Origin of the sequence: Nocardia macrotermitis (genome assembly GCF_009604405.1) — a bacterium.
Lineage (GTDB): Bacteria > Actinomycetota > Actinomycetes > Mycobacteriales > Mycobacteriaceae > Nocardia > Nocardia macrotermitis.
This window is the reverse complement of record NZ_WEGK01000001.1, coordinates 288,358-518,311: the sequence shown is the minus strand read 5'-3', so window position 1 is coordinate 518,311 and position 229,954 is coordinate 288,358. Positions and strand designations below refer to the sequence as shown.

The window sequence follows — 229,954 nt, the reverse complement described above, 5'->3', positions numbered from 1 at the left end:
CACGATCTGATCAAGATCCTGATCCACGATCTGGGGCACACCCTCAAGGAGGTCCGGATCGTCGATCTGCAGGAGGGCACCTTCTACGCCGATCTGGTGTTCGAGAACGATCTGCGGATCTCGGCGCGGCCCTCGGATTCGGTTGCCATCGCGCTGCGGGTGGGTTGCCCGATCTACGCCGAGGAGCCGGTCCTCGAGGAAGCGGGGTTGGTGATGCCGGACGAGCGCGAGGACGAGGTGGAGAAGTTCAAGGAGTTCCTCGAATCGGTCTCCCCGGACGACTTCAAGGCGACCGACAGTTAGACCCGGAATGTGGTCTCGACCTCTACTTGAGGTCGAGAAACACGCGGTGCGCGGAGTTTGGTTCCATGCCTGTGCTGCCGAGACAATCGGGAGAGTAGCCTCGACAGTTAGGCCGTTGTTCTCTTCGGCGATGCAGTGAGGGAGTAGTCAGTGGGAGACCAACCGCAGCAGACACCATCGGCGCGGCCCGCCCCGGCAGGAGATGCACGGCCCGCCGCGGTTGTACAGCCAGGACTGTTCCCCGACGACACGGTGCCGGACGATCTAGTGGGTTACCGGGTGCCCAGCGCCTGCCAGGTGGCCGGAATCACGTACCGCCAGCTCGACTACTGGGCCCGCACCGGCCTGGTCGTCCCGTCCATCCGCAGTGCCACCGGTTCGGGCAGCCAGCGGCTGTACTCGTTCAAGGACATCCTGGTCCTGAAGATCGTCAAGCGCCTGCTGGACGCGGGCATCTCGCTCCAGAACATCCGCATCGCGGTCGACCACCTGCGCAGCCGCGGGGTCGAGGATCTGGCGGGCATCACCCTGTTCTCCGACGGCGCGACGGTGTACGAATGCGCCTCGCCCGAGGAGGTCGTCGATTTACTGCAGGGCGGGCAGGGCGTATTCGGCATCGCGGTGAGCGGTGCGATGCGGGAGCTGACCGGCGCGATCGCGGCCTTCCCGGCCGAGCGGGCCGAGAGCCACACCGCCTCCGAACGTCCCGAGGACGAACTGTCGTTCCGTCGCAAGGTCCGCGAGAACCGTAAGACCGGGTAGCGCCCGGGATCTGCTGAACGTCCGACGAGCCCCGCGAAGTTTCGCGGGGCTCGTTATCTCGAGTGTGACTGGTCACATTCGATATCGCGAGCGACAACTGATCTCTGAAGTACATGGGTAACTTCCCGGGGACGTCCAGTAGGTGACCTGCATCTTTACCGTCGGCCCGACGCTCGAGTCCCGGGGCGCTCGACGGTCCGCTGAAGTCGCGGCGAGGCGGGGGAGAAACATGATCGACATAGGTGTCGGACTAGAATTGGATCGCGCCAATGCCGTGCGGGAGAGTTCCGGGTTCGTCCCGGACGCCGAAGGAGCAGCACCTCCCCGTCAATCTCTCAGGCACAAGGGACCGTGCGGGCAGTGGGCGTCTCTGGAAAGCGTCGGCCGCACACAATGCGGGCCGGCCACCCATGGGGAAAGGGATCGCGTGCGCGCGCCCCGAATCTCTCAGGTTCCACGACAGAGGGGGAGGGCCCGACGTTGTCGACCCGCCCGTCGACGCCGCCCGACCCCTGGGAGTTGCCGTGACCCGTCCCTTCGCCGATCGTCATATCGGTCCCGATCCCGCCGCCCTCGCCGAGATCCTCGACGTCGTGGGCGTGCGTTCGCTCGACGAGCTGGCCGAGCGCGCGGTCCCCGCCACCATCCTCGACCCGGCCACCGACACCGGTCTGGGCGCCCTGCCCCCCGCGGCCTCCGAACACGAGGTGCTCGCCGAACTGGCCGCGCTGGCGCATTCCAACACCGTCGCGACCTCGATGATCGGCCTGGGCTACTACGACACGCTCACCCCGCCGGTGCTGGTGCGCAACCTGATCGAGAATCCGGCCTGGTACACCGCCTACACGCCGTACCAGCCGGAGATCAGCCAGGGGCGGCTCGAGGCGCTGCTGAACTTCCAGACCATGGTCTCGGACCTGACCGGGATGGAGGTGGCGAACGCGTCCATGCTGGACGAGGCGACCGCCGCCGCCGAGGCGATGACGTTGCTGCGCAGGGCGAATCGGACGAGCAAGTCCGCGCGGCTGCTGATCGACGCCGACCTGTTCCCACAGACCCGCACGGTGCTGTACACGCGCGCCGAACCGCTGGGAATCGAGATCGTCGAGGCGGATCTGAGCTCGGCGACCTTGCCGGACGGTGAATTCTTCGGGGTGCTGGTGCAGACGCCGGGCGCCTCGGGGCGCGTCGTGGACTGGACCGCGTTGATCGAAACCGCGCACGAGCGTGGCGCTCTGGTGGCGGCCGGTGCGGATCTGCTTGCGCTGACGTTGATCACGCCGCCGGGGGAGCAGGGCGCGGACGTATGTTTCGGCACCACACAGCGTTTCGGTGTGCCGCTGGGATTCGGTGGACCGCACGCCGGATATCTGGCGGTTCGCACCGCGCATGCGCGGCAGTTGCCCGGACGCCTGGTCGGCGTCTCGGTGGACGCCGACGGCAGCACCGCCTACCGGCTCGCCCTCCAGACGCGTGAGCAGCACATTCGCCGGGAGAAGGCGACCTCGAACATCTGTACCGCGCAGGTGCTGCTGGCGATCGTGGCCGCCATGTACGCCTCCTACCACGGCGCGGACGGCTTGCGCGCGATCGCGCGGCAGGTGCACAGGCACGCCGCGGATCTGGCCGCCGGACTCGGGGAAGCCGTTGTACACCAACGGTTCTTCGACACCGTACTGGTCCGGGTGCCGGACGGTGCGGAGGCCGTGGTCGGCAAGGCGCAGGGACGCGGGGTGAACCTGCACCTGGTCGACGCCGATCACGTCTCGGTGGCCTGCGACGAGGCCACCACCGCGGAACACGTCGGTATCGTGCTCGAATCCTTCGGCGCGACAACCGATTCCGATCGCGCGCCGCTGCCCGTCATCGAGGATCGCAGTTCGGAGTTCCTGACCCATCCGGCCTTCACCCGGTATCACACCGAGACCGCCATGATGCGTTACCTGCGGCAGCTCTCGGACAAGGATATCGCCTTGGACCGCAGCATGATTCCGCTCGGATCGTGCACCATGAAGCTCAACGCGGCCGCCGAGATGGAACCGATCACCTGGCCCGGATTCTCCCGCCTGCACCCGTACGCGCCCGCCCAGGACACGCCCGGCATGCTGCGGGTGATCGAGGATCTGGAGAGCTGGCTCGCGACCGTCACCGGGTACGACCGGGTCAGCTTGCAGCCCAATGCCGGAAGTCAGGGCGAATACGCCGGGCTGCTGGCGATTCGGCGGTACCACCTCGATCGTGGTGACACCCAGCGGGATACCTGCCTCATCCCGTCCAGTGCGCACGGCACCAACGCCGCGTCGGCGGCGATGGCCGGGCTGCGCGTGGAAGTGGTCAAGTGCCGCGAGAACGGCGACGTCGACCTGGACGACCTGCGCGCGAAGATCGCCGATCACGCCGATCGGCTGGCCTGCATCATGATCACCTATCCGTCCACGCACGGGGTGTACGAGCACGAGGTCGCGCAGCTGTGCGCGCTGGTGCACGACGCGGGCGGGCAGGTGTACGTGGACGGTGCGAATCTGAATGCCCTTGTCGGACTTGCCCGTCCGGGCCGGTTCGGTGGTGACGTATCGCATCTGAATCTGCACAAGACGTTCTGCATTCCGCACGGCGGCGGCGGTCCGGGCGTCGGGCCGGTGGCGGTGCGCGAACATCTGGCGAAGTATCTGCCGGGCGATCCGCTCGAGACCGGTTCGCACGCGGTGTCCGAGGCCCGGTACGGGTCGGCCTCGATTCTGCCGATCACCTGGGCGTACATCCGGATGATGGGTGCGGACGGGCTGCGGCGGGCCACGCTGACCGCCATCGCGTCGGCGAATTACCTTGCGCGGCGGCTGGATTCGCACTTCCCGGTGCTGTACACCGGCGCCAACGGGGTGGTGGCGCACGAGTGCATCCTGGATCTGCGCGAGATCACCAAGCGCACCGGCGTCACCGTGGACGATGTGGCGAAGCGGTTGGCGGACTTCGGATTCCACGCGCCGACGATGAGTTTCCCGGTGGCGGGGACGCTGATGGTCGAGCCGACCGAGAGCGAGAATCTCGAGGAACTCGACGCGTTCGCCGATGCGATGATCGCGATCAAGGGGGAGATCGATCAGGTCGCAGACGGGGTGTGGCCGGTCGCGGAGAGCCCGTTGCGTGGCGCGCCGCACACCGCGGCCTGCCTGGTCGGTGCGTGGACGTACCCCTACAGTCGCGAAATCGCCGTCTACCCACAGGGTTTGGGCGCTGCTCGGGCCAAGATCTGGCCGTCGGTGCGTCGCATCGACGGTGCCTACGGTGATCGCAACCTGGTCTGCTCCTGCCCGCCGCTGGACGCGTACACCGACTGAGCCGGCACCTCTCCGGCTCACGCGCGGCGCGGTACATCCCGTGCCGCGCGGCCGGAGCGGGCCCGGGGCACACCATGTTACGGAATTCGGTGGGGCATTTATTCCATCGGTAACCATTGCGCAATACGACGGGCGTGAAATCTAACTGTAGCCGGAACAGCTACAGCATCGGATCGTTCCGCGATCCGGCTCCGTCTCGCAACGACGCGCGGTCCGATATTCCCCGACGGCAAACCTGTTGCCGTTCTCCACCATTCCGGGAGTGCCCCATGTCCGTATTCGACGCCACCATCACCGAGAATATCGAGAAGTCTCTCGCCGAGATTCCGCACCCGTCGCTGCCCGCCGGTTCGAATATCTACGGCGGCACCAAGATATTCCCCGACTATCAGGCCGAGAACGGGGAAAGTTATTTCACCCTCGTGCACGGTATCGCCCACGAATCCTCCGTGGCGTTCGTCGCGGTGCTCCAGGCGACCCGCGCGCTGCGGAAGGGCTTCGAGTCGGCGATCTACTTCTACGGGCCGGGCGCGCTGAACTGCCTTGCCACGCGCGGTTTTCCGAAGACCGGTGATTCCGGATTCCCCGGTGAGCAGAACATCAACGACGCGCTGGCGACGTTCATCGGCGAGGGCGGCACGGTGTTCTGCTGCCGATTCGGCCTGGCGCTGCACGGCGCTCGGGAAGAGGATCTGATCACCGGTGTCATTCCGGCGCATCCGCTGGACGTGCAGGACGCGGTCATTCATTACGCGCGCAAGGGCGCGATCATCAATTCCACCTATATGGTGTGATCCGGCATGGTCACCATCGGATCGGTCGCCGCCAATTTCACCCGGGACCTGGAACAGAATTTCGCCACCATCGCCGAGTTCGTCGCGCAGGCCCGGAAACGCGATGTGGATTTCCTGGTATTTCCCGAAGCCGCGATCGGCGGCTATCTGTCCAGCCTGGGAAATCACGGCGATACCGTCAAGACCACGACTCGCTCACTGCCACCGGCCATTCGGCTCGACGGTCCCGAAATCGCGCGGGTCCGCGCAGCGGTCGGTGACATGATCGTCGCGATCGGTTTCTGCGAACTCGGCCAGGACGGCGAAACCCGGTACAACGCGGCGGTGCTGCTGGACGGCGAACGCATCTACGGCAGTTATCGCAAGGTGCATCAGCCGCTGGGGGAGAACATGTCCTATTCGGCCGGTGACGGCTACGGCATCTTCGACACCCCGGTCGGGCGGATCGGCTTGCAGATCTGTTACGACAAGGCGTTTCCCGAGGCCGCCCGCATGATGGCGCTGGGCGGCGCGGAGATCATCGCGAGTCTGTCGGCCTGGCCCGCGGCTCGCACCGCGACGGCCGAGAACTTGCAGGACGATCGGTGGACGTACCGGTTCAATCTGTTCGATACCGCACGGGCACTGGACAATCAGGTGTTCTGGGTGGCCTCGAACCAGTCGGGCGCCTTCGGTTCGCTGCGGTACGTGGGCAATGCCAAGATCGTCGATCCGGGCGGCAATGTGCTGGCCACGACCGCCCTGGACAGCGGGCTGGCGGTCGCCGAGGTCGATGTCGAGGGCACCTTCCGGGCCATGCGGGCGGGCATGTTCCATCTGCGGGACCGGCGGCCCGACGTGTACGGGCCGCTGGTCGCCGCCGACCACGCGGCCGCCGCCTGGCGGGAGATCGCGCATGCCTGAGATGACGTTCACCGTCCGGTGGCCCGAGGGCGCGCCGGTGGGTTACTACTCGCCGAGTCTGGTGATGCACGATTTCCTCACGGCCGGAACCCGATACAGCGTCGGTGACTTCGTGCACCGGTCCGTCACCGCGTTGGACCACGCGACCGAGCGGGTGCGGGCGAAGTTCGGGTTCGCCTGTACCTCGGCTCAGGCGAGCGCGGAGCAGATCCGTTGCGACGCACGGGCTTTCCCGTCGGATGCGCTGGTCGAGGTCGTCGCGATGGAACCCGCGCTGCCGGAGCAGTTATCGGCGAAGGCATCGTCATGACCAGCGCCGATTACGTTCCGGTCGTGGTGGTGGGCGCGGGGCAGGCCGGGCTGTCGGTCAGCTGGTATCTGGGGCGGGCCGGGATCGACCATCTGGTGGTCGAGTCCGGGACGCCGATGCACGCCTGGGCCGACACGCGTTGGGACAACTTCACACTCGTCACGCCGAACTGGCACTGCCGACTGCCCGGCTATGCGTATCAGGGCGGCGATCCGGATGGTTTCATGACCCGGGACGAAGTGGTGGAGTGGCTGGCGGGATGGCTCGACACCTTCGAGCCGCCGCTGCGGACGCATACCAGGGTGGATCGGTTACGTTGTGTCGCAGCGGGTTTCGAGCTGACCCTGGAGTCCCCGACCGGCACCGAATCGCTACGCTGCGCGCAGGTGGTGGTGGCGACCGGCGGTTATCCGCTGCCGATCCTGCCGCCGTTCGCCGCGGCCATCGATCCCGCTGTGGCACAACTGCATTCGGAGCAGTACCGCAATCCGGCGCAGTTGCCGGACGGGGCCGTGCTGGTGGTCGGCACCGGACAGTCCGGTGCGCAGATCGCCGAGGATCTGCATCTGGCCGGGCGGCAGGTGCACCTCGCCGTCGGCGGCGCGCCGCGGGTGGCGCGTCGCTACCGTGGCCGCGACTGCATGACGTGGCTCGCCGATATGGGCGTGTACGACACACCCGCACAGCAGTATCCGGGCGGTAAAGCGGCGCAGGAGAAGACCAACCACTACGTCACCGGTCGCGACGGCGGCCGGGACGTGGACCTGCGCCGCTTCGCGCTCGAGGGAATGACGTTGTACGGCACGCTGATCGGCGGCAAGGACAGCGAGCTGACCTTCGCGCCCAGCCTGACCGAGGCGCTCGATCGGGCCGATTCGGTGTACAACTCGATCTGCTCGGATATCGATCGCCACATCGAGGCCGCCGGGATCGATGCGTCGCCGGCGTCCCGGTACGAGCCGGTCTGGGCCCCGGCCGCGGATCCTATCGGCCTCGATCTGGCCGCGGCGGGTGTGCGAAGCATCGTGTGGGCCATCGGATATCGGCCCGACTACCGCTGGATCGAGGCGAGCGCTTTCGACGGCGGCGGTCGGCCGATGCAGACCCGCGGCATCACCGAGGTGCCCGGATTGAGCTTCGTCGGGCTGCCCTGGATGCACACCTGGGGTTCGGGACGTTTCCTGGGCGTCGACCGGGACGCGCGGCACGTCGCCGAACACGTCGTCGCCGCGCTGTCCTCGGCAACGGTGCCGGATACCTTGCCCCAGAACGGAGTTCGACTGTGAACACCCGAGTGGATCTGACGCTCATCGGCATTCGCGGCACCCCGCCGGTGCACCGCACCGGCGGGGCCGGGCCCAGCGACGACGGTCACCTGCTGATCGACGGCCTGCCCGCCGCGGTACCGCGAAATCCCGAGAGCCCGTACGTCTTCGACGGCGACCGGGTGCTGTTCGACGGCACCGATACCGGCGTCGAGGTCGCCGCCGTGGCCCGGCCGCGGTTCTACGATCTGGTCACGGCGACCGGCGTCCCCTACGAGCGCATCGCGAAGCTGCACGGCCGCAGCGTGCTCGCGACGACGGTATTGCAGACCTGCATTCGATACCGGGAGGATCAGCGCTGCCGGTTCTGCTCGATCGAGGCGTCGCTGCGCGCCGGAGCCACCACGGCGGTCAAACAACCCGCCGAACTCGCCGAAGTCGCCCGTGCCGCAGTCGATCTGGACGGTGTGACGCAGATGGTCATGACGACCGGCACCTCGGCGGGTCCGGATCGCGGGGCCCGTCATCTGGCCCGATGCGTGCGTGCGGTGAAACAGGCGGTGCCGGAGCTGCCGATTCAGGTGCAGTGTGAGCCGCCCGCGGACCTGTCGGTCCTGACCGATCTGCGCGCGGCGGGCGCCGATGCCGTCGGCATCCACGTCGAGTCCCTCGACGACGCGGTGCGTCGGCGGTGGATGCCGGGCAAGGCGACGGTGCCGCTGGCCGAGTACCGCCGGGCCTGGAACGAGGCGGTGCGGGTGTTCGGGCCCAACCGGGTGTCGACCTACCTGCTGGTCGGACTCGGCGAGGATGCGGACGAATTGATCACCGGGGCAATCGAATTGGCGGAATCCGGGGTGTATCCGTTCGTGGTGCCGTTCCGGCCGCACGCGGGCACCCTGGCCGTCGATGTCGACCACGCGACCGCGCCGGACCCGGTCGTGCTGGAACGGGTGACCCGGACGGTGGCCGAACATCTGCTAGGGATCGGAATGCGCGGTGCCGCACAGCAAGCCGGTTGCGCGGCGTGCGGCGCGTGCAGTCTGCTCCAGGTGCTGGGGGCGTGATCGTGCTCGACGGAACCTCGTACTCGAACGCCGTGGCGGCCCCCGCGACACTGTCGATCCTGGCCGGAGAACCGCCGGTCCGGCGACCCGAATTCCTGGTCACCGTGGCGGACGCGCGCGCCCGGCGGGACCACCTGCGCCTGCGTCACCGCGAATTCGTCGAGCGGCAAAGGCTTTTCGCGCGATCGGATGTCGACGAGTTCGATGCCGACCCGCACACCGTCGTCCTGGTCGCGGTGACGCCGGACGGCGTGGTGCTCGGCGGCGTACGGCTGGTCTCGCACCGGGACCCGGTCACCGGTGCGGATATCGGCTGGTGGTCGGGCAGCAGGCTCGCGGTCGTGGACGCCCGGCACGCGCGCGGCATCGGCGCGGCACTCGTGCGGGCGGCGTGCGCGCATGTCGAATCCGCCGGTGCGCTGCGTTTCGATGCCACCGTGCAGGACCGGCAGGTGGCCCTGTTCCGGCATCTGGGCTGGGACGACGCCGGTCCCGGGCCGGTCGTCGGTGATCGCGCGCACCGCCGCATGCGGTGGCCGGTCGGACTCGTGCGTCGGGCGGTCGCGGCCACCAAGGCCCCGCTGGGCGCACTGCTCGCGCCGCTACTGCGGCAACCGGATGGGTTGGGCCCCAAGGGATTCCGTGGCGACGACGGTGCGCCGGTGCCGGGCACCGACGTGATCGCGGCGTGCGATGCGATCCTGCCGTCGATGGTCGAGCGCGATCCGGAATGGGCCGGGTGGTGTTCGGTGCTGGTCAACGTCAACGATCTCACCGCGATGGGTGCGCGTCCGGTCGGCCTGCTCGACGCGGTCGCCGCGCCCACCGCGACGCATCTGGAACGGATCATGTGCGGTCTGGCCCGCGCCGCCGCGGCCTGGGGCGTGCCGGTCCTGGGCGGGCACACCCAACTCGGTGTGCCGGCGGCGTTGGCGGTCACCGCGCTGGGCGTCACGTCCGCGCCGGTGCGGGCGGGCGGCGGCACGGTCGGGGACCGGGTCTCGCTGATCGCCGACCTCGGCGGTGACTGGCGGCCGGGATACCGGGATCGCCAGTGGGACAGTACGAGTCGGCGCGGCGGCGACGAGTTGCGCGGGATGGCGGAGGTGGTCGGGCGCCTGCGTCCGGCGGCGGCGAAGGACGTTAGCATGGCGGGTCTGGCCGGGACGCTGGGCATGCTCGCCGAAGCCTCCGGCACCGGGGCCGAACTCGACATCGCGGCGATTCCGCGGCCCGCCGGAGCCTCGATGGGCGCGTGGCTGGGCTGTTTCCCGGGCTTCGCCATGATCGTCGCGGATCCCGAACCCGTGCACACGGTTCCGGCGCCGCTCACCGCCGCACCGTGCGGGCGGTTGACCGCGGAGCCGGGCGTCAGGTTCCGTTGGCCGGACGGCACGATCACGGTCGCACTCGATTCCGGTGTGACCGGTCTCGGAGCCGCGTGACCCGGTGACGCGGCCGCCGGAGCGGTGAACGCGCAGGAGGAGTACACGGCGGAACGAACCGGTGCGGCAGGATGATCGACGGAGTCGGCCGGTGCGCACCCGATACCACCGGGCGGTCGGCCGCTGGAGGAAAGAGCCCGCCGGACGAGGAGTGCGGATATGACGATGGTGACACTGGGCGCGGTCGCGGGCCATTTCGGCCGCGATCTGGAACGCGGGCTGGACAAGGCGCTGGGGCTGCTCGCGGCCGCCGCACGCGACGGCGTCGACCTGCTGGTGTTCCCCGACGCGGCGCTCGGCGGCTACCTCGGCGATCTGCGCAGTCCGGCACCGGACGACCTGCCCCCGGCCCTGGCCCCGGACAGCCCGCAACTCGCCGCCCTGATCGCGGCGGCCGGTCCGGTGACGGTCTGTATCGGATATGCCGAAGCGGCCGGTGACCTGCGGTACAACACCGCGGTCTGCCTGAGCGGCGACGGCGTGCTGGGCACCCACCGCAAGGTGCATCAGCCCGCCGGTGAGCATCTGGCCTACGCGGCGGGAGATGCCTTCGGCGCGTTCGACACCCCGGTCGGGCGGCTCGGGATGCTGATCGATTACGACAAGACGTTTCCGGAGTCGGCGCGCTCGCTCGCCCTCGACGGCGCGAACATCATCGCGGCGCTGTCGGCCTGGCCCGCCAGCGTGACCGACCGTGCGGCGCGGCTGCCCGCGGACCGGCAGTCCCGGCTGTTCGACCTGTACGACTGTGCGCGCGCCGCCGAGAACCAGGTGTTCGTGGTGTCCTCGAATCAGACCGGGGTGCAGGGGGAGTTGCGGTTCCTCGGCCAGGCGAAGGTGGTCGGTCCGGGCGGGGACATCCTGGCCACCACCAGATCCAAGGGCGGGCTGGCCGTTGCGACCGTCGACGTCGAGGCCGAGATCGTGCGGGCCCGCCGGGTCCTGGATCATCTCGCCGAGCGCCGAAACGATACCTATCTGATCGAATCACCTTCCCGTACAAGGTGATCCACCATCGTGAGCCCGGAGGAGGCGAATCGTGCGAGTGGCCCTGCTGACCTATTCGACCAAACCGCGCGGCGGGGTGGTGCACACCCTGAACCTGGCCGAGGCGCTCGCCGATCTCGGTGTGGAGGTGACGGTCTGGTCACTGGCGCGCGGTGGTGACCAGGGATTCTTCCGGGAGGTGGACGACCGGGTGCGGCTGCGGCTGGTGCCGTTCCCGGACGTGCCCGACGAGCAGGTAGCGGACCGGATCGTGCGCTCCATCGAGGTGCTGCGGGCCAATGTCACCGTCGCCGACTACGACGTGGTGCACGCCCAGGACTGCATCAGCGCGAACGCGGTCGGCCGCTGCGTGCGCACCATCCATCATCTCGATCACTTCACCACCCCGGTACTGGCCGAATGTCACGAGCGGGCGATCCGCACGCCGTACGCGCGGATCTGCGTCTCCCGGGCGGTCGCGGACGAAGTGCGGGCCGGATGGGGATTCGAGCCGACGGTGATTCCGAACGGGGTGCGGGCCGACCGGTTCGCCGCGGCCGCCGCGTCGACGCCGCGGGCCGTCACGGATCGGCAGCGGTGGCGAGATCGCTTGGGGCCGTATGTTCTTGCGGTCGGCGGGATCGAACCACGCAAGGGCAGTATCGATCTGCTCGAGGCGTACCGGCTGTTGCGTGGGCGTCGGCCGGAGCTGTCCCTGGTCTTCGCCGGGGGTGAGACCCTGTTCGACTATCGCGACTATCGGGCCGAATTCGACCGTCGCCGTGCCGAATTCGGGCTCGAACCGACAGTTCTCGGCGCGGTGGCCGAGGAGGCGCTGCCCGCGTTGGTCGCCGCGTGCGAGGTCTTCGCCTTCCCGTCCATACAGGAAGGGTTCGGGCTGGCCGCGATGGAGGCGCTCGCCGCTCGCCGCCCGGTCGTGGCGCGCGATCTGCCGGTGCTGCGGGAAGTGTTCGGCGACACCGTCACCTATGCCGCGGACGTCCCCGGCCTCGCGGATCGACTGGCCGAGGCGTTGGATGCCGATTCGGACCGTGCGGCAACAGGATTCGCGTTCGCGGCGGCCCACACCTGGGATGCCGCCGCACGTGCGCACCTGGACTTCTATCGCACGCACGCGCTCCCGACCCGGGCCGCGACCTGATCCCGGCGGTGACCGCCGGATGCGTCAGGGCGTGGTCAGCGCCTTGTTGACCGCGGTGCCGAACGCCAGGTCATCGGAGGTGGTGACCTTGGTGTACGTACCGCCGGTCTGCTGCGCGAGGGTTTGCAGCGTGGCCGCGCCCTGACCGCCGATGACGATGACGTCCACCCGCACATGATGGGCGCTGTCGGCGGTCAGATCCGAGATCAGCTGCTGGCCGGTGATCGAGGAGTCGTCGTTCGGTCCGCCGGTGATCAGCAGGACGGAATTGGTTCGGCCCGTGGCGAATCCGTTCACCGCGCTCTTGTACGCCGCCTCCAGCGCCGGATAGGCGTGGTCGGTCTGTGAGCTGGTGGCGGAGAGATTGCCCAGGGCCTGCGCGAGTTCCGAACGATGCGCGTCGGTGAGCGGTCCGGTCTTGGAGACGATCCGATACGGATTGCCGGTGCTGTCACCGGCATAGGTCCACACGCCGACGCCGAAGTCCGCGGGCATGGTGTCCAGGGTGGATTCCACCGCGCCGATGGTGTTGTTCAGCCGCGTCATCGTGCCGTCGTTGGTGGCCATCGCCGCGGAGGTGTCGATCAGCACCGTGGACTGCACGCCCAGCACCGGGTTGGCCAGCACGGAATTGACCTGGGTCAGTACGGATTTGGCCGGAATCTGCACGGGTTGCGGTGGGGCGGCGCCGAATCCGGCCGCGGTGAACAGCTGCTGCTGCGCCGGAGCGCGCAGATAATCGGCGAACATCCCGGCGACGACCTGCTCGGTCTGATCCACCCACGAACCGGTCAGCAGCGCGGCCGGGAAGTCGGCGACCGGAGCGGACCCGCTGGGCTTGTACTCGGCGAGGCCCCCCGCCGCCTTGAGTTGCTGCTCGGTAACCGCAACGGCGTGGATCGGCGCCGCGGACACATTGTTCGCCGAGCCCGCGATGGTCTTCAACGCGCTCGTGGCATCCGCGGACTGCGGCGCGCCCTGCGCCAGCCGGGAGATCGCCGAGATCACCTGCCCGGAATGCGCGGACTCGTCGGTCAGCGGATCCGAACCCGACAGCGTCGCGCCGACCGCCGTGGCCGCGGCCAGCGTGCCGTCCCCGGCGGGCAGCGCCATCCGCAACCCACCCCAGCTACCCAGGCCGAGTTTGCTCATCGAGCCCTGCTGCAACGTGGGCAGATCGGACCAGGCGGTCTTGGCGGTGGTGAGGGCCTGACGCAGCTGATCCGGCACGGCCAACACGATCGGGCTGATCGCGACGGACTCCGGAGTGCCCTCGATCACACCCGGAATGCGCATGGACTGCACCGCGCGCGAGGAGTCCGGAATCCACAGCGCGGGTGGTGCGCCGAGCTTGGTGTCCCAGGACTTGGCGGTGAATCCGGCGACCATGGCCACCGAGGACTGCGTGTTCACCGCGACGGTGACACAGTGGTCGCGCACGTGCGGTTTGGTGGCGTTGAACCGCTCCGCGGCGCTGCGCACCGGGGCGGCGACGGCCGGATCGACGGTGACGGCCAGGGTTGCGGGACCTTCGACACATTCGGCGGCGGCATGGCGATTCTGATCCGCGGAATGTCGGCCCAGCCAGAACCAGCCCACGACGGCCACCGCGAATAACAGCACCGCTACCACGGAAATAACCAAACCTTTGCTCACACCTCGTGTTCCGCCGGTGCTGCGATGTGTACCCACGCCGCACAGTGTATGGTCACGCGATATCCGCCGCTCCGCGCGCCCGAGCATGGTCCGGCGGCGTTGTGGTACAGGCCACGGCCCCGGCACCGTGTGATGCCGGGGCGGGCCCCGCTACTCCCGGATCAGGCGGCCGCGATCGTACTCGTGACCACCCCAGACGCCGGTCTGGCCGGTGCGGGTGGCGAAGTCCCCGCAGGCGCGCCGGATCGGGCAGCCGGAGCAGATCTCACGCGCGTACGCGAAATCCTGCGACGGGTACGGGAACCACGCGTCGTGGTTCGGATCACCCCGGCAGGCGGCGGCCTGCCAGTCCTTGGCATCCGAGAGCGGGAAGAGGTCGATCAGGGTCGGGTCCTGTACTGCCTGGGTCATAGCGGAACTCCTCGTATATGCGCTGTGATCTGGTGGTTCGTCGTCAGGTGGCGGTGTGGGCGGTCGCGAGGCGCTTCCAGACCTGCCGCTGCGCGCGGGCCAAGTCGTTGGGGGCCTTGGGATCCCACAGCAGGCGCATCCCCGCCTCGGCGGGCGTGCGATCGGCCTTGCGGGTGTTGCAGTCCGAGCAGGCGGCGATCAGGTTGGACCAGGTGTTCGGACCACCCCGGCTGCGCGGCAGGATGTGGTCGACGGTCCCGGCCCAGCCGGTGCAGTAGCCGCACCGGTGCTCGTCGCGCCGCAGCACGCCCGCGAGCGTGGCGCGGCTCTCGTCGTGCACCAGCATCCGGTGCTCGAGGTAGACGTAGCGGCGCAGCCGAATCGTTTCCGGCAGTGCGATTTCCGTGTGCTGGGAGCGGATCGGGAAGTGCGGCGCCCGCTCGACCACGGTCTCCGCGGCGTCGGTGATCAGCAGCACCACCGCGCGGTCGGCGGAGATCTCGGTGAGCGCCTCGTAGGAGGCGTTGAGCACCAGCACCTCGGTGCGTATCCAGTTGTCGGAGTCGATCGCCGCGGCGGCGGCACGGTGGAATGGCATGGGCGTCACCATGTTTCGTGAAAATGCGGATTTCGGATCGGGAGCGGGAGTGGGGCGGTCAGGCCGCGCCGGGGAGGTGACCGAGCGCGATTCCCTTGTGCGCATCGCGCGGGCGGGTATTCGACAACCGCGCCGGATATGCGCAGAAGTGCTGCGAGACAACGGTATTGATCGAAGACATCGGTACCTCCTCTCCGTGTTCGCCGAAAATCGCGCCCCGGCCGGGGACGGCCGAGGCGGTTGTTACATCGTCCTCATGGTGACACAGCGTTACCGCCGCTGTCGGGTCATTTTTCCGGTGGGTGCGGCGGACATGTGCCGGTTCCTTCAACACGCCCCGCCCCGGAACTATTCCCGCACCCTTTTCCGGATCCGATCCGGTCACGGTGCCGGTAACCTCCGGCTTCTCCGCGCTGGGGAGCTATACGATCGAAGACATAGTTCGCGGCGGTGGCACGGGGTTGGAAGCTGGTGCCACCGCCGTCGTTTCGCTACGCATGGATGTTTCGGTACGCATGGAATGTGGGGTGGCTCGTGTGGGCTCGGTGTGTCGTCGTTCTGGCCGTCGTCGTCTCCTGCGGTGGTGTCGCCGCGGTCGCGCGGGCGCAACCGCCCGCGCCGAATCCTCCTGCGCTACCGTCGATTCCGGTACCGCACGGGCTCGACATCCCGGATCTGCAACAGTGGATCGACGCGGTGGTGCCGCGCCCGGAGATCGCGCGCCCGGCGCCGGTCCCGAAGGCTTCCTCGGAAACCCGATCTCCCTCTCCGACAACGGATCTGGCGAGGCTGCGCGCCGCGGTGCTGCCGTCGGACATCGGCGATCAGATGTTCGACGCGTGGCCGTCGGGGCTGGCGAGCCGCGCCCCCGGTGACGTCGTCCAGACCCGCGATGTGACCGCGACGGCCGCGCCGCTGCTGACCGCGCCGGTGCGGCAGGTGCTGCAACTGAAGTTCCGCACCACCGGCGCGCACGGTGAGCCGAGTTTCGCGACGGCCTCACTGGTCCTGCCCGCCGCGCCGTGGGCCGGGCCCGGCGCGCGGCCGATGCTGGTCAACAATCTGGCGATCGACGGCCTCGGACGGCAGTGCACGCCGGGTTACACTCTCGCGCACGGATATTCGGCCAACACCAACAGCGCGGACTTCTTCCCGCCGCTGACGCAGCTGGCCGTGCTGCGCGGTTACGCGGTGTTGATCCCCGATCACGAGGGCCCGGACATGGCCTATGCCGAACCGTACGTCGCCGCGCATGCGGTGCTGGACGCGATTCGCGGTGCGCGCCAACTGCTTCCGGATGAACTCGGCGCCAGCCGATTCGCGATGACCGGCTACTCCGGCGGCGCGATCGCGACCCGGGCCGCGGCGGTGCTGATGTCCGAGTACGCGCCGGAACTGGCGTCCTCGGCGGTCGGTGCGGCGGTCGGCGGCGTGCCCGCGGACTATCGGATGCTCTCGACCACGATGAACGCCAACCTCGCCACCGGCGTGTTCATGGCCGCGGTGTTCGGTATCGGCCGCGAACATCCCGAGGTCCTGGCCACCATGAACAACCTCGCCCAGCAGGTGACGACCTCACCGCTGAAGAACGTGTGCATGAACCTGATCGAGGTCCCGGGCGTGATCACCCCGCCGATCGATATCGCCGCCAATATCGCCGATCCGCTGCACAGCCCGGTGGCGCAGCAGGTGTTCGAGGCCACCGACGTCTCCGCGCGCAAGTCGGCCATGCCGCTGCTGGTCTACAACGGGGCGCAGGATTTCTGGATCCCGGCCGCCGGAGCCCGTGAGCTGTACAGGCAGCAGTGCGCCCTCGGGGTGACGGCCATCTATCGCGACGTTCCCGGCGAACACTTCCTGGCGGGCGACACCGGCTGGCCCGGACTGATCACCTGGCTGGATCAGCGTTTGCAGGGAGTGCCCGCACCGGACGAATGCTGAGCCGCCGGGGACGCTGTGGCGTCGAACCGCCGCAGCGGTGAGATGGACCACAGATGACGGGAATCGCCGGTAGATGAACGCCGTAAGTCACCTTGACGCGTCACGTGACCTGGGAGACTCCGGCGTATCACCGGTAGTGAATGATTAGCTGAACGTCAGATGAACAGCTTGTCTCTAGGTGGTCAGCGGGGCTTGCCAGGATGAAACTGTTCCAGTGAGCGCAGAACTCATTGTCCTTCTGATAGTTATAGTTACGGCGTTGGCGTTCGATTTTACGAACGGTTTCCACGACACCGCGAACGCGATGGCCACGTCCATCGCCACCGGTGCGTTGAGTCCACGTGTGGCCGTAGCGATGTCCGGTGCGCTGAATTTGGTTGGCGCGTTCCTCTCGGTGGAGGTGGCCAAGACAGTCTCATCCGGTTTGCTCAAGATTGACCATGTACATGGCATGGCCTTGTTGCAAATCGTGTTCGCCGGCCTGGTCGGCGGCATCCTGTGGAATCTGATCACGTGGCTGTTCGGTATCCCGTCCAGTTCCACGCACGCCCTGTTCGGCGGATTGATCGGCGCCGCGATGGCCGCCCTGGGCGTGTCCGGGGTGATCTGGTCCGGTAACGAGAAGACCGGCCTGATCAACAAGGTCATCGTCCCGGCCCTGCTGGCCCCCGTCGTCGCGGCGATCGTCGCGGGAATCGGAACCTACATCGTCTACCGGCTGACCAAGTCCTCGGACGAGGCCAAGGCGCGCAAGACCTTCCGGATCGGCCAGATCGGTTCGGCCGCACTGGTTTCGCTGGCCCACGGCACCAACGACGCGCAGAAGACCATGGGCGTGATCTTCATGGCCCTGGTCGCGTACGGTTCGGCCAACAACAGCCAGGACATCCCGCTGTGGGTCAAGATCTGCTGTGCGCTGGCCATCGCGCTGGGCACCTACCTGGGCGGCTGGCGGATCATCCGCACGCTCGGCAAGGGCCTGGTGGAGATCGACGCACCGCAGGGTTTCGCGGCCGAGACGTCCTCGGCGGCGATCATCCTGACCTCCGCGCAGTTCGGTCTGCCGTTGTCCACCACGCATGCCGCGACCGGTTCCATCCTGGGCACCGGCCTGGGTAAGCCGGGTGCGGAGGTGCGCTGGAGCGTGCTCGGCCGGATGGCCGTGGCCTGGGTGATCACGCTGCCGCTGGCCGCCGTCGTCGGCGCGATCTGCTGGGGCATCACCGATCTGGTTCCCGGACTGGGTGGTGTGGTGATCGACGCGGTGATCCTGGTCGCCGCCTCGGCCTACATCTACTTCCGTTCGCGGAAGAACAAGGTCGACACCAGCAATGTCAACGAGGAGTGGGAGGGCGGGCTCACCCCGCCGTCCGACGTCGCCGCTGCCGACAAAGCCACCACGGCCGTCTGAGGAGGGTATCGATGCATACGGTAAGTGCCATTGCGACCTCGCTCGGCGAGGTGATGTTGATCGCGCTGATCCTCGGTGTGGGAATTCCGCTGATCTTCGCGATCGGGGTGCGGTTCTGGGCGCCGGAGACGGCCACCGTGAACGGTGCGCCCGCCGAACGGAACCCCGTCTTCCAGGCGATCGCGTACATCTGTTTCGCGATCGTGGCGATCATCGTGGTCCTCGGAATCGTCTACATCGCAAAGGATTTCATCAGCCACACCTTCGACGTCCAACTGTTCGGCGCGAAGCCTCCGAAGAAGTGACGTGCGCTCGCCGGGCAGGCTCCGTCTCGCCCGGCGGCCGATGAGTCCGTCGTTCCGGCCCGGCCGGGGCAACCGCGTGCGGTTGCCCCGGCTCTACTCGTATATTCGGGTGGCGGACAACACAGATCACGGCAACCGCCCCGCTTGCGTTCGCGCGGCGCGGGCACCACGATGACAGCGGAGTTGCCGTGCCGGCCGTGCCGCGGGCGGCCGGGCACGGACCAGACGAAGCGATACCCGTCCCCGGCCCGACAGAACTGGTAGAAGATGGCCTTATCCGAGGTACTGACGAAGATCGTGGAGTGGTTGCGGGCCGGTTACCCGCAGGGCGTTCCCGAACACGATTACGTTCCGCTGCTGGCTCTGCTCGCTCGTCGCCTGACGAAGGAGGAGCTCCGCCAGGTGACCGACGCGCTCATCGAAGCGGGCGCGCTGCCCGCCGACCGCGTGGACGCCGGGGTCGCGATCACCGAGATCACCGACGAGCTTCCGCGCGAAGCCGATCTGACCCGGGTGCGCGAGCACCTGCTCGCCAACGGCTGGCCGGTCGACGACGACTGGTCCGAGCGGTAAGCCCCTTCCTCGAGAGGTTTCCCTCGGAGAACGACGATCCCCCTGCCGAACGAAGGTTCGACCGGGGGATCGTCGCGGTTCTGGCCCGGATCGGGCCGTTGCGGGGCTCAGCCCTTGGCGGCCAGCGCCTTCGCCTCGCGGCGGCGACGGTGCAGGATCGGCTCGGTGTAGCCGTTGGGCTGGGTGCCGCCCTCGAGGATGAGTTCCTTGGCGGCCTGGAACGCGACGCTCGCGGCGAAGTCCGGAGCCATCGGGCGGTAGTTCGCGTCACCGGCGTTCTGCCGGTCGACCACCGGGGCCATCCGCTCCAGGCTGGCCACCACCTGCTCGGCGGTGACGATGTCGTGCCGCAGCCAGTTCGCCATCAGCTGGCTCGAAATACGCAGGGTCGCACGGTCTTCCATCAGTGCGACATCGTTGATGTCCGGCACCTTGGAGCAGCCGACGCCCTGGTCGATCCAGCGGACCACGTAGCCCAGGATGGACTGCGAGTTGTTGTCCAACTCGTTGGCGATCTCCTCGGCGGACCAGGTCGGGTCCGCGGACAGCGGGATCTCCAGGATCTGATCGACCGTGGCACGCGCGCCGCCGCGGGCGATCTCGGCCTGCCGCTTGAACACGTCCACCTGGTGGTAGTGCGTCGCGTGCAGGGTCGCCGCGGTCGGGGAGGGCACCCACGCGGTGGTCGCGCCCGAACGCGGGTGGCCGATCTTCTGCTCGAGCATGTCGTGCATCAGATCCGGCATGGCCCACATGCCCTTGCCGATCTGCGCCTTGTGCGGCAGCGCGGCGCTCAGGCCGGTGTCGACGTTCCAGTCCTCGTAGGAGGCGATCCACTGCTGCTTCTTCATATCGGCCTTGCGGACCATCGGTCCGGCCACCATCGAGGTGTGGATCTCGTCGCCGGTGCGGTCCAGGAAGCCGGTGTTGATGAACACCACGCGGTCGCGGGCGGCGTCGATGCACGCCTTGAGGTTGACCGTGGTGCGGCGCTCCTCGTCCATGATGCCGACCTTGAGGGTGTTGGCGGGCAGGCCCAGCACACCCTCGACGCGCGCGAACAGTTCGTTGGCGAAGGCCACCTCGTCCGGGCCGTGCATCTTGGGCTTGACGATGTAGACCGAACCGGTGCGCGAGTTGGAGACCCGGGCCTCGCCGCGCAGGCTGTGGATCGCGGCCAGGGAGGTGAACAGCGCGTCCAGGATGCCCTCGGGCACCTCGTCGCCGTTGGCGTCCAGGATCGCGTCGCTGGTCATCAGGTGCCCGACGTTGCGCACGAACAGCAGTGAACGGCCGTGCAGCACAACGTCTTTCCCGTCCAGCCCGGTGTAGACGCGGTCCGGGTTCATGGTGCGGGTGAAGGTCTTGCCGCCCTTGGCGACCTCTTCGGCCAGATCGCCCTTCATCAGGCCCAGCCAGTTGGTGTAGCCCAGGACCTTGTCCTCGGCGTCGACCGCGGCGACCGAATCCTCGAAGTCCATGATCGTGGTGACCGCGGACTCGAGCACCACGTCCTTGACCCCGGCGGTGTCGGTGCTGCCGATCGGGGAGGACGGGTCGATCTGGATCTCGATGTGCAAACCGTTGTGGCGCAACAGGATCGAGGTCGGAGAATCGGGAGTGCCGAGGTAGCCCACCAGCGCCGAGGCGTCGGCCAGGCCGATGTCGGTGCCGTCCTCGAGGGTCACCTCGAGCTCGCCGTCGACGATCTTGTACGCCTGCGAGCCGATGTGCGAGCCGGTGATCAGCGGGACCGCGTCGTCGAGGAAGTTGCGGGCCCACTCGATGACCTTGTCACCGCGAACCTTGTTGTAGCCGCTGCCCTTCTCCGCGCCGCCGGTCTCCGGGATGGCGTCGGTGCCGTACAGCGCGTCGTAGAGCGAGCCCCAGCGCGCGTTGGCGGCGTTGATCGCGAAGCGCGCGTTCATCACCGGCACCACCAGCTGCGGGCCCGCGGTGGTGGCGATCTCGTCGTCCACGTTCTGCGTATCAATGGCGAAATCGGCGGGCTCGGGACGCAGGTAGCCGATCTCGGTCAGGAACTGCTTGTAGGCGGCCTTGTCGTACCCGGTGCCGGGGTTCTCGGCATGCCAGGCGTCGAGCTTGCCCTGGATCTCGTCGCGTTCGGTCAGCAGGGCACGGTTGCGCGGGGCGAGGTCGTTGATGACCTGCTCGGCACCGGTCCAGAACGCGGCGGAATCTACGCCGGTGCCGGGGAGCGCCTGGTTCTGCACGAAGTCGTGGAGAACGCCTGCCACCTGAAGCCCGCCGACCTGAATCCGCTCTGTCATCTACTGCCTCATTTCGAGAAAGCCGGATGGAAAAAGTACGACCGTCATGTTACTCGGCGGTAATAGCCGGTTGGTACCTACCCCACGCCGATCTTCGCCACATCGTGGCGCGCGAACGTCGGTTTCGATCAGGGCCGGAGGGTCAGGGCAGCGGTTGCGCGCCGAGCTGGGAGAGCAGGTAGGTGATCATACCGACCTCCTGGCTCTGGCCGGTGATCATGGCGCGGGCCTGTTCCTTGACCGCGCCGGAAGGTAGCGCGCGATCCGCGGCCCGGGCCATGGTGATGCCGCCGAGGTGGTGGCGATACATCAACTGCAGGAACAGGACCGCGGCGTCGCGGCCGCGGGCGGCGGCGAGGGCGTCGAGCTGGGCCTGGGTGGCCCTACCGGGCATGGTGGTTGCCGCGGATGTCGTCGCGGTGGTCATGGACATGCCGGAATGTGTTGCCGCGGTGGTGGTTCCGTTGTGCATCCAGGCCATCGGATGATTCGACATCGGTGCGGCTCCGGCCAGTCGCAACCAGCCGAGCATGGTGCCGATCTCCACCCGCTGGGACTGATCGATCTGCTGGGCCAGTCGAAGCACCGTCGGGTCGGCCCCGGGATCCAGGCGTTGCACCAGGAACAGCGCCTGCTCGTGGTGGGTGACCATATCCTGGGCGAAGCCGATCTCGACGTCGTTGAGAATCGGTGTGGGCGTGGGATGTTCGGGCAGGATCACCGGCCGCAGCGCCGCGCCGATCACCAGCAGGATCAGTGCCGTCGCGGCGTAGGCGGCGACGCGGTAGGCTCGCCCGCCCAGCCGTGCCCAGCCACGGTCCATCAGGACCCCACGATCGAATGCTGGTCCGCCGGAGGCGAATACACGCCGTTGTCGAGCTGCAGGACCATGAAGCCGTTGTCGTTACAGGTGGTCCACAGCTGGCTGCCGTGCCACTCCGGCGGCGCGAAACACCAATCCGTGGACAGATCCCCGAAGGCCAGCATGCCCGTCCGCGGCGAAAGTGCCTGTGCCGGATCGAATTTGCCGTCCAGTACCGCGCGGGCCATCGAGAAGCCCTCCAGCGCGGGCGGTCCGATCAACGACGCGAGCGCGTGCGGGGAGTTCCACAGATTCAGGTTCTGTCCCGTGCGCGCGGGCGGGTTGTAGTACGCGATCTCGCGGGCGTGGAACGGATCTCGCACGTCGAACACCCGGATGCCCGAGGACTCCCAGCCGCACGCCAGCGCGGTCGGATTGTCCGGGCGGTCGGCCGCGCAGTAGTGCGGATCGTAGGAGAACACCGAACCGCCCATCGAGGAGGCGAGCTGGCTGTCCAGATTGTCGGGCAGGTTGATCTGGAGCTTGATCTTGTCGACCACGCGCGGATTTCGCTCGTCGGAGATGTCCACGAGCTTCACCCCGCCCGCGCCCGCCTCGTCGACGGTGAACAGATACGGTTTGCCGCCGTAGGTGACCGGAATGCTGTGCTGGGTGGCCCAGCCGTCGGTCCAGAACACCCGGCCGATGTGGTTGACCTGCGGGTTCGGATCGCGCCGCTGGACCGCGCTGATATCGAGCACGGTGAATCCGGCCAGGGCCGACAGATACATCCGGTTGCCGTCGGGGCTGATCCCGAACCCGTGCGCCTCGATACCGGTCATACCCTGCCAGATCACGTGCGGATTCGACGGATCGGTGAGGTCGACCGCGCTGATGAAACCGGGTGCGATACCCGAGGCCCAGTAGGTGCGGCCGTCGGGGGAGAAACCGCCCTCGTGTGTCGTGATCGGCAGCGGCATGGCGAGATTGGTGCCCGGACCGGGATTGAGCAGCCGGGGATGCGCGCAGTCGGAGATGTCGTAGACCGACAGCAGTCCGGCGCCTTCCAGGAACGGAACGCCGGTGCCCACCAACAACTTTCGCTTGGTGTTGACCTTCAGGCTCTCCCAGGTGCCCGCCAGCATCGCCGGTTCGGTGAGGGTGGCGGTCAGGACCGGATGCGCCGGATCCGACACGTCGAGCACCTGCACGCCCTGCGCCGGGCCCAGGATGTTGCCGGGGAAGAACGAGCCGGTGTAGGAGCAGTGGTCGAACGTGGTGGAGGTGATGCCCGCACCGCGGCCGGTGTAGCCGCCGACCATCGAGATGTTGCAGCGGTAGCCCTGTTTGCTGCGGCCGCTGTCGCGGTCCGCGGCCGAGACGTCGCCCTGCATACCGGTTTCCGGTAGCGAGCCCGGTCCGCAGTTCGCGCGCGGCACCGCGGTCGTCCCGACGTCGAGGAACTGCTGCACCTGCGTGGCGATATCGGATTGCAGATCCGCCGACGCGCCGCCGAGCGGCAGTGTCGCCGCCGCGAGCAGTGCCGCCAACACCACCACGACCGGTTTGGACCGCCGAACTCCCGTGAACCGCCACATTGCGGAACCCCCAACCTCTCAGCCGGTTTCGTGCCGTGCGCGGACGATGAATCGTCCTTGACATCGACAATCCGAAACGGTAGCTCACCTGACTGGTCGGTAGGTTCGTTTTCGTGGAATGACGGGCCGGGGTCCGGTGCCGGGATGGCCGACCGGTCGGCCCGATCGGTACGCTCGCCTGGGACCTGCGAAAGGAGCGTTCATGAGCACCACAGCTACGGTCGATCGGTTCGCGAGTATCGCATTTCCACTGCCACCGTGCGGTGACGAGAGCCGGGCGTTCCACGTCGAGTGGCCGGTACGGCTGGGCGATACCGACGTCGAGGCGCGGTTGCGGCTCGACGCGATGGCCCGATACCTCCAGGACGTGGGATACGACCATTTGCAGGCGGTGGAGGAGGGGGATCTGCATCAGGGATGGATCGTGCGGCGCACCGTGATCGATGTGCTCGAGCCGATCGGATTCGGCGATCGGGTGCACCTGCGGCGCTGGCCGTCCGCGCTGTCGAATCGGTGGTGCAATATGCGCATCCAGGTCCGCGGTGAGAACGGGGGACTGGTCGAATCGGAGATGTTCCTCATCCACGTGGATCTCGAGGCCGGCCGCCCCGCCCGGATGAGCGACCGGTTCATGGCCCCCATGCTCGCGGCCACCACGGAACATCGGCTGCGCTGGCGCGCCGCACTCGCCGAGCGGACCGACGCCGAGGGCGAATGCTGGCGATTTCCGTTGCGGGTCACCGATGTCGACCGCTACGGGCACGTCAACAATGCCGTGCACTGGGAGGCGATCGAGGAGGCGCTGGCCCGCTTCCCTCGAACATCGCCGTACCGCGTCATCCTCGAACACGCCGGACCGGTCATGGCGGGCGACGACGTCCTGATCCGCACCTGGCCGGACGACACCGCCCTGCACATACAACTCGAAGTCTCCGGCGGCGTCCGAACCCTGGCCCGGATCGAATCCCTCGACCCGTCCTGAGCACGGCGTCGATCCCGACCGGCTGATCGCCGGGAGTTGCGGCGGCTCGCCCACCGCCCGGCGAAATGGGTGTAGAACGAGAGCATGAGCAGGCAGGTGACCATCGTGCTCTACGTGCTGGCGATGATCGTCGTCATCGTCGGCGTGGACGTCCTGTTCTTCCGTAACCACTTCTGGGCGCGCCTGATGGTGAACGTCGGCATCGTCCTGCTCTTCGGCGGGTTCTACCTGAGGTTCGTCAAGGGTTCCTGACCCGAGCGATTCCGCGCGCCGAACGCGCGTCCGTGCGCCGGGCCTATCATCGCCGGGTGGGGAATCGCGGCGTCGACATCGGCGGAATCGATTGGCGGACAGTGGCACGGGCCGAGTGGCCGGTGCCCGACGGGATCGACGCGGCCCGGTTGGCCGACGTCCTGGCGCGGATGCTCGCGGCCGCCGATCCGGTGGTGCGGGACGAGTACGGGTGCACCGCGCTGACGGTGTGGGCGCGGCGCGGGATCCTGGACTCCGAGCTCGCCCGACTCGGCGACGCGATGGCGCGGCGTCTCACCGCGCATCCCGAGATACAGGCCAGATCCTTTGCGGCACTGGCACTTCGGGTCGTCCTGACGCGCGGTGACGACCGTTGCGGGGACGATGTCGAAGGCTGGTACGAGTCGTTCGCGCAGTGGTATCCGAACGAACGCGACGTTCGCGGCCACGACCCCGCCCTGGGCTGGTTGCACGCGTTCGCCCACGGTGCGGACGCCGCGGCCGCGTTCGCCACGGCCCTGCCCGAGCGCGCACCGGACATTCTGCGCCTGTGCGCGCGGCGAATGACCGCCCGCGACACCGACATTCGATACGACCAGCTCGAGGACGCCAGTCTGGCGCGCGCGATCACCGCTGTGCTGTGCGCTCCCACGCTGACGCGGGCGCGGGCGCTGGCGTGGTTCGAGGTGCTGGACGACGCGTTCGCCGGGGCGGAGCCCGGTCCGTGCCCGGCCTGGGCGGCCAACACGTTCGCCACCCTGCAATCGCTGCATCTGCATCTGACCCGTGGACTGGGGGACAGCGGCGTCCCGCGGCACGCCGACGCGGTCGCCGAACGCGTCGTCGGCATTCTCCGGATGCCGTATCCCTGGTTAGGGTGATCGCGTTCAGCCGAGGCGCAGGTCGGGGGCGCCGACTTGTGGGGTGGGGGAGGTCGGGTCGACGGCCAGGCCCTTCGCGGCGGCGGCGGTGCGGATCGCGTCGACCACGATGAGCAGGGCGGTGCGGCGCGCGGTGTTGGTGCGGTAGGCCAGCGATACGGTTCGGGTCAGCGTGTCGCCGAGGGGGAGGATGTCGACGCCGGGCGGACGCAGCGCCAGGCCCAGGTCGGAGACCAGGGTGACGCCGAGACCGGCCGCGACCATCGCCATCGCGGTCGCCTGCTCTTCCACCTCGTGATCGATCCGGGGCGCGAGTCCGGCAGACTGGAACGCCAGGCGGACCGCGTGCCCGAAATGCGACCGCGCGGGCGCGAGAATCCACGGGTGTTCGGCCAGATCCGCGAGCGTCACACCCGCGACGGCCACCGCGTCGGCCGGTACGGCGGCGTGCAGGCGTTCGACCGCGATGACGGTGCGGCGCAGATCCCGGTCCCAGGTCGTCGGGTAGTTCGAATAGTCCAGGACGAAGGACAGATCCAGCGCGCCGTCGCGGACCGCGGCGGCCGTGGTCTCGGGGGCGAGTTCCTTGGTGCGCACCAGAATGCCCGGATGGGTGCGGGCGAGAGTGGTGAGCGCGTCGGGGAGCAGGCCCGAGGCCACCGACGCCCACACACCGGCGGTGAGTTTCGCGGTGACCGATTCACCGGCCTCCTCGAGGGCCTGGGTCGCGCGTTCGACCGCGGCGAGGATCTCCTCGGCGTGTTCGGCGAGCAGGACGCCCAGGTCGGTGAGTTGCAGGCGGCGGCCGCGGCGCTCGAACAGGCGGGTGCCGACATCGCGTTCGAGCTGCGCGAGCTGCTGGGATACCGCCGACGCCGTGTAGTGCAGCGCGTTCGCGGTCGCGGTGATCGTGCCGCGCCGGTGCAACTCACGCAACATCCGCAGTCGGGCCAGCGACAGATCCATGACATCGAGCCTAGAGGCGTCGCGATGCCCGCGCGGGCGATGCCCGGGCGCTCTACAGGAACGCTGAACACCTCTGTTAATAAACCGTAAATAGACGCGAGAACAGGTTTAGCCGCAGGCTGGAGGCATCGAACGGGAGAGTTCGGCGGGACGACGAGGTCCGGAACGGGAGATACGCGACCCGGGCGCAGGCTGCGAGCGGCGTCGGGCACGACCATGAACAGGAGGTGATCCGCTGTGACGACTTTGCAGGATCCTATCGGTGGAACCCCACCCGCGACCACACAGCCCGTTCCCGTGCTACCCGCATCGGTCGTCACTCCCGCACTCCGCCGCCCCGAGCCGTACATGCGTCTGCACTGGACCGATGCGATCACCGGCGCGGTCGGATACCTCGTCGTGCACACCCTGCGATCGGGCCTGGCCACCGGCGGCACCCGGATGCGCGCCGGATGCACGCTGACCGAGGTCGAGGATCTGGCTCGCGGTATGGCCAACAAGACCGCCACCTTCGAACTGCCGGTCGGCGGCGCGAAGGGCGGTATCGACTTCGACCCGAAGGATCCGCGCGCGATCGAGGTGCTGGAGCGGTTCTGCGAGGCCATGCGCCCGTGGATCGACGCGCACTGGGTGACCGCCGAGGACCTGGGCGTCCCGCAGCACCTGATCGACGAGGTCTTCGAGAAACTCGGTCTGGGCCAGAGCTACCACGCCGCGATTCGCCGCGCCGCCGATCCGGCCGCCACCCTGGAACGGATCCGGAACGGGTTGAACGCCGCGGTCGACGGCGGTTTCCTGCTCGGCGACGTGATCGGCGGATACGGTGTCGCGCACGCCTGCCTGGCCGCCGCGGTGTCCTGGGGCCGGTCGCCCGCGCAGACGACCGTCGCGATCCAGGGCATCGGCACCATGGGCGGCGCTGCGGCCTACTACCTGCACGAGGCCGGGATGACGGTCACGGCCCTGGCCGACGCCGCGGGCACGCTGTATTGCGCTGCGGGACTGGATGTTCCGGCGTTGCTGGAGCTGCGGGACGGCTTCGGCGAGATCGACCGCACGCGACTGCCGGAGGGAATCGAGCAGCGCCCGCGCGCGGAGATCCTGTCCGTGGACGCGGATATCCTGGTGCCGGCGGCGATCTCGTACGCGATCACGCCGGACAACTCGTTCGACATCCGCGCGCGCGTCATCGTGGAGGCCGCCAACGCCGCCACCACACCGGAGGCCGAAGCAATGCTCGCCGCCCGCGGTGTCCCGGTGCTGCCCGATTTCGTCGCCAATGCCGGGGCCGTGGCCTGGGCGTGGTGGCTGCTGCTCGGCGAGGTCGACGACAACCCCGACAACTCCTTCGACCGGCTGCGCACCATCATGCACAGCAAGGTCGCCGAACTGCTGTCCGCGTGGGCCGAGCAGGGACGCACCCCGCGCGAGACCGGTCACCGCTGGGCCGACGATCCGGCACCGGTGTCCGGGCCGGTCGTCATCCCCTGAGCAGCGAGTGCGATCGGGACGTCCGGTCGCACCGCCGAGCAGCTATTTCTCGGCGAGTGAGCGGATGACCGCCTGGAGTCGCGCGGTCGCCTCCGCGGCGACCTCGGTGACGGCCGGAGCGTCGATGATGCCCGACATCATCCGCGGGTCGGCGGCCTCCACCAACACCGTGTCGGCGTCGGCGTCGCGCACCACGACATTGCAGGGCAGCAGCAGGCCGAGGCGGCGTTCGGACTCGAGTGCCCGATGCGCGAGCGGGGGATTGCACGCGCCGAGAATGAGGTAGTTCTCCATGTCGGCGTCGAGTTTCGCACGCAGCGTGGCCTGTACGTCGATCTCGGTCAGAACTCCGAAACCCTGCTGCGACAATGCTTTTCGGGTCCACTCCACGACATCGCCGAAGGGTGCGCGCAGGGTGACCGACAAGGTCGGATCGGTGTTCATCGGATCGCGCGCCTCCTATCGGCCGAGCAAGCGGCGCAGGGGATTCCGGCGCGGCTCGTCGGTGTGGGTGGCACCGGTATCGGCGGCGCCGGAGTGGCCGGGGCACCACTGGTCGGCGGGGACCTGCGCGCGCACCTGGTCGATATGCTGGCCGCAACCGGACCAGGTGGTCTTGCCGCAGGTCCTACACGGGATCGGGTTGCACATACGGTTCCTTTCCGTGGCTGATCACGCCCGAGCGTCGTCGAGTGCGTCGGCGGATTCGCAGAATGCTTCGTAGGCACGTGCGCCGTGGATGGTCGCAGGTCCGCCGTGCATGAGGAAGGTTACGCCGATCGCCTCGGCGGCTTCCTGGCGTGTCGCCCCGGCGCGGGCGGCGGCCTGCCCGTGCGAGGCGATACCGCCATCGCACCCCTCGACCACGCCGATGGCCGGCGCGATCAGTCTTGGTCTTGCGGTCGAGCGCGCCCGGCGTTGCCGCGTTCCCCGAAGCCTCGGTCGACCTTGGGGATGGCACGGCGCGCGGTGCTGCGGAGCGAGTTCGCGGAGCATCTCGGCCCGTGGCGAGAGGTGAGGGTTCCTGTCTTGAGCGGCGCGCTCAGGCGGCGTTGCGTTCGCTCACCGGACGTCGGCGCAGGTGCGGGTTCAGCATGGCGGCGGGCTGATAGGTCTGGTCGAGGACGCCGATGTCGGTGCCGGGCGGGACGATCTCGTCGATGCGGTCCAGGATGTCGTCGGTGAGGGTGACCTCGAGTCCGGTGAGCAGTCCTTCGAGCTGTTCCATCGTGCGCGCGCCGAGCAGGGCGCTGGTCACGCCCGGGTGGGCGATGGTGAACGCCATGGCCAGATGGGTCAGCGGCAGCCCGGCCTCCTCGGCGAGCGGGATGAGCCGCTCCACCACCTCGACGCGGTGTTCGTCGGTGAGCGCGCGCAGCATTCCGGCGCGGCGCACATCGGTGTCCTGCCCCTTGCGGATGCGGCCGGTGAGCAGGCCCTGGCCGAGCGGACCCCAGGTCACCACGCCCATGCCGTAGCGCTGCGCGATCGGCAGGACCTCGCGTTCGATGCCGCGGTTGAGGATCGAATAGGCCGGTTGTTCGGCGCGGAAACGTTCGTATCCGCGACGTTCGGCGACCCACTGCGCCTCGACCATGTCCGAGGGCGGCGTGTTGGAGGAGCCGATCGCGCGGACCTTTCCGCTGCGGATCAGATCGGTCAGGACCGAGAGGGTCTCCTCGACGTCGGTTTCCGGATCCAGCTTGTGGATCTGGTAGAGGTCGATGTGGTCGGTCTGCAGGCGGCGCAGCGAATTCTCGACCTCGGTGGTGATCCAGCGGCGCGAGGCGCCCTGGTGATTGGGGTCCTTCCCCATCGGGCGGCTCACCTTCGTGGCGAGCACGACATCGTCGCGGCGTCCCCGAAGTGCTTTGCCCACAACCTCTTCCGAGTCGCCGTAGGCATCGGAGGTGTCGATGAAGTTGATCCCGGAGTCCAGCGCCCGATGGATGATGCGCGCCGAATCCTCCGGATCGGGATTGCCCACGGCCGTGGCGAACATCAGCGCGCCGAGCGCGTACGGGCTGACCCTGATGCCGGTGCGGCCGAGTGTGCGGTACTGCATGACTTGCTCCTCACGGAGTGATGACGGGATGTGGCCGGCGTGCGGCCGATGCCGTAGCCTCGAACTAATCGGAAAGCTATTCCGGAACTATACGGAAAAGTTTTCCGGTTATCCAACCGAAGGGGTGAATTGATCGAGGAAACGATGCCCACCAGCGCGGATGCCGGTGGTGAGGCGCCCGCGCCGCGTCGCCGCCGGGCCGATGCGCAACGCAATGTCGACGCGCTGCTGGAAGCTGCCAAGAGCGTCTTCGCGGACTCGGGTGTGGACGCGCCAGCGAAGGAGATCACCGATCGCGCCGGGGTCGGCGTCGGCACGCTGTACCGGCACTTCCCGCAGCGATCGGATCTGGTCGCGGCCGTGCTGGAACGCGAGATCGACGTGTGCGTCGAGGCGGGACCGACCCTGTCCGCCGCGTACGGCCCGGTCGAAGCGCTGACGAGATGGCTCTATCGCCTCACCGAATTCGTCGGTACCAAACGCGGACTCGCGACGGCGATCCATTCGGGCGCACCGAAATTCGACGATCTGGCTGATCGGCTCCTGGCGCGACTCGTGCCCGTGCTCGCCGGACTCCTCGACGCCGCGGTCGCGACCGGCGAGGTTCGGGACGATATCGGTGCGCGCGAGCTGCTGCACGCGGTGGCCCTGCTCTGTCGGCCCGTCCCCGGCGAGGAGCTGAGCTACAACCAGCACATGGTAGGCGTTCTCATCGACGGGTTGCGTCGCGGCTGAGGTGATGACAGCGAAATGCCGGTCCGGTCATCCGACCGAACCGGCAATCATATTGTGCTGCAACCGGATTCGTGGTGGTTGTTACTTCGGGTCGAGCACGAAGACCGGGATCAGTCGGTCGGTCTTGGTCTGGTACTCCGCGTAGGGCGGGTAGGCGGCGACGGCGCGTTCCCACCACGCGGCGCGTTCGTCGCCCTCGACCTCGCGGGCGACGTACTCCTTGGTCACGGTGCCGTCCTGGAGCGGGAACTCCGGATGCGCCTTGATGTTGTAGTACCAGACCGGGTTCTCCGGCGCGCCGCCCTTGGAGGCGACGACCGCGTAACTGCCGTCGTGCTCCACCCGCATCACCGGGGTGTACCGCAGTTTGCCGCTCTTCGCGCCACGCAACGTCAACAGCACGATCGGCGACCCGACCACCTCGATCCCCGCGGTGGTACCCGTTTCCAGGATCGTCTTGGTCTGATCCTGCACCCAGTCCGTGGGGCTCAGCTCTACCGTCTCATCTGTCATGTTCAGCCCAACGGTGTGCGGGGTGTTCTCATTCCCACCGACGCCCCGAACAGCAAATCTCGGGCGATCGTGCGGCCGTGGCGATCGGCTTCACCGTGGCGGGCGCCGTCATCGCGACCTGCGGGATGCGGTGTGATGGGCGAGGATCACCGATATGCCCGAACCATATTTCTCGGCGGACCAACTCGATGAAACCGGCTGTCCCACTTGGCTCACCGCGCTCGCGTGTACGCCACAGGACCCGAACCACATGCTGCACATCGTGCGCGATCTCGAACCGGCCGACGCGCTGGCGCTGCTGGGCGTCGACCGGCAGGACATCCGGCCGTGCGTGCTGCCCGCCCGCATCCCGGACGATCGGTCGTCCCTGGCCAGGGCGGCGATCGAGCCGCTGGATCCCACGGTGGTGCTCATCGCCGGACGGGTCGGCGACTGGACGTTCGTCTACGACGACCTGGGCGAGACCGGTTATCTCTGGTACCTCGAGCAGCGTCCGCCGGTCGAGTCGGCCTCGGCCCTGTCCCGTGCGGGCGGCGCGGCTGCCACCGCCAATATCGCGTTGACCGGGCACATCGGCTTCGACTACGCGATCGACGGGCAGACCGTGTTCTACCACTCCGGGGACGAGTCCAGCCTCGAAGAACCCGACGAGGTGCCCGCGGAGATGCGCGCGGCCGTCGAGGCGGCGGGCACGGTCGAGGCCGAGTACGGCGACGACGGAATCACCATGCGGTTCATCTGCGCACTCGGCGGCCTGCCGCGCACGCTGGATGAATTGCGCGAGATCCCGCTGGTGATCGCGCCGCTCGACTCGCGGCCGGAACTGTTCCGGCCGACGTCGGTGACACTCAACCCGCAGCCGTACCCGTTCCGGTGATGAACGTCGAATATCCCACGCGGTCAGCGTGACTCGCGCTCGGCGGTGCTCGGCCGGAACGTCTCCGGTCGAGCATCGCCGGGCAGATGCGCGAGCAGTTCCCGGCACGCGGTGAGCAACTCGGCGCGCAGAGCACCGGCCCGATCCGCGAGCTCGGACTGCTGCCGGACGTATTCGGCTCGCCCGGCAGGGATTTCGATCGGAATCGGCTCGTACCCGTACTCCGACAGATCGTACGGGCTCGCGCACATATCGAGTTCCCGTGCGGCACAGGCGAGTTCGAAACAGTCCAGCAGCAGCGCCGAGCCGACCAGCGGGGTCAGTTTGAAGGCCCACTTGTACAGATCCATGTTGGCGTGCAGGCAGCCGGGTTGCTCGCGCAGCGTCTGGGTTTCGCGGGTCAGGGGTTCGATGTTCAGCGGGACCGCTTCGGGGGTGAAGAAGCGAAAGGCGTCGAAGTGGGTGCAGCGCAACGACATCGACTCCACCACGGCATCGGTGCCCGCATGGCCGAGACGCAGCGGCACCTGCTGATGCCGCACCTCCTGTGAGCGGTACACCATCGCCCACTCGTGCAGGCCGAAGCAGGACAGCCGGGCGGGCCGGGATGCGGTGGCGCGCAACAGGTTCGCCACGAATTCGAGGGTGTCGCGGCGGCGCAGCAGATAGGCGGGATCGGCGGTGCGGGCCGAGGTGGTCTCGTCCCGGTGGTATCCCCGCGCGCCGTCGTACTCGCGTGCGTTCTCCAGTGCCACACCGTAACCCGGATGCCAGCGGCGCAGCTGCGCCGGTTTGTGCCCGTAGTAGGTGAACAGGAAATCGATGACCGGATGCTTGGACCCCGCGGACCGGCGTTGCAGATACGGCCCGACGAGAGACTCGACCCGGTCGCGATGATCCTGCGCGCGGGCCCGCCAGTCCGCCTCGGCCAGCAGCCGGATTTCCGCTGCGCCGCAAGCTGTCTCGTCGCGGATCGGGCGGACCGGATCGTGCATCGCCACTCTCATTCCGCGATCCGGTGGGTGCCGTCGCGGACGGTGCCGACGAACTCCTCCACCAGATCCTCCAGTGCGACGATACCGACGGTGTTGCCGCGACTGTCCACCGCGCGCCCGAGATGACTGCTGGTGCGGCGCAGCCGCGCGAGCGCCTCGTACAGGGTGGTGCCCATGCTCACAGTGGGCAGCGGGCGGATATCGGTGCGGGGGATGGGTGTGTTCGGGCCCGCGTCGTCGTCGGCCACCTTGTCCAGCACGTCCTTGACGTGCAGATATCCGACCAGCGAACCGTCGTCGGTGCGCACCGGATACCGCGAGAAACCGGTCTCGGCGACCGCGGATTCGATATCGCCGAGCGTGGTGCCGTCCCCGCGCAACGGCACGCACCGGGTCTTGGCCAGCGGCACCATCACATCGGCGACGATCCGATCGGTGGTGCCCAGCGCCTGGGTCAGGCGGCGATGTTCGTCTTCGTCGATCAAACCCTCGGAACGGGACTCGCCGAGCATCTCGGCGAGTTCGACCGAGGAGACCGTGGCGTCCAACTCGTCCTTGGGTTCGATCCGCAACGCCCGCAGCGACAGATTCGCGGCCAGGTTGTAGAGCATGATCACCGGACGGGCCAGCCGCAACCAGACCAGCATCACCGGAACCAGCAGCAGCGCAACACGTTCCGGCCCGGCCAGGGCGATGTTCTTCGGGATCATCTCGCCCAGCAGCATGTGCAGGATCACCACCAGGCACAGCGCCAGCGCGAAGGAGACCGGATGCAGCAGCTGTTCGGGCATGTGGGCCAGTTCGAACGGCCGCGCCAGCAGATGCGAGATCGCCGGTTCACCGATCCGGCCCAGCAGCAGCGAGGCGATGGTGATGCCCAGCTGCGCGGCGGCCAGCATCATCGACAGGTGCTCACCGGCCCGGATGACCGTGGTCGCACCGCGTTTGCCCTGCGCCTCGAGCGCCTCGAGCCGGTCGCGGCGGGCGGAGATGAGGGCGAATTCCGCGCCGACGAACAGGGCGTTGCAGCCCAGCAACACCAGCGTCAGCAGCACACCGAACAGATCACCCATGGCTGAGCTCCCATTCCGCCACCGCGTCGGCGTCCACCGGCTCGAGTTGCACCCGGTCGATGCGCCGTCCGTCCATCCGCTCCACCCGGGCCAGCCAGCCGCCGGAGTTGTCCGAATGCTGTTGTGCCGTACCGGGATCGGGCAGCAGCACCTCGTCACCGGCCTCGGGGATCCGGCCCAGCCGGGTCAGCACCAGACCGCCGAGGGTTTCGTACTCGCCCTCGGGTGCGTCGTAGCCGGTGGTGCGGGCGACCTCGTCGATCCGCAGCAGACCCGAGCAGTTCCAGCCGGTAGAGGTGCGACGCACGTCGAGTTCCTCCTCGTCGTGCTCGTCGCGCACATCGCCGAGGATCTCCTCGATGATGTCCTCCATCGTCACCAGGCCCGCGGTGCCGCCGTACTCGTCGACCACGAGCGCCACCTGCATACCGTCCGCGCGCACCCGTTCCAGCACCGCGTCACCGTCGAGGCTGGCCGGAACGATCGGCACCGGTTGCGCGATCGCGCGCAGCACGATGTGGCGGCGGTCCCGAACCGGATGCAGGAACGCCTGTTTGACGTGCACCACCCCGAGCGTGTTGTCCAGATCGCCGTCGATCACCGGGAACCGGGAGAAGCCGGTGCGGCTCGCTGCGGCGATCAGATCGGCGATGGTCTCGTCCTGATCCAGGGACTCGATCTTCACCCGCGGGGTCATCAGCTCCTCGGCACTGCGCTCGCCGAACTCCAGCGAACGTCCCACCACCTGCGCGGTGCGCAGATCCAGTGCGCCGCGCAGCGCGGAGGTGCGCACCAGCGAGCCGAGTTCCTCGGGGGAGCGCGCCGAACGCAACTCCTCGGCGGGTTCGATGCCCAGATGCCGCACCACCCAGTTGGCGGTGCCGTTGAGCAGTTTGATCAGCCAGCCGAAGAACGTCGAGAACGTGATCATCGGGATGGCTGTCAGGCGCGCGACGCCCAGCGGTGTCGCGATGGCGATGTTCTTGGGCACCAGTTCGCCATAGACCATGGACAGCGAGGTGGCCAGGATCAACGACAGGACCAGTGAAATGCCCTGTGCCGCACCGGGACTCGCACCCAACGCGGTGCACAGCGGTTCGATCAACTTGGCCAGGACGGGTTCGGCGATATAACCGGTCACCAGGGTGGTCAAGGTGATACCCAGCTGCGCGCCGGACAGCTGGAACGACAGCGTGCGATGCGCGTGCCGCACCTGACGCGCCCGGCGGTCACCGTCGCGGGCGTGCGCCTCGACGGTGCTGCGTTCCAATGCGGTGAGTGAGAATTCGGCGGCGACGAACAGCGCCGTGCCGGCGGTGAGTGCGACGAAACCCACCAGACTCAGAATCGTGAGCAGGACGGACACGTCTCAACACCCTCCCCGAGGGGTGGAATGTCCGGGAGTTACGGGGCCGCCGGGTTTGTCACCCGGCTCGGTAGAGGAGCCCTCCTGAGTGGCGCCCTCGGACGCGGGTGACAACTGGTTCCTTTCGCAAGCGGAAGCTGTTCGTGGAGACGAATCCGGTCGCGGGCCTTCCTCCTGCCCGGACCGGCAACCCTCATGCTACCGGCAGCCGCCGCCGACGTCGCCACCGCGCCATGCGGTGACGACCCCGGCTCCCCGTGCGAACGAGCGCTTCACCAACCCGACGGCAGCGGGCGGCCCTCGGCGAATCCGGCGGCGGACTGCACGCCCAGCACCGCCTTGTCGTGCAGTTCGCCCAGCGTGCGGGCACCGGCGTAGGTGCAGGCGCTGCGCACACCCGAGCAGATGTGATCGATCAGATCCTCCACGCCCGGACGTTCGGGATCCAGGCGCATCCGCGAGGACGAGATGCCCTCCTCGAACAGTGCCTTACGGGCCCGGTCGAAGGCGTTGTCGGTGGCGGTGCGCGCGGCCACCGCACGCTTGGACGCCATGCCGAAACTCTCCTTGTAGGCGTTGCCGTCGCGGTCCACGCGCAGGTCGCCGGGGGATTCGTAGGTGCCCGCGAACCAGGAGCCGATCATCACGTTGGACGCGCCCGCGGCGATGGCCAGGGCGACGTCGCGCGGATGCCGCACGCCGCCGTCGGCCCAGATGTGCACGCCCAGATCCTTTGCCGCCGAAGCACATTCGGCCACTGCGGAGAACTGCGGGCGGCCCACGCCGGTCATCATGCGGGTGGTGCACATCGCGCCGGGGCCGACACCGACCTTGATGATGTCCGCACCGGCCGCGGCCAGATCGCGGGTGCCCTCGGCGGAGACCACGTTGCCCGCGACCAGCGGCACGCCCAGGCGCAGATCGGCGACCGAGCGCAGCGCCTCGAGCATCTTGATCTGGTGGCCGTGTGCGGTATCCATCACCAGTACGTCGGCGCCGGCGTCCACCAGGGCCTTCGCCTTGGCCGGGACGTCGCCGTTGATGCCGACCGCCGCCGCGATGCGCAGCTTGCCGGACCGGTCGATCGCCGGATCGTAGATGCCGGTGCGGACCGATGCGGTGCGGGTGAGCACCCCGGCCAGCGTGCCGTCCGCGGCCAGCAGCACCGCGAGCTGCGCGTGCCGGGCCTCGAGCAATTCGAAGATCTCGCGCGGTGAGGTGTCGACGGGGGCGGTGACGAATCCGGTGTCGGCGACGGCGCGCAGCCGGGCGAACCGGTCCACATCCGCGCAGCCGGATTCGGTGACCACGCCGATCGGGCGGTCGTTCTCCACGACGACCACCGCGCCGTGCGCGCGCTTGTGGATCAGTGCCAGCGCCTCGGACACCGAATGATCCGGGCCCAGCACCACCGGGGTGTCGGCGACCAGGGATCGGGCCTTGACGAAGGAGATCGTGTCCGAGGCCGCCTCGAGCGGAAGATCCTGCGGTAGAACGACGATGCCGCCGCGGCGGGCGACCGTCTCGGCCATCCGGCGACCGGCGACCGCGGTCATGTTGGCCACCACGATCGGGATCGTCGTGCCCGTCCCGTCGCTGGTCGACAGGTCGACGTCGAATCGGGACGTGACTTCCGTCCGGTTCGGGACGAGGAAGATGTCGTCGTAGGTCAGGTCATAGGGTGGCTGATGGCCCGCTAGAAACTGCACTCCGGCAATTGTAGGGGAACGCCAGGGTTACGTGGCCGAGCTCGGCGAATGCGGCGCGCGGCGGTTACCGGATGATTGCCGGGTCGTCTCAGCGGCGTCGGCGGAACAGCGCACGCCATCGCGAGGCGGCGGGCGGGCGTTCGGCCGCGGGCTCCTCGCGCGGTGCCGGAGGTTGCCGCCGGGCCCGCCACTGCGCGACCGCCTCGTCCGCATCCACCGGTGTCACGTTGACGTGCGGTCCGTGCGGCATCCGCAACCACGCGACGATCCGGTCGTTGAGCTCCGAGACATGCTCCCGCACCCGCTGCTCGGAATTCATCGCCCGCACCGCCTCCGGCAGCCGCTCCACATCCCGCCGCAACAGCAGCGACGGCGGCAACACCCCGTCCCCGCTCACCCCCTCCCGCCGCAGATAATCCTTCAACCACCAATCCTCGTCGTACCGCTGCCCCGCATCCGGCAGCGGCTTACCCGCCCCCGGCAGATCATCGAATTCCCCCCGATCGGTCGCCTCACGAATCTGCTTGTCCAGCCACGATTCGTAGGTCATGCCAGCCGGCTTACGTTCGGTCATCGGTACCCCTCCGCGATCGACTACCCCCACCCTAACCGATCTGCATGACCGAATTGTCCGAATAAGCCCGGCCTCCGTCCAGACCGCTCCGCACGAGAAATCGTGTCGCTCGGCGAACTCCCGGCCCTCTGCCGGGTCGCGCTGGCTCGGTGGGTGGGTCAGCGGGCGGCGGCTTCGGCGAGTATTTCGGACGCGGGCTCGATGGGAGGGGGCGAAGCGGCAGCGATTTGGGAATAGGGCCGGTCGCCGTACCGAGTCGCGCTGGCTTGGTCGTCAGCGGGTACGGCGGCTTCGGTGAGTGGCGTGTGGTTCGGGTGCGGGCTCGATGGGCAGGAGGCGCAGCGGCAGCGACGGGGATAGGGGGGCTGGTCGCCACTGAGTTGCGCTGGCTTGGTGGAGTGGGTCAGCGGGTTCGGTGAGTGGTGTGTGGTTCGGGTGCGGGCTCGATGTGGAAGAGGCGAAGTGGCAGCGGCTTGGGAATAGGGCCGGTCGTCGTACCGAGTCACGTCGGCTCGGTCGAGTGGGTCAGCGGGGGCGGCGGCTTCGGCGGGTGGCGTGCGGGCGGGCGGTTCGGGTGCGGCGGTGGTCGGCGGGTGCGGTGGTGCGGTTGGTTGGTGGGGGAGGGGGTGCGGTCGGGTCGGGGACCGGGGTGCCGGAGGGGTGGCGGGCTCCGGTGAGGGCGGTGAGGTGGGGGTCGCCGGGGCGGATGGTGGTGTGGGTGGGGTGGATTCCGGCGGTGCGGAGGAGTTGGTCGGTGGTTTCGCGGTCGTCCTCGGTGACGAGGGTGACCACGGTGCCGGTGGCTCCGGCGCGGGCGGTGCGGCCCGCGCGGTGCAGGTAGTCCTTGGGGTCGGCGGGCGGGTCGACGTGCACGACCAGGGAGATGTCGTCGACGTGGATGCCGCGGGCGGCCACGTCGGTGGCGACCAGGACGGGGGCCGAACCGTCGGCGAAGGCGGTCAGGGTGCGGGTGCGCTGGTTCTGGGCCTTGCCGCCGTGCAGGACGGCCGCGGCGATTCCGGATTCGCGCAGGCGGCGGGCGAGTTTGTCCGCGCCGTACTGGGTGCGGACGAACAGCAGGGTGCGGCCCTCGCGCGCGGCGATCTCGGTGACGATCGCGCGCTTGTCGGCCTTGCGCAGGTGCAGCAGGTGATGGGTGATGGCCGGACATGATCCGATCTCGCCCGATGATGCGATCGTCCCGGCACGTGTTCCGGCAGGCTCGGGTGAGTTCGTATCGCCCTGGCGCGCAACGGGTTCCGAGGAATCATCCGTGGTGCCCGAGAGGGGCGCGTCGACCGCGTGCAACACCGGATCGCGCAGGTATCGCCGCACCAGGACATCCACCGCGTCATCCAGAGTGGCCGAGAACAGCAGATGCTGGCTGTCCACGGGCACCAGATCCAACAGCGCGGTGACCTGGTCGAGGAAACCGAGTTCGGCCATGTGATCGGCCTCGTCCACCGCGACCACGCGCACCGCGTCGAGCCCGGCCGCACCCTGCGCGATCAGATCGGCGAGCCGCCCGGGAGTGGCGATGAGCAGGTCGACGCCGCGATCGAGCCGTTGCGCCTGCCGGGCGATCGGGACGCCGCCGACCGCGGTCCCCAGCCGCAGCCCGAGGGCCAGGGCGGGTTCGTCCAACGCCGTCTCGATCTGCACGGCGAGTTCCCGGGTCGGCGCGAGGATCAACCCGCGCGGCCGCCGGGGAGCCGAGGCCGCCCGGACGAGCCGCGCCAGCATGGGCAGCCCGAAGGCGAGGGTTTTGCCGGATCCCGTTGCGGCCCGGCCCAATACGTCTCGTCCGGCGAGGATGTCGGGCACGGCGGCGGCCTGGATCGGGAACGCGGTCTCGAGCCCGGCCCGGCGCAACGCCTGCACCAGCGGAACCGGCAAACCCAGATCGGCGAACCGTGGCGCGCGCACCGCGCCCGGTTCAGGCACGGAACAGGCGCTTCAACTCGACGAGCCAGGGAATCGCCACCGCGAGGGTCGGCACCACCAGGATCGCCGCGGCCGCGAGATAGGCGGCGGTCGCGATGCGCAGATCACCGAGCGGTCCGGCCAGCCGCTGGATGCGGATCAGCGTGGTCGGCCCGCCGACGGCCATCGCGCCCTGCGGCGCGGTCGAATTCGAGCAGGCCACCAGCGCGCGGGCCAGCGGCGTCGCGCCCGTGACCTTGACCGCGGAATCGTCGGCGAGCAGTTCGATCAGCAGTTTGACCGAATCGAGCGCGGACTTGCTACGCACGAACCGGGGGAACGCCTCGTGCGCGGCGGTGAACGCCTCGAGCACCAGATCGTGCCGGGCCCGCAGATGCGAACGCTCATGGCTCACGATCGCGGTCAGTTCCGATTCGGTGAGGCTGTCGAAGGTGCCCTGGCTCAACACCACGCGGCGACGCAGACCGGGCAGGCAGTAGGCGATCGGTTCGGCGGCGGCGAGCACCCGGATGTCGGCGGCCCGCTGGCCGCTCAGGTCGCCGCCCTGATCGAGCAGGTCGACCAGGATGCGATGGCGGGTGCGGCGGCGTCTGGTGTGGATGCCGACCCGGATCACCATGTAGATCAGGCGTCCGCCGACCAGCAGGGTGAGCGCGAAGACGATGACGTACGCGAGCCACAGCGGCAGGCCCAGGGCGTGGATCTCGCGGGTGGGCGAGGTGGTCGGGCGTCCGTCGGGACCCGGGACCAGCAGCAGACTGGCGATGGCCAGACCGGAACCGAAGGCGCTCAGCACCGCGGCGAGGGCGACGGCCTGCCACAGCACCAGGGCCGCTCGTGGCGTCCGGTACGGCCACGAGGCTCGGCTGAGCAGGGCTGGGACCGGTCCCGCCAGAAGCAAAGCGAGACCGGCGAAAACCGGCGCGGTTGCATTCATCTCAGCTCACTGCGTTGTGGGGCCAGGGCCCGAGATCGCGGCGTTCGGGAGCGCCGCAGCTCTCTACTGCGGCGGGGCGACTCCCTTGTCGTCGGACGCGTTGCGCGTGGTGTTGGATTTGGTACGCGCGGCCTCGGTGGCTTCGAGCTTAGCGAGTGCCTCGCGCAGGGCGGCAGCCCCGTCATTTCCGACCTGTTCGACGAAGTGCACCAGGGCCGCGCGACGGCTGCCGACCTCGTCGGCCTGCTGGAGCGCGTCGACCATGAGGCTGGCGACCAGCTCGTCGCGGGTGTGCACGGGGGCGTACCGGTGTGCGCGGTCGTCGCGCTGCTGGACGACCAGATCCTTCTTGGCCAGCCGCTGTAGAACCGTCATCACTGTGGTGTACGCGAGTTCGCGATGCGCGGCGAGGGCCTCGTGGACCTGTCGGACCGTCTGGGGTTGATCGGCCGACCACAACTGGTCCATGACCGCTTTCTCGAGTTCACCAAGACCTGCCATCCCACAAGCTTACGGAGACAACGACGCCAATGCGTACTACAGGTCGTCGTAACCAGTCGGTAGCCCTGTGGGATTTTTCATACGGATCCCGGTCATTGCCCCGAGAAGTCTGGTAAGGCTAACCTATCTTTTGTTCAGGTCCGCACAGTTTCTCGAAGGAGGTTCGAATGTTCGAGCCGATCACCGTCTGTCCGCCCCGCCACTGCGAGCCGGTATTCGGACACGCCTGTGCGCGATTGCGGGCTTTGCAGCCGGAACATCCACGCGTCTACGCGGTCGCGGCCATGGTCGATCACGGGCGTCGCCGCTGGTGGCGGCTGTCCGACGGGCTGGACGAGGGGCGGATCGCCCTGATGTATCGCCGCCACGCCGCCGAGATGAGCAGCCCGGAGATCGCCGCGGAGGTGGTGGCGACGGCGCTGATCCACGCGGTGGTCGGCCGGGTGGTCGCGCTGCTGGTGGCCGAGGGGCGCGCCTGGGATCCGGGTCTCGAGAATCTGTGGGTGCATTCGGACAACGACGGCGGCATCGACTGGGCGGGCTTGTCCGACACCACGATTCGCGTCGTCGAGGGTGATCGGCTGGCGGGGCAGCCGGGCGTGGTGGTGTTGCCGTGCGAGCGGGCGCTGGAGGTGTGGTTGGCGCATCGCTGTTCGACGGCGTTGACGTTCGTGCAGGCCGCGCTGTGGCGCTGTGCCGGGCTGACCCCGGGCCGATTCTGGTCGCTGGTGGCCGAGAGCGTCGTCGGCGCGGCGACGTACGTGCCGGATCTGGCGGGCACCTCCTCGACGGTGGGCGCGGAACGCGGCCAGGGTCTGCTGGCCGCGATGCAGGAACGCGGTCTGCCGGTGCGTAGGACTTGCCTTGTTAGGTAAGCCTGCCCTATACTGAATTCGGCGTCAGGATCGAGCGAGAGTCCCGAGGGCTGCGGTTGACTCCCCGATTCGTTGCCGCGGCGGGTCCGGCCATCGTGCCGGGCCCGCCGCTTTCGTCTTCGGCGTGGGAATACCCGCGATCTCCGTTCCCCGCCCCGCGAATCAGGCGTTAGCTGGGATATGCAACTGTTTTCACATGACAGAGAACGATCGGTCCCAGGTGCGCTCGCTGGCGGATCTGACTCCGGAGCAGATGACGCGGTTCAGCGAGGGGAGCTTTTCGGACCTGATCGGTCTGAAGTACACCGAGGTCTCGGCCGAGCGCGTGGTCGGGGAATGGGTGGTGTCGCCGCAGTTGCATCAGCCCGCGGGGATCGTCAACGGCGGTGTGTACTGCACCGTCATCGAGACGCTCGCCAGCGTGGGCGGCGGGGTCTGGTACGGCGAGCGCGGCTCGGTGGTCGGGGTGAACAACAACACCGATTTCCTGCGTGCGGTACGCGAGGGTGTGTTGCACGGCACGGCGACGCCGGTCCATCGCGGACGTTTGCAGCAGTTGTGGCAGGTGACGATCACCGACGAGCAGGAGCGGGTGATCGCGCGCGGGCAGGTTCGGTTGCAGAATCTGCCCGCCGCCGACTGATCTGCGCTGTTCCGGCGCGCGGTGGCGCGAGCGCCGTGCCAGAATGTCCGACACCGACAGATCCGCCGAGGAGTCCGCATGCGATTGTCGCCGCACGAGCAGGAACGACTGATGCTCAGCTATGCGGCCGAACTGGCCCGACGACGCCGGGCCAGGGGGTTGCGGCTCAATCATCCCGAGGCGATCGCGATCATCAGCGATCACGTGCTCGAGGGCGCGCGCGACGGGCGCACCGTCGCGGAGTTGATGGCCTCGGGACGTACGGTGCTCACCCGCGAGGATGTCATGGAGGGAATTCCCGAGATGATCGCCGACGTGCAGGTGGAGGCGACGTTCCCGGACGGCACCAAACTCGTCACCGTCCATCACCCGATCGGCTGAGCCCATGACGCACGACGAATCCACCCGCGCGGGTCTGGTGCCCGGTGAATTCCTGTATGCCGCAACGCCCGTCGAGATCAACGCCGGCGCCGAGCGGATCGAACTCGAGGTGCTCAACACCGGCGACCGGCCCGTGCAGGTCGGCTCGCACGTGCACTTCCCGCAGGCCAACGGCGCGCTGCGGTTCGATCGGGCTGCGGCGCACGGCCGTCGCCTGGATATTCCCGCGGGCACCGCGGTGCGCTTCGAACCCGGTCTGGGACAGCGGGTTTCGCTGGTCCCGCTGGGCGGTACGCGCGAGGTGCACGGTATCGGTCTGGACGCACCCGGAAAGCTGGACGCCTGATGGTCGAATTGTCCCGTGCCCGTTACGCGGAGCTGTTCGGGCCCACCGTGGGCGACCGAATTCGCCTGGCGGACACCGATCTGCTGATCGAGATCACCGAGGACCGTTGCGGCGGACCGGGTCTCGCCGGTGACGAGGCCGTCTTCGGCGGCGGCAAGGTGCTGCGCGAATCCATGGGCCAGGCCCGCGCCACCCGCGCCGAGGGCACCCCGGACACCGTGATCACCGGCGCGGTGATCATCGACCACTGGGGAATCATCAAGGCCGACATCGGCATTCGCGACGGCCGCATTTGCGCCATCGGCAAGGCGGGCAACCCCGACACGATGGACGGCGTGCACCCGGATCTGGTGGTCGGCCCGGGGACCGAGATCATCGCCGGTAACGGCCGCATCCTCACCGCGGGCGCGATCGACTGCCACGTGCACTTCATCTGCCCGCAGCTGCTCGAGGAGGCGCTCGGCGGCGGTATCACCACGCTGGTCGGCGGCGGCACCGGTCCGGCCGAGGGCAGCAAGGCGACCACGGTCAGTCCCGGCGCGTGGCATCTGGGCCGGATGCTCGAGGCCACCGACGCGTGGCCGGTGAACATCCTGCTGCTCGGCAAGGGCAACACCGTGCGCCACGAGGCGATGTGGGAGCAATTGCGCGGCGGCGCGGGCGGATTCAAGCTGCACGAGGACTGGGGCACCACGCCCGCGGCGATCGACGCGTGCCTGACCGTCGCCGACGCCGCGGGTGTGCAGGTCGCGCTGCACTCGGACACGTTGAACGAGGCCGGATTCGTCGAGGACACCCTGGCCGCGATCGCCGGACGGGCCATCCACTCGTATCACACCGAGGGTGCGGGCGGCGGGCACGCGCCCGACATCATCACCGTCGCAGCGCATCCCAACGTGATGCCCAGTTCGACCAATCCGACCCGGCCGCACACGGTGAACACCCTGGACGAGCATCTGGACATGCTCATGGTGTGCCATCACCTCAATCCGTCCGTGCCCGAGGATCTGGCGTTCGCCGAGAGCAGGATCCGGCCCTCGACCATCGCGGCTGAGGATCTGCTGCACGATCTCGGCGCGATCTCGATGATCGGCAGTGATTCCCAGGCCATGGGCCGTATCGGCGAGGTGGTCATGCGCACCTGGCAGACCGCGCACATGATGAAGCGCCGGCGCGGCGCGCTGCCGGGCGACGGCGCGGCGGACAACAACCGGGTGCGTCGGTACGTCGCGAAATACACCATCTGCCCGGCGATCACGCACGGTCTGGACCACGAGATCGGTTCGGTCGAGGTGGGCAAACTGGCCGATCTGGTGCTGTGGGAACCGGCCTTCTTCGGGGTGCGCCCGCACGCGGTGCTCAAGGGCGGCGCGATCGCGTGGGCGGCCATGGGTGATGCGAATGCGTCGATTCCGACGCCGCAGCCGGTGCTGCCGCGTCCCATGTTCGGCGCGGCTCCGGCCGTAACCGCCGGTACCGCACTGCATTTCGTCTCCGAACAGGCGATCGAGGCGGGTCTGGCGGACCGCTTGCGGGTGAACCGCAGGCTCGTCCCGGTGGCGAACGTGCGGCGGCGCACCAAGACGGATCTGCCGCACAACGACGCCATGCCCCGCATCGAGGTGGACCCGGACACCTTCACCGTGCGCGTCGACGGGGAGGTCTGGGCCGAGCAGCCCGCCACCGAATTGCCGATGGCCCAGCGGTACTTCCTGTTCTGACCTGCGCGTCCTGCCGCGCGGTCGCCGGAGTGGCAGACTGCGATCATGACGAATGGCCAATGGGACGACGTGGATCGCTATCTGGTGCAGACCCTGGTCGGGGATGCCGATTCCGGTGTGCTGCAAGCGAATTCGGCGGCCGGGCTACCGGCCATCGACGTATCGCCCGCACAGGGGAAGTTCCTGCATCTGATCGCGCGTTCGATCGGTGCGCGGCGAGTGCTCGAGATCGGCACGCTCGGTGGGTACAGCACGATCTGGTTGGCGCGCGCGGTCGGCGAGGACGGGCAGGTGATCAGCCTGGAGTTCGAGCCGCGGCACGCCGAGGTCGCGCGCGAGAATCTCGACCGGGCCGGGGTCGGCAAGCGGGTGGAGATCCGGGTCGGCGCGGCCCTGGACAGCCTGCCGGTGCTCGCGCAGGAGGAGCCCGCGCCGTTCGATCTGGTCTTCATCGACGCGGACAAGATCAACAACGCCAATTACGTGCAGTGGGCGTTGCGCCTGACGCGGCCGGGTTCGGTGATCATCGTCGACAACGTGGTCCGGCACGGCGCCGTGGCCGACGCGGAGTCGACCGATCCCTCGGTGCGCGGCAGCCGCGAGGTGATCGAAATGCTCGGTGCCGAACCGCGGCTCGAGGCGTCGGTGTTGCAGACCGTCGGCAGTAAGGGCTGGGACGGATTCGCCTACGCCGTGGTCGTGGAGTAGGCGTTCACCGGTTCGCGGCGAATCCGTCGCACAGCGCGGTCAGGCCGGTACGCAGCAACTGCACCGGATCCAGCAGATCGCCCCGGCCGGTCCCGGCGAGCGGCGCCAGACCGGCCGGGGTCGGCCAGCGCGGCGTGCCCTCCAACAGCGCGTCGAAGGCCGAGGTGTCCTCGTGCTCGCCCTCGCGTTTGGCCAGCATCGCGGCGCTGACCTGCTGTAACGCGATTCCGGCGATATAACTCCAGACCGCCAGCGACATCCGGGTCGCCTCGCGCGGATCGTCGGTCAACTCCGCGAAGCCCTCCACCAGCCACGCCAGGCAGACCAGGCTGTGCGGGCCGAAGTTGTAGCGCGGCACCGCGAAGGTGAACAGCACCCACGGATGTTGCTGGTAGAGGCGCCAATCGATATCGGCGGCGACGCGCACCCGATCACGCCAGGTCCAGTCCGGTTCCGGGACGGGGTAGGGGTTGCGGCGGGCGACCTCGTCGGTCATCTCGGCCAGCAGGGCGTCCTTGTTCGGGACGTGCCGGTACAGCGACATCGCGCCCACGCCCATCCGATCGGCGATGCGCCGCATCGATAACGCCTCCACCCCGGCCTCGTCGGCGAGACCGATCGCGGTGTCGACGATGGCCGCGCGGGTGAGTTTCGGATCCGGACCGGCCTTCTCACGGCCGCCGTTGCCCGCGGATTCGCCGCGTGCTGCTGCGCTCACTGCGTCACTCGCTTTCGTTTACCCAGCCGGGTGCGTACGCTGTACCCAGACTATCGCGTACGTCGTACGCGCGAGGTGAAGGATAGGTGATGAGCGAGACAGGCACCGGTGTGCCCGCGACGGCGCGGCGCGCCTGGTTGGGATTGGCCGTGCTGATCCTGCCGGTTCTGCTGGTGTCGATGGATATGTCGGTGCTGTATCTGGCCATGCCGACACTGACCGCGCACCTGGATCCCGATGCCACCCAGCAACTGTGGATCCTGGACATCTACGGATTCCTGATCGCCGGATTGCTGATCACCATGGGCAATCTGGGCGATCGGATCGGGCGGCGGAACATCCTGCTGGCCGGGGCATGCGTGTTCGGGCTCGCCTCCACGCTGGCGGCGTTCGCGCCGAGCGCGGGTGTGCTGATCGCGGCGCGGGCGTTGATGGGCGTCGGCGGGGCCACGCTGCTGCCGTCGAGTCTGGCGCTGATCTCGAGCCTGTTCCCGGATCCGCGCCGACGGGCGGCCGCGATCGGGGTGTGGACCGCGTTCTTCGCGGGCGGATCGGCGGTCGGGCCGTTGATCGGCGGGATGCTGCTGCACCAATTCTGGTGGGGCGCGGTCTTTCTGATCAATCTGCCGGTGCTGCTGGTGTTGCTGGCGCTGGGGCCGTTCGTACTGCCCGAACATCGGGCGGCGGGTCGGGGGCCACTGGATCTGCTGAGTGTGGCGATGTCGATCGGCGGCATCCTGCCGGTGGTGTACGCGGTCAAACAGGCTGCGGCGGAAGGGATCGACGCGCTCACGGTGCTGATCGGAGTGGTCGGTGTGGTGGTGCTGGTGGCGTTCGTGCGGCGGCAGCGGCATCTGACCGAACCGCTGCTGGATCTGAGCCTGTTCCGGCGTGGGCTGTTCTCGGTCGCGATCGGGTCCTCCACCGCCGGGATGATGTCGCTGGCCGCGATGAGCTACCTGACCAGCGTCTATCTGCAATCGGTCACCGGTCGTGACGTGCTGTCCGCGGCGCTGCTGGGTATTCCGGCGGCCGCGGTGGTGTTCGTCTGCTCGATGGGCGGGGCGCGGGTGGCGCGGCGGCTCGGCGCGCGCACGGCCTTCGCATGTGCGCTGGGGCTGGCCGCGGTCGGCAACCTGATGTTGCTCGGGTTGGGGGTCGACGGCGGAATCGGTTGGTACATAGCGGGTTCCACGGTGGCGGGGCTGGGGTACGGCACGATGTTCACCCTGGTGTCGGAGGTGTCGGTCGCCTCGGTGTCGCCCGAGCGGGCCGGTTCCGCGGTCGGAATCTCCGAGACCAGTTTCGAATTGGGCAACGGGTTGGGGCTGTCGCTGCTGGGATCGATTGCGGCACTGGTGTTCCGGTCGGGTGGGCACTACGCGCCGACGTTGGGGGAGACCGTGATGCGGGCCGGTGGCGACGCCGGGCTCGTGCGGGCCGCGCGCGGTTCGTTCGTCGACGGGATGCATGTCGCGACCACGGTCGGCGCGGTGCTGCTGGCTTCGATGGCGGTGATCGCGATATTCGCGGGGCGGGGGCGTGCCGCTCGTGAGCAGGAGTCGGCCGTCGAGGCGACCACTGCGAGTTGATCGGGGGCGCGGCCGCACTCTGAAAATTATCGAGGCGGCAGGCGAGATGAATCGTGGGCTGGGCTGTGCCGATTAGGGCTGGGCAGTACCGATGAGGGTGCAGCGGGGGGATGGCGGCGAAGGGGATGACGGCGGCGACGGGGACGATGGCGGCGGCGGGGACGATGGCAGCGACGGGGATGACGGCGGCGACGGGGACGATGGCGGCGAAGGAGACGATGGCAGCGAAGGGGATGACGGCGGCGAAGGGGATGACGGCGGCGAAGGGGATGACGGCGGCGAAGGGGATGACGGCGGCGAAGGGGGACGATGTGTAGCGCGCGCAGTAGTTGTGGCTGTGGCATCCGTTCCAGGGCGAGCCGACCGGCAGGGGCGCTTGCCGAGGATGAGGTGGGCGGTGTCACTCGGCTGTCCGCGCAGGTGCGGGTGTTGTGCGCATAGGATCGGGGGATGTTCGACCCGAGTCCGCGCCCATGAGTCTGGCGATGTTGTTCACGCTGGCCGATTCGCGGCTGCCCGTGGGTGGGCATGTGCATTCGGGTGGGGTGGAGGAAGCGGTGGCCTCGGGGTTGGTGCGGGATGTGGTGACGCTGGAGTCGTATCTGCGGCGGCGTATTCGCACGTCGGGGTTGGTGGCCGCGTCGCTGGCGGCGGCGGTGTGCGCGGGGGAGTGGGATCCGGGTCGGGCCGAGGGCGAGGCCGATGCGCGCACGCCCGCACCGGCGGCTCGGGCGGCCTCACGGGCGCAGGGTAGGGGTGTGCTTCGACTGGCGAAACAGGTGTGGCCGCAACAGGATTGGCGGGGGCTGGGGTCGCGGCCGCATCTGTCGACGGTGTTCGGTGTGGTCGGCATCGCGGCGCGGGTGAGCGCGCGGGAGATCGCCGGGGTGGTCGTCTACACCACGATGACCGGCACCGCAACGGCCGCGCAGCGACTGCTGGCGTTGGATCCGGCTGCCGTCGCCGCCGCCACGATCCGCCTCGCCGAACTGTGCGATCGCACCGCGGCCGAGGCGGCGCGGGGTCCGGCCGCGCTGTCCGATCCGCTACAGGACGTGCTCGCCCAGCGGCATCCGGACCGTCCGATGCCCCTTTTCGCCTCCTGAAAGGAGTCCCCCATGCCCCCACATCTGATCGACGGTGAACCGCACGATCACGCGCACGACCGCCCGAAGCGGGTGCGTGCGGCGGGTGAGCCGGTGCGGATCGGCATCGGCGGCCCGGTCGGGTCCGGGAAGACCGCGCTCACTGCGGCGCTGTGCCGCCAACTGCGCGACGAACTGTCGCTGGCGGTGCTGACAAACGACATCTACACCACCGAGGACGCCGACTTCCTGCGTCGGCACGCCGTGCTGGCCGACGAGCGGATCACCGCCGTACAGACCGGCGGCTGCCCGCACACCGCGATCCGCGACGACATCACCGCGAATCTGGACGCCATCGACGATCTGATCGAGGCCAATCCGCCGCTGGATCTGATCCTGGTCGAATCCGGCGGGGACAATCTGACCGCCACCTTCTCCTCGGGCCTGATCGACGCGCAGATCTTCGTCGTGGACGTCGCGGGCGGGGACAAGGTCCCGCGCAAAGGTGGTCCGGGCGTGACGTATTCGGATCTGCTGGTGATCAACAAGACCGATCTGGCCCCGCTGGTCGGCGCGGATCTGAGCGTGATGGACCGTGATTCGACCGCGGTGCGCGAGGGCCGCCCGTTCGTCTTCACCTCGCTGACCCAGGATCCGGCCGCCACACCCGTATTGCAGTGGGTGCGTGAGCAATTGCGCGCGTTCGCGGAGCAGGACACCGCCGCCGGTGTTGCGCACTGAGGTCCGGATCGTGGCGAGTCCCGGTGTGCTGCCACGCATTCACGCCACCGGGGGGCTCGCCGCGCGGCGTACCGGACCGGATATTGTTCACCTGATCGGTACGGCCGCAACACCTTTGGGTGGTGATGAGCTCGACATCGCCGTCGTTGTCGAACCTGGTGCCCGGCTGTGTCTGCGTTCGGTGGCCGCGACCATCGCTCTGCCCGGACGTACGACACCGCTTTCCCACGCGCACTGGACATTCGAGGTCGGTGCTGGTGGCGAGTTGGATGTCGATCCGGAGCCGACCGTTATCGCGGGCGGTGCGGTCCACCACGCCGTCACCACCGTCCGCCTCGCCGAGGATGCCCGTCTGCGCCTGCGCGAACGCGTCCAGGTCGGCCGCACCGACGAGACCGTCGGGCACTGGCGCGGTGATCTCGTCGCGGACCTGGACAGCATGCCGCTGCTGCGTCATCGACTCGAACTCGGCGAGGACTCACCGACCGACGATGCGCTCGCCGCTCCCCGGGCGATCACCAGCGTGCTGCGCTATCCGGACGAAAGTGGGTCGCGCACATGGGGTTTGGATGCGGCGCTGCTTCCTCTCGCGGCAGGCGGATCGCTGTACACCTGGACGGGGGCGCGATTGTCCGACGAACCCATCGCCGAAATAGAGGTCGCGGCGATCCAGCGCTGAATTCCGGCTGGACCATGCCACCGCTACGGAAGTCGTGTTGCCGAGGTGATGGTCTCGATAGACACAGCCTGGTGTCGGGCACGCTGACCCGACGTAGTTGGGCCGAGTACCTGTCGGCACGCTGATCAGCTGCGTGGCGATGGTTCCGTCGAGCTGCGCGTCAGGACTCTCGACGTGGGCTGTCTGCCATCAGCTCTCGAAGAACATGTGCGGGCACGTTTACTGGTACGCGGATGTGTTGGGCTGCATCGAGTCAGAGGCTTCCGCGATAGGGCAGGGTCGGCTGGCCGGTGACGCCGGGGGTGGCTCGGAAGAGGGCTCCGGCGGCGGGTTGGGTGGTCGGGTCGATGCCTTGGCGGGAGGTGGTGATGTAGAGGTCGGAGTGGGTGGGGCCGCCGAATGTGCATGCGGTGACCTGGGATACAGGGAGGGTCAGGATGTTCAGGAGAGTGCCGTCGGGGGAGTACTGGTGGACCGCGCTGCCGCCCCACAGGGCTACCCAGATGTTGCCGTCCGCGTCGACGGTGAGACCGTCGGGGGAGCCCTGGTCGGTGGGGATGCGGATCGCGGTTCTGCGTTGGGACAGACCGGAATCCGGGGTGTAGTCGAAGGCGTCCACGCGCTGGGTGGGGGTGTCGGCGTAGTAGGCGGTGCGGCCGTCGGGGCTCCAAGCCAGGCCGTTGGAGATGGTGACATCGGTGAGTTCGGTGGTCACGGATCCGTCGAGGTTCAGGCGGTACAGCGCGCCCGCGCCGGGGGTTTCGGCGTAGGCCATCGAGCCACAGTGGAAGCGGCCCTGGGGATCACAGCCGCCGTCGTTCATGCGGACACCCGGATCGGACCACAGTTCCGGAAGCGGTCTGATCCGGGTGAGGTCGTCGTCGGCGAGGGCGAATCCGCGTTCCAGGGCCAGGACCACACCGCTCTCGGCGTGCGGACGCAGCGCGGCGGCGACCGTGCCCACCGGGAATCGACGGATTTCGCCTGTGCCGGAATCGATTTCGAGTACATCCCCGGCGAGCATGTCGACCCAGCGCAGGCCGGGCCAGCGGTCGCACCAGACCGGTCCCTCGCCGTGCGCGGCGACCGGTGCGGTGATCTGTTCGACGGAGATCATGGGTGCAGCAGCACTTTCACCGCACTGCCCGCGCGCAGCGTGCGCAGTGCGGAATCGACCTGTTCGAGCGGGAATTCGTGGGAGATCAGCGGCGCGGGATCCAGTGCGCCCGCGGCGAATGCGCGCACGGCGTGGGTCCAGGCCCGTCCGGGCGCGCCGAAGACGGTGTGCAGGGTGAGCTGATCGAGCACCAGGTCGGACGGTGAGATCGGATCCGGTTGCGCGGCAGGGATTCCGGTGAGTACGACCCGTCCGCCGCGACGGACCAGGGAGGTGGCCAGACGTGCGGTGCCGGTGCCGCCCGCGGCCTCGACCGCGACGTCGTATCGCCGGGAGCTGTCGACCTCGGTACTGAAATGCGTTGCTCCGCAACGCCGAGCGAGCGCCTCACATTCGGGCCGCCGATCGACGACGGTCAACTCACCCGGCCGCACCGCGGCCACCAGTTGGGTCACCAGCAACCCGAGCGTCCCCGCACCGATCACCGCGACCCGTTCACCCGTCCGCACCTGCGCCCGCAGACACGCCGCCGCGGCAACCGCGGCCGGTTCCAGCATCGCGGCGGCCCGCAGATCGGCGTCGGCGGGCAGTGGATGCAGCAGCCGCGCGGGCAAGGTCAGATAGTCGGCCCACGCCCCGGGATGCGTGAATCCCGTCTCGGCATACCCGTTCGCGCACAGATTGGTATCCCCGCGCCGACACGCGTCACAGTGCAGACAGGATCGAAACCCCTCTCCGACAACAGGTTTCCCGACCAGGTCCGCATCGACGCCGTCTCCGACCTCGGTCACCGTCCCCGACCATTCGTGCCCGGGGACGACCGGATACCGCACATAGGGCGCGGGCCGTGTCCCGGCCACCACTTCGAGATCGGACCCACAGATCCCCGCCCACGCCACCCGCACCAGCGCCTCACCGGGCCCCGGCGCCTGCGCCGACATCGGCACGACCCGCACCTGTTCCGGCGCATCCACGCGCACCGCTCGCGACATCAACGCACTCCCGCAGCCAGATCCATTCGCCCCGTGCTCATTTCGCGCCCTCGCCGACCGGCGACGGAACCGCCAGCCCTGTCGCCCCCAGCTCCGAGGTGACCGCATCGGGCGCGAACCTGCGCAGCAGATCCAACCCGATCCGCGCCCGCCGCACCCGCTCCCGCCCCAACGCCACCGCCGTCGCCTCGAGATGGGTCCCGCTCGGATAGATGTTCGGCGCATTGCGCAGCCCGAATTTCAGATACACCGGCGCGGCCACCCGCACGATCTCGGCGATCTCGTAATGCCGGATGAACCCGCCCTGATCGTCGGGAGCCTCGATGTAGATGTCCAGCGGAATGTCGATCGCGCGGCGAATCTCGGCGAGCTGGGCCAGGCTCAGATCCGTCGGCACGTTGTAGGTGTCCGCGCCCAGATCCTGCGCGATCCGGATCGAAGCCGGATTCGCCAGCCCCATCTGCACACTGATCTTGAACTGCATATCCGCAGGCAGATACCCCTGCTCACGCATCTTCGCGGCGGTGGCCAGCACCCCGATATCGGTGATCAGCACGCTGCGCAGGCCGAAGTTCGCCGCCCGCTCGATATCCAGCAGACACTGCGTGAGCTGCTCGGCCCCGCGCGCCTGCGCACCGACCGCACCCGCGCCCGAGGCCAGTGCCGCAGCGCCCGTACCCCATCCGGCCAGCGGTCGCGCGAACAGACTCACCTCGACCGGCTCCGCGGCGGCCCGCGCGACCATCGCCGAGAGTTCGTCATCGGTCAACAGCAGCACGCCGCTGCCCTGCGAAATCCGGTGCACCCGAACATCTCTGGCGTGCGCCTCGTCCAACACCGCCGCCAGCACCGCGGGCCCCTCGACGCTGGGTATCTCGACCCGGTACTGCGCGCCGTCGGGAAAACGTTTCTCGCTCGTGTCCGCCGCGGGCCCGTCGCCCTCCGGCATACCGCTCGCCCGCAGGAATTCACGTACCGACATCAGGACTCCGTTCGGGCCGCCATCGCCGCGGCCGTTGTTTCGATGAGCTTGCGGCACGCGCGCGCGGCCGCGTCGGGACGACCCCGCCGGACCGCGTCGAGCACCGCGCGATGCATGGGCAGCGTCGTCTCCACCCCGCCCGGCAGTTCACTGGTCGCCTCGAGACCGTGCTGCAATCCGGATTCCAGCAACCGCCCCAACTGCTCGACGAGCTGATTTCCGCTGGCGCGCAACAGGGTCAGATGAAAGGCGAGGTCGGCGGCGACGAACTCCTCGCTGTCCTGTGGCAGTCGCGCGGCGTGCTCGGCCATCGCGTCGTAGGCGGCGCTCATCGCCTCGACCTGGTCGGGATCCACGCGCTCGGCGGCCAGGCGGGCCGCGCCCGGCTCCACGATCAGGCGCAGTTCGAGCAGATCGCGCACGAACGCGGGATCGGTGTTGTGCCAGCCGATCACCTGGCGGTCCATCAGATTCCAGGACGAGCGGGGCAGCACCCGGGTGCCGATCCGGGGCCGCGGATCGACCATGCCCTTGGCCGCCAACGCTTTGACCGCCTCGCGCACCCCGCCGCGGCTGACGCCCAGCTGTGCGGACAGTTCGGATTCGTTGGGGAGCTGGGAGTTCTCGGCGTAGACGCCCGACACCACCCGCTCGCCCAACCAGTCCACCACGCGGCCGTGCATCGTGCGATGCCTGCCCAGCGGGCCGGCGGAAAAACTGTTCATGACCAAATCATCGAATGATTGGATGGTAAATGTCAAAGCGTTGTATCTTCGAACCGACTGCACGACAGGACATCTGCTTAACGGTTCTTCCGCCTGAAGGCGGGAGATTTCCAGCTCAGACCGCAACCGGACCATCCACCCGCAGGAGGTGATCGGATTGTCTGACATCCTCGACACTGACGTGGCCCCGTTCTGCCACGGCCAGAACCACTCTGGCAGCGTTCCGATCCCGCCCCTCGGCGTAGCCGCAGTCCGGGCGCCGGAAGTTCCTCTCGTGCAGCTCGAGTCGCTTGGTTCTCGCAAAACACGCGCTGCACGTCATACTCGTGTACGCGGGCCGCACCATCACCACCGTCCGACCTGCCCGCCTGGCACGCTCGATAAGTTCACCCTCAGCCGCACCGATCGCGGCATCAGCGGCCTTACGCGCCATCGTGGACTTCGTCAGGAACCTCGGCTGAAAATCCTCGATGGCGATCAGATCATGGTGGTCGACAACACGTTTGGCCCACATGCGCGAGTCGTGCACGGTTTGCCGGGCGGCTTTCTTGGCCAGCCGGGCAGCCTGCCGCTTGGCATCGGTGTAGCCGCGATAGGGCGCACAGCCCTTCCGGTGACGCCGAGCCATCCTGCGTTGCGCCTTCGCCAACTCGGCGGCACATCGGCTGCGGTGACCGAGATACGGCAGATCGAAGAGAGGATCGGTGGCCGTCGCGGTGGTGGACACACCCCAGTCGATCCCGACACCCCCCTGGCCGGGCGCGGGGACCACGATCTCCCGGCGCACGACAAAGGACGCGTACCACTGCCCCAGACTGTCGCGGTAGACGCGAACCGATGTGGGCTCCGAGGGCAACTCCCGCGACCACACCACCGGAACCGTGACGCCCTTCGGCACCATCAACCGGCCCGCACGGATCGAGAACCCCGCAGCGTGTATTCCAGCGACGGCAGAGACCTCTTGCGGGACTTCACCTTCGGACGACGACGTCCTTTCACCGTGAAGGACTGCTCCAGCGCTCGCGCGTACTCACGCAGCATCTGCTGCTGCGCGACCTGGGAACCTTCCCGCAGCCACGGCATCGACGCGCGGGCTCGGGTCAACAGCTTCCCGAGTTTGGCGAATGTCGGCTTCTGCCCGGACCTGTGCTGATGGACCGCTTCGTTCCACAACCAACAGCACCGCCCCCACTCGGCAAGCAGCGCCTTCTCAGCAGTGCGACCGGGCCGGAGCCGGTATGTGTACCGCACCACCTCATCCATTCGAACACACTATCGAAAGAAGTTGGCGTGCACCACGGCCGATATGTCCGCTTTTTCCTCTCCGCCGTGGATGGCCGAGTATCCAATGCGGATCCCCGATGAAGATCACCAAGCTCAGCACGTACGTACTCGGCACGTCGTGGCGAAACCTGACCATCGTCGAGGTCCATACGGACGCGGGCGTGACCGGCCTCGGTGAGGTCCGCATGCTCAATCACACCGACGCCCTGCTGGGCTTCCTGGCCGAGGCCACCGAGAACCACATCCGCGGCAGTGACCCGTTCGAGGTGGAATCGCTGGTGCACCGGATGATGCGGCTGGACTACGCGCGCGCCGGGGAGATCGCGATGTCGGCGCTGGCCGCGGTCGAGATCGCCTGCTGGGATATTCAGGGCAAGGCCCTGGACGTGCCGGTGTACCGGCTGCTGGGCGGCGCGGTGCGCGATCGGATCAAGGCGTACGCCAACGGCTGGTACCAGGTCGAACGCACCCCGGAGGAGTTCGCCGCGGCCGCGGGCCGGGTCGTCGCGCGGGGGTACCGGGCGATGAAGGTGGATCCGTTCGGGGCCGGGATGTTCGAGCTGGATCGCGAGGAGACCACACGCTCGCTCGAACTCGTCGCCGCGGTGCGCGAGGCGGTCGGCCCGGATGTCGAGATCATGATCGAGATGCACGGCCGGTTCAACCCGGCCACCGCGATCCGCCTGGCCGGACTGCTCGAACCGTACGATCCGGCCTGGCTCGAGGAGCCGGTGCCGCCGGAGAACCTGGCCGCGCTCGCGAAAGTGGCCGCGCACACCACGATTCCGATCGCGACCGGCGAGCGCATGCACACCCGCTACGACTACCGCGAACTGTTCGAATCGCAGGCCGCGGACATCCTGCAGACCGATATCACGCACTCCGGCGGGCTGTGGGAGGCCAAGAAGCTCGCCGCCACCGCCGAATCGCACTATCTGCTGATGGCCCCGCACAATGTCGGCGGGCCCATCTCCACCGCCGCGAATCTGCACCTGGCCGCCACCACGGTGAACTTCAAGGTGCAGGAGCATTTCAACGATTTCGCCGACGTCTTCGTCAAGGACTGCGAACCCGGGCTGCCCGAGGTGGTCGACGGATACTTCCCGCTGCCGCAGGGCCCGGGGCTGGGTATCTCGCTGGATCACGAGGCGCTCGCGCGGCATCCGCGACAGTCGGTGAATTTCAACCTGTTCAGCTCGGGTTGGGAGCGGCGACAAGCCGCCGAGGGCTGACCACGAACGCCCCGGCCACGAGCCGGGCGACCCGAATCAGTTGGTAGATGAGGAAACCCGCAATGTCAGAACATCTTTCCGATGCCGTAGAGATCTCCCGGGCCGCGAGCCGGCGCGGGGCGCTGAAAATACTCGGAGGCGCCGGCGGCGCGGCGGCGCTGGGCACGCTGCTGTCCGCCTGCGCCAGTGCGACCAGCTCCGGATCCGGTGGCGTGGGCAACTTTCCGTCCACTCCGGCGTGGAAATTCGTGTTCGTCAATCACGTCACGACGAACTCGTTCTTCATCCCCACCCGCACCGCCCTGGACGACGCCGCCAAAGTGCTCGGCCTGCCCACCCCGCAGTGGACCGGTTCGGAGAACGGCACCGTCTCGGAGATGGTCAGCGCCTTCGACAACGCGATCAACTCCGGCGCGTCCGGTATCGCCATCCCGCTGACCGACAACAACGCCTTCGTCGATCCCACCAAACGCGCTCTGGCCAAGGGGATTCCGGTCGTCGCGTACAACGCCACCGCGCCGGGCAACTATCCGCTGGCCTACATCGGCCAGGATCTGTACAAGTCGGGCACGCTGATGGGACAGCGGATCGCGCAGTCCGTCACCTCCGGCACCATCCTGGTCGGCATCGCCCAGCCGGGTGCGAACAATCTGCAACCGCGCCTGGACGGGCTCACCGCCGCGCTCGCCAAGGCCGCGCCCGGGGTGGTGGTCAAATCGATCAATACCGGTGCGGCACAGGCGGGTGAGCTCAACGCGATGACCGCCGCGTACGCGGGGCAGCCGGACGCGGCGGGGCTGTACGCGGTGGACGCGGGCAGCACCGCCTCGATCGCGCAGCTGATCTCGAGCAAGAACATCGCGGGCAAGGTGCACGCGGGTGGATTCGACACGCTCGCGGACACCATCAAGGGAGTCGCTTCGGGCGCACTGGAATTCACCATCGACCAGTCCGCCTACATGCAGGGCTTCCTGTCGGTGCTGTATCTGTACCTGTACCGCGTCTCGGGCACGCTGCTGGCGCCGCCGGAGACCGATACCGGTCTCACGTTCGTCACGAAAGAGAATGTGGCGGCATACAATTCGGGTAGCGCGTACGAGGGTCAGCAGGGCCACAAACTGGGCACCATGCCCGCCTCGATCCCGCTGCCGCAGCCTTCGACGGTGACGCTGTGACAGACCGATCCTTCGGCCGCACCGTCGTGCAAGCGCTGGTGCGGCAGAAGGAGCTGAGCATCCTGGTCGCCACCATCGCGGTGGCGATCTATTTCAGCGTCACCACAACGGGTTTCAACCTCTCGGACAACTACCTCACCATCGTCCACTACCTCGCGCCGTGGGCCATCGTCGGTGCGGGTGAGGTGATGCTGCTGATCTGCGGCGAGATCGACCTGTCCGCGGGCTTCATGTTCACGCTCTCACCGTTCGTGCTGATGTCGTTCTACAACGGTGGAACTCCGCTGATCCTGGCGCTGATCCTCGCGTTGCTGGTGTGCGCGGCCATCGGTGCGGCCAACGGCTTCATCTCGACCCGGTTCGGTATCGCGTCGTTCATCGTCACGCTGGGCAGTTCCTTTCTGCTGGAAGGTATTTCGCTGCTCATGTCGAACGGTGCGCCGGTCGCGGCGCCGAGTTCGGGCTGGGTGGTCTCCGCGTTCGGCAAGGGACACTGGTCCGAGACGCTGTGGGTGCTGGGCATCGTGGTGGTGATGCAGATCCTGTTGTCCGCCACCAGATTCGGCATCAGCACCCAGGCCACCGGCGGGAATCCGGTGGGCGCGGCGGAGGCCGGTATCCGGGTGAACATGGTGAAGGTGGTGAACTTCGCGATCGTCAGCACGCTGGCGGGCCTCGGGGGCATCATCGATGGGTTGCGGCTGGGATCCTTCGATCCGACCAACGGCGGCCCGAACACCATGTTCCTCGCGGTGGCCTCCGCGGTGATCGGCGGTACCGCCCTGCTGGGCGGCCGCGGCACGGTGGTCGGCGCGCTGCTGGGCGCGCTGCTGCTGGGCATCGTGTTCGACGGATTCTCGCTGGCCGGGGTCAGCGCGAACACCTTCGACGTGGTGCTCGGAGCCGCGATCGTCGTCGCGATGCTGCTCAACGTGTATCTCGGACATCTACGCAAACGATTGAGTCACATATGACGCAGACAACCGAAAATCCGGACGATGTGATCCGCGCGGAACACATCAGCAAGCGGTTCGGCCCGGTGCAGGCGCTCCGGGACATCAATCTGCGGGTGGCCCGCGGGGAGATCCTGGGCCTCATCGGTGACAACGGCGCGGGTAAGTCGACGCTGATCAAGATCCTGACCGGATTCCATCAGCCCGACAGTGGCCGACTGTTGTTCGAGGGCAACGAGACTCGGTTCAAGTCGGTGGTGCACGCCCGGTCACTGGGGATCGAGACGGTCTTCCAGGATCTGGCGCTGGTTCCGGATCTGCCGGTGTACCTGAACCTGCATCTGAACAAGGAGCTCGTGCATCGTCCGCTGCCGTTCCTGCGGCGGGCGGAGATGAAGCGCCGGGCGCGAGAGTCGTTGGACCGCATCGGAATCAACATTCCGTCGGTCACCGCGGAGGTGGGTTCGCTGTCCGGTGGGCAGCGGCAGGCCATCGCGGTGGCGCGCTCGGTGCACTCGGACGCCAAACTGCTGCTGCTCGACGAGCCGTTGGCGGCGATGGGCGCCAAGGAGGGCGGGCAGATCCTGCGCCTGCTCGATCGTCTCAAGCAGCAGGGCGATCTGGCGATCATCCTGATCGCGCACAACTACAGCCAGGTCGTGGACGTGTGCGACCGGGTCAATCTGCTCCAGCACGGCGAGATCACCTTCGACCGTCCGTCCAAGGACACCTCGGTCGAAGAACTGCTGTCCCTGGTGCACGCCGAATATCGGCTGCCACCGGCATCGGGTGACTGACGTCGCATCGAATGAGGGGGTGCGGGCCGCTGTTTCGCAGCGGCCCGCACCGATGTTCGACGGGGGCAACAAGTTTCGTGGTCTGTGGGATGTAATTGCCTGGCTACGAACGGGTTCGGTCGCGCGGTAGCGTGGCGTGGGGTGCGACCCGGCGGTGTAGATAGGCGCGCAGATCGGAACCCGATCGGGGTGGATGACCCGGATCGATGATGAACGACTGCAACGTGCGCAACATGTGTTCCGCGAGCTCGTCGAGGTCGCGATCGGTCCAGCCCAGGTGCGTCCAGTCGACGTCGAATCGGTCCAGGATGTGGCGTCCGGTCCGCAGGGCGATCTCGGAGGTGACCTCCGGTGCGAAACGGCCGTCGCCGGGCGCGGCGAACAGCAGCCCGAATCGCTTGTGGGTGTGTAGCCGTTCCAGGGTCGTCGCGATGCCCTCGACGACGGCGTCGGCCGGGTCGGTGATGCCGTGCAGGGCGGCGGCGAGTTCGTCGAGGAATTCGCCGGTGGCGTTGGTCGCGGTGGCTTGGAGCAGCGCGTCGGTGCCGGGGAAGTAGCGGTAGACGGTCTGGCGCGTCACGCCGAGCCGCTCGGCGACCCGCAGGATGCTCAACTCCTGCTCGCCGCCGTCGATCACCTCGCCCGCCGCGCGCAGGATGCGGGCGATGGCCTCCTCGTCGCTGGCCGGGGTGGCGCCCGCCCATCCGTGGGTCCGCACGGTCCCCCTTCTCGGTCGAGGCCGCGCGACACGATCTTCGGCCGGTCCACGCCGCGGTCCGCGACGAGGATTTCACCATGCTCCCGCAGTGCGGCCAGGGCGTCCGCCGTGGCCGGCACGACCATATGCTCATCGGCCGCAACGAAATCGGCGTCCAGCACATGATCACGGTCTTCGCCGGGAAACTCGGCCTGTCCCTCGGGTGAGCGGGCTGTCCGGGGTCGGCTCCTACTCCGTGCCGAAGGCGAATACCGTTGTGGAGCTGAAGGTTTGGCCGGGGTTGAGGGTGGTGGTGGGGAAGGCGGGGTGGTTGGGGGAGTCGGGGTAGTGCTGGGTTTCCAGGGTGAAGCCCGCGCCCTGGCGGTAGACGTGGTCGCCGGTGCCGGTGAAGGCGCCGGTGAGGAAGTTGGCGGTGTAGAACTGGACGCCGGGTTCGGTGGTGGAGACGGTCAGGGTGCGGCCGGACTGCGGGTCCTCGGCCTTGGCGGCCTGGACGAGGCCGGTGTTGTTGCCGCGGTTGATGACCCAGTTGTGGTCGTAGCCCTGGGCCAGCAGGAGTTGTGGGTCGTTCGCGGTGATGTGCGCGCCGATCGCGGTGGGGGTGGTGAAGTCCATCGGCGTGCCCTTCACCGGGACGAACTGTCCGGTCGGGATCTGGGTGGCGTCGGTGGGGCTGTAGGTGTCGGCGTTGAGGGTGAGTTTCTGGTCGTAGATGCCCAGGGTGGACTCACCGGCGAGGTTGAAGTAGCTGTGATTGGTCAGGTTGATCACGGTCGGCGCGTCGGTGGTCGCGCCGTAGTCGATGCGCAGCCGGTTCTGCTGATCCAGGGTGTAGGTGACGGTTGTGGTCAGGGTGCCCGGATAGCCCATTTCGCCTGCGGGACTGACATATTCGAGTTTCAGCCCGACCTTGTCGTTACCGGTCTGTGGGCTGGCCCGCCAGATCTTCTGATCGAATCCGTCGGTGCCGCCGTGCAGGCTGTTGCCGTTGTTGTTCACCGGGACGTGGTACTCGGTCCCGTTCAAGGTGAAGGCGCCCTTGGCGATTCGGTTCGCGTACCGGCCGACGAGTGCGCCGAAATAGGGTTTGCCCGAGCCGTTGTTGGCCAGATACCCGTCCAGCGTGGGGAATCCGAGCACGACATCGGCGGTGTGCCCGGACTTGTCGGGTACCTCGATCGACTGCACGATGCCGCCGTAGGTCAGGATGCGCACCCGCATCCCGTGTCCGCTGGTCAACGTGTAGCGACTCACGGCCGCGCCACCGACCTGCCCGAACGGCTCACTGCTGATCGTGGGTGCGGTACCGGCCGCGCTGGTACCGCTGTCACCGGCGGTGTTCTTCGTCGCGGTGCTGCTGCACGCCGCCAGGGTCGCGATCCCGGCGATCGCCAGCAGTCGAAGTAGTGTCCTACCACGCATGGGAGCTCCTTGCGTCCTCATCGAATCCCCCTGTGCACAGCGATTATCCGCGCGTCGACCCGGCCGGTGCGGCGTTTCGGAGAAGATGTCCAATCATTCGATGAATGAATGAATTGTGCCTGCGCGAGGACGCCCCGATCGGAGAACTTCTGTCTCGGATTGCGTGTCGAAACACAACGGGCGGGAAGCGGACCTCGCGGCCACTTCCCGCCCGTCGTCGTGCCGGGGGAAAATCGTTGTTGCGGAGAGATATTCAGCTGTCCGGCATGCAGGATCGGGCTCAGCCCGCCTCGGACTCGGCCGCCTTGGGCGTCGAACTCCCGTTCCCGGCTCCGGCGCGCACGGCCTTCTCGTCGTCCTCGTTACCATTGAGCGCCTCGAGGGCCAGCCGTGCGAACACCCACTGCTCGGTCGCGGCCATCTGCCCGCGATTGCGGCCGAGGAACGCGACGAACCACTGGAACACCGTGACCAACCGGCTGCGGTACCCGATCAGGTAGTACAGGTGCAGCACCAGCCACATCAGCCAGGCGATGAATCCGCTGAACTCCAGCTTGCCGACCTGGCACACCGCGTCGAACCGCGAAATGGTGGCCATACTGCCCTTGTCGAAATACTTGAACGGCGAGCGGTCCGCGGGCTTCTGCTTCCCGGCGGCCTCGGCGCTGATCTGCTTGGCCGCGTACGTCGCGCCCTGGATCGCGCCCTGGGCCTGACCAGGCACCCCCGGCACCGACATCAGATCGCCAACCACGAAGACGTTCGGATGCCCCTTGATGGTCAGATCGGGTTCCACGATGACGCGCCCGGCCCGGTCGGTCTCCGTCCCGTCGGAGCGTTCGGCGAGCTGTTTGCCCAGATCACTGGCCTGCACGCCGGCCGACCAGACCTTGCAGGCGGCCTCGATGCGCCGTTCGCCATCCTTGTCCTTGATCGTCACCCCGCGCGCGTCGACATTGGTGACCAGGGCGTTGAGCTGGACCTCCACGCCCATCTTCTCGAGTCGCTGCTGCGCCTTCGGACCGAGCTTGGGACCCATCGGCTTGAGCACCGCGTCCGCGCCCTCGACCAGGACGACGCGGGCGTCGCGCGGATCGATGTTGCGGAAGGTGCCGACCAGCGTGCGATCGGCGAGTTCGGCGATCTGACCGGCCAACTCGACTCCGGTCGGACCCGCCCCGACCACGACGAAGGTGAGGAACCGCTCGCGCTCGTCCTGCTTCTCACACAGTTCGGCCTCCTCGAACGAGCCCAGGATGCGGGCGCGTAGCTCGAGGGCGTCGTCGATGGTCTTCATACCCGGCGCGTAGGTGGCGAAGTGGTCGTTGCCGAAGTACGACTGCTGCGCGCCGGTCGCCACGATCAGGCTGTCGAACGGCGTGACGGTGTCCCGGTTCAGCAATTCGGAGGTGACGGTGCGGTTGGCCAGGTCGATATCGTGCACATCGCCCATGATCACCTGCACGTTCTCCTGCTTGCGCAGCACGATGCGGGTCGCGGGGGCGATCTCACCGGTGGACAGGATGCCGGTGGCGACCTGGTACAGCAGCGGCTGGAACAGGTGCGTGGAGGTCTTGGAGATCAGGACGATGTCGACGTCCGCCTTCTTCAGGTGACGGCAGGCGAACAGACCGCCGAAGCCGGAACCGATCACCACCACCCGATGGCGCTGCTTACCGCCGGTCTGGATGCTCATGTCTCCCGCTCCTCGCGCGATTGCGTTGGGTCTTCCGACACGCCATACCGTAGTCGGCGGCCAGCGGACAGTCACGGCGAGAGGGATGAATCGGCGCGTCCGGTTTCAGGACTTCGGACGGCGTGTCGCGCGGTCGCGGACGGGTTCGGGATCGTGCCGGCCGGGCGGGTCGATCGGCCCGACGAACCGGTCGCCGCCGATGCTCTCCACCGACGGCCACAGGAACGCGGTGAGCCGGTCGACGAATTCGGCGCGGTCGCGCACCGGATCGCGACCCCAGTCCTCGGCCGACATGAGGATCGCGCCGATGGTCGCGCTGGCCCAGATCCGGGCCAGCGCCGGATCCGCGCGCACGCCGCGCAGGATGGATTCGAAGACCTCGGTGGCCCATTCGGACAGCCGGGTGAACAGCGGGCGGTGATGTGCGGGAACACCCACACCGGGCTCGTCCGGTTCGTCGGATTGCAGGCGCTGCATGAGCAGATGGTGCAGATTCGGGTCGGCGTCGACGAAATCGCAGACCAGCGCCACGATCGCGCGCAACATCTCGCGCACCGGAAGTGGTTGGGCCAGAATCGCATCCGCGGCGGCCAGCAGTCCTTCCAGATGTCGTTCGGCGAGCGCGTCGACCAGGGCGGGCAGGTCGGGGAAGACCGCGTACACCGCGGTGCGGGCGTATCCGGCCTCGGCGGCGACCTGGGCGAAGGTGATCGGGGTCCCGGCGGTGGCGATGACGCGCTCGGCGGCGTCCAGGATCTCACCGCGGCGGAGGGCGGGATCACGTGACGGGCCGGGCGGCCGCCCCCGTGGGCGGCGCGGTTCGCGCGGTGTATCCCTTGTCACACTGCCATCGTACTTGTAATGTACGAGCTGTACTTTTAATTGAAAGGTTCGTTCATGGTCAGCGTCGACAGTGCGGAACGAGAAAATATCGGGCTGCTGGAGATCCCGGACCGGCATCCGATCGACCGGATCCTACGTTTGCTCCCGTCCCGCGAACTGTCCCTGGCCTCCCCACCCGAGGGAAGCGGACAGCTCCCCGTACGGGGTGATGTGGGGCTGCCGTACCTGGGGCGCGCCCTGCAATACCTGCGCTGGGGCACCGCGGAGATGATGGATCGGTACCACCGCTACGGTCCGGTCAGCTACAACAAGGCGCTGGGCGTCGAGCGGGTGCTGGTCGCCGGGCCCGAGGCCGTGGACGAGGTGATCGGCAAGCGCCGCAACGACTTCGGGCAGGGCTGGGACTACTTCATCGGCCCGTTCTTCCATCGCGGACTGCTGCTGCTCGAATTCGACGAGCACATGTACCACCGCCGCATCATGCAGCAGGCGTTCACCCGGGACCGGCTGGTCTCCTATCTGACGCAGCTGGGTCCGGCCGTCGAGAAGGCCATCTCCGGATGGGTGCCCGCGGGTGTGGACAGCGCGCGGGTGGAGTTGTACCCGACGGTGAAGGATCTGGCGCTGGAGACCGCGAGCGAGGTCTTCATGGCCGCGGATCCCGGGCCCGAACGCAAGCGCCTGGGCGACGCGTTCATCGATTGCACCCACGCCGCGCTGTCGGTCGTGCGGCAGCCGCTGCCGGGTACGGCCTGGCGGGCCGCGGTGCGGGGACGCAAGGTGCTGGAGTCGTATTTCGAGCGCATGCTGCCGGAGAAACGGCGTTCGGACACCCCGGACTTCTTCTCGGCGTTGTGTCACGCCCGCACCGAGGACGGCGAGCAGTTCAGCGACGCCGACGTGGTCAACCACATGATCTTCCTGATCATGGCCGCACACGACACCACGACCACGACGGCCACCGCGGTCGCCTACTACCTGGGCCACCACCCGGAGTGGCAGGAGCGAGTGCGAGCCGAGGCGCTGGCGTTGCACGCGAAGACCAACGGCGCGCCGCCGACCATCGCCGACCTGGACGAGCTGCACGATCTGGAGCTGGTCATCAAGGAGAGCCTGCGGCTGGTGCCGCCGGTCCCGGGTCTGGTGCGTCGCGCGGTGCGCGACACCGAGATCGCGGGCCACTTCGTTCCGGCGGGCACACATATCGACGTGGCCTACGGGATCAACCACCTGCTGCCCGAATACTGGTCCAACCCAGCGGTTTTCGATCCGGAGCGGTTCGCCGAACACCGTCGCGAGGACAAATCCCACCGGCTGGCCTGGATGCCCTTCGGCGCGGGCGCGCACAAGTGCATCGGCATGCACTTCGGCATGTTGGAGGTCAAGGTCGCCATCGCCGCCATGGTCCGCGAGTACGAGTGGCGGATCCCCGAAAGCTACCTGATGCCTTGGGGATTCAACACCATCCCGTTCCCGCGTGACGGTGCGCCGATGCAGCTGCGCCGGCGCTGAGCCTCAGCCCCGGCCGCCGAGCAGGATCTTGGCGACCTGGGTGGTGGTCTGCTCGCCGTCGTCGTAGCCGCCCTTGTTGCCCAGGTCGTTCATGACGGCCAGGGTGTAGCGCTCGCCGGGGCCCGCGAAACCGACCGAGTTGACCACCCAGCCGCTGCGCTCCTGCGACCAGCCGTTCTTCAGGCCCGGGTTCATCGACGCGCCCGCGCCCCAGACGCCCCAGTGCTGGTTGGTGTCGACCTTGCGCAGGCGGTCGACCAGGTAGTTGCGGTCGGCGGGGTTCATGTGGTCCAGCACGTTGGACATCAGCCGGTCCAGGTCCGCGGCGGTGCACTTCTGGAAACCCCAGTCCGGGAACACCTTTCCGGCGGGGGTGGGCTGCGGGGCCAGGCCGGTCATGCCGTTGGCGCGGAACGCGTTGTTGAACGCCCGGTGGTCGGGTCCGGCGAATTTGGTCCAGAGGATGTCCGCGGCGTTGTCGTTGGAGGTGGCCAGCATCGACTCCAGCAGCGCGCGATCCTGCGGGGTGATCACGATGGCGCGCACGCGCTGCCGGTTGATCAGGTCCTCGGCGATGGCGAGTTTGATCGTGGACGCGGTCCAGATGGGCGTATTGGCGTTGCCGTTGCTGTACACCGCGCCGGTCTTCCGGTCGCGCACAACGTAACCCGTGACACCGGGCCGTCCGGACAGGTACGAGTTGGCCTGCGCGATGCGCTGGCTCATATCGCAGTCGAAGCCGTTGGCGCAGCCCTGCGCGCGTAGCGGGAACGCCGCGGCGGGGGCCGGGTGGACGGCCGGTGCGGCGGCCAGCAGGCCGACGGCGAGGAGGCAGGCACCGAGGGCCGTGCGGGAGGGGCGAGTGGCGCGCGAGGCGGAACGGAGTTGACGCACGGTGCATCACCTTAGACAGCAGAATGCGTTCGACGCACGTCTTGAGGTCTGCCGCCGGATGTGCTAGCTCATCGCAGCCGTTGCCGCGCAGCGCATTTCGCCCCCGGTGCGGTCCGAATCAGACGGCGTGCGGACCTCAGCGGAAGGCCGCGAGCAGATCCTCGACGCTGCGGCCGTTGAGCCGGTAACAGTGCGAGAAGGCCTCGGTGTGCCGGTCGCGAGGCCAGGAGTGCAGGACGATCGTGCGGCCGTAGTGACGTGAATTGACCAGTTCCCAGCGTTCACCCATGCGGCGAACCGTGAACCCGGATCTGGGTACGAGGGGAATCACCGACGCAGACATCTACCGAACCAGCCTTTCGAAAACCGCTTCTCCCGTTGCCTCCCCGCAGAGCACTGTGGCATACCGCGCACGGTCCGCCGGGGTGACACGCGGTGGCGAAATCCGGTTGATGCGGGTATGTGCCGTTGCACGCGGATCCGCTTGTGTTGCTGCGAATTTGGTGAGTATCGAGAATCGCGGCCAATGTGGTGTTCAACACTATTCGCTGTAGAGTAGCCATAAGTCGGGCGCTGGCTCGGGGACGAATTCGAGGTCGATGCGGTCGTGGGCGTGTCCGGATCATCACGGTGTGTCGGACTCGGCGCGGGGTCGTCCGGGCGCACGATTGTCGGGATCGAACTCGGTCGGCGGGGCCGGGGTATCGGTCGTCACCTGCGTCTCGCCGGAGCGGTCGGGAATCGTCCCGGCTGCGGGGGCGTGCGGGTGAGGCGGTCGCGGGCGGTAATGTCGCGGGTTCGATCGGCCGATGACCGGGTGCGGGTTGCGATCGGAACGGACGCGGAAGAGATGAGAGAGGCGGTCCATGGCGCTGCACATCCACCGGGCCGAGCGGGCGGACACCCTCGTCGGTGAACTCGCGTCGGTGCTGGCGCGGCCGCTCGACGACCCGTTCGCGGCCGAGGTCGTCGCGGTCGGGGCCAAGGGTGTGGAGCGCTGGCTGACGCAGCGGCTGGCCGGGGTGCTGGGCGGCAGCACCGGCGACGGCGTCTGCGCGAATGTGCGATTCACCTCCGTGGCCGCGTTGACGGCCGAGGTGCTGGGTGCGGCGAGCGGTGTCGCGGCGGACGAGGATCCGTGGGCTCCCGAGCGGATGGTGTGGTCGGTGTTGCGGGTGCTGGACGCTTCGGTCGGTGAGCCGTGGTGTGCGGTTCCGGCGCGGCATCTCGGTGCGGACGATCCGTCCGGGCGGTCGTATCGGGCCGGGCGGCGGTTCGCGACGGCCGCCGGTATCGCGGCGTTGTTCGACGGTTACGCCACCCAGCGTCCGCGCGTGATCAGCGATTGGGTCGCGGGTGCGGATACCGACGGGTTCGGTGCGGAATTGCCCGCGGATCTGCTGTGGCAGCCGCAGTTGTGGCGGCGGCTGCGGGCGGGGATCGGCACGGCGAGTCCGGCCGAACGGTTGCCCGAAGCGTGTGCGTGGTTGCGTGGCGAGCCGGGGATTGTTGAACTGCCGCAACGTATTTCGTTGTTCGGTCCGGCGCGGTTGAGTGTGGATCAGGTGAACGTGCTGGCCGCGTTGGCCGAACATCGCGATGTGCACCTGTGGCTGGTACACCCGAGTCCGGCGATGTGGGACGCAGTGCGTGCGGCCGGTGCGGAGGCCGAGGTGGCGCGCCGGTCGGCTGATGCGGGTGCGTCGGTCGTCGCGCATCCGCTGCTGGCGGCGCTGGGACGTGACGCGCGCGAACTGCAGCGGCGGGTGGGGGCGGTGGGTCCGGCGATCGATACGCATCATCCTGGTGGCGACGAAATATCCTCTGCCACAGTGCTTTCCAGCTTGCAGGACGGGATTCGGGCGGATATGTGGCCGCCGTGCGCGGACGCGGTGTCCGGTGACGACACCGTGCGGGTGCACTCGTGTCACGGGCCCGCGCGGCAGGTGGAGGTGTTGCGCGAGGTGCTGTTGGGCCTGTTCGCCGAGGATCCGACGCTCGAGGCGCGCGATGTGATCGTGCTGTGCCCGGACGTCGAGAGTTTCGCGCCGCTGGTGCGCGCGGCGTTCGGGCCCGCGCACGCCGATGCTCGCTCGGGCGAAACATCCACGGCCGCAACTAATCCCGCGCAGGATCTGCGGGTCCGGCTGGCCGATCGGACGGCCGGGACGGCGAATCCGGTGCTCGCGGTGCTGCTGGCGCTGTTCGATCTGGCCGACGGCCGGGTCACCGTCACCCAGGTGCTGGATCTGGCCGCCTCCGAACCGGTGCGGATGCGCTGTGGATTCGACGACGACGATATCGAGCGGCTGCGGGAATGGGCCGCGGAAACCGGGGCGCGCTGGGGGATCGGGCAGCGCCAGCGGCAGGCGTTCGGGCTCGGCGATTTCGCGCAGAACACGCTCAATGCCGCGGTGGACCGGATTCTGCTCGGGGTCGCGGCCGGTGAATCCTCCGAGGACTGGCTCGATCTCGCGCTGCCGCTCGAGGACGTCGACTCCGGTGATGTGGATCTGGCCGGGCGGTTCGCCGAGTTCACCGACCGCCTCGCGGTCTGCGTGCGCGATCTGCGCGGGCCCACGCCGAGCGATCCGGCCGGGGGGCTGCGCCCGGCGCACGAGTGGGCCCAGGTGCTGGGTCGTGCGCTGGATCTGCTGACCGAGGTGTCGTATGCGAACAGCTGGCAGGCGGTGCAGGCGCGGCGGGAGCTGAGCGCGGCCCTCGAGCACGGTGACGATATCGGCTTGCGGCTGCCCGATATCGCGGCGCTGTTGCACTCGCGGCTGGCGGCGCGTTCGGTGCGGACCAACTTCCGCACCGGGGAGCTGACCGTGTGCACGCTGGCTCCAATGCGTTCGGTACCGCATCGGGTGGTGGTGCTGCTGGGCCTGGACGACGAGGTGTTCCCGCGCGCGGGCGGTATCGACGGCGACGATGTACTGGCCCGGAATCCGCGTGTGGGAGAACGTGATCCGCGCAGCGAGGATCGGCAGCTGCTGCTGGACGCGATCATGGCCGCCGGGGAACGCCTGGTGGTGCTGCACACCGGGGCCGATCCGGTCACCGGCGCGCATCGCCCGCCCGCGATTCCGCTGGCCGAACTGCTCGATGTGCTGGCCGCGCGGCCGGGTGCGGATCTCGGGTCGGTGGTGATGCGACATCCCTTGCAGGCCTTCGACAGTCGCAATTTCGATCCGGTGCGGCCGTTCAGCTTCGACGCCATCGCGCTGGCCGGCGCGCGGGCCGCGGCCGGTGCGGTGCGGCCGTCGGCGGGCTTCCTGCCGGTACCGCTGCCCGCCGCCGCGCGTGCGGATGTCGAACTCGCGGAACTGATCTCGTTCGTCGAACATCCGGTGCGGGCGTTCCTGTGGCAGCGCCTGGGTATCCGGGTGCCCGAGGAGGAAGAGGAGATCGACGAGCGGCTGCCGATCGAGCTGGACGGCCTGACCAAGTGGAATATGGGCGAGCGCATGCTGACCGCCCGATTGCACGGCGCCGAGCCGGAGACGTTGCGCGCCGCGGAGTGGCGGCGCGGGACGCTACCGCCGTTCGGGCTCGGCGCGGCGGTGCTGGACGACGTCGAGAGTACCGTCGACAAATTGGTGCGGGTGGCCCAGCCGATTCACGAATTACCTTCCCGCAGTATCGATATCGCGGTGGATCTGGGTGAGGGCAGACTGTTGCAGGGCACCGTCGCGGACGTGCACGACGACACGGTGGTGCGGACCACCTTCTCGCGGCTGGCCCCGAAACATCGGATCGCGGCGTGGGTGCGGCTGCTCGCGCTCGCGGCGACCGAGCGGCATCAGGGCTGGCAGGCGTTGACCATCGGACGCGGCAAATTCGGTCGTCCCGCCTGGCGCTCGGCACTGACCGCACCCAATGGCGCTGTGGCACAGGAGATCCTGCGAGATCTGGTGGCATTGCGGGATATGGGGCTGAACGAGCCGCTGCCGATCGCGACGGCGGCCTCGTCGGTCTACGCCGAACGCCGCTGCCAGGGCGCGACCGTCGACGAGGCCCGCACCGCCGCCGATCAGGAATTCCTCGGCGGCCCGCACGGCCCCAAACCCTACGGCGAACACACCGACCGCTATCTGCGCTACATCTGGGGTCCGGCCCCCCGCCTGGAGCTACTGGAAACCCCACTGCCCGAACCGGATCCGGCGGGCGAACCCACCCGCTTCGGCTCCCTCGCCCGCAGCCTGTGGGCCCCCCTGCTCGCCGCCGAAACCCAGGGACAACCATGAGTGAGGAACTCTTTCCCGTCGAGGCCCCTGCCCACCGGTCGCGTCGCCATGCCTCCAAATCCTCGGTGCCCAAGCGTCCGTCGGCCCCGGTCACGGGCGATCTGTTCGACATCGCGGAGGCAGGCGCACCCGCCGACATCGAACGCCCCGGCTCGGCCGTTCCTCTGGAGCCTTCGACCGATGAGCGCGAATCACGCACGCCTGCAACCGAACTGGTACCCGCTGGTGCTGGTGACGAGCCGGGGCGGCGGTTCGACCTGTGCGGGGAGTTGCCGAGGGGGACGACCGTGCTCGAGGCGAGTGCGGGGACCGGGAAGACGTATGCGATCGTCGGGCTGGCGGTGCGGTATGTGGCCGAGTGCGGGGTGGATATTTCGGAGTTGCTGCTGGTGACGTTCAGTCGGGCGGCTACGCAGGAGTTGCGGGAGCGTACGCGGGATCGGTTCGTGGCGGCCGCGGCGGCGCTGGCGGATCCGGTGGGGGCACGCGGCAGTGATGACGAGTTGATTCGTCATCTGGCGCAGGCGGATTCGAGTGCAGTGGGGGCGCGGCGGTCCCGGTTGCTGGCGGCGTTGTCGGAGTTCGACGCGGGGACCATCGCGACCACGCACAGTTTCTGTCAGCGGATGCTGGACGAGTTGGGGCTGGCCGGTGAGCACGATCCGGGCGTGCGGCTGGTCGAGAACGTCGATGATCTGGTCGCCACCGTCACCGAGGATCTGTTCCTGGCGCGGTACGCGCGGTCGGTGCCGCCGTTCTCGCTGAAGGACGCGCACGCGCTGGCCGCCGCCGCGGTGCGGGACCGGCAGGCGCGGCTGGTGCCCGAGGAGGAGTGCGGCGATCCGACGGCCTCGGAGCGCGTCGCGTTCGGCGCGGCGGTGCGCGTGGAAACCGAACGGCGCAAACGACTCTCGGGCCTTCGCGATTTCGACGACCTGCTGGTGCTGCTGCACGACGTGCTCGCCGATCCGGTGCACGGCGATCGGGCGGGCGATCGGATTCGGGACCGATTCCGGGTCGCGCTGGTGGACGAGTTCCAGGACACCGACCCGTTGCAGTGGGAGATTCTGCGGCGGTGTTTCCACGAGCAGGCGACCCTGGTGCTGGTCGGCGATCCGAAACAGGCCATCTACGCGTTCCGCGGGGCGGAGGTGCTCAGCTATCTCGACGCGGTCGCGGTGGCCGATCAGCGCCGTGAACTGACCGTCAACCGACGCAGCGACGCCGGTCTGCTGACCGCGCTGGACCATCTGATGGGCGGTGCGGCCCTGGGGCACAAGGAGATCGGCGTGCATCCGGTGGCGGCGGTGCGGCCACACACCCGCCTGTTGGGCGACGGTGATCGGACTCCGTTGCGGCTCAGGTGGTTTCGGCGCACCGGTGCAGGGGCGCTGAACAAGTCCGGATTCCCGGCGGTGGGTCGGCAGCGTTCACGGGTCGCCGAGGATCTGGCCGCCGACATCGTGCGGCAACTCGACGCGGGCCTGCGGATCGGCGAACGCCCTCTCGGGCCCGGCGATATCGCCGTCCTGGTGCGTACGCGCTCACAGATCGATATCGTGCGCGCCGCCCTGGACGAGGTCGGCGTGGCATCGGTATTGGCCGGTGGCGCAAGCGTATTCGCCACCCGCAGCGCCACCGACTGGCTGTGGCTGCTGCGCGCACTCGAACAGCCGCACCGCGCCGACCGGGTGCGCCTGGCCGCCGGGACGCCGCTGCTGGGGTACTCGGCCGCCGAGATCGATGCCGGCGGGGCCGATCTGGTCGGCCGCGTCGGTCAGCAGTTGCGGGAGTCGGCGCGATTGTTCGGCCGCGCCGGATTCGCGGCGGTGTTCGAACGGCTGGCCGCCGAGACACGTTTGGCGCCAAGGCTGCTCGCGATCGCCGGTGGTGAACGGGAACTGACCGATCTGCGGCATATCGCGCAGCTGATCGACCAGGTGGCACTGCGCGAATCGCTCGGCCTCAGCGCGCTGACCCGCTGGCTCGGCGATCGGGTGCGCGACCCGGCATCCGGCGCGGTCGCCGATCGCAGCCGCCGCCTGGACCGCGACGCCGCGGCCGTGCAGATCGCCACCGTGCACGCCAGCAAGGGCCTCGAGTTTCCGCTGGTCTACCTGCCCTTCGCCTGGGACAACGCGCGCAATCCGTATCCGGCGACGCTCATGTTCCACGACGAGCGCGGTAACCGCGTGCTCGATGTGGGCGGCTCGGAGGCCCTGGGCTACAACGACCGCAAGCGCCGCAGCGAGACCGAGGAGGCGGGGGAGGAACTGCGTCTGCTGTATGTGGCGCTGACGCGCGCCCAATGTCAGGTGGTGGCCTGGTGGGCCCCCACCTACGGCACCGCCGCCGCGCCGCTGCACCGGATGATGCTGGGCCGGATGCCGGGTAGCGCGGAGGTGCCGGGACGGGGCGATATTCCGGCGGACAATGTTGTGGGAGAACAGCTTTCGCACTGGGCGCAGGGAGCGCCGGGTGATGTCATCGCGGTGCGCGAGGTCGACCACATCCCCGCGGTGCGCCCCCGCTGGGAACGCGCCGAATCGACCACGACCGAGCTCGCCGCGGCCCGGTTCGATCGCGTCATCGATCAGGACTGGCGGCGCACTTCCTACTCCGCGCTCACCGCCGGGGCGCACGAGATGCATGTGACGGAATCCGAGGTGGACACCGGCGTCTCGGACGAGCCCGCGGAACCCTCCGCCGAACTCTCTGTGGAGCTCGAATTCGGCTCCGCCGCACCATCACTCATGAACGACCTGCCCTACGGCGCCGACTTCGGCACGCTCGTGCACGGGGTGCTCGAATACGTCGACACCGACGCCCCCGACCTGGCCGCCGAGGTCCGCACCCGGTGCGCGGACGCCATCGGCGAACTACTGGCCGACATCGATCCCGACGCCCTGGCCGACGCCCTGCTCGCGGTGCTGCACACCCCCATGGCGACCGGCAGCCTGGCGCAGGTCTCGGGCCGGGATCGGCTCAGCGAGTTGGACTTCGAACTGCCGCTGGCCGGTGGCGACACCCCGCGCGCCGAACGGGTGACGTTGCGCCGCATCGCCGATCTGCTGCGCGCGCACCTGCCCGCCGACGACATCTTCGCCGGTTACGCCGACCAGCTCGAAACGCTCCCGGACACCCCGCTGCGCGGCTTCCTGACCGGCAGCATCGACGCCGTACTGCGCACGCCCGGACCACGTTTCGTGGTGGTGGACTACAAGACCAACCGGCTGGGCACGGGCGAGCTGACCGTCGCGCACTACACCCGCGAGCGAATGGCCGCGGAGATGATGCGTTCGCACTATCCGCTCCAGGCCATCCTGTATTCGGCCGCGCTGCACCGTTATCTGCGCTGGCGGCTCCCGGACTACGATCCCGCCCGACATCTCGGCGGCATCCGCTACCTGTTCGTGCGCGGCATGATCGGACCCGGAACACCCTCCGGCTGCGGGGTTTTCGACTGGGATCCGCCGCCGGCGCTGGCCGGGGAATTGTCCGATCTACTGGCGGGACAGTGGCGATGACCGCGATTCAGCTCGCGCAGCGGGCCACCGGGCTGTTGCGCACCTTCAACGCCGCCGGTGTGCTCGCGGCCGCGGATGTGCATGTGGCGCTTCGTCTCGGGCGGCTCGGCCGTGAGGAAGACGAGTCGGTGCTGCTGGCGACCGCGCTGGCCGTGCGCGCGGTGCGATCCGGTTCGGTCTGCCTCGAACTGGCCCGGATGCACGAAATCGGTGTGGACGGTGAGGGTTTCGACACCGACGCGGACACCGCCGCCGAACCCGTCGACCCCGCCACCCTGCCGTGGCCCGATCAGACGCGGGTGCTCGCAGCCCTGCGGAACAGCCCGCTGGTGCAGGGCAGTGCGGCCGGACCGCTGCGGCCGTTGCGTCTGGTGGAATCCGCGGCCGCGGGCCCGCTGCTGTATCTGGACCGGTACTACCGGCAGGAACAGACCATCCGCGAGGTGCTCACCGAACGCGCCACCACCCATCCGATGATCGATCCGGAGACGATCCGGCGGCAACTGGACCGGCTCTTCCCCGACAGCGGCGCCCCCGGGGATCCGCCCGACCGGCAGCGGGTGGCCGCCGCTTTGGCCGCGACGCAGTGGACGACCGTCGTCGCGGGCGGTCCCGGCACCGGCAAGACGCACACCATCGCCCGCATCCTGGCCCTGCTGGTGGCCCATCAGCGGTCGATGCCCGACGCCCCCGAACTCCGCATCGCACTGGCCGCGCCGACCGGCAAAGCCGCTGCGCGCCTTCAGGAGTCGGTCCGCGAACAGGCGAGCGATCTGGATCTGCCCGAACTCACCGCCGCGACCCTGCACCGTCTGCTGGGCTGGCAGCGCGGCGGCGCGACGCGCTTCCGGCACCACGAATTCAACCGGCTGCCGTATGACGTCATCGTGGTCGACGAGACCTCGATGGTGTCCCTGACCATGACCAGCCGCCTGCTGCCCGCCGTGCGCCGGGACGCGCGTCTGGTGCTGGTGGGTGATCCGGATCAGCTGGCCTCGGTGGACGCGGGCGCGGTGCTCGCGGATCTGGTGGCCGGAACCGTTGCGGGCCCGGCGAATCCGCAGCTGGAACAGGTGCTGGGCGACGACCTCGGCGATCCGGCGGCCGCCCCTGCCGAGGCGCTGAGCCCTCGGGAACGAGATCGCCTCCGCGGCGGCATCATTCGCCTCACCCGCGGCCGCCGGTTCGGTGGCCGGATCGCCGAACTCGCCGTCGCGGTGCGGGCGGGCGACGCCGATGCCGCCCTGGATCTGCTGGCCGACGGCGGCGATGAACTGTCGCTGTGTGAACCGGAGGAGATCACCGCCGTCCGCGCCGATGTGATCCTGGCCGCCCGCGAATGCACCACCGCGGCCGAGAACGGTGATGCCGCAGCGGCATTGGCCGCCATGGAGTCGCATCGGCTGCTGTGCGCACACCGGCAGGGCCGCTACGGCGTCGAACGCTGGGACCGGATGGCCGCGGGCTGGGTCGCCGCGTGCGGGATCGGCGCGGAACCCGGTGCCGGACACTGGTATCCGGGCCAGCCGCTCCTGGTCACCGCCAACGATCACGAGGCCCGCATCTACAACGGCGACACCGGCGTCATCGTGCGCGGCCCCGACGGCGGCCTGCGCGCCGCCCTGCAACGCGGCAGCGCGCCCTACCTCGTGCACCCCACCCAATTCCCGGGCGTCACAACGGTTTACGCGATGACCATCCACCGCAGCCAGGGCAGCCAGTACGGCACGGTATCGATCGTGCTACCCGGCCCCGAATCCACCCTGCTCACCCGCGAACTCCTCTACACCGCGATCACCCGCGCCCGCCACCACGTCCGCATCATCGGCACGCGGGACGCCATCCGCGCCGGAATCGGCCGACGTGTGCTGCGCGCCAGCGGATTACGCGGCTGAGCGCGCTGCTGGTCGGGCCCGCGCGGAGGTCTCGGCGCGTTTCTCGTAGCGATGGATTGTGCCGTGGCGGGCAAAACCGTTGCGGCAGTGGGACGAAAGCCGGACGATGCTCGTGCCGGACCTGTGAGACTCAGACACGTTCGTCGAAGATCCCCGGAACCGTCAGCGCGCGTTCGACATCCGCGCGATTGCCGAGGGTGACCAGCACGCTGCGGATCATGGTCAGCCGGGCCTCGGTGACGTCGGCGGGATCGGGTTCGCTGCCCGGGTGCGCGGCCGCGGACACCCGGTAGACCACGTATTCGCAGGTTTGCAGGGCGGTATCGAGGTCCAACGGGCTGGGCAGCGGGCGGCCGAGTTCGGTGAATTTGGCGCGGACCAGCGCGCGGATATCGTCGAACGCCTCCTCGCGATAGCCCGAGACCGGCGAGGCCGGATCGTGCAACTCGGCGAAGACCGGCCGCAGCATCGGACCGTGCCCGCGCGCCCATTCCAGATAGGCGTCGATGATCGCGATCCCCAGCTGCACCGGCTCGAACGACCGGGCCAGCGCGTCCCGGATTCCGCCCACCAGCCCCTCGTTGGACAGCGTCAGCAGCGAATGCAGCGGCTGTTCGGCATTGCCGAAGTAACGGTAGAACGTCGGCCGCGAGATCCCCGCCCGCTCGATGATGCGCGCGACACTCAACCCGCGCGAACCGTGCTCGGTGAACACCGCCGCGGTGGCCAGTTCGATCCGCGCCCGCACCTCGTCGGCCTGCTCGGGAGTCTGCGGCGGCCGCCCGCGCCGGACGCCGTTGTGAGCGGGGACCACCACATCGCCGGACATCTGGTGAAACCTCCTCGATCGCGCGCGGCCGCTTGACAGCATACGGCTGCTACTCATTAATCTAACACCACTGTTCATGTAACATTGGTGTTCAATAAATAGCTCGAACCACCGACCGAGAGGGCCGACGATGACGACCGCCCCGCAGACCGCGCCCGCGGATGCACTCCCATCCGAGCTGGTCCAGCGCCTGCTGCCGCTGGCGACTGCCGGTTCGGCCCCCTCGGTCGAGGTGTTCGCGCCCGCGACCGGCGCCAAGATCGCCGATCTGCCGCAGTCCGATACCGCCGATATCGAGCACGCCTTCGTCACCGCCCGGAAGGCGCAGCGCGCATGGGCGAGCGTGCCGGTGCGGGAGCGGGTCGCGGTGCTGCGGCGGTTCCACGATCTGGTGCTCGCCGAACAGGACGTCATCCTCGACATCGTGCAGACCGAGACCGGGAAATCGCGGGTGCACGCGTTCGACGAGGTGGGCGATGTGGCGGTCAATGCCCGCTACTACGCGGCGCAGGCGGAGCGGCTGCTGGCCCCGCGCAACGCGCGCGGTGTGCTGCCGGTGCTGACCCGGGTCGAGGTGCGGCACCGGCCCAAGGGCGTGGTCGCGGTCATCTCCCCGTGGAATTACCCACTGGCCCTTGCGGTTTCCGATGCGCTGCCCGCGCTGGCGGCGGGCAACGCGGTGGTCGCCCGTCCGGACAATCAGACCGCCCTGACCGCGCTGTGGGCGATCGAGGTCGCCGAGCGTGCGGGCCTGCCCAAGGGGCTGTGGCAGGCAGTGCTCGGTCGCGGTTCGGTGATCGGCGGCGAGATCATCGACCGCGCCGATTACGTCGACTACACCGGTTCGAGCAATACCGGCCGCACCATCGCGCGGCAGGCGGGGGAGCGGTTGATCGGCTGCTCGCTCGAACTCGGCGGTAAGAATCCGATGCTCGTGCTGGCCGACGCCGACGTCTCCGCGGCGGCGAAGATCGCCGTGCGCGCCTGCTTCGCCTCGGCCGGGCAGCTGTGCGAATCGATCGAGCGAATCTACGTGCACGACAACGTGTACGACCGCTTCGTCACCGAATTCGCCGCGCACACCCGCGAACTCGCGCTCGGCTCGGCTCGGGACTACTCCTACGAGATCGGCTCGCTCACCTTCCAACGCCAGATCGACACCGTCACAGCGCATGTCGAGGATGCCGTGGCCAAGGGCGCGACGGTGCTCGCGGGCGGTCGCGCACGCCCGGACCTGGGCCCCTACTTCTACGAGCCGACCATCCTGGCCGATGTGCGCGAGGGGATGACCGCCTACCGCGAGGAGACCTTCGGCCCGGTGGTCTCGGTATACCGCGTCGGCAGCGACGACGAGGCCGTCGAGCAGGCCAACGACTCGGCCTACGGCCTCAATGCCAGTGTGTGGAGCCGGAATACGACCCGGGCGCGCGAGATCGCGGCGCGGGTGGAGGCCGGATCGGTCAACGTCAACGAGGGATTCATCGCCGCGTGGGGGAGTGTGGCCGCGCCCTCGGGCGGGCTGGGCATCTCCGGTGGCGGGCGTCGGCACGGGCCCGAGGGCCTGCGCAAATACATCGACACCCAGACCATCGCGGTGCAGCGCGCGCTGCCGATCGCACCGTTGCCGGGCATGTCCGAGGCGATGTGGGCCAAGACCATGACGTTGTACTTCGGCGTCATGAAGGCCCTGCGTCAGCAGTGATCTCGCATTCGCCTCGCACGGGTACGAACGACAGGAGTGGATCGAGGGTGGATATGGATTCGGTAGCGGGCAAGAGGGTCCTGATCACCGGCGCGGCCATGGGTCTGGGCAAATCCTTTGCCGCACAGGCGATGCGGGAGAAGGCCGCGGACGTGGTGCTCTGGGACGTCAACGAGACCGCGTTGCGGGAGACGGCCGGTGAACTGGCCACGCTCGGCCCCGGCACCGTGCACCACCGCGTCGTCGACGTCTCCGACCGCGAGGCCATCGCCGCGGCGGGCGCGGCCGTGCGCGCCGAGATCGGCGATATCGACGTGCTGATCAACAACGCGGGCATCGTGCGCGGCAACGGATACTTCTGGGAGACCTCGAACCGCGCCGACATCGCGCAGACCGTCGCGATCAATTCCCTTGCGCCCATGTACATCACGCTGGAATTCCTGCCCGCCATGGTGGCGCGGCGCACCCCGGCGCGGGTGCTGAACATCGCGTCCTCGGCGGCGCTGGTCGCCAACCCCCGGATGAGTGTGTACGCCGGGTCGAAGTGGGCGGCGCTGGGCTGGTCGGATTCGGTGCGGCTCGAGCTGGAGCAGTCCGGGAACGACCATGTCAAGGTGACTACCTTCTGTCCGACCTACATCAACACCGGCATGTTCGACGGCGCGAAGGGGTTCATGTTCACCCCGATCATCGAACAGGACGAGGCGGTACAGACCGCGTGGACGCATATGAAGAAGGGCTCCGCGCTGGTCGTCATGCCGTGGACCTCGCGCTTCAACCGCGCGATCTCCGGGCTGCTGCCGTTGCGGGTGCGCGACCTCTACCTGGACTTCGTCGGCGTCTACCACTCGATGGAGGAGTTCACCGGTCGCAAGGGCTGACGAGTTCGGGTGCGTCTGTTCGCCCACGGGATATGGGGAGGCTCGCACCGTCCCACCTGTGACATACTCGGGCCGGACGGGTGCTGAGCTGCCCGAGGGAGGACGGAGGCGACGCATGGGCCTGATGGACAAGATTCGCAACGAGTTCATCGACATCATCGAATGGCTCGATGAGACGAATACGACGTTGGCATGGCGTTTTCCGCGCTACGACAACGAGATCAAGAACGGCGCGCAACTGATCGTGCGCGAGGGGCAGCACGCGCTGTTCGTGTACCGCGGCCAGCTCGCCGATCAGTACCAGCCCGGTCACTACCAGCTGACCAGCGAGAACATGCCGATCATGTCCACGCTGCAGGGCTGGAAGTACGGGTTCAACAGCCCGTTCCGCTCCGAGGTGTACTACATCAACACCCGGCCGGTGACTGATCTGCGTTGGGGCACACCGCAACCGGTGACCGTGCGCGATCCGGACTTCAAGATGGTGCAGGTCCGGGCGAACGGCACCACCATCGTCCGGGTGACCGACCCGGCGGCGTTCCTGCGTCAGGTGATCGGCACCGAGAGTGTCGTGGACATGGAACAGATCACCGAGCTGATCCGGCGCAACATCACGCTGGCGTTCTCGGACATGGTGATGGCCAGCGGCCTGGGCGCCATCGATCTGCAGGGCCGTCAGGTCGAATTGTCCGACAAGCTGCGCGAATTCGTCGCCCAGCGGGTGCAGTCCTTCGGCCTGGGTGTGGATCAGGTCACCATGACGATCTCGCTGCCGGAGGAGATCCAGCAGGCCATGACGCGCGGTGTCGCGCGTGGTGTGGAGGCCGGTGGATTCCTCAGCAACGTCGGCGATCTGAACCGCTACCAGCAGGCGCAGGCGGCCGATGCGATGCTCGCCGCGGCGCAGAACGAGGGCGGCGGTCCGATGGGGGCGGCGATCCAGGCCGGATTCGGTGTCGCGCTCGGTGGTCAGATCGCCGGTAATCAGGGCGGTTACCAGCAGCAGGGCTACCCGCAGCAGCAGGGTGGCTATCCGCCCCAGGGTTATCCGCAGCAGCCCGGGTACCCGCCGCAGCCCGGCGGGCAGCCCACGCCGCCGCCTCCGCCGCTGCCCTCGCAGCAGCAGTTCCACATCGATCTGAACGGCCAGGCCGCGGGTCCCTACCCGGCCGAGCAGCTGCGTCAGTTCGTCGCCAGCGGTCAGCTCACGCCGAAGACGAACGTCTGGTCCAACGGCATGGCGAGCTGGGCCGCCGCCGAGACGGTGCCCGCGTTGCAGGGGCTGTTCAACCGCCCACCGCCGCTGCCGGGCACCCCGCCGCCACCGCCGCCCGCGCAGTAACCGGATCGGTCGTTGCCTGTCAGCAGGGTCCCGGGGGAGCCATGAACAACCCACAGCAGCCAGATCACACACCGCATACCCCGCCGCCATCGGGCGGCGGGGGCGCACCGTGGCAAGGTCCACCGGGAACCCCCGGCGGAACCTACCCGGCGGCCGCGTCGACACGCCATTACGGTGGCGGACAACCGGTTCGCCCCGGGGGGAACCCACCCGCCCCGCCCGGCTACCCCCCATCTGCCACACCGCAACCCCCGGGACTGCAACCACCACTCCCACCCGGCCAAGGCAGTGCCGTACCACCACCCGGATGGCCGAATCCCCCTGCGCCACAACCCAACAGCGGCGGCTCACTCCCCTGGGGCTCCCAACCTCCGGCGAACTTCTCAGTATCGGGCACGAACCCATCACCCGGCACGCCCCCCAGCGGCGCGAATCCCGGTGTGCCACAACCGCCCAGCGGCCGCCCCCCGCAGCCGGGTGTCTCGAACCAAGGCGGTCCGCAGTCGCCCGCTGGCCCGCCGCCGCTACCCGGTGGCCCGAATCCTGGTGCGCCACAACCGCCTAGTGGTCGGCCCTCCCAACCCGCTGGTCCGAGCCAAGGTGGTGCGCCCGCTGGCCCGCCGCCGCTACCTGGTGGCTCGAATTCCGGTGTGTCGCAACCACTCAGTGGTCGGCCCTCGCAACCCGGTGGCGCGAGCCAAGGTGGGCCGCAGTCGCCCAGTGGCCCGCCATCGTTGCCTGGTGGTCCGAATTCCGGTGTGCCACAACCATCTAGCGGTCGGCCTCCGCAGCCTGCTGGTCCGAATCCCGCAGCCCCGCAACCGCCCAGTGGTCGGCCATCGCAAGCCGGTGGGCCTAACCAAAGTGGTTCGTCCGCCGGTCCGCCGCCGTTGCCCGGTGGCGCGAATCCTGGTGTGCCGCAACCGCCGAGCGGTCGGCCTCCGCAGTCCGGTGGTTCGCCTGCTGGGCCGCCGCCGTTGCCGGGTGGGCCGAATTATGGTGGGCCGCAACCGTACAGCGGGCAGCAGCCCGGGGGCGGTTATGGTGGGCCGCCGCCGATGGGTGGGGCGCAGTTGCCGCCGCAGCGGCCGGTGGGGCAGCCGCCGGTTGCCGGGGCCGTTGCGGTGAATTTCGTGCCGTCGGGGGGTGGGGCCGCCGATACGCGGCAGCCGGATGTTCCGGTGAAACAGCCTCCGCTGCCGCCGGATCGGGCGATGTTGCATCGCACCGAGCAGACCCGGACCTATCCGTGTTCGGCCTGTGGTGGTCAGCTGCAGTTCGATATCGCCAGTCAGAAGTTGCGCTGCCCGAACTGTGGCAACTACTCCGAGATCGAGGCTCCGCGCACCCCGGTCATGGCACGTGACCTGCGCGAGGCGATGGGGGAGCTGCGCGCGTTGCAGTCCACCACCTCGGGGCCCGAGGTCACCGGGAATCACGAGATCAAGTGTCAGAGTTGCGGTGGCACAACGTCGTTCGTCGGCAGCCTGACCGCGACCAGATGTCCGTACTGCGCCACGCCGATCCAGCGCGACGATGTGCACAATGCGCCCGCACGGCTGCCGGTCGACGGTGTGGTGCCCTTCCGCATCGACGAGAAGAACGCGCGGTCCCTGGTCGAGAAGTGGGTCTCCGGGCGATGGTTCGCGCCGAGTGAGTTCAAGAAGTACAAGCGCATGGGCTCCTTCGCGAGCGTCTACCACGCGTACTTCACCTACAACGCCGACACCCACACCTATTACCAGGGCGAACAGGGTATCGAGTACACCGAGACCTACCGCGACAGCGACGGTGACGAACAGACCGTCACCCGGGTCCGCTGGTATCCGGTGCAGGGCGAGGTCGCGAACCAGTTCGTGGACGTGCCGGTGCTGGCCAACGAACACACCGACCGCGAGCGGATCAAGACCCTCGAGCCGTGGCCGGTCGAGGACGCGACGACCTACTCACCCGAGTACGTCGCCGGTCACCTCGCCCGCACCTACGACCGCGATGCCGAGGAATCCCTGCCCGAGGCGCGGTCGGAGATGGAAGGCGAGATCGAGCGGACGGTCCGCCGCGATATCGGCGGCGACCAGCAGCGCATCCACTCGCTGAATTCGACCTGGAATTCGCTGGCGTACAAGCATGTGCTGCTGCCGATCTGGCTGCTGACGGTGATCTACATGGATCGACCGTTCAACGTGTACATCAACGGACTCACCGGCGAGGTGTCCGGCGAGCGGCCGTGGAGCAAGATCAAGATCGCGATCGCCGTCACGCTGGCGATACTCGTGGTAGTGGCGATCATCGTGCTGTACATGAAGTTCGGGCATCATTCGACTGGGCACGGCAGTACCACCACCGTGCATCATCATTCGACCCATCGGAGGTGAGCGTGGTACTGCTGCTGATCCTGTTGGCGCTGCTGGTGCTGGTCGGCGGGGTTGCCGCGATCGTGCTGGTGATCGGCCGTCATCAGAAGCAGTCGATCGCGTTCGACAACCAGATCGTGCCGGGGATGCCCTCGAACGCTCCGGCGTCGTGGGCGGGTTCGCACGATCCGGAGGCCCGCCTGCACCGTCGGCTGCGGGACGCCATCCGTGCCCTGCACGGTGTGAATGCCTACGACACGGCCTCGAGCGTGAATCTGCGTGCGGGACTGGAACAGTCGGCGATGGCGATCGACAACCATCTGATCGCCGTCGCGACACTGCCGCGGCCCCATCGCGATCAGGCGCTGCCGGACGCGACCGCGGCGGTGGAGGCCGTGGAAGCCGGTGTGGCCCAATATGTCTCGGCCACGACCAAACCCGATCCGGTGGCCTTCGAAGCCGGTCTGCAAGGCGTGCAGACCAGTATCGACGCGATCACGCAGAATCTGGGCGCGCTGGGTCCCGGGCTGTCGGCCTCAGGCATCTACCCGGGGCAGTTCGGCATGCAGGCACCTGCGCCGGTGCCTCAGCAGCAACCCGGCGCGACGCCCCTCAGCGGCCAGCACCCTCCTCAGACCGGCGGCTACCCGCAAGCCCAGCCGAACGTCGCGCAATCAGGTGGATATCCGCCCCAGACCGGCGGCGGATACGCGCAGGCTCAGCCGAATACCCCGGAGTCGGGCGGCTATCCGGCCCAGTCCGGCAGTGAATATCCGCAAGCGCAGCCGAATCACGCGCAGCCGGGCGGATACCCACCCGCGCAGGGCGGCGTCCAACCGCAACCTGCACAGCCGGGCGGAACGACCCCGCCCGATACGGGCACCGGAGCCTCGGATCCCACGATCATCCGCCGACAGCCCTGAACCGCCCGCGGTCATCCCTCACGCGATGACTGCGGTCCATCGGTGACCTCCCCGGTCGCGGGGCGAGTGCCGATCACAACGGTGGCGTAAAGCTCCTCCGACTCTGCAACCATCGGCGTAAGTCCATGTTGCGCAAGGATTTTCGTGGCAAGCTCGGATTGCTCACGACTGGTTTCGACCAGCAGCCGACCACCGGGCGCGAGCCAGTGCGGTGCCGCAGCCGCGACACGACGGAAGACGCCGAGTCCATCGGCCCCACCGTCGAGCGCGGTGCGCGGTTCGTGATCACGCGCCTCCGGCGGCATATCGGCGATGGCCTCGGTCGGAACATACGGAGTATTGGCCAGCAGCAGATCCACCCGCCCGGCCAGCTCCGAGGGCAGCGGAGCGAACAGATCCCCCTGATACACCGCTGCGTCGAATGCCGCGAGATTGCGCCGGGCACACGCCACCGCGGCGGGTTCCAGATCGCTCGCGGTGAGCTCGACGCGGATTCCGCTGGCGGACAACTCGGTCGCCACCGCGAGACCGAGCGCGCCACAACCGCAGCACATGTCCAGAACCACGCACGGATCGCGCGGATCGGCGACGGCCAGTTCCACCAGGAATCCGGTGCGCTGGCGCGGAACGAACACCCCGGGTGCGACCGCGACGCGCAATCCGCGAAACTCCGTCCAGCCCAGCAGATGTTCCAGCGGGACACCGGAAACCCGCTGTGCGACAAGTTCTTCCAGATCCGAAGTGGAGGCCGCCGCTGCACCCAGCAGCGCGGCCTCCTCCTCGGCGAACACGCACCCCGCCGCACGCAGCGTGGTGACCAGCGAACCGATATCGGGCACGATCATCGGTTCATTGTGGTGCAGAGCTGCGGATTAACCCGAATTCGGCAGGAAGGTGCGGGTGGCGTCCAGGTAGATGCCCCGCTGCGCGGCCTTGGACGGGGGCACCAGTTGGGAGATGATCTCGTTCGGCGAGGTCATCGCGCCCACCACCCGGGTGCCGGCGACGATGAAATCGGTGACCGCGCGGCGGATGTGGTTCGGCGAGGTGATCACCACCGCGCTGTCGATGCCGCGCGACCGCATGATCCGGGTGCTGAACAGCGCGTTCTGCACCGTGGAACCGGAGCGGTCCTCGACCAGGATGCGGGAGGCCGGAATGCCGTGCCCGATCAGCCAGCCCGCCATCGCGGCCGCCTCGGGCACTCCGTTCTGCGGCGCGCCGCCGGTCACCACGATCGGTGAGTTCGGCGCGGCGATCGCCTGCAACCAGGCCGCTTGCAGGCGGTTCACGAGTTCCGGTCGCAGCGCGCCGTTGGGCAGCAGGCCGTACCCGAGTACCACCAGCGCGGTCTGCGGGCCGATCAGCGCGGGCAGCGGATTGGGCAGGGTGCCCACGCCCGCGCCGATCGCGCCGAGGACCCCGCGGGCACCGGCGGCCATCCCGGGATCGACCGATCCGAGCCGGTTGAAGGCCGTTTCCCGGGTGATCAGATCACCCGCGTAATCGGCCCAGATGGCCTGTAGCGCGAGGGCCTGCGGGTCGGCCGGGGCGGCGGCGACCATCCGCCCGAGGTCGCGCAGCCCGGCCGCGTCGTGACCGCTGACGAACTGGGCCTGCGCGGAGCCGTACAGGGATGCGGGAGTGTTGTCGGCGGCCGCGATTCCGGAGCTGGATCCGGCCGTGAGGAGGAAGGCCGTGCTGGCCGCGAGGAGGTAGGTGACACGTCGGACGATCTTCACTGCTGTCGACACCTTTCCGAGCGAACGGATGATGTTGAGTTGCTGGCAATTGGCTCTTCGGACAGTCGCCACCACGATACGGTCCGGGGGACGCGTCATCGATGATTTGGTCATTGTGAATTCCCCAGTATTGCCCGGTAGCGGATCGATAGCCGGTAATGCGCGCCGCGCGTCGGAGCCGGTGGCGGGCCGATTAAGGTGGTGGCGTGGACACCATTTCGCTGACCGGCAAGGAACTCGCCGCAACCCTCAATTCCGAAACTGCCGAGCGCGCCGCCGCACTCGCCGAGCGTGGCGCCGCGCCGCGGCTGGTGCTGGTGGTGGCCAACGACGATCCGGCCAGTGGCTGGTACGTGAAGTCGTTGCAGCGCGCCGCCGGAAAACTCGGAATCGATTGCGACACGGTCGATCTGGGAGCCACTGCGACGGCAGACGCGATTCGCTCGGAGCTGCGCGGCCTGTGCGCCGACATCGCGGTCGACGCGGTCATGTTGCAGACGCCGCTGCCGGAGCGGGTGGCGCTACCCGACGTGAGTTCCGCCATCGTCGCGGCCAAGGACGTCGACGGCGTCAGCCCGCATTCGCTGGGTCTGCTGGCCACCGGTCTGCCGGGCTTCCCGCCCGCCACCTCCGAGGCCGTCGTGGAACTGGCCAAACATCACGACATTCCGCTGGCCGGAAGGCATGTCGCGGTCGTGGGCCGCTCGAACGTGGTCGGTAAGCCGCTCGCGCAACTACTGCTCGCCGAGAACGCGACCGTGACGGTCTGCCACTCCCGCACCACCGATCTGCCCGCGGTCACCGCCGCCGCGGATATCGTGGTCGCCGCGGCGGGCCGCGCGGGTCTGATCACCGGCGACCATGTGCGCGAGGGTGCGATCGTCATCGACGTCGGCACCAACGAGGGGCCGGACGGCAAGATCGTCGGCGATGTGGACGCGGCGTCCGTACAGGGGAAAGCCGGTGCGCTGAGCCCGGTTCCGGGCGGAGTCGGCCCGGTCACCACGGCCCTGCTGATGCGGCACGTGGTGCGCGCGGCCGAGGCGAGCCGGGCCTAGCGGTGCGGTGATGCGGTGGCGAGTCGCGCCCGAAACACGCGGCTCGCCACCGATTCGCCACCGCTCACCAGTGCGTTGTCACCGGATCGCCGACGCTGACCTGGTTGTAATACCACTGGGCGTCCGCGGGCGCGAGATTGATACATCCGTGACTGACGTTCGAATTACCCTGCTGATTGACCGACCACGGCGCGGAATGCACGAATACTCCGCCCGAGGTGAGCCGTTCGGCATATTCACCGTGCAGGTAGTAGCCCTCGGGTGAACTCAGCGGAATGCCGATGGTGCGCGAATCGAAGATTATGGTGCGGTCCTTCTCCATCACGGGAAAAGTACCGACCGGTGTCGGCCGGGACGGTTTACCCATCGACGCGGGCATCACCCGCGGCGCCTGTCCCGGGACGTACACCGTGAAGGTGTGCGCGGACATGTTGGCATCCGCACGCGTACCGCCGTTACTGGCGAATTGCGTGCGCGCATTCCCCGCTTGAACCGTGAATCGGGCATTGACCGGCAGGAATTGGTTCGGGGTCCAGACCAGTTCCCGATCCCCGTTCCAGGAGAACGCACCTGCCAGCGCCTGACCGGCGGTGACCGTGACGGATCGTTCGGCCAGTGCGTGATTCGCGACCGGTTGCGCGAATTCGACCGTGACCGGATGTGCGATACCCACCAGCGCTCCGTTGGCGGGTGAAATGGACGTTACGGCGAGAAGCTGCTGTGGTGTGACGAATGCCGCGGCAGCGGTGCCGGAGGTAATCGCCGCAAGGGCTGCGATGACGATCCCGAAGAACAAATGACGAATCATGTTCCGCATGACCCCACCCCTTCGCTGGTGTGGTTATGAGAGGTTCATTCTAGAACTTCATGATCATGCGGCCCCGCCGAAAGCGCACGCTTCGTGACCAAATTGTCGCATGTCGCTACAACGTTGATTGCTGAACGTATGCTGCTCAGCGCAGGACGACGGCCATCACATCGGTGTAGACCGCGTCGGCCCGCGCGGTGAGCTCGTCGATCCGGGTGAGAACCGGTGCGAACTCCACGCCTTCACCCTCGCCGAGCGAGGTCACGTTGATCGCGATGTTCAACCGCGAACTGGTGGCCGCGGCGCGCGCGGCGTCGGCGGCGGCACCGATATCGGTGACCACATTCGGATTCCCGATGGGCAGCAGATCGGCTGCGAGGGAAAGGATTTCGTCGGCCTCGGCGACCACGGCGGCGGGCACCCGGGCGGCCTCGAGCAACGCCGCGGTGATCGCCGCGCCGCGCGCGTCACGCTCGGCGTCGGTGTCCTTGGGCAGTTTGTAGGCCGCCCCGACGGCGGTGAAGGCCGCGGCGTCGGCGTCGGCCAGGGCCAGCGAACGCGCGCGCGCGGCGTCGGCGGCCGCGATGATCCGATCGATTGCCGGACGGTTGTCGGCGTCCTTGGCGCGGGTGGTGTAGCGGGCCACCATCGCCACCAGCGCCGCGGCCTGGGCGGCGTGCAGCGCGGCGACCGCGCCGCCACCGGGCGCGGGGATCTTGGCGGCCAGATCGTCCAGGTACCGCCCGATGGCCGAGGCACCGAAGGTGGTGGTGTCGGTGGACGATGCGGTGTCCTGAGACATGTTGCGGGGCCTCCCGTTTCGATGCGCGACTGTTCGACTGACCGGCCGGGACCGATCGGCCGAGGGATGCCGTTCACGGTACCGGGTCACCCGTGGCGGCCGTGGATCGGTCCCTGGACCCGGCCGCCGGGGGCGATGTTCGAGTGTGGGGGGTCACGCGGTGCGTTAGCTGGTGCGCAGTAGGTTGAGCGCATGCGTATCGGATTGGGCATCAACTATGCGGGCGGATTCAAGGAGGTCGCGGCCGAGGTCGCGGACCTCGAGCGTGCGGGCCTGGACATCGTGTTCGTACCGGAGGCGTACTCCTTCGACGCGGTGAGCGCACTGGGCTATCTGGCCGCCAAGACCGAGCGCGTGCAGCTGGCCTCGGGAATTCTCCAGCTGTACACCCGCACACCCACCCTGACCGCGATGACCGCGGCCGGGCTGGACTACGTCTCGGACGGCCGCTACATCCTCGGGCTGGGCGCGTCGGGTCCGCAGGTGATCGAGGGTTTCCACGGCGTGCCCTACGACGCCCCGATCGGCCGCACCCGCGAGGTGGTGGAGATCTGCCGCAGCGTGTGGCGGCGCGAACGCCTGTCCTTCGAGGGCAAGCACTACACGATCCCGCTGCCCGCCGAGCGGGGGACCGGCCTCGGCAAATCCCTCAAGCTGATCAATCATCCGGTGCGCGAACGCATTCCGGTGCTGCTGGCCGCGCTGGGGCCCAAGAACGTGCAGCTGGCCGCGGAGATCGCCGAGGGCTGGCAGCCGATCTTCTTCCTGCCCGAGAAGGCGAACGACGTCTGGGGTGAGAGCCTGGCCGCCGGTAAGGCGAAGCGCGATCCGGCCCTGGGTGAGCTCGAGGTGTTCGCCGGGCCCGCGCTGGCCATCGGCGACAACGTCGAGGGGCTGCGCGAATTCATCAAGCCGCATCTGGCGCTGTACATCGGTGGCATGGGCGCCAAGGGCAAGAACTTCTACCACACGCTGGCCACCAAATACGGCTACGGCGAGGCCGCGGATCGCATCCAGGAGCTGTACCTGGCCGGTGAGAAGGAGGCCGCAGCCAAGATCGTGCCCGACGAACTGGTCCGCGACGTCTCGCTGATCGGTTCGGCCGGGTTCGTCGAGGAGCGGGTGGCCGCCTTCGCCGAGGCCGGGGTGACGGTGCTGAACGTCGTGCCGATCGCCGAGACCGCGGCGGATCGGGTCAAGCTCATCGAGCAGCTGCGCGATCTGGTCTGAGACGGCCGAAACCCGCCGTCTCGGCTCGACTGCCGGGACGACGGGCGGCGTTGCGGTGAACCCGTGCTAGTTCTGGTGCAGCGCGGTGAGCGCGCCGTCCAGCGTCGTGTGCATCGCGAAGACCTTGTCCAGGCCGGTCACCTTGAGCTGGCGGCCGGTGGCGGGGCCGTCCGCGACGACCATGATGCGGGTGGTCTCCCCGGCTCGCTTGTGCGCGCCGACGAGGGCCGCCATACCGGCCGAGGCCAGGAAGCTCACCTGGGTCAGGTCGATGATGACGACCGGGGGTTTGCTACCCAGGGTCGCCTCGATCGCATTCTCCAGCGCGGGGGCGGTCGCCAGATCGACCTCACCCGCCACCGTGAGCACGGTCGCTTCGTCGTGCACCGAGACCGATGTGGTCATCGCGTCGGCGAGGGGATGCGCGTCTCCGGAAGTGTTGGTCACCTAGACAATCTGCCACGAACCCGCGCCGGATGCCGCATCGTCCGGTGAATTGTCGGTGTTTCGTAGTACTTTCGGACGCGAAAAGCCCAGGTACGCCGGATATTACGAATTTTTCGGCACATCTGCCGCCGAATGTGCTCAGCAGGTCCGGATGTGCGGCCGGTCAGATCCGGCTGGCCGCCGAGAACGACACCGCCGGAAGTTTGGCGATCATCCGCACATGGGTGCCCACGCCGACGTGATCGATCGTCAGCTCATCGGTGAGCGCGTGCATCATGGCGATGCCGCGCCCGCGATATCCGGGATCCTCCGGCAGCGGTCGCCAGCTGCCGTCGTCGGAGACCTCGATGGTGACGCGGTCCAGCGTGCAGTCCGCGGTCAGCACCACCCGGCCGGGGGAGCCGCCGAGATACGCGTGCTCGATGCAGTTGCTGCACGCCTCGTTGGCGGCGGCGACCAGATCGGTGGCCAGGCCGGCGGGCACGGCCGTGGCGCTGAGCCAGGCGGTGAGGCGGCGGCGCATACCCGACAGGCGGTTCGCCTCGGCGGGTTCGTCCAGGTGCAGGGCGCGGGGCGGCTGGCGGTAGACGACCATGGCGACGTCGTCGTCGTAGCCGCCCGCGGGGCGCAGCCGGGACAGCACCGCGTCGGCGACGACGCGCGGGGCCATATCGGCCACGCCGGACAGCTCGTCGGCGAGTTCGTCGAATCGGATATCGATATCGATGCCGCGCTGCTCGACCAGGCCGTCGGTGAACAGCACCAGGGTAGAACCCGGTTCCAGGGTGGTGGTCGCTTCGGGACGCTGCGGGGTGTCGAAGGTGGCCAGCGGTACCGCGCGCCCGCCCTCGAGCAGGCGGCCCTTGGTCGCGGGCGCGGCCAGCACCGGGGGCATGTGCCCGGCGTTGGAGTATCGGAAGGTGCCGCGTTCGGGATCCAGGATGGCTGCGCACACGGTCGTGCACATCGCGCCCGGGATCCGTGCGGCGACGGTGTCCAACTCGGCGAGCAGCTGTGCCGGACCGGCCCCGCGCAGCAGCAGAGCCCTTGCGGCGGTACGCAATTGGCCCATCACCACGGCCGCGGACAGACCACGGCCGACGCAGTCGCCGACCACCAGCCCGATCGTGCCGTCGGCGAGTTGTACCACGTCGTACCAGTCGCCGCCGATCTCGAGCGGGGGCAGCGCGGGTTCGTAGTGCACCGAGAAGCGCGGCGGCAACTCGATCGGGCCGAGCATCGCGCGCTGCAACGTCAGCGAGGTGGAACGGGCGGCGTCGAAGTTGCGCGCGCGTTGGACGGCCAGGCTGAGCTGACCGACCAGTAGCGAGAACAGCGCCCAGTCGCCCGGACTGATCGCGCGGGGCGCGGCGAAACGCAGCCACAGCGCGGCATCGCCGGTCTCGCCCAGCGGCGCGACGATGCCCTCGGAACTGGCCGCGCCCTCGGGGATGGCGAACATCGTGCGGCCGGGGCGCAGCCAGGCGCGGTCCAGCAGCGCGCGGGCGCGCGCGTCGAGCACCTGACGCGACTGCACCGCGTCCTCACCCGAGACGTACATCTCCGGCCCGGTCTGGCGGTTCGGCCACATCGAGACCACCGCGGTCTCCGCGCCGACCGCCAGGCGCAGCTCGTCGAGCCCGACGGTCAGTACCTCCACCACGCTGGTGCACGCCGCGACGGCGGTCGCCAACCGGGAAACCGCCTGGTCACGAGCCTGGGCGTCATGTTCGGCGGTGACGTCGCGAATGGTTCCGACGAAGATCCGCTCATCGTCCTCGGGCCGGATCAGCGAGGAGGTGCTGACCGCCAGCCACAGCCGCCGCCCGTCCCGATGACGAACCGGCATCACGAACCGCGCGGCCTCGGTGCCCAGATCGGGATAGCGCGTCTCCTCGGCGATCGCCCACGGATGCGGCAGCGGATAGGGCACGGTCTCGGGTCCGTACCCGGTCAACGCCCCGAACGCGGAGTTGACCTCGGTGAGGGTGCCGTGCGAATCGGCGACGAAGAAGCCGTCCTGCAACGATTCCACCAGCGCGGTGCGGAAGGTGTCGCGGCCCTCGAGGTCCTCGGCGCGCAAGCGCTGCAATTCGTAGGACCGGGTGCTGTCCAGGAAGCCGCGGGTGGCCACATCGAGTGCGGCGAGGGTTTGCAGCAGGAATTCCAGCGCGGTGTCCCCGGCGTCGGGGCCGCCGGGATGTTCGTCGTCCTGCGGCGCCGCGGCCGCGGGCGGTGGGGCCAGCAGGTTCCAGCGGCCCAGCAGCCGGAAGTGGTGCTCGGTGAGATCCAGGATGCTCACGCCCTCGACGAGCGCGCGGCGGCCGAGTTCGTATCCCTCGGCCAGGGTGTACTGGGTCGGCGAATCCAGGTGCAGGCGTAGCGCATTCGTGTACGCCTCGCGGAACGCCGCCAGTACGGTGGTCATGTCGTGGGTCCGCGATGACGCGCGGCCAGCACGAGTGCGTCGTCGGTGTTCTTGGAATGGTCCGCGAGGATGTCCGCGGTGATCTCGGAGGTCGGCCGGGCCAGATCGATGGTGTCCGCGAAATCGGCGACGATCCCGTCGGTCGCCATCAGCAGCAGATCTCCGACCCGCACCGGCACCGTCTGGGTCTGGAGGTTCTGCGGCAGCCGATAGCCGACGATGCCCGCGGTGAGCAGCGCCGCCGCGCGCACCGCCGGTTTACCCGGGGCCGCCGCGACGATCCGCGATTCGACATTGCCCACGCCCAGCCAGTGCACCCGGTCGCCGGAGTCGAACAACGCGAGAGTCAGTGCCGCGCCACGGGTTTCGGCCAGCGCGCGATGACACAGCAGCGCCAGCACGTCGAGGGGTTCGGCCCGGTTGTCCGAGAGCACCTGGGCGGCGCGATCGGCGGCTTCGGCGGCCGCGGGACCGTGCCCGAGCCCGTCGACCACCGCGAACAGCACCGAGTCACCGCCCGCGTCCAGGACCACGACCCGGTCCCCGGACACGCGTTGACCGGGCAGTGCACGTCCGGCCGCGGCCCATTCGACGGTGCCGATCAGTCCGTCCTCATGCACGCGGAGGTACCCACTTCCACATCTCCACCAGCGTGCCCTGCCCGGGGCCGGAGTCGATGATGAGTTGGTCCATCAGCCTGCGCGCACCCGGAAGCCCGAGTCCCAGACCACGTCCGGTCGAATAGCCGTCCTCCAGCGCACGCGGGATGTCCAGGATGCCCGGCCCCTGATCCTGCGCCTGGACCACGAGAGCCCGCCGCCCGTCCCGGTCCTCCACAGCCACGCGGACCTCACCGGTGCCGGCGTAGCTGGTGATATTGCGTGCGATCTCCGAGATTGCCGTGGAGATCATGGTGATGTCGGTCAGGGAGAAGCCCAGCTGCGCTGCCAGTTCCCGCCCGGCCTGACGTGCGGTGACGATGTCGCTGGACATCTTGACCGCGATCACCACACTGTCACCGACCACGGTCACGACCATCTCGTTGGTTGCGGGGATGCAGCTTGGCGTTCAGCCAGGACAGCCCCTCTTCCAGGTCGAGGGCGGTGTGCATGTCCTCGAAGGTGAGGCCGAGCTGGACCATCGCGAACGCGACTTCGGGCTGCAATCCGACGATGACCGTCTCCGCACCCCGCAGCTTGGTCATATGGGCGATGGTACGCAGTGAGCGCGCCGCGAAGGAATCCATCACGTCGATCGCGGTGACGTCGACGATGATGCCCTGGGCGCGATATCTGCTGACGTACGTCATCAGGTCGTCCTGCAGGCGCTCGGTGTCGGCGTCCGTGAGGGCCGACTGCACCGACGCGATCAGGTAGGTGCCCTGTTTCAGTATGGGTACCGGCATATCCCCGCCCCGGGTTACCTTCCGTCGCGATCGGTCAGGCGGGAGATCTCGTAGCCGAGCAGCCGCTCCGCCGTCTCGATCCCACCCTGCAGATCGCCGACCGCGTTCATCTTGGTCAGGTCCAGGCCGATGGTGACCAGGGCCAGGGCGATCTCCGAGGACAGACCGGTGAGGATGACGCTCGCGCCCATCAGCCCCGAGGCGTCGACCGTCTGCACCAGGTGGTTGGCGACCGTGGAGTCGATCATCGGCACACCGGTGATGTCGATGACGACCACCTTGGCGCGGTTGGCGCGGATCGCGCGCAGCAGCTGCTCGGTGAGCTGGCGGGCGCGCTGGCTGTCCAGCACGCCGATGATCGGCAGAATCAGCAGCTGCTCGCGGACCTGCAGGACCGGCGTGGACAGCTCGCGGATGGCCTCCTGCTGCTGGCGGATGACGCGCTCGCGCTCCTGCACGAAGGAGATGGCCACGGTGTTGGCGATGCGGTTGGCGGCCGGCTCGTAGGCGTCCAGCACCCGCTTGAGCAGATCGAAGTCCGATTGGTACTTCTCGAAGAGGCTGCGCGCGAGCACATCTCGCAGCAGCAGCACGATGCCGATGACCTCTTCGGTCTCGACTCCTCTGGGGATGATGCGTTCGGACAGGTCCCGGGCGTACGCCTGCAGGGCCTCGACGCTACCGGTCTGCAGCGCCTCGACGTAGTTGTCGTAGATCGAGGTGGCCTCGGAGAAGACTTCCTCCGGCGTCATCGCCGTGAGCAGTGCGGCGACGCCGATGCGACGGGCCCATTCCTCACGCAGCTCGGTGCGGTTCTGCCGGAGATGCGCGACCAACTGGGGGAGCAGATCGTCGGCCGGACCAGTTGGCGGCGAATCCGGCGACAGGTCGATGGACACGTCGGACATGAATACTCCTGCCCCTTTCATTAAGGGTAGGTCGGTTGCTTCGTCGGGCTCGCTCGCACACGGCTGCTCATCGCATGCCCTGTCGAGCCTAGTCTTACCCGATACCCGTTGAATGCCAAAACAAACATCACCCCGCCTGCGGGGATCAGCCCGCGTGGCCGTCGCGTTCGTGCGAATTCGGTTCGGCGAGGCGGCCGGACAGCTGGTCCGGCGGGGTATCGAGGGCGATCCGGGCTTGCGCCGGGCGGCGGTGGTGGGTGAGCAATGTGTCGTAGATATCGGCGAGCGCGTTTAGTTGATCACGGTCCAGTACATCGATCATGTGGCGGCGGACGCTGTCGATGTAGGCGGGTTCGGCGGTGGTCAGCACCTCCGAGCCCTTACCGGTCAGGACCGCGGCGGTGCGGCGCGCGTCGTCCGGAATCGATTCGCGCGCAACGAGTCCGCGCTTCTCCATCCGGGTGATCTGGTGGGACAGCCGACTCTGCGACCATTCCAGGACCGCGGCGAGCTCGGCGAAACTGCGCCGGTGGTCGGGGGCGTCGGCCAGTCTGGCCAGCACGGTGTACTCCACGTACGTCAGGTTCGAGGCCCGCAGCGAATCGCGGCCGACGGCCGCTGCGATGAGGTCGCGGGTGAATACGAAGCCGAGCCAGGCCCGGGACTCGAGCTCGTCGAGCCAACGGATTTCGGTCACGATCTCGTGCCGCGTCCGTAACGGGTCAAGCCTGGACTTGTCATGCGCTGCCTTCCACCTCGGTTGTCCCCATGTCAATGAGAGGTACACCGCGCCTGTTGAAGGTGCAACCTGTGTACCGCGCCGGGCAAGATTAGGCTTGCCTGACATCGGGTGGGCCCTCGGCCGGTCGATACAGTGCCAAGTGCTCGATTCCAGCCACAAGGAGTGCGATTCGTGACCACGCCTGACTTCCTTTACTCGGATCTGTTGCCCACCGGTGCCGACGAGACCCCCTACCGGCTGCTGACCACCGAGGGAGTCAGCACGTTCGAGGCGGGTGGCCGGACGTTCCTGCAGGTCGAGCCCGATGTGCTACGCATGCTGACCGCCGAGGCGATGCACGACATCAGCCACTACCTGCGGCCCACGCACCTGTCCCAGCTGCGCCGGATCATCGATGATCCCGAGTCCTCGGGCAACGACCGGTTCGTCGCGTTGGACCTGCTCAAGAACGTGAACATCTCCGCGGGCGGCATCCTGCCCATGTGCCAGGACACCGGCACCGCGATCGTGATGGGCAAGAAGTCCGAGGGCGTGCTGACCGGTGCGGACGACGCGGAGTGGATCTCGCGCGGCGTGTTCGACGCCTATACCAAGCTGAACCTGCGGTACTCGCAGCTCGCCCCGATCACCATGTGGGACGAGAAGAACACCGGCTCCAACCTGCCCGCGCAGGTCGAGTTGTATTCCACCGCAGCCGATCCCGCGCATCCGGCGTACAAGTTCCTGTTCATGGCCAAGGGCGGCGGTTCGGCGAACAAGTCGTTCCTGTTCCAGGAGACCAAGGCCATCCTGAACCCCACCCGGATGCTGGAGTTCCTGGACGAGAAGATCCGCTCGCTGGGCACCGCGGCCTGCCCGCCGTACCACCTGGCGGTCGTGATCGGCGGCACCAGTGCGGAATTCGCGCTCAAGACCGCGAAATACGCGTCGGCACACTACCTCGACGCGCTGCCGACCTCGGGATCGTTGTCCGCGCACGGTTTCCGGGACCTCGAGCTCGAGCAGGAAGTGTTCAAACTCACCCAGTCCTTCGGCATCGGCGCGCAGTTCGGCGGCAAGTACTTCTGCCACGACGTGCGCGTCGTCCGGTTGCCGCGGCACGGTGCGAGCTGCCCGGTGGCGATCGCGGTGTCGTGTTCGGCGGACCGGCAGGCGCTGGCCAAGATCACCCCCGAGGGCGTATTCCTTGAGCAGCTGGAAACCGAACCGGCGCAGTACCTTCCGGAGCAGACCGACGCCATCCTCGGCGGTGACGTGGTGCAGGTGGACCTGAACCGGCCGATGTCCGAGATTCGCGCGGAGTTGTCGAAATACCCGGTGAAGACCCGGCTTTCGCTCAGCGGACCGCTGGTCGTGGCGCGGGACATCGCGCACGCCAAGATCAAGGAGCGGTTGGACGCGGGCGAGGAGATGCCGCAGTATCTGCGCGATATGGCCGTCTACTACGCGGGTCCGGCCAAGACGCCCGACGGGTACGCCTCGGGCTCGTTCGGCCCGACCACGGCCGGCCGGATGGACTCGTACGTCGACCAGTTCCAGGCCGCGGGTGGCTCGTTCGTCATGCTGGCCAAGGGAAATCGTTCCGCGCAGGTGACCAAGGCGTGCAAGGAGCACGGCGGGTTCTACCTCGGTTCGATCGGTGGCCCGGCCGCGCGGCTGGCCCTGGACTGCATCAAATCCGTCGAGGTGCTGGAGTATCAGGAACTCGGCATGGAGGCGGTCTGGAAGATCGAGGTGGAGGACTTCCCGGCATTCATCGTGGTGGACGACAAGGGCAACGACTTCTTCGCCGAGACCCAGAAGCCGATCGCGCTGCGGGTGCGGACCCGGTCGGCCGAGAAGGTCTGATCCTCGGGCCGGGGTGCTCTCCGGTCGGCGAGTGATTCGGTTGTGGCTTGTTCGGTTGCGGCGCTGCGGGATTCGTCTCAGAGGGTGATTCCCGTGCGCAGCAGGCGATTCGGGTCGAGGTTGCGGGCGGCGGCGCGCAGGCGGGCGATGTTGCCGCCGTAGTAGCGGTCCGCCGGGACGCCGGGTTCCACGTAGTTGGCGTACGCGCCGACCGAGGCCGCGCCCAGTGCGCGGTGTGCGCCGGTGATCCAGGCGCGCGCGTCGGCGGGGGAGTCGGGCGCGTCCACGATCCACTGGAGTGAGGCGGCGTGCGCGCGCCAGGGGAATGCGGTGGCGTCGGTCCGGGTGTCCCGGATCGCGCCGTCGAGCGGGTCGAGCAGGACGTAACCCGGTGCGCCGCTGCGGGATCGGGCCGTGACGATATCGACGATGGCGCCCGCCACCGCCGCGTTCAGTTCGCGGACGACATCGGATCCGGCGACCTTGGTCGAGCGCGGCGTGGTCGATCCGCCCGCGATGTCGTCGGCGACGGCCAGGTGGCCGAGGGTGCGGTGGGTGACGGAGATCGGGGTGGCGGCGGCCGCGGCGGTGAGGTTCGCGGTGGCGGCGGTGCCTTGTCCGGCCGGGGTGACGATCATCACCGAACATTCGACAGTGCCTGCGACAGCGCCGATTTCGACATTCGACCACACCGCGCGGTCGGCGGTGGGCATCCAGCGGGCCCAGCCGGTGAGGACCCGGGCGGCCGCGTCGGCGGGGAAGCTCAGTCGCACGATGTCCCGGCTCACCGCAGGATGGGTGCGGAAGGTGAGTGAGGTGAGGATTCCGGCGCTGCCGCCTCCGCCGCGCAGGGCCCAGAAGAGTCCGGGCAACCGCGTCGCGGAGGTGTGCGCGGTGCCGCCGCCGGGCAGCACCACCTCGGCGGATTCCAGTGCGTCGCAGGTCAATCCGTAACGTCGGGAATCGACGCCGAGGCCGCCGCCGAGGGTGAGGCCGGCCAGTCCCACGGTCGGGCAGGAGCCGACCGGCAGCGATCTGCCGGACTTGTCCAGCTCGGCCAGGACCGCGCGGATCGGTACGCCCGCGCCGACCGTCACCAGATCGTCGGTCACGGTGATGTCGTGCAGCCCGCGAACATCCAGCACCAGTGCGCCCGTGGTCGCCGACGCGCCGACGTACGAGTGTCCGCCCGCGCGAGTGGCCAGCGGCAGGCGGTGGTCGCGGGCGAAGGCGACGGCGGCGACCAGATCGCTCGCGGCCGCGGCCTCGACCACCGCGACGGGTGCGTCGCCGTCGAACTGCGGGTCGAAAAGTTGTTTGGCAGAGGTGTATTCGCCGTCGGTGGGCAGTAACAGCTTTCCCTGCAACCGCTTTCGCAGATCGGTCCAGTCCGGGGTCTCCGCGCCCGCGATACCCGGGCGCGTGACCGCCGCTGCGACGGTCAGCGTGCCGACACCGCGCAGTAGTGCGCGACGTCGTACCGGGCCGCGATCATTCGAAGTCACCCGAAGTTCTCCCGCCGGGGTAGGGGTCGCGACCCGCGCGCACCGGACTCGGCACGGCCCGGTACGCCCGACCATACCCGGCGTCGGTGCGGGCGGGGGACAGCGCGGTCAGGGTGACCAGGGCGGCAGCGCCGAACGCGGCGGCGATGACGAAGATCGTTTCGGGAGTGGATGACATGGCGGCTCTCGATTTCTGCGCGAAGTTCTCCGACGTTCGGACTCGGCTCGGGGCGCGACGTGCTCACAGCGTAGCGAATAATCAGTTACTTATAGGGAGTGCGGCGGATCGGGTCGGATCGATCCGCTCCCGGTGGGCGGCACGGGGGTCGCCGCGACGGCAGAGCGAAACGAGGGCAAAATATGTGGACACGCCGAATTCGCTGACCATAACCGGTGTGGCGATGGGTGTGAGCGTGCATTCTGAGTACTCGGCGACGTTCGGGCATCTTTCCCGGACGGTCGAGATGATGGAGGTTTCGGGCGTGCAACGGCGAGTTGCGGGTGAGTGGTCGGTACCGCTGGGCGAGCCGCAGGCGCGGCCGGACCGCGGTGCGGTGGAACGTGATCGGGCGCGGATACTGCCGTGGTGCCCGCAGGGCTGGCTGCTGCTGGAATTACCGACCGCGCTACTGCTCGCCGTCTTCGTCGGCACCGGCTGGCTCGGCTACGCCCAGCACGGACGTCCCACGACCGACGGCCCCCTCTCCGCGGTCGTGGTTCCGACCCCGGTCCCGCCGACCGCGCGCTGAGTGTCGCGAGACCGGTGGATCGGCGAAACCGGTTCACACGTCGAGGATCTTGCCCGGATTGAGCAATCCGTGCGGATCCAGGGCGTGTTTGAGTCCGGCCATCACATCCACCGCCGCGCCGTGCTCGTCGCGGAGATATTTCTTCTTGGCCAGGCCGATGCCGTGCTCACCCGACGCGGTACCGCCCACGGCGAGTGCGTGCCGCACCACCGCGTCCGAGAACTGGAGCGCGACAGGGAGATTCGCGTCGGTGTACGGCACCACGACGTGCACGTTGCCGTCGCCGATATGTCCGGCCACGCTGATGTCCAGGCCCAGCTCGTCCCCGAGGCGGGTCGCGGTGCCGACGGCGTCGGCGATGCGGGAACACGGTACGGCGGTATCGGTCACCAGGAACCGGTGTCCGGGACTGCGGGCCTTGAGCGCGAAGAACAGCCGGTGGCGGTCCTCCCACAGTGCGTGTCGCTCGGTGTGGGTGCGGGCCACGGTGATGGCGGTCGCGCCGTGTGCCCGGACGATGCGGTCGATCTCGCGCTCGCCCGCGTTCGCCGCCGCGGCCGAGCCCGTTTCGAGATCGATGAACAGCGCGGGCGCCTCGGCGTAGCGGGTGCCGCGTAAGTCGTTGATCGCGGCCACACTCGCCGTGTCGACGAACTCGAGCCTGCTCACCGGGAGCGCGAGACCCAGCATTTCGACCGCCGCGTCCACCGCGGCGGCCACGGTCGGGAACGAGATCCGAACCGAGGCAAGGCATTCGGGAATCGGATGCAGCCGTACGGTCAGCTCGGTGATGATCGCCAGCGTCCCGGCCGACCCGATCAGCAGACTCTTCAGGTCGTAGCCGCTGGCTGACTTGCGCACCGCCCGGCCCAGCCGCATCACTCGGCCGTCGGCGAAAACCGCCTGCAGGGCAACGACATTGGCGCGCATGCCGCCGTATCGCACACTGGTCGTGCCGCTGGCGTTGGTGGCCGCCATTCCGCCCAGGGTGGCGTCCGCGCCGGGATCCACGGTGAACTGGAGGCCGAATTCGCCGGCCGCCGTGTTGAGCCGGGTCCGGGTCACCCCCGGCTGCACGGTGGCGGTGAAATCCGCGGGCGAGATGTCCAGGATCGAATCCGCCTGTGCCAGATCGAGAATCAGCTCGTCCCCGCGCGCGAGCAGATGCCCTTCCAGACTGGTGCCCGCGCCACGCGGGATGAGCGGGGTGCGCGAGTCGCGCGCCCAGGCCATCACCGCGAGCACATCGTCGAGACCGGTCGCGTAGGCGACCCCGCGCGGGCGGCTGCCGCGGCGGCCGGTCTCGTCGGCGACGAACTGATCGAGCACCGCCGCGCGGGTGTCGATCGGAATCGGCGGCCCGTCGAAGGAGGTGGTCATCCGCGCTCGAGCACGGTGGTGACCAGCATGGTGTGATCCTCCATGCGCCGGGTCACCGACCAGCCGAGTTCGGCGAACGCCGCCTCGTACTCCTGCTGCGTCCACAACTGCACGCCGGTGATCGTGTGGTAGATCTCGTAGGTCGGCGAGAACCAGGGCTGCTGGGTCCACTGGTCGGCCTCGAGCAGATAGCCGTCGCCGATGACCAGGCGGCGCACGTTCGGGAACCACTCCATCCAGCCGCGCAGCACCGCGGCGATCCCCGCACCGTCACTGGCGAGTTGGTGCAGCAGGAAGAACGACATGGCGGTGGTGACGCTGTCCCGGTCGACCCGCGCGAGCCAAGCGGGAGGTTCGGCCTCGGGCTGTACCGAACCGGCCAGCAGCGTGACCCGATCGGTGAGGCCCAGCCCGGCCAGGACCGTGGTGGCCTCGTCGATCACCTCGGCCTCGATGTCCACGCCCAGGAACCGCTCGTGCGGTGCGATAGCGGCCAGGGCCTGCACCCGTCCGGAGTCCGCGCAGCCGAGATCGATGGTGCAGCCCGGGGTTTCGTCGGCGGCGATGGCCGCGCCGATACCGGCGAAGATCTCCGGGCGTCGCCGCGCGATATCGGTGCAGGCGCGCGCGACCTCACCGGGTTCGGTTGCGGCGGGGATGAATTCGTCCAGGGCGGCCTCGGACAGCTTGCGGAAGGTGGGTTCCCAGCCGCGCACCGCGCACCGGACGAAACCGCGGTTCTTGCCGACGTCGTGCCCGGTGTGGGTGAGGTGGTAGCTGTGGTTGCGGCGGACCAGGAATCCGGCCCGCACCAGCCCGACGGCCACGGCCTGCTGGATGCCGGTGGTGGGCACGATGGTGTTGCCGCCCAGCAGCGTCGCCCACCAGCCCCAGTCGTCGGCGGCCACGATGAGCTGTCCGGCCGTCTGCCCCTCGATGACGTCGCGGATGGTGAATTCGGCTACGGCGGAACGGGTATGCACGAGTGGAGTTGCTGCGGTCATGATGGAATCTCCCTCAGTATGCGGCGATCGCGATCGCCTGGATTTCGATGAACAGCCCCTCGATGGGCAGGGTGGTGACGGTGGTGGTCCGCGCCGGTGCGGCTGACTCGAAAAACTTTGCGAAGGCTGCGTTCCAGGATGCGAACCACTGCCGGTCCGACAGGTAGCAGTCCAGTTTCAGGACCTGTGCGCGGCTGCTGCCCGCCGCGTCGAGTGCGGCGTCGAGCTGGTCGAAGACGATTGCCGCCTGTTCGTCGAAGGTGGTGGCGGACACCGTCATCGAGGCGGTGTCGATCGCGGCCAGCCCGGAGGTGAAGACCAGCCCGGCGCCGGTGCGCGCGGCGGGGAAGGGAGCGTTCACGGGACTGTTCTCCTGTCGCGTGCCGGTGGTGTCCGGATGTCGGTGCGGCCCCGGCCCCTCATGCCGGGGCCCGCACGATCCGGGTGTGGTCGATATCGCCGAGAGTGGCTGCGCCGGAAAGGATCATCAGCGTGCGCAGCTCCTCGTTCAGCAGGGCGAATACCCGATCGACGCCGGCCTCCCCGGCGGCGGCGAGGCCGTAGATGGCGGCCCGGCCGATGATGACGGCGTCGGCCCCGAGCGCGAGCGCCAGGTAGACGTCACTGCCGGTGCGCACGCCGCTGTCCAGCAGGATCGGCAGCTCCGGGCCGACCGCCGCGCGGATGCTCGGCAGCATGTCGAGACTGGCCGGAGCCGGATCGAGTTGTCGGCCACCGTGATTGGAAACCACCAGGGCCGAGGCGCCGATGGCCAGGGCGCGTTCGGCGGCGGCCGGGGTCAGAATGCCCTTGGCGATCCACGGCAGGCCGAAATCCTTCGCCGCGTCGGCGAGCTGATCCCAATCCCACACCGCGCCACCCTGTTTGAGCAGCTGACCGAACACCTCGGCGACACCCGGCGCGCCGTTCTCACCGGTCAGGTTGCCCGCGAACAGGCGTTGATCCGGGTCGAAGCGATTGCCCATATTGCGCGTACGGAATCCGCCGACCGGGCAGTCCACGGTGATGCACAGCGCCTCGAAACCGTTGTGCGCCAGGCGTTGTGCCTCGGTGGGTGCGTGACCGAACGGGTGTAGCTGGGCGATGCGCGCGGCACGTGGTGCGGCGGCGTGCACCCGTTCGTAGGAGAAGCTGCCCGCCTCGGGCACGATCGAGAGTGCGCCGTGCTGTTGTGCGGCCCTGGCGACCGCGAGGTGGCCCTCGGCGTGGAAGAGGGCGTCACCGCCGAACGGCGCGGTCAGGATCGGCGTGTCGAGTCCGAGGCCGAGCAGTTCGGTGCGGGTCGAGGGCGTGCCGACCCCGCTCATCGGTGCGGGCAGGATGCGCCAGCGGTCGAAGGCGGCGGTATTGGCGCGCAGCGTGATCTCCTTGCCCGCACCGCCTTCGACGAAGTCCAGCACGTCCGGGGGCAGGATCGCGGCGGCGGCGCGGTGGATCTCGTCGAGGGTGCCGAAGTCGACCCGGGTGGGGTAGAAGCTGTCGAGTTGTGCGGTCACGCGGCACCTCCGGCCACGGCGGCCTCACCCGTGGTGGGCTCGCCGGTGGTGGACTCGGCCGGGGCGGCGGGCGTCCCGACGGTCGAATGTCTGCGGCCGTAGGTCAGGTACAGCACCACGCCCGCGGCACTCCAGATCACGAACCGCAGCCAGGTGAGCGGGGCGAAGGTGGTTGCCAGCCAGGCGCATCCGGCGATGGCGAGGATCGGGACCAGCGGCATGAGCGGCGTGCGGAAGGGCCGGGCCCGGCCGGGATCGGTGCGGCGCAGGATCATCACACCCAGCGCCACGATGACGAAGGCGAACAGCGCGCCGATATTGACCAGTTCGGCCACGGTGCCGATGGGCAGCAGTCCGGCCACCACCGCGATCACCACGCCCAGCACCAGGCTCAGTCGCACCGGCGCCCCGCGAGATCCGGTGCGGCACAGCGCCTTGGGCACCAGGCCGTCGCGGGCCATGGCGAACACCAGCCGGGTCTGACCGTAGAACACCATGAGCAGGCCCTTGGTGAGCGCGATCACCGACGCGACCAGAATCACCTTCCCGATCCAGCCCGCGCCGATCGCGGCCAGCGCCGTGGCCACCGGTGCGGCGTTGTTCAGGCTGGAATACGGTGCGACACCGGTCAATACGGCGCTGACCGCGACATACAGAACGGTCGCGACGATGACCGACCCGATGATGCCCCACGGCAGATCCCTACGCGGATTACGGGTTTCCTCCGCCGAGGTCGCCACCACGTCGAATCCCAGATAGGCGAAGAAGGCCAGGGCGGCTCCCGCGGCGATGCCGTTCACTCCGAATGGCATGAACGGCGCCCAATTTCCCGGATGCAGATGCGGCGCGCCGATCGCGACGACCAGCGCGAGTACACCGATGGTCAGCGCGACAAGGGTTTTCACCACGACGGCGGCGAGTTTCACCTCGAATACGAGTACGGCCACGATGACGCCGACGATTATCACCGCGGGCAGGTTGATAACTCCGCCGTCGCTGGGCCCGCCGGAAATGGCTTTGGGAAGCGTTGCGCCGAACAATGATTCGAGCATCGCGCGGAACAGTCCCGACCATCCGATCGCGACCGCCGCGGCGGCCACGGCGTATTCGAGCAACAGATTCCAGCCCACCAGGAATGCGGGCACCTCACCCATGGTCGAATAGGTGTAGGTGTACGCGCTGCCGGATACCGGTGTCATCGACGCCAGTTCGCTGTAGCACAGCGCGACGAGGACGCAGATCGCCCCTGCCAGCACGAACGACAGGATGATCGAGGGTCCGGCCTTGGTCGCGGCGGCCACTCCGGTGGTCACGAAGATGCCCGCGCCGATGATGGTGCCGACCCCCATCGCGATCAGATCCGTGCGGCCGAGGCTGCGTTTCAGTGTGCCGCCGGTACTTTCGGCGGAAGCGATCGATGCCTCGGTGCTGCGGACGCGGAACGGGTTCGTCCGGGGTGTGCTCGAGGGGCCGGTGCGGGTGGGTGCTGCCATGATCGGAATCCATTCGCTGGGAATGTATTTGGTTGTGCTGTATTCAGTGAAGCAACCTGATTTTGTGTTCCGGTGAACGCAGGTAACGAGCCCGTTTCGTGTTCAACCTGAAATATGTTGTCGTCCAATGTATTCGGGCACGAGAAAGGCGCACGGTTCCGATTCCGTGCGTGCTGCCGCAAATGCTGTTTCCGGTGAAAACTTCGGCGAGCGGACGATGCTCGGTGAAGCGGCGGAATGTGGTGCGGGGCGGTTATGCGATTGTCGAGGTCTGCGAAACGGGGGTGGGTGTCGCGGCGCGCCGCATTGCGCGTCGGCGAATGATCAAGGTGGCCAGGGTGATTCCGGCGAGCACGACCGCCGCGGCGAGTACCGCGTCACGCATCGACCCGACGGTGGCGACGACGCCCAGTGCGACGGTGCCGACCGCCGCGCACAGGTAGGCCACCGCGGCGAAGCGCGAGGCGATCCGGGCATGTCGATCCGGCGTCGCGGCGGCGCTGACGATGCGCAATCCGGTGCGATAGGCGATGCCCTGACCGCATCCGGCGACCGCGCCGCCGCACAGCAGCAGCGGTAGGCTCGGAGCCCAGGAGACCGCGGCGGCGATCGCCACCCCGGCGATGATGATCAATTGCGCCGCAACAGGTTCGGCGGGCAGCACCCGGGGCGGCAGGGCGCGCTGGGCGAGCCAGGCGCAGACCAGATACAGCGTGACCGGCAGTGCCAGCAGCATCAGATTGCGGGTGCCCAGCAGCTCTGCGCCGTAACTGGGCAGCAGCGCGACCACCAGACCGGCGGAGACCCATGCGGCGATTCCGGTGAGATATCCGGCGAGCGGCGGCTCGTCCGCGGCAGGCGCGTGCGCGGTGCCGCGCTCGACGGCCGCGGGACGCACACCGCGATCGGACAGCACGACCAGTGTCGCGAGCCCGAGCGTGATCGCGTGCACCAGGTACACGGTCACCCCCGGCGCGGGCAGATACTGCGCGAGCGCGGCCGCGGCGAATGTGCCCAGCGCGGAACCGAATACGGTCGCGGTCGCCAGCGCCGTGCGGCCCCGCTCGCCCCGGCGCTCCAGGATCAGTCCGGCGAGCGAGCCGGTGACCAGCCCGACCGAGAGTCCGGCGCAGATCCGCGCCAGGCAGGCGAGCCAGGCCGAATGCGCCAGTGCCATGGCCAGATCCGCGCCGATGCCGCAGGTGCTGCCCAGCGCGATCCGCCACCACCAGCCCTCGCGGGTGGGCGGCGTGCCGAGCAGCGACAACGTCGGGGTCAGTGCGAACAGGTACGCGGCGAAGATGACGGTGATGAGCAGCGGCGCCAGCGCCCATGCGTGCCGGTAGTACGGCATCATGCCGGTCGCCATGTTCGGCTGCGCCATGATCAGCACCAACAGCGCGCCCGGTGCCGCTACCCGCATCTCAACCCCTAAGTGAGCACATCTTCTCGTTTCGAGGATAGATAACTGAGAAGAACTTCTCTACTCGAACATGGAAACTGGCAGTTCCCCGTGAGTTTCCGACCCACCCGCTCGGGCGGTCCGGCGGCTTGTGCAGGATGGGATCGTGGCCGTGAACACCCGCAGCGATGCCCAGCGCAGCCGAGTGCTGCTGGTCGACGGGGTGCACACCCTGTTGCGGACGGGCCGGGTCGGCTTCTCGATTCCCGAACTCGCCGCCGTGTCGGGTGTCGGCGTGGCCACGGCCTACCGGCACTTCCCGACCCCGCAGGACGCCATGGCCGCCTTCCACCGCCGGGCGATAACCCAACTGCTGGAAGCGTTCTCACAGATCGGCCCCGGTGACCCGAACATCGGCCCGCGCGGCGATTCGCTCGACCGATTCCGGCTGTTCTGCGCGGCCTGGGTGGAACAGTCGATGCAGTGGGGCTCGGCGGTGCGCTACATCCGCAGCAGCAGCGGATTCATCGAGCGGCTCGCCGGCGGCGACGAGGCCATCACCGATCTGCACGACATCCTCGCCGGGGTGCTCGCGGCGCTGGTCGATGACGGTCGAGCACCGGACCTGGACATCACGTACGCGGTGCTGTTGTGGATCACCATCTTCGACGAACGCGTCGTCTACGACCTGGCCGAGCATCGGCGCTGGAGCGCTGCGGAGATCTGCGAGCACCTCACCCGTGCGGTCGCGGGGGCGCTCGGTGTCGGCGGGGGAGTCCCGCGCGGCTGAAATGAGCACGCACGGGGGCTCTTGCACACGATCATCGCTGCCGCTGCCGCTGCCGCTGCCGCTGCCGCTGCCGCTGCCGCTGCCGCTGCCGCTGCCGCTGCCGCTGTCGCTGCTGCTGCCGCCGTTGCTGCTGCCGCCGCTGACGGTTCTGGTCGGTGTCACATTGTCGGTGTGGTGGCGGCGCAGGGGCAATCTGGCGGTACCGGGCATCGCGCACGCCTTCAACGATGCGGTCCGCCAGGCATTGCTGTCCGGGCACTGACCGTCAGGACGTGAGTTCCATTGCCTCGTCCAGGGTTATGGCTCCCTCGACGGTGTGCGGTACGCGACGGCGGCCCGGCGACCCCAGGGCGGTGGTCAGGTCCGAGCCGTCGTGTTCGGCGAGCAGATCACGCGAGTCCCACACCAGAAGTGTTGCGCTGACGGTGTTCTCGGCGGCGGAGTGGGCCAGGTCGTAGTGGGCGCAGGCCGGGACGTGGTCGTAGGTGATCCACAGGTCGTAGCCGGTCATGAACAGGTCCAGGTCGAAATCGACCGACAGGCCCAGCAATTCGCTGCGGCCGTTGTCGTCGACACCGGCGAACGCCTCGTCCAGGGCGAGCAGGCGGGGGGCCTGCGGATCGGCCGAATCGAGCAGGACGTGGGCCGCGGCGAACAGCGGAAGGTGCAGGGACACAGACTGTTCGCCGCCGGACAGGGCGCTGTGCCGGGCCACGGTGAGCCGGTCCTCGGTCCCGTCGGCGGTGACCAGGGTGAACGAGAACGCGCGCCAGGTCCGGTAATCCAGTGTGGTGGCCAGGATTTCGGGATAGGAGCGTTCGGGGTGCGCGGCGCGCGCGGCCCGGATCTCGGCGGCGAAGTGCGCGCGGACGGTGGCCAGATCCTCCGGGCTCAGCTCGGAGGCGTCCCGGTCGAGCAGTTTGCAGACCGCGCGGGCGGACTCGGACAGCCCGTCCGCCAGCACCCAGTGCACGCCGATGGTATTGCCCGAGGACATCCGGCGCTGCCGCATCTCCGAACCCATGCGGGTGATGAGATCGCGTGCGTCACTGGTGCGTTCGTGGATCTGCTGAGCCAGTCCGGTCAGCAGCGCGTCCTCGAGGATGCGGCGTTCGGCGTCGGTGAGCAGCAGTTCCTGATCCGAGCGGGCGCCGGCGATGCGGTCGGCGAAATCGGCGAGCGCGGCGGCGCCCTGATCGTCGTGCACCTGCACGACGGTGAGGCCGTCGGCAGCGTCCCACTGCAACCGGTAGTCCTGCCGGGCCGCGGCCAGCGCCGCGTCGAATTCCTGTAGCGCCGCGGTCACCGCGCTGCGGGTGGACTTGCGCGCCGCCTCACCCGCGCGCACGGAAGCCGTTGCCGCACACAGCCCGTCGAACAGTTCGTGCACCTCCTCGGGCAGCACCCGCGGAGTGGTCTCGGGTCCGCCGGTCTCGATCCGGTACAGCAACTGCTCCGGCGTCGACCAGGCCGCCTCGGTACTCGGCCAGCGGCAGTGCTCGGGTGCGCCCAGCAGGCTCAGCAGATCCGGACGGGCATAGGGCGCAAGGTGTTTCACGTCGGCGAGCAGTTCGGTCAGGGCGGTGCCGAGCGAATCGTGCGCGGCCCGGTAGGCTCCTTCGGCCGAACCCACCGCCTCGATCGCGTCCGAGGCCGCCTTGCGGGCGGTCTTCTGCTCGGCCCGCGCGGACTCGATCCGCATCCGGGCCTGTTCGAGTTCGCGATCGATATCGGCCGCACCCGCGCCCAACGCCTCGCGCAACGTCTCGAGCTTGCGCGACTGCTCCTCGTACCCGGCCCGCGCCGATTCGGCCTCCTCGGCGAAAGCCTCTGCGAGATCCCGGGATTCGGTGAGGCGATCCTCGCTTTCGCGGGCCCGCTCGTGATCGCGCAGATGATCCCCGCGCAGCCGCAGCAGGGCGGTGCCGGTGTTCTCGAAATGCCGGATGGCCGCGGCCAGGGCATCGAGTTCGGCCGGATCGCGCGGTGCGCGGTGCGCGGCCGCGACGCCGCGCACCTTCTTGTCGGCGGTGGTGAATTCGGCGACCGCCTGGTCCAGATCGCTCTCGGACTGCGCCGCCGATTCGGCCCGTGACCGCAGCATGCCCGCGGCCTCGGCGACCGCGCGCAATGCCGAGGTGACCGCGTGGGTGCGAGGCAATGCCTTGGCGGCAGCGGTGATTCGAGCCAGCTGCGCGGTCGCGTCCCGCTGCTGCGCGGCCGCTTCCCGCTCACTGGCCTGCGCGGTCGCCACGGCAGCGGCGAGTTCGGTCAGCCGCAGCTCACGGCGGCGGGCGCGGGCGGTGGCACCGATGAACTCGGCATGCGGTTTGGTGTGGCGGCCCAGTTGCACGCCCTGGCGGTATCGGCCCTCCGCGTCGATCATCACCGGGGAAGTGTCACCCTCGTGAGTGACCTTCTCGGACAGGGCGATCGAGGCCAGTACGCCCGCGACCACCTCGCGAGGAACCGTCAGCACATCCGAATCGTCCTCGACGACAAGCACATCGGCCAGCGTCCGCCCCGACGGCCGCTGCTCCGGCGGCAACGGCACCAGGAACTGATCCGAATCATGCTGCGGCAAATCGTCTTCCGGAGACACCCAGCCGTCCAGCAGATCAGCGGCCTGCAACGCCGCTTCGAGCCCCGCGGCCTGCTCGGCCGAGACGTCCTCGGCGAAACGCACCAGCCGCCACAGCGGCGCACCCGCGCGATCGACCCGCGAATCGCTGCGAGCGGCGAAAGACGGTGGGGCGTCCTCCTTCTCGGCCGCCACCCGATCCCGCTCGGCCCGCAATTCGGCGATCCGGGTCGTGGCCTGTTCGGCGGCGGCGCGGGACTGCTGCCGTTGCGCGTGGATCTGCTCGGTGAGCGGTTCGGTGTGCTCGGCGAGCACCTCGGTGAGGGTGGCCGCGTCATCCGAACCCGCCGCGGCCAGCGCGGTATCGAGTGCCTCGAACAGTCCGGCCTGCACCGGTTCGTGCACCTCGCGGTGGGTTTCCCACCAATCACGCAGTGCCGCGGCGGTATTCGATCGCGCCAGCGTCACGGTGGCCTCGGCTTCGGCGAGCGCGGCCGCGGCGGTGTCGCGCTGTTCGATCGCGCGCTGCGCGGCCCGTTCGGCCCGGGTGCGTCCCGCGGCGGCGGTATCGACCGAGGTCAACGCCTGCCGCACCGCCCGTACATCGGCGTCGCGCTCCTCGGCGTGACTGCGCACGGTCGTGGTGAGCTGTTCGGCACGGGCCTGCTCGGGCAGCGCGGACCACGCGATACCGGCCTCCTCCGCCGCCGCGCGCAACTCGTCCTCACCACGGGACAGCGCCGCGGTCGCGGATTCGACTGCGGCGCGGGAACGTTCGGCCTCCTCGGCCCGCTGATCGACGGCCTGCTGCGCCTTGGTCGCCTTGTCGCGATGCACCGCGGCGGAGGTCTCCAACCTGCGCACCGCGTCGGCCAGATCGTCGAGTTGCTGCTTGCCCTCGTACGCGCTCGAACGCTGGAGCGTCTCCCGATCGGTCAGCGCCTGCTCGTAGCCCCGGTCGGCGGCCTCGGCGCGTTCCTCGGCGGCGGTGCGCTCACCCTCGCGACGCTGCCGCAACGCCGTGGCCGCGAACAACGCGGTACTGCCGTGCGTCACCGCGTCGATGCGCGCGCTGACCTGATCCGCATCGCTCTTCGCCTGCACCGCAAGGTATTTGCGATACACCCCTACGAACGCGCGGGTCGCGGTGTCGGCCTGCACCAGCCCCTCGAGCGTGCGGCCGACCTCCTCCATATCGCTGAACGAGCGTGCCGCGTCCAGGATGAGCTGTTCGTCCAGCGGCCGTAGACCGTCGGTGAGCGCCTGCGAGAGCCCACGCGGATCGAGATTCTTGGCCAGTTGCGGACGACGCAGTGTCAGAATGAGATTGATCAGCTGATCGAAGCGCTGCACCCCGAGCCCGAACATGCGCGCGTCGATCGCCGCGCGATAATCCACCGGGCGGTCGGTGATCGCGTCGGTGCCGATCTGTTCGGCCAACTGCTTGCGGGTCAGCGGCCGATCGTCCGGCCCGATCAGCGAGAAGTCGACACCCACCCGCCCGTCGGCGACGAAATACCAGCGCGTCACCTTGTCCGAGGACCGGGTCGCGCGCATCCCGATGCCGACGGTGACGACCTCCGGATCCTCGCGCCGCCCGCGCGCGAACTCCATCCACACGTACGAGTACGCCGATTCCTGCTTGCGGTACAACAGATTCGACTTCATCGTGCGTTCCTCACCCGCGAACGGGTTGAGCCGACGCGGTTCGATCCGCCCGTCGAACACGAACGGGAACAGCACCTCGAGCCCCTTGGTCTTACCGGACCCGTTGGGCCCGCGCAGCACCAGCCGCCCGTCGGCGAAACAGAACTCCTGGTCGCGGTAGTCCCAGAGGTTGATGATGCCCGCCCGTGTGGGTACGAATCGGACGCCGCCGTGGATGAGCTCCATCAACTCCCCTTCTGTGCCGGATAGGCGTGGTCGCCGAGCGCGGTCGCGGAGGCGAACAGCTCGCTCTTGGCGCGCGTGCGGACCGTGACGACCGCGCCGCGGTACCGGGCCAGCGCGGGCAGGATCAACAGGACGGGCTCGGAAACCGTTCCGCCGGAACCCGTTTCGTCGGTGATCGGTTCGACCAGATGCAGCCGTTCGAGCAGCGCGAGGACCTCCCGGGTCAAGCCGGGGACATCGGCCTGCCACTGCGCGGCGAACGTGGACCCGTAGCGATCGGTGAGGGCCTGGACGGTCTCGTGGATCCAGGACATCGGTACGACCGGATGATCCGGTTCCTCGCCGGGCTCGTCCGACTCGTCGAGATCCTCCGAATCATCCTGTGCGGCAGCGGGATCGGGTGAGACGACCAGCGGGTCGAACACCGTCGACTCCGGAATCGCCTCGTCCAGCGCGTCGGCCAGCGTCCTCGCCGGTGCGGGACGGCGCCGGCGTTCGACGGGATTGTCGATGTCCAGCACCAGATCCGCGATCTCACCGATCAACAGCAGCGCGACCTGCGCGAGCGTTCCGGTGCTCGGGAACCGCACATCGGACAGCCGCCCCGAGGTATCGATCAACGCCACCCCCTCGGCGCGCCGCTCGGCCCGCAACCCGGTCAGCAACTCCACCTCGGCGACGACCTTCTCCGTACCCAGTTGCGCCCGTTCGGATTCGGTCAGCTCCCGCGCGTACACCACCGGCCGCTCGACCAGCGCCCGCCGCACCCGACGGGCATCCGCGGCCCGCCCCTGCGCCGTGGAAGCGACTGTGCCACCGTCGGATTCGTCCTCGAACAGCCCGCGCACACTGCGCAGGTGCTGCAACACTCGCGGCGGCCGGAAGATCGCGAAGACCACGGCCCGATCGATGTCGTAGAGCGCCTCACCGGCTTCGGGATCCGCGGCCCAGCCCCCGGCGTCACCATCGGCGAGGGTCAGCGCACCGCGCGCGCCCAACCAGGCCACGGCATCGACGAACGCGTCACGATCCGCGGCCCGATCGGTGGACAGTTCGAGCCCGTCGACCCGCGTCGCATAGGAGGCGACCTGATCGGCCAACTCCGACAACGTCACCTGATCACCGGCCCGCCCGAGCGCGGCCAGCGCCAGCGACAGATACGCGTAGCGCCGCCGATCGAATACCCGATCACCCGGCGTGCGCGCCGGACGCCCGGAATCGAGCCGATCCAGCACCGGGAACAACCGGGCCGTGGTCTCGGTGACCTCGAGCCGGTAGCCGAACAGTTCGGCCATGTCCTCACGCAGTTCGGTGGCCCAGCGCCGCAGCAGCGGCAGCGCGATCCGGTCCGGATAACTGCGCGTGACCAGGTGGTTGGCCAGGATCACCCGCGCGGCCCGCTGATAGTTGTCCAGCGCGAGCGAATCTATGGTGCGAGCGTGGATCACGACCGCACCTCCGTGGAAGACGTTCGGGCCCTGCCGTTCTCACGGATCTCCAGACGGCGGTTGTTCAGATGCAGCAGCCCGCGCGCGGTCCGCACCACGGTCGAACCGGGATGTTCGGACACCGTGAGCGTGACCCCGCTGTCCGAACCGGTGGTCCCGGTCCGTCCGCTGACCGGCACCCACGCGGTCGAGGCCGCGTCCAGCAGGCGCAGCAGCACCTCGGTCTCACCGTCGTCCAGCACCCGCTCGTGCAGGTCGGCGCCGGCCAGCGACTGTGCCGCGGCCGATCGCGCGCGCTGCGCCTCGAGCTGTGCCTGCCGCAGCCGCCGCATCCCCGCGTCGTTGCGCACGATGCGCGAGGGCGCTCCCGGCGACGGCGGCCGCCCGGTCTCGGCGAGTGTGCGCGCGATCTCCAGAGGCGGTGCGTCCCACCAGGATCGGCTCGCGGGAATGACATCGGCGTCGGGATGTTCCATCGACAGATGCCGCGGCCGCCCCAGCCCGAAGACCGCGTCGAACAGGGCGTGCGCGCTCTCGGTGGTCGGCGCGGCGGTGAACCAGCCGGCCAGATGCCGCAGCGCGGATTCCCGGCTCACCCCGCCCTTGCGGGTCTCGGTGACGCGGCGCAGCAGCGACAGCACCGCGGCGATCGCGCTCATCGTCGCATCGCGCAACCGCTCGGCCTCGGTCTGCCCCGTCCCGGACCGCGGCTGGGCATCCGAATTCCCTTCGCCCGCAGCGATATCCGCGGCGGTGGCGACGAACCAGCCACGCAGCCCGCGCCAGCGATCCCGCCAGTCCTCCCGGCGATCGGCGACGCTGAGCAGCACCCGCTCGTCGCACGCCCCGGCCCGCGCGATCATCTCCTCGACGCCGGTCTCCTCCACCTCGGCGATCGCGGCGGCCAGCCGCGGGGCGAAGCGCGCGAGGTCCATACTGAATTCGCGCATGTGCGCGAGCAACGCATCCTTGTGTGCCAGAAAGGATTCCGGTGTCGCCTCGGTGGTGCGCACCAGATCGCCCAGCGTCAGATAGAAGTGCGCGGCCCGGTCGGCCAACTCGGACAGGGTGGTGTCCAGACGCTTCAGGATGCGGTAGACGCGTTCGGCGTCACCGGTGCGATTGGCATGGGCCAGGGCCTGCAGGTCGGTCAGCAGCTCCGGCAGCACCAGCCGGGACAACGCCGCCTCGTCCAGCCGCGCGCCCAGCACCTCCGAGACCGCGCGATAGGCGTGGAACCCACCCTGCGAGAACTGATAGACGAAGTGCCGGTTGCGATACTCGGCCAGGGTCGCCGCGCGCGTCCCGTCGTAGCTGCGCTCGAGCACACCCCACTGATGCAGTTGTTCCAGCAGCGGACCCACCTCGACGGAGGACAATCGCGGCGCGCCCGGAAACCGGGTCAGCGCCTCGGCCACATCGCTGGCGTGCAGCAGCACCACATACGCGGCGCGGGCCTGATCGAACGCCCGCAGCACCCACAGGTACTCCCCGCGCTTCTCCGCCGTGGCGAAGGTGAACAGCCGCAACCGATCCTCGGCTGCGGCGGCATCGATACCCGCCGGGGCGAACACCACGCGACCGCGGGGGAGCGCCGCACCGTCGAACAGTGCCCCGGGCGTCGCGCCGGGGGCCGGATCCTGCGATGACCGGCGTGTGCCGGGGTCCTCCGGGGCCGTTCCGGAGGTGCGCGGCACCGCGGACCCACCCTCGGACGTCGCGGACGCGGCGTCGGGCAGCAATCCTTCAGCGGACTCGGTCACCGGGTCGAGGGTAATACCGATGCCCGCACGGCCACGCGGCGTCCCCGGCATCGGCGCGCCGAGCCCGCGCCGGCGATCAGGACGTGGGCACCGCGACGGCCGAACGTTCGACGGTGAGCAGGCTCTCCTCGTTGTGTTCGGCGTGATACGCGCGCCCACCGCCGTTGATACCGAACAGTCGCTTGGACCACAGCAGCCACAGCACCGCGACGATATTGATCAGCAGCGCACCCGCGCGCACCACCGTGATCTTCTCGGTCAGCTCGTAGATCTCCAGCGGCAGGAAGATGGCGGTCGCGATCACCGCGAAGTACTCACCCCAGCGCTGCGCCAGCCACAACCCGATCGCCTCGATGAATTCGATCGCCGCGTAGGCCAGCAGGCCCACCGCGATCAGGGTGAGCATCGTCGGCGAGAGCTTCCAGCCCTGTTCGATGAAGTGCACGATCTTCGAATTGCTCGGATCCCAGCCGAGCTGATCGGCCAGCGGCTGGATCAGCGGCATCTCCTTGTCGAATGCCGCGTGCAGCTGATGCTGCGAATTGCGCACCTTGAACACCCCGGCCCCGAGCACGACGAAGGCCAGACCGCGCACGATCCGCTCGATCGCCAGGAATCGCAGGATGAACCGGTCCCGCAGCAGCCGCCCGCGCGGCACCTCCGGCGCTTCGTCGGCCGGTCCGCTGCCCGCCGGATCCCCGACGACGAAGGTGCCGCAGCGCAGGCAGCGCCAGGCGACTCCCGCCGGAGTCGAAACATGCAGGCGCGCAGCGAGTTCGGTCTCATCCGGCGCGTAGGTGGCATGCCCCCGCCATGAGCAGGACCGCAAACTGAAATCCATTGGGGGAGAGTAACAAGCCCCGGCTACGCCGTCGCCAGCTCACGGAGTTGATCGAGGTAGGTGTGGGTGCGTGGGTCGTCGGGGTAGTGCTCGATCATCTCCCGGGCGGTCTCCCCGGCTATCCACATCAGCGACGGCAGGGAGCGGCGGGTGCCGGTGAAGGCGCGCACGCCCTCGTCCACGGCCAGATCCAGTTCGCCGTCGTGCACGGCCGCCACGGCCAGCGTCAGCCGGGCCTCGGCGACGCGCATGGGTTTGAGCACGGTGTCCCCGGGGCCGGTGGACGTCCGGATCACCTGGCGCGCGTGGGCGCGGGCCAACTGGTCGTCCCCGATGACGCGGCTGCAATCCATGGCGTAGAAATCGAGTTTCTCCGGGTCCACGACGAAATGGTTGTCCAGATTGGCCGGATGATCCAGGCGGTCCAGGATCGCCCGGCCCCGCCGCAACGCGGCCTCCATCGCCCCGCGATCACCCAGGCGCGCCCACCCCTTGGCCTGCTGCGCGGCGAGCTGCACCCCCACCGCGAGTTGCTGAGTGCTTGCCAAAGCGGCGTCGGCGGCGTCGATCGCGCCGCGATAGTTGCCCTGCGTGAGCGCGAACCAGGCGGCCATCTCCGCGCCCCAGCCGACGATCTCGGCGTGATCGGCCTCCCGTCCCAGGGACAGCGCCGCCCGGCGGGTCGCCTCGGCCTCGGTGCGCCGACCCAGATCGAAGTCCAGGCAACCGACCAGCAGCGCGACCCATCCGGCCAGCACCAGCACCTCGCGATGCTGCGCGAGGGTCAACCGCGCGTCCAGCAGCGAGGTGATCCGGCGCAGCCACGCGGTGCCCTCGGCGTGCAGGGTGCGCGGATCGCCGCAGGGATATTCGCAGCACAGCCGCTCCGCGGTGATCCGGATGGCGTCCAGGGTGGCCGTCGAGACGTCCGACATGCGCAGGCGGCCGAGGAATTCCAGGGTGTCCATCCCGGTGGAGGACAGCAGCTCGTCGTCCCGGTTGGGGCGGGCCTTGGGGAAGAACGCCGCGGTCACGGTGTCGAAGGCGGCGGCGATGATCGGCGCGTAGAACTCGTCCGGCCGCGACTCGCCCGACTCCCAGCGCCGCCAGTTGCGTAGCAGGGTGCTGTCGGTCGGCAGGTTGTGCGAGGACTTGGCGCGCATCGCGCGCACCGCCTCGGTCTGCGACCACCCCCTGGCGTCTCGCTCGGAACGCATCCTGACAGCCCAGACGGGTCGATCGTCACCAGCGGCCACCCCCCGAGTATCCCACCAGTTAACTCTGGATGGCCCGGATAGGGCATCCGAATGTCAGCGCATTGACATCTGCAATTACATTTGTCGGTGATGCATGCTCGAAGCGGGTCGATTTCCGGCCCGCGCGGTACCGCCGAAACCGGGCACAACCCCGCTCCACGCGGGGGTCCGACAACAGAACAGCGATCCCTATCCAGATCCCAATGGAGGTTCGGGTGGAAGCGTTGATCTATGGGTATGTGCGTGACGAATTGGCCGAAGGCCACTCCGAGGAGCTCGAGGACGCCATGTGCAGCCTCGCCAGCTCCGCGGGGATGTGCTTCGCCGCGACGTTCCATGAATCGACCACCGGCGACGGCACCGCATTCGCGGAACTGACCGCCGAGCTCAAACGCGCCGACGCACATCACGTCGTGGTTCCGTCACTGGAACATCTTGCGGGACAGACGATCCCGCGCGAAATCCTGCTCGCCAAACTGGCCGCGGAAGCAGAGGCACGAGTCTGGACCGTGGACACCTGACACCCGGCGCGATGCCGTGCGCGGACGGCCCGCCGGAACGTTCGGCGGGCCACCGCGGGTGAAATCGGGAACTACAACCCGAAGGTGCCCGGGCCGCCGCGGCGGCGCAGGTACTTCTCGAATTCGGCGGCGATCGCGTCGCCATCGATCTTGGCCATGGCCTCGTTGAGGTCGACCGCCGCGTCGCCGCGTTCCTCCAGGGAGCGGACGTACTCGGTGACCTCGTCGTCGCCCTCGGTCATCTCGTCCACCGCGGACTCCCAGTCCTCGGACTGCGACGGCAGTTCGCCGAGCGGGACCTCGATGTCCAGCACCTCCTCGACCCGATGCAGCAGGGCGATGGTGGCCTTGGGGTTCGGCGGCTGGGAGACGTAGTGCGGCACGGCCGCCCAGAACGACACCGCCGGGACGCCCGCGCGCACGCAGGCATCCTGCAGGACGCCGGTGATTCCGGTCGGCCCCTCGTAACGGGTCTGCTCCAGGCTGAACTGTTCGGCCGCCTCCTTGTTGTAGGCGGTGCCGGTGACGGGGACGGGGCGGGTGTGCGGGGTGTCGGCGAGCAGCGCGCCGAGGATGACCACGGTGGTCACGTGCAACTGTTCGACGAGTTCGAGGATGTCGTCGCAGAAACTGCGCCATCGCATATTCGGTTCGATCCCGTGTAACAGCACCACATCGCGTTCGCTGCCGGGTGGCGAGCACACCGACAGCGTCGTGGAGGGCCACTGGATCTCGCGGGTCACGCCGTCGACCTGGCGGACGGTCGGCCGGTTCACCTGGTAGTCGTAGTAGTCCTCGGAGTCGAGTTCGGCGAGAGGTTCGGCGTCCCAGATCAGTTCCAGATGCTCGATGGCGCCGCTGGCGGCGTCGGCGGCGTCGTTCCAGCCCTCGAAGGCGGCCACGAGCACCGGATCGCGCAACGTCGGCAGGTCCGGATCGGGTGATGCACTGGCGTTCACCCGGTCAGCCTACGGTGTACGGGCCCCGCTGTTCATGGCATATTGCCGAGAGCATGCGCGTGTTGGCCGGGGCGGGGTGCGAATTCCGGGCATACCGTGTGGCGGGCCGACCGGGCCGTCGGTTCGAATGTGGCGCGGACCACTCCGGGCGCCCGTGACCCGGCGCTGTCGGCCAACTTGTCAGCGCCTCCCATTACTCTCTAGTACATGTCTGTGTCCCCCCGCGCCGAGTTCGATACCACCCTGCTCGACACGCTCGCCCGGCGTGTCGTGATCGGAGACGGTGCGATGGGCACCATGTTGCAGGCCGCGGATCTGTCACTGGACGACTTCCGCGGCCTCGAAGGCTGCAACGAGATCCTCAACGACACCCGCCCGGATGTGTTGCGGCACATCCACCGCGCCTACTTCGAGGCCGGCGCGGATGCCGTGGAGACCAACACCTTCGGCTGCAACCTGCCCAACCTGGCCGATTACGACATCTCCGATCGCATCCGTGACCTGTCCGAGCGCGGCACCCGCCTGGCCCGCGAGGTCGCCGACGAGATGGGCCCGAGCGCCGAGGGCACCCCGCGCTACGTGCTGGGGTCGATGGGGCCTGGCACCAAACTGCCGACGCTGGGCCACGCCCCGTTCGCCGCCCTGCGCGACGCGTACACCGAAGCGGCCCTGGGCATGCTCGACGGCGGCGCCGACGCCATCCTGATCGAGACCTGCCAGGACCTGTTGCAGGTCAAGGCCGCGGTGACGGGTTCGCGGCGCGCGATGGTCCACGCGGGCCGCCGGATCCCGATCATCACCCACGTCACCGTCGAGACCACCGGCACCATGCTGGTCGGCAGTGAGATCGGCGCGGCGCTGACCGCGATCGAGCCGCTGGGTGTCGACATGATCGGCCTGAACTGCGCCACCGGCCCCGCCGAGATGAGCGAACATCTGCGGCACCTGTCCAAGCACGCGCAACTGCCGGTGTCGGTGATGCCGAACGCGGGCCTGCCGGTGCTGGGCGCCAACGGGGCCGAATACCCGTTGACGCCGGAGGAATTGGCCGCCGCGCTGAGCGGTTTCGTCTCCGAATTCGGCCTCGCGCTGGTCGGCGGCTGCTGCGGCACCACCCCCGAACACATCCGTCAGGTCGCCGAGGCGGTGCGCGGCACCACCCGGGCCACCCGCGCGCCGGAACACGAGCCGAGCGTGTCGAGTATGTACACCGCGGTCCCGTTCGAGCAGGACGCGTCGGTGCTGATGATCGGCGAGCGCACGAATGCCAACGGCTCCAAGGCATTCCGCGACGCGATGCTGGCCGAGGACTGGCAGCGGTGCCTGGACATCGCCAAGGACCAGACCCGCGACGGCGCGCACATGCTGGACCTGTGCGTCGACTACGTCGGCCGCGACGGCACCAAGGATATGGAGGCCCTGGCCAGCCGCCTGGCCACCGCCTCGACCCTGCCGATCATGCTCGACTCCACCGAAACCCCGGTGCTGCGAGCGGGTCTGGAACATCTGGGCGGCCGCTGCGCGGTCAACTCGGTCAACTACGAGGACGGCGCGGGCCCGGATTCGCGCTTCCAGAAGACCATGGCGCTGGTCGCCGAGCACGGCGCGGCGGTGGTCGCGCTGACCATCGACGAGCAGGGCCAGGCTCGCACCGCCCGGCACAAGGTCGAGATCGCCGAACGCCTGATCGCCGACATCACCGGCAACTGGGGTCTGGCCGAGAGCGACATCATCATCGACACGCTGACCTTCACCCTGGGCACCGGCCAGGAGGAGTCCCGGCGCGACGGCCTGGAGACCATCGAGGCCATCCGCGAACTCAAGCGCAGGCATCCGGAGGTGCAGACCACCCTGGGTCTGTCGAACATCTCCTTCGGCCTGAATCCGGCCGCGCGCCAGGTGCTCAATTCGGTCTTCATGAACGAATGCGTCGAGGCCGGACTGGATTCGGCGATCGTGCACGCCTCCAAGATCCTGCCGATGAGCCGGATCCCGGAGGAGCAGCGCGACACGGCCCTGGATCTGGTCTACGACCGGCGCAGCGAGGGCTACGACCCGTTGCAGAAGCTGATGACCATGTTCGAGGGCGTCTCGACGGCGTCCTCGCGGGCCTCGCGCGCGGAGGAGCTGGCCGCGCTGCCGCTGTTCGACCGGCTCGAGCGCCGCATCGTCGACGGCGAGCGCAACGGTATCGAGGCCGATCTGGACGCGGCGATGGTCGAGGTGCCGCCGCTGCGGATCATCAACGAGACGCTGCTGTCCGGCATGAAAACCGTCGGTGAGCTGTTCGGTTCGGGTCAGATGCAGCTGCCGTTCGTGTTGCAGTCCGCCGAGGTGATGAAGGCCGCGGTCGCCTATCTGGAACCGCATATGGAGGCCACCGACGATTCGGGCAAGGGCCGCATCGTGCTGGCCACGGTCAAGGGCGATGTGCACGACATCGGCAAGAACCTGGTCGACATCATCCTGTCCAACAACGGGTACGAGGTCGTCAACCTGGGCATCAAACAGCCGATCGCGACCATCCTGGACGCCGCGACGGACAAGAAGGCCGATGTGATCGGCATGTCCGGTCTGCTGGTCAAGTCCACCGTGGTGATGAAGGAGAACCTCGAGGAGCTCAACACCCGCGGGGTGGCCGATCAGTTCCCGGTGCTGCTGGGCGGCGCGGCGCTGACCCGCTCGTACGTCGAGAACGATCTGACCGAGGTCTACCGGGGCGATGTGCACTACGCGCGCGACGCGTTCGAGGGCCTGCGCCTGATGGACGAGATCATGACGATCAAACGCGGCGGCGGTATCGATGCCGACAGCCCGGAGGCGATCGCCGCGCGCGAGAAGGCCGCCGAGCGCAAGGCGCGGCACGAACGCTCCAAACGTATTGCGGCCGAACGCAAAGCGGCCGAGGTGCCCGTCGAGGTGCCCGCGCGCTCGGATGTCGCGGCCGAACTGCCCGTGCCGACGCCGCCGTTCTGGGGCAGCCGGGTGGTCAAGGGCCTGTCGCTCCAGGAGTATTCGGGTCTGCTCGACGAGCGCGCGCTGTTCCTGGGCCAGTGGGGTCTGCGCGGCCAGCGCAGCGGCGACGGTCCGAGCTACGAGGAACTGGTCGAATCCGAGGGCCGCCCGCGCCTGCGGTACTGGCTCGATCGGCTCACCGCGGGGGGTGTGCTCGCGCATGCCGCGGTCGTCTACGGGTATTTCCCGGCGGTCTCCGAGGGCGACGAGGTGATCGTGCTGAGCGAACCGGATCTCGGTGCGCCCGAACGTTATCGGTTCGCATTCCCGCGCCAGCAACGCGACCGTTTCCTGTGTATCGCCGATTTCATCCGTTCGCGCGAACTCGCGGCACGAACCGGACAGGTGGATGTGCTGCCCTTCCAACTCGTCACGATGGGCGCGCCGATCGCCGATTTCGCCAACGAGTTGTTCGCCGGGGACAATTACCGCGATTACCTCGAGGTGCACGGTATCGGCGTCCAGTTGACCGAGGCGCTGGCCGAATACTGGCACCGCCGGATTCGCGAGGAACTGGTGCTCGACGGGCACGCGGTGGCCGACGACGACCCCGCCGACGTGCAGGAGTACTTCAAGCTCGGATATCGCGGCGCGCGTTACTCATTCGGCTACGGGGCCTGCCCCGAACTGGAGGACCGGGCGAAACTGGTATCGATTCTCGAATCCGAGCGGATCGGTGTCACACTGTCGGACGAGTTGCAACTGCATCCGGAGCAGTCGACGGATGCGTTCGTCCTACTGCACCCGGAAGCGAAATACTTTAACGCGTAACATATTTGAGTTTCCGGGCTTGCACGCAGAGTGGCAGGGTGGCTCGGCGTGCAAGCGTAGGAGGGGCACGAGAACATGACATCAGACCGGCTGATCGCGGGACGTTACCGGCTGGGCGATCCCATCGGCTCGGGGGCAATGGGGGTCGTCTGGCGGGCCAGTGATGTCCGGCTACGACGAACGGTCGCGGTGAAGCAGTTGCTGCTCGCACCCGGCCTGACGCGGTCGCAGGCGTTGGAAGCCAAGATGCGCGCGATGCGGGAGGGGCGGATCGCGGCGCGACTGCATCATCAGAACGCGGTCACGGTGTTCGACGTCGCGGAGGAGGACGGCCAGCCGTGGCTGGTCATGGAATTCGTCGACGCGCCGAGCCTGGCGACGTTGATGCGGGAGAAGGGGAATCTGGATCCCGAGGAGGTGGCCCGGATCGGCGCGCGCGTGGCCGCCGCGCTGGCCGCCGCGCACGACGCCGGGATCGTGCATCGCGATGTGAAACCGGCGAACATCCTGGTCGCGGACAACGGCGCGGTGAAGATCACCGACTTCGGCATCTCCCGGGCGGTCGGCGATGTCACGGTGACCTCCACCGGATTCCTGGCGGGCACACCGGCCTACCTGGCCCCCGAGGTGGCGCGCGGGGAGAACCCGGAATCCCCGTCGGACGTGTTCGCCCTGGGCTCGACGCTGTACGCGGCGGTGGAGGGCCAACCGCCGTTCGGTGAGGGTGACAATCCGCTCGCTGTCCTGCATTCGGTGGTCCGCGCCGAGGTACCCGCCCCGCAACGCGCGGGCACGCTCGGCCCGGTGCTGATGCGTCTGCTGGCCGCGGAGCCGGGCGACCGGCCGACCATGGTCGAGGCACAGCAGGAACTCGAGGCCGTCGCCGAGGGCCGCGCGCCGGTGCTCCCGCCGACGGCGACCAAGATCCTGCCGAAATCCTCCGGCCCGGTCGATGCCGCGGCCGCGACCACGGTGCTGGCCGGTGGCGCGGCGGCGGGGAATGCCGCCGATCCGACGTTGCACATCGGCGCGGGCGGCCCGAGCGGGACGACCTCGGCCGCACCCCCGGTCGGCAAGCCGAAGCCGACCGGTCCGCTGGCCGATCGCCGGGTGCTCGTCGTGGCCGCGGCCGGTGTGGTCGTGGTGCTGGTGGTCGTGGTGCTGATCGTGACGACGCTCCGCGGTGGTGGCAACGACCACACCGTCGTCGCGGCGTCCACCACCCAGTCCAGTTCCGCGGTGGCCGTACCGCCCGCCGCGCGGACATCGGGCACCAGCGCGGAGTCGACCACCGCCGCGAGCACCACGACGACCGCGACGTCATCGACCACGACGACGACCACGTCCGCGACCACCACCTCGGCCGCACCCGCCGACGCCGCCGGATTCATGTCCAGCTACTACGGCATGCTGCCGGGCAATGCCGCGGCCGCGTGGCCGCTGCTGTCCGCCGGATATCAGTCCGCCTCCGGCGGATACGACAGCTACCTCCAGTTCTGGGGTGAGTTCAGTTCGGTGACGGTCAGCGGTGTCACCGAGAACGGCAATACGGCCACCGGCACGATCACGTACCACTACAAGAACGGGCAGGTCACCTCGGAGCAGCGGTGGTGCCGCGTCGGATCGGTCAACGGTCAGACGGTGATCCTGGACTCCCAGGCCGGGTGAGCGCGGATCCGGCCGGGTCGTCCGGGCCGGATCCAGGTCACAGGTATCGGGTCGATAGGCTGTCGACGGCGCGATCACCTCGGAAACCAGTGATTTCCAGGGGTGTTCGACGCGCCGGGACGCGGTCGTCGGTTCCGGGAGTCAGATCCGAGGAAGGGAGTCGCCGGGTGTCCGTGCCCGCCGCGAAGGCAGTGCTGTGGGATATGGACGGCACTCTGCTGGATTCGGAGAAGCTCTGGGATATCGCCGTGCGCGAACTGTCGGTGGAACTCGGCGGTGAGATGACCGACGCGACCCGGCACGCGCTGATCGGCTCCGCGGCGGCGAACGCGTTGCGGATCATCTTCGAGGGTCTGGGACTCGAACCCGATCCGGTGCGGATGGCCGAGGCGGGGGAGTGGTTGCAGCGGCGGGTGACCGAGTTGATGGGTGGTCCGATTCCCTGGCGGCCCGGCGCGCAGGAGGCGTTGCGGATGGTGCGTGCCGCGGGATTGCGGACGGCGCTGGTCACCAATACGCAGCGGGCGGTCGCCGAGGTGTGCCTGAACACGCTCGGCCGCGAGAACTTCGACGTCGAGGTCTGCGGTGACGAGGTCGCGCACGGCAAGCCCGCGCCCGATCCGTACCTGCGCGCCACGGAGTTGCTCGGCATCGCGCCCGAACACTGTGTGGCGATAGAGGATTCGCCGACCGGTTCGGCCTCGGCCGCCGCCGCGGGCTGCGCGGTGCTGGTGATCCCGTGCGAGATCCCGGTCCCGCCCGCGCCCGGTTACACCTTCCGCGATTCCCTGATCGGGCTGACGGTCACCGATCTGAACGCGCTCGTCTGAGCCTCGTCCGGCTCCCCGCACACCGCATCGCCGCCCCGGCGAACCGCCGGAAGAATACATACGGGGCGGTCGGTCCGATCGGTTGTGATCATGAATGGCGCTGTCGCGCATGGCTACTCGCCGGTTTGTGATTTATGCCAACGATCTGTCCGAATTGCCGTGGCGGCGGCGTCCCCGGGTCACAATGGTCGCCATGACGGCGACAGGGGGCGCAGGTGCATGAATCGAAAGACGGTTCGGGACAGGACGACTCGGGCACCCTGGAAGCGATCATCGACACCGTCAGGTATCCGTTGCGGGAGCCGCGTTCGGCGGCGTGGGACGAGGTGGTCGGCGCGGCGCGTGCCGAACTCGGCCGGGACGGCTGCTGTGTGCTCCCGGGTTTCATCCGCCCGGACCTGCTCGAGGAGTTGCGGACCGAGGGCGTCGCACTCGCACCGCACGCCTACTACCGCGTCGAACGGGTGAACGCGTACAACATCCCACTGGACGCGGATCTCCCGCCCGATCATCCGGGCCGGATCGTGCTCGAGCGCGGAAACGCCTTCGTGGCACGCGATCTCATCCCGCCCGGGGCGCTCATCCAGATCCTGTACGGCAGCCCGCTGTTCCGGCGTTTCCTCGCCGACTGCTTCGAGCTGCCCGCCCTGCACGAATTCGCCGACCCGCTGGCCGGGCTCTGCCTGAACGTGGTGTCGCCGGGAATGTCGCACCCGTGGCATTTCGACACCAACGAATTCACCGTCTCGATGCTGACCCAGTCCCCGGACGACGGCGGAATCTTCGAGTACTGCCCCGGGATCCGGTCCCCGCGGGCGGAGCACCTCGACGACGTGCGCGCGGTGCTGACCGGCGCGGGAGACGAACTGATCCGACGGCTCGAGCTGAGACCGGGCGATCTCCAGCTGTTCCAGGGCCGGTTCTCGCTGCACCGGGTGTCGCCGGTCGCGGGAGATCGACAGCGGCACACCGCAATTTTCGCCTACAACGAGCGGCCCGGGGTGATCGGCACAGCCGAGCGCACCAGGCAGCTGTTCGGGCGGGTCCTGCCGGACCATCTGGCCGCGGCGGGCCGATCCGTACGCGGTGACCGATTACTCGATTGACAGGAGTGCCCGTGCCGGTTTCCCTACACAGCACTGGAAAAGCCTCGTTCGACGATATCTACGACCGCACCGATCCACGCGATTACTACCTCCGGATGTCCGAATTGGACTACCGGATACCGGAATTGGCGAAGCCGCACTTCGAGAGTTTCATCGCCGACTACCAGTCTGCCACCGGAACCGCACCCACCGTCCTGGACATCGGCTGCTCCTACGGGGTCAACGCCGCGCTCATGCGATTCGACACCAGCGTCGCCCATCTGGCCGAGCACTATCGAGGCGGCGACACCGCGGCCCGGATCGAGCGGGACCGCGCCCGCCTCGCCGCCCGCGACCGGCACGCGCAGGTACGCTTCGTGGGTATGGACGCCTCCGCGCCCGCGCTGGAATACGCCACCGCGGCCGGGCTGCTGCACGACGCGGTCCACGCCGACCTGGAATCGGGTCCGCCGACCGCGGCGCAGCGCACGGTGCTCGCGTCCACCGACATGGTGATCTCCACCGGCTGCATCGGCTACGTCACCGACCGCACCCTGATGCAGGTGGTGCACGCGCACGGCGAACAGCTGCCCTGGATGGCGCATTTCGTGCTGCGGATGTACGACTACGATCCGATCGCGCGGCGGCTCGCGCGGCTGGGTTACCACACCCGCAAGATGCCCGGCACCTTCCATCAGCGCCGATTCGCCTCCGACGCCGAGCGCACGCAGGTGCTGAACACCTTGTCCGCCAAGGGAATCGATCCATCGGGGGTGGAGGAGGACGGCTGGATGCACGCCGAGTTGTACTATTCGACACCCGAACCGTACGAACCGAATTCGTCCGCGTCCGGGCGATCCGAATCCGTGTGATCGACCCGCGTCCGGTCGCTCGGCGACCGGACGCGATGATCGATCCGCACATGTCTCACCAACCGGCCCTACCCATCGACCCCGAGGACCGCCAGTGACCGACCGCACCTTCGCCTTCGACGACCAGCTGCCGCGTGTGCCGCTACCGACACTCGAGGACAGTTGCGCCCGCTTCATCGAGTGGAGCGCGCCGCTGCTCACCGAGGAGGAATCCGAGCAGACCCGCCGCGCGGTGGAGGATCTGCTGCGCGAGGGCAGCCCGGCCCGCGCTCTGCACGCGGATCTGGTGCGATTCGACGCGGAGCCCGGGGTGGGCAGCTGGCTGGACGAGTTCTGGCCGTCGCGCTATCTGGGCCGGCGCGACCGAATCGCGTTGAACGCCAACTTCTTCTTCCTCTTCCGCGACGACACTCCGCTGGCCCGCTCGGCCGCGCAGATCTCGCAGGCGACGCCGGAGGACGCCGCCGGTGCGCGCCAGGTCGATCAGGCCGCCGCGCTCGTCACCGCCGCGGTGGACTTCAAACTGCAACTCGATCAGGAACTGATTCCGCCGATCGTGCAACGCGGACAGCATCTTTCGATGGCGCAGAACAAATCGCTGTTCTCCGAGACCCGCATTCCCGGCGACCCGCAGGATTCGGTGCGCGTGCCGTACAGCCCCGAATGGCCCGGCCCCTCGCAGGCCCGGCACATCCTGGTGTTGTTCCGCGGCAACCTGTTCCGGATGGATGTGCTCGACGCGTCCGGAACACCCTGTGCGCCCGAGGATCTCGCCGGTGGACTGCGCGCGGTGATGAAGTCCGGCGCCACCCGGGCCGCGGACGGCACCGCGGCCGGGCACCTCACCACGCTGTCCCGGGTGGACTGGGCCGGTGTGTACCCGAGGCTGCGCGCCGAACCGGTGAACGCCGCCGCGCTGGATGTCATCGAGACCGCGCTGTTCTGCGTCTGCCTGGAGGATTTCACCCCGCACGACACCCAGCACGCCTGTGACCAGCTGCTGCACGGTGACAGCGGCAACCGGTGGTTCGACAAGGCGGTGTCCTTCCTCGTCTTCGCCGACGGCACCGCGGGTATCAACGTCGAGCACTGCGGACTGGACGGCACCACCATCCTGTCCTTCGTGGACGCGCTGCTCGAGCAGACCGTCGCCGAACACGCCGAGCGGTCCGGCGCCCGGCCGCAGGGCGTGCCGCCGATCGAGGCGGTCGAATTCGCGCTGGACGAGTCGTTGCGCGGTGAGATCCACCGGGCCGCAGCGTCGTTCGCGGCCTTCGCCGCCGACAACGCCACCCTCACGGTCTCCTTCCCGGATTTCGGTACCCAGCAGGCGAAGTCGCTGGGCATCTCACCGGATGCCTTCGCGCAGTTGAGTTATCAGCTCGCGCATCGGCGCAGCAAGGGCATCACCGGCGCCACCTACGAGTCGATCGCGACCCGGCAGTACCGCAACGGGCGCACCGAGGCGATGCGCGTGGTGACCCCGGAGATCCTGGAATTCGTTGCGGCCATGGATGATCCGGAGAAATCGGCGCAGCAGCGCCAGGAGATCGCCCGCGCCGCCGCGCAGGCGCACGTGGCCCGCGCGAAGGACTGCCAGAGCGGCCGGGCTCCCGAACAGCATCTGTGGGAGTTGCAGTGGATCCAGCGGCGTCGCGGCGCCGAACTCGGTGTCACCGAGCCGATTCCGTTCTACGACAGCCCGGGCTGGCTGATCACCCGTGACGACTACCTGAGCACCAGCTCCGCGCCGTCGGCCAATATCGAGTACTTCGGCTTCGGCTGCACCAGCGCCAAGTGCATCGGTATCGCGTACGTGCTGCTGCCGGATCGCTGGAACCTCTACTTGGCCACCCCGACCTCGGTGGCGAACGAGATGCACGCGTTCGCCGACCAGCTGCGGATCGCCGTGGCCGAGTTGCAGGTGTTGCTCGCCGGATAGCCGTTCGTCGCGGATTCCGGTGTGCCGCACCGGAATCCGCGCGGGATCCGGTCACCACGGAAAATCGGGTGAAATCGGACCACCAGGACTGTTAGCGTCGGCTCCATGACCGGTGCGTCCGTGCCCGAGTTCACCTGGCGGCGGCTGGCCGCCACGAATTTCCCGATGCTGTGCGGTTGGCTCGCGCAACCGCACGTGCGTCGCTGGTGGAATCACGAATTCACTCCCGAGGCCGTCGAACGCGACTTCGGCGCGTGCCTGCGCGGCGAGGAACCGGGGGAGGATCTGCTGATCTTCGCCGACGCCGAGCCGATCGGCCTGATCCAGCGGTGCCGGCTGCACGACTTCCCGGAGTACCTCGAGGATCTGGTGAAGTTGATCACGATTCCGGCCGAGGCCGCCTCGCTCGACTACTTCATCGGTGATCCGGAACGGGTCGGGCGCGGCCTCGGCCCGGCCATGCTGCGCGCGATGATCGCCGCGACCTGGCTCGAATATCCGCTCGCGGACAGCATCATCATCCCGGTCGCCGCCGCGAACCGCCCGTCCTGGCGCGCGTTGGAGAAGGCCGGTATGCGCCGGATCGCGCAGGGGCCGATGACCCCGGACAACCCCGTCGACGACGGCCACCACTACGTCTACGCCATCGACCGGCCGGGTCGCCGGATCGCTGGACCCGGACGGCCTGATTACGGGATACCTGCCCCGATCTGAAAGAATGGCGACCCGTGAAGACTTTCGAAACCCTGTTCGCCGAGCTCCAGGATCGTGCGGTCAACCGCCCCGAGGGGTCCGGAACCGTGGCGGCATTGGACGCCGGCGTGCATGCGCAGGGCAAGAAGGTGTTGGAGGAGGCCGGCGAGGTCTGGATCGCCGCCGAGCACGAGAGCGACGACGCGCTGTCCGGGGAGATCTCGCAGCTGCTGTATTGGGTGCAGGTGCTGATGGTCGGGCGCGGGCTGAGCCTCGAGGACGTGTACCGACATCTGTGACGGATCCCTCGCGCGATACCCGCGCGGTCCACACAGCATCCCTGTCGCCACAAGTCCGGAAAGGACATCCCTCATGCTCCGCGTCGCAGTCCCCAACAAGGGCGCTCTCTCCGAGGCCGCCGTCGCCATCCTCACCGAGGCCGGATACCGCAAGCGCACCGATTCGCGCGATCTGTCCGTCATCGATAACGCCAACCAGGTCGAATTCTTTTTCCTGCGTCCCAAGGACATCGCCATCTACGTCGGTTCCGGCGAGCTCGATCTGGGCATCACCGGCCGCGATCTCGCGCTGGATTCCGGTGCGCCCGTTCAGGAACGCCTGAGCCTGGGCTTCGGTGGCTCCCGCTTCCGTTACGCCGCCCCCGCCGGGCAGGAGTGGAAGGTCGAGGACCTCTACGACAAGCGCATCGCCACCTCGTACCCGAATCTGGTGCTGGCGGATCTGCAACGTCGCGGCATCCAGGCCGAGGTGATCCGGCTCGACGGTGCGGTGGAGATCTCCATCCAGCTCGGCGTCGCCGATGCCATCGCCGACGTGGTCGGCTCGGGTCGCACGCTGCGCCAGCACAATCTGGTGGCGTTCGGGGAGTCGCTGTGTGATTCGGAGGCGGTGGTGATCGAGGCCGCCGGATCCGATCGCCGCGACAAGGGCCGCAACCAACTCGTCGCCCGCATCCAGGGCGTGGTGTTCGCGCAGCAGTACCTGATGCTCGACTACGACTGCCCGAAGGATCTGCTCGACACCGTCGTGAAGATCACACCCGGCCTGGAGTCGCCCACCATCTCCCCGCTCGCCGATCCGAGCTGGGTCGCCGTGCGCGCGATGGTGCCGCGTAAACAGAGCAACGAGGTGATGGACCAGCTCGCCGATCTGGGTGCGAAGGCCATCCTCGCGACGGATATTCGTTCCTGCCGCTTCTAGACGTGATCAGCGCGGGTCCGCCACGGTTCGTGGCGGGCCCGGGTACGGCGGTGGGGTGCCGCCGAACTCGGGGCACAGCGGCTGGTAGTCGCAGAATTGGCACAGCCAGCCGCGGCTGGGCGGGAAATCGCCGGTGCGCAGGGCCGTGCTGATGGCCGCCCAGAGCGCCGAGAGGATGCGTTCGAAGCGGAGCAGTTCCTCCTCGTCGGGGTGGTAGGTGAGGATCTGGCCATCGGACAGGTAGATCAGGCGCAGCCGGGTGGGCGCGACGCCGCGGGTGCGCAGCATGATCAGGGCGTAGAACTTGAGCTGGAACAGCGCGGCGTTCTCGTTGCCGGGGGCGGGGGAGCGGCCGGTCTTGTAGTCCACCACCGTCAGCTGACCGCTCGGGGTGACGTCGATCCGGTCGACGAAACCGCGGAGCGGGGAGCCGTCCGGCAGGCTCACCTCGATCAGCGATTCGCAGGATTCCGGGTCGAAAGCGGTGGGATCCTCGAGGTCGTAGTAGGTGCGGACGAGCCGGTGCACCTCGTCCAGAAAACCTTGCAGACCGCCCTCCTCGACCACCTCGCCGAGCTCCGGGCGTTCGGCCAGCAAACGTTGCCAGGCGGGTGTCACGAGCGCGGCGGCGCGATCGGGAATCCGTTCGCCGCTGGGTAACCCGTACAGTGCCTCCAGCACCGCGTGCACCACCGTGCCGCGTACCGCGGGCCGGGCCGGGGGCTCCGGAATCCGATCCACCGCGCGCAGGCGGTATTTCAACGGGCACTGTTTGAAATCCATTGCCCGCGAAGGGGACAGCGCCGGAGTGTACGCGGGCGCGGGCTCCGGTGGCGGGGTGATTCTCGGCGGCGCTGACATACCTGGCAGGCTATCGGGAGCCACCGACAATTCGGATGGACATCGGATGGACGCGATGAACACGAACGGAGATCGATGACGGCCCGACGGACCGGACCATTCACCGAGGGTGACCGGGTGCAGCTGACCGACGGCAAGGGCCGCCAGCACACGGTCGTGCTGGACCCGGGCAAGGAATTCCACACCCACAAGGGCCAGATCCGCCACGACGACCTGATCGGCGCGGACGAGGGCACCGTGGTCCAATCCGCCAACGGCACACCGTATCTCGCGCTGCGTCCGCTGCTGGTCGACTACGTGCTGTCGATGCCGCGCGGTGCGGCGGTGATCTATCCGAAGGATGCCGCGCAGATCGTGCACGAGGGTGACGTCTTCCCCGGCGCGCGCGTGCTCGAGGCGGGTGCGGGGTCCGGCGCGCTGACGTGTTCACTGCTGCGCGCGGTCGGTCCGGAGGGGCGGGTGCTGTCCTACGAGATCCGCGACGACCACGCCGAACACGCGGTCCGCAATGTCGAGCGATTCTTCGGCGAACGCCCGGCCAACTGGTCCCTGACCCTCGGTGACGTCGCCGACTACGACGGCGAGAAGGTCGACCGCGCCGTACTGGACATGCTCAAACCCTGGGACGCCCTGCCCGCGGTGTCGAAGGCGCTGATCCCGGGCGGCGTGCTCATCGTCTACGTGGCGACCGTGACGCAGCTGTCCGAAACGGTGGAGGCACTTCGGCAGCAACAGTGCTGGACCGAACCGCGGGCCTGGGAGTCGCTCGTGCGGCCCTGGCATGTGGTGGGCCTGGCGGTCCGCCCGGAACATCGCATGCAGGGCCACACCGCCTTCCTGATCAGCGCGCGGCGGCTGGCCGACGGCGTGGTCGCGCCCAAACCGCAGCGCCGTCCCTCGAAGGGCTGAACGGCCCGGGCTAACCCGGCGGGTTCAGCAGGGCGCCTTGCCCATGGCCAGGATCACGCACGCGGTGCCGTCGGAGAGCTGCCAGCCCGCGGCGGTGTGCTGCCAGCTCATCGGCACGCCGGGCATGGTGCCGTGCGGCGAGACGACCGCGACCCGGGCATCGGCGGTGTCACCCTTGGCCCGCACGTCGGACACGTTGAAACCGACCTTGCCGTAGTTGGCCAGGCCCTGGTTCATCTTCTCGATGTTGGCCACGCGCCGCTCGCCGCCGACGATCAGCTTGGTCTTGGCGGCGGCCGGAACGGCCGGATCGACGAACCGATCCAGGCTGCTCTGCAACTCCTGGGGCGCTGGAGCGGGGGCGTCGGCGGTGGCGATCGCGGTGCCGCCGATCACGGTTGCGGCGGCGAAGACGCTGGTCACAGCGGTGCGGAAGGTTCTGGTGGCGATACCGCCGCGAGTCTGGGCAAGCATATGAAGCGATTGCCTTTCAATCTGTTTCCGAACAAGGAAACTAAGGGTAGCCTAATTGCTGGTGGAGTCGATCGCCGGGTATTGATTCCGGTGCGCCGAAGCGTTTCGGCCGAATGTGTCGGTGGTCGATGCTGTGATGGTCGGTAACGCTCCGGGCCGCGAATGCGGTAGCCACGGAAACAGATACGGTCCGCGCGGCGTTACTGCTACAACAGTACGACCGGTGAAAGGAGCATCGGTCCGCATCACTCGGCTCGGGTCCGGCGATCAACGCGCCGGAAGCGGTGTCACAGGGCGAGCAAGCGCTCGACCGGCCGCAGAACGCAGCCCAGATGTGATCACGACGAAACCATGTCGGAAAGCGAGAACGGTTCGGGCCCGGTAGCGTTGATAGACCGGGACTGGGAGGAGCAGCATCATGAGCCCCATCGAGAATTCGGATTCGGCGGCCTGGAGAGAGCTCGAGGCGGTACGCGCCGAGGCGGCTGCGCTCCGGAGGCAACTCGCCGACTCGCCTGATCGCACAAGAGAATTGGAAGCGCGCGTCGATTCGCTGACGATTCGCAACACCAAACTGATGGACACGCTCAAAGAGGCGCGTCAACAGCTGGTGGCCTTGCGCGAGGAGGTCGATCGGCTGGGGCAGCCACCGAGTGGCTACGGCATCCTGATCAGCGTCTACGAGGACCAGACGGTCGACGTCTACACCTCCGGGCGCAAGATGCGGTTGACATGTTCGCCGAATATCGACACCTCCGAGTTGCACTACGGACAGAGCGTGCGGCTGAACGAGGCGTTGACCGTCGTGGAGGCGGGCACCTTCGATCAGATCGGCGAGCTCGGCACCCTGCGCGAGATCCTCGACGACGGTCGTCGTGCCCTGGTCGTCGGCCACGCCGACGAGGAGCGCGTGGTGTGGCTGTCCGGCCCGCTGACGGCCCTGGTGGACGTCGACGACGTGGAGGATCCGGATCGTCCGATCCGCCGCCTGCGCGCGGGTGATTCGCTGCTGGTCGACACCAAGGCCGGTTTCGCGTTCGAGCGCATCCCCAAGGCCGAGGTCGAGGATCTCGTGCTCGAGGAGGTGCCTGACGTCGGCTACGAGGACATCGGTGGTCTGGGCCGCCAGATCGAGCAGATCCGCGACGCGGTGGAGCTGCCCTTCCTGCACAAGGACCTGTTCCGCGAGTACGCGCTGCGGCCGCCCAAGGGTGTGCTGCTGTACGGCCCGCCCGGATGCGGTAAGACGCTGATCGCCAAGGCCGTCGCGAACTCGCTGGCCAAGAAGATCGCCGAGGCGCGCGGTGAGGATGCCAAGGAAGCCAAGTCGTTCTTCCTGAACATCAAGGGCCCCGAGCTGCTGAACAAGTTCGTCGGCGAGACCGAGCGGCACATCCGGATCATCTTCCAGCGCGCGCGGGAGAAGGCGTCCGAGGGCACCCCGGTGATCGTGTTCTTCGACGAGATGGATTCGATCTTCCGCACCCGTGGTTCGGGTGTCTCCTCGGATGTGGAGACCACCGTCGTGCCGCAGCTGCTCTCGGAGATCGACGGTGTGGAGGGGCTCGAGAACGTCATCGTGATCGGCGCGTCCAACCGCGAGGACATGATCGACCCGGCCATCCTGCGTCCCGGCCGTCTCGATGTGAAGATCAAGATCGAGCGTCCGGACGCCGAGGCGGCACAGGACATCTTCTCCAAGTACCTGACCGACACGCTGCCGGTGCACGCCGACGATCTGGCCGAATTCGGCGGCGACCGCGTCAAGTGCGTGCAGACGATGATCGAACGGGTCGTCGACCGCATGTACGCCGAGAGCGAGGACAACCGGTTCCTGGAGGTCACCTACGCCAACGGTGACAAGGAGGTCCTGTACTTCAAGGACTTCAACTCCGGCGCCATGATCCAGAACATCGTGGACCGCTCGAAGAAGTACGCGATCAAGGCCGTGCTCGACACTGGCAACCCGGGCCTGCGCATCCAGCATCTGTTCGATTCGATCGTGGACGAGTTCTCCGAGAACGAGGACCTGCCCAACACCACGAACCCCGATGACTGGGCCCGCATCTCGGGTAAGAAGGGCGAGCGGATCGTCTACATCCGCACCTTGGTCACCGGCAAGAACGCCAGCGCCAGCCGCGCCATCGATACGGAGTCGAACACGGGTCAGTACCTGTAGGCAGGGGGTCGGGCGAGCGGATCGTCTACATCCGGCTGCGTCCGATTCACCGGCAAGAACGCCAGTGCCAGCCGCGCTATTGATACGGAGTCGAACACCTGTCAGTACCTGTAACCAGGCAATACTGAAGGGCCGCAACCTCTATGGAGGTTGCGGCCCTTACATGTGGTTGGGCTTCTGCTAGCCTGGAAGCGCTGTCTACGCGACAGCGCATGGATACGCAGCCGCGAGATACCCCACGAAACGTACTTGGTCGCACAGCACCCCCAACTTTGGTCCGTAGGGACACCGCATACTTCGACGGTCGATTACGCGAGACATACATACGAAACGTAAGTAGGTCGTAAAGCACACAGCGCCATGGTCTTCAGAGACCGTTGTAAGCCCTTTCCAGGGCTGTTGCGCGGTTTTCTCGGGTTGTCCAGCCAGTTGATCCGGCTTGGCGATCGCTCCCGAGCGAGGAAATCGTGCTGTGAGTCGTCTCGTCATCGGGCCGTCACGACTTCGCGGAGCAACTGCACTCGGGACGGTTGCGTGGTTGGAGCCTCTGTGACTGTTGATTTGTGGTGCGCCGTGGTGGGTCTGCTGATGCTCATGACGGTATGTACGACAGCGTTCGGCATTGTCTGGCTGCTGGTTCGCCGTGGAGCGGGTCATCCTTTCGCTCTGGGGGTGAAACTGGGTAGAGAAACCAGCTCGAGTGTCAGATTCGCTGGTCGATCCGAGTTCGGATCAAGTCAATTGCGAGCTGGTACAACGCTGTTCGAATCCGGACAGGCGGGAGCCGACGTGCGCGCCGACGAGCATGTCGGAGCCGTTGTCGACTCGTCGATGGGTGTCTGATGAGAGTTCACCCAATGAGTAGGTGAAAACCAGTGCGCTGCCGGACCCGATCGCGTCGGGTCCCGGCAGTCACCCGGTCAGGAGTGGGTGGTGACGGTTTGCAGGACGATGTCGTTGGCCGGTGCGCCGTCGCCGGAGCGGTCCTTGGTGCCGCCCGCGGCGATGTTCTGGAGCACGTCGGTGCCGCCGGTGATGCGGCCGAACGGGGTGTAGTTGGGCGGGAGCTGCGAGTTCTTGTAGACCAGGAAGAACTGGCTGCCGTTGGTGTTCGGGCCCGCGTTGGCCATCGCGACGGTGCCCGCGGGGTAGGTCGCGCCGGCGAGGTTCTCGTCGGGGAACTTGTAGCCCGGACCGCCGCGGCCGGTGCCGGTCGGATCGCCGCACTGCAACACGAAGATGCCCGAGGTGGTCAGGCGGTGGCAGCGGGTGTGGTCGAAGTACTGCTGTCCGGCCAGGAAGACGAAGGAGTTGACCGTCCGGGGGGCCTTGGCGGCGTCCAGCTTGATGGTGATGGTGCCGCAGTTGGTCTCCAGGCTCGCGGTGTACGCCGCCTTCTGGTTGATCGTCATCGCCGGTGCGGCGGGCCACTGCTTACCGTTGGGCTTGGCCGCCCCCGCGGTCATGCAGCCGGGTGTCCCGGTGTGCATGGGGGTGGGCGCGGCGATCGCCTGCCCGGTGCTGCACAACGCCAGCGACAGACCGGCAGCGACCAGTCCGATCCGCCGTATCATGCTGCGCCGTAGGTGAATTCGGCGGGACGGCCGGTCGACGTCGAGCTGCTGGTGCTGTGGAACGTTGTTCACCGGGGGGTGACTCCTTCATAACAATCGGATGCGGCAGGCTGCCGCGCATCTTGCCACGGCGGCCGACGTATGTCCGCGTGAGAGGCCGGACCGTCCGTTGCGCTAGCTGGTACCCGTTGTCCGGGTGGTCAAAACGGAAACAACGGGAATGCGAGTGATCGGAACGAACCCGGGACACGGGTCCGGATGATCTGGTTTGATGCGCACAGAAGTGTGCCGTGCGTGCGGTGTACGCGGCTCGCGCGGCGGCCCGATCGAGGGAGGTTGCCGGTGGACCACGTCTTCTACCCGTGGAGTGCGCAGGCGGGAGTGCATCCCGTGCCGGTCACGGGGGCTTCGGGCTCCTGGTTCTGGGACGCCGAGGGCAAACGCTATCTGGACTTCTCCTCGCAGTTGGTGAACGTCAATATCGGCCATCAGCATCCGGACGTGGTGGCCGCGATCGTCGCGCAGGCCGGGACGTTGACGACCATCTCGCCGACCGTCGGCAACGAGGTGCGCAGCGAACTGGCCCGCCTGATCGTCGAACGCGCGCCCGGACAGCTGAATCGGGTGCTGTTCACCACCGGCGGCGCCGAGGCGGTCGAACACGCGGTGCGGCTGGCGCGCAGTTACACCGGGCGCACCAAGATGCTCTCGGCCTACCGCTCGTATCACGGCGGGACGGGCGTGGCGATCGGGCTGACCGGGGAGCCGCGGCGCTGGGGCGCCGAGCCGACCAATGTGGACGTGATCCGCTTCTTCGGCCCGTATCCGTATCGCTCGGCCTGGCAGTGCACGACACCCGAGCAGGAGACCGCGGCGGCGCTGCGGCATTTGCGTCAGGTGATCGAACTCGAAGGGCCGCAACACATCGCGGGCCTGATCCTGGAATCGGTGGTCGGCACGAACGGCGTGCTGGTGCCGCCGCCCGGCTATCTGGCCGGTGTGCGGGAACTGTGTGACGAGTTCGGGATCGTGTACATCGCCGATGAGGTGATGGCCGGATTCGGTCGCGTCGGCGAGTGGTTCGCGGTGCAGGCGTTCGATGTGGCGCCGGATCTGATCACCTTCGCCAAGGGCGTGAACTCGGGGTATGTGCCACTGGGCGGGGTGCTCATCGCCGAGCGAATCGCCGCGCGGTACGACGACACCGTGTATCCGGGCGGGCTCACCTACGCGGGGCATCCGCTGGCCTGCGCGGCCGGAGTGGCCTCGATCGGCGTCTTCGAGCGGGAGGGCATTCTGGACCACGTCCGCACCGTCGGCTCCGATGTGCTCGGAAAGGGATTGCGCGAGTTGGCTTCTCGGCATCCCTCGGTGGGGGAGGTGCGCGGGATGGGATTCTTCTGGGCGTTGGAGTTGGTCCGGGATCCGCAGACGCGGGAACCGCTGGTGCCTTTCGCCGCGAGTGGCGCGGCGGCGGAACCGATGAGCCGGGTCACCGCCGCGGCGAAGGAGCGCGGACTGTGGCCGTTCGTGGCCGCGAACCGCTTGCAGATCGCTCCGCCGCTGACCACCTCGGCCGACGAATTGCGTACGGGGATGGGGATTCTCGACGAGGTGCTGGCGGTGGCCGACTCCTACGTCGGTGAGTCAGCGGCGCAGTAGATCGTCGAGCAGGACGCGGGTGTCGGGGACGAACGGCCAGTCCGGATCGTCCAGGTGCGCGCGCAGTTGTGCGTCGGTCCACCACCAGCCGTCGGCGATCTCCTCGGGCTGATGGCGGATCGGCCCGTCGTAGCGGATCTCGTAGGCGAACAGGTGACCGCGCATCGGCGTGCCGAGCCATTCGCCGTCCCAGTCGACGCGGGCGCGGAAGGTGGGGCGGGAATCGTTGTCGCCCAGGATGATTCCGAGTTCCTCGCCGAGTTCGCGGACCGCCGCGTCGGCGGGATCCTCACCCGGGCCCAGCACGCCGCCCGCCAGGCAGTCGTGCATCCCGGCGAAGACGGCCTTGGTCTCGGTGCGGCGATGCACGTAGACGCGTTCGCCGTCGCCGGATCGGACCAGCACGCCCGCGCTGGCATGCCACAGCCCCCGCGCGTAGACCGCCGCGCGTTCGGCGCTGCCGATCTCCTGCCCGGCGCGGTCGTAGACCGCGATCACCTCACCCATCGGATTCGCCCTCGTCGGAAGTCGGTTCGTCGGTAGGCCAGCATATATACACTGAAATCCTCGCCACAGTCCGTCGCCGCGGGGGCCGAGCAGGTGGTGCCGGGTTGTCGGGCACGTCGATGTGCGTCGCGGGATTCGTCGAAGGAGGCGGTGACGATCGATTCCAACAGTGACTCGCGGGCCGGTTTCGCCGAGCGGGCTCGCGCCGCACCTCGCGTGACGATGTCGCGGAGTCGGTCTTCGTATTCGAAATCTGATCTGCTACAGGGCTATTCGATCATCACGGGTGGCGTGGCCGGGTGGGCGGAACGGTATGTCGGGTGGTGCGGATGATCGGCGATGTGGTGAACGAGTCCGGGGTGACGATCCGGCAGGCCGGTGATCGGGCGTTACTGATCGAGCCCACGGACCGAGCCGGGGTGGCCGGATTCATCGATCAGCTGCGGGACAATCCCGTCGCGGGGGTGAGCGATGTGCTTCCGGCCGCACGTACGGTACTGCTCACGCTGTATCCCGGCGTCGATGTGTCGGTGGTGACCCGGCGGCTGCGTGCCGCGTTCGACGCGATATCGGAACGAGCGGCACAGGAACTGAAAGATATTGCGGCCGTGGAGATCCCGGTGCGATACGACGGGGTCGATCTCGCGGAGACCGCAGCTCTGCTGGGCATCTCGGAGCGGGAGTTGATCTCACGGCACACCCGTGCGGTGTGGCGGTGCGCTTTCATCGGTTTCGCGCCCGGATTCGGATATCTCGAAGCGCCCGATGCCGAGTTGACCGTGCCACGGCGCGAGCAGTCGCGTACGGCGGTACCGGCCGGAGCCGTCGCCCTGGCCGCCGGGTACAGCGCCGTCTACCCGCGCAGTTCGCCGGGTGGCTGGCGGATCATCGGCAGTACGAGTGCGACGCTGTGGGATCTCGACCGGTCCGAGCCCGCGCTGCTGCGTCCCGGGACGCGGGTGCGTTTCACCGTGCAGGAGGCCAGCGCATGATTCGGCACAGTTCGCTGGTGTACCCCGCCGAACCGGATGGTTCGGCGGCGGCGGTATTGCGGGTGGTCGCGCCCGGAATGCTCAGTACCGTGCAGGATTCGGGTCGTCCGGGGTGGTTCCATGCGGGCGTCGGGGTTTCCGGAGCCGCCGATCGGCGCTCGTTCACGCTGGCCAACCGTCTGGTCGGCAACGACGAGTCGGCGGCGGCGGTCGAATGTCTGTTGGGCGGACTGATTCTGGAGTTCGGCGCGCCCGCCGTCGTCGCGGTCACCGGTGCGCCCGCGCCGATCACCCTCGGCGGCCGTAGGGCCGCGCACGCGTCGGTGCTGCGTCCGGAACCCGGGCAGCGGCTCGTGCTGGGGATGTCCTCGATCGGTATGCGCAGTTATGTGGCCGTGCGCGGCGGTATCGCGGTGCCGCCGGTGCTCGGTTCGCGCAGCCGCGACACCCTGGCCGGCATCGGACCCGAACCGCTGCGGGCCTCGGACGTCCTGCCGGTGGGCCCGCCACCGCGACGCTGGCCGGAGGTCGACGTAGCCCCGGTCGCGCCGTTGACCGCCGATCTGCTCACCGTGCGGGTGCTGCTGGGACCGCGTCAGGATTGGTACGAACATCCCGAGAATCTCTTCGCCGGACACTGGCGGGTGAGTGCCGACACGGACCGGGTGGGCATCCGGCTCGAGGGCGATGCGGACCGCCCGCCGCTGGTCCGAACCGACGACAATGAACTCCCCACCGAGGGAATGCCTTTGGGGGCGATCCAGGTCCCGCCGTCGGGCCAGCCGGTCGTATTCCTGGCCGACCACCCGATCACCGGCGGCTACCCGGTGATCGCCACCGTCCTGGACGCCGACATCGACGCCCTGGCTCAGGCCCGCCCCGGCCGCCGAATCCGTTTCGTGCGAGGGTAATTCACGGTGCCCACCGAGGTGTGCGCGATTCGTGTTCGTCGTTGTTTTCGATCATGGCGCGCGGGCGGGGGAGTTCGCGCGTAGCCTGTGGGCGCAGGAATTTGGAGAAGGGGACGAAGATGCCGTTGCCGCGGGCTTTGGCCAGGTTCAATCGGCGGGTTACCAATCCGGTCGCGGGTCTGGTCGCGGGGCGGATGCCCGGACTCGGGGTGCTGGTGCATCGGGGGCGCAAGTCCGGGCGGGTCTATCACACGCCGGTGACGGTGTTCAACCGTGACGGCGCGTACCGCATCGCGCTGACCTACGGCCGGGATGTGGACTGGCTCAAGAACATTCTCGCCGCCGGGGAATTCGAGCTCGAGCTGGACGGGCGCACCATCGCGCTCACCGATCCGATCGTCCGGCACGATGCGGAGGTCGGCTGGGCTCCGATCGGTGTGCGGCAGATGCTGCACACCCTGTCCGCGGACTGCTTTGTCGAGGCGCATCCCGCGTCGTAGCGCAGGGCCGGTGGGGTTGGAGGTCGACGTGTCCGGATGCGTTGTCCCCTCACGGATTTCGCGGATGGTGAGCAACTCCGCGTGGCGGGCGACTACGCCGTGAGGCTGATCACGGGTCGGTCCTGTGGAGGATGGCCGCGGGCGCGGTAGCCGATAGATTCGGTGGGGTAGCCGTCCAGACTCGTCCAGGAGTGTTCGCGATGACCGATGTGCTGGAACGTGCGACGGACGACGATACGGTCCGCCTGCCGCCACGGGCCACCGGCTCGATAACGGTGATCGCGGTGGCGGCCGCAGCGGTGCTGTTCTTCGCGTCCTCGCGGTACGGATATTTCGGGGACGAGCTGTATTTCCTGGCCGCCGGGCGGCGGCCGGGGTGGGGTTATGCCGATCAGGGGCCGGTGCTGCCGCTGCTCGCGCGGGCGATGGACACCCTCGCGCCCGGGTCGTATCTCGTGCTGCGGGTGCCCGCGGTGGTGTTGACGGTGGTCGCGACGGTGCTGTGCGCCGAGCTGGCGCGGGCGTTCGGCGGCGGCCGGACCGCCCAGGTGCTGGCCGCGGTGGGCTATGCGAGTTCGCCCTTCCTGCTGTTGCAGGGCGCGATGCTGACCACGAATACGGTGGATACCGCGCTGTGGGTGATCATCACCTGGTTGCTGGTGCACTGGGTGCGCACCCGCCGCGATGTGTTGCTGCTGATCGCGGCCCTGGTCACCGCGATCGATCTCCAGGTGAAGTGGCTGATCCCGTTCTTCTGGGCCGCGATCGCGATCGGTGCGCTGATCGCCGGGCCGCGCGAGTTGCTGCGTCGGCCGCTGCTCTGGGTCGGCGGGCTGATCGTCGCGATTTCCGCTGTGCCGGAACTGCTTTGGCAAGCACACCACGGCTGGCCGCAGCTGGCGATGGGACGTGAGATCGCCGGGGAACAGGAGATTCTGGGCGGGCGACTGCTGTACGTTCCGATGTCGGTGATGCTGTGCGGATTCCTGGGCGCGGCACTGTTGCTGGCCGGAATCTGGGTTCTGCTGCGGCGGAAAGCATTCCGGCCCTATCGCTGCTTCACCGTGGCGCTGCTGCTGTTGTATCTGGCGTTCGTCTTCACCGGAGGCCGGATCTACTACGTGGCAGGGATCTACGCGGTGGTGATCGCGGCCGGTGCGGTGGGCGTGGTGACGGCGCTCGGCCGGATGCGCGCGGCCTGGCGCTGGCCACTGTCCGTTGTCGTTGTCGCACTCGGGATTTCGGCCACGGCGCTGATTCTGGAGTCGACGCCGTGGCGGCCCGCGGAGCAGATCACCCCGCCGCGCGATGCGGCCCAGGCCGCGATCCAGATCGGACTGTACGGGCAGTTCGGCTGGCCCGAACTGGATGCCGCGGTCACCCGTGCCTACGACGGGCTGACCCCGGCCGAGCGGTCCCACGCGATCATCATTGCCGATACCTATTGGCAGGCAAGCGCATTGGATCAGCTCGGCCGGGACCACCTGCCGCCGGTCTACAGTCCCGGCCGGGGGTTCGGCTACTTCGCCACACCGCCCGACGACGCTTCCTCGGTCGTCACGGTCGGCGGCTCGGAGGCGGCATTGCGGAGCCAGTTCGAGCACGTCGAACCGATCGGCCGGGTCGACACCCGGCTCGGCTTCCCCGGTGACACGCAGGATGTGACCATCCGCAAATGCACCGGTCGGCGTATGCCGTGGTCACAGCTGTGGCCGCGGTGGATGCACCTGTGACACAACGGATGTCGGCTCGGATCAGTCCGCCACCTCGGCCAGCGCGCGGGCGGGCCCGAACCAGCGGGCCAAGGCCGCGCGCAACCCGTCGGCGTCGGAATCCTGTGTAGCCCAGGCGATATACCCGTCCGGCCGGATCAACATCGCCGCTGCGGGCGCGTGGTCCGCGGTGGCGTCGACGATGTCGACGCGGTCGGCCCATTCCCGGGCGTGCGGGGCCGCCCCACCGGACAGGTCGAGCAGGATCGGACGTGCCGTGCGCAGCAGTTCGTCCACTCGGACCGACCCGTCCTCGGTCGTCACGGTGAGATCCGGTACCAGTCGGCCCGCCAGCGGATGATCGTCGCCGATGTCGTACCGAACATCCGATCCCGCAAGCAGATTCGCGAGATGGTTCGCGACCTCGGGCAGCTCCATGAGTTCGCCGAAGAGTTCGCGCAGCGCGGTCACCTCGGGCCCGGGAGCGATCAGCGCGGTCTGCGAGAGGCTGTGCATCATGACCCGCTCGGCGACCGGATGGCGTTCGCTCTCATAGGTATCCAGCAGATCCTCCGGCGCGTCACCACGCACCACCGAGCCCAGCTTCCAGCCCAGATTGATGGTGTCCTGCAAACCCAGATTCAGGCCGGGACCACCCATCGACGAGTGCACATGGGCGGAATCGCCGACCAGCAGCACCCGGCCCCGCCGGTAGTGCTCGGCGAGCAGGGTGTTCTGACCGACCAAGCGGCGCAACGCATGTGGGCCCGGCCCCGTAGGCGGTTCGATCGGCACCGGTACGCCCAGGACCCGCTCGATCGACCGACGCACCTCGTCGAACGTGACCGGCTCGTCGTCGGGGACGGGATCACAACCGTGCTCGGTCGCCCCGATCAGCGGACGTCCCGGGGTCATCTCGGCGTAGATGAACATGCCGCGCTCGACTCTGTTGTGGCCGAAGGTGAATCGGCCCGCCCCGGGGATGTCGATGCCGCCGTCCTCGGTCCGCAGCTCCTCCGGAACCCGCGCATGCGCGAAGCGGGCGATCCGATCCTCGGAGCTGGTGCCACGGAACGCGATGCCGAGTTGCTTGCGCACCAGGCTCTTTCCGCCGTCCGCGCCGACCAGATAGTCGGCGGTGAGCTCGTACGGCCCCTCGGGACCCTGCACCGTCGCGACGACCTGCTCGTCGTCGGCCCGGAAGTCGATGAGCCGGTTGCCCCAGCGGATCCGCACGCCGAGCTCCTCGGCGCGCGCGGTCAACAGTTCGATCAGGCGCGGCTGCGGGATCGACCAGCCGTACATCGGATTGTGCTGTAGCGCGGCGAGTTCCAGCGGGATACCACTGAAGATGTAATGCGGCAGCGGTTCGGGATGCTCGGCCCGGGAGGAATCGAAGATCTCGAACTCGTTGGGGGAGAACAACCCTCGGATATCCATCATCCGAACCACCTGGCCCACCAGGCCGTTGGCCTTGGGCTCGGGGCTCGGCCCCGCGAGCGGGTCCAGCACGATCGGCCGGACGCCTGCCAGGGCGAGTTCGCAGGCGAGCATCAGGCCGTTCGGCCCCGCCCCGGAAACGATGACGTCGGTTGCTGTTTCGGACATGACGAGATCAACCCCTGTCGATATCTGCGCCTTCTGGGTGGAGAAGGGCACGGTGGATCACGGCAGCGCCGAATGCGCTACCGCCGTGTGGTTTTCGGTGTCCGGTGGGTCAGACGCGGGGGTCCGGGAGCCCCCGGGACACCTCGGTCAGCGCCCGTCGCAGGATCGTGGTCACGATCTGGGGCGGGTCGGCGTGGACGTAGACGTCGGTCGCGGCGATGAACGCGGCATTGACCGCTGCCGCAACCAGTTTCGGATACAGATCGGTGGGTGCGGTGCCGGTGCGTGCCGCCACCGCGGCGGTGAACTCATCGCCCGTGCCGCGCATGAAGGCGGCGTACATCTCCGGGGCGGTGACCAGTTTGCGGACCTCGGCGAGGATGGCCGGTGTGGGGGGACCCCAGCTCGCGCCGTCGGCATCGTAGGGGGCGATCACCGCTTCGGTGATCGCGGTCCAGAGCGGTTCCTCGGCGGGGCGTTCGCGCAGCAGATCCGCGGCGCGGAGCCCGCGCTCGATCTGCCGATAGGCCAGCGCCTCGAATTTACTGGAGAAATAGTTGTTGTAGGTGCGGACCGAGACCCCGGCCCGCGCGGCGATGTCCTCGCGGACAATGTTTTCCAGGCCGCGCTCCAGCATCAGTTCGAGTGCCGCGTCGCTCAACGCCCTGCGGGTGTCGAGCTTCTTGCGTTCCCGAAGTCCAAGTGACTGCTCGTCGGCCATGCACCCAGTCTGACGCAAAAGTGCCCATCGGGCAAGAGTGCTCGATGAGAAAAATTGCTCGGCGGGCAGAAAAATTCGTGATAGTCGCTACACCGGATCGTCCCGGGGCAATGGCTGGGCTATCATGATCGAAGGATGCGGCACGTCCGTATCCGGCGTCGTAGATTGCTCTCACCGCGTATCAGCGCTGTGGCACCGGCTCTCCTTGCGGCGATCGATATGGCCCATCGGCCATCTCGCCACCGTGTGCCCGCGCGAAACAGATATTCGTCGCGTCGCGGCACCCTGTTCGAAAGACATCGACATTTCCGTGAACTCGACCGAATCCGCGTCCGGCGCTGCCGCGACCACGTCCTTCGCCGCGCTCGGCGTACCGGCCACACTCGTGGGGGCCCTGCGGGACGCCGGAATCGCCGCGCCGTTCCCCATTCAGGCCGACACCCTGCCCGACACCCTTGCGGGCCGCGATGTACTGGGCCGCGGGCGGACCGGCAGCGGCAAAACGCTGGCATTCGCCATCCCCGTGGTGGCCCGGCTCGCCGGTGACCTCGCCGGCACCGCGCGGCCGCATCGCCCCGCCGGACTGATCCTGGCTCCGACCAGGGAACTCGCCACCCAGATCGCGACCGCGCTGGAACCGCTGGTCGCCGCGTACTCGATGACGGTCACCACCGTATTCGGCGGTGTCTCGCAGAACCGCCAGGTCAAGGCGCTGGCGGCGGGCGCCGACATCGTCGTGGCCTGCCCGGGGCGACTCGAGGATCTGATGCGTCAGCGGCTGGTGGATCTCGGCAATGTCGGGATCACCGTGATCGATGAGGCCGATCACATGGCCGACCTGGGCTTCCTGCCCGGCGTCACCCGGATTCTCGCCGCAACGCCCGCGGATGGTCAGCGGCTGCTCTTCTCGGCGACCCTGGACAACGGGGTCGACAAACTGGTCAAACGCTTCCTGCCCGATGCGGTGCTGCACTCGGTGGACGAGGCGCATTCGCCGGTGGCCGCGATGACGCACCACGTCTTCGAGGTCGCGAGTCCGGCGGTGAAGAAGGACGTGGTGCGCGCGCTCGCCTCGGGCAGCGGTCGGCGAATCCTGTTCATGCGGACCAAGCATCAGGCCCGCAAACTCGCGAAAACGCTGACCGCCGAAGGGATTCCGGCCGTCGACCTGCACGGCAACCTGGCCCAGAACGCCCGCGACCGCAACCTGGCGGCCTTCGCCGAGGGCACCGCGCGCGTACTGGTGGCCACCGATGTGGCCGCGCGCGGTGTGCACGTGGACGGGGTCGAACTCGTGGTGCACGTGGATCCGCCCGCCGAGCACAAGGCGTACCTGCACCGTTCCGGCCGCACCGCCCGCGCGGGCAGTGCGGGCGATGTGGTCACCCTGGTGCTGCCCGATCAGCGCAAGGACACCGCCGCACTGCTGCGCAAGGCCGCCATCACCGTGCGCCCGCAGTCGGTGACCGCGTCGTCGCGGGAGGTAGGTGAACTGGTCGGCGTCGTCGCGCCGGTGGTCGTGCCGTCGGCTGCCGCGCCGAAGTCGTCGGCTGGAACCTCCACGCGGACAAAGCGTTCGGGTGCCCGGATCGATTCTCCGGCGCGTAAGGGGCGCGCCGGCGAAGCCGTCGCACCTGTCCGGAACGGGCGTGGTGACAAGGTCGGTGGTGCGCAGTCCGCCGCCGGGCGTTCGGCGAACACGGATTCGGATGTCGATCGGAGCGGGTTCCGCCGCCGCGACGACTCCGCGCAGTCCTCGACCGGGCGGTCTCGCTCGGGCGGTCCGCGTGGTCGCGGCTCGAACGGGGATTCGCGTGCTGCCGGTAAGGGAGACGCGTCGTTCGGCAACGGGACGCGGCGCGGCTGGGACAACAGCGCGGATCGCGGCGCGCCGGGAGACCCGTCGCGCGGCGGGCGCGCCGACCGGGGCGCCGGGGCCGAAGGTGGCAGGTCGCGACGGCGCGATGCCGCGGATTCCGTTGCGCGGCAGGGGAATGCGACGTCCGGGCGGGCTCGGAACGAATTCGGTCGGTCCGAAGGTGGTCGGGGCGCGGGGGATCGGGCCGGGCACGCGGTGCGGTCCGACGCGCGGGAGTCGTATTCGAACGGTGGGCACGGCGGTGCGGCGGGACGTCGCGGCAGTGCCTCGGGTGACGCTTCACGCGGCGGTCGTGGTGAGGATGGGCACCGTGGCGGCGCCGCGCGGAACGGTCGTGAGCGGTCGGCTTCCCAGCACGCTCCCTCCGGCGGGTCGGATCGGTCCGGTGCGCCGGCGCGGCGGCCTCGGCAGGGGCAGCGCAACGGCGGTCGGGACGCGTCGGGTGGATTCCTGCCCAGCGGTGGTGGCCGACGCGGCTGAGTCCACGGCGGCCGGGACCGGCAGGCGGGACTGCCGGTCCGGTGTCCGGCCGGGCTAGGGTGCGAACATGACATCCGAGCAGATGGAGATCTGGCACAACCCGCGCTGTTCCAAGAGTCGTGCGGCCAAGCAGGCACTGGACGATGCCGGGATCTCCTATACCGAGCGGCGTTATCTCGAGGATGCGCCCAGCGCGGCGGAACTCCGGACGATGCTGGACCGCCTCGGACTCGAGCCCTGGGACATCACCCGCACCGGCGAGGATGTGGCGAAGGAACTCGGTATCGCCGGGTGGCCGCGCACAACCGAGGACCGCGAGCGCTGGATCGAGGCTCTCGCCCAGCATCCGAAGCTGATCCAGCGCCCGATCGTTGCGAACAGCAGCGGCGCGGTCGTCGCCCGGGACGAACAGTCACTGCGCTCGATGCTGTGACCCGGGCGCGGAGAATCGTTGTGCCGTGATCACGAGTAGGCCCTCGGCACAACATGTTTCGTGTTCGGCGGACGACCGTCGGTGAAGTGGAGTTGCGAATGAACCCATCGGGACAGCGCGGAGTGCGGTCGCGTACCAGTGCGGTTCGGTCGTGAGCGGGCAGTCGGCGTCGAGACGAGCCGCCTCGGGCACCCGGGCGACCGTCGACGGTCGTAGCACCCGCTGGAACGGGCACAAGGAGCAGCGGCGCGCCGCGGTGCTGGACGCCGCGATCGAGGTGATCGAGGAGTGCGGCGCGGAGGTCTCGGTGCAGCAGATCGCGGATCGGCTGCGGCTGCCGCGCCCGGTGGTGTACCGGCATTTCGACGGGCGCGCGGATCTGGACGAGCAGATTCGCCGCCGCATCCTGGAAGCGTTGCTGGACGAGTTGATGCCCGCGCTGCGCGCCGACGGCACCGTGCGCGACGCGGTGCGCGGTGCGGTCGGCACCTACGTCGAGTGGGTGGATCGGCATCCCAACCTGCACCGGTTCCTGGACGGCACGGCACCGCGGGGAGATTCCTCGCGGGCGATCGCGGGAGCCCGGGACCGGATCGGCGGCCGCCTGGCGGATCTGTTCACCTCCTCGCTGGCACGGTTCGGGATCGATCCCGCCAGTGCCCGGCCGATGGCCTTCGGTGTGGTCGGTTTGGTGGACGGCGTGGTCAACAGCTGGCGCGCGGATTCGGCGACCGCCCTGACCTGCGAGCAGATCGAGGGCATTCTCACCGAATCGGTGTTGGCGCTGTTCGAGGGCAACGCGCGGAGCCTGGGTGTCCCACTCGCCCGGGACACGCCCGTCGCGGTACTGCTGGCGAGCCCCGAGAGTTCGGCCTCCTGAGCGCGCCCTCCGCGCTATCCGTAGACCCGGGCGGGCGCGGGGATCGTCTGCAACCGCGTCACGGTGAGGGTCGGGGTCATATTGTTCGCCGGGGTGGCGCTGTCCGGAACGACCTTGCCCCGCACCGAAACCCAGGTGTCGTCCGGTAGCGAGTCGATCGCGCCGCCGAGATGGATACGCAGGGTCTGCGCGTCGGCGACACAGCAGGTGATCACGACGCGCGCCAGATCGAATCCGCCGCGACTGCCGTCGGTGCGCGCACTGCCGTCCTCATCGGTGCGAATGACGAAGCCCAGCACCGTGATCTCCCGCCGGTCCAGTTCGCCGCTGGAATCGTAGGCGGCGCGATCGATCAGGTCGTACATCCGGATGGTCGGCGCCTCGCCCGCGGGCAGCGGCGCGAAGCGCACCTTCCCGCCCGAGGCCGGTCCGGCGATCGCGGCCTGCGTGGTCGCACCGGACTGCACCGAGGACGCACCCAGTGCGGGCGGGACGACGATCAACAGCGCGGTGATCGGCGCGAGCAGCAGCCACTGCGACCGCCCGGAATGGTGGTCGTGCTCCTCGCGGCCACGAATATCGCGCACGATCGCGACCGCGGCGAGCAGTACCAGCACGACCCCGCTGGCCACCAGATACGGGTGCAGACCCGGCCGCACATAGCGCAGGAAGGTGCCGTCCAGGGCGATCTTCAACACCGCCGCACCGATCAGCAGCAGGACGAAATTCTGCGCGGCCCGGTTCATCGCGCCCCCAGGAACAGATATCCGGCGGCCGATCCGCACACCGTCGCGACCACGAACGTCGCCGGTGCGAACCGCAGCGCGAAACGTCGTCCGAAGGTGCCCGCCTGCATGGCGAACAACTTCACGTCCACGGCCGGGCCGACCACAAGGAACACCAGCCGGGGCAGCAGCGGCAGTCCGGACATGCTCGAGGCCACGAAGGCATCGGCCTCCGAACACAGCGCGAGCACCACCGCCAGCAGCGCGAGCACCCCGATCGAGATCAGCAGCTGCCCGGACAGCTGGCGATACCACGTCGGCGGAACCAGGACGTGCAGCGCCGCCGCGGCCATCGCCCCGATCACCAGAAAGGCCGCGGCCTGCAGGAAGTCGTGCCGCGCGGCCTCGGCGAACACGGCCCACCGCGAACGCCCGGCCGCACAGTGGTCATGCCCGCGCGGCCGGACCGCGAGCCACTCCGGACGGCCGAACCGGGCCCACAGATATCCCATGACGAAGGCCGTGGCCAGCGATCCGGTGAACCGCGCCGCGACCATCCCGGGCTGACCGGGAAAGGCCACCGCGGTGGCGATCAGCACCACCGGATTCACCGCCGGCGCGGAGAGCAGGAAGGCGAAGGCGGCCGCGCCGGGCGCCCCCTGATCCATCAGCCGCCGGGCGACCGGGACGACACCGCATTCACACCCGGGCAGCGCGATACCGGCCAGCCCGGCCGCGCCGATGGCCGCGGTTCGATTGCGCGGCAGCAACTTTCGCAGCAACTCGGGGGAGACGAAGGCCGCGATCGAACCACTGATCAACACGCCCAGGACCAGGAACGGCACCGCCTGCACGAAGACGCCGGTGAAAACCGTTGTGGCGGTTTGCAGGTCCGGGCTCGAACCGATCCAGCCGGACAACCGCCCGGCGAAGATCAGCCCGAGCGCCAGCAACCCGGCCAGCACATAGGTGGACGCGCCCCGCCAGCGGCCGGGCCGTGGCGCCGGTGCGGCGTCGACGACGAGGTCGGTACGCGGTATCGACATTTCTCTACCCCCATTACTCGCGACATCGAGATTCCGGACGAACAACCGAGCGCAATGTCTGGTCCGCGCCGTGGCCGATATTCGCTGCCACAGTGTGGATATGGGCATGATGGCACAGCCCACCGACACCTGGGAATCGGCCGGTGCCTGCACAGACGCGTTGTTCGCCGCGCCGGGAACACACGCCGTACGAACCGTTCACCGGCCGTTCGGACACGGTTCCGCGCACCGCCCGCCCGGGTGCCGCCGCCCGGCGCGGTTACGATTCAACTCATGCAGCGCATCATCGGAATCGAGGTCGAGTACGGGATCTCCACGCCGTCGGAGCCCTCGGCCAACCCGATTCTCACCTCCACCCAGGCGGTGCTGGCGTACGCCGCCGCCGAGGGCGTGCCCCGGGCCAAGCGAACCCGATGGGACTACGAGGTGGAATCGCCGCTGCGCGACGCCCGTGGTTTCGATCTGGGCCGCCTCAACGGGCCCGCCCCCGTGATCGACGCCGACGAGGTCGGCGCGGCGAACATGATCCTCACCAACGGGGCCCGGCTCTACGTCGACCACGCGCACCCCGAGTACTCCGCGCCCGAGGTCACCGACGCGCTGGACGCGGTGATCTGGGACAAGGCCGGCGAGCGGGTGATGGAGGCCGCCGCGCGCTACGCCTCGAGCGTCCCGGGCGCGGCCCCGATGCAGTTGTACAAGAACAACGTCGACGGCAAGGGCGCCTCCTACGGCACCCACGAGAACTATCTGATGAGCCGCGATACGCCGTTCAACCAGATCATCGTCGGGCTGACCCCGTTCTTCGCCTCCCGCCAGGTGATCTGCGGATCGGGCCGGGTCGGCATCGGGCAGTCCGGCGACACGGCCGGATTCCAGCTGTCCCAGCGCGCGGATTACATCGAGGTCGAGGTCGGCCTGGAGACCACGCTCAAGCGCGGCATCATCAACACCCGCGACGAGCCGCACGCCGACGCCGACAAGTACCGCCGCCTGCACGTCATCATCGGCGACGCCAACCTCGCCGAATGGTCCACCTACCTCAAAGTCGGCACCACGGCCCTGGTGCTCGACCTGATCGAGGCCGGGGAGGATCTGACCGATCTGCAACTGGCGCGCCCGGTGACCGCGGTGCACACCATCAGCCACGATCCGACGCTGCGCGCCACGGTCGCGCTGTCGGACGGCCGCGAGCTGACCGGCCTTGCGCTGCAACGGATCTACCTCGATCGGGTGGGCAAGTACCACAGCCGTGAGGGCACCGACGATCCGCGCGTGACCGATCTGCTGGAGAAGTGGGCGCACGTGCTGGACCTGCTCGAGCGCGATCCGCTGGAATGCGCCGACCTGCTCGACTGGCCCGCCAAACTGCGCCTGCTCGAGGGTATGCGCAACCGCGAGAACCTGGGCTGGGCCGCACCCAAACTGCACCTGGTGGACCTGCAGTACTCCGATGTGCGTTTGGACAAGGGTCTGTACAACCGCCTGGTCGCCCGCGGTTCGATGCAGCGGCTGGTCACCGAGCAGCAGGTGCTGGACGCGATGACCAACCCGCCCACCGACACGCGCGCCTACTTCCGGGGTGAGTGCCTGCGCCGGTTCGGCGGCGACATCGCGGCCGCGAGCTGGGATTCGGTGATCTTCGATCTGGGTGGCGACTCGCTGGTGCGCATCCCCACCCTCGAGCCCCGGCGCGGCACCAAATCGCACGTCGGCAAGCTGCTGGACGGTGTGCACACCGCGGCGGAACTGGTCGAACAGCTGACCACCTAGTCGCGCGCACGGCGGCCGAATCCTCGTCGCACCGAACGGGATACCCGGTCGCCGTCACGTTGCGGCGCGGGCACATTGCGAGGTAATCCGGGATCTTGTCGGCGCTGCTGGGTAGTGTTGAGGGACGAGCATCGGAGTTGTCCGGTGCTCGCCGATGATCAGGTACAGAGGAGGTCGGCTGCTATGGCACAAGAGCAGACCAAGCGCGCCGGTGGCGGCGACGAGGACGACGACGCCGCCGGCGTCGATGCCGCGGGGCAGGAGCGCCGCGAGAAACTGGCGGAGGACACCGACGACCTGCTCGACGAGATCGATGACGTCCTCGAGGAGAACGCGGAAGACTTCGTGCGCGCGTACGTTCAGAAGGGCGGCCAGTGACCTCAGGTGACCCCATGCGGCTCCACACGGGGTACGCGCTGTCGTCGTTCACCGAACATCTGCGCCGGTCGGCTCCGGAACTGTTGCCCGCCAACAGATTCGGCAATACCGGTGACGCCGCCCCCAGCGGGGCGGCGTCGCAGGATCTGGCCCCGCACGGCACCACGATCGTCGCGATCACGTACCACGGCGGTGCGCTGATCGCGGGCGATCGCCGCGCGACCCAGGGCAACCTGCTGGCCAGCCGCGATATGGACAAGGTGTACATCACCGACACCTATTCCGCGGCCGGGATCGCGGGCACGGTGGGCGTGGCGGTCGAGATGATCCGGCTGTTCGCGGTGGAGTTGGAGCATTACGAGAAGATCGAGGGCGTTTCGCTGACCTTCGACGGTAAGGCCAACAAGCTGTCCAGGATGGTGCGCGACAACCTGCCCGCCGCCATGCAGGGCATGGCCGCCGTGCCGCTGCTGGCCGGATACGACCAGGAGGCCGGCGATCCGGATCACGCCGGTCGCATCGTGTCCTACGACGTGGTCGGCGGCCGCACCGAGGAGCGTTTCGGCTACGCGTCCACCGGTTCGGGTTCGATGTTCGCCAAATCCTCGCTGAAGAAGACCTACCGTCGCGGCCTGGACGCCGATCAGGCCCTGCGGATCGCGGTGCAGTCGCTGCTCGACGCCTCCGACGACGACACCGCCACCGGCGGTCCGGACCTGCTGCGCGGGATCTACCCGACCGCGGTCCTGATCGACGCCGAGGGTGCGGTGGAGGTCTCCGAGGAGCGGTTGGCACAGATCGCGCGGTCGTTGGTGGATGAGCGCGAGGCAGCAGAAGGGAGCGCTCCAGCATGACACTGCCGTACTATGCGTCGGCCGAACAGATCATGCGCGACAAGACCGAACTTGCGCGCAAGGGGATCGCACGGGGCCGCAGTGTCGTGGCGTTGGTGTACGACAAGGGTGTGTTGTTCGTCGCGGAGAACCCGTCGGCGACGTTGAACAAGATCAGCGAGTTGTACGACCGCATCGGATTCGCTGCGGTCGGCAAGTACAACGAGTTCGAGAGTCTGCGCCGGGGCGGCATCCTGCAGGCCGACCTGCGTGGTTACCAGTACGACCGGCGCGACGTCACCGGCCGGGCCCTGGCCAACGTGTACGCCTCGACCCTGGGCACCATCTTCACCGATCAGCTCAAGCCCTATGAGGTGGAGATCTGCATCGGCGAGGTCGGTTATCCCGAGCAGTCCAAGAACTCGGTGCTCTATCGGATCAATTTCGACGGCTCCATCGTGGACGAGCGCGAATACGTGGTGATGGGCGGCAATACCGATCCCATCGCGACCGCGCTGAAGGAGACCTACCGTCCGGGCCTGGACCTGAGCAGCGCGATCGAGACCGCTGTGCAGGCCCTGCAGAAGGCCACTCCGGACGGTGCGGACAAGGAGAAGCGGACCCTCGGGGTCGGCTCGCTCGAGGTCGCCACCCTCGAGCAGTCGCGTCCGCGGCGGGCCTTCCGTCGCATCCCGCCCGCGACCCTGGAGGCCCTGCTGGCCGGGAATCGCGAGAGCGATGCCGACGCGGATGCCGAATCGGCCGGGAAGTCCGACGATTCGGCCGAGCCGCAGACGCCGTCGGCGGGAGATCCGTCGAACTCGTAGCGGTCGCGTAATCCGGTGTGCCCGGGCCCCTTACACTCGCAGCGCGCGAGTGTAAGGGGCCTTGCCGTTGCGTGGGTCCGGATTGTAAATCCGGTCCTTCACCCGTGAAATCGTTGTGAAGACGTATGCAACCACTTGCTCGCACAGCCACTTTCGATGATGTGTTGGTTGTAATGTCGATGGTGTGCAGCGACGAATTATGGGGATCGAGACCGAATTCGGGGTCACGTGTACGTTCCACGGCCACCGTCGGTTGAGCCCTGACGAGGTGGCCCGGTATCTGTTCCGCCGGGTGGTTTCCTGGGGCCGTAGCTCGAACGTATTCCTCCGCAACGGTGCCCGGCTCTACCTCGATGTCGGATCCCACCCGGAGTATGCGACGGCCGAGTGCGACAGCCTGGTGCAGTTGGTCACCCACGATCGTGCGGGTGAACGAGTGCTCGAGGAGTTGCTGATCGACGCCGAGCAGCGCTTGGCGGAGGAGGGTATCGGCGGCGATATCTATCTGTTCAAGAACAACACCGACTCGGCGGGCAACTCCTACGGCTGCCACGAGAACTTCTTGGTCGTGCGTGCCGGTGAATTCTCGCGGATCTCCGATGTGCTGCTGCCGTTCCTGGTGACGCGTCAGCTCATCTGCGGTGCGGGCAAGATCCTGCAGACGCCCAAGGCGGCGACGTTCTGCCTGTCGCAGCGGGCCGAGCACATCTGGGAGGGCGTGTCCTCGGCGACGACGCGCTCGCGGCCGATCATCAACACCCGCGACGAGCCGCACGCCGACGCCGAGAAGTACCGGCGGCTGCATGTGATCGTCGGCGATTCGAACATGTCCGAGACCACCACGATGCTCAAGGTCGGCACCGCGTCGCTGGTGCTGGAGATGATCGAGGCGGGCGTCTCGTTCCGGGACTTCGCCCTGGACAACCCGATTCGGGCGATCCGCGAGGTGTCGCACGATCTCACCGGCAAGCATCAGGTTCGCCTGGCAGGCGGACGGCAGGCCAGCGCCCTGGACATCCAGCGCGAGTACTACGCCCGCGCGGTCGAGCATCTGCGCAACCGCGACCGGGATCCGCAGGTGGACGCCGTGGTGGATCTGTGGGGCCGCACCCTCGACGCGGTCGAGGCGCAGGATTTCGCGAAGGTCGACACCGAGATCGACTGGGTGATCAAGCGCAAGCTGTTCCAGCGCTATCAGGACCGGTATGGCATGGACCTGTCCGATCCCAAGATCGCCCAGCTGGATCTGGCGTATCACGACATCAAGCGTGGTCGCGGCGTCTTCGATCTGTTGCAGCGCAAAGGTTTGGCCAAGCGGGTCACCGAGGACGAGACGGTCGACGCGGCCGTCACGACCCCGCCGCAGACCACCCGCGCCAAGCTGCGCGGCGATTTCATCACCGCCGCCCAGGAGGCGGGTCGCGACTTCACCGTCGACTGGGTGCACCTGAAGCTGAACGACCAGGCCCAGCGCACCGTGCTGTGCAAGGACCCGTTCCGATCGGTCGACGAGCGAGTGGATCGTCTGATTGCGTCGATGTGACGGTGTGTGGTGCTGTGCAAGGCTGCGTCGATGCCGATCGGTCGACGAGCGAGTGGATCGTCTGATCGCGTCGATGTGACGGTGTGTGGTGCTGTGCAAGGTTGCGTCGATGCCGATCGGTCGACGAGCGAGTGGATCGTCTGATTGCGTCGATGTGACGGTGTGTGGTGCTGTGCAAGGTTGCGTCGATGCCGATCGGTCGACGAGCGAGTGGATCGTCTGATTGCGTCGATGTGACGGTGTGTGGTGCTGTGCAAGGCTGCGTCGATGCCGATCGGTCGACGAGCGAGTGGATCACGTGATCGCGTCGATGTGAGTTCTGCGTAGTTCTGTGCAAAACTGCGTTGGCAGTGGAGATTCGGTGAAATCGGGGAGGGGCACAGCGGTGAGTGAGTCGTCGGCCGTGGATCGGCTGGAGCGCGGTCTGGGTATCGCGGGCCGCGTCATCGGGTGGTTCGGGGATTTTCTCGGTCGGATTCTCCGGACCTGGTGGGCGACGCTGCTGGTGGTCGCCGGATTGTGTGCCGTAGTCGTCGGCGGTGGCGAACTGGTCGACACGTTCGGGACCCACTGCGCGGCCTCGCGCCTGCCGGGGAGCTGTGACGCGGACGTGCTCGGGCACGAGCGGACGACTGCGTTGAAGATCCTCGGGGTCGGCGTGGGGGTCATGCTGGTCGGCGGTGTGCTCTATCTGCCCTGGCTGCGGCCGGACTACTGGGGCTCGAAAATCTCCCGGGCCGTGGAGGCCCCGGTGAATCGGGCCGTCGATCGCACCGTCGACGCCGCCTGGAACCGGGCGACGGGCGACAACTACCACGGCGACACCAACTGGTAGCACGGCGCGGATCGTCCGAGCTGTCGGCGAAGGGGTGCATCCGTCGAAAATTGCGATACCAGCGCACATCGATGCGCGCGATCGCATTACTCTTGTCCGAGTGGCGATATCCAAGGTCGAGCGGCTGATGAATCTGGTTATCGCGCTGCTCTCGACCAGGCAGTTCCTGAGCGCCGAACGTATTCGTGACAGCGTCGCGGGATATGAGGACTCGGCCAGCGACGAGGCGTTCAGCCGGATGTTCGAGCGGGACAAGAACGAGCTGCGCGATCTGGGCATTCCGCTCGAGGTCGGTCCGGTCGGCCGGTACACCAACCAGGAGGGGTACCGGATCAATCGGGACGCCTACGAACTTCCCGATATCGATCTGACCAGCCAGGAGGCCGCCGCCGTCGCGGTGGCGGTGCAGCTGTGGGAGTCTCCCGAACTGGCCGCCGCGGCCGAGGGCGCGGTGCTGAAATTGCGGGCCGCCGGAATTCACGTCGAACCCGAGGCGGCGCTGGCCTCGGTGCCCGCGGTCCCCGCCCGTACCCGCGGCTCGGAGGCGGCGCTGGGCAAACTGCTGGCTGCCATCGACGCCGGACGCGCGGTCCGATTCGAACACCGCAACTCGCACAACGCGCCGTATCTGATGCGCGATGTGGAGCCCTGGGGTGTGGTCACCCATCACGGCCGCTGGTATCTGGTCGGGCACGATCGGATTCGCGACGCGGTCCGCACCTTCCGGTTGTCCCGGATCGGTGCGGATGTCACGGCGTACGGTCCGGAGAACGCGGTGCGCAAGCCCGAGGGCGCGGATCTGCGCGCGATGGTCGCCCGGGTGACCGGTGCGGCTCCGGTGACCGGGACGGCCACGGTCTGGGTGGCAGACGGGCGCGGTCAGGAGATCCGTCGGCTCGGCGCGGTGGTGGAGGACCGCGAGGTCGCCGGTCGGCCGGGCGCGGTGGTGGAGGTGCCGGTGCGGTCGCGCGATTGGCTGGCCCGGTTGATCACCGGACTCGGCCCCGATGCGCTGGTCCTGGCCCCGGCCCAGTTGCGCGCGGATGTCGTGGAGCGGTTGCGGTCGGTGCTCGAACGCACCGAGGTTCCGGCATGACGCCCAGAAGCAGCAAGGTGAACAGCAGCCGGCTGTCCACGCGGCTGTCCCGCCTGCTGAACATGGTTCCGTACTTCCTGGCGAATCCGGGGATCAGCGCCGCGGAAGCCGCCGAGGATCTGGGCGTGACGACCAAACAGCTGATGAACGACCTCAATCAGCTGTGGATGTGCGGCCTGCCCGGATACGGTCCGGGCGATCTGATCGACCTGTCGTTCTCCGAGGAGAGCGTCGAGGTCACCTTCTCCGCGGGCATCGATCGGCCGCTGCGGTTGACCTCGACCGAGGCGACCGCGTTGCTGGTGGCGCTGCGCTCGATCGCGGATCTGCCAGGCATGGTGGATCCGACGGCCGCGCATGCGGCGCTGGCCAAGATCGAGGCGGCCATCGTGGGCGGCGGCACGTCGGCGGGCCCGGAATCGGTGGCGCCACCGGAGGCTCCGGCGGTGACGACGGTGCGGTCGGCATTGGCCGCGAAACGCGCGCTGCGGTTGGTCTACTACTCCGCGAGCCGCGATGTGGTCTCCGAGCGGGTGGTCGATCCGATCCGAATCGTGTTGGTGGACAACAACTCCTATCTACAGGCGTGGTCCCGGCGCGCGGAGGGGGTGCGGCTGTTCCGGTTCGATCGGATCGAGGAGGCCACCGAACTCGACGAACCGGCGCGTCCGCCCAGCCACGCCACCGACGAGGCGGCGGCGCTGGACCTGTTCTCCGACGAGCCGACGGTTCCGTTGGCGCACTTGCGGATTCGCGCCGACTACGGCTGGGTACTGGATCAGTATCCGATGCAGCGCGGCGCGCTGCTGCCGGGCGGCGACGTCGAGGCCACGATGCGGTTCGCGACGCTGGACTGGATGGCGCGGCTGCTGCTGGGCTTCGGTTCCGGCGTGACCGTGCTGGGGCCGCCCGAACTGGTCGCGGCGGTCCGGGAGCGCTCGGGCGCAGCCCTGGACGCCTACGCCGCGCTGGCCGAGGACGACGACTACGGCGACGGTGTGATCGAGGAGGTAGGGCCCGCGTGACATTTCGAGTGACGGTGCTCGGCGCTGGCAGTATCGGAATTTTCGTGGGCGGGAAACTGGCGGCTGCCGGTGCGGACGTCACGTTCGTGGGACGTCCCCGGCTGCTGGACGAGATCTCCGCGAACGGGCTGCGGCTCACCGACCTCGACGGCGGTGACGACCGGGTGGCCGCCGACGCGTTCGCCGTGGCGGCCGAACCCACCTCGGCCGCGACCGCGGATCTGGTGCTGATCACGGTGAAATCCGCGCAGACGGCGGTGTCGGCCGAACAGTTGGTGGGCCGGGTGCGCGCGGACGCGGTGGTGTTGAGCCTGCAGAACGGCATCGGCAACGACACCGTGATCGAGGAGATCCTGCCCTCGTGCGTGGTACTGGCCGGGATGGTGATGTTCAACGTCGTGCACCGCGACCTCGGAGCCTTCCACCGCGGCACCGCGGGCGGGCTGGCGGTGTCCGATGATCCGGCGCTCGACCGGTTCGCGCCGCTGTTCGCGCGGGCGGGCCTGCCGCTGGATCGGCACGCGGATCTGCTGCCGGTGCAGTGGGCCAAGCTACTGCTCAATCTGAACAACCCGATCAACGCCCTGTCCGGGCTGCCGCTGCGCACCGAACTCGGGCAGCGCGACTTCCGGCGCGCGCTGGCGCTCGCGCAGACCGAGGCGCTGGCGGTGATGGATCGCGCGCAGATCCGCCCGGCCCGGCTGACGCTGCTCTCCCCGCGACTGATGGTGCGGCTGCTGACCGCGCCCGACCTGCTGTTCAGCCGCCTCGCCGGACGGGTGGTCGCGGTGGATCCGCAGGCCCGCTCCTCGATGGCGGACGATCTCGCGCTGGGCCGCAGGACCGAGATCGCGTGGTTGTCCGGGGAGATCGTGAGCCTGGGGCGGATGGTCGGGGTGTCGACGCCGGTCAACGCCCGTCTGGTGGATCTGATCGGCGTGGCCGAACGCGGTGATCCCCGCCGCTGGGGCGGTGCGGAGTTGCTCGCGGAGTTGCGTGTGGCGAAAGCCCGTGCCGCCCGAGCGACCGCCCATCCGTCGAACGACGCCTGACGGGCGTTATCGTTCTACCCGGTCCGGTAACATCGGACCTACCACAGCTTTGGAGGTTATCGATGGGTACATTCGGCCCGACGCACTGGATCATCATCGCGGTGCTGGTGTTGGTGCTGTTCGGCGCCAAGCGGCTGCCCGACGCGGCTCGTGGCCTCGGACGTTCGTTGCGCATCTTCAAGAGTGAGATGAGCGAGATGCAGTCCGAGGGAGGGCAGCCCGCGCCGCAGCAGCCCGCCCCGGCGCCGACCCCGCAGGAGCTGCCGACCTCGCAGCCGGTGCAGCCCGCCCCGCAGGTGCAGGTGAATCCGGAAGTGCACAAGGCCTAGCCGGTTCCTCGACTCCGCCCACGCCGGACCGGCATACACCGGGTGTCGGCGGCGGGTGAGTCGTCCAGGTCCGGCGTCCGGCGAGCAGCGAGGCATTGAGATCCCATGCGCATTCCGTTCGACCCCCGGCGCAGCCGACGTAGAACGAATCCCGACGGCACGATGTCGTTGGTCGAACATCTCGAGGAGTTGCGCTCGCGGCTGCTCAAAGCGCTGCTCGCGGTGGCGATCACCACCACGCTGGGTTTCCTGTGGTACCAGTACGGCTTCCTCGGCGTGCACAGCCTGGGTGACATCCTGCGCGGTCCCTACTGTTCGCTGCCCGCGTCCTCGCGGGCGAATCTGAGCCCCGACGGCGCCTGCCGGCTGTTGGCGACCGCGCCGTTCGAGCAGTTCATGCTCCGGTTCAAGGTCGGTCTGACCGCCGGAATCGTGCTGGCCAGCCCGGTCTGGCTGTATCAGGTCTGGGGTTTCGTCACCCCGGGCCTGTACGCCAAGGAACGCAAGTACGCGGTCAGCTTCGTGACCTCCGGCGCGCTGCTGTTCGTGCTCGGCGCGCTGCTGGCGTACTGGGTGGTCGCCCACGCGCTGCGGTTCCTGATGTCGATCGGCAACAACGTGCAGATCACGGCGTTGAGCGGTACGCAGTACTTCGGGTTCATCATCAAGTTGCTGATCATCTTCGGCGTCAGCTTCGAGACGCCGCTGCTGATCGTCGGGCTCAACGCCATCGGTGTGCTGACCTACGAGCGGCTCAAGAAGTGGCGTCGCGGGATGATCTTCGGATTGTTCGTCTTCGCCGCGATCGTCACCCCGCAGGATCCGTTCTCGATGCTGGCCCTGGCCGCCGCGTTGACGTTGCTGTTCGAGGTGGCGGTGCAGGTGTCGCGGATCAACGACAGGCGTCGTGCGCGGTCGCGGGAGGACTGGAGCGCGTTGTCCGACGAGCAGGCGTCCCCGCTGCCCGGAAACGGTGCGGTCGGCGACGTGAAGCCGGTGAGCGCGGCCCAGCCGATCGATTCGGCGGCGGCGATCGTGCCCGATGCCTCGGAGAAAACACCGCGACCGGTGTCGGACTACTCCGATACGCTCTGACGAGTGGCACTACGGTCGCCGATCGGCGAACTCGCGGCATTCGCCGCCGAACTGACATTCACGCTCGACCCGTTCCAGCAGCAGGCGTGCGAGTCGTTGCAGGCTGGGCACAGCGTGCTGGTGTGTGCGCCCACCGGGGCCGGTAAGACGGTCGTCGGTGAGTTCGCGGTGCATCTGGCCCGGGCCGCGGGTGGCAAATGTTTTTACACGACGCCGATCAAGGCGCTGTCGAATCAGAAGTACGCGGATCTGGTCGAACGGTACGGTCGCGGTCAGGTCGGTCTGCTCACGGGTGATCAGTCGCTGCATCCGGACGCGCCGGTGGTGGTGATGACCACCGAGGTGCTGCGGAACATGCTGTACGCGGGTTCGGATGCGCTGCAAGGGTTGTCGTACGTCGTCATGGACGAGGTGCACTATCTGGCGGACCGTTTCCGCGGCGCGGTGTGGGAGGAGGTCATCCTGCATCTGCCGCCGGACGTGCGGCTGGTGAGCCTGTCCGCGACGGTCAGCAACGCCGAGGAGTTCGGCGCGTGGATGGAGACCGTGCGCGGGGACACCGCGGTGATCGTCGACGAGACCCGGCCGGTGCCGCTGTGGCAGCACGTGCTGGTGGGGCGGCGGATGTTCGATCTGTTCGACCAGAAGTCCAGCGACCAGAAGATCCTCGTCGACGAGGATCTGGTGCGGTACATCAAGCACCGCGAGGAAGCCGACCGGATGAACAGCTGGAACGGTCCGCGGCATCGCGGCGGTCCACGCCGGGACTTCCGGCCGGTGCATCGTCCGGAGATGCTGGCGCGGTTGGACGAGGAGGGGTTGCTTCCGGCGATCACGTTCATCTTCTCGCGCGCGGGTTGTGACGGGGCGCTGGCACAGTGCCTGCGGTCGCGGCTGGATCTGAGTCGCGACGACGACCACGAGCGGGTCGCGGCGATCATCGACAAGCACACCGGGGATCTGCCGCGCGCGGACCTGGACGTGCTCGGATATTGGGAGTGGCGCGAGGGCCTGTTCCGCGGGCTGGCCGCGCATCACGCCGGGATGCTCCCGGCCTTCCGGCACACCGTGGAGGAGTTGTTCGTGAACGGCCTGGTGCGGGCCGTATTCGCCACGGAGACACTGGCTCTGGGCATCAACATGCCCGCGCGGACGGTGGTGCTGGAGCGGCTGGTCAAGTTCAACGGCGAGTCGCACGCCGAACTGACGCCGGGGGAGTACACCCAGCTCACGGGACGGGCCGGGCGTCGCGGTATCGACGTCGAGGGGCATGCGGTGGTGGTGTGGAATCCCGACGTGGACACCAGTTCCGTCGCGGGGCTGGCCTCGACTCGCACGTATCCGCTGCGCAGTTCGTTCCGTCCGGGCTACAACATGTCGATCAACCTGATCGATCGGATGGGCGCGACGGAATCGCGGGCGCTGCTGGAACGTTCGTTCGCGCAGTTCCAGGCGGATCGTTCCGTGGTCGGACTGGTGCGCGGCATCGAGCGCAACGAGGGCCAGTTGCGCAAGCTGCGTTCGCAGATCGATCATGACGGCTTCCTCGAGTACATGTCGCTGCGGGAGCGGATCGCGCAGCGCGAGCGCGATATCGAGCGTCAGGGCCGGGCCGATCGTCGGGGTGCGGCGGTGGCGTCGCTGACCTCGCTGCGGCGAGGTGACGTGGTGGCCATTCCGAGCGGGCGGCGTCAGGGCCTGGCGGTGATCCTGGAACCCGATCAGTCCCCGGGCGATCCGCGTCCGCTGGTGCTGACCGAGGACAAGTGGGCCGGACGCATCTCCGCGGCCGACTTCCCCACGCCCGCACAGCCTTTGGGGCGGATGCGGCTGCCGCGGCACGTGGATCACCGGACCGCGCGCACTCGTCGCGATCTCGCCTCGGCCCTGCGCAGCACCGGTATCACCCCGCCCGGTCGGCAGCGTCGCGGCACCAAATCCAAGGGTGGCGAGGACCGGGAGCTGGCCACGTTGCGGCGCGCGTTGCGCTCGCATCCGGCGCACGCGCGGCCGGACCGGGAACAGCTGGCGCGGATCGGGGAGCGCTACAACCGGGTGCAGCGCGAGACCGAGGCCATGCGCGAGAAGGTGTCCGCGGCGACGAATTCGCTGGCCCGCACGTTCGATCGCATCGTGGAGTTGCTGACCGACCGCGGGTATGTGGACGAGGCCGGCGAGGTGACCGGTGACGGTCGTCGGCTCGCCCGCATCTACACCGAGGCCGATCTGGTGGTCGCCGAATGTCTGCGACAGGGCGTCTGGCGGGGGCTCGGACCGGCCGAACTGGCCGCGGTGGTGTCGATGCTGGTTTACGAATCGCGCCAGGAGACAGGGTATCTGGGCCCCGCCGGGCCGACCGCCCCGATTCGGCGCGCGGTCGCGTCGACCATGACCGTGTGGAGTGAGCTGCGCACCGACGAGGCGCAGCACAAACTGACCCCGACCCGGGAACCGGATCTGGGCTTCGTGACGGGCCTGCACAAGTGGGCGCGCGGCGACGGCCTGGCCGAATCCCTGCTGGCCAGCGGTGATCAGGGCAGTGCGCTCTCGGCCGGTGACTTCGTGCGGTGGTGCCGTCAGGTGATCGATCTGCTCGACCAGATCCACAACACCGCCGACGATGTCGAGGTGGCGGGAACGGCGGCGAAAGCGGTTCGCGCGATCCGTCGCGGTGTGGTCGCGGTGGACTCGGCATGAGAGCCCATGCCAATGGACACAGCGGGTGTCGAACTGTGATTTGATGCTTGCGAGTACCGACCGTGGTGAGCGACTGACGACCTCACGCGGGGGGGCAAGCGTGTGTACGACGACGAGTGGAGGCAGGCAGATGAGCGGCCCGTTTGGACCGAACGATACCCCTGGTCCAGGGGAGGGACACAGTAGCGATCCGACACAGCAGTGGACCGGTCAGCAGCCCGCCGACCCGACCCAGCAGTGGGGTGGTCAGCAACCGGCCGGTCAGCAACAGCAGTGGAGTCAGCCGGGGCAGACCTCCTGGCCGCCGCAGTCCACCGGCAATGCCGATCCCACCCAGCAGTGGGGTGGTCAGCAGCCCGCCGGACAGCAGTGGGCGCAGGGCAGCGGGACCTCGTGGCCACAGCAGCAGCCCGCGCAGGCGCAGCCGTGGGAGGCGACCCAGCAGCAGTGGGGGCAGCCGCCGCAGCAACCGCAGCAGTGGAATCAGTCCGGGCAGTGGAGTCAGGAACCGCAGCTACAGACCACCGGCGGCAAGAAGTCGCGGCGCGGGCTGCTCATCGGTGGCGGTATCGGTGTGGTGGTCGTGATCGTGGTGGCTGTCGTGCTGGCCGTCGTCTTCCTCGGCAGCGACAAGCTGGACAGCAGTGCGGTGCAGTCCGGGGTGCAGAAGGTGCTGAAGGACTCCTACGGGATCGATGACGTGCAGAACGTGAGTTGCCCGGCGGGGCAGGAAGTGAAGGTCGGGAAGACTTTCACCTGCTCGATGAAGGTGGGCGGCGAGCAGAAGAGTGTGACCATCAAGATCACCAAGTCGGACGGGACCTATGAGGTGGGGCGGCCGAACTGAGGCGTGCCCGGTGCCGGAGTAGGTGCGGGAGTGCTCGTCTCCGCGTTGCTCCGGCCGGGTCGTCGGTACCGCGTGGCTCGTCGTCGCACGCCGGAATCGCAGGCTCGGGTCCGTGCGTTTCGAGAATGTGGGGGCGAGCCGCGCCGAATTTCTGTTGTCGGCGTGATGGTTTCAGTGTGATCGGTGCATCGTGAGGTGTCGGGACGTGTGAGCGCCCGATGCCGCCGAACGATTACGTCGGCGCGTGCGCGGGGTTGGTTTCGAGTGCGGTGACGAGGCGCTTGACGGGGCTTTCGGCGTTGTAGGTGGTGGCGAGGGTGCTCAGGCGGTCGGGGGTGGCGGGCGTGCTGGGGAGAGCGTCGGGGCGGGAGAGGGTCACCTCGGCGTCGCGGACCACTCGCACCACGGGAGCGGCGGCCTCGAGGTAGGCGTGGGCCGTGCTGAGTTTGTTCCGGATGCCTTGGGCCAGTTCGGCGTTCGGGTTCGAGGCGGCGGCGATCAGTGCTTCCAGGGTGCCGAAGCGGGTGATCAGGGTGGCGGCGGATTTGTCGCCGATGCCCGCCACGCCGGGGAGGCCGTCGGAGGCGTCGCCGCGGAGGGTGGCCATATCGGCGTAGGCGGGGCCCGCGTTCTCCTGGGGGACACCGTATTTCGCGGAAACCTCGGCGGGACCGAACAGTTCGGCCTTGGCCAGGCCGCGACCCACGTAGAAGACCCGGACGGGTGGTCGCGGGGTGTCGCGGACCAGTTGGAGCAGATCGCGGTCACCGCTGACGACGATGACCTCGTCGGTGGACTCGCGGGTGGCCAGGGTGCCGATCACATCGTCGGCCTCGAGTCCGGCCGCGCCCGCCGTGGCGATACCGGCGGCCTCCAGTACCTCCAGGATCATGTCGACCTGGGGGGTGAGGTTGTCGGGAACCTCCTCGGCACCGGGGGCCGCGCCCGCCGAATCGTCGAGCCGGTGGGCCTTGTACGAGGGGACCAGATCCACCCGGAACTGCGGACGCCAGTTCAGGTCCAGGCAGACCACCAGCCGTGACGGGGCGTGTTTGGTGATCAGCGCCGCCACCATATCGGTGAAACCGCGCAGTGCGTTGACCGGTTGGCCGCTGGGCGCGGTGATCTTCTCCGGGATCGCGTAGAAGGCGCGGAACCACAGGCTGGCACCGTCGAGCAGCAGCAGCGGACCGCGGGCGGGTGAGGTCATGGTCGCAGACGCTACCCGGTGGGTCCGACAGGCCGGGCTCCTGCGCTGTTGCCCGCGTCGCGGTCGGCCGGGGCGCGTACCGTTGTCGATCATGAGCGCGCATACGGAATCACGGTTCGAGGCCGAGGTGTACGGAAGCCGGTTGGAGCGGGCGGCGCAGCTGGTTCGGGCCGCGCATCTGGACGCGTTGCTGATCACCCCGGGGCCGGATCTGGAGTATCTGATCGGGTCGCGCGCGCAGTCGTTCGAGCGGCTCACCTGTCTGGTGGTGCCCGCCAGCGGCGAGACGCCGTCGGTGGTCGTGCCGAAACTGGAGGCGGCGGGTCTGGCGGATTCCGCGGCCGACGCGCTCGGCGTGCAACTCGTGGACTGGGTCGACGGGGTGAATCCGTACCAGACCGTCAAGGCGACGCTCAACGCCGGTGCGCGGGTCGCGGTCGCCGACAATATGCCCGCACTGCATCTGCTGCCGATCGCGGACGTGCTCAACGCGCTGCCGGTGTCGGCGACGCCCGTGCTGCGCGAATTGCGAATGCGTAAGGACGCCAGCGAGATCGAGGCGCTGCGCCGCGCGGGGGCAGCCATCGATCGCGTGCACGCGCGGGTCGGGGAGTGGTTGCAGGCCGGGCGGACCGAGGAAGAGGTGGCAGACGATATCGCGGCCGCGATCGTCGAGGAGGGGCATACCAAGCCCGAATTCGTGATCGTGGGCAGCGGCCCGAACGGCGCGATTCCGCATCACGAGCACTCCGACCGTGTGATCGAATCCGGCGACATCGTGGTCGTGGACATCGGGGGCCCGGTCGCACCCGGCTACAACTCCGACTCCACCCGCACCTACGCCGTCGGCGCGCCCGATCCCGAGATCGCCGAACGCATCGCGATCCTGGAACAGGCCCAGGCCGCGGCCGTCGCATCCGTGCGCCCCGGTGTGACCGCCGAATCCGTCGACGCCGCCGCGCGAAATGTGTTGGTGCGAGCCGGATTTGGCGATGCCTTCATCCACCGCACCGGACACGGCATCGGCCTGTCGGTACACGAGGAGCCCTACATCGTCGCCGGTAACGACATCGTGCTCGAACCGGGCATGGCGTTCAGCATCGAGCCCGGGATCTACTTCCCGGGCGAGTGGGGCGCCCGCATCGAGGACATCGTCATCGTCACCGAGGACGGCTGCGAGTCGGTCAACAAGCGCCCGCACGGCCTGACCGCGCTCTGACCTCGGCTTGTGAACGTGTAACGGTCGGTATCGACCGGAAGCCGTCAGGTCGGATGCGAACCTGGCCGGGATCAGGTCTGTCGTGCAGTTCGGGAATCTTTTCGCACGGTGGGAAGCGTTCCGCCCGGTTGCTCGTGTGACCATCGGCCTGACCGCTGATGGCTTGCGCTTCAACGGTTTCCGTCCGAGCCACGTTCTTCGGCCGACGCGGGCGATCGTATGAACGCCGCTCGGCCGCGCGGAGGCCGCTCAGTCGCGCAGGGCCGCTCCGCTCAGTAGTCGAGTGGGCCGGATGGCGATGACGACGCGGGCGGGATTGACGCGCGGGGTGCGGTAGCGCTCGGCGTAGCGGCGCTCGCCTTCCAGGACCGCCTCGGGGTCGGTGAGGATCTCCGCGGGGCCCTCGAGGGTCAGCCAGCGGGCGCCGTCGACCTGGCTGACGGCGGCGTAGCCGGTGCGGCGGACGTTGCGGGCCTTGACCGTATCGCCGGAGGTGATGATCCGGACGATGCCGCAGTCCTGGTCCCAGGTGAAGCCGATCGGCACCATGTGCGGGGTGCCGTCCGCGCGGAGTGTGGTCAGGGTGGCCAGATGCCGCTCGGCGACGAATCCGAGGGCGGCCGCGGACAGGGCGATACGTGCGTCGGTGCTGGTCATGGATGTGACGCTAACAATCCGCGATGTGGTGTCCGCATCCGAGGGACCCGACCGCACCCAGCTGTCCGGTTCGTCGCGGCGGCGGTGGCAGACTGTGCGCCATGGGTATGCGGGCACGGGATGTCGACGAGGGCGCGATCGTCCTGCTGGGCGGGCGCAGCGAGATCGGCCTGGAGATCGTGGAGCGGATGGCGCGGGACCGGGTGGTGATCCTGGCCGCGCGGCGCAGCGCCGATCTGGCCGACGAACGCGCCGCGCTCGATCGTGCGGGCGCGGCGGCGGTGCACAGCGTGGAGTTCGACGCCGACGATCTGCCCTCGCATCAGCCGCTGCTGGACAAGCTCACCGCCGAACACGGCCGGATCGGCGTGGCCGTGCTGGCCTTCGGCGTACTCGGCGATCAGGAACGCGCCGAACAGGATCCGGCGGCGGCGGTCGCGGTGTTGCAGACCGATTTCCTCGCGCAGGTCAACATTCTGACGACGCTGGCCACCCTGCTGCGCGCACAGGGGAGCGGACAGCTGGTGGTGTTCAGCTCCGTCGCCGGGTTCCGGGTCCGGCGGGCCAACTACGTGTACGGGTCGGGTAAGGCGGGCCTGGACGGATTCGCCACCGGACTAGCGGATGCGTTGCACGGCACCGGAATTCATCTGCTGCTGGTGCGTTCCGGCTTCGTCATCGGGCGGATGACCGAGGGCATGGAGCCCGCGCCGTTCTCGGTGCGGCCCGGCCAGGTCGCCGACGTGGTCGTCGCGGCATTGCGGTCCCGGCGCGAAATCGCCTGGGCCCCGGCGATGATGCGGCCGATCTATTTCGCGGTGCGATTCCTGCCCCGATCGGTCTGGCGGCGGTTGCCGCGATGAGCGGGGCTCCGGGGGTGGGCATGGAACCGTGGCCCGTCCGGTCGCCGATCGCGGTGGTGGGCATCGGTGCGGACGGCTGGGACGGGCTCGGCGCGGCCGCGCGCACGGCGGTCGAGCGGGCCGATGTGGTGCTGGGGTCGTACCGGCAGCTGGCGATGATCCCCTCGGGCGGGCCCGAACGGCTGCCGTGGCCCTCACCGCTGTTGCCCGCACTCGCGGATCTGCTTGCCGCGCACCGTGATCGGCGTGTCTGTGTGCTCGCCAGCGGTGATCCGATGTTCTACGGCATCGGGGTGTCGTTGGCGAAACTGCTGGGGCCGCAAGCACTTCGGGTGCTGCCGCAACCGTCCTCGGCGAGTCTGGCCTGCGCCCGGCTCGGCTGGGGTCTGGCGGAGATCTCGGTGGTCACCGCCGTGGGACGGCCGATCGAGACGGTGCTGCCGGAACTGGCCCACCGCCGCCGCATCCTGGTGCTGAGCGAACATGATCGCACCCCGGCCGAACTCGCGAAACTGCTGTCGGGCAACGGTTTCGGCGCATCCCGGATGACCGTGCTGGAACAACTCGGCGGCCCCGCCGAGCGTACGGTCTCGGGCATCGTGGCGGACTGGTCCGAACCGCCGGGTGATCGGCTCAACATCGTGGCCCTGGACTGCGTGGCCGATCCGGCCGTACCGCGGCTGACCAGGATTCCGGGACTGCCGGACGGGGTCTACGGCGGCGACGGCCAGCTCACCAAACGTGAGGTGCGCACCCTGTCCCTGGCCGCGCTCGCGCCCTCCCCGGGCGAGTTGCTGTGGGATATCGGCGGCGGTTCGGGCACCATCGCCATCGAATGGTGCCGCACCCATCCGTCCTGTCGCGCCATCACTTTCGAACGATCCGGCGCTCGCCGCGGACAGATCGCCGCGAACGCGCTGGCCCTGGGCGTCCCGGGGATCACGGTCCTGGGTGAGGTGCTCGAGGAACTGTCGGACGACGAATTCCCCACGCCCGACGCGGTATTCCTCGGGGGCGGGCTGACCCAGCCGGGCCTGTTCGAAAACTGTTGGGAGCGACTGCGATCCGGCGGACGACTGGTCGTCAACGCGGTCACCGTGGAGTCGGAGACGCTGTTGCATGCCTGGGCGGCCGAATTCGGCGGTGCGCTGAGCCGATTCCAGGTCTACCGCGCCGAACCGCTCGGCGGATTCACCGCGTGGCGGCCGCATCTGCCCATCACCCAGTGGGTAGTGGTGAAGGGTGAGTGAGCGATCCGATGATCGCCGGGTGCTGATCCTCGGCGGCACCCGGGAGGCGCGGGTGCTGGCCGAAAAGTTGAGTGGCGCGGGCGGATTCGAGGTCGTGTCCTCGCTCGCGGGCCGGGTTCGGGAACCGGTGTTGCCGGTCGGGCCGGTTCGGATCGGTGGTTTCGGCGGGGTCGACGGCCTGCGGAACTGGTTGGGCGACAACGCCATAGACGTGGTGATCGATGCGACTCATCCGTTCGCGGGTGTCATCTCCGCGCATGCGGCCGCGGCAGCCGCTGCGCTGGATCTTCCGGTGCTGCACGTGCGTCGGCCGGGTTGGCGGGAACGTCCGGGTGATCGGTGGATACGGGTTCCCGATATCGCGGCGGCGGTGGACGCGGTCGAGGGGTTGGGGTCCAGGGTATTCCTGACGATCGGGCGTCAGGAGGCCGGTGCGTTCGCGCGCCTGGACGCACTGTGGTTTCTGATCCGCGCGATCGATCCGCCCAGTGCGCCGCTGCCGCCGCATCACGAATTACTGCTGGCGCGTGGACCTTTCGCGGTAGAGGACGAGGTTCGGTTACTGACCGAACATCGGATCGAGGTGCTGGTCACCAAGGACAGCGGGGGAGAGTTGACCGTGGCCAAACTGCTCGCGGCGCGGACCTGCGGGATTCCGGTCCTCATGATCGATCGTCCGGCGCTGCCGGAAGGGGCGATGGTCGCGGAATCGGTTGCCGCCGCAGAGGATTGGCTGCGCGCCTTACCGTGAGCACGTTCTCGGCCCGGGAGAGCCGGAATATGTTGTGGCCGTGGGGAAACGGCTAATCGACAGGCTCATCACGGTCGGACCGCGCCAGCAATCCCGGCAGCCGATCGAACCACTCCAGCACCGCGCGTTCGTACCCGATCCCGAAATCCAGTGTGGCCCTGTCGCATCGGGACTTCATCTCGTCGATACCCGCGAGATAACGCTCTAGCCGTTCCTCGTGGATCGTGCGATTGGCGGCGATGATCCGGTTCAACCGCTCGGGCTCGACGAACTCCCCGAACGCCAGCGTCAGCAGCAGCGGCACCCGGATGGTCTCCGCGCCCGGATCGCGAGCTATCCACTGCGCGAACGCTTCCCGTCCGGCCTCGGTGATCCGATACGGCGTGCGTTCGCGAATTCCGGTCTCGCCCTTCTCGACCAGGCCGATCCGGTCCATCGCCGCCAGCTCGCGATACACCTGGCTCTGCGTGATGGTCCAGAAATCGCCGATCCGCACCTGGGCCAGATTCACCAGATCCCATCCGGCCATCGGCCCCTCGTGCAGGAAACCCAGCAGCGAGGCCGCGGTCGAGTTCAGACCCCGTTTCGATTCACCCTCGGCCATATGCAACCTTCCACATCAACGTTCCACATAGGAATATTAACGCGCGGATCGGGCAGCGCGTTCAGGGGGTCGCATACCGCCGGGAGGTGAACACCCGCGGACCGGCCGGAGTGTCGAACGCGGTGGTCGTGGAGGCCCCGATGATCAGCAGGGTGCGCATGTCGACCTCGGCGGGGTCGAGTTCGGACAGGGTGAGCACGCGCACCGATTCGGTCGGCCCGCCGACGTCGCGGCCCAGCACCACCGGCGTATCGGGTTTGCGGTGTTCCAGGACCAGATCGCGCAGCGCGGCCACCTGCCAGGTGCGTTGCGAGGAGGCCGGGTTGTAGACCGCGATGGCCATATCGGCGGCGGCGACCGCGGCGATGCGCTGGGCGACGGTCTCCCACGGCTTGAGCCGGTCCGAGAGCGAGATCATCGCGAAATCGTGTCCCAGCGGCGCGCCCACCCGGCTCGCGACCGCACTGGCCGCGGTCATCCCGGGCAGCACGCGGACCGGTACCTCGCGCCACTGCGGATCGGCCGATTCCTCGATCACCGCCGCGGCCATGGCGAAGACGCCCGGGTCGCCGGAGGAGACGACCGCGACGCGCGCACCCTGTTTGGCCAGGTCCAGTGCCATGGCCGCGCGTTCGGACTCGACGCGGTTGTCGCTGGCGTGGCGGCGCTGCCCCGGACGGATCGGCACCCGATTGACGTAGGTGGTGTAACCGACCAGATCCGTTGCCTCGGAGAGTGTTCGGGCGACCTCGGGGCTGGTCCAGTCCGGTGAACCGGGGCCGAGCCCGACGACCACGACCTCACCGATCGATGCGCGATCATTCTGCGGCGCTTGACTTTCCGGGTTGCCGGTGCGCTGCGACCGCGTGGAATCCGCTGTGGTGAGCGGAATCTCGGTCGTCGGCGTCGGACCCGGCACGACGGTGATGGCGAAGTACGGCACCTCGCCCGCATCCACCTCGCCCGCGCGCAACACCCGCTGCCGCCCGGTGCTGGCCCGCTCCACGTAGTACGCGTCGTCCAGCCGCCCGGCGTCCGAAAGCGCCTGTCGCACACCGGGATATGTGCGACCCAACTTCATCACCACGGCCGCGTCGGCCGCGCGCAGGCGACGGGTCAACTCCTCGGGGGGCAGCGTGCCGGGCAGCACGGTAAGCACCTGATCGCCCTCCACCAGTGGGGTGCCCAGCGCGGCCGAGGCGGCGCTGACCGAGGTGATGCCCGGGATGATCTCGGCGTCGAACCGGTCGGCCAGGCGGCGGTGCATATGCATGTACGAGCTGTAGAACAGCGGATCCCCGGCGGCCAGCAGCGCGACCGAACGGCCCGCCGCGAGATGGGTCGCGAGGGTGGCCGCGGCCTGTTCGTAGAACTCGTCGATGGCGCCCTGATAACCGCCCGGATGGTCGGTGGTCTCGGTCGTCACCGGATAGACGAGATGTTCCTCGAGCTGGTCGGGACGCATGTACGGTGCGGCGATGGCGCGGGAGATGCTGCGGCCGTGCCGCGCGCTGTGGAAGGCGATGACATCGGCCGCGCCGATGATGCGCGCGGCCTTGACCGTCACCAGTTCCGGATCACCCGGTCCCAGGCCGATACCCCACAGCTTGCCGGACTTCTGATCGCTCATTCCTGTTCGCTCGCAATCGCATTCAGTGCCGCCGCGGTGATCGCGCTGCCGCCGCGCCGCCCCCGGACGGTCAGGAATTCGACACCGCCGAATTCGGCCAGCGCCTGCTTGGATTCCACGGCGCCGACGAAGCCGACCGGGATACCCAGGATCGCGGCGGGCCGGGGAGCGCCGGCGTCGAGCATGTCCAGCAGGTGGAACAGCGCGGTGGGGGCGTTGCCGATCGCGACGACCGCGCCGTCCAGGCGGTCGCGCAGCAGGTCCAGTGCCGCAACCGATCTCGTATTGCCCATGGTGCGGGCCAGGTCCGGGACCCGGGGATCGCCGAGCAGGCAGATCACCTCGTTGTCCGCGGGCAGCCGCTTGCGGGTCACACCGGCGGCGACCATGTTCGCGTCGCACAGGATCGGCGCGCCCGCCCGCAGCGCCTCGCGCGCGCGGGCCACGACGTGCTCGCTGTGCTCGACGTCGGCGGCCAGATCGACCTGCCCGCTCGCGTGGATCATCCGCACCACGACCTGCGCGACATCGGCCGGGAACCGGGTCAGATCGGCCTCGGCCCGAATGGTCGCGAACGAGCGCCGATAGATCTCGGCCCCGTCGGTGAGGTAGCTGGTACGCACGTCGGACATGGCGTACACCCTAGTTCCCGGCCGGACGGGCTCCCGGACCGAGTGCGGAAGCGGGTGCCCGCCGTGCCGTCCGTGGCGTCGATTCAGCCGACGCCGGGTGGGGTGATGCGGTAGCCGTCCGGTGCGGCGACGACGTCGGTGACGTGCCCGCGCGGGCGGCCGCAGCGGCGGTCGCAGCCGGACCAGTGCTGACGTCCGGGAACCGTGATCTCGGCGGTGGACAGGCCCTGTTTCGGCTGCGGTGTGCCGTCGGGGGAGATGCGTCCCTCGGTGACCGCGTCGGCGACATCGGCGCGGACGTCGGTGCGGGATTTGGCGCAACCGGGCTGTCCGGCGCAGGCGGTCACCAGCAGCCAGGGGGAGGCGGCGTCGAAGATCAGGCCCATCGGGGCCAGCACCCGCACCACCTGTTCGGCGGCCCACTCGTCCAGGTCGGATAGGGCCAGGCTGCGCCACGGCGTGACGACGATCGGGCGGTCCGCCGCGGCGAGGAATTCGGCCGTCCGGGCGGGCAGCGCACCCAGGCGCACCCCCGCGCCGAGGCTCACCTGCCCGTCGTCCTGGTCGAACCAGCCGATCGGAATATCCTGCGGTGCAAAGGGTTCCAGCAGTTCGGTGGTCGGTTCCAGGCCGAGCGCGGCGACGATCCGCGCGGGACCGTCGGGAATCTCGTGCAGCCGCCACTGTTCGCCGCGCAGATGCTGGAATTCGTGGGCCGCGGCGAGCAACACCTCGACGGCCCGCACATCCGGCACCCGCACTCCGCTGTCGCGTCCGCCCAGCAGTAGCGCGTAGTCCTGTGCGCTCACGGCGTGGATGCCGAGATCGCCGCCGAGGCCGCTGACGTCGCCGCGTCCGTCGTCGAGGGTGAACAGCACCCGGCCGGGTAGTTCGGCCAAGTCCGGTGCCGCGCGCAGGGCGTCGTCGAGGCGTGGGATCAGCTCCCGGATATCGGCCACGCCGCCGAATCGGCCGGACAGCGGCGAGGCCACGATATTGCGCACCCGCTCGTGCGTGCGGCTGGGCAGCAGATCCGCGGCCCCGAGCCGGGCCGCCAGTTCCTCGGCGTCGCCGATTCGCCGGAGCTGGACGTTGCCGCGTGAGGTCAGCTCGATCCTGCCGTCGCCGAGATCGCGAGCGGCCTCGGCCAGCGTCAGCAGCTGATCCGGGCGCAATCGCCCACCGGGCAGCCGAATGCGTGCCAGCGGCCCGTCGGCGGCCTGGTGCAGACGCAGCACGCCGGGGCAGGAATCGGGGGCGGAGCGAGTCATGATCCACTCAGCCTACGGCGCACAGCGATCCGCCCCGCCGCGGGTGAACCCGGACGGGGCGGTGATTCGACGGATGATCAGGGACGGATCTGCGCCTGCCGCGACCGGACCGGAGTCATCATGGCGCGGCGGCGCAGTGCGCGCGGGGTCTGATCCCACTTGTCCGCCAACAGATTCGGGGTCGCGTGATGATCCACGTGATCGCGGTGGACCGTGGTGCTGATCAGGGTCAGTCCGTAGGCCAGCGTCAGCGCGAACAGCACGCCGGCGATCATCGCGTATCCGGTGTGCCCGCTGCCGGCGGCGGTCAGGGTCATGGCCAGCGTCGCGAAGGCGACCAGCGCGCAGAAATAGCCGGACCAGGCGGTGAAGTGATTGCGCCGAACCCAGTTCGGGGTCATGGACATACGCTCAGCGTCCTCTCCCACCGGCACGTCGCAGCGCACGGGCGCGACGCGCCCACGGCGGAGCCGGAACGTAGCTGTCGGACAACAGATGCGGCTTCTCGTGATGGCGGATCCGATCGGCGCGGGCCGTGGACTCGAAGACGAGCAGACCGACTATCGCGACCGCCGCGCAGGCACCGGCGACGAGGATCGCCACGGTGTTGCGCTGTCCCGCGGCAGACGCCAGCGCGATCGCCAGCAAGGCGACAGCAACCATCATGCATACAATTCCTGACCAGGCGGCGAAGCGATTCCGCCTGGCCCATCCTGGTGAGTTCGGCATATATCGAGCGTACGCCGGGGATATCCGTTTCGGGAGGGTGTGTGCCAGGTCGTTATGGGCGCTCGGCGAAGGTGTCGGTGCCGCCCGGTAGCATCCCGGGTGCTCGCCTGTCCCGAGGAAACCGGTGCAAGTCCGGTACGGTCGCGCCACTGTGACAGTCAGGCCCTCTGGGCGAGCACGAATCCCTGATGGGCGCGTCACCCGAGGAAAGGCCGATCGTGATCCTGCTGCTGTCCACCTCCGACACCGACCTGCTGTCCGCACGGGCCAGTGGGGCCGAGTATCGGCTCGGCAATCCGGCGCGACTGCTGCCGGATGATCTGCCCGCCCTGCTCGACGGCGCGGATCTGGTGGTGGTGCGCGTTCTGGGCGGGCGGCGCGCGTGGGAGCAGGGGCTCGAGACGGTGCGGGCGAGCGGGGTGCCGGTCGTCGCGCTCGGTGGCGAGATGGCGCCGGACGCCGAGCTGATGGAGTGTTCGACGGTGCCCGGCGGCGTCGCGGCGGACGCGCACAACTATCTCGCCGCGGGTGGTCCGGAGAATCTGCGGCAGTTGCACAACTTCCTGTCCGACACCGTGCTGCTCACCGGATACGGTTTCGAGCCGCCGGTTCACCTGCCCAACTGGGGTGAGCTCGAGCGGGCCGGGCGGGCGGGCGTCGAGGGGCCCACGGTCGCGGTGTTGTACTACCGCGCACAGCATCTCGCGGGGAACACCGCGTATGTGGAGGCGCTGTGCGCGGCGATCGAGGCGGCCGGGGCGCGGCCGTTGCCGCTGTACTGCGCGTCGCTGCGGACCGCGGAGCCGGAGCTGATCGCGACGTTGCGCGGGGCCGACGCCCTGGTGGTGACGGTGCTGGCGGCAGGCGGCAGTAAACCGGCCCTCGCGTCGGCCGGTGGTGACGACGAGGCGTGGGATATCGGCGCACTGGCGGATCTGGATGTGCCGATCCTGCAAGGCTTGTGCCTGACGACCGGTCGCGAACAGTGGGCCGACAGCGACGAGGGACTCTCGCCGATGGATGTGGCCACCCAGGTGGCCGTGCCCGAATTCGACGGCCGCATCATCACGGTTCCGTTCTCGTTCAAGGAATTCGACGCCGACGGGCTGTCCACCTACGTGCCCGATCCCGAGCGAGCCGCGCGGGTGGCCGGGATCGCGGTGCGGTACGCGCGGCTGCGGCACATTCCGGCCGCGGACAAGCGGATCGCGATCGTGCTGTCCGCGTATCCGACCAAGCACGCGCGGATCGGCAATGCCGTCGGGCTGGACACCCCGGCCAGCGCCATCGCGCTGCTGAGCGAGATGCGTTCGGCCGGTTACGATCTGGGCGAGCAGGGCGAGATTCCGGGGCTCGAGCAGGCCGACGGCGACGCGCTCATCCACGCGCTGATCGCGGCGGGCGGGCAGGATCCGGACTGGTTGACCGCGGAACAGTTGCAGGGCAACCCGATTCGCATCGGCGCGGCCGCCTACACCGCCTGGTTCGAGACGTTGCCGCGGGAGTTGCGCGAGGCGGTCGTGCGGGCGTGGGGGCCGCCGCCGGGTGAGCTGTACGTGGACCGGTCGGCCGATCCGCGCGGTGAGATCGTCATCGCCGCACTGCGATTCGGCAATGTGGTGCTCATCGTGCAGCCGCCGCGCGGGTTCGGGGAGAATCCGGTCGCGATCTATCACGACCCGGATCTGCCGCCGAGTCACCACTATCTGGCCGCCTACCGCTGGCTGGCCGCGCCGGACGGTTTCGCCGCCGACGCCATGATCCACCTGGGCAAGCACGGCAACCTGGAATGGCTGCCCGGTAAGACGCTCGGCATGTCCGCGTCCTGCGGCACCGATGCCGCGCTGGGCGATCTGCCGCTGATCTACCCGTTCCTGGTGAACGATCCCGGCGAGGGCACCCAGGCCAAGCGTCGCGCGCACGCCACCCTGGTCGATCACCTGATTCCGCCGATGGCGCGCGCGGAGACCTACGGCGACATCTCCCGGCTCGAGCAGCTGCTGGACGAGCACGCCAACATCTCCGCGCTGGATCCGGCCAAACTGCCCGCCATCCGTCAGCAGATCTGGACGCTGATGCGCGCGGCGAAGATGGACCACGATCTGGGCCTGGCCGAGCGCCCGGACGAGGAGTCCTTCGACGATATGCTGCTGCACGTCGACGGCTGGCTGTGCGAGATCAAGGATGTGCAGATCCGCGACGGCCTGCACATACTCGGGCAGGCGCCCAGCGGTGCGGCCGAGGTCGATCTGGTGCTGGCCATGTTGCGCGCCCGGCAGCTGTGGAGCGGTGAGGACCATGTGCCGGGTCTGCGAGAAGCGTTGGGGCTCAGCGAATCCGGGGACGAATCACGTGAGCGCGTCGATGCCTTCGAGCAGCGGGCGCGCGAGCTGGTCTCGGCGATGCAGGAGTCGGACTGGGCGGTCACCGAGATCGACGCCCTCACCGAACGCCTGCTCACCGATTCCGGTACCGATCCCGAACGTCTGGACGCGGTGCGGCGGGTGCTCGGCTTCGCCGCGACCGAGGTGGTGCCGCGGCTGCGGCAGACCGGTGTGGAGATCGCCCGCATCCTGCACGCGCTGAACGGTGGATTCATCCCGGCCGGGCCGAGTGGATCGCCGCTGCGCGGGTTGATCAATGTGCTGCCGACCGGGCGCAATTTCTATTCGGTCGACCCCAAGGCGGTGCCCTCGCGGCTGGCCTGGGAGACCGGGCAGGCGATGGCGGATTCGCTGCTGGAGCGGTATGTGGCCGACCACGGTGATTATCCGCGCTCGGTCGGGCTGTCGGTGTGGGGCACCTCGGCGATGCGGACCTCCGGCGACGATATCGCCGAGGTGCTGGCGCTGCTGGGGGTGCGGCCGATCTGGGACGAGGCCAGTCGTCGCGTCACCACGCTCGAGGTGATCCCGCTGGCGGAGCTGGGGCGGCCGCGTATCGACGTGACGGTCCGGATCAGCGGTTTCTTCCGCGACGCCTTCCCGCACGTGCTGGCCATGCTCGACGACGCGGTCCGGTTGGTGGCGGATCTGGACGAGCCCGATTCGTCGAACTACGTGCGGGCGCACAGCCGCGCCGATCTGGCCGAGCACGGTGACGAACGTCGTTCCACCACACGCATTTTCGGTTCCAAGCCGGGGACCTACGGTGCGGGCCTGCTGCAACTGATCGATTCGGGCAGCTGGCGCACCGACGACGATCTGGCGCAGGTGTACACCGCGTGGGGCGGCTTCGCCTACGGGCGCGATCTGGACGGCGCACCCGCCGCGGACGACATGCGCGCGGCGTACCGCCGAATCGCGGTGGCCGCCAAGAACACCGACACCCGCGAGCACGACATCGCCGACTCGGACGACTACTTCCAGTACCACGGCGGCATGGTGGCGGCGGTGCGCGCACTCACCGGAACGAACCCCGAGGCGTACATCGGGGACAGCACCCGCCCCGACGCGGTCCGCACCCGCACCCTGTCCGAGGAGACCGCGCGGGTCTTCCGGGCGCGCGTGGTGAATCCGCGGTGGCTCGAGGCGATGCGGCGGCACGGCTACAAGGGCGCGTTCGAGATGGCCGCCACCGTGGACTACCTGTTCGGCTACGACGCCACCACCAATGTGGTCGCCGACTGGATGTACGAGAAGCTTTCGGAGAGTTACGTTTTCGACGAGACCAACCGCAAGTTCATGGAGCAGTCGAATCCGTGGGCGTTGCACGGGATCGCCGAGCGGCTGCTCGAGGCGGCCGAGCGCGAACTGTGGGAGCGGCCCGAACCCGAGACGCTGGAGCGGCTGCGGCAGGTGTATCTGGAGACCGAGGGGGAGCTCGAGTAGGCGGGGTGCGCCGAGGTCGGGCACGTGCGGGTACGTCGCGGGGAGTATCCGCGCGTCCGACTGCGGACGGATGTATGTGTCACGGGTGCGGCCTAGCGTTGTCGCTATGACCTGGGACGAACTGGCGAATGGTAAATACGCGCTGCTCACGAGCTTCAAGAAGGACGGCACCGCGGTCGGTGCCCCGGTCTGGCTGGCGCCGGACGGCGACCGGATCGTGGTGTGGACCTACGCGTCGTCGTGGAAGGTGAAGCGGATCCGCCGCAATCCGCAGGTCCGGCTGCAATCCTGCGACAACCGGGGCCGCGCCACCTCCGACGAGGTGCTGACCGGAACGGCCGAGGTACTCGACGCGTCCGGGAGCGAGCGGATCCGCGGGATCGTCGGGCGCAAGTACGGCGTGATCGGCACCATCCTGATCCGCGGGCACAAGCTGATCAAGGGCAGTGACGGTTCGGTCGGGCTGTCCGTTGTTCCGCAGGCCGAGGCGCGGTAGCGGCAGGCCTCAGGCGGCGGTGATCTCGATGCCGATGGTGCCTTTTCGCCCGCGCCGCAGCTGGCTGCCCGCCACGACCAGCCAGCCCTGAATCGAGTACTTGCGCTTGATGAGTCGCCGCACGCGATCGCTGTCCGCCTCGTCGAGGATCCGCGCGGTGCCGTTCACGACCGCGCCGCGCGGCGTGCCGCTGACGTTGCAGGGTTGCAGGGTGACCGCGGGGTTGCGGCGGATCCGCTTCACCTTCCAGCTGTCGGTGACGGTCCAGACGAAGAGTTTGCCGTCGTCCAGCGCCGCCCACAGCGGGGTGCCGACCGGCGTGCCGTCCTTGCGAAAGGTGGTCAGCAGCACGTAGTTCGCGGTGCCGACCGCGCCGAAGGGATTGTCCACGCACGCAGCCTAACGGTGCGTGGCGGCCGCGGCACCTCCGGCGTGGACGAGAGGCGCGGGTTCAGGCGGCGAGGGTGAGGATCCGCGGGCCGTCGTCGGTGATGGCGATGGTGTGTTCGCTGTGTGCGGTGCGGGAGCCGTCGGCCGAGCGCAGGGTCCAGCCGTCGGGGTCGACGACGATGCGGTCGGTGGTGGCGGCGAACCACGGCTCGATGGCGATGGTGAGGCCGCGGCGCAGCTTGTATCCGCGTCCGGGGCGGCCGTCGTTGGGGATGTGCAGATCCTCGTGCATGGTGCGTCCGATGCCGTGACCACCGAATTGGGTGTTGACCGGGTAGCCGTGCGCGCGGGCGACGGCGGCGATCGCGGCGGAGATGTCGCCCACCCGATTGCCCGGCACGGCCACGGCGATGGCGGCCGCGAGGGCCTTCTCGGTGGCGGCGACGAGTCGTCGGTCGGTTTCCGCCGGTGTGCCCACGATGACGGTGACCGCCGAGTCCGCGGCCCAGCCGTCGACCTCCACGGCCAGGTCCATGGTCAGCACATCACCGTCGCGCAGTACGTAGTCGAACGGAAGTCCGTGCAGCACAGCGTCGTTCACCGACAGACAGACGGTGTTGCGGAACGGGCCGCGGCCGAAGGACGGCGCGTAGTCCCAGTAGCACGACTTCGCGCCGCGTTCCTGGATGCGTTGCCGCACATGCAGTTCCAGATCGACCAGATTCACGCCGACCTGGGCGCGCTCGCGCAGTTCGGCCAGAATTTCGGCGACGAACCGTCCGGTCACGCGCATCTTCTCGATCTCGTCGGGCGTCTTCAGCTCGACCACGGGCACCTCCTGATTGGTATTTAAATACCACCGTAGCCCACTCGGTATTTATATACCAACCCTGCTTGCGGTATTTGAATACCACTCGTACTCTGACGGCATGGTCCGTCTCCCGCTCACTCCGGCGCAGGTCGAAGCAGGCCGCCGCCTCGGCGCGTACCTGCGCTCGGCGCGTGCGGACCGGGAGCTCGGCGATATCGCGCAGGCCGCCGGAATCTCCCCGGAAACCCTCCGCAAGATCGAATCCGGCCGCCTCCCCAGCCCCGCCTTCGGCACCGTCGTCGGCCTGAGTCGCGCCCTGGGCATCCCTCTCCAGGATCTCGCCGATGTCTGGCAGTCCGCCGCCCTCGCCGAATCCGCCTGAACCCCGGCGAGTTTCGGGTGATCTCGACTCGACCGAGTTGACTTGTGGCACAAGATATTCCGCTGCTGCACCGACTGTGCTCGGCTCATCTCGGTGACTCGCGATGTCCAGCATGTGCGAGTCGTCGGGTGCTGGGCCACCTCCGAGCCGCTTCCGTCACGAAGTCGGGTGGGTACGTTGCTTCTCGCGGCTGGTTCCATGGCTCGAACCGGCGGGACGGGCATGTTCGTGTACATGAGATACGCTGTGGCCCAGTAGTTTCCGAATTCATGGGTGATTACGTTCGAGTGGTGCCGACATGGTGATGGGCCTGAGGCGCCGGTTGGCGGGCGGGTCAGGCCATGCTGTGGGCCGAAATGGTTGGCGCGTGGTTGATTTCGGCGTTCGGGTCGGCGGTGGGGTGGGCGCGTAGGGCTGCGGTGACGAACGAGGTGATCGCGGGGCGGTGGTCGTGTTGGTTCCAGGCCAGGACCAGGTGGCTGGGTGGGGCGTCGGAGACGGGGATGGCGGTGAGGTCGGGCGGGGTGTGGGAGACCAGGGAGCGGGGGAGGATCGCGATCATGCGGTCCACGGCGATCATGTGCATCATCTGGACCACGTCGGAGACCTCGGGGCCGGTGCCGGCATCGCCGGGGAGGCCTTTCCAGCAGGGGAGGGTTTCGCCTTCCAGGTCGGACATGCGCACCGAGGTGCGGGTGGCGAGGCGGTGGTGGCGCGGGACGATGACGACGCGGCCTTCGGTGTGCAGTATTTCGTGGGCGAGGCCCGTCAGGTCGTCGAAGGGGGAGTAGAGCAGGCCGACGTCGGCGCGGTCCTCGTGCAGGAAGTCGGTGCGGTCGGTGGGGCCGCTGAACAGGATGTCCACTCGCCGGGCGTCGGGCTGATGCGAGTATTCGGCCAGGATTCCGGACAGCAGTCCCGCGTCGCCACCGGGTTTGAGCACCAGTCGCAGATGGGTCCGCGCGTCACCGGCGTGCCTGGTGTTGCGGATCGCGGCGGTGACCGCGTTGAGCGCGTGCCGCCCGTGCTCGCGCAGGGCCTCCCCGGCCGGGGTGAGCTCGACGTGTCGGCTCGAACGCACGAACAGCGTGACGCCGAGCCTGCTCTCGATCCGCCGGATCGCCTTGGACAGTGCCGGTTGGGCGATCGACAGTTGGATCGCGGCGCGGCCGAAATGCAGTTCGTCGGCCACCGCGATGAAGTATTCGAGCTCTCGGGTCTCCAGTTCGATCATGCCTCCAGGTTATCGCCGGATAACGAACCGGTCTTGGACGCGCGCGCGGTGATCGACCGAGAATTACCTCATGATCAACCACACGATGATCGTCGCCTTCGACGAGCCGCTGCCCGATACCGAACTCGACCGATACCTCGCGGATATCGAACAGGCCATGCTCGGCACCGGCCTCGCACAGTCCGTCGTGGCCCGGCGGCATCTCGCGATTCCGGGCGAAGCGGAGATTCCGGCGCTGATCGCGACGGCGGTCATCCAGTTCGCGCTGCCCGACCTCGAGACGCTGGGCAAGGCGTTCGCCGCGCCGAGCGTGCACGAGATCATCGACCGCTGGCAGTCGCGGTACCCGTACAAGGTGGCTTTCGCGAACCACGAGCCGCTGGTATGAGCGCCGAGAACCGGAGGGTCGGCCTGGTCACGGGCGCGGGCAGCGGGATCGGCCGGGCGGCCGCGGTGGCGTTCGCGCGGGCGGGGGCCGCGGTCGCGGTGCTGGACATCGACCCGGATGCGGCGGCCGCGACCGCCGCGACGATCACCGCGAATGGTGGTGCGGCACTGGCCGTTACGGTCGACATCGCCGAAGAATCCGCGGTGCGCGCCGCCGTCGAACGCACGCTCGAGGCGTTCGGCGGTCTCGATTTCGCGGTGAACAACGCCGGGCTGGCCTCGCATCACCGGCGGCTCGACGAGTTGACCGCGGCCGAATTCGACCGGGTGATCGGCGTCAACCTCACCGGCACCTTCCTGTGCATGAAGTACGAGCTGCCGCTGCTCGCGGACGGCGGGGCGATCGTGAACGTCGCGTCCAACGGCGGTCTGTACGCGATCCCGATGGCCCCGGCCTACGTGGCCGCCAAACACGGCATCGTCGGGCTGACCAAGGTCGCCGCGGTCGATTACGCCGATCGGAACATCCGGGTCAACGCCGTCTGCCCGGGACCGACCCTGACACCCGGATTCGAGCAGGTCGCGGCCGGTACCGACATGATCGTGCGGCAGGCCGCGAACACTCCGCTCGGACGGCTGGCGAGTCCGGAGGAGGCCGCCGCCGCGGCGGTCTGGTTGTGCTCGGACGCCGCGTCCTATGTCACCGGCATCGCCTTGTCGGTCGACGGCGGGCGGCGGGCATGAGCGGGCGCGGGTCGTGATCACCCAGCCTCGCTGAGCGAGTGTGACGAGAATTCCTCAGTGGGACAGAAGGATTCGTCGTGCACGGCAACCGTGGTCGACGGCGGCCGCGGGATGCGATCGGTCAGCGCCCGCGCAACGCGGATTCGAAGACGGGCAGTAGCGCATCGGCGAGATCCTCCCGCGTGGGCAGGACGTCCAGGGCGTCGGGCGGGCTGAGATGGCGTTGCAGCGCGCGCTGATGCGCGGCGCCGGTCAGGAGCAGTGCCGCCGGACGCAGGTCCGCAGCACCGGGGGACAGGTGGGCGAGGATGGCGTCGACGGCGCGGTGCGGGCCCAGATCCAGGTCGCGACTGCGCTTTTCGTAGGATTCGCGCAGTTCGGCATCGGATTGGATGGCGGCGATGGCCGGTATGGCCGCGAGATAGAACTCCTCGAGCGCGATGAGCAGATCCAGCAGATCCTCGCGCAGGGTGTGTTCGGTGCCGGGACGATCCCCCAGGAGTTCCTTCAGGGGTTGTAGTTGCCGCTGGAGCACCGCGTGCAGCAGGCCCATCCGGTCGCCGAAGTGGTAGAAGATGCTCGATTCGGCGACGCCCGCCCGCCGCGCGATCTCTTTGGTGGACGTGCGGACCAGACCGGATTCGGCGAGTGTCTGCTGCGCGCTGGCGATCACGGCCTCGCGCACGCCGGTGCGGGGCCGGCCGCGGGCCGCGCGTTCGGAAGGCACATCATCTCCTGGAATTCGATTCTCCCTTGCAGTATGCCGCATCTCGTCGTATTTTTTGAGTGTACACTCAGCAAATCGGTGATCCGGAGGTGCTCACCATGTCTGCCAGTACGACTCGTCCACCCGCTCAATCCCGCGTGCAACGTTCCTGGGATGCCGCGGTGCGCTACCTGCTGCGGTCCCGGCTGCACCGCATCTTCAGCGGCAAGTTGCTGATCGTCACCGTCGTCGGTCGCAAGACCGGGCGCGAGTACGCCAACCCGGTCGGTTATGCCTCGCACGAGGGCGATCTGCTGATCGGTACCGCGGCTCGCTGGCGGCGCAATCTGCGTCAGGGTGAGCCCGTTCGGGTTACGTTGCGCGGGAAGGAGATTCGCGCGGACTGGGAGGTGATCACCGAGGGGGAGTCGATCGCCGATCTGTACCGGATCATCCTGGAACAGAACCCCGTCCACGGCCGGTTCGCCGGAATCAGCCTCGACTCCGATGGGACCGTGAACCGGGCCGAGCTACAAGCCGCCTTGGCGAAGGGGACGGCCGTGGTACGGCTGCATCCGCGCGCGGTGTCTTGAGCGGAGTCCGGCATGACAGCCGGATCATCATGCGGCGGAACAGTATTCGCTAGGCATACCGGGGTGTGCACTCCCCGACGTCGTCCACGTGATCGCGATACTCGGCCAGCGCGTGATCGAGCAATCGGGCGATCGCGACCTGGATCCCGGCGGTATCGGCGGGCTGCACCGTGACGGTGCGGTTGCCGGTTTCCATGTACCGGCCGTCCTCGTCGATGTCGTACCAGCGCACCGCGCCGACCTTGCGGGGCTGCTCGCCGCCGCGATTGCGCGGCCCCCGGAAGACCGTGATCACCCCGGCCCCGCCCGCCGGACGCCGAACCAGTCGCCGATACCGTTGCAGCGGAGTCGATTCCCCGTTGTAGTGCAGCACCGACTGACGTTCCGGATACAGATCGGCCGCGGCGAACGCCTGTGCCCGTTGCCTGCCCGGCGCGCAGTCCGGCAGCAGCCCGGCCAGCACCGACGAGAGCCGATCGGAGCTGACGATACTGAGCTCGATACGCGGCCGGCGCGTGAATTGTATTGCGAGAGCGGCATGTCGGTCGTGGCGGGCCGCGGCGACCCGGATCGGCCCGGCCTGATCCGAGACGCCGTGGATCTCCGCCCACACCTCCGGATCGGTCAGCACGGTGAACGCCCGCCGCAGCAGATCGGCCTGATCCCAGCTCAGCCGTCCCTGCTCGGAGTATTTCCGCCGGACCTGCTCCCAATAGGTGTCGCGCTCGTTGACGTGGCCGAATCGGGACAGGTAATGCAGCGGATAGAGCATCCGGTCGTTCGCGGGACCGAACCACAGGGCCGCGAATTCCTCGTCCTCGAACGACCAGGTGGCCATTTATTCACCAATCGTCGGCTGGACGATGTGCTCGTCTGTTCCGGCCATCTCCGCGGTCGAGTCGTGCCGTAGTTCGACCTTCTTGCCCGTCCGGTCCCGATCGCCCTCGTATCTGACGCGTAGTCGCGGCGCCCGATGATCCGCGCCGGTGTGATGGTGGCCCGGATCGGACAGCACCTCCGCCACGGCCGCGCCGGTGACCGCGGTCGCCGCCGGTTCGGCCAGCACCTCGGGTGGTAGTGGCGAGACCATCGGGCGCACGGGTGTGGCCTGCGCCGCCGGTGCCTGGACGCCGGGTGTGGGTGCGCTCGGCATCGGTTTGGGTGCCGCGGGCGCGGGTGTCGAGGTGCCGGGCGCGGGAGCCGGCACGTTCGGCGCGGGGATCGGTGTATTCGATACCGGTGCGGGCGAACTCGGCGTCGGGGCTGTGAAATTCGGTGCGGGAGTGGGGGAACTCGGCATCGGAGTCGGCACGCTGGGGGCCGGTGCGCTGGGTAGCGGAGTGCTCGGCATCGGCGCGGGTGTGCTGGGTGCCGGTGTCGGTATGGCCGGAATCGACCCTGCCGAACCGGGCGACGGAGTGGAGAAATTCGGCGTCGAGCCGCCCGGAACCGGACTCGCCGAACCGGTGTTCGGCGTCGGAGTCGAGTTGGGCGCCGGGGTGGAGTTCGGCGCGGGATTCGAATTCGGTGCGGGAGTCGAGTTGGGGGAGGACCCGCCGGTGGACGGGTTCGCCATACTGTCGTGCCCGGGCCGAACCGTATCGGTCGAGGTCCCGGCGGTCCGGGTCTGCTCCGGCGTCGCCGAATGATCCGAGTTCTGCTGCGGCTGCTCCGATTCCGGTTGCTGCTGAACGGAATTCGGGTGCTGCTGATTCGAGTCGTGCTGATCCACGACCGGGACCGGATTGGACGCGTCGGGGTGCACCGCCGCGGGCGTGGTCGGCGCGGCCTGGTCGGGAGCGGTCCTCGGCGCGGCCTGGGGAATCAGGGGATTCTGATCCCGATCGGCGCGGACCGGACTGCTCGTCGAGGGCTGCTGGAACAACACATCGCTGGTGGTGGGCGTGCCCGACGACGGGAGGTGCAGGAACTGCCCGAGGGGTGAATCGGACGACGTCGAAAACGGCAGGTCGTGCAGCAGCGAGGTGACGCTCGCCGGTGCGGTGGAGTTCGACGCACCGTTGGTCCAGGCGGTCGGCTTCGTCGCCGACGTCGCCGCGGAGGCACTCGCCGCACTCGCGTCGCCGCTGGCGACGGGCACCGCGTCCGGGAAGGTCGGGATCAGCTTGTCCTGATCGGTGAACGGCACCACGTACCGCTGCTGCATCACCTGCCGGGCGTCGTCCTGGGCCTTGCTCGCGTCGCGGGTCTGCCGGTCGAAACCGGACGGATCCTTGGTCTGATCGGCGCTCACCGGAACGGGTGCGGGAATGTACGCCTTGGTGGTGAGGGCGGCCTGCGCGGTATTCGACACGGTCTGTCCGGCGGCGTCGAACAGATCCGCCAGCTGCCCGGCCTGATTGCCGTAGTCGACCAGCGCGGTGACCGCGGCCTCGGCCGACGCGCCCGTCCACTGCCCGTCCACCGCCGAACGCACGGCCTTGACCAGGTTGGAAGTGGATGTGCGCCACTGGGTTCCGGCCTGCTGCCAGGCCGTCACCACATCACCGGAACTCTGCGCGACGGTCTGGAACGCGTCGTAGATCTGCTGATGGGTGAGCGAGTCGACGTTCTCCGGATCGGTGATGCCCGGCGCATCGTAGGCCGTCATACCGCCTCCCCCGTAGCCGCCTGTGCCGCACGGAGTTTCGCGGCGAACTCGCTGTCGGTCTGCTGTAGCCGATCACAGATCGCCCGGAACAGGGTCTGCATCTCGTCGGCGGTGCGCCAGTGATCCTGGAGGGTGTCGTAGGCGTTGTTGGCCCCGCCCGCGCCCTTGGCCCGGAAACGCTGGGCGATGGTGTGCGCCGAGGTGAGGATGGCGGAGTTCTCGCCCAGCCCCCACGCCTCGTGCGTCTGCACCTGCTGGACCAGTTTCTGGATCGTCTGGATTTCGGTTTTGCGTTGTTGCAGAGCCCGATCCAGCGCCAGGAATGCCTGCGGCTCCACGTTGAGCGATACCGAGCCGGATTTGGCCTGCTCGATCAGTGGGCCGAAAACCCGGCTTCCGCTGTCGTCTGTCATGCTGCCCCCGCTTCGACTGTGTGGCGGCGATTCTGCCATATCGGCCGTCCAGTTGTAGCGTCATCGCGCGGGCGGACGGTGTGATCCCGTCCGCTCCGGACATGGCGTACGTCAGGTCGCGCGGCTCACCGAGGACATGTGGAAGTCGGGAATTCGCAAGGCGGGCATGGCCGTTCGGGTGAACCAGTCCTTCCATTCGCGCGGCAGGGTGAGTTCGGTCGCCCCGGCCTCGGTGGTGCGGCGCAACAGGTCCAGCGGGCTCTCGTTGAAGCGGAAGTTGTTCACCGCGGCGGTGATCGCGCCGTCCTCGATCAGATACACCCCGTCGCGGGTCAGGCCGGTGAGCAGCAGCGTGGCCGGATCGACCTCGCGGATGTACCACAGGCAGGTCAGCAGCAGTCCGCGCTCGGTGCTCGCGATCATATCGGCGAGGGTGGCCGCGGAACCGCCGGTCATCAGCAGGTTGTCGCCGGGAACCGTGACGGGCGCGTCGAATTCGGCGGCGATCGCGCGGGGGTACACCAGATTGTCGATCACGCCCTCGCGCACCCAGTCCACGCGTTGCGCCGGGAGGCCGTTGTCGAAGACCGACAGCGCGTCCGAGGAGGACGCGGTCGCCACGAACGGCCGGTACTCCAGGCCGGTCGCGCTGGGATCGGAGTACAGGGTGAGCGGAATATCGGTGAGCCGCTCGCCGATTCGGGTGCCGCCCGCGCGGGAGAAGGCCGTGTGACCCTCGTTCGCGCCGCGGCCCTGCATCTCCCAGACCAGGTTGATCAGCAGATCCGCGACCGCGCACGGCGGCAGCAGCGTCTCGTAGCGTCCGGCGGGCAGGTCGACCCGGCGGGCGTTCCAGTCCAGTCGGCGCGCGAGTTCGGTGAGCAGGCCCGGAGTGTCGACGTCGGCGAAATCGAGGGTGCCCGCACCGACCCAGGCGCTCGCGGTGTCCGCGTCCGAGCCGCGCTTGCCGTTGATCTCCACCGATCCGGTCGGCTGGGTCCAGCGGCGGCGGATGCCGGTGGAGGTGCCCAGCCAGGTGGTGTGCAGTTGGTGGTGGGCGAAGCCGTAGAGCCGGTCCGCGCCGTCGAAACCGCTGGCCAGATCGGCGGCCAGGCCGGTGAACACGTCGATTCCGGTCGCGGCCGGAGCCGCGGCCCAGTCCTGGTCGAGGTGCAGGCCGACGGTGTCCGGTGCCAGCAGCGGCACTGCGTCGCGGGCCGGTGCGGCCGAGCGTGCGGCTGCCTCGCTGGCGCGCACCACGGCCTCGATATCGGCCGGGTCGACGCTGGTGGAACTCACGCTGCCGACGCGCGCCGCGGCGGGACCCGTGCGCAGGATCGACACCACCGACCACTCCCGCGAGGTGGTGGATCCGTTGGTGGTCATGGAATTTCCGGCCCAGCGCAGCGCGGCCTCCGAGGCGTCGGTGACGATCACGATCACCTCGTCCGCCCGCGACGCGGCCACCGCGCGTTCGACGACTTCACCGCCGTGTAGCACGCTCACTGCCCGGCCTCCGATCGGGTGTTGAGAATATTGACCCCGCGCACCAGCACCGACGGGCAGCCGTGCCCGACCGCCGCGACCTGGCCGGGCTGTGCCTTACCGCAGTTGAACGCGCCGCCGAGCACCCAGGTGGACGGGCCGCCCACGGCCTCCATCGAACCCCAGAAATCGGTGGTGGTGGCCTGGTAGGCGACGTCGCGCAGCTGACCGGCCAAGCGGCCGTTGCGGATTCGGAAGAAACGTTGTCCGGTGAACTGGAAGTTGTAGCGCTGCATATCGATCGACCACGACTTGTCGCCGACGACGTAGATGCCGTTGTCCACGCGGGAGATCAGTTCCTCGGTGCTGGTGTCGCGCACCGGATCCGGTTGCAGCGAGACGTTGGCCATTCGCTGGATCGGGACGTGATGCGCGGAATCGGCGTAGGAGCAGCCGTTCGAACGATCCAGACCCAGGCGCGGCGCGAACGCCCGGTCCAGCTGATAGCCGACCAGCACGCCGTCGCGGATCAGATCCCAGCGCTGCCCGGCCACACCCTCGTCGTCATAGCCGACGGTGGCCAGGCCGTGGGTTTCGGTGCGATCACCGGTGACGTGCATGATCGGCGTGCCGTACCGCAACGTGCCAAGTTTGTCCGGGGTCGCGAACGAGGTTCCGGCGTAGGCGGATTCGTAGCCGATGGCGCGATCGTATTCGGTGGCGTGGCCGATGGATTCGTGGATGGTGAGCCACAGATTCGTCGGATCGATGACCAGATCGGTGGGGCCCGGGGCGACGGTCGGCGCCTTGACCTTCTCGGCCAGCCACTCCGGGATCCGGGCGAGTTCGCCGGTCCAGTCCCAGACGCCGTCCTCGCCGGTGAGGTACTCCCAGCCGCGCGCGGCGGGTGCGGCCAGGGTGCGCATGGTCTCGAAGGCTCCGGCCGACGGGTCGACCGTGATGGCCTCGAACTGCGGATACACCCGCACCCGCTGCTGCGTGATCGAGGAGCCCGCGGTGTCGGCGTAGTAGGTCTGCTCCTTGACCTGGAGTACGTGTCCGCTGACGTGGTCGACTCCGTCGGCGGCCGAGAGGCGTTCGGAATAGTCCAGCAGCAGCGCGGTCTTGTCCGGCGTCGGCACCTCGAACGGGTCGATCGCGTACTGCGAGACCCACTCGATGTCGCGGTGCACCGGCTCGTCGGCCAGCAGCACCCGTTCGCGGTTGAGGGCCCGCAGCGTCGTCGCGACGGTCACCGCGCGCCGGGCGACCTCGGCGGCGGTGTCGGGGGACAGGTCGGCGTGCGAGGCGAAACCCCAGGTGCCGTCGACGATCACGCGGACCGCGAAGCCCAGATCGGTCGAATCGGTGACTGCCTCGACGCGGCCGTCGCGCAACCGGATGGTCTGCTGCACGAGCCGGTGTACGCGCAGGTCGGCATAGTCGGCGCCGGCGGCGCGCGCGGCCGCGAGCGCGGCGTCGGCCAGGGCGGTCAGCGGTAGCGCGCGGAACTGTTCCTCCACGGCGCGAGGTGTGATACTCACCTCGCACACGCTAATTGCTCGCGAACCGGTCGTTCAACCGAACGGTCCGGCCGGTTCCGGAATGCGGTGCGGCACAGTATGACACGCCGTGCGCATCTGCATCGGGTGCAAGCTCGCATGCCGTGCGAGATGGCGTGCGGTGCAACGCGCGGACACGCTGCCTGCCCGGAATCGGTCCTCACATGCCGTACTGTCTGCCCGCGTGCCGCCATCAGCCCTGCGTGATCGCAAGCGGGAACGCACCCGCCGCGCCCTCCTCGAGGCCGCTGTCGAGATGTTCGAGGCCCGTGGTTACGAGGCGACGACCGTCGCCGACATCGCCGCGGCGGCCGAGGTGGGCACCCGCACCTTCTTCAACTACTTCGAGAGTAAAGAGGAACTGCTGTTCCCGCAGCCCGACGACCGGGTGCAGGCCGCGGTGCACGCGATTGCCACTCGCCGCCCGGACGAACGACCCGTCGAGGTGCTGCTGCGCGCGCTGCGGGCCGCGGGCGACAATCCCGGCGATCACCTCGGCGACACGCTCGCGGCGCGCATCGCGGTGCTGCGGGCGCAGGTCTCGCGGACAGTTCCGGCGGTGAGCGGGCGTGCGGCGCACGCGCAATTGGTCGCGCAGCAGGAGATCGCGCGTCATCTGCGGGCGGCGTTTCCGGAGGAACTCGACGAGGTCGGCGCGGCCGCGCTGGTCGGTGCGGTGGTGGGGGCCGTCTCGGGTGCGTTGACCGTGTTGTTCTCGGGGCGGCACGCGATCGAGGACGGGGAACGGTTGCAGCACAAGATTCGCGAGACGACCTCGCGGGTGCTGGCACCGTGGCTGGCGGGACACCCGGACCGGGTAGCACGGCCCATCCCGGCGGAAGCACGCTACTGAGGCGTGGCCTGTGCTCGGGGTCGGCCTCGCCGAGCCCTTCGCTTCGCGCGCGATTTCCAGCGGGACGGAGACGATTCGCCGCTGGCCACGTTGCGAGGTGGTCGGGTGATGCCGGGAACCGTGCGGGGTTCGCCCGCGGCGTCGGAGGGGTGGGTGCGTCAGGGTGGGAGAACTCGGGAGCGCGCATAGGGTGGGGTGGTGCGGCGATTCAGCTTGTGGCTTCGGGGGAAACCGCTTGTCGCTGATGCGATGTTGGCGGGGGCGTTGGTGTTGGTCGATCTGGCGACCGTGGGGCACAAGCGGTATCTGGCGGTGTATCTCGTATTCGCGGTGATCGTGCCGGTGCCGGTGGTGTTTCGGCGGCGGTATCCGCGGACCAGCGCGGGGGCGTTGCTGGTATTGGCGATCGTGACGACCTTGGTCAGTTGGTTGATCGGGGAGGATTTGCAGGTTCCGGCGCTGGTCGCGGTCGGGATCGCGTTGTATACGCTGGTCGCCTACGTGGGGCGGCGGGACGGGCTGCTCTATCTGGGTGGGTTGGTCGTCGACGCGGTGCTCGCCGATCTGCTGTTGCGCGAATCGGTGTTGACGACGGTTGCGTTTCTGACGCTGTTCTATGCGCTGTGCTGGACGTTGGCCGAATTCCTGGGGGCGCGGCACGCGTACGACACGGAGGTGGCCGCGCGGCTGGCGGTGGCCGACTACGACCGGGAACGTGGTGCGCACGAAGCGGTTTCGGCCGAACGCACCCGGATCGCGCGGGAGTTGCACGATATCGTCGCGCATGCGGTGAGCGTCATCGTGGTGCAGGCCGACGGTGCGAAATACGCGTTGCGCACCGACCCGGATGTCGCGGAACAGGCGCTGGGAACCATCGCTGCCACGGGGCGCGACGCCCTGCGCGAATTGCGGCGCACGGTCGCGCTGCTGCGCACCGAACACGCCCCGGAGCAGTTGCCGCAACACGGCACCGCCGGATTGGCGAAGGTGGTGCAGATGATGCGCAACGCGGGGCTCGCGGTCGAATTGGAGCTGACCGGGGAACTCGACGACGTGCCCGCGGAGGTCAGCCTCGGCGTACACCGCATCGTGCAGGAGTCGCTGACCAATACCTTCCGGCACGCCGGTCCGGCCCCGAAGGCGTGGGTGCGGGTGCATCGCCGGGACGCGGACGTACTGGTCGAGGTCACCGATCTCGGGCACGGCGCGGGATCGCCGACCGCGGGCGATGGGCCGGATCTGGCTGTGCGCAACGGCATTTCGGGCAGTGGCCTGGGGCTGGTCGGGATGCGGGAGCGGGTGGCGGTGCTGGGTGGTGCGCTCGAGGCGGGGCGGCGTCCCGAGGGCGGCTGGCGGGTGCGGGCGACGCTTCCGCTCGCGCGCGACGCGGCCGAATGAGCCGACCCGAATCATGCCGTGGCGCAGGCGTTACCGAATCGGCCGGGCGTGACCGGTACGACGTCCCAGTAGATTGGTGACGTGCCGATCACCGTGCTAGTCGTCGACGACCAGGAACTGATGCGCGCCGGACTGCGGATGGTGCTGGGCGCACATCCCGATCTGACGGTCGTCGGGGAGGCGGACAACGGTGCCGCGGCGGTGCGGCGGGCCCGCGAACTCACCCCGGACGTGGTGCTGATGGACGTCCGGATGCCGGTCGTGGACGGTGTCACCGCCACCGGGCAGATCCTCGAATCCGGTTGCGGCAGCAGGGTTCTCGTGATGACCACGTTCGACCTGGACGAGCATGCTCTGGGCGCGTTGCGGGCGGGCGCGAGTGGATTCCTGCTCAAGGACACCCCGCCGGAGGATCTGATCTCGGCCATCCGCAGCGTCGCCGCCGGTGACGCGGTGGTGTCACCGAAAGTGACCAAACGCCTGCTGGACCGGCTCATCGCCGAGGATCCGGGCAGTACCCGCGACGCGGCCGTCCTCGACGTCCTCACCGCCCGCGAGCGCGAGGTGCTCGAGCAGATCGCCGCCGGGCGTTCCAATGCCGAGATCGCCGCGCAACTGTTCCTGTCCGAGGCGACCGTCAAAACTCATGTCGGCCGGGTACTGACCAAACTTGGTCTGCGCGACCGGGTGCAGGCGGTCGTGCTGGCCTACGAGACCGGGCTGGTGCGGCCGGGCGCGTGAGATTCTCAGCGACCGCTCAGGAGAATCGGGAGAAAATCGGGCGATCCGGTCGTTGCAAGGGGTAGATGGTTTCGGAAAGGACCGCCATGCCCGCGCTGTTGTTCGCTCTCTACCTGGTCGTCGAGATCGCCGCCCTCGTCGTGGTCGGCCATTTCATCGGCGTCGTCGCAACGATACTGCTGCTCATCGCCTGTTCCGGGCTGGGGCTGATCCTGGTGCGCTCGCAGGGCCGCCGGGTGTTCGACCAGTTCCGGCGCGCGAGTCGCGGGGAGATCGCCCCCGGCACCGCCGTCGCCGATGGCGCGCTGGTCACCCTGGGCGCGGTCGCGATGTTCGTGCCGGGCCTGGTCACCTCGGTGTTCGGCCTGCTCCTGCTGCTGCCGACGCGCCGCCTGCTGCGCCCGGTCGTCTCGGCCTTCGCCACCCGCCGCATCGATCGCCTGACCATGGCCGCCGGTTACCGGGGCGTGGTCGTGGATCCGTCCGGCGATGTGGTGGACGGCGTCGTGGTGCAGGAGTACTACGACGACGGTCAGGGCCCCGCGCGCCCGATGATCGACGGCCGGTAACCCGACTCGTCCAGTCCGATCCGGGTGGTGGTGACACCATCCGGATCGGGGCGTGCCAGCCGCCGTGATGCCGGGGATCGCGCCGAAAATCCGGTGCGGCAAACTGGTGTTCCGTGAGTACCCAGTTGCTGGTCGGCGGTCGCATCCACAGCCCTGCTTCGCCCGACGCCACATCGATGGCGATCGAAGACGGCACCGTGGTGTGGTTGGGGGCCGAGCGACCGGGGCGCGCGCTGCACCCCGATGCGGAGATCATTGATCTGGAGGGCGCGTTCGTCGCGCCCGGATTCGTCGATCCGCACGTACACGTGACCGCGCTGGGTTTGCAGTTGACGGGGCTGGATCTGTCCCGAGCCGCATCGCTCGCGCAGTGTCTGAGCCTGGTGGGTGAGTACGCGCGGTCGCATCCCGGCGCGGTGATCATCGGTGAGGGCTGGGACGAGACGGCGTGGCCGGAAGGCCGCCCGCCCGCACCTACCGAGATCGACGCCGCCGCCGGACCCGGCCGCATCGCGTATCTCGTTCGCGTGGACGCACATTCGGCCGTCGTCTCGACCGCGCTGCTGGAGTCGGTACCGGAGATCGCCACCGCCGAGGGCCACACCCGCGGTGAGCCGCTGTGCGCGCACGCGCATCATCTGGCCCGCAGCGCCGTGCTGGACCGGCTCGACCGCGCCCAGCGTGATCGCGCCCGCCGCGCCGCCCTCGATCACGCCGCGGCCAACGGCATCGTCGCCGTGCACGAGTGCGCCGGACCGCAGATCTCCGGCACGGCCGATGTGACCGAATTGCTGGAGTTCGCGCACGGCGTGGAGGTGCGCGCCTACTGGGGCGAGGCGGTCCGCACCGCCGACGAGGCCCGCACGCTGGTGAAGGAACTCGGTGTGCACGGCCTGGCCGGAGATCTGTTCGTGGACGGGTCGTTCGGCTCGCACACGGCCCTGCTGCACGCGCCGTACGCCGATCGGGACACCGTGGGCCGCGGCTATCTCGACGTCGACGCCATCGCCGCGCATCTGAGCGCCTGCACCGAGGCCGGGATCCAGGCCGGATTCCACGCCATCGGCGATGCGGCCGTGGCGGCCGTGGCCGAGGCGGTGGCCCGGGTCGCGGCCGAGGTGGGCGGTCCCGCGCTCGCCGCCCGCGGACATCGGGTCGAACATGCCGAGGCGATCGGTCCCGAACAGATCGAGACCTTCGCCCGATTCGGCGTGATCGCCAGTGTGCAACCGGGTTTCGACGCGGCCTGGGGTGGACCCGGCGGCATGTACGCCGCCCGCTTGGGCAGTGCGCGCGCCGCCGCGCTGAACCCGTTCGCGGCCATGGCGGCCGCCGGGATCGGCCTGGCCATCGGCTCGGATGCCCCGGTCACCGAACTGAATCCGTGGGCCGCGGTGCGTGCGGCCGCCCAGCACCGCACCCCCGGACACCAGATCTCCCCGCGCGCGGCCTTCGCCGCCGCCACCCGTGGCGCGTGGCGTGCCGGTGGGGTGCGGGACGGCGTGGCCGGAACCCTCGTGCCCGGCGCGCCCGCCTCCTACGCGATCTGGGAAGCCGCCGATCTGGTGGTGGCCGCGGCCTCGGACACCGTGCAGCGCTGGTCGACCGATCCGCGTTCGCGGGTGCCGGGCCTGCCCCCGCTCGACCCGGGCGCGCCGCTGCCGCGCTGCCTGCGTACCGTGCACCGGGGAACCACCATCCATGCCGCGTGAGAGGGACGAACTCGTGGACGTGCGAGAAGACCACGAGAACCCCGAGAGCCCCGAGAACCCTGATGCCGCAACGGGTTCGGGCCCGCGCCTGATCGCCGCGGCGACGCGGTACCCGGTGCTGGTACGGCTGGTCGGCGCGATCGTCGCGGGCCTGCTGATCTACGCGAGTTTCCCACCCCGCACCTGCTGGTACCTGGCCCCGTTCGGCATCGCGCTGCTGACGCTGGTGGTGCGGTCGAGCCGGAAGTCGCGCGGCGGCTTCGGTTACGGGCTGGTTGCCGGGCTGGCGTTCTTCGTGCCGCTGCTGCCGTGGACGGGCATCTACGTCGGCCCGGCGCCCTGGCTGGGGCTGTCGCTGGCGTGCGCGATCTACATCGGGCTGTTCGGCCTGCTGGCGCGGTTGGTGTGCGCGCTGCCGGGCTGGCCGCTGTGGGTGGCGACGATCTGGAGCCTCACCGAATGGTGCCGCTCGAGTTTCCCCTTCGGCGGATTCCCCTGGGGCAGACTGGCATTCGGCCAGGGCGACGGCTGGTATCTGCCGCTGGCGTGGCTCGGCGGCGCACCCGGGGTGAGTTTCGCGGTGGCGCTGACCGGAACGGCGTTGGCGGCCTTGGTGATCGGGCTGCGCGAACGTCGCGGTGTCCGATGGCGGATCGGAATCGCCGCCGCCGCAGCGGTTGTGGTCGCGATACCGGTCGTCGGACTGCTCTTCCGGATCGCCCTGCCCGGCCCCACCGACGGCGACCGCACGATCACCGTCGCCGCCATCCAGGGCAGCGTGCCGCGCCTGGGCCTGGACTTCAACGCCCAGCGGCGGGCGGTGCTGGACAACCACGTCCGGGAGACCGCCGCACTGGCCGACGCCGTCGCCGCGGGCCGCGCGCCGCAGCCGGATGTGGTGATCTGGCCGGAGAATTCATCCGATATCGATCCGTTACGCAACAGTGACGCCTCGGCGGAGATCACCGCGGTCTCCGAGCGGATCCACGCGCCGATCCTGGTCGGCGCGGTGCTGGTCAACGACGATGAGACGACCACGAATTCGGTCATCGTCTGGGACGGTGCGCAGGGTCCGGGGGAGCGGCACGACAAGAAGATCATCCAGCCGTTCGGCGAGTACCTGCCTTATCGCGACTTCTTCCGGCACTTCTCGAAATACGCCGATCGGGCGGGCTATTTCGTGCCCGGCCACGGTGACGGCGTGGTGCACGCGCGGCCGTCCGGCGGCGGTGCGCCCGTCGCGATCGGCGTGGCCACCTGTTACGAGGTGGCGTTCGACCGCGCCTTCGAGGATTCCATGCACGCGGGCGCGCAACTGCTGACCGTGCCCACCAACAACGCCACCTTCGGCGACAGCGAGATGACCTACCAGCAGTTGGCCATGTCCCGGATACGCGCGGTGGAACACGGTCGCGCACTGGTCGTCGCGGCCACGTCGGGGGTCAGCGCGATCATCACCGCCGACGGCGCGGTGCGGCAGGAGACCTCGAAATTCGTGCCCGCGTGGCTCAGCGCGGAGCTGCCGCTGCGGCACACCACGACCCCTGCGACGGCGTTGGGTCCGCGGCCCGAGTGGGTGTTGTGTATCGTGGCCGGGATTGCTGTTGTGGCTTCGGTTATCAGGCGGCGAACCATGCCGTCCCCGGAACCGGCGGATGATGAGGCCGTCGCCGACCGGGTGCGCCGCTAGCCGCGGATACAAGCGTTTCCGGATCCGGCTCCCCGCGTCACCCGTTTCTCCGCAGTTCTCTGTGCGTTCGTGTGCAATCGCGAAGTTTGCGAAGAGGTAGCTGACTAAAGGCCCTATCCGCCAACGTTGTTCGAAGTAGAACATTACGAGATCGCTACCGATCCGCGCGTCCCGATGCTCCGAATAGTAGGGCGTGGATCAGGTCCCACGGCCGGTGCGTGTATGCCCGGCGTGGCGATGCTCGGGGAGTTGCGTCAACAGCGGCAGAACGGAGTGATTGATGAGGTCATTGGCCACCGATCGTGTAGACCAATGCTCTTCTGGCGAATTATCAGCACAACCCTTCGCCCTGTCACCCGCGCAAGCCTCGCTCTGGTACGCCCAGCGGATCCGTCCCGACGTGCCCCTGACCATCGCCCAGTACGTCGAGATCCACGGTGATCTGGACGTGGGGCGGCTGCTGTACGCGATCGAGCGGTACGGCGCCGAGGCACAGGTCGGGCAGGTGCGGCTGGTCGAGATCGACGGCGAGCCGCGGCAGGTGGTCGATCCCGCGCGGCGGCCCGGCTGGGCGCGGGTGGATCTGCGGCACGAGGCCGATCCCCGCGCGGCGGCGCTGCGCTGGATGAACGACCACGCCAGCAGCGAGATGGATCTGGAACACGACCCGCTCACTACGAATGCGGTGCTGCGCACCGGCGAACTCGACTACATCTGGTACAGCCGGGGTCACCACATCGTTATCGACGGTTACGGCGCGATGAACGCGGTCACCCGCACTGCCGAGATCTACACGGCGCTCGAGAACCACACCGAACCGGTGGCCTCGCGCGCCACGCCGCTGGCCGAGATCTACGCGGGGGAGTCGACCTACCGCGATACCAGCCGGTTCCGGTCCGATCGGGAGTACTGGCTCGAACAGCTCGCCGGTGTCGGAGCTCCGATGACGCTGTCCGCGTCGGCCGCGGCCACGCCCGGCTCCGACGCCGGTCGGCACCGCGCCACGCATCGCCTCGGACCCGAGGTGCAGGCCGATCTGGCCACTGCCGCAGAGGTTTTCGATACCCAGAACTCGACGTTGTTCGTCGCCGCGCTGGCCTGCTACGTGCGCGCGGTGACCGGGAATCAGGATGTGGTGCTGAGCCTGCCGGTCTCGGCGCGCACCACCGTCGCGCTGCGCCGCTCGGCGGGTGTGGTGTCCAACGTGGTGCCGATCCGGGTGCGGTTCGACCCCGCCACGACCCTGCGTGACGTGGTCAAAGCGGCCGAATTGCAGATCACCGGCGCGCTGCGGCATCAGCGGTACCGCAGCGACGACATCCGCAAGGACTGCGGATATTCGCGGGATTCGCGCGGCTTCTTCGGCCCGATGGTCAACATCATGCTGTTCCACAGCGAATTGCACTTCGGCAGCCTGGTCGGCACGCTGAACGTGCTGTCCACCGGTCCGGTCGAGGATCTGTCGATCAACCTCTACAACGGCAGCGGCGACCGGATCCACGTGGATTTCGAGGCCAATCCGCTGCTCTACGACGTGGACGAACTGGCGGTGCACCACGGCCGTTTCGTGAATTTCCTGGCCCGGCTGCTGACCGCGGACCCGGACGGGGCCATCGCGGAGGTGCCGGTCGTCACCGAGTCCGAGCGCGATCTGGTTCTGCACGAATGGAATTCCACCGAGGTGCCGCAGTGGCCGGGCACGCTGGCCGAGGCGTTCGGGGAACGTGCCGCGACCTGCCCGGATGCGGTCGCGCTCGAATTCGGCGACGAGACACTGAGCTACGCGCGACTGCGCGAGCGGGCCGATCGGCTGGCCCGGCTGCTGATCGCGCGCGGTGCGGGCCCGGACACGGTCGTGGGCCTGGCGATGCGGCGCAGCCTGGATCTGGTGATCGGCATGTATGCGATCGTGCGGGCCGGTGCGGCGTATCTGCCGATCGATCCGGATCATCCCGCCGAACGCAATGCGGACATCCTGGCCCAGGCGCGCCCGCTGTGCGTGCTGACCGCCGGCGCCGACAGCGTCGAATTGCCCGGGGACGTCAGCGAATTCGATATCCGCGCGACGGATCTGTCCGGGGTCTCCGGCGCACCGCTCACCGATGCCGATCGCCGCGCCCGGTTGCGCCCGGATCATCTGGCGTACGTGATCTTCACCTCGGGATCCACCGGACGTCCGAAGGGCGTGGGCATCTCGCACGCCGCGATCGTGAACCGGTTGCGCTGGATGCAGCACGAGTATCGGCTCGACGACAGCGATGTGGTGTTGCAGAAGACGCCCGCCACCTTCGACGTGTCGGTGTGGGAGTTCTTCTGGCCCTTGCAGATCGGGGCGCGGTTGGTGATCGCGGCACCCGGCGGGCATCGCGATCCGGTCTATTTGGCCCGGGTGATCGCCGAGAAGTCGGTCACCACAGCGCATTTCGTGCCGTCGATGCTGTCGGTGTTCGTCACCGACATCGAGGTCGGCGGGTGCACCGCGCTGCGTCGGGTGTTCTGCAGCGGTGAGGCGCTGCCCGCGGCGACCGTGCGGGATTTCCATGCGGCACTGGGGCATTCGGCTCCCGGCGCGCGGGGCGGGGAGGATTCCCCGTGGCTGCACAATCTGTACGGTCCCACCGAGGCCGCGGTCGATGTGACCTCCTGGGAGTGTGTCGTCGGCGAGGAGTCCGTGCCGATCGGTGCGCCGATCTGGAACACGCAGGTCTACGTGCTGGACGAGCGGTTGCGCCCGGTGCCGCCGGGTGTGGTGGGCGAGTTGTACCTGGCCGGAACGCAATTGGCGCGCGGCTATCTCGGACGCGCCGGCCTGAGCGCGGGCCGATTCGTCGCCAACCCCTTCACCCCAGGCATGCGGATGTACCGCACGGGTGATCTGGTCCGTTGGCGGGCGACCGGCGGGGTGCTGGAATACCTGGGCCGCACCGACTTCCAGGTGAAGATCCGCGGGCTGCGCATCGAACTCGGTGAGATCGAGGCCGCGCTGCTGGCCGCACCCGGTGTGGCGCAGGCGATCTGCGTGGCGCGCCGCACCCACGCGGGTGACGAACTCGTCGGATATGCCGTTGCCGCACCGGATTTCGATCTGGACGTCGACGAGCTGAACCGCGCGCTGCAGCGCAGCCTGCCCGGCTACATGGTGCCCGCGCATCTGATCGTGCTCACCGAAATGCCGTTGAGCGCCAACGGAAAAGCCGATCGCAAGGCCCTGCCCGAACCCGAATCGGGGGTGCGGCGCGCGAGCGACGCGACCGGACCGCGCACCGAGGTGGAGCGTCGGATCGCCGCGATCTTCGGCGAGATCCTGGGTGTCGAGGCGATCGGCGTCGCGGACAGTTTCTTCGAGCTGGGTGGGAATTCGCTCTCGGCGGCCCGCGCGGTCGCCCGGATCAACACCACGTTGGGCGCGGAGCTGACCATCCGCGATCTTTTCGAATCCGCCACGGTGGCCACACTCGCCACCGCACTGGATGATCGTTACCCGCTGTCCGCACAACCCAAACTCGTCGCCGCCGAACGGCCCGAACGCATTCCGCTCTCGCTGGCCCAGCAGCGGTTGTGGATCCTGAACCGGTTCGCCGAACACGCCTCGGCGTACAACATGCCGCTGGCCGTCGAACTGACCGGCACGGTGGACGCCGACGCGTTGCGCGCGGGCGTGCTGGACGTGCTGGAACGACACGAGAGCCTGCGCACCACCTTCCCGGATTCCCCGCAGGGCCCGCGTCAGGTCGTCCATCCGGCCGACCAGATCCCGCTGGCCCTGGACGCGATCGACGCCGAGGGCGCGGACGTGCTGGCGCTGGCCACCGAATACGCCGGATACGGCTTCGATCTGCGCACCCAGGCGCCGTTCCGGATCGCGCTGTATCGCACCGGGGCGGATCGGTACGTCTTCCTGGTGATCCTGCATCACATCTGCGGTGACGGCTGGTCGGTCGCGCCGCTGGCCCGCGATCTGATGACCGCCATCGCCGCCCGCACCGCCGGGCATCCGCCGCAGTGGCTGCCGCTGCCGGTGCAGTACGCCGATTTCGCGCTGTGGCAGCGCGAACTGCTCGGCGACGAGGAGGATCCGGCCAGCGCGCTGGGCCGTCAGCTGAGCTACTGGCGCACCGCGCTGGCCGAACTGCCCGATCAGCTGGATCTGCCGCTGGATCGTCCGCGGCCGCAGCAGCGCACCACCGAGGGCGCGCGGGTGGCGGTGACGATTCCGGCCGAGGTGCGCCGGGCGGTGGCGGCGCTGGCCGCGGAGCGGGGCGTGAGCGCGTTCATGGTGTTGCACGCATGCCTGGCCGTACTGCTCTCGCGGCTGTGCAACACCGGCGATATCGCGATCGGCACTCCCATCGCGGGCCGGTCGGATCCGGCGCTGGACGATCTGGTCGGCATGTTCGTCAACACGCTGGTGCTGCGCACCGAGGTCGATCCGGCCGCGGGCTTCGACCGCATGCTCGATCGGGTGCGGGAGACCGATCTGGACGCCTTCGCCAACGCCGACGTGCCGTTCGAGCGGCTGGTGGAGGTCGTCAACCCGGCGCGTGACGCCGGACGGCATCCGCTGTTCCAGGTGATGCTGTCCTACGAGAACGATCCGGATCTGCGCATCAGCCTGCCGGGCATGGACGCGCGCGTGCTGCCGATGGAATCCGGGGTCGCCAAGTTCGATCTGCAACTGACCGTGCAGGAGAGCGGCGCCGCCTCCGACGGCACGTTGCACGCCGAATTCGGTTACGCCACCGATGTATTCGACGAGTCGACGGTGCGCACCATCGCGCAGCGGTTCGTCCGGCTGGTCGCCGCGACGGTGGCCGCCCCCGAGGCGCCGGTCGGCGATCTGAACATCCTGGACGCCCGCGAGACCGCCCGGCTGGTCCCGATCACGGGCGCGCCGGCCGAACCGCCGATCTCCCTGGCCCGCCTGCTCACCGAGACCGCACAGCGCGTCCCGGACTCCGTCGCGGTGCGCTACCTGGGCCGCGACACCACGTACCGGGAGCTGGACGAGGCATCGAACCGGTTGGCGCGAGTGCTGATCGGCTGCGGCGCGGGACCCGAGGTGGTCGTGGCCGTCGCGCTGCCGCGCGGACTGGACGCGATCGCCGCGATCTGGGCCGTCGCCAAGACCGGTGCGGCCTATGTGCCGATCGATCCGGGCTACCCGCCCGAGCGGATCGCGCACATGCTCACCGATTCCGGTGCGATGCTGGGCCTGACCGACGCGAAATCCCATGCGGCCATGCCGGAATGGCCGATGCACCGGGGTCGGCACCGCAAGGGCGATGTGGACTGGCTGCTGGCCGGATCTCCGGAACTGGCCGCGGAGATCATGCGGCAGTCCGGCGCCCCGATCACCGATGTGGACCGGCATCACCCGCTGCGGGTGGCCCATCCCGCGTATCTGATCTACACCTCCGGATCCACCGGGACGCCGAAGGCCGTCGTGGTCACCCACGCCGGGCTGGCCTGTCTGGCCCACGAGCAGCGGCATCTGTTCGGCGTCACGAATTCCGCACGCACACTGCACTTCTCGTCGCCGTCCTTCGACGCTTCGGTACTGGAGCTGCTGCTCGGATTCGCGGCGGGCGCGACCATCGTGGTGGCCCCGGCCGGGCTGTACGGTGGCTCCGAACTCGCCGAGTTGCTGCGCACCGAGCGGGTCACCCACGCCTTCATCACCCCGGCCGCGCTGGCGACCGTGCCCAGCGAGGGACTCGACGATCTGGAGGCGGTGATCGTCGGCGGCGAAGCCTGCCCCGAGGATCTGCTGAGCGTCTGGACCGCCGGGCGTCGCATGCACAACATGTACGGCCCGTCGGAGGCGACCGTCGCGGCGACCGCGACCGGGCCGATGGTCGCCGGACAACCCGTGCCGATCGGTATGCCGGTGCGCGGGATGCGACTGTTCGTGCTGGACAACCGGTTGCGTCCGGTGCCGCCGGGTGTTCCCGGCGAGCTGTATCTGTCCGGGCCCGGTCTGGCTCGCGGGTATCTGGGGCGCAATACCATGACCGCACAGCGCTTCCCGGCCAACCCGCACGGTCGGCGCGGCGAAAGGATGTACCGCACAGGCGATCTCGTGGTCGCCGACGTCAACGGGCAGCTGCGCTTCCTGGGCCGGGCGGATGATCAGGTCAAGATCCGCGGCTTCCGCATCGAACTGCGCGAGATCGACCACGCGCTGCGCTCCCACCCCGGGGTCGGGTTCGCGCTCACCATCGTGCACACCGGTGAGCACGGCACCATGCGGCTGGCCTCCTACATCACCGCCGAGGGGCCGATCGATACCGCGGCCGTGCTCGACGCGGCGCGGCGGCAGCTGCCCGGGTACATGGTGCCGGCGGCGATCGTCGTCATCGACGAGGTGCCGGTGACGCCATCGGGCAAACTCGATCGAAAAGCGTTGCCGGAACCGGTGTTCGCGTCGACGAGCGGTTCGCGCGCGCCCGAGCCCGGACTCGAGGAGCGGGTCGCGGAGGTGTTCGGCGCGGTGCTCGGGCATCCGATGCCCGGCGCCCAGGACAGCTTCTTCGAGGTCGGCGGCAACTCGCTGCTGGCGACGCGGTTGTCCGCGGCGCTGTACGACGAGTTCGGTGTGGACCTGCCGGTGCGGGCGGTGTTCGAGGCGCCGACGGTCGCGGACATGGCCGTGCGCCTGCTGGAAACGCCCCGGACGCAACGGACTGCGCTGGCTGTGCGTTCCCCGCGCCCGGGACGGCTCCCCTTGTCGCTGCCACAGCAGCGGGTCTGGTTCCTCAACCGCTATTCTCCCGAATCCAGCGCCTACAACATCGCGTTCGTGATACGAATCGACGGCGATCCGGACATCGCGGCCCTGCGGGCGGCGCTGACCGATCTGGTCGGCCGGCACGAGGTGCTGCGCACGGTGTTCCCGGAGGATCGTTCCGGGGCGTATCAGCTGATCCTGGACACCCACCGGTGCATGCCGGTGCTGGAGCCGGTCGAGACCGACGAGACCGACGCGGCCCTGGCGCTGCGCACCCTCGCGCAGCGCGGCTTCGATCTGACCCGTGAGATCCCGGTTCGAATCACGTTGTTGCGCACGGGTTCCCAGCAGTTCCGGCTCGGCATCGTACTGCATCACATCGCGGCGGACGGCTGGTCGCTGATCCCGCTGACCCGCGATCTGGCGGTCGCCTACGCCGCGCGGTGCGCCGGGTCCGTACCGGCCTGGCAGCCGCTGCCCGTGCAGTACGCGGATTTCAGTCTGTGGCAACGTGATTGCCTCGGCGACGAGGACAATCCGGTCAGCCTCGCGGCCACCCAGCTGCGGTACTGGCGCGAGACGCTGGACGGGCTGCCCGAGGCGATGCCGCTGCCGTACGACCGGCCGCGGCCCGAACATCCCACCCAGCGCGCGGGCACGGTGCGGTTCACGGTGCCCGAACACGTCCGTGAGGGCCTGGACGAACTCGCCCGCGACCGCGGCGTCAGCCTGTTCATGGTGTTGCGCTCGGCGCTGGCTGTGCTGTTGCGCTCGGTGACCGGTGGCCGCGACATCGTCATCGGCACGCCGGTGGCCGGTCGCGCGGACACCCGCCTGGACGATCTGGTCGGCATGTTCGTCAACACCCTGGTGCTGCGTTCGCGGATCGATCCGGATCGCCGGTTCGTCGAGCAGCTGGCCGCGGATCGCGACAACGAGCTCGCGGCCATGGCGAACGCGGATCTGCCGTTCGAGCGGGTCGTGGCCGAGGTGCAGTCGCTCGGCGGCCGGGACGCGCAGCTGCGGCCGCTGTTGCAGGTCGCGCTGACGGTGCAGGACGGTCCGATTCCGGCGCTGCGGCTGCCCGGACTGGCCCTGCGCGCCGAGGAACTCGACATCGCGCTGGCGAAGTTCGATCTGGAACTGCGGGTGCTGCCCGGTCGTTCGGCCGACGCCCCCGAGCGACGTTTCGAATTCGTCTACGCTGCCGAACTTTTCGACGAGGAGACGGTGCGGCTGCTGGCCGAGCGGCTCGGGCTGGTACTGTCCGCGATCGCCGCCGATCCGCGAATCCCGGTGCGCGACATCGACGCTCGCACCGATTACGAGCGGCTGCGGCTGGCCCCGGCACAGGGACCGGTGCCCACCCCGCAGTGCAGCCTGGCGAACTACTTCGCCGTCACCGCGCATCTGCATCCCGGACGCGTCGCGGTGCGCGCGGGCGAGGCCGAACTGACCTACGCCGAACTGGACGCCTACTCGAATCGTCTTGCGCGCGAACTCATCCGGCGTGGTATCGGCCCGGGTGACCGGGTCGCGCTGGGCCTGACCCGGTCGTTGGATTCGGTCGCGACGGTGCTCGCGGTCACCAAGGCCGGGGCGGCCTTCGTCCCGGTGGATCCGAACTATCCCACCGACCGGGTGCGGCATATGCTCACCGATTCCGGTTGCCGGTCCGGCGTGACGGTCGGCGCCCACATCGGGCGGCTGCGGGAGGCCGGGGTCGGCGGCGTGCACACCGAATGGCTGCTGCTGGACGACCCGGATCAGCGCGCCGAGATCCAGGATCAGGATCCCTCGGCGGTCGGCGACGCGGATCGGCTGCGTACCGTGTGGACCTCGGATCTGGCCTATCTGATCTACACCTCGGGTTCGACCGGAACCCCCAAGGGCGTCGCGGTCACCCACACCGGGCTGTCCAACTTCGCGGACGAGTTGCGCGATCGGATGAAGGTCGACCGGGATTCGCGCACACTGCATTTCTCCTCGCCGAGCTTCGACGCGGCGGTGCTGGATGTGCTGCTGTCCATCGGATCGGGCGCGACCATGGTGATCAGCCCGGCCGATGTGTACGGCGGTGACGAACTGGCCGCGCTGATGGATCGCGAACGCATCACGCACACCTTCATGACTCCGGCGGCGCTGGCCACCATTGATCACACCCGCTGGCCGCTGCCGCATCTGGTGGGGATCATGCTGGGCGGCGAGGCGCTGGGGCCGGAACTGGTGGCGCGCTGGGGCGCCGAGCACATGGTGTTCAACGGTTACGGTCCGACCGAGACGACCATCGTCGCCACGATCGCCGGACCGCTGCGGCCCGGCAAGCCGGTGCCGATCGGCACCCTGGTGCGCGGGGCGCGGGCGGTGGTGCTCGACGAGCGGCTACGGCCGGTGCCGGTCGGGGTGCCCGGTGAGTTGTACCTGGGCGGTCAGGGCGTGTCGCGCGGGTACTTCGGCCGATTCGGGCTCACCGCGGCGCGTTTCGTGGCCGACCCGTTCGGCCCGGCGGGTGCGCGGCTGTATCGCACCGGCGATGTGGTGCGCTGGAACGCCGAGGGCGAGATCGTCTATCTGGGTCGCGGCGACGATCAGGTCAAGCTGCGCGGATTCCGGATCGAGCTGGGTGAGATCACTGCGGCGTTGACCGCCCATCCCTCGATCCGCTTCGCGCACACCGAGGTTCGTGACGTCGCGGGAACCAAGCGCATCGTGTCGTATGTGCTGCCGGTGGATGTCACGGCGGCGGTCGACGTCACGGCGGTGCGTGCCCATGTGGCCGAACACCTTCCGGCGCATATGGTTCCGGCCAGCCTGACGGTGCTGGACCGCATTCCGCTCACCCCGGTCGGCAAACTCGACCGGGCGGCGCTTCCCGAGCCCGAGGTGGTCCACACCCAGGACCGGGAGCCCAGCACCGACGCCGAACGCCTGGTCGCACAAGTGATTTCGGAACTGGTCGGTGCGGAGACGGTCGGCGCTGGCGACAATTTCTTCGACGTCGGCGGAAATTCGCTGCTGGCAACGCAATTGGTGGCGCGGCTCGCCGCGGCGACCGGCACCCGGCTCGAGGTGCGGTCGGTCTTCGCCACCCCGACGGTGGCCGAACTGGCCGCCCGCCTGGACGGGCGCGGCCGGGTCGGCCGGGACACTCCGGTACTGGGCCGGCGCACGCGGCCGCGGCGGGTGCCGCTGTCTGCGGCGCAGCGGCGGCTGTGGTTCCTCAACCGGTTCAACGAATCCGGGGGAGCGGGCGAGCGGTCCGGGGTCTACAACGTCCCGGCCGCACTGCGGTTGCGCGGCATCCTGGACGTGGTGGCCATGCAGTCCGCGCTGAACGCGGTCCAGGCCCGGCACGAGACGCTGCGGACCGTCTTCGGTGAACTCGAGGGCGAACCCTTCCAGCATGTGCTGGACCCGGCCACCGCGCGGGTCGCGATCGGGATGAGCGAGGTCGCCGAGGGCGAGATCGACGAGGCGGTGCGGCGGCTGGCCGGACCGGGATTCGATCTGGCACACGCGGTTCCGCTGCGCGCGCACCTGCTGCGGGTCGCCGCCGACGACCACGTGCTGGTGCTGGTCGTGCACCACATCGCGATGGACGGCTGGTCGCTGGTCCCGCTGGCGATGGATGTGGCGACCGCCTATCGCGCCCACCACGTCGGGCAGCCGCCGGAGTGGACCGAACTGCCGGTCCAGTACGCGGATTACACACTGTGGCAACAGGAAACGCTCGGCAGCGAGGACGATCCGGATTCCGCGATCAGCCGTCAGCTGGACTACTGGCGCACCGCGCTGGACGGGCTGCCCGAACTGCTGCCGCTGCCCACCGATCGCCCGCGCCCGCCGGCGCCGAGCTATCGCGGCGGTTCGGTCGAATGCGCGATCGATGCCCGCACTCATCGCGAATTGCAGGCGATGGCCAGTGAGCACGGCGTCACCATCTTCATGGTGCTGCACGCCGCGCTGGCCACCCTGCTGCACCGGATCACCGCTGGTGACGACATCGCGATCGGCACCCCGATCGCCGGTCGCGGCGATCCCGCGCTGGACGCGCTGATCGGCATGTTCGTCGGAACCCTGGTGTTGCGCACCGGAATCGACGGCGACGCCTCGTTCGCCGAGCTGCTGCGCGCGGTGCGCGAAACCGACCTGGAGGCGTTCGCCCAGGCCGACGTCCCGTTCGAGCGCCTGGTCGAGGTGCTCAATCCGGCGCGCTCACAATCGCATCACCCGCTGTTCCAGGTCATGCTGTCGGTTCGCAACGAGCCGGTGCGGGTGCTGGAGCTGCCCGGGTTGCAGATCGAGGCGTGCGATGCCGATCCGGGTATCGCGAAGTTCGATCTGCAGTTCACCCTCACCGAATCGCGCACCGCGGACCGGGAACCGGACGGCATCACCGTCTCGGTGAACTACGCCCGCGACCTGTTCGACGAGGCCACCGCGGCCCGGCTGGGCACCCGGCTGGTCCGGCTGGTGAGCGCCGCGGCCGCGAATCCGGCCACGCCCGTGGGTGATCTGGATTGGCTCGAACCGGCCGAATGGTCGGCTCTGGTACCGGTGCGCGGCGCCAACCCGGGTCGTCCGCTGACGCTGCCGGAGGTGTTCGAGGCCGCGGTGCGGGTCGACCCGCAGGGGGTGGCGCTGCGCGGCGGCGGTACCGAGATCACCTACGACGCCCTGGACCGCTGGACCAACCGGCTGGCCCGGGTGCTCATCGCGCAGGGTGTGGGTCCGGAGATGCTGGTGGCGATGGGCATCGCGCGTTCGGCGGAGTCGGTCGCGGTCACCCTGGCGGTGGCCAAGGCGGGCGCGGCCTTCGTGCCCATCGATCCCGGCTACCCGGACTACCGCATCGCGCACATGCTCACCGATTCCGGTGCGGCACTGGGCGTTACGCTCTCGGCGCATCGGGACAACCTGCCCGACGGGGTGGACTGGACGGTCCTGGACGCGCCCTCGTTCCGGCGTCGGGTGCTGCACACCTCGGACGCGCCGATCACCGCGGCCGACCGCCTGGGCGAGCTGCGGATGGAACATCCGGCGTACGTGATCTACACCTCCGGGTCCACCGGCACCCCGAAGGGCGTGGTGGTCACGCACGGCGGCTTGTCGAACTTCGCCGCCGAGACCGCGGCGCGTTTCGAGGTCCGGCCCGGGGATCGCGTATTGCATTTCGCCACACCGAGTTTCGACGCGGCCATGCTGGATCTGCTGCTGGCGCTGGGTGGTTCGGCCACGCTGGTGATCACGCCGATCGGCGTGTACGGCGGCGCCGAACTGGGCCGGGTGCTGATCGACGAGGGCATCACGCACGCGTTCATCACCACCTCGGCGCTGGGCACGGTGGATCCGTCCGAGATCACCGAGATGCGCCACGTGCTGGTCGGCGGTGAGGCGCTGCCGCCGGAACTGGTGACGCGCTGGAGTCGCGGCCGGAACCTGTACAACGTGTACGGGCCGACCGAGACCACCATCGTCACGCTCATCTCCCCGCCCACGGTCCCGGACATGCCGATCACCATCGGCGGCCCGATCCGTGGTGTGAACGCGGTCGTACTCGACCGGCGTCTGCACCCCGCGCCGGGCGGCGTCACCGGTGAGCTGTACCTGAGCGGTCCGGCGCTGGCCCGCGGCTATCTGGATCGGCCGGGGCTGACCGCGCAGCGTTTCGTGGCGAACCCGTACGGCAAGCCGGGTGAGGTCATGTACCGCACCGGCGACCTGACGCGCTGGTGTGTGCACGGCCGTCGCCGGGAGCTGGAATACGTCGGCCGCACCGACCATCAGGTGAAGATCCGTGGTTTCCGCATCGAACTCGGCGAGATCGACGCGGCGATGTCCAGACACGACGCGGTCGAGGTCGCGTTGACGATCGGTCATCGGACCCCGGCGGGTTCGACCGCGCTGGTGTCGTATGTGAAGCCGCTGGCCGGGACCGCTCCGACGGTGGCCGAGCTGAACGCGCACATCCGCGAACTGGTGCCGAATTACATGGTGCCGCAATCGATCACGCTGCTGGACCGGCTGCCGCTGACACCGGTCGGCAAGCTGGATCGCCGATTGCTGCCCGAACCCGTCTTCGGGTCCGGGACCGGTTACCGGCCGCCGACCACCCCGGCCGAGCGGGCGCTGTGCACGGCCTTCGCCGATGTGCTCGGTGTGGACGCGGTCGGTGTGGACGACGGTTTCTTCGATCTGGGCGGTAATTCGCTGCTGGCCACGAAGGTCGTCGCGCAGTTGCGGTCCGCGGGGATCGAGATGCCGGTGCAGCTGATGTTCGGGGATTCCACGCCCGCGGCGATCGCGCGGCGACTGGACGACGACGCCGGTGAGGTGCTGGCCGCGGCCCTGCGACCGCTGCTGCCGATCCGTTCGGTGGAGGCGGCCGCGCGCAGCGGCGCCCGGGCCCACGCGCTGACCGATGCGGTGGTCCCGGCGGGATCGAATACGCGGCCGCTGTTCTGCGTGCATCCGGCGATCGGACTGTCGTGGTGCTACTCCGGACTGCTCGCACACCTGCCTGCGGACCGCGCGGTGTACGGCCTGCAGGCGCCGCACGTCACCGGGGCCGAACCCCGCGCGACGCTGGCGCAGACCGCGAAAGACTATGTGGCACAGATCCGATCGGTGCAGCCCGAGGGGCCGTACCAGCTGCTGGGCTGGTCGCTGGGCGGGCTCATCGCGCACGAGATGGCGGTGCAGTTGCAGGATGCCGGTGAGCGGGTCGAGCTGCTGGCGATGATGGACAGCTACCGGCTCACCGACCAGTGGCTCGATCAGGCCGTGCCCGGGATCGCCGACATCATCGGGGAATTCGGCAGTGATCTGCTGGGCGGTGATCACGCGGTCGATCCGCGCCTGACCCTGGAGGACGCCGCGGAACTGCTGCGCAACCGCCCCGGCCCGTTCGCGGCGCTGACGGTGGATCACCTGAAGCGGCTGCACGCCGGTTACGAAGCGGGCGCGGAGTTGGCGCACGGCTTCCGGCCGCGGGTCTTCGAGGGCGATCTGGTCTTCTTCACCGCCGCGGAGGACGAGATCAACCGGGCCGACCCGACCCGCTGCGCGCAGGCGTGGGAACCGTACGTGACCGGTGCGATCCACGATCAGAAGGTGCGCTGCCGCCATTCGGGGATGACCACTCCCGAGGCGCTGGCCGTGATCGGGCCCGTACTGCGAGAACGATTGGCCGACAAGGCTTTGCGTGCGAACGACGTACGAGCCGACGACGCGAAGGAGATGCTGTGACTCTGGCGGTGGAGGTCGCCGGATTGGTGAAGCAGTACGGGCGGGTGCGGGTGCTGGACGGTATCGATCTGGAGATACCCAGCGGCACCGTGATGGGGTTGCTGGGGCCCAACGGGGCCGGGAAGACCACGACCGTGCGCATCGTCACCACGCTGCTCAAACCCACCGCCGGAGCGGTGCGGGTGGCGGGCGTCGACGTGCTGGGCGATCCCGCCGCCGCGCGCACCCGCATCGGGCTGTCCGGGCAGTACGCGGCCGTGGACGCGAATCTGACCGGATTCGAGAATCTGCGCATGGTCGCGCGGCTGTACGGGATGTCGCACAAGCGGGCCGCGGCCCGCGCGTCCGAACTACTCGGGCAATTCGGTCTGGACTATGTCGCGGACCGGCGGGCGGGCACCTACTCCGGCGGCATGGCTCGCCGCCTGGATCTGGCGGGCGCGCTGGTGGCCCGGCCGACCGTGGTCGTGCTGGACGAGCCGACCACCGGCCTGGATCCCCGCGGTCGCCTGGACATGTGGGGCGTCATCGGCGAACTGGTCGACGACGGCACCACGGTGCTGCTGACCACGCAGTATCTGGAGGAGGCCGATCTGCTGGCCGATCGCATCACGGTGATCGATCGCGGCCGGGTGATCGCGCGCGGTTCGGCCGACGAGCTCAAGACCTCGATCGGCGGCGACCGGCTGACGGTCACGCTGGCCGCCGGACAGGATCCGCAGCAGGCGAAATCCGTACTGGCCGAGGTGGGTATCGGCGAACCCACGCACGAGGCCGGGACCGACGAGGTCGCGATCGTGGTGGGCGACGGGTCGCGCACCATGGTCGAGGCGCTGCGCCGCCTGGACGACGCGGGCGTGTGCGTGCTCGACGCGCAGGTGCACCGGCCCAGCCTCGACGATGTGTTCCTGTCGCTGACCGGCGCGCCCGCCGCGGCCGCGGAAACAGCCGACACCGACGAAGACGTAGCAGAGGAGATCATGTCGTGAGTACCGTCGAGCTCGCGCCCGAGCCGTCGGAAACGGTTGTCGTACACGAGGATCCGGTGGCGGTGCCGTCGATCCCGGCCCCGGTGCGGGTGTTCCGGGACAGCGCCGTCGTCGCGTACCGGAACCTGGTCACCATCCTGCGGGTGCCGACCCTGCTGGTGACCGCGACCGTGCAGCCGCTGATGTTCGTGTTCCTGTTCGCCTACATCTTCGGCGCGTCCCTGGGCGGTGATCAGTACCGGGAATTCCTGCTCGCCGGAATCTTCACGCAGACAGTCGCTTTCAACGCCGCCTTCACCACGGTCGGACTGGCCAACGATCTGCAGAAGGGCATCATCGATCGGATGCGCACGCTGCCGATGTCGCGGCTGGCGGTGCTGATGGGCCGCACGCTGTCCGATCTGGTGGTGAACATCCTGTCGCTGGCGGTGATGGTCGGCTGCGGATATCTGGTCGGCTGGCGGATCAACGGCGGAATCCTCGACGCCGTAGCGGCTTTCGCGGTGATCCTGCTGTTCGCGTTCGCGATGTCGTGGGTGGGCGCGCTGACCGGTCTGGTCTCGCCGAGCGTCGAGGTGGCGCAGAGCGCGGGACTGATCTGGATGTTCCCGCTGACGTTCATCTCCTCGGCCTTCATCTCCGCCGAAACCCTGCCGGGCCCGCTGCGCGCGGTCGCGGAGTGGAATCCGATCACCGCGGTCTCGGCGGCGGGCCGCAAACTGTTCGTCAACGGCTCACCGCCGTCGTTCAAGACCCCGCACGGCTGGCCCGCGGATCACTGCGTCGAGTACTCGATCATCTGCTCGCTGGTGATCCTGGCGATCGCGATGCCGCTGGCACTCGTCCAGTACCGCAAGGTTTCTCGCTAACTCGGCTGGTGGTCGACCGCCGCGATCCGCTGGGTACCGATGACGGCGAGCAGGTCGAGTTTCTCGACGGTATCGGTTCCGGCGGCGGGGGTGAACCAGAGCAGGCGCTGGCGGCCGTCCTCGCTGAACAGGGTGAGGCAGTCGACCTCCAGCAGGCCGAGTTCGGGGTGGATGATCTGTTTGCGGTCGGCGCGGCGGAACGCGACGTCGTACTCGGCCCAGGTCGTCGCGAATTCCTCGGAGCGGGAATGCAATTCGTCGATCAGGCCGTTCACCTCGGTGTCCTTGGCGCCGCGTCGCGCCGAGGCGGCCCGCAGGTCGGCCACGAACGTGCGGGTCTGGCGGTCGTGGTCCGCTGCCGGGTAGATGTGCCGGGCCTCGGGATCGGTGAACCAGCGGTACACCAGGCTCGCGGAGTTGCCGCGGTGCACGGACTGGTCGCCGAGCAACGCGACCGCCAGCGGGTTCTGCACCAGCGTGACGTGCAGATCCGTGATCACCTGCGCGGGGGTGGTGGTCAGCCGCGACATCAGGTCGAGCATGCCCGGATGGACGTGTGCGATGGATCCGTGATCGCGGGGTACGGGGCGTTCGGCGAGGTCGAACAGGTGCGCGCGCTCGTCGGCGGTCAGGCGCAGCGCGCGGGCCAGTGCGTTGAGCATCTGCTCCGACGGTTGCGCGCCCGCGCCGCGCTCGAGCTCGTTGTAGTAGTCCACCGACGCGCCCGCCAGGCCCGCGACCTCGTCGCGCCGCAACCCGGGCACCCGTCGGCGCGGACCACGCACCAATCCGACCTCTTCCGGACTGATCCGGTCCCGGCGCGACCGCAGGAAAGCGCCCAGCGCGGCGTACCTCGACGAATTCATACTTCCATTGTGCGTGACGGGGGCCGGTCAGCCAGGGGTTGGCAGCACCTCGCTCAGTGAGCCCGCGCATCCCATAGTTACTGCATGCGGATTTCCGCAGAACCGAACTGAGGAGAAATACGATGCCTTTCGCCAACTTCAAGGTGCCCGCCGACACGATCAGCGCGGCGGACAAGAAGAAGATCATCGACCGTACGACCGACCTGTACGCCGAGATCTATGGTGAGCGCGCCCGCGCCAACACGCTGGTCGTGGTCGAGGAGGTCGTCGACGGTGGCTGGGGCTTCGGTGGCACGGTGCTGACCGCCGCCATGCTCAACGGGGACGACTGATCACCCGACGACGGGTACCACGGGTAGCCTGATCCGCGAGATCGCTTACCCCACAACGCGAAAGGCCGCATCCACCGATCGGTGGACGCGGCCTTTCGCGTTGCGCGGGTAGTCGCCCGGCGACCCCGGACAATTCGTGCTAGCGACCCCGGCGGGTCTTGAGCAGCTCCAGACGCTCCTGCAGCAACTCCTCGAGCTCGTCCTTGGAGCGACGCTCGAGCAGCATGTCCCAGTGGGTACGCGGGGGCTTGACCTTCTTGGGCTCCTGGGTGGTGCCCTCGATCAGGATGCCCTCCTGACCGTTGCGGCACAGCCAGGTGGGCGGGATCTCGGCGTCGTCGGCGAAGGGTACGTCGAACTCCTCGCCGTTGTCGGTCCGGTACCGCGCTACTCGCCGGGGTGCCAGGTCGTGATCCCGATCGGTCTCGTAGCTCACCGCTCCGAGTCGGCTACCTCGGAGTACACGATCTGCCATGGTGTGCGGTCCTCTCTCGGCCTGTCGGCAACGTCCCTCGATGAAGTGCAGGTCCGGCGGGACCTACGGGTATAACGCGCCAGGCCCGGGTTCAGTTCCCTGTGACGGTCAACCCCTGCATTTTACGGGTTACCTCCGCTGGATGAAAATAACCGCCCCACCCCGGGGGAAAACGGTGTGCCCCGCGTGGCGGCCGAACGAGCGCCCGTTAGGGTGTCGGGTCATGTCGCGCCGTGTCCTGTCGTCCTGCTCCTGGTGTGGACGGCAGATCGCTGAATCCGAAGTCGGGCGTCGCCGCCGGTACTGTCGGCAGTCCTGTCGCCAACGAGCCTACGAGCACCGGAAAGGCTTGGAGGGCACCGGAATTCCCGAGGACTCGGTGGTGCTGAGCGCACAGGAGGCGGCCGATCTGGCCGATCGCTGGTTCGCCGCGCGCTGTGCGGCGGAGGATGTGGCGACCGCGGTCGCCGAGGGTGCGGATCACGGTGAATTGCTGGAATTGACCGGTGCTCTGGTCAACCTGGCGAAGGAGGCCGAGCGACTCCGCTGAGGCGGATGTGCCCGGTCGGCCGGGCGCACAGCAAACATCCCCGGCCGACGCGGCGGTACCTTCAGCCGACCTGGCGGTAGGGCGCGGAGCGTCCGTCGATGGCCGCGCCCGACCACGAGCGGCTGCGCAGTTGCGTGTCGACGGCGTCGATCACATCCGGCACCGTGATCTCCAGCAGGCCGGGATCGGGGGTGTCGCCGTCGTGATCGCCGGTGTGCCCGGCCCACAGCACCACGTGACGTCCGAGCAGATGCGGCGGCGGACCGCTCTGATCGGGCGGGGTCGGGCCGAACAGCAGCACGGTGCGGGTGCCGAACGCGGTCGCCAGATGGGCGACACCGGTATCGCCGCACACCACGAGTTCGGCCTCGGCCACGGTGGCGGACAGTTCGATGAGATTCTGCTGACCGGCCAGCACATGATGCTGCGGCAGTCCGGCGCGGGCGGCGATGCCCAGCGCGATCTCGCGTTCGAACTCGTCGCCGGTGAGCACCACCTCGCGGTCCTGCACGAGCAGATGCCGGATCACCGCGGCGAAACGTTCGGCGGGCCAGCGCCGGGCCTCCGCGCCGGCGCCGACGTGGATGACGACGCAGTCGCGATGGTTCGTGGCCGCGACCGGCGGGACCAGTCCCAGGTTGCGGCGGTCGGCGCTGATGCCCGCGGATTCGAGCAGGTAGCACCAGCGGTCGACATCGTGCATGTCGGGCTGCCACTGCGGGCCGTCCAGTTCCGGGAACGCGGGGTTGCGGTAGGTGAGGATCCGGGTGGGGTTGGTCTTGGCCAGCTCGACGATGCCCTCGGCACCGGCGCTGTGCAGATTGACCGCGAGCGCCGGGGCCTCGCCGTCCCAGCGCAGACTCTCCGGATCCGCCGTCGGCACCATCTCGTCGACCGAGGTGATCAGATCGACGATCGGCTTGAGCCGATGCGGTGCCGCGAGCGCGATGTGGTCGTGCGGCCGCGCCCGGCGCAGTGCGCGCAGCGCGGGGACCGCGGTGAGTAGATCACCTAGTCCACGTGCGCGCAGCACGAGTACAACCGCCACCCTCTTCTCCTAGCCGTTCACCGTCATCCGCCGACTCCGCCCCCGCGCGCGAACTCGGCAGCGCATGGGCGAAGAGAGCCACTGGGCGATGGTTACCCGGGGTGCAAGACCTCGAAACGCGTATTCGATGCGATATCCGTCCCATCGAGTCCGGCCCGGGACGGTCGTACGGCGGCGATCCGATTGGGGGAGTGTTCCCCGCGGTGACGTGGTTCAATCGCTGTTCCGGTGGAACCACCCCATGTGGTTCTGCCAGAACGGGTGGTCGGCGGTGACGTGGTGCGGGGTGTGGTGCGGGTTGTCGTCGTCGCCGAACGCAGTCCCGGCGGCGAATCCGACACCGCTGATCAGCAGGGCAACCACGGCGGCGGTCGCGATGCGCAGCGGCAGGGAGGTGCGCCAGCTGGCGCCGAGCCGGGTCAGGCGGGACGGCGGTGGGGACGTCGCGGTGTTCGGGGTCGGGTCGATCGGTTCGGAGCTCGCCGCACGGGGAGGTGTGTGCTCCTCGTCGCTCTGCTCGTGTGTCATTTTCACGCCTCGGTGGTCTGTGCCGCGATGAACAGGACGGTGGTCGTGTGGACGTGCCGACCGCTTCGCAGGCTAGGGGGCGAGGATGGCATCGATCTGCGTGTCGGATGTGGATCTGCTGTGTGTCCCGGGTCCGGTTCACAGGTTTTCTACTACCGAATGTCGTTGACGGCCTCGTCGATGAACTACGCTGTCGTTCCATGACATTCGTCTTCAATCTGGTGCTCGTGACCCACCTGCTGGGTCTGGCGGCCATCATCGGCGGCTACGCGGCCTCGCCGACCCGGGTATCCGAGGTACTGGTGTGGGGTGCGCGGGCGCAGCTCATCAGTGGGCTGGTGCTGTTCGGCCTGGCGGATTCGATCCACTCGCTGGACAAGCACGTCATCCTGGCGAAGATGATCGTGAAGCTGGTGATCGCGGTCGCGGTGGCCGGTTTCGCCGAGATCGCGCGCGCGGATGCCAAGCGCGACAAGATGATCGGCTGGATGCCGCACGCCGCGGGCTGGCTGGCGATCGTCAATGTCTGCGTCGCGGTGCTCTGGACCTGAGCCCCCGGGGGTTCGGCGGCAGCCCGCGACTAGGTACCGCGGCCCGCGGCCGATCACATCGATCGTGATCAGCGCGCGGGCGGCGGTATCGGTTGCGCGAGTTCAGGATTCCGCGGTGGGCTGCGGTTCGATCGGCGGCAGGCTCGCCAGCCGGTCCAGGATCAGATCCGCCACACCCGCCATGCCCGCGGCGGTGGGATGGAACGGCGCGCCGGGATACTGCCGGCCCGGGAGGGGAAGGTAGCCGCCGATGGTCCACGCGCCGGTGCTGCCGGGCGGATGGTCCAGGCTGGGGGTGCGGGCGTCGATCAGTTCCGCGTCGGCGCGGGCGGCGGCCGAAGCGGTATGTGCGGCAAGGGATTCGGCGAACTGCTGATAGTTGCGATCGACCGGGCGGTCCTGCGCGGAGACCGGGCCGAGCAGCGACAGATAGTTCACGACCAGCACCCGGGCGCGCGGTGCGCGGCGGGCGATCGTGGTCAGCACCTCGGTGAGACTCTGTTCGATCGTGTGCAGCCGGTGGTTGACGGCGGTTTCGTCACCGAGGCGTGCGATCGGGGGGATCAGCCGTAGCGGCAAGGGTAATCGGTGCGCGATGCGGTACTGGGTCAGGCCGACATCGTTCCCGCCGATGGTCAGCGTGACCAGATCGGTCGCGGAGTCGACCGCGCGGATCTGCGGCGGCTGGCCGTACTGCTGCTCGTGCAGGATGTGCTCACAGGTCGCGCCGCTACTGGTGACGTCGGTGAGTTCCAACTGGGCGGCCGCGGCGACCAGATGCGCGTAGTTGTTGCGCGAGCGGCCCGCCAACCGTGGTGCGTCGGGTTCGCGGGGTGCGATCGCGGGCCCGGAGGCGAACGAACTGCCCAGTGCCACATACTTCTTGCCGTGCCATCGAGTCGACTCCGGATCCGTGCCGGGTCGGCTGTGGTGGAGAATGCCGCTCACCTCCCTGGAACATGCCCCCTCCGGAGGCATCCTGACGTAGTGCGCGGCGTGTTTCAAGCCCACGGAAAATCCGTCCGGCCCGGCCGCTACGTCACAGTGTTTCCAGTTCGGCCTGCGTCAAATCATCCGGAAATACGAACTTGCGCAATGCCCAGTAGCGGAATGCCATCGCCAGCAGCACACCGAGGATCTGTCCGGAGATGAAATTGGACAGCGCCTGCGTCGTCCGGCTGACGTGCGGCACATGCAGATCGAAGAGGTACAGCGCGATGGCCTGCGGAATCAGCGTGACCACCACGGCCAGCGCGCTGACGCCGAAGAACAGCGCGGCCTCGTGCGCGCGCTGGCGCCCGCCCCGGGTGCTGAACGACCATTCCCGATTCAGAATGTACGAGGCGATCGTCGCGATGAGGACACCGATCGCGCGCGCGGTGAGTGGTTTGTCCTGCAGGACGGTGAATTTGAGCGCGTAGACGATTCCGGTATCGATGAACCAGGTGATCGCGCCCACCACCGCGAACTTCATCAGCTCCTGATGCTGGTGAAGACGGGCGAGGTAGCGGTCCGGCACTCGATCCAGCGCGGTCTGCATCAACGACACGTCGCCACAATAGCCCGGCCGCCGCCATCCGGCACCCGCTGCTGTTCGCGGGAGTGGTGGCTCGCGGTGCGGTCAGCTTCCGACATAGGTCGCCAGATGTTGCCCGGTGAGGGTGGAGCGGGCGGCGACCAGATCAGCGGGCGTGCCCTCGAAGACGATGGCCCCGCCGTCGTGCCCGGCGCCCGGTCCCAGATCCACGATCCAGTCCGCATGCGCCATCACGGCCTGGTGGTGCTCCACCACGATCACCGATTTCCCGGCCTCGACCAGCCGATCCAGCAGCGCGAGCAACTGTTCCACATCGGCCAGGTGCAATCCGGTGGTCGGTTCGTCCAGGACGTAGATGCCGCCCTTGTCACCCATGTGTGTGGCCAGTTTGAGCCGTTGGCGCTCACCGCCGGACAACGTGGTCAACGGCTGCCCCAGGCGCAGATAGCCGAGCCCGACGTCGGCGAGGTGCCGCAGGATCTTCTGCGCCGCGGGAATGCGCGCCTCGCCCTCGCCGAAGAATTCCTCGGCCTGGGCGACGGACATCGCGAGCACCTCGCTGATATCGCGGCCGCCGAGGTGGTAGTCCAGCACCGCGGCCTGATACCGCTTGCCCTCGCACTCCTCGCAGGTGGTCGCGACCCCGGCCATCATGGCCAGGTCGGTGTAGATGACGCCCGCGCCGTTGCACGCCGGGCACGCGCCCTCCGAATTCGCGCTGAACAGTGCGGGTTTCACGCTGTTGGCCCTGGCGAACGCCTTGCGGATCGGTTCCAGCAGGCCGGTGTAGGTCGCCGGATTGCTGCGTCGCGAACCGCGGATCGCCCCCTGGTCGACCGAGACCACGCCCGCGCCCGCCGGAATCGAACCGTGCACCAGCGAGCTCTTGCCCGATCCGGCGACGCCGGTGATCACGACCAGCACACCGAGCGGGATGTCGACGTCCACCTTGCGCAGGTTGTTCGCCGTCGCGCCGCGGATCTCGAGCGCGCCGGTGGGGGTGCGCACGGACGCCTTGACCCCGGCGCGGTCGTCCAGGTGCCGGCCGGTGACGGTGTCGCTGGCGCGCAGCTCCTCCAGGGTGCCCTGGAAACAGATGGTGCCGCCCGCCGCACCCGCGCCCGGTCCGAGATCCACGATGTGGTCGGCGATCGCGATGGTTTCGGGTTTGTGCTCGACCACGAGCACGGTATTTCCCTTGTCCCGCAGGCGCAGCAGCAGCGAGTTCATCCGCTCGATATCGTGCGGGTGCAGGCCGATGGTGGGTTCGTCGAAAACGTAGGTGATATCGGTGAGTGCCGAGCCCAGATGACGAATCATCTTGGTGCGCTGGGCTTCTCCGCCGGACAGCGTGCCCGAGGGGCGGTTCAGGCTCAGATAGCCCAGGCCGATCTCCACGAAGGAGTCCAGGGTTTCGCGCAGCGATTCCAGCAGCGGGCCGACCGACGGTTCGTCCAGGCCGCGCACCCAGTCGGCGAGATCGCTGATCTGCATCGCGCACGCGTCGGCGATGCTGATGCCCTCGATCTTCGAGGATCGGGCGGTCTCGCTGAGCCGGGTGCCGTCGCATTCGGGACAGATCGTGAAGGTGACCGCCCGCTCGACGAAGGCGCGGATGTGCGGCTGCATCGCGTCGACGTCCTTGGACAGCATGGACTTCTGGATCTTCGGGATCAGCCCCTCGTAGGTGAGGTTGATGCCCTCGACCTTGATCTTGGTCGGTTCCTTGTAGAGCAGGTCGTTCAGTTCCCGCTTGTTGTACTTCTTGATCGGCTTGTCCGGATCGAAGAAGCCCGAGCCGATGAAGATCCGCCCGAACCAGCCGTCCATGCTGTAACCCGGGATCGTGAACGGGCCCTCGCGCAGGGATCTGGTGTCGTCGTAGAGCTGGGTCAGATCGATGTCGTTGACCGCGCCGCGGCCCTCGCAGCGCGGGCACATGCCGCCGGTGATGCTGAAACTGCGCCGCTCCTTGATCGTGCGTCCGGCACGTTCCACGCTGACCGCGCCCGCGCCGCTGATCGAGGCCACATTGAACGAAAACGCTTGCGGCGAACCGATATGCGGGCTGCCGAGGCGGCTGAACAGGATCCGCAACATGGCGTTGGCGTCGGTGGCCGTGCCGACCGTCGAACGCGGATCCGAGCCCATCCGCTGCTGATCCACGCTGATCGCGGTCGTCAGCCCCTCGAGCACGTCGACCTCGGGCCGCGCCAGGGTCGGCATGAAACCCTGCACGAACGCGCTGTAGGTCTCGTTGATCAGCCGCTGCGATTCCGCCGCGATGGTGCCGAAGACCAGTGAACTCTTCCCCGACCCGGAGACACCGGTGAACACCGTGAGCCTGCGTTTGGGCAGCTCGACGCTGACATCGCGCAGATTGTTCACCCGCGCGCCGAGCACCCGGATCACCTCGTGGGTGTCGGCGACGGGCGGGAGTGTCCGGTCGCTGCGCGCGGGCGTCCTCGCGGCCTTGGTCATCGTGTCCTCATCTGCTCGTCGCGGCCGTGGGCACGGCCCGGAATCGGGGTGGGGGCGAAGCGGTCAGCTCTGTTCCTGGATCCGGACCATATTCCCGGCCGGATCGCGGAAGGCGCAGTCCCGCACCCCGTACGGCTGTTCGGTCGGTTCCTGGACGACCTCCGCGCCGGTGGCCTTGACGCGTTCGAAGCTGCCGTCCAGATCCTTGGATGCCAGCAGGATGCTGCCGTAGGTGCCCTTGGACATCATCTCGGTGATGGTGCGCCGCTCGTCGTCGGTGATGCCGGGGCTGGCCTGCGGCGGATACAGCACCACATTGATACCCGGCTGTCCGGCGGGGCCGACGGTGAGCCAGTGCATCCCGTTGTAGCCGACGTCGTTGCGGAGCTCGAAGCCGAGCGCGTCGCGGTAGAAGGCCAGGGCGGCCTCGGGGTCGGTTTGCGGCAGGAAACTCGAGTGAATGGTGATATCCATGGCGATCAGGCTAGTTGCGGGTCGGTTACCGAAGCTTCTCGATTCCTGATCGGTCTGGTCACCTGTTTCGCTACACACGAGGGCATGCCCGCGGTGGCGTCGGCCTGTTCGCGGCGGTAGACGCTGGGGGAGACACCGACCAGTTCGCTGAACCGGGTGCTGAACGTGCCCAGCGAGGAACAGCCGACGGCGAAGCAGACCTCGGTGACGCTCAGATCGCCCCGGCGCAGCAGGGCCATCGCGCGTTCGATACGCCTGGTCATCAGGTAGGAGTACGGCGATTCGCCGTAGGCCAGGCGGAATTGGCGGCTCAGATGCCCGGCCGAGAAGTGCGCGTCGCGGGCGAGGGCCTCGACGTCCAGCGGCTGCGCGTACTCCCGATCGATCCGGTCGCGCACCCTGCGCAGGCGGGCGAGGTCCTGTAGGCGCTGCTCCTCGGTCGGGCTACCGGTCATACGCCCGATCGTACGTGCGAGCCGGGGGTGGGAGCGGCGAATGCGGGAGGCACTCGATTAGCGTCGGCGGAATGGAACTGCGACGAATCCACCACGCCGCGATCATCGCCTCGGATTACGGCGTGTCGAAAGCGTTCTACACCGAGGTGCTGGGTTTGCGGGTGGTGGCGGAAAACTATCGGGCCGAACGCGATTCGTACAAATTGGATCTGGCATTACCGGACGGATCGCAGCTCGAACTGTTCTCCTTTCCGGATCCGCCCGCCCGGCCCTCGCGTCCGGAGGCGTGCGGTTTGCGGCATCTGGCGTTCGCGGTGCCCGATGTGGCCGCCGCGGTACGGGAATTGCGGGCGCGCGGCGTGGACACCGAGGAGATACGGGTCGACGAATACACCGGAAAGCCGTTCGTATTCTTCGCCGATCCCGACGGGCTGCCGCTGGAGTTGTACCGGGAGTGAGCTTTTCGCGCCCGGGATCACGCTGGTAGTGGTCGGTCGGGGTGGTCGGCGAGCGCTGCCATACGATGTTGCGATGACCACAGTGTTGTTGAAAACCTCAGCAGGTGACATCGCCCTGGAGCTCGACGAGACCAAGGCGCCCAAGACGGTCACGAACTTTGTGGACTACGTCAAATCGGGCCATTACGACGGCACCATTTTCCATCGGGTGATCCCCGGATTCATGGTTCAGGGCGGCGGGCTGACTGCGGATATGAGTCAGAAACCCACGCCGAACAAAGTGGAGAACGAGGCGAACAACGGGTTGCGCAACGACAAGTACACCGTCGCCATGGCGCGCACCTCGGACCCGCATTCGGCCAGCGCGCAGTTCTTCATCAATACCGCCGGTAACGATTTCCTGAACTACCCGGGCCAGGACGGTTTCGGCTACGCCGTATTCGGCAAGGTCGCCACCGGCTCGGAGGTGGTCGACGCGATCGAGGGCGTGGCCACCACCTCCAAGGCCGGGCACCGCGACGTCCCGGTCGAGGCGGTCACCATCGTCTCCGCCCAGGTGGTGTAGGACAGTTCGCGTATCCCGGGGCTGCGTCGGGCGGTCCCGGGATCAGCTCACGCGTCGACCACGCGGGGTTCGCGTTTCACCACCGGCGGCAGCACCGACCACGGGAAGTTGATCCAGCGGTCGGTGTTGCGCCAGACGTATTCGCAGGAGACCTCCGAACGCGGCTTCTGGTAGATGACCGCGCAGCGCACCTCGGCCACCTTGTCGGCACAGAAATCGCGGACCAGCCGCAGGGTTGCCCCGGTGTCGGCGACGTCGTCGGCCACCAGCACCCGCGCGCCCGCCAGATCCACCGCCGAGGGGACCGGCGGGAGCATCACCGGCAGATCCAGGCGCTGATCCACGCCGGTGTAGAACTCCACGTTCATGACGTGCAGATTCTTGACGTCGAGCGCGTATCCGAGCGCGCCGGCGACGAACAGTCCGCCGCGCGCGATGGACAGGATCAGATCGGGTTCGAAACCATCCTCGGCGACCATCTCGGCGAGCTCGCGGCTCGCGGTGCCGAAGAGTTGCCAGTCGAGTTCCTCGCGATCGCTCACGTGAGGAGACTAGCCCAGTTCGACGGGCCGCCCGAACGGTATGTGGCGGGCGTCGACCGCCGAATGTGCATTTGTACGTGGAAAGCCTCGGGGCGCACTGGTGTTCTCGTCATATGAAATCTGCTCTGGGGAAAACGGTTCGCGGGAGACTCCGGATGGGGCGGCTCGCCGCGGCGGAGGACCTGTCCACGGCGCTGCGCACGGTCTCGGAGATCAACCGCGTCATCGCCGCGGCCGATGTGAAGGTCGGATTGTTGTTGACCGCCAACGGATTCGCCCTGACCGGGCTGGTCGCGACCGCCCGCACCCACACCACCGTGCTCACCTGCGCGATCGGGGTCGTCCTCGCGGTCTCACTGCTGGTGTGCATGGCGTACCTGGCCGCGACGTTGCGGCCGGATCTGCGCGGCGCGGGGGCCGGGAACTGGTTCAGCTTCCCGACCTTTCCCACCGAGACCGACCGGCGGCCCGATGTCGCGGTGCTGGCGGATCAGGCGTGGCGGGAGGCGGCGGTGCTCGCCGAAGTAGCGCGGGGGAAGTATCGGAGGTTCGTGGTGGCGTTGCGGTGGAGTGCGGTGAGTTCGGTGGTGTTCGTGGGGTGGTTCGTGGTGTCGTCGGTGTCCGGGGTCGGGGGGTGAGGGATGGTGGGGATTCTGTTGGTGCACAGTGGAATCCGATCAGATTCCTTCGTCTTCGTCTTCTTCCTCGTCGTCCTCCGGTTCGGTGTCCGGGGTGCTCAGCGCCGCGGTGTCGGTGATGATCGCCGACGAGGTCAGTTCGATATCCGGCTTCGAGGTGGAATCCGCGACTGTGGTCGGCTTGGTGGCGCTGTCGATGAGTGCGTTGACCTTCGCCAGGATCCGGTCGCCGTCCCGCTTGTTCAACATTCCCTTGCCCAGCAGCAGAGTGATGATCTCCCGTGCGCTCTGCTTGTTGATGTCGTGCTGGACGGCTAGTTGCGCGATCACCTTGCCGACATCGTCCCTGCGGGAAGCCAACTGCAGTGCGAACATAGTGAGATCGCCCTCGCGCAGCGCTTGCAGATAGTGCGCCATCCGGATCTGTTCGCGTTCGATGTAGTTCTGGCCCTTCACATTGGCGATCTCGTGCTCGAACTTTGCGGACTGCAAATTCAGACTGTGTCCGGCATCGTTCTCCTCGTACTCGAGTTCGGCGTCGCGCAGTACGACGTTGTGTTCGGCGAGTCGGCGCTCCGTGGCTCGGCGGTCCAGGGTCCGGTTGCGGAGGTGGTCGAGCGTTTCCGCGTCCGGGCGCAGCTGCACCCGGCACTCCAGCAGCGTCAGTCCATGGCCCAGCTCGATCCGGCGGGAAGCGAAATAGGAATTCACATACTGTTCGGCGTCGAGGAAGTGGTCGATGTCGAACCCGCGGCCCAATGTTCGAAGGTGTTGTTCGACGATCGGCCGATAGACGAATTCGGCGGCCCGCACGTTGTCACGGATGGCCTGCATCGGATCGGTGATCCGCCAGGACAAGTGGGTTTCGACGAGGAAGTTGAGCGCGTGCTCGGAGGTGGGTACTTCGACCCGGAAGGAGGCGTGATGGACCGCGACGTTCACCCAGAAAATACCGATCGGACGGTTTCCGAATGAGATGGCAGGCTTCTGCTCGATCGGTGTCAGACGGCCGTTCCGGTCGAGTGAAACGGTCAGCCAGTATCCGTCCGACTGCGGGCGGAACTGCCGCCAGTTCTCGCCGGACATCGCCAGATACCGGACCAGCATCGGCGGGTTCGCGTTCATTCTTTTCATTCCTTCGAGTCGATTTCTTTCGAGTCGGGCTCTTTCGAATCGGATCGGCCCATCGAATCCAGCGTCGCGAGCAGGTCCTGCACCGCGCGCCGGGGACCGTTGGGCTCCGTGGCCCATTCCTTCAGGTGGTAGGGAAGAATCTCGTTGTCCTGTATGGCATTTCCGAGATCGAGCAGGAACCGGGCGAGTGGTTCGCGCAGATTCGGGTCCTGCTCTGCGATGCGGACCCAGCTCCGGATTTCGTTATAGGTCTCGGGCGGATGGTCGGGGCTTTCGAGCAGGCGCGCGAACAAGGTGACGATGGCCTCGCGGCGTGTTCCGTTCAGGCACACTGCCACCGGCCACTCGCGCAGACTCTGCTCGGTCTGTACCAGCTGGTAGCGGCTCGAGGCCAGTACGCACCGTAGGCCGGTGTCGCGCAATCTGGGACGAGCCATCGGCCTGGTCCAGCGCAGCAACTCGGCCAGGATTCGGTCTGTCAGTCCGGGTGACCAGAACAGCTGAGCCATCGAGAACGATACGGCCAACCGGAGTGAGAATTTGGTGCTACGCGCCACCCGTCGCAGCCGCGTGATGGCAGTCTCGGGCGTCGCCTGCCCGATCTCGCTGCCCAGGGCTCGGGTGGCGGTGACGCGCAGTGCCAGTGGCTGGTCGCGCTGTAGCCAGGCGTCGAGCATTCGCGAAACGAGCGGTGCGAGATCGGAATACAGGAAAGGGATCTGCAACGCCGCCATCGCGGCGGTCCGATCGTAGCGGGTGCCGCTTCGTGCCCACGGTTCGATAACCACTGTGCGCGCATGTTCGAACTCGAAGGTGGACAGCAGACCTGCCGCCACTCCGGCGTGCACACAGATCCTGAGGTCGGTGCTGCCGAGAACTTTGGGTGGATAACTGGGATCGGTGAATTCAACTGCGTGGACCGGGATTTCGCCGTAGACGGTGTTCTCGGTCGATCGATACGACCGTGCCCGCGCGGCTGTGATGAGGTCGCTGTTGCGTGATCCGAACACCTGTCGTGCGGGTGTCTGGTCGGGCTGCTCTTCGGCCGCGATGACTCGGGCCAGCGTGTGCGCCGCGTCGGACACCATATGCAGCGGCATTCCATTGAAGACCGCCAATGCGATCGTGAAGGCGCGTGCTTCCACACCGGGCTGTTCGTCGAACCACTGCCGGAAATCCGCACCGATCGCCGCGAGATGCCGTTCGGTGATCTCGGCCAGTTCGACGTGTCCATCTGCGACCTCGGCCAGCTCGTTGCCCAGTTGTGCGAGCACGCGCGCGGCTGGGCGATCCTGGTTGTATCTGTCCAGGAGTTCGCTCACGTCGGGTAGCTCGAACAACTCGGCCGGATCGCGGTCGAGGCGGTACCGCACATGGTTTCGGACCAGTTCGGTCGCGTCGGCGGGGTCACCGGCATCGAGCAGGAAGTCACCGAGGTCGGGCGGAAGCACGGTCGTGTCGTCGAGTAGGACGATCAGTCGGCAGTGCTGCTCGCTCAGCCTGCCGCTGAGCTGTTCGAGGTGGAATCTATGTAGGTGAGCGGCCTGAACGGGGCCGAAGGAATCCATCAAATATCCGGTGTGCGCGGAGAATTCGAACTCCAGTGTGCGGAGTTCCACATCGGGTTCGAGTGTGTACACACTCGTCGTGGACTCTTCGTGCAGTGCGCGTAGTGCGACCGTTGTGCGTCCCCAGCCCTCCGGAGCCCGTAGCAGTAGTAGCGGCTGCGTGCCGATCCTGCGGCGTA

At 68.5% G+C, this 229,954-nt stretch carries 204 protein-coding genes, 2 pseudogenes and 1 riboswitch (2 of these 207 running past the window's edge); of the genes and pseudogenes, 110 read left to right on the top strand and 96 right to left on the bottom strand.

What is annotated here, in order from left to right; all coding sequences use genetic code 11:
- The 11 genes from NRB20_RS02245 to NRB20_RS02195 all read left to right on the top strand — a co-directional run.
- On the top strand, positions 1-303 hold the 3' portion of the coding sequence (locus NRB20_RS02245; RefSeq protein ID WP_040823298.1) for a bifunctional nuclease family protein. 171 nt of this gene lie to the left of the window's left edge; only the last 303 of its 474 coding nucleotides appear in the window; its start codon lies beyond the left edge, outside the window; the stop codon is at positions 301-303.
- A gap of 150 nt (positions 304-453) precedes the next feature.
- Positions 454-1,065 (top strand): MerR family transcriptional regulator, encoded by a 612-nt coding sequence (locus NRB20_RS02240; protein WP_406603769.1) that lies wholly within the window; start codon positions 454-456, stop codon positions 1,063-1,065.
- A 267-nt stretch (positions 1,066-1,332) separates the two neighbouring features.
- A riboswitch (glycine riboswitch) is annotated at positions 1,333-1,427 on the top strand.
- 162 nt (positions 1,428-1,589) lie between these two features.
- Complete coding sequence (gene gcvP / locus NRB20_RS02235; RefSeq protein ID WP_406603768.1) at positions 1,590-4,403, top strand: aminomethyl-transferring glycine dehydrogenase; 2,814 nt, start codon at positions 1,590-1,592, stop codon at positions 4,401-4,403.
- 269 nt (positions 4,404-4,672) lie between these two features.
- A complete protein-coding gene (locus tag NRB20_RS02230) occupies positions 4,673-5,197 on the top strand; it encodes an MSMEG_0572/Sll0783 family nitrogen starvation response protein (RefSeq protein WP_153407454.1) in 525 nt (174 codons plus the stop codon).
- 6 nt (positions 5,198-5,203) lie between these two features.
- The gene (locus NRB20_RS02225; protein WP_153407453.1) at positions 5,204-6,100 is read left to right on the top strand and encodes a carbon-nitrogen hydrolase family protein; all 897 of its coding nucleotides are present in this window, start codon (positions 5,204-5,206) and stop codon (positions 6,098-6,100) included.
- Complete coding sequence (locus NRB20_RS02220) at positions 6,093-6,410, top strand: MSMEG_0570 family nitrogen starvation response protein (RefSeq protein WP_153407452.1); 318 nt, start codon at positions 6,093-6,095, stop codon at positions 6,408-6,410. The genes NRB20_RS02225 and NRB20_RS02220 overlap by 8 nt, the downstream gene beginning before the upstream one ends.
- The gene (locus NRB20_RS02215; RefSeq protein WP_153407451.1) at positions 6,407-7,696 is read left to right on the top strand and encodes an MSMEG_0569 family flavin-dependent oxidoreductase; all 1,290 of its coding nucleotides are present in this window, start codon (positions 6,407-6,409) and stop codon (positions 7,694-7,696) included. The genes NRB20_RS02220 and NRB20_RS02215 overlap by 4 nt, the downstream gene beginning before the upstream one ends.
- Positions 7,693-8,742, top strand: a complete 1,050-nt coding sequence (locus NRB20_RS02210; RefSeq protein WP_319944345.1) for an MSMEG_0568 family radical SAM protein — start codon at positions 7,693-7,695, stop codon at positions 8,740-8,742. The genes NRB20_RS02215 and NRB20_RS02210 overlap by 4 nt, the downstream gene beginning before the upstream one ends.
- A 2-nt stretch (positions 8,743-8,744) precedes the next feature.
- A complete protein-coding gene (locus NRB20_RS02205; RefSeq protein WP_319944431.1) occupies positions 8,745-10,187 on the top strand; it encodes an MSMEG_0567/sll0787 family protein in 1,443 nt (480 codons plus the stop codon).
- Positions 10,188-10,346: 159 nt separating this feature from the next.
- Entirely contained in the window at positions 10,347-11,195 is an 849-nt protein-coding gene (locus NRB20_RS02200; protein ID WP_153407450.1) for a carbon-nitrogen hydrolase family protein, read from the top strand.
- Between the two features lie 31 nt (positions 11,196-11,226).
- Complete coding sequence (locus NRB20_RS02195; protein ID WP_319944344.1) at positions 11,227-12,336, top strand: MSMEG_0565 family glycosyltransferase; 1,110 nt, start codon at positions 11,227-11,229, stop codon at positions 12,334-12,336.
- A 24-nt stretch (positions 12,337-12,360) separates the two neighbouring features.
- On the opposite strand, the gene NRB20_RS02190 is transcribed toward NRB20_RS02195, so the two are convergent.
- The 4 genes from NRB20_RS02190 to NRB20_RS38815 form a co-directional block, all read right to left on the bottom strand.
- Positions 12,361-13,980 (bottom strand): VWA domain-containing protein, encoded by a 1,620-nt coding sequence (locus NRB20_RS02190; RefSeq protein ID WP_227833107.1) that lies wholly within the window; start codon positions 13,978-13,980, stop codon positions 12,361-12,363.
- 162 nt (positions 13,981-14,142) lie between these two features.
- Complete coding sequence (locus NRB20_RS02185; RefSeq protein ID WP_153407448.1) at positions 14,143-14,403, bottom strand: WhiB family transcriptional regulator; 261 nt, start codon at positions 14,401-14,403, stop codon at positions 14,143-14,145.
- Between the two features lie 43 nt (positions 14,404-14,446).
- Complete coding sequence (locus NRB20_RS02180) at positions 14,447-15,001, bottom strand: HNH endonuclease (protein ID WP_153407447.1); 555 nt, start codon at positions 14,999-15,001, stop codon at positions 14,447-14,449.
- A gap of 58 nt (positions 15,002-15,059) precedes the next feature.
- Complete coding sequence (locus NRB20_RS38815; RefSeq protein ID WP_264766316.1) at positions 15,060-15,182, bottom strand: hypothetical protein; 123 nt, start codon at positions 15,180-15,182, stop codon at positions 15,060-15,062.
- A 341-nt stretch (positions 15,183-15,523) separates the two neighbouring features.
- Between NRB20_RS38815 and NRB20_RS02175 the strand changes: the two genes are divergently transcribed.
- From NRB20_RS02175 to NRB20_RS02160, 4 genes are all read left to right on the top strand, one after another.
- Positions 15,524-16,942, top strand: a complete 1,419-nt coding sequence (locus tag NRB20_RS02175; RefSeq protein WP_319944343.1) for a lipase family protein — start codon at positions 15,524-15,526, stop codon at positions 16,940-16,942.
- Between the two features lie 214 nt (positions 16,943-17,156).
- Positions 17,157-18,353 carry an inorganic phosphate transporter gene (locus tag NRB20_RS02170; protein WP_319944342.1) on the top strand — a complete coding sequence of 399 codons (1,197 nt, stop codon included), beginning with the start codon at positions 17,157-17,159 and terminating at the stop codon, positions 18,351-18,353.
- An 11-nt stretch (positions 18,354-18,364) separates the two neighbouring features.
- Entirely contained in the window at positions 18,365-18,658 is a 294-nt protein-coding gene (locus tag NRB20_RS02165) for a hypothetical protein (RefSeq protein ID WP_153407445.1), read from the top strand.
- 267 nt (positions 18,659-18,925) lie between these two features.
- A complete protein-coding gene (locus tag NRB20_RS02160; protein WP_153407444.1) occupies positions 18,926-19,231 on the top strand; it encodes a DUF3349 domain-containing protein in 306 nt (101 codons plus the stop codon).
- A gap of 107 nt (positions 19,232-19,338) precedes the next feature.
- On the opposite strand, the gene NRB20_RS02155 is transcribed toward NRB20_RS02160, so the two are convergent.
- The 3 genes from NRB20_RS02155 to NRB20_RS02145 all read right to left on the bottom strand — a co-directional run bounded on the left by NRB20_RS02155 (position 19,339) and on the right by NRB20_RS02145 (position 23,922).
- A complete protein-coding gene (locus NRB20_RS02155; RefSeq protein WP_153407443.1) occupies positions 19,339-21,522 on the bottom strand; it encodes a malate synthase G in 2,184 nt (727 codons plus the stop codon).
- A gap of 142 nt (positions 21,523-21,664) precedes the next feature.
- The gene (locus NRB20_RS02150; protein ID WP_153407442.1) at positions 21,665-22,345 is read right to left on the bottom strand and encodes a DUF305 domain-containing protein; all 681 of its coding nucleotides are present in this window, start codon (positions 22,343-22,345) and stop codon (positions 21,665-21,667) included.
- Positions 22,345-23,922: an LVIVD repeat-containing protein gene (locus NRB20_RS02145; protein WP_153407441.1), complete on the bottom strand. Its 1,578-nt coding sequence runs from the start codon at positions 23,920-23,922 to the stop codon at positions 22,345-22,347. The genes NRB20_RS02150 and NRB20_RS02145 overlap by 1 nt, the downstream gene beginning before the upstream one ends.
- Positions 23,923-24,124: 202 nt before the next feature.
- Between NRB20_RS02145 and NRB20_RS02140 the strand changes: the two genes are divergently transcribed.
- The 3 genes from NRB20_RS02140 to NRB20_RS02135 all read left to right on the top strand — a co-directional run bounded on the left by NRB20_RS02140 (position 24,125) and on the right by NRB20_RS02135 (position 26,037).
- Complete coding sequence (locus NRB20_RS02140; protein ID WP_153407440.1) at positions 24,125-24,904, top strand: acyl-[acyl-carrier-protein] thioesterase; 780 nt, start codon at positions 24,125-24,127, stop codon at positions 24,902-24,904.
- A gap of 84 nt (positions 24,905-24,988) precedes the next feature.
- On the top strand, positions 24,989-25,156 hold the full coding sequence (locus NRB20_RS37445) for a hypothetical protein (RefSeq protein ID WP_194289685.1): 168 nt from the start codon (positions 24,989-24,991) through the stop codon (positions 25,154-25,156).
- Positions 25,157-25,212: 56 nt separating this feature from the next.
- The gene (locus NRB20_RS02135) at positions 25,213-26,037 is read left to right on the top strand and encodes a DUF2785 domain-containing protein (protein ID WP_153407439.1); all 825 of its coding nucleotides are present in this window, start codon (positions 25,213-25,215) and stop codon (positions 26,035-26,037) included.
- Positions 26,038-26,043: 6 nt separating this feature from the next.
- On the opposite strand, the gene NRB20_RS02130 is transcribed toward NRB20_RS02135, so the two are convergent.
- A complete protein-coding gene (locus tag NRB20_RS02130; protein ID WP_153407438.1) occupies positions 26,044-27,003 on the bottom strand; it encodes a LysR family transcriptional regulator in 960 nt (319 codons plus the stop codon).
- 237 nt (positions 27,004-27,240) lie between these two features.
- Here NRB20_RS02130 and NRB20_RS02125 point away from each other — a divergent pair, with 237 nt between their 5' ends.
- Positions 27,241-28,494, top strand: coding sequence for a Glu/Leu/Phe/Val dehydrogenase dimerization domain-containing protein (locus NRB20_RS02125; RefSeq protein WP_406603767.1), 1,254 nt, complete (start codon positions 27,241-27,243; stop codon positions 28,492-28,494).
- A gap of 42 nt (positions 28,495-28,536) precedes the next feature.
- Here the strand turns inward: NRB20_RS02125 and NRB20_RS02120 are convergent, their stop codons facing one another.
- From NRB20_RS02120 to NRB20_RS02110, 3 genes and pseudogenes are all read right to left on the bottom strand, one after another.
- Positions 28,537-28,938, bottom strand: a complete 402-nt coding sequence (locus NRB20_RS02120; protein ID WP_153407437.1) for a DUF302 domain-containing protein — start codon at positions 28,936-28,938, stop codon at positions 28,537-28,539.
- 228 nt (positions 28,939-29,166) lie between these two features.
- Positions 29,167-29,490: pseudogene (locus NRB20_RS02115) on the bottom strand (carboxymuconolactone decarboxylase family protein).
- A gap of 46 nt (positions 29,491-29,536) precedes the next feature.
- The gene (locus tag NRB20_RS02110) at positions 29,537-30,559 is read right to left on the bottom strand and encodes an aldo/keto reductase (RefSeq protein ID WP_153407435.1); all 1,023 of its coding nucleotides are present in this window, start codon (positions 30,557-30,559) and stop codon (positions 29,537-29,539) included.
- A 144-nt stretch (positions 30,560-30,703) separates the two neighbouring features.
- Between NRB20_RS02110 and NRB20_RS02105 the strand changes: the two genes are divergently transcribed.
- The gene (locus NRB20_RS02105) at positions 30,704-31,294 is read left to right on the top strand and encodes a TetR/AcrR family transcriptional regulator (protein WP_153407434.1); all 591 of its coding nucleotides are present in this window, start codon (positions 30,704-30,706) and stop codon (positions 31,292-31,294) included.
- A gap of 81 nt (positions 31,295-31,375) precedes the next feature.
- Here NRB20_RS02105 and NRB20_RS02100 read toward each other — a convergent pair whose 3' ends face one another.
- A complete protein-coding gene (locus NRB20_RS02100; RefSeq protein ID WP_153407433.1) occupies positions 31,376-31,807 on the bottom strand; it encodes a nitroreductase family deazaflavin-dependent oxidoreductase in 432 nt (143 codons plus the stop codon).
- Between the two features lie 154 nt (positions 31,808-31,961).
- Between NRB20_RS02100 and NRB20_RS02095 the strand changes: the two genes are divergently transcribed.
- A complete protein-coding gene (locus NRB20_RS02095) occupies positions 31,962-32,684 on the top strand; it encodes a hypothetical protein (RefSeq protein ID WP_153407432.1) in 723 nt (240 codons plus the stop codon).
- 23 nt (positions 32,685-32,707) lie between these two features.
- On the opposite strand, the gene NRB20_RS02090 is transcribed toward NRB20_RS02095, so the two are convergent.
- From NRB20_RS02090 to NRB20_RS02055, 8 genes are all read right to left on the bottom strand, one after another.
- Positions 32,708-33,679 (bottom strand): 3-methyladenine DNA glycosylase, encoded by a 972-nt coding sequence (locus tag NRB20_RS02090; protein ID WP_153407431.1) that lies wholly within the window; start codon positions 33,677-33,679, stop codon positions 32,708-32,710.
- Between the two features lie 8 nt (positions 33,680-33,687).
- The gene (locus NRB20_RS02085) at positions 33,688-34,752 is read right to left on the bottom strand and encodes a hemolysin family protein (RefSeq protein ID WP_153407430.1); all 1,065 of its coding nucleotides are present in this window, start codon (positions 34,750-34,752) and stop codon (positions 33,688-33,690) included.
- A complete protein-coding gene (locus NRB20_RS02080) occupies positions 34,745-36,118 on the bottom strand; it encodes a hemolysin family protein (RefSeq protein WP_319944341.1) in 1,374 nt (457 codons plus the stop codon). Before NRB20_RS02080 ends, NRB20_RS02085 begins: the two co-directional genes overlap by 8 nt.
- Positions 36,119-36,390: 272 nt before the next feature.
- Complete coding sequence (locus NRB20_RS02075) at positions 36,391-37,827, bottom strand: GuaB1 family IMP dehydrogenase-related protein (protein WP_319944340.1); 1,437 nt, start codon at positions 37,825-37,827, stop codon at positions 36,391-36,393.
- Between the two features lie 88 nt (positions 37,828-37,915).
- Positions 37,916-38,401 carry a DnaJ family domain-containing protein gene (locus NRB20_RS02070; RefSeq protein WP_153407429.1) on the bottom strand — a complete coding sequence of 162 codons (486 nt, stop codon included), beginning with the start codon at positions 38,399-38,401 and terminating at the stop codon, positions 37,916-37,918.
- A gap of 525 nt (positions 38,402-38,926) precedes the next feature.
- A complete protein-coding gene (locus NRB20_RS02065) occupies positions 38,927-40,345 on the bottom strand; it encodes a DEAD/DEAH box helicase (protein ID WP_319944339.1) in 1,419 nt (472 codons plus the stop codon).
- Entirely contained in the window at positions 40,338-41,282 is a 945-nt protein-coding gene (locus tag NRB20_RS02060; RefSeq protein WP_153407428.1) for a M56 family metallopeptidase, read from the bottom strand. Before NRB20_RS02060 ends, NRB20_RS02065 begins: the two co-directional genes overlap by 8 nt.
- A 63-nt stretch (positions 41,283-41,345) precedes the next feature.
- Positions 41,346-41,783 (bottom strand): BlaI/MecI/CopY family transcriptional regulator, encoded by a 438-nt coding sequence (locus NRB20_RS02055; protein ID WP_153407427.1) that lies wholly within the window; start codon positions 41,781-41,783, stop codon positions 41,346-41,348.
- 167 nt (positions 41,784-41,950) lie between these two features.
- Between NRB20_RS02055 and NRB20_RS02050 the strand changes: the two genes are divergently transcribed.
- The 6 genes from NRB20_RS02050 (at position 41,951) to NRB20_RS02025 (ending at position 46,457) form a co-directional block, all read left to right on the top strand.
- The gene (locus tag NRB20_RS02050; protein WP_153407426.1) at positions 41,951-42,658 is read left to right on the top strand and encodes a hypothetical protein; all 708 of its coding nucleotides are present in this window, start codon (positions 41,951-41,953) and stop codon (positions 42,656-42,658) included.
- A gap of 196 nt (positions 42,659-42,854) precedes the next feature.
- Positions 42,855-43,301, top strand: a complete 447-nt coding sequence (locus tag NRB20_RS02045; protein ID WP_153407425.1) for a PaaI family thioesterase — start codon at positions 42,855-42,857, stop codon at positions 43,299-43,301.
- 78 nt (positions 43,302-43,379) lie between these two features.
- The gene (locus NRB20_RS02040) at positions 43,380-43,682 is read left to right on the top strand and encodes an urease subunit gamma (RefSeq protein ID WP_153407424.1); all 303 of its coding nucleotides are present in this window, start codon (positions 43,380-43,382) and stop codon (positions 43,680-43,682) included.
- 34 nt (positions 43,683-43,716) lie between these two features.
- On the top strand, positions 43,717-44,028 hold the full coding sequence (locus NRB20_RS02035) for an urease subunit beta (RefSeq protein ID WP_153407800.1): 312 nt from the start codon (positions 43,717-43,719) through the stop codon (positions 44,026-44,028).
- Complete coding sequence (locus tag NRB20_RS02030) at positions 44,028-45,749, top strand: urease subunit alpha (RefSeq protein WP_153407423.1); 1,722 nt, start codon at positions 44,028-44,030, stop codon at positions 45,747-45,749. Before NRB20_RS02035 ends, NRB20_RS02030 begins: the two co-directional genes overlap by 1 nt.
- A gap of 45 nt (positions 45,750-45,794) precedes the next feature.
- Positions 45,795-46,457 carry an O-methyltransferase gene (locus NRB20_RS02025; RefSeq protein WP_153407422.1) on the top strand — a complete coding sequence of 221 codons (663 nt, stop codon included), beginning with the start codon at positions 45,795-45,797 and terminating at the stop codon, positions 46,455-46,457.
- Positions 46,458-46,461: 4 nt separating this feature from the next.
- Here NRB20_RS02025 and NRB20_RS02020 read toward each other — a convergent pair whose 3' ends face one another.
- Entirely contained in the window at positions 46,462-47,175 is a 714-nt protein-coding gene (locus NRB20_RS02020) for a TetR/AcrR family transcriptional regulator (RefSeq protein WP_319944338.1), read from the bottom strand.
- An 89-nt stretch (positions 47,176-47,264) separates the two neighbouring features.
- Between NRB20_RS02020 and NRB20_RS02015 the strand changes: the two genes are divergently transcribed.
- The 5 genes from NRB20_RS02015 (at position 47,265) to NRB20_RS01995 (ending at position 51,272) form a co-directional block, all read left to right on the top strand.
- Entirely contained in the window at positions 47,265-48,767 is a 1,503-nt protein-coding gene (locus tag NRB20_RS02015) for an MFS transporter (RefSeq protein WP_153407421.1), read from the top strand.
- A gap of 110 nt (positions 48,768-48,877) precedes the next feature.
- A complete protein-coding gene (locus tag NRB20_RS02010; protein ID WP_153407420.1) occupies positions 48,878-49,084 on the top strand; it encodes a hypothetical protein in 207 nt (68 codons plus the stop codon).
- Between the two features lie 156 nt (positions 49,085-49,240).
- Entirely contained in the window at positions 49,241-49,873 is a 633-nt protein-coding gene (locus NRB20_RS02005; protein ID WP_153407419.1) for an urease accessory protein UreF, read from the top strand.
- 12 nt (positions 49,874-49,885) lie between these two features.
- A complete protein-coding gene (gene ureG, locus NRB20_RS02000; RefSeq protein ID WP_153407418.1) occupies positions 49,886-50,593 on the top strand; it encodes an urease accessory protein UreG in 708 nt (235 codons plus the stop codon).
- Positions 50,583-51,272 (top strand): urease accessory protein UreD, encoded by a 690-nt coding sequence (locus tag NRB20_RS01995; protein WP_153407799.1) that lies wholly within the window; start codon positions 50,583-50,585, stop codon positions 51,270-51,272. Before ureG ends, NRB20_RS01995 begins: the two co-directional genes overlap by 11 nt.
- A 253-nt stretch (positions 51,273-51,525) precedes the next feature.
- Here the strand turns inward: NRB20_RS01995 and NRB20_RS01990 are convergent, their stop codons facing one another.
- The 6 genes from NRB20_RS01990 to NRB20_RS37845 all read right to left on the bottom strand — a co-directional run bounded on the left by NRB20_RS01990 (position 51,526) and on the right by NRB20_RS37845 (position 56,351).
- The gene (locus NRB20_RS01990; RefSeq protein WP_153407417.1) at positions 51,526-52,389 is read right to left on the bottom strand and encodes an SMP-30/gluconolactonase/LRE family protein; all 864 of its coding nucleotides are present in this window, start codon (positions 52,387-52,389) and stop codon (positions 51,526-51,528) included.
- Positions 52,386-53,381 (bottom strand): zinc-dependent alcohol dehydrogenase, encoded by a 996-nt coding sequence (locus NRB20_RS01985; RefSeq protein ID WP_153407416.1) that lies wholly within the window; start codon positions 53,379-53,381, stop codon positions 52,386-52,388. The genes NRB20_RS01990 and NRB20_RS01985 overlap by 4 nt, the downstream gene beginning before the upstream one ends.
- Before the next feature lie 37 nt (positions 53,382-53,418).
- Positions 53,419-54,363, bottom strand: coding sequence for a U32 family peptidase (locus NRB20_RS01980; protein ID WP_227833104.1), 945 nt, complete (start codon positions 54,361-54,363; stop codon positions 53,419-53,421).
- Entirely contained in the window at positions 54,363-55,088 is a 726-nt protein-coding gene (locus NRB20_RS01975; RefSeq protein WP_153407415.1) for a FadR/GntR family transcriptional regulator, read from the bottom strand. Before NRB20_RS01975 ends, NRB20_RS01980 begins: the two co-directional genes overlap by 1 nt.
- Positions 55,089-55,203: 115 nt before the next feature.
- On the bottom strand, positions 55,204-55,989 hold the full coding sequence (locus tag NRB20_RS01970; RefSeq protein WP_227833103.1) for an RNA-guided endonuclease InsQ/TnpB family protein: 786 nt from the start codon (positions 55,987-55,989) through the stop codon (positions 55,204-55,206).
- Complete coding sequence (locus NRB20_RS37845; protein ID WP_227833102.1) at positions 55,989-56,351, bottom strand: hypothetical protein; 363 nt, start codon at positions 56,349-56,351, stop codon at positions 55,989-55,991. Before NRB20_RS37845 ends, NRB20_RS01970 begins: the two co-directional genes overlap by 1 nt.
- Before the next feature lie 98 nt (positions 56,352-56,449).
- On the opposite strand from NRB20_RS37845, the gene NRB20_RS01965 reads away from it, so the two are divergent.
- The 4 genes from NRB20_RS01965 (at position 56,450) to NRB20_RS01950 (ending at position 60,529) form a co-directional block, all read left to right on the top strand.
- Positions 56,450-57,604 carry a mandelate racemase/muconate lactonizing enzyme family protein gene (locus NRB20_RS01965; RefSeq protein ID WP_153407414.1) on the top strand — a complete coding sequence of 385 codons (1,155 nt, stop codon included), beginning with the start codon at positions 56,450-56,452 and terminating at the stop codon, positions 57,602-57,604.
- Positions 57,605-57,666: 62 nt separating this feature from the next.
- On the top strand, positions 57,667-58,779 hold the full coding sequence (locus NRB20_RS01960; RefSeq protein WP_153407413.1) for a substrate-binding domain-containing protein: 1,113 nt from the start codon (positions 57,667-57,669) through the stop codon (positions 58,777-58,779).
- Positions 58,776-59,753 (top strand): ABC transporter permease, encoded by a 978-nt coding sequence (locus NRB20_RS01955; RefSeq protein WP_319944337.1) that lies wholly within the window; start codon positions 58,776-58,778, stop codon positions 59,751-59,753. Before NRB20_RS01960 ends, NRB20_RS01955 begins: the two co-directional genes overlap by 4 nt.
- Positions 59,750-60,529, top strand: a complete 780-nt coding sequence (locus NRB20_RS01950; protein WP_153407412.1) for an ATP-binding cassette domain-containing protein — start codon at positions 59,750-59,752, stop codon at positions 60,527-60,529. The genes NRB20_RS01955 and NRB20_RS01950 overlap by 4 nt, the downstream gene beginning before the upstream one ends.
- 103 nt (positions 60,530-60,632) lie before the next feature.
- Here the strand turns inward: NRB20_RS01950 and NRB20_RS01945 are convergent, their stop codons facing one another.
- Positions 60,633-61,247, bottom strand: a complete 615-nt coding sequence (locus tag NRB20_RS01945; RefSeq protein WP_319944336.1) for a TetR/AcrR family transcriptional regulator — start codon at positions 61,245-61,247, stop codon at positions 60,633-60,635.
- 44 nt (positions 61,248-61,291) lie between these two features.
- Here NRB20_RS01945 and NRB20_RS01940 point away from each other — a divergent pair.
- Positions 61,292-61,453 (top strand): annotated as a pseudogene (locus tag NRB20_RS01940) ((2Fe-2S)-binding protein); the annotation flags it as partial.
- Between the two features lie 22 nt (positions 61,454-61,475).
- Here NRB20_RS01940 and NRB20_RS01935 read toward each other — a convergent pair.
- The 3 genes from NRB20_RS01935 to NRB20_RS01925 all read right to left on the bottom strand — a co-directional run bounded on the left by NRB20_RS01935 (position 61,476) and on the right by NRB20_RS01925 (position 65,208).
- Positions 61,476-62,669 (bottom strand): aldose epimerase family protein, encoded by a 1,194-nt coding sequence (locus NRB20_RS01935; RefSeq protein WP_153407411.1) that lies wholly within the window; start codon positions 62,667-62,669, stop codon positions 61,476-61,478.
- Positions 62,670-62,949: 280 nt separating this feature from the next.
- On the bottom strand, positions 62,950-64,365 hold the full coding sequence (locus tag NRB20_RS01930) for an NAD(P)/FAD-dependent oxidoreductase (protein WP_153407410.1): 1,416 nt from the start codon (positions 64,363-64,365) through the stop codon (positions 62,950-62,952).
- Between the two features lie 105 nt (positions 64,366-64,470).
- Complete coding sequence (locus tag NRB20_RS01925; RefSeq protein WP_194289684.1) at positions 64,471-65,208, bottom strand: TetR/AcrR family transcriptional regulator; 738 nt, start codon at positions 65,206-65,208, stop codon at positions 64,471-64,473.
- Positions 65,209-65,262: 54 nt separating this feature from the next.
- Here NRB20_RS01925 and NRB20_RS01920 point away from each other — a divergent pair, with 54 nt between their 5' ends.
- A complete protein-coding gene (locus tag NRB20_RS01920; RefSeq protein ID WP_153407408.1) occupies positions 65,263-66,720 on the top strand; it encodes a cytochrome P450 in 1,458 nt (485 codons plus the stop codon).
- Between the two features lie 3 nt (positions 66,721-66,723).
- On the opposite strand, the gene NRB20_RS01915 is transcribed toward NRB20_RS01920, so the two are convergent.
- Together NRB20_RS01915 and NRB20_RS01910 are read right to left on the bottom strand one after the other, a co-directional pair.
- Positions 66,724-67,614: a serine hydrolase gene (locus tag NRB20_RS01915; RefSeq protein WP_319944335.1), complete on the bottom strand. Its 891-nt coding sequence runs from the start codon at positions 67,612-67,614 to the stop codon at positions 66,724-66,726.
- Positions 67,615-67,750: 136 nt separating this feature from the next.
- Positions 67,751-67,903, bottom strand: a complete 153-nt coding sequence (locus NRB20_RS01910; protein WP_227833101.1) for a hypothetical protein — start codon at positions 67,901-67,903, stop codon at positions 67,751-67,753.
- A 577-nt stretch (positions 67,904-68,480) separates the two neighbouring features.
- Here NRB20_RS01910 and recC point away from each other — a divergent pair.
- From recC to recD, 3 genes are read left to right on the top strand one after another with little or no spacing between them, the layout of a single operon-like run.
- Positions 68,481-71,864 (top strand): exodeoxyribonuclease V subunit gamma, encoded by a 3,384-nt coding sequence (gene recC / locus NRB20_RS01905; protein ID WP_153407406.1) that lies wholly within the window; start codon positions 68,481-68,483, stop codon positions 71,862-71,864.
- Positions 71,861-75,391 carry a UvrD-helicase domain-containing protein gene (locus NRB20_RS01900; protein ID WP_153407405.1) on the top strand — a complete coding sequence of 1,177 codons (3,531 nt, stop codon included), beginning with the start codon at positions 71,861-71,863 and terminating at the stop codon, positions 75,389-75,391. Before recC ends, NRB20_RS01900 begins: the two co-directional genes overlap by 4 nt.
- The gene (gene recD / locus NRB20_RS01895) at positions 75,388-77,286 is read left to right on the top strand and encodes an exodeoxyribonuclease V subunit alpha (RefSeq protein ID WP_153407404.1); all 1,899 of its coding nucleotides are present in this window, start codon (positions 75,388-75,390) and stop codon (positions 77,284-77,286) included. The genes NRB20_RS01900 and recD overlap by 4 nt, the downstream gene beginning before the upstream one ends.
- A gap of 130 nt (positions 77,287-77,416) precedes the next feature.
- On the opposite strand, the gene NRB20_RS01890 is transcribed toward recD, so the two are convergent.
- Complete coding sequence (locus NRB20_RS01890) at positions 77,417-78,115, bottom strand: TetR/AcrR family transcriptional regulator (RefSeq protein ID WP_153407403.1); 699 nt, start codon at positions 78,113-78,115, stop codon at positions 77,417-77,419.
- A gap of 130 nt (positions 78,116-78,245) precedes the next feature.
- On the opposite strand from NRB20_RS01890, the gene NRB20_RS01885 reads away from it, so the two are divergent.
- The 5 genes from NRB20_RS01885 (at position 78,246) to NRB20_RS01865 (ending at position 85,317) form a co-directional block, all read left to right on the top strand.
- Entirely contained in the window at positions 78,246-79,817 is a 1,572-nt protein-coding gene (locus tag NRB20_RS01885) for a succinic semialdehyde dehydrogenase (protein WP_153407402.1), read from the top strand.
- 53 nt (positions 79,818-79,870) lie between these two features.
- Positions 79,871-80,698 (top strand): SDR family NAD(P)-dependent oxidoreductase, encoded by an 828-nt coding sequence (locus tag NRB20_RS01880; RefSeq protein ID WP_153407401.1) that lies wholly within the window; start codon positions 79,871-79,873, stop codon positions 80,696-80,698.
- A 115-nt stretch (positions 80,699-80,813) separates the two neighbouring features.
- On the top strand, positions 80,814-82,040 hold the full coding sequence (locus tag NRB20_RS01875) for an SPFH domain-containing protein (RefSeq protein WP_153407400.1): 1,227 nt from the start codon (positions 80,814-80,816) through the stop codon (positions 82,038-82,040).
- Positions 82,041-83,098: 1,058 nt separating this feature from the next.
- The gene (locus NRB20_RS01870) at positions 83,099-84,415 is read left to right on the top strand and encodes a hypothetical protein (protein WP_194289683.1); all 1,317 of its coding nucleotides are present in this window, start codon (positions 83,099-83,101) and stop codon (positions 84,413-84,415) included.
- Entirely contained in the window at positions 84,412-85,317 is a 906-nt protein-coding gene (locus tag NRB20_RS01865) for a hypothetical protein (RefSeq protein ID WP_153407399.1), read from the top strand. Before NRB20_RS01870 ends, NRB20_RS01865 begins: the two co-directional genes overlap by 4 nt.
- A gap of 11 nt (positions 85,318-85,328) precedes the next feature.
- On the opposite strand, the gene NRB20_RS01860 is transcribed toward NRB20_RS01865, so the two are convergent.
- Both NRB20_RS01860 and NRB20_RS01855 read right to left on the bottom strand, forming a co-directional pair.
- The gene (locus NRB20_RS01860; RefSeq protein WP_153407398.1) at positions 85,329-86,162 is read right to left on the bottom strand and encodes a putative protein N(5)-glutamine methyltransferase; all 834 of its coding nucleotides are present in this window, start codon (positions 86,160-86,162) and stop codon (positions 85,329-85,331) included.
- A gap of 27 nt (positions 86,163-86,189) precedes the next feature.
- Positions 86,190-87,059, bottom strand: coding sequence for an ElyC/SanA/YdcF family protein (locus tag NRB20_RS01855; protein ID WP_319944334.1), 870 nt, complete (start codon positions 87,057-87,059; stop codon positions 86,190-86,192).
- 206 nt (positions 87,060-87,265) lie between these two features.
- On the opposite strand from NRB20_RS01855, the gene NRB20_RS01850 reads away from it, so the two are divergent.
- Positions 87,266-88,117 carry a bifunctional 5,10-methylenetetrahydrofolate dehydrogenase/5,10-methenyltetrahydrofolate cyclohydrolase gene (locus tag NRB20_RS01850; RefSeq protein ID WP_319944333.1) on the top strand — a complete coding sequence of 284 codons (852 nt, stop codon included), beginning with the start codon at positions 87,266-87,268 and terminating at the stop codon, positions 88,115-88,117.
- Positions 88,118-88,181: 64 nt separating this feature from the next.
- On the opposite strand, the gene NRB20_RS01845 is transcribed toward NRB20_RS01850, so the two are convergent.
- Both NRB20_RS01845 and NRB20_RS01840 read right to left on the bottom strand, forming a co-directional pair.
- A complete protein-coding gene (locus NRB20_RS01845; protein ID WP_153407397.1) occupies positions 88,182-88,934 on the bottom strand; it encodes a L,D-transpeptidase in 753 nt (250 codons plus the stop codon).
- A gap of 136 nt (positions 88,935-89,070) precedes the next feature.
- Positions 89,071-89,727, bottom strand: coding sequence for a cyclodeaminase/cyclohydrolase family protein (locus NRB20_RS01840; RefSeq protein WP_153407396.1), 657 nt, complete (start codon positions 89,725-89,727; stop codon positions 89,071-89,073).
- Between the two features lie 192 nt (positions 89,728-89,919).
- On the opposite strand from NRB20_RS01840, the gene NRB20_RS01835 reads away from it, so the two are divergent.
- Complete coding sequence (locus NRB20_RS01835; protein WP_153407395.1) at positions 89,920-90,957, top strand: LLM class F420-dependent oxidoreductase; 1,038 nt, start codon at positions 89,920-89,922, stop codon at positions 90,955-90,957.
- Positions 90,958-91,023: 66 nt separating this feature from the next.
- Here NRB20_RS01835 and NRB20_RS01830 read toward each other — a convergent pair whose 3' ends face one another.
- The 7 genes from NRB20_RS01830 to NRB20_RS01800 all read right to left on the bottom strand — a co-directional run bounded on the left by NRB20_RS01830 (position 91,024) and on the right by NRB20_RS01800 (position 96,842).
- Positions 91,024-91,404 (bottom strand): STAS domain-containing protein, encoded by a 381-nt coding sequence (locus tag NRB20_RS01830; RefSeq protein WP_319944332.1) that lies wholly within the window; start codon positions 91,402-91,404, stop codon positions 91,024-91,026.
- 163 nt (positions 91,405-91,567) lie between these two features.
- Positions 91,568-93,832, bottom strand: a complete 2,265-nt coding sequence (locus tag NRB20_RS01825; protein ID WP_153407394.1) for a SpoIIE family protein phosphatase — start codon at positions 93,830-93,832, stop codon at positions 91,568-91,570.
- Positions 93,829-94,452, bottom strand: a complete 624-nt coding sequence (locus NRB20_RS01820) for a SpoIIE family protein phosphatase (RefSeq protein WP_319944331.1) — start codon at positions 94,450-94,452, stop codon at positions 93,829-93,831. Before NRB20_RS01820 ends, NRB20_RS01825 begins: the two co-directional genes overlap by 4 nt.
- Positions 94,445-94,870 carry an anti-sigma regulatory factor gene (locus tag NRB20_RS01815; protein WP_153407393.1) on the bottom strand — a complete coding sequence of 142 codons (426 nt, stop codon included), beginning with the start codon at positions 94,868-94,870 and terminating at the stop codon, positions 94,445-94,447. The genes NRB20_RS01820 and NRB20_RS01815 overlap by 8 nt, the downstream gene beginning before the upstream one ends.
- Positions 94,848-95,237 carry an STAS domain-containing protein gene (locus tag NRB20_RS01810; protein WP_153407392.1) on the bottom strand — a complete coding sequence of 130 codons (390 nt, stop codon included), beginning with the start codon at positions 95,235-95,237 and terminating at the stop codon, positions 94,848-94,850. The genes NRB20_RS01815 and NRB20_RS01810 overlap by 23 nt, the downstream gene beginning before the upstream one ends.
- A 14-nt stretch (positions 95,238-95,251) precedes the next feature.
- Positions 95,252-96,145: an STAS domain-containing protein gene (locus NRB20_RS01805; protein ID WP_153407391.1), complete on the bottom strand. Its 894-nt coding sequence runs from the start codon at positions 96,143-96,145 to the stop codon at positions 95,252-95,254.
- Positions 96,146-96,290: 145 nt separating this feature from the next.
- Positions 96,291-96,842, bottom strand: coding sequence for a MarR family winged helix-turn-helix transcriptional regulator (locus NRB20_RS01800; protein WP_319944330.1), 552 nt, complete (start codon positions 96,840-96,842; stop codon positions 96,291-96,293).
- 216 nt (positions 96,843-97,058) lie between these two features.
- Here NRB20_RS01800 and NRB20_RS01795 point away from each other — a divergent pair, with 216 nt between their 5' ends.
- Entirely contained in the window at positions 97,059-98,735 is a 1,677-nt protein-coding gene (locus NRB20_RS01795) for a fumarate hydratase (protein ID WP_319944329.1), read from the top strand.
- Positions 98,736-98,812: 77 nt separating this feature from the next.
- Here the strand turns inward: NRB20_RS01795 and NRB20_RS01790 are convergent, their stop codons facing one another.
- Both NRB20_RS01790 and NRB20_RS01785 read right to left on the bottom strand, forming a co-directional pair.
- Positions 98,813-100,240: an FAD-binding oxidoreductase gene (locus NRB20_RS01790; RefSeq protein ID WP_194289682.1), complete on the bottom strand. Its 1,428-nt coding sequence runs from the start codon at positions 100,238-100,240 to the stop codon at positions 98,813-98,815.
- Entirely contained in the window at positions 100,227-100,418 is a 192-nt protein-coding gene (locus tag NRB20_RS01785; protein WP_153407388.1) for a hypothetical protein, read from the bottom strand. The genes NRB20_RS01790 and NRB20_RS01785 overlap by 14 nt, the downstream gene beginning before the upstream one ends.
- A gap of 229 nt (positions 100,419-100,647) precedes the next feature.
- On the opposite strand from NRB20_RS01785, the gene NRB20_RS01780 reads away from it, so the two are divergent.
- Entirely contained in the window at positions 100,648-100,989 is a 342-nt protein-coding gene (locus tag NRB20_RS01780) for a hypothetical protein (RefSeq protein ID WP_153407387.1), read from the top strand.
- Between the two features lie 33 nt (positions 100,990-101,022).
- On the opposite strand, the gene NRB20_RS01775 is transcribed toward NRB20_RS01780, so the two are convergent.
- From NRB20_RS01775 to NRB20_RS01750, 6 genes are all read right to left on the bottom strand, one after another.
- Complete coding sequence (locus NRB20_RS01775) at positions 101,023-102,369, bottom strand: FAD-binding oxidoreductase (RefSeq protein WP_153407386.1); 1,347 nt, start codon at positions 102,367-102,369, stop codon at positions 101,023-101,025.
- Complete coding sequence (locus NRB20_RS01770; RefSeq protein WP_153407385.1) at positions 102,366-103,373, bottom strand: hypothetical protein; 1,008 nt, start codon at positions 103,371-103,373, stop codon at positions 102,366-102,368. Before NRB20_RS01770 ends, NRB20_RS01775 begins: the two co-directional genes overlap by 4 nt.
- Positions 103,374-103,386: 13 nt before the next feature.
- Entirely contained in the window at positions 103,387-103,734 is a 348-nt protein-coding gene (locus tag NRB20_RS01765) for a RidA family protein (RefSeq protein ID WP_153407384.1), read from the bottom strand.
- A 58-nt stretch (positions 103,735-103,792) separates the two neighbouring features.
- Positions 103,793-104,890, bottom strand: coding sequence for an alpha-hydroxy acid oxidase (locus NRB20_RS01760; protein WP_319944328.1), 1,098 nt, complete (start codon positions 104,888-104,890; stop codon positions 103,793-103,795).
- Positions 104,887-106,383 (bottom strand): amino acid permease, encoded by a 1,497-nt coding sequence (locus NRB20_RS01755; protein ID WP_153407383.1) that lies wholly within the window; start codon positions 106,381-106,383, stop codon positions 104,887-104,889. The genes NRB20_RS01760 and NRB20_RS01755 overlap by 4 nt, the downstream gene beginning before the upstream one ends.
- A 253-nt stretch (positions 106,384-106,636) precedes the next feature.
- Complete coding sequence (locus NRB20_RS01750) at positions 106,637-107,806, bottom strand: MFS transporter (protein WP_153407382.1); 1,170 nt, start codon at positions 107,804-107,806, stop codon at positions 106,637-106,639.
- A 145-nt stretch (positions 107,807-107,951) separates the two neighbouring features.
- Here NRB20_RS01750 and NRB20_RS01745 point away from each other — a divergent pair, with 145 nt between their 5' ends.
- The gene (locus NRB20_RS01745) at positions 107,952-108,575 is read left to right on the top strand and encodes a TetR/AcrR family transcriptional regulator (protein WP_153407381.1); all 624 of its coding nucleotides are present in this window, start codon (positions 107,952-107,954) and stop codon (positions 108,573-108,575) included.
- Between the two features lies 1 nt (position 108,576).
- On the top strand, positions 108,577-108,837 hold the full coding sequence (locus NRB20_RS01740; protein ID WP_153407380.1) for a hypothetical protein: 261 nt from the start codon (positions 108,577-108,579) through the stop codon (positions 108,835-108,837).
- A 3-nt stretch (positions 108,838-108,840) separates the two neighbouring features.
- Here NRB20_RS01740 and NRB20_RS01735 read toward each other — a convergent pair whose 3' ends face one another.
- The 5 genes from NRB20_RS01735 to NRB20_RS01715 form a co-directional block, all read right to left on the bottom strand.
- Positions 108,841-113,049 (bottom strand): TIGR02680 family protein, encoded by a 4,209-nt coding sequence (locus NRB20_RS01735; RefSeq protein WP_153407379.1) that lies wholly within the window; start codon positions 113,047-113,049, stop codon positions 108,841-108,843.
- Positions 113,049-114,494: a DUF2398 family protein gene (locus tag NRB20_RS01730; protein ID WP_319944430.1), complete on the bottom strand. Its 1,446-nt coding sequence runs from the start codon at positions 114,492-114,494 to the stop codon at positions 113,049-113,051. The genes NRB20_RS01735 and NRB20_RS01730 overlap by 1 nt, the downstream gene beginning before the upstream one ends.
- Positions 114,494-116,026: a TIGR02677 family protein gene (locus tag NRB20_RS01725; protein ID WP_153407787.1), complete on the bottom strand. Its 1,533-nt coding sequence runs from the start codon at positions 116,024-116,026 to the stop codon at positions 114,494-114,496. Before NRB20_RS01725 ends, NRB20_RS01730 begins: the two co-directional genes overlap by 1 nt.
- 310 nt (positions 116,027-116,336) lie before the next feature.
- On the bottom strand, positions 116,337-117,101 hold the full coding sequence (locus NRB20_RS01720; protein ID WP_153407378.1) for a DUF2127 domain-containing protein: 765 nt from the start codon (positions 117,099-117,101) through the stop codon (positions 116,337-116,339).
- 23 nt (positions 117,102-117,124) lie between these two features.
- Positions 117,125-118,318: an XRE family transcriptional regulator gene (locus tag NRB20_RS01715; protein WP_227833100.1), complete on the bottom strand. Its 1,194-nt coding sequence runs from the start codon at positions 118,316-118,318 to the stop codon at positions 117,125-117,127.
- A 242-nt stretch (positions 118,319-118,560) separates the two neighbouring features.
- Between NRB20_RS01715 and NRB20_RS01710 the strand changes: the two genes are divergently transcribed.
- Positions 118,561-118,878, top strand: coding sequence for a hypothetical protein (locus tag NRB20_RS01710; protein ID WP_153407377.1), 318 nt, complete (start codon positions 118,561-118,563; stop codon positions 118,876-118,878).
- Between the two features lie 71 nt (positions 118,879-118,949).
- Here NRB20_RS01710 and NRB20_RS01705 read toward each other — a convergent pair whose 3' ends face one another.
- Complete coding sequence (locus tag NRB20_RS01705; protein ID WP_319944327.1) at positions 118,950-119,837, bottom strand: PAC2 family protein; 888 nt, start codon at positions 119,835-119,837, stop codon at positions 118,950-118,952.
- A 207-nt stretch (positions 119,838-120,044) separates the two neighbouring features.
- On the opposite strand from NRB20_RS01705, the gene metH reads away from it, so the two are divergent.
- The 9 genes from metH (at position 120,045) to hisG (ending at position 131,934) form a co-directional block, all read left to right on the top strand.
- Positions 120,045-123,623 (top strand): methionine synthase, encoded by a 3,579-nt coding sequence (metH, locus tag NRB20_RS01700; RefSeq protein WP_153407376.1) that lies wholly within the window; start codon positions 120,045-120,047, stop codon positions 123,621-123,623.
- 75 nt (positions 123,624-123,698) lie between these two features.
- Positions 123,699-125,291, top strand: coding sequence for a serine/threonine-protein kinase (locus NRB20_RS01695; protein ID WP_153407375.1), 1,593 nt, complete (start codon positions 123,699-123,701; stop codon positions 125,289-125,291).
- A 167-nt stretch (positions 125,292-125,458) separates the two neighbouring features.
- Entirely contained in the window at positions 125,459-126,121 is a 663-nt protein-coding gene (locus NRB20_RS01690; RefSeq protein ID WP_319944326.1) for an HAD family hydrolase, read from the top strand.
- Positions 126,122-126,336: 215 nt separating this feature from the next.
- A complete protein-coding gene (locus tag NRB20_RS01685) occupies positions 126,337-127,227 on the top strand; it encodes a HalD/BesD family halogenase (protein ID WP_319944325.1) in 891 nt (296 codons plus the stop codon).
- Positions 127,228-127,238: 11 nt separating this feature from the next.
- On the top strand, positions 127,239-128,078 hold the full coding sequence (locus tag NRB20_RS01680; protein ID WP_319944324.1) for a class I SAM-dependent methyltransferase: 840 nt from the start codon (positions 127,239-127,241) through the stop codon (positions 128,076-128,078).
- A gap of 94 nt (positions 128,079-128,172) precedes the next feature.
- Positions 128,173-130,020 (top strand): choline/carnitine O-acyltransferase, encoded by a 1,848-nt coding sequence (locus tag NRB20_RS01675; protein WP_319944323.1) that lies wholly within the window; start codon positions 128,173-128,175, stop codon positions 130,018-130,020.
- Positions 130,021-130,125: 105 nt separating this feature from the next.
- Positions 130,126-130,734: a GNAT family N-acetyltransferase gene (locus tag NRB20_RS01670; protein WP_153407373.1), complete on the top strand. Its 609-nt coding sequence runs from the start codon at positions 130,126-130,128 to the stop codon at positions 130,732-130,734.
- On the top strand, positions 130,731-131,012 hold the full coding sequence (locus NRB20_RS01665; RefSeq protein ID WP_153407372.1) for a phosphoribosyl-ATP diphosphatase: 282 nt from the start codon (positions 130,731-130,733) through the stop codon (positions 131,010-131,012). Before NRB20_RS01670 ends, NRB20_RS01665 begins: the two co-directional genes overlap by 4 nt.
- A 73-nt stretch (positions 131,013-131,085) precedes the next feature.
- Positions 131,086-131,934: an ATP phosphoribosyltransferase gene (gene hisG, locus NRB20_RS01660; protein WP_153407371.1), complete on the top strand. Its 849-nt coding sequence runs from the start codon at positions 131,086-131,088 to the stop codon at positions 131,932-131,934.
- Between the two features lie 6 nt (positions 131,935-131,940).
- Here hisG and NRB20_RS01655 read toward each other — a convergent pair whose 3' ends face one another.
- Positions 131,941-132,795, bottom strand: a complete 855-nt coding sequence (locus NRB20_RS01655) for a RecB family exonuclease (protein WP_153407370.1) — start codon at positions 132,793-132,795, stop codon at positions 131,941-131,943.
- A 75-nt stretch (positions 132,796-132,870) separates the two neighbouring features.
- Between NRB20_RS01655 and NRB20_RS01650 the strand changes: the two genes are divergently transcribed.
- Positions 132,871-133,704 carry a tRNA (adenine-N1)-methyltransferase gene (locus tag NRB20_RS01650; RefSeq protein ID WP_153407369.1) on the top strand — a complete coding sequence of 278 codons (834 nt, stop codon included), beginning with the start codon at positions 132,871-132,873 and terminating at the stop codon, positions 133,702-133,704.
- Between the two features lie 24 nt (positions 133,705-133,728).
- Here the strand turns inward: NRB20_RS01650 and NRB20_RS01645 are convergent, their stop codons facing one another.
- Positions 133,729-134,178, bottom strand: coding sequence for a hypothetical protein (locus tag NRB20_RS01645; RefSeq protein WP_153407368.1), 450 nt, complete (start codon positions 134,176-134,178; stop codon positions 133,729-133,731).
- Between the two features lie 418 nt (positions 134,179-134,596).
- On the opposite strand from NRB20_RS01645, the gene arc reads away from it, so the two are divergent.
- A complete protein-coding gene (gene arc / locus NRB20_RS01640; protein ID WP_153407367.1) occupies positions 134,597-136,357 on the top strand; it encodes a proteasome ATPase in 1,761 nt (586 codons plus the stop codon).
- 920 nt (positions 136,358-137,277) lie between these two features.
- Here arc and NRB20_RS01635 read toward each other — a convergent pair.
- Positions 137,278-138,003: a peptidylprolyl isomerase gene (locus tag NRB20_RS01635; RefSeq protein WP_319944321.1), complete on the bottom strand. Its 726-nt coding sequence runs from the start codon at positions 138,001-138,003 to the stop codon at positions 137,278-137,280.
- 186 nt (positions 138,004-138,189) lie between these two features.
- Between NRB20_RS01635 and NRB20_RS01630 the strand changes: the two genes are divergently transcribed.
- Complete coding sequence (locus NRB20_RS01630; protein WP_153407366.1) at positions 138,190-139,593, top strand: aspartate aminotransferase family protein; 1,404 nt, start codon at positions 138,190-138,192, stop codon at positions 139,591-139,593.
- Here NRB20_RS01630 and NRB20_RS01625 read toward each other — a convergent pair.
- Positions 139,579-140,100, bottom strand: a complete 522-nt coding sequence (locus tag NRB20_RS01625; protein ID WP_153407365.1) for an NUDIX hydrolase — start codon at positions 140,098-140,100, stop codon at positions 139,579-139,581. The two genes, NRB20_RS01630 and NRB20_RS01625, sit on opposite strands and share 15 nt — an antisense overlap.
- 329 nt (positions 140,101-140,429) lie before the next feature.
- Between NRB20_RS01625 and NRB20_RS01620 the strand changes: the two genes are divergently transcribed.
- The 4 genes from NRB20_RS01620 (at position 140,430) to NRB20_RS01605 (ending at position 144,236) form a co-directional block, all read left to right on the top strand.
- Positions 140,430-141,092 (top strand): 5-oxoprolinase subunit B family protein, encoded by a 663-nt coding sequence (locus NRB20_RS01620; RefSeq protein ID WP_153407780.1) that lies wholly within the window; start codon positions 140,430-140,432, stop codon positions 141,090-141,092.
- On the top strand, positions 141,089-142,003 hold the full coding sequence (locus tag NRB20_RS01615; protein ID WP_153407364.1) for a 5-oxoprolinase subunit C family protein: 915 nt from the start codon (positions 141,089-141,091) through the stop codon (positions 142,001-142,003). Before NRB20_RS01620 ends, NRB20_RS01615 begins: the two co-directional genes overlap by 4 nt.
- A gap of 119 nt (positions 142,004-142,122) precedes the next feature.
- The gene (locus NRB20_RS01610; protein ID WP_153407363.1) at positions 142,123-142,503 is read left to right on the top strand and encodes a nitroreductase family deazaflavin-dependent oxidoreductase; all 381 of its coding nucleotides are present in this window, start codon (positions 142,123-142,125) and stop codon (positions 142,501-142,503) included.
- A gap of 200 nt (positions 142,504-142,703) precedes the next feature.
- Entirely contained in the window at positions 142,704-144,236 is a 1,533-nt protein-coding gene (locus NRB20_RS01605; protein ID WP_153407362.1) for an ArnT family glycosyltransferase, read from the top strand.
- Positions 144,237-144,257: 21 nt separating this feature from the next.
- Here NRB20_RS01605 and NRB20_RS01600 read toward each other — a convergent pair whose 3' ends face one another.
- Complete coding sequence (locus tag NRB20_RS01600; RefSeq protein WP_153407361.1) at positions 144,258-145,823, bottom strand: FAD-dependent monooxygenase; 1,566 nt, start codon at positions 145,821-145,823, stop codon at positions 144,258-144,260.
- A 109-nt stretch (positions 145,824-145,932) separates the two neighbouring features.
- Positions 145,933-146,544: a TetR/AcrR family transcriptional regulator gene (locus NRB20_RS01595; RefSeq protein WP_153407360.1), complete on the bottom strand. Its 612-nt coding sequence runs from the start codon at positions 146,542-146,544 to the stop codon at positions 145,933-145,935.
- Between the two features lie 310 nt (positions 146,545-146,854).
- Here NRB20_RS01595 and NRB20_RS39200 point away from each other — a divergent pair, with 310 nt between their 5' ends.
- From NRB20_RS39200 to NRB20_RS01580, 3 genes are all read left to right on the top strand, one after another.
- The gene (locus NRB20_RS39200) at positions 146,855-148,903 is read left to right on the top strand and encodes a DEAD/DEAH box helicase (protein WP_319944319.1); all 2,049 of its coding nucleotides are present in this window, start codon (positions 146,855-146,857) and stop codon (positions 148,901-148,903) included.
- 67 nt (positions 148,904-148,970) lie between these two features.
- Positions 148,971-149,336, top strand: coding sequence for an arsenate reductase family protein (locus tag NRB20_RS01585; RefSeq protein WP_153407359.1), 366 nt, complete (start codon positions 148,971-148,973; stop codon positions 149,334-149,336).
- A 151-nt stretch (positions 149,337-149,487) separates the two neighbouring features.
- Positions 149,488-150,216, top strand: a complete 729-nt coding sequence (locus NRB20_RS01580) for a TetR/AcrR family transcriptional regulator (protein ID WP_319944318.1) — start codon at positions 149,488-149,490, stop codon at positions 150,214-150,216.
- A gap of 14 nt (positions 150,217-150,230) precedes the next feature.
- On the opposite strand, the gene NRB20_RS01575 is transcribed toward NRB20_RS01580, so the two are convergent.
- Positions 150,231-150,962 (bottom strand): TIGR03943 family putative permease subunit, encoded by a 732-nt coding sequence (locus NRB20_RS01575; protein ID WP_153407358.1) that lies wholly within the window; start codon positions 150,960-150,962, stop codon positions 150,231-150,233.
- Complete coding sequence (locus NRB20_RS01570; RefSeq protein ID WP_153407357.1) at positions 150,959-151,987, bottom strand: permease; 1,029 nt, start codon at positions 151,985-151,987, stop codon at positions 150,959-150,961. Before NRB20_RS01570 ends, NRB20_RS01575 begins: the two co-directional genes overlap by 4 nt.
- A gap of 273 nt (positions 151,988-152,260) precedes the next feature.
- Between NRB20_RS01570 and dop the strand changes: the two genes are divergently transcribed.
- From dop to NRB20_RS01505, 13 genes are all read left to right on the top strand, one after another.
- Positions 152,261-153,760: a depupylase/deamidase Dop gene (gene dop, locus NRB20_RS01565; RefSeq protein ID WP_153407356.1), complete on the top strand. Its 1,500-nt coding sequence runs from the start codon at positions 152,261-152,263 to the stop codon at positions 153,758-153,760.
- A 183-nt stretch (positions 153,761-153,943) separates the two neighbouring features.
- Positions 153,944-154,138, top strand: a complete 195-nt coding sequence (locus NRB20_RS01560; RefSeq protein WP_153407355.1) for a ubiquitin-like protein Pup — start codon at positions 153,944-153,946, stop codon at positions 154,136-154,138.
- A gap of 14 nt (positions 154,139-154,152) precedes the next feature.
- Positions 154,153-154,992 (top strand): proteasome subunit beta, encoded by an 840-nt coding sequence (gene prcB, locus NRB20_RS01555; protein WP_153407354.1) that lies wholly within the window; start codon positions 154,153-154,155, stop codon positions 154,990-154,992.
- Complete coding sequence (gene prcA / locus NRB20_RS01550; RefSeq protein WP_153407353.1) at positions 154,989-155,798, top strand: proteasome subunit alpha; 810 nt, start codon at positions 154,989-154,991, stop codon at positions 155,796-155,798. Before prcB ends, prcA begins: the two co-directional genes overlap by 4 nt.
- 184 nt (positions 155,799-155,982) lie before the next feature.
- Positions 155,983-157,341 (top strand): Pup--protein ligase, encoded by a 1,359-nt coding sequence (pafA, locus tag NRB20_RS01545; protein ID WP_319944317.1) that lies wholly within the window; start codon positions 155,983-155,985, stop codon positions 157,339-157,341.
- Between the two features lie 385 nt (positions 157,342-157,726).
- Positions 157,727-158,176 (top strand): hypothetical protein, encoded by a 450-nt coding sequence (locus NRB20_RS01540; protein WP_153407351.1) that lies wholly within the window; start codon positions 157,727-157,729, stop codon positions 158,174-158,176.
- A 100-nt stretch (positions 158,177-158,276) separates the two neighbouring features.
- Positions 158,277-159,272 carry a helix-turn-helix transcriptional regulator gene (locus NRB20_RS01535; protein ID WP_319944316.1) on the top strand — a complete coding sequence of 332 codons (996 nt, stop codon included), beginning with the start codon at positions 158,277-158,279 and terminating at the stop codon, positions 159,270-159,272.
- A complete protein-coding gene (locus NRB20_RS01530; RefSeq protein WP_153407350.1) occupies positions 159,269-160,297 on the top strand; it encodes a helix-turn-helix transcriptional regulator in 1,029 nt (342 codons plus the stop codon). Before NRB20_RS01535 ends, NRB20_RS01530 begins: the two co-directional genes overlap by 4 nt.
- Positions 160,294-161,349 carry a 2-dehydropantoate 2-reductase gene (locus tag NRB20_RS01525; protein WP_319944315.1) on the top strand — a complete coding sequence of 352 codons (1,056 nt, stop codon included), beginning with the start codon at positions 160,294-160,296 and terminating at the stop codon, positions 161,347-161,349. The genes NRB20_RS01530 and NRB20_RS01525 overlap by 4 nt, the downstream gene beginning before the upstream one ends.
- 62 nt (positions 161,350-161,411) lie before the next feature.
- A complete protein-coding gene (tatA, locus tag NRB20_RS01520) occupies positions 161,412-161,678 on the top strand; it encodes a Sec-independent protein translocase subunit TatA (protein ID WP_153407349.1) in 267 nt (88 codons plus the stop codon).
- A 105-nt stretch (positions 161,679-161,783) separates the two neighbouring features.
- Positions 161,784-162,773, top strand: coding sequence for a twin-arginine translocase subunit TatC (gene tatC / locus NRB20_RS01515; protein ID WP_153407348.1), 990 nt, complete (start codon positions 161,784-161,786; stop codon positions 162,771-162,773).
- Positions 162,774-162,776: 3 nt separating this feature from the next.
- Positions 162,777-165,470: a DEAD/DEAH box helicase gene (locus NRB20_RS01510; RefSeq protein ID WP_319944314.1), complete on the top strand. Its 2,694-nt coding sequence runs from the start codon at positions 162,777-162,779 to the stop codon at positions 165,468-165,470.
- A 130-nt stretch (positions 165,471-165,600) separates the two neighbouring features.
- A complete protein-coding gene (locus tag NRB20_RS01505; protein ID WP_153407347.1) occupies positions 165,601-166,317 on the top strand; it encodes a DUF4333 domain-containing protein in 717 nt (238 codons plus the stop codon).
- Between the two features lie 232 nt (positions 166,318-166,549).
- Here the strand turns inward: NRB20_RS01505 and NRB20_RS01500 are convergent, their stop codons facing one another.
- On the bottom strand, positions 166,550-167,527 hold the full coding sequence (locus NRB20_RS01500; protein WP_153407346.1) for a 5'-3' exonuclease: 978 nt from the start codon (positions 167,525-167,527) through the stop codon (positions 166,550-166,552).
- Between the two features lie 91 nt (positions 167,528-167,618).
- On the opposite strand from NRB20_RS01500, the gene NRB20_RS01495 reads away from it, so the two are divergent.
- Entirely contained in the window at positions 167,619-168,746 is a 1,128-nt protein-coding gene (locus NRB20_RS01495; protein ID WP_153407345.1) for a M24 family metallopeptidase, read from the top strand.
- A 249-nt stretch (positions 168,747-168,995) separates the two neighbouring features.
- Here NRB20_RS01495 and NRB20_RS01490 read toward each other — a convergent pair whose 3' ends face one another.
- Positions 168,996-169,403 carry a PPOX class F420-dependent oxidoreductase gene (locus NRB20_RS01490; protein WP_153407344.1) on the bottom strand — a complete coding sequence of 136 codons (408 nt, stop codon included), beginning with the start codon at positions 169,401-169,403 and terminating at the stop codon, positions 168,996-168,998.
- A 107-nt stretch (positions 169,404-169,510) separates the two neighbouring features.
- Between NRB20_RS01490 and NRB20_RS01485 the strand changes: the two genes are divergently transcribed.
- Genes NRB20_RS01485 through NRB20_RS01475 form a run of 3 tightly spaced genes read left to right on the top strand, consistent with a single transcriptional unit; the run spans position 169,511 to position 172,267 of the window.
- A complete protein-coding gene (locus tag NRB20_RS01485) occupies positions 169,511-170,266 on the top strand; it encodes an SDR family NAD(P)-dependent oxidoreductase (RefSeq protein ID WP_406603777.1) in 756 nt (251 codons plus the stop codon).
- Complete coding sequence (cbiE, locus tag NRB20_RS01480) at positions 170,263-171,516, top strand: precorrin-6y C5,15-methyltransferase (decarboxylating) subunit CbiE (protein ID WP_227833099.1); 1,254 nt, start codon at positions 170,263-170,265, stop codon at positions 171,514-171,516. The genes NRB20_RS01485 and cbiE overlap by 4 nt, the downstream gene beginning before the upstream one ends.
- Positions 171,509-172,267, top strand: a complete 759-nt coding sequence (locus NRB20_RS01475; RefSeq protein ID WP_319944313.1) for a cobalt-precorrin-6A reductase — start codon at positions 171,509-171,511, stop codon at positions 172,265-172,267. Before cbiE ends, NRB20_RS01475 begins: the two co-directional genes overlap by 8 nt.
- A gap of 52 nt (positions 172,268-172,319) precedes the next feature.
- Here NRB20_RS01475 and NRB20_RS01470 read toward each other — a convergent pair whose 3' ends face one another.
- The 6 genes from NRB20_RS01470 to NRB20_RS01445 all read right to left on the bottom strand — a co-directional run bounded on the left by NRB20_RS01470 (position 172,320) and on the right by NRB20_RS01445 (position 177,070).
- Positions 172,320-172,871, bottom strand: coding sequence for a PadR family transcriptional regulator (locus NRB20_RS01470; protein WP_153407342.1), 552 nt, complete (start codon positions 172,869-172,871; stop codon positions 172,320-172,322).
- Positions 172,872-172,932: 61 nt separating this feature from the next.
- On the bottom strand, positions 172,933-174,501 hold the full coding sequence (locus NRB20_RS01465; protein WP_153407341.1) for a precorrin-2 C(20)-methyltransferase: 1,569 nt from the start codon (positions 174,499-174,501) through the stop codon (positions 172,933-172,935).
- On the bottom strand, positions 174,498-175,133 hold the full coding sequence (locus tag NRB20_RS01460; RefSeq protein WP_153407340.1) for a precorrin-8X methylmutase: 636 nt from the start codon (positions 175,131-175,133) through the stop codon (positions 174,498-174,500). The genes NRB20_RS01465 and NRB20_RS01460 overlap by 4 nt, the downstream gene beginning before the upstream one ends.
- Before the next feature lie 83 nt (positions 175,134-175,216).
- A complete protein-coding gene (gene cobG, locus NRB20_RS01455) occupies positions 175,217-176,404 on the bottom strand; it encodes a precorrin-3B synthase (protein WP_153407339.1) in 1,188 nt (395 codons plus the stop codon).
- Between the two features lie 77 nt (positions 176,405-176,481).
- Positions 176,482-176,805, bottom strand: coding sequence for a hypothetical protein (locus tag NRB20_RS01450; protein ID WP_153407338.1), 324 nt, complete (start codon positions 176,803-176,805; stop codon positions 176,482-176,484).
- 10 nt (positions 176,806-176,815) lie between these two features.
- Positions 176,816-177,070, bottom strand: a complete 255-nt coding sequence (locus NRB20_RS01445; RefSeq protein WP_153407337.1) for a hypothetical protein — start codon at positions 177,068-177,070, stop codon at positions 176,816-176,818.
- A 281-nt stretch (positions 177,071-177,351) separates the two neighbouring features.
- On the opposite strand from NRB20_RS01445, the gene cobN reads away from it, so the two are divergent.
- Together cobN and NRB20_RS01435 are read left to right on the top strand one after the other, a co-directional pair.
- Entirely contained in the window at positions 177,352-180,963 is a 3,612-nt protein-coding gene (gene cobN, locus NRB20_RS01440; RefSeq protein ID WP_319944428.1) for a cobaltochelatase subunit CobN, read from the top strand.
- A 106-nt stretch (positions 180,964-181,069) separates the two neighbouring features.
- Positions 181,070-181,459 carry a PPOX class F420-dependent oxidoreductase gene (locus NRB20_RS01435; RefSeq protein ID WP_153407335.1) on the top strand — a complete coding sequence of 130 codons (390 nt, stop codon included), beginning with the start codon at positions 181,070-181,072 and terminating at the stop codon, positions 181,457-181,459.
- A 9-nt stretch (positions 181,460-181,468) separates the two neighbouring features.
- On the opposite strand, the gene NRB20_RS01430 is transcribed toward NRB20_RS01435, so the two are convergent.
- Positions 181,469-181,849, bottom strand: coding sequence for a PPOX class F420-dependent oxidoreductase (locus tag NRB20_RS01430; RefSeq protein WP_319944312.1), 381 nt, complete (start codon positions 181,847-181,849; stop codon positions 181,469-181,471).
- Between the two features lie 61 nt (positions 181,850-181,910).
- Complete coding sequence (gene map / locus NRB20_RS01425) at positions 181,911-182,678, bottom strand: type I methionyl aminopeptidase (RefSeq protein WP_319944311.1); 768 nt, start codon at positions 182,676-182,678, stop codon at positions 181,911-181,913.
- A 100-nt stretch (positions 182,679-182,778) separates the two neighbouring features.
- On the opposite strand from map, the gene NRB20_RS01420 reads away from it, so the two are divergent.
- A complete protein-coding gene (locus tag NRB20_RS01420) occupies positions 182,779-183,042 on the top strand; it encodes a helix-turn-helix transcriptional regulator (protein ID WP_153407334.1) in 264 nt (87 codons plus the stop codon).
- A 334-nt stretch (positions 183,043-183,376) separates the two neighbouring features.
- Here NRB20_RS01420 and NRB20_RS01415 read toward each other — a convergent pair whose 3' ends face one another.
- Positions 183,377-184,276 (bottom strand): LysR family transcriptional regulator, encoded by a 900-nt coding sequence (locus NRB20_RS01415; protein WP_153407333.1) that lies wholly within the window; start codon positions 184,274-184,276, stop codon positions 183,377-183,379.
- A 70-nt stretch (positions 184,277-184,346) separates the two neighbouring features.
- Here NRB20_RS01415 and NRB20_RS01410 point away from each other — a divergent pair, with 70 nt between their 5' ends.
- Together NRB20_RS01410 and NRB20_RS01405 are read left to right on the top strand one after the other, a co-directional pair.
- The gene (locus NRB20_RS01410; protein WP_153407332.1) at positions 184,347-184,664 is read left to right on the top strand and encodes a hypothetical protein; all 318 of its coding nucleotides are present in this window, start codon (positions 184,347-184,349) and stop codon (positions 184,662-184,664) included.
- Positions 184,661-185,407, top strand: a complete 747-nt coding sequence (locus NRB20_RS01405; RefSeq protein ID WP_153407331.1) for an SDR family NAD(P)-dependent oxidoreductase — start codon at positions 184,661-184,663, stop codon at positions 185,405-185,407. Before NRB20_RS01410 ends, NRB20_RS01405 begins: the two co-directional genes overlap by 4 nt.
- A 121-nt stretch (positions 185,408-185,528) precedes the next feature.
- On the opposite strand, the gene NRB20_RS01400 is transcribed toward NRB20_RS01405, so the two are convergent.
- Positions 185,529-186,134 (bottom strand): TetR/AcrR family transcriptional regulator, encoded by a 606-nt coding sequence (locus NRB20_RS01400; protein ID WP_194289681.1) that lies wholly within the window; start codon positions 186,132-186,134, stop codon positions 185,529-185,531.
- 98 nt (positions 186,135-186,232) lie between these two features.
- On the opposite strand from NRB20_RS01400, the gene NRB20_RS01395 reads away from it, so the two are divergent.
- Positions 186,233-186,706, top strand: coding sequence for a nitroreductase/quinone reductase family protein (locus tag NRB20_RS01395; protein ID WP_153407329.1), 474 nt, complete (start codon positions 186,233-186,235; stop codon positions 186,704-186,706).
- Between the two features lie 49 nt (positions 186,707-186,755).
- Here the strand turns inward: NRB20_RS01395 and NRB20_RS01390 are convergent, their stop codons facing one another.
- From NRB20_RS01390 to NRB20_RS01370, 5 genes are all read right to left on the bottom strand, one after another.
- On the bottom strand, positions 186,756-187,544 hold the full coding sequence (locus NRB20_RS01390; protein WP_153407328.1) for an ESX secretion-associated protein EspG: 789 nt from the start codon (positions 187,542-187,544) through the stop codon (positions 186,756-186,758).
- Entirely contained in the window at positions 187,545-189,317 is a 1,773-nt protein-coding gene (locus NRB20_RS01385) for a hypothetical protein (protein ID WP_153407327.1), read from the bottom strand.
- Positions 189,314-189,730: a hypothetical protein gene (locus NRB20_RS01380; RefSeq protein WP_153407326.1), complete on the bottom strand. Its 417-nt coding sequence runs from the start codon at positions 189,728-189,730 to the stop codon at positions 189,314-189,316. Before NRB20_RS01380 ends, NRB20_RS01385 begins: the two co-directional genes overlap by 4 nt.
- Positions 189,731-189,841: 111 nt before the next feature.
- On the bottom strand, positions 189,842-191,230 hold the full coding sequence (locus tag NRB20_RS01375) for a metallopeptidase TldD-related protein (protein WP_319944427.1): 1,389 nt from the start codon (positions 191,228-191,230) through the stop codon (positions 189,842-189,844).
- A 2-nt stretch (positions 191,231-191,232) separates the two neighbouring features.
- Entirely contained in the window at positions 191,233-192,759 is a 1,527-nt protein-coding gene (locus tag NRB20_RS01370; protein ID WP_406603766.1) for a TldD/PmbA family protein, read from the bottom strand.
- Positions 192,760-192,961: 202 nt separating this feature from the next.
- Between NRB20_RS01370 and NRB20_RS01365 the strand changes: the two genes are divergently transcribed.
- From NRB20_RS01365 to NRB20_RS01325, 9 genes are all read left to right on the top strand, one after another.
- Positions 192,962-193,630, top strand: a complete 669-nt coding sequence (locus NRB20_RS01365; RefSeq protein ID WP_319944309.1) for a TetR/AcrR family transcriptional regulator — start codon at positions 192,962-192,964, stop codon at positions 193,628-193,630.
- A 198-nt stretch (positions 193,631-193,828) separates the two neighbouring features.
- Positions 193,829-195,028, top strand: coding sequence for a sensor histidine kinase (locus NRB20_RS01360; RefSeq protein ID WP_319944308.1), 1,200 nt, complete (start codon positions 193,829-193,831; stop codon positions 195,026-195,028).
- An 81-nt stretch (positions 195,029-195,109) separates the two neighbouring features.
- Positions 195,110-195,769: a response regulator transcription factor gene (locus NRB20_RS01355; protein WP_319944307.1), complete on the top strand. Its 660-nt coding sequence runs from the start codon at positions 195,110-195,112 to the stop codon at positions 195,767-195,769.
- 86 nt (positions 195,770-195,855) lie between these two features.
- Complete coding sequence (locus tag NRB20_RS01350; RefSeq protein ID WP_153407768.1) at positions 195,856-196,338, top strand: FxsA family protein; 483 nt, start codon at positions 195,856-195,858, stop codon at positions 196,336-196,338.
- A 113-nt stretch (positions 196,339-196,451) separates the two neighbouring features.
- Entirely contained in the window at positions 196,452-198,050 is a 1,599-nt protein-coding gene (locus tag NRB20_RS01345; protein WP_319944306.1) for an amidohydrolase, read from the top strand.
- Positions 198,040-199,740, top strand: coding sequence for an apolipoprotein N-acyltransferase (lnt, locus tag NRB20_RS01340; protein ID WP_153407324.1), 1,701 nt, complete (start codon positions 198,040-198,042; stop codon positions 199,738-199,740). The genes NRB20_RS01345 and lnt overlap by 11 nt, the downstream gene beginning before the upstream one ends.
- Positions 199,741-200,020: 280 nt before the next feature.
- Complete coding sequence (locus tag NRB20_RS01335; RefSeq protein WP_153407323.1) at positions 200,021-213,715, top strand: non-ribosomal peptide synthetase; 13,695 nt, start codon at positions 200,021-200,023, stop codon at positions 213,713-213,715.
- The gene (locus tag NRB20_RS01330; protein WP_319944305.1) at positions 213,712-214,704 is read left to right on the top strand and encodes an ATP-binding cassette domain-containing protein; all 993 of its coding nucleotides are present in this window, start codon (positions 213,712-213,714) and stop codon (positions 214,702-214,704) included. Before NRB20_RS01335 ends, NRB20_RS01330 begins: the two co-directional genes overlap by 4 nt.
- Positions 214,705-214,793: 89 nt before the next feature.
- Positions 214,794-215,573 (top strand): ABC transporter permease, encoded by a 780-nt coding sequence (locus NRB20_RS01325; protein WP_319944426.1) that lies wholly within the window; start codon positions 214,794-214,796, stop codon positions 215,571-215,573.
- Here NRB20_RS01325 and NRB20_RS01320 read toward each other — a convergent pair.
- The gene (locus tag NRB20_RS01320; protein WP_153407322.1) at positions 215,570-216,439 is read right to left on the bottom strand and encodes a helix-turn-helix transcriptional regulator; all 870 of its coding nucleotides are present in this window, start codon (positions 216,437-216,439) and stop codon (positions 215,570-215,572) included. The genes NRB20_RS01325 and NRB20_RS01320 overlap by 4 nt on opposite strands.
- A 122-nt stretch (positions 216,440-216,561) precedes the next feature.
- On the opposite strand from NRB20_RS01320, the gene NRB20_RS01315 reads away from it, so the two are divergent.
- On the top strand, positions 216,562-216,771 hold the full coding sequence (locus NRB20_RS01315; protein WP_153407321.1) for a tautomerase family protein: 210 nt from the start codon (positions 216,562-216,564) through the stop codon (positions 216,769-216,771).
- 139 nt (positions 216,772-216,910) lie between these two features.
- Here NRB20_RS01315 and NRB20_RS01310 read toward each other — a convergent pair whose 3' ends face one another.
- Positions 216,911-217,246, bottom strand: a complete 336-nt coding sequence (locus NRB20_RS01310; protein WP_040823025.1) for an RNA polymerase-binding protein RbpA — start codon at positions 217,244-217,246, stop codon at positions 216,911-216,913.
- A 223-nt stretch (positions 217,247-217,469) separates the two neighbouring features.
- On the opposite strand from NRB20_RS01310, the gene NRB20_RS01305 reads away from it, so the two are divergent.
- Positions 217,470-217,796, top strand: coding sequence for a hypothetical protein (locus tag NRB20_RS01305; RefSeq protein ID WP_153407320.1), 327 nt, complete (start codon positions 217,470-217,472; stop codon positions 217,794-217,796).
- A 61-nt stretch (positions 217,797-217,857) separates the two neighbouring features.
- On the opposite strand, the gene NRB20_RS01300 is transcribed toward NRB20_RS01305, so the two are convergent.
- Together NRB20_RS01300 and NRB20_RS01295 are read right to left on the bottom strand one after the other, a co-directional pair.
- Positions 217,858-218,844 (bottom strand): glycosyltransferase family 9 protein, encoded by a 987-nt coding sequence (locus NRB20_RS01300; RefSeq protein WP_319944304.1) that lies wholly within the window; start codon positions 218,842-218,844, stop codon positions 217,858-217,860.
- Between the two features lie 213 nt (positions 218,845-219,057).
- Entirely contained in the window at positions 219,058-219,372 is a 315-nt protein-coding gene (locus NRB20_RS01295; RefSeq protein WP_153407319.1) for a hypothetical protein, read from the bottom strand.
- A gap of 200 nt (positions 219,373-219,572) precedes the next feature.
- Between NRB20_RS01295 and NRB20_RS01290 the strand changes: the two genes are divergently transcribed.
- A complete protein-coding gene (locus tag NRB20_RS01290; protein ID WP_153407318.1) occupies positions 219,573-219,923 on the top strand; it encodes a hypothetical protein in 351 nt (116 codons plus the stop codon).
- Between the two features lie 102 nt (positions 219,924-220,025).
- On the opposite strand, the gene NRB20_RS01285 is transcribed toward NRB20_RS01290, so the two are convergent.
- The 5 genes from NRB20_RS01285 to NRB20_RS01265 all read right to left on the bottom strand — a co-directional run bounded on the left by NRB20_RS01285 (position 220,026) and on the right by NRB20_RS01265 (position 224,870).
- Positions 220,026-220,871: an SGNH/GDSL hydrolase family protein gene (locus tag NRB20_RS01285; RefSeq protein ID WP_319944303.1), complete on the bottom strand. Its 846-nt coding sequence runs from the start codon at positions 220,869-220,871 to the stop codon at positions 220,026-220,028.
- Positions 220,872-220,962: 91 nt separating this feature from the next.
- Entirely contained in the window at positions 220,963-221,463 is a 501-nt protein-coding gene (locus tag NRB20_RS01280; RefSeq protein ID WP_153407762.1) for a GtrA family protein, read from the bottom strand.
- Between the two features lie 81 nt (positions 221,464-221,544).
- Entirely contained in the window at positions 221,545-223,941 is a 2,397-nt protein-coding gene (locus NRB20_RS01275) for an ATP-binding cassette domain-containing protein (protein ID WP_153407317.1), read from the bottom strand.
- A 63-nt stretch (positions 223,942-224,004) separates the two neighbouring features.
- Positions 224,005-224,415, bottom strand: coding sequence for a VOC family protein (locus NRB20_RS01270; RefSeq protein WP_153407316.1), 411 nt, complete (start codon positions 224,413-224,415; stop codon positions 224,005-224,007).
- A gap of 5 nt (positions 224,416-224,420) precedes the next feature.
- The gene (locus NRB20_RS01265; protein ID WP_153407315.1) at positions 224,421-224,870 is read right to left on the bottom strand and encodes a helix-turn-helix transcriptional regulator; all 450 of its coding nucleotides are present in this window, start codon (positions 224,868-224,870) and stop codon (positions 224,421-224,423) included.
- Between the two features lie 71 nt (positions 224,871-224,941).
- Between NRB20_RS01265 and gloA2 the strand changes: the two genes are divergently transcribed.
- Entirely contained in the window at positions 224,942-225,328 is a 387-nt protein-coding gene (gene gloA2, locus NRB20_RS01260; protein ID WP_153407314.1) for an SMU1112c/YaeR family gloxylase I-like metalloprotein, read from the top strand.
- 73 nt (positions 225,329-225,401) lie between these two features.
- Positions 225,402-225,893, top strand: coding sequence for a peptidylprolyl isomerase (locus NRB20_RS01255; RefSeq protein WP_153407313.1), 492 nt, complete (start codon positions 225,402-225,404; stop codon positions 225,891-225,893).
- Between the two features lie 47 nt (positions 225,894-225,940).
- On the opposite strand, the gene NRB20_RS01250 is transcribed toward NRB20_RS01255, so the two are convergent.
- A complete protein-coding gene (locus tag NRB20_RS01250; protein WP_319944302.1) occupies positions 225,941-226,435 on the bottom strand; it encodes a phosphoribosyltransferase in 495 nt (164 codons plus the stop codon).
- Positions 226,436-226,590: 155 nt separating this feature from the next.
- Here NRB20_RS01250 and NRB20_RS01245 point away from each other — a divergent pair, with 155 nt between their 5' ends.
- The gene (locus NRB20_RS01245; RefSeq protein ID WP_153407312.1) at positions 226,591-227,073 is read left to right on the top strand and encodes a hypothetical protein; all 483 of its coding nucleotides are present in this window, start codon (positions 226,591-226,593) and stop codon (positions 227,071-227,073) included.
- Between the two features lie 39 nt (positions 227,074-227,112).
- Here the strand turns inward: NRB20_RS01245 and NRB20_RS01240 are convergent, their stop codons facing one another.
- The gene (locus tag NRB20_RS01240) at positions 227,113-228,198 is read right to left on the bottom strand and encodes a hypothetical protein (protein ID WP_153407311.1); all 1,086 of its coding nucleotides are present in this window, start codon (positions 228,196-228,198) and stop codon (positions 227,113-227,115) included.
- Between the two features lie 5 nt (positions 228,199-228,203).
- Positions 228,204-229,954, bottom strand: the 3' portion of a protein-coding gene (locus tag NRB20_RS01235; protein ID WP_153407310.1) for a hypothetical protein. 448 nt of this gene lie beyond the right edge of the window; 1,751 of the gene's 2,199 nt are visible here — the last part of the coding sequence; its start codon lies off the right edge, out of view; the stop codon is at positions 228,204-228,206.

What these genes read in the sequence shown, in the direction of transcription:
- NRB20_RS01710 (WP_153407377.1), top strand. Translation starts at nt 118,561, where the DNA reads ATGGAGGTTCGGGTGGAAGCGTTGATCTATGGGTATGTGCGTGACGAA.
- NRB20_RS01920 (WP_153407408.1), top strand. Translation starts at nt 65,263, where the DNA reads ATGGTCAGCGTCGACAGTGCGGAACGAGAAAATATCGGGCTGCTGGAG.
- NRB20_RS01835 (WP_153407395.1), top strand. Translation starts at nt 89,920, where the DNA reads ATGCGTATCGGATTGGGCATCAACTATGCGGGCGGATTCAAGGAGGTC.
- NRB20_RS02030 (WP_153407423.1), top strand. Translation starts at nt 44,028, where the DNA reads ATGGTCGAATTGTCCCGTGCCCGTTACGCGGAGCTGTTCGGGCCCACC.
- NRB20_RS01950 (WP_153407412.1), top strand. Translation starts at nt 59,750, where the DNA reads ATGACGCAGACAACCGAAAATCCGGACGATGTGATCCGCGCGGAACAC.
- NRB20_RS01395 (WP_153407329.1), top strand. Translation starts at nt 186,233, where the DNA reads ATGTCTGCCAGTACGACTCGTCCACCCGCTCAATCCCGCGTGCAACGT.
- NRB20_RS01985 (WP_153407416.1), bottom strand. Translation starts at nt 53,381, where the DNA reads ATGTCGCGAGCGGTGCGCGTGGATGCGCCGGAACAGGTGCGGGTCGTG.
- NRB20_RS01320 (WP_153407322.1), bottom strand. Translation starts at nt 216,439, where the DNA reads ATGAATTCGTCGAGGTACGCCGCGCTGGGCGCTTTCCTGCGGTCGCGC.
- NRB20_RS02140 (WP_153407440.1), top strand. Translation starts at nt 24,125, where the DNA reads ATGAGCACCACAGCTACGGTCGATCGGTTCGCGAGTATCGCATTTCCA.
- NRB20_RS02045 (WP_153407425.1), top strand. Translation starts at nt 42,855, where the DNA reads ATGACAGAGAACGATCGGTCCCAGGTGCGCTCGCTGGCGGATCTGACT.
- NRB20_RS02100 (WP_153407433.1), bottom strand. Translation starts at nt 31,807, where the DNA reads ATGACAGATGAGACGGTAGAGCTGAGCCCCACGGACTGGGTGCAGGAT.
- NRB20_RS01770 (WP_153407385.1), bottom strand. Translation starts at nt 103,373, where the DNA reads ATGACCGCAGCAACTCCACTCGTGCATACCCGTTCCGCCGTAGCCGAA.
- NRB20_RS01610 (WP_153407363.1), top strand. Translation starts at nt 142,123, where the DNA reads ATGCCGTTGCCGCGGGCTTTGGCCAGGTTCAATCGGCGGGTTACCAAT.
- prcB (WP_153407354.1), top strand. Translation starts at nt 154,153, where the DNA reads ATGCGGCTCCACACGGGGTACGCGCTGTCGTCGTTCACCGAACATCTG.
- gloA2 (WP_153407314.1), top strand. Translation starts at nt 224,942, where the DNA reads ATGGAACTGCGACGAATCCACCACGCCGCGATCATCGCCTCGGATTAC.
- NRB20_RS01435 (WP_153407335.1), top strand. Translation starts at nt 181,070, where the DNA reads ATGACCTGGGACGAACTGGCGAATGGTAAATACGCGCTGCTCACGAGC.
- NRB20_RS02165 (WP_153407445.1), top strand. Translation starts at nt 18,365, where the DNA reads ATGCATACGGTAAGTGCCATTGCGACCTCGCTCGGCGAGGTGATGTTG.
- NRB20_RS02215 (WP_153407451.1), top strand. Translation starts at nt 6,407, where the DNA reads ATGACCAGCGCCGATTACGTTCCGGTCGTGGTGGTGGGCGCGGGGCAG.
- NRB20_RS01485 (WP_406603777.1), top strand. Translation starts at nt 169,511, where the DNA reads ATGCGGGCACGGGATGTCGACGAGGGCGCGATCGTCCTGCTGGGCGGG.
- NRB20_RS01380 (WP_153407326.1), bottom strand. Translation starts at nt 189,730, where the DNA reads ATGACAGACGACAGCGGAAGCCGGGTTTTCGGCCCACTGATCGAGCAG.
- NRB20_RS02010 (WP_153407420.1), top strand. Translation starts at nt 48,878, where the DNA reads ATGGCGGCGAAGGGGATGACGGCGGCGACGGGGACGATGGCGGCGGCG.
- NRB20_RS01900 (WP_153407405.1), top strand. Translation starts at nt 71,861, where the DNA reads ATGAGTGAGGAACTCTTTCCCGTCGAGGCCCCTGCCCACCGGTCGCGT.
- NRB20_RS01505 (WP_153407347.1), top strand. Translation starts at nt 165,601, where the DNA reads ATGAGCGGCCCGTTTGGACCGAACGATACCCCTGGTCCAGGGGAGGGA.
- NRB20_RS01385 (WP_153407327.1), bottom strand. Translation starts at nt 189,317, where the DNA reads ATGACGGCCTACGATGCGCCGGGCATCACCGATCCGGAGAACGTCGAC.
- NRB20_RS01410 (WP_153407332.1), top strand. Translation starts at nt 184,347, where the DNA reads ATGATCAACCACACGATGATCGTCGCCTTCGACGAGCCGCTGCCCGAT.
- NRB20_RS02025 (WP_153407422.1), top strand. Translation starts at nt 45,795, where the DNA reads ATGACGAATGGCCAATGGGACGACGTGGATCGCTATCTGGTGCAGACC.
- NRB20_RS01390 (WP_153407328.1), bottom strand. Translation starts at nt 187,544, where the DNA reads ATGGCCACCTGGTCGTTCGAGGACGAGGAATTCGCGGCCCTGTGGTTC.
- NRB20_RS01465 (WP_153407341.1), bottom strand. Translation starts at nt 174,501, where the DNA reads ATGAGCGATCAGAAGTCCGGCAAGCTGTGGGGTATCGGCCTGGGACCG.
- NRB20_RS01460 (WP_153407340.1), bottom strand. Translation starts at nt 175,133, where the DNA reads ATGTCCGACGTGCGTACCAGCTACCTCACCGACGGGGCCGAGATCTAT.
- NRB20_RS01810 (WP_153407392.1), bottom strand. Translation starts at nt 95,237, where the DNA reads ATGCCGGTACCCATACTGAAACAGGGCACCTACCTGATCGCGTCGGTG.
- recC (WP_153407406.1), top strand. Translation starts at nt 68,481, where the DNA reads ATGGCGCTGCACATCCACCGGGCCGAGCGGGCGGACACCCTCGTCGGT.
- NRB20_RS01975 (WP_153407415.1), bottom strand. Translation starts at nt 55,088, where the DNA reads ATGAACAGTTTTTCCGCCGGCCCGCTGGGCAGGCATCGCACGATGCAC.
- NRB20_RS01890 (WP_153407403.1), bottom strand. Translation starts at nt 78,115, where the DNA reads ATGTCCGGCGATGTGGTGGTCCCCGCTCACAACGGCGTCCGGCGCGGG.
- NRB20_RS01245 (WP_153407312.1), top strand. Translation starts at nt 226,591, where the DNA reads ATGGGGCGGCTCGCCGCGGCGGAGGACCTGTCCACGGCGCTGCGCACG.
- NRB20_RS01645 (WP_153407368.1), bottom strand. Translation starts at nt 134,178, where the DNA reads ATGCTTGCCCAGACTCGCGGCGGTATCGCCACCAGAACCTTCCGCACC.
- NRB20_RS02225 (WP_153407453.1), top strand. Translation starts at nt 5,204, where the DNA reads ATGGTCACCATCGGATCGGTCGCCGCCAATTTCACCCGGGACCTGGAA.
- lnt (WP_153407324.1), top strand. Translation starts at nt 198,040, where the DNA reads ATGCCGCGTGAGAGGGACGAACTCGTGGACGTGCGAGAAGACCACGAG.
- recD (WP_153407404.1), top strand. Translation starts at nt 75,388, where the DNA reads ATGACCGCGATTCAGCTCGCGCAGCGGGCCACCGGGCTGTTGCGCACC.
- NRB20_RS01845 (WP_153407397.1), bottom strand. Translation starts at nt 88,934, where the DNA reads ATGCGGAACATGATTCGTCATTTGTTCTTCGGGATCGTCATCGCAGCC.
- NRB20_RS01885 (WP_153407402.1), top strand. Translation starts at nt 78,246, where the DNA reads ATGACGACCGCCCCGCAGACCGCGCCCGCGGATGCACTCCCATCCGAG.
- NRB20_RS01880 (WP_153407401.1), top strand. Translation starts at nt 79,871, where the DNA reads ATGGATTCGGTAGCGGGCAAGAGGGTCCTGATCACCGGCGCGGCCATG.
- NRB20_RS01825 (WP_153407394.1), bottom strand. Translation starts at nt 93,832, where the DNA reads ATGACCACCGTACTGGCGGCGTTCCGCGAGGCGTACACGAATGCGCTA.
- dop (WP_153407356.1), top strand. Translation starts at nt 152,261, where the DNA reads ATGCAGCGCATCATCGGAATCGAGGTCGAGTACGGGATCTCCACGCCG.
- NRB20_RS02150 (WP_153407442.1), bottom strand. Translation starts at nt 22,345, where the DNA reads ATGGACCGTGGCTGGGCACGGCTGGGCGGGCGAGCCTACCGCGTCGCC.
- NRB20_RS01600 (WP_153407361.1), bottom strand. Translation starts at nt 145,823, where the DNA reads ATGTCCGAAACAGCAACCGACGTCATCGTTTCCGGGGCGGGGCCGAAC.
- NRB20_RS01650 (WP_153407369.1), top strand. Translation starts at nt 132,871, where the DNA reads ATGACGGCCCGACGGACCGGACCATTCACCGAGGGTGACCGGGTGCAG.
- NRB20_RS01575 (WP_153407358.1), bottom strand. Translation starts at nt 150,962, where the DNA reads ATGAACCGGGCCGCGCAGAATTTCGTCCTGCTGCTGATCGGTGCGGCG.
- NRB20_RS02070 (WP_153407429.1), bottom strand. Translation starts at nt 38,401, where the DNA reads ATGACCGAACGTAAGCCGGCTGGCATGACCTACGAATCGTGGCTGGAC.
- NRB20_RS01350 (WP_153407768.1), top strand. Translation starts at nt 195,856, where the DNA reads ATGCCCGCGCTGTTGTTCGCTCTCTACCTGGTCGTCGAGATCGCCGCC.
- NRB20_RS02160 (WP_153407444.1), top strand. Translation starts at nt 18,926, where the DNA reads ATGGCCTTATCCGAGGTACTGACGAAGATCGTGGAGTGGTTGCGGGCC.
- NRB20_RS01815 (WP_153407393.1), bottom strand. Translation starts at nt 94,870, where the DNA reads ATGGTCGTGACCGTGGTCGGTGACAGTGTGGTGATCGCGGTCAAGATG.
- NRB20_RS02095 (WP_153407432.1), top strand. Translation starts at nt 31,962, where the DNA reads ATGCCCGAACCATATTTCTCGGCGGACCAACTCGATGAAACCGGCTGT.
- NRB20_RS01595 (WP_153407360.1), bottom strand. Translation starts at nt 146,544, where the DNA reads ATGGCCGACGAGCAGTCACTTGGACTTCGGGAACGCAAGAAGCTCGAC.
- metH (WP_153407376.1), top strand. Translation starts at nt 120,045, where the DNA reads ATGTCTGTGTCCCCCCGCGCCGAGTTCGATACCACCCTGCTCGACACG.
- NRB20_RS01755 (WP_153407383.1), bottom strand. Translation starts at nt 106,383, where the DNA reads ATGGCAGCACCCACCCGCACCGGCCCCTCGAGCACACCCCGGACGAAC.
- NRB20_RS01530 (WP_153407350.1), top strand. Translation starts at nt 159,269, where the DNA reads ATGACGCCCAGAAGCAGCAAGGTGAACAGCAGCCGGCTGTCCACGCGG.
- NRB20_RS01270 (WP_153407316.1), bottom strand. Translation starts at nt 224,415, where the DNA reads ATGGATATCACCATTCACTCGAGTTTCCTGCCGCAAACCGACCCCGAG.
- arc (WP_153407367.1), top strand. Translation starts at nt 134,597, where the DNA reads ATGAGCCCCATCGAGAATTCGGATTCGGCGGCCTGGAGAGAGCTCGAG.
- NRB20_RS01775 (WP_153407386.1), bottom strand. Translation starts at nt 102,369, where the DNA reads ATGACCACCTCCTTCGACGGGCCGCCGATTCCGATCGACACCCGCGCG.
- NRB20_RS01655 (WP_153407370.1), bottom strand. Translation starts at nt 132,795, where the DNA reads ATGTCAGCGCCGCCGAGAATCACCCCGCCACCGGAGCCCGCGCCCGCG.
- NRB20_RS02155 (WP_153407443.1), bottom strand. Translation starts at nt 21,522, where the DNA reads ATGACAGAGCGGATTCAGGTCGGCGGGCTTCAGGTGGCAGGCGTTCTC.
- NRB20_RS01670 (WP_153407373.1), top strand. Translation starts at nt 130,126, where the DNA reads ATGACCGGTGCGTCCGTGCCCGAGTTCACCTGGCGGCGGCTGGCCGCC.
- NRB20_RS01805 (WP_153407391.1), bottom strand. Translation starts at nt 96,145, where the DNA reads ATGTCCGACGTGTCCATCGACCTGTCGCCGGATTCGCCGCCAACTGGT.
- NRB20_RS01305 (WP_153407320.1), top strand. Translation starts at nt 217,470, where the DNA reads ATGTCGCGCCGTGTCCTGTCGTCCTGCTCCTGGTGTGGACGGCAGATC.
- NRB20_RS01785 (WP_153407388.1), bottom strand. Translation starts at nt 100,418, where the DNA reads ATGTCATCCACTCCCGAAACGATCTTCGTCATCGCCGCCGCGTTCGGC.
- prcA (WP_153407353.1), top strand. Translation starts at nt 154,989, where the DNA reads ATGACACTGCCGTACTATGCGTCGGCCGAACAGATCATGCGCGACAAG.
- NRB20_RS02060 (WP_153407428.1), bottom strand. Translation starts at nt 41,282, where the DNA reads ATGAATGCAACCGCGCCGGTTTTCGCCGGTCTCGCTTTGCTTCTGGCG.
- NRB20_RS01720 (WP_153407378.1), bottom strand. Translation starts at nt 117,101, where the DNA reads ATGGATTTCAGTTTGCGGTCCTGCTCATGGCGGGGGCATGCCACCTAC.
- NRB20_RS02040 (WP_153407424.1), top strand. Translation starts at nt 43,380, where the DNA reads ATGCGATTGTCGCCGCACGAGCAGGAACGACTGATGCTCAGCTATGCG.
- NRB20_RS02120 (WP_153407437.1), bottom strand. Translation starts at nt 28,938, where the DNA reads ATGAACACCGATCCGACCTTGTCGGTCACCCTGCGCGCACCCTTCGGC.
- cobG (WP_153407339.1), bottom strand. Translation starts at nt 176,404, where the DNA reads ATGACTCGCTCCGCCCCCGATTCCTGCCCCGGCGTGCTGCGTCTGCAC.
- NRB20_RS01910 (WP_227833101.1), bottom strand. Translation starts at nt 67,903, where the DNA reads ATGGGTGAACGCTGGGAACTGGTCAATTCACGTCACTACGGCCGCACG.
- NRB20_RS01875 (WP_153407400.1), top strand. Translation starts at nt 80,814, where the DNA reads ATGGGCCTGATGGACAAGATTCGCAACGAGTTCATCGACATCATCGAA.
- NRB20_RS01255 (WP_153407313.1), top strand. Translation starts at nt 225,402, where the DNA reads ATGACCACAGTGTTGTTGAAAACCTCAGCAGGTGACATCGCCCTGGAG.
- NRB20_RS01570 (WP_153407357.1), bottom strand. Translation starts at nt 151,987, where the DNA reads ATGTCGATACCGCGTACCGACCTCGTCGTCGACGCCGCACCGGCGCCA.
- NRB20_RS01615 (WP_153407364.1), top strand. Translation starts at nt 141,089, where the DNA reads ATGATTCGGCACAGTTCGCTGGTGTACCCCGCCGAACCGGATGGTTCG.
- NRB20_RS01930 (WP_153407410.1), bottom strand. Translation starts at nt 64,365, where the DNA reads ATGAGCATCCAGACCGGCGGTAAGCAGCGCCATCGGGTGGTGGTGATC.
- NRB20_RS01560 (WP_153407355.1), top strand. Translation starts at nt 153,944, where the DNA reads ATGGCACAAGAGCAGACCAAGCGCGCCGGTGGCGGCGACGAGGACGAC.
- NRB20_RS38815 (WP_264766316.1), bottom strand. Translation starts at nt 15,182, where the DNA reads ATGTCTTCGATCAATACCGTTGTCTCGCAGCACTTCTGCGCATATCCG.
- NRB20_RS01625 (WP_153407365.1), bottom strand. Translation starts at nt 140,100, where the DNA reads ATGGGTGAGGTGATCGCGGTCTACGACCGCGCCGGGCAGGAGATCGGC.
- NRB20_RS02005 (WP_153407419.1), top strand. Translation starts at nt 49,241, where the DNA reads ATGAGTCTGGCGATGTTGTTCACGCTGGCCGATTCGCGGCTGCCCGTG.
- NRB20_RS01750 (WP_153407382.1), bottom strand. Translation starts at nt 107,806, where the DNA reads ATGCGGGTAGCGGCACCGGGCGCGCTGTTGGTGCTGATCATGGCGCAG.
- NRB20_RS01870 (WP_194289683.1), top strand. Translation starts at nt 83,099, where the DNA reads ATGGGTGGGGCGCAGTTGCCGCCGCAGCGGCCGGTGGGGCAGCCGCCG.
- NRB20_RS01585 (WP_153407359.1), top strand. Translation starts at nt 148,971, where the DNA reads ATGACATCCGAGCAGATGGAGATCTGGCACAACCCGCGCTGTTCCAAG.
- NRB20_RS02050 (WP_153407426.1), top strand. Translation starts at nt 41,951, where the DNA reads ATGTTCGAGCCGATCACCGTCTGTCCGCCCCGCCACTGCGAGCCGGTA.
- NRB20_RS01990 (WP_153407417.1), bottom strand. Translation starts at nt 52,389, where the DNA reads ATGATCTCCGTCGAACAGATCACCGCACCGGTCGCCGCGCACGGCGAG.
- NRB20_RS01500 (WP_153407346.1), bottom strand. Translation starts at nt 167,527, where the DNA reads ATGACCTCACCCGCCCGCGGTCCGCTGCTGCTGCTCGACGGTGCCAGC.
- NRB20_RS02145 (WP_153407441.1), bottom strand. Translation starts at nt 23,922, where the DNA reads ATGTGGCGGTTCACGGGAGTTCGGCGGTCCAAACCGGTCGTGGTGGTG.
- NRB20_RS01630 (WP_153407366.1), top strand. Translation starts at nt 138,190, where the DNA reads ATGATCTGGTTTGATGCGCACAGAAGTGTGCCGTGCGTGCGGTGTACG.
- NRB20_RS01490 (WP_153407344.1), bottom strand. Translation starts at nt 169,403, where the DNA reads ATGACCAGCACCGACGCACGTATCGCCCTGTCCGCGGCCGCCCTCGGA.
- NRB20_RS02055 (WP_153407427.1), bottom strand. Translation starts at nt 41,783, where the DNA reads ATGGCAGGTCTTGGTGAACTCGAGAAAGCGGTCATGGACCAGTTGTGG.
- NRB20_RS01280 (WP_153407762.1), bottom strand. Translation starts at nt 221,463, where the DNA reads ATGCAGACCGCGCTGGATCGAGTGCCGGACCGCTACCTCGCCCGTCTT.
- NRB20_RS01695 (WP_153407375.1), top strand. Translation starts at nt 123,699, where the DNA reads ATGACATCAGACCGGCTGATCGCGGGACGTTACCGGCTGGGCGATCCC.
- NRB20_RS01295 (WP_153407319.1), bottom strand. Translation starts at nt 219,372, where the DNA reads ATGACACACGAGCAGAGCGACGAGGAGCACACACCTCCCCGTGCGGCG.
- NRB20_RS01415 (WP_153407333.1), bottom strand. Translation starts at nt 184,276, where the DNA reads ATGATCGAACTGGAGACCCGAGAGCTCGAATACTTCATCGCGGTGGCC.
- NRB20_RS01735 (WP_153407379.1), bottom strand. Translation starts at nt 113,049, where the DNA reads ATGGAGCTCATCCACGGCGGCGTCCGATTCGTACCCACACGGGCGGGC.
- NRB20_RS01445 (WP_153407337.1), bottom strand. Translation starts at nt 177,070, where the DNA reads ATGATGGTTGCTGTCGCCTTGCTGGCGATCGCGCTGGCGTCTGCCGCG.
- NRB20_RS01265 (WP_153407315.1), bottom strand. Translation starts at nt 224,870, where the DNA reads ATGACCGGTAGCCCGACCGAGGAGCAGCGCCTACAGGACCTCGCCCGC.
- NRB20_RS01840 (WP_153407396.1), bottom strand. Translation starts at nt 89,727, where the DNA reads ATGTCTCAGGACACCGCATCGTCCACCGACACCACCACCTTCGGTGCC.
- NRB20_RS02085 (WP_153407430.1), bottom strand. Translation starts at nt 34,752, where the DNA reads ATGGGTGATCTGTTCGGTGTGCTGCTGACGCTGGTGTTGCTGGGCTGC.
- NRB20_RS02185 (WP_153407448.1), bottom strand. Translation starts at nt 14,403, where the DNA reads ATGACCCAGGCAGTACAGGACCCGACCCTGATCGACCTCTTCCCGCTC.
- NRB20_RS01960 (WP_153407413.1), top strand. Translation starts at nt 57,667, where the DNA reads ATGTCAGAACATCTTTCCGATGCCGTAGAGATCTCCCGGGCCGCGAGC.
- NRB20_RS37445 (WP_194289685.1), top strand. Translation starts at nt 24,989, where the DNA reads ATGAGCAGGCAGGTGACCATCGTGCTCTACGTGCTGGCGATGATCGTC.
- cbiE (WP_227833099.1), top strand. Translation starts at nt 170,263, where the DNA reads ATGAGCGGGGCTCCGGGGGTGGGCATGGAACCGTGGCCCGTCCGGTCG.
- NRB20_RS01275 (WP_153407317.1), bottom strand. Translation starts at nt 223,941, where the DNA reads ATGACCAAGGCCGCGAGGACGCCCGCGCGCAGCGACCGGACACTCCCG.
- NRB20_RS01740 (WP_153407380.1), top strand. Translation starts at nt 108,577, where the DNA reads ATGAGCACGCACGGGGGCTCTTGCACACGATCATCGCTGCCGCTGCCG.
- NRB20_RS01715 (WP_227833100.1), bottom strand. Translation starts at nt 118,318, where the DNA reads ATGCGTTCCGAGCGAGACGCCAGGGGGTGGTCGCAGACCGAGGCGGTG.
- NRB20_RS02105 (WP_153407434.1), top strand. Translation starts at nt 30,704, where the DNA reads ATGCCCACCAGCGCGGATGCCGGTGGTGAGGCGCCCGCGCCGCGTCGC.
- NRB20_RS02110 (WP_153407435.1), bottom strand. Translation starts at nt 30,559, where the DNA reads ATGCAGTACCGCACACTCGGCCGCACCGGCATCAGGGTCAGCCCGTAC.
- ureG (WP_153407418.1), top strand. Translation starts at nt 49,886, where the DNA reads ATGCCCCCACATCTGATCGACGGTGAACCGCACGATCACGCGCACGAC.
- NRB20_RS01965 (WP_153407414.1), top strand. Translation starts at nt 56,450, where the DNA reads ATGAAGATCACCAAGCTCAGCACGTACGTACTCGGCACGTCGTGGCGA.
- NRB20_RS02230 (WP_153407454.1), top strand. Translation starts at nt 4,673, where the DNA reads ATGTCCGTATTCGACGCCACCATCACCGAGAATATCGAGAAGTCTCTC.
- NRB20_RS01420 (WP_153407334.1), top strand. Translation starts at nt 182,779, where the DNA reads ATGGTCCGTCTCCCGCTCACTCCGGCGCAGGTCGAAGCAGGCCGCCGC.
- tatC (WP_153407348.1), top strand. Translation starts at nt 161,784, where the DNA reads ATGCGCATTCCGTTCGACCCCCGGCGCAGCCGACGTAGAACGAATCCC.
- NRB20_RS01970 (WP_227833103.1), bottom strand. Translation starts at nt 55,989, where the DNA reads ATGGTGCCGAAGGGCGTCACGGTTCCGGTGGTGTGGTCGCGGGAGTTG.
- NRB20_RS01315 (WP_153407321.1), top strand. Translation starts at nt 216,562, where the DNA reads ATGCCTTTCGCCAACTTCAAGGTGCCCGCCGACACGATCAGCGCGGCG.
- NRB20_RS01860 (WP_153407398.1), bottom strand. Translation starts at nt 86,162, where the DNA reads ATGATCGTGCCCGATATCGGTTCGCTGGTCACCACGCTGCGTGCGGCG.
- NRB20_RS01620 (WP_153407780.1), top strand. Translation starts at nt 140,430, where the DNA reads ATGATCGGCGATGTGGTGAACGAGTCCGGGGTGACGATCCGGCAGGCC.
- tatA (WP_153407349.1), top strand. Translation starts at nt 161,412, where the DNA reads ATGGGTACATTCGGCCCGACGCACTGGATCATCATCGCGGTGCTGGTG.
- hisG (WP_153407371.1), top strand. Translation starts at nt 131,086, where the DNA reads ATGCTCCGCGTCGCAGTCCCCAACAAGGGCGCTCTCTCCGAGGCCGCC.
- NRB20_RS02180 (WP_153407447.1), bottom strand. Translation starts at nt 15,001, where the DNA reads ATGCCATTCCACCGTGCCGCCGCCGCGGCGATCGACTCCGACAACTGG.
- NRB20_RS01405 (WP_153407331.1), top strand. Translation starts at nt 184,661, where the DNA reads ATGAGCGCCGAGAACCGGAGGGTCGGCCTGGTCACGGGCGCGGGCAGC.
- NRB20_RS01450 (WP_153407338.1), bottom strand. Translation starts at nt 176,805, where the DNA reads ATGACCCCGAACTGGGTTCGGCGCAATCACTTCACCGCCTGGTCCGGC.
- NRB20_RS37845 (WP_227833102.1), bottom strand. Translation starts at nt 56,351, where the DNA reads ATGGATGAGGTGGTGCGGTACACATACCGGCTCCGGCCCGGTCGCACT.
- NRB20_RS01290 (WP_153407318.1), top strand. Translation starts at nt 219,573, where the DNA reads ATGACATTCGTCTTCAATCTGGTGCTCGTGACCCACCTGCTGGGTCTG.
- NRB20_RS01605 (WP_153407362.1), top strand. Translation starts at nt 142,704, where the DNA reads ATGACCGATGTGCTGGAACGTGCGACGGACGACGATACGGTCCGCCTG.
- NRB20_RS01335 (WP_153407323.1), top strand. Translation starts at nt 200,021, where the DNA reads ATGAGGTCATTGGCCACCGATCGTGTAGACCAATGCTCTTCTGGCGAA.
- NRB20_RS01935 (WP_153407411.1), bottom strand. Translation starts at nt 62,669, where the DNA reads ATGCGTGGTAGGACACTACTTCGACTGCTGGCGATCGCCGGGATCGCG.
- NRB20_RS02130 (WP_153407438.1), bottom strand. Translation starts at nt 27,003, where the DNA reads ATGGATCTGTCGCTGGCCCGACTGCGGATGTTGCGTGAGTTGCACCGG.
- NRB20_RS02200 (WP_153407450.1), top strand. Translation starts at nt 10,347, where the DNA reads ATGACGATGGTGACACTGGGCGCGGTCGCGGGCCATTTCGGCCGCGAT.
- NRB20_RS02220 (WP_153407452.1), top strand. Translation starts at nt 6,093, where the DNA reads ATGCCTGAGATGACGTTCACCGTCCGGTGGCCCGAGGGCGCGCCGGTG.
- NRB20_RS01495 (WP_153407345.1), top strand. Translation starts at nt 167,619, where the DNA reads ATGAGCGCGCATACGGAATCACGGTTCGAGGCCGAGGTGTACGGAAGC.
- NRB20_RS01310 (WP_040823025.1), bottom strand. Translation starts at nt 217,246, where the DNA reads ATGGCAGATCGTGTACTCCGAGGTAGCCGACTCGGAGCGGTGAGCTAC.
- NRB20_RS02015 (WP_153407421.1), top strand. Translation starts at nt 47,265, where the DNA reads ATGAGCGAGACAGGCACCGGTGTGCCCGCGACGGCGCGGCGCGCCTGG.
- NRB20_RS01980 (WP_227833104.1), bottom strand. Translation starts at nt 54,363, where the DNA reads ATGTCGGTACGTGAATTCCTGCGGGCGAGCGGTATGCCGGAGGGCGAC.
- NRB20_RS02090 (WP_153407431.1), bottom strand. Translation starts at nt 33,679, where the DNA reads ATGCACGATCCGGTCCGCCCGATCCGCGACGAGACAGCTTGCGGCGCA.
- NRB20_RS01470 (WP_153407342.1), bottom strand. Translation starts at nt 172,871, where the DNA reads ATGGCCGAGGGTGAATCGAAACGGGGTCTGAACTCGACCGCGGCCTCG.
- NRB20_RS01240 (WP_153407311.1), bottom strand. Translation starts at nt 228,198, where the DNA reads ATGAACGCGAACCCGCCGATGCTGGTCCGGTATCTGGCGATGTCCGGC.